The 230,686-nt window shown below is 70.0% G+C and carries 196 protein-coding genes, 4 tRNA genes and 6 pseudogenes (1 of these 206 cut by a window edge); 123 read left to right on the top strand and 83 right to left on the bottom strand.

Annotated features, from left to right (window positions below; all coding sequences use genetic code 11):
- The 3 genes in view from ACH34W_RS08885 to ACH34W_RS08875 are tightly spaced (each overlapping or abutting the next) and all read left to right on the top strand, a layout consistent with a single transcriptional unit that may run on beyond the window.
- Positions 1-786, top strand: the 3' portion of a protein-coding gene (locus tag ACH34W_RS08885) for a class II aldolase/adducin family protein (protein WP_395960263.1). The gene continues 15 nt to the left of window position 1, outside the view; the window shows 786 of its 801 coding nt (coding positions 16-801); its start codon lies beyond the left edge, outside the window; its stop codon occupies positions 784-786.
- Positions 783-1,262, top strand: coding sequence for a MaoC family dehydratase N-terminal domain-containing protein (locus ACH34W_RS08880; RefSeq protein WP_395960262.1), 480 nt, complete (start codon positions 783-785; stop codon positions 1,260-1,262). The genes ACH34W_RS08885 and ACH34W_RS08880 overlap by 4 nt, the downstream gene beginning before the upstream one ends.
- On the top strand, positions 1,259-1,690 hold the full coding sequence (locus ACH34W_RS08875) for a hypothetical protein (RefSeq protein WP_395960261.1): 432 nt from the start codon (positions 1,259-1,261) through the stop codon (positions 1,688-1,690). The genes ACH34W_RS08880 and ACH34W_RS08875 overlap by 4 nt, the downstream gene beginning before the upstream one ends.
- A 5-nt stretch (positions 1,691-1,695) precedes the next feature.
- Here ACH34W_RS08875 and ACH34W_RS08870 read toward each other — a convergent pair whose 3' ends face one another.
- The 5 genes from ACH34W_RS08870 to ACH34W_RS08850 form a co-directional block, all read right to left on the bottom strand.
- Positions 1,696-2,655 carry a zinc-binding alcohol dehydrogenase family protein gene (locus ACH34W_RS08870; protein WP_395960260.1) on the bottom strand — a complete coding sequence of 320 codons (960 nt, stop codon included), beginning with the start codon at positions 2,653-2,655 and terminating at the stop codon, positions 1,696-1,698.
- Complete coding sequence (locus tag ACH34W_RS08865; protein ID WP_395960259.1) at positions 2,652-3,473, bottom strand: ABC transporter permease; 822 nt, start codon at positions 3,471-3,473, stop codon at positions 2,652-2,654. The genes ACH34W_RS08870 and ACH34W_RS08865 overlap by 4 nt, the downstream gene beginning before the upstream one ends.
- On the bottom strand, positions 3,470-4,378 hold the full coding sequence (locus ACH34W_RS08860; protein ID WP_395960258.1) for an ABC transporter ATP-binding protein: 909 nt from the start codon (positions 4,376-4,378) through the stop codon (positions 3,470-3,472). The genes ACH34W_RS08865 and ACH34W_RS08860 overlap by 4 nt, the downstream gene beginning before the upstream one ends.
- The gene (locus ACH34W_RS08855; protein ID WP_395960257.1) at positions 4,375-5,364 is read right to left on the bottom strand and encodes an ABC transporter substrate-binding protein; all 990 of its coding nucleotides are present in this window, start codon (positions 5,362-5,364) and stop codon (positions 4,375-4,377) included. The genes ACH34W_RS08860 and ACH34W_RS08855 overlap by 4 nt, the downstream gene beginning before the upstream one ends.
- A 195-nt stretch (positions 5,365-5,559) precedes the next feature.
- Positions 5,560-6,336 carry an SDR family NAD(P)-dependent oxidoreductase gene (locus tag ACH34W_RS08850; protein WP_395960256.1) on the bottom strand — a complete coding sequence of 259 codons (777 nt, stop codon included), beginning with the start codon at positions 6,334-6,336 and terminating at the stop codon, positions 5,560-5,562.
- Between the two features lie 151 nt (positions 6,337-6,487).
- Between ACH34W_RS08850 and ACH34W_RS08845 the strand changes: the two genes are divergently transcribed.
- The 8 genes from ACH34W_RS08845 (at position 6,488) to ACH34W_RS08810 (ending at position 13,024) form a co-directional block, all read left to right on the top strand.
- Positions 6,488-7,723: a Rieske 2Fe-2S domain-containing protein gene (locus tag ACH34W_RS08845; RefSeq protein WP_395960255.1), complete on the top strand. Its 1,236-nt coding sequence runs from the start codon at positions 6,488-6,490 to the stop codon at positions 7,721-7,723.
- Positions 7,724-7,841: 118 nt separating this feature from the next.
- Positions 7,842-9,203, top strand: coding sequence for a M20 family metallopeptidase (locus ACH34W_RS08840; RefSeq protein WP_395960254.1), 1,362 nt, complete (start codon positions 7,842-7,844; stop codon positions 9,201-9,203).
- The gene (locus ACH34W_RS08835; RefSeq protein WP_395960253.1) at positions 9,200-10,147 is read left to right on the top strand and encodes a hypothetical protein; all 948 of its coding nucleotides are present in this window, start codon (positions 9,200-9,202) and stop codon (positions 10,145-10,147) included. The genes ACH34W_RS08840 and ACH34W_RS08835 overlap by 4 nt, the downstream gene beginning before the upstream one ends.
- A 19-nt stretch (positions 10,148-10,166) precedes the next feature.
- On the top strand, positions 10,167-11,027 hold the full coding sequence (locus ACH34W_RS08830; protein WP_395960252.1) for an alpha/beta fold hydrolase: 861 nt from the start codon (positions 10,167-10,169) through the stop codon (positions 11,025-11,027).
- The gene (locus ACH34W_RS08825; RefSeq protein ID WP_395960251.1) at positions 11,024-11,308 is read left to right on the top strand and encodes a hypothetical protein; all 285 of its coding nucleotides are present in this window, start codon (positions 11,024-11,026) and stop codon (positions 11,306-11,308) included. Before ACH34W_RS08830 ends, ACH34W_RS08825 begins: the two co-directional genes overlap by 4 nt.
- On the top strand, positions 11,305-12,114 hold the full coding sequence (locus ACH34W_RS08820) for an IclR family transcriptional regulator (RefSeq protein ID WP_395960250.1): 810 nt from the start codon (positions 11,305-11,307) through the stop codon (positions 12,112-12,114). The genes ACH34W_RS08825 and ACH34W_RS08820 overlap by 4 nt, the downstream gene beginning before the upstream one ends.
- 5 nt (positions 12,115-12,119) lie before the next feature.
- Positions 12,120-12,632 carry a MaoC family dehydratase N-terminal domain-containing protein gene (locus tag ACH34W_RS08815; RefSeq protein WP_395960249.1) on the top strand — a complete coding sequence of 171 codons (513 nt, stop codon included), beginning with the start codon at positions 12,120-12,122 and terminating at the stop codon, positions 12,630-12,632.
- Positions 12,629-13,024 (top strand): acyl dehydratase, encoded by a 396-nt coding sequence (locus tag ACH34W_RS08810; RefSeq protein WP_395960248.1) that lies wholly within the window; start codon positions 12,629-12,631, stop codon positions 13,022-13,024. Before ACH34W_RS08815 ends, ACH34W_RS08810 begins: the two co-directional genes overlap by 4 nt.
- Here ACH34W_RS08810 and ACH34W_RS08805 read toward each other — a convergent pair.
- Complete coding sequence (locus tag ACH34W_RS08805) at positions 13,016-14,512, bottom strand: aldehyde dehydrogenase family protein (RefSeq protein WP_395960247.1); 1,497 nt, start codon at positions 14,510-14,512, stop codon at positions 13,016-13,018. The genes ACH34W_RS08810 and ACH34W_RS08805 overlap by 9 nt on opposite strands.
- The gene (locus ACH34W_RS08800) at positions 14,505-15,503 is read right to left on the bottom strand and encodes an ABC transporter substrate-binding protein (protein ID WP_395960246.1); all 999 of its coding nucleotides are present in this window, start codon (positions 15,501-15,503) and stop codon (positions 14,505-14,507) included. The genes ACH34W_RS08805 and ACH34W_RS08800 overlap by 8 nt, the downstream gene beginning before the upstream one ends.
- Positions 15,504-15,641: 138 nt before the next feature.
- Between ACH34W_RS08800 and ACH34W_RS08795 the strand changes: the two genes are divergently transcribed.
- A complete protein-coding gene (locus tag ACH34W_RS08795; RefSeq protein ID WP_395960245.1) occupies positions 15,642-16,643 on the top strand; it encodes an NAD(P)/FAD-dependent oxidoreductase in 1,002 nt (333 codons plus the stop codon).
- A gap of 1 nt (position 16,644) precedes the next feature.
- The gene (locus ACH34W_RS08790) at positions 16,645-16,956 is read left to right on the top strand and encodes an indolepyruvate ferredoxin oxidoreductase subunit alpha (protein ID WP_395960244.1); all 312 of its coding nucleotides are present in this window, start codon (positions 16,645-16,647) and stop codon (positions 16,954-16,956) included.
- A 50-nt stretch (positions 16,957-17,006) separates the two neighbouring features.
- Here the strand turns inward: ACH34W_RS08790 and ACH34W_RS08785 are convergent, their stop codons facing one another.
- The 9 genes from ACH34W_RS08785 to ACH34W_RS08745 all read right to left on the bottom strand — a co-directional run bounded on the left by ACH34W_RS08785 (position 17,007) and on the right by ACH34W_RS08745 (position 30,022).
- Positions 17,007-19,367, bottom strand: coding sequence for a xanthine dehydrogenase family protein molybdopterin-binding subunit (locus ACH34W_RS08785; protein WP_395960243.1), 2,361 nt, complete (start codon positions 19,365-19,367; stop codon positions 17,007-17,009).
- Positions 19,364-19,870 carry a (2Fe-2S)-binding protein gene (locus ACH34W_RS08780; protein ID WP_395960242.1) on the bottom strand — a complete coding sequence of 169 codons (507 nt, stop codon included), beginning with the start codon at positions 19,868-19,870 and terminating at the stop codon, positions 19,364-19,366. The genes ACH34W_RS08785 and ACH34W_RS08780 overlap by 4 nt, the downstream gene beginning before the upstream one ends.
- Positions 19,867-20,742 (bottom strand): FAD binding domain-containing protein, encoded by an 876-nt coding sequence (locus ACH34W_RS08775; RefSeq protein ID WP_395960241.1) that lies wholly within the window; start codon positions 20,740-20,742, stop codon positions 19,867-19,869. The genes ACH34W_RS08780 and ACH34W_RS08775 overlap by 4 nt, the downstream gene beginning before the upstream one ends.
- A gap of 27 nt (positions 20,743-20,769) precedes the next feature.
- Complete coding sequence (locus ACH34W_RS08770; RefSeq protein ID WP_395960240.1) at positions 20,770-22,674, bottom strand: FAD-dependent oxidoreductase; 1,905 nt, start codon at positions 22,672-22,674, stop codon at positions 20,770-20,772.
- Between the two features lie 219 nt (positions 22,675-22,893).
- The gene (locus tag ACH34W_RS08765) at positions 22,894-24,339 is read right to left on the bottom strand and encodes an aldehyde dehydrogenase family protein (RefSeq protein ID WP_395960239.1); all 1,446 of its coding nucleotides are present in this window, start codon (positions 24,337-24,339) and stop codon (positions 22,894-22,896) included.
- 52 nt (positions 24,340-24,391) lie between these two features.
- On the bottom strand, positions 24,392-25,117 hold the full coding sequence (locus tag ACH34W_RS08760; protein ID WP_395960238.1) for a sugar ABC transporter substrate-binding protein: 726 nt from the start codon (positions 25,115-25,117) through the stop codon (positions 24,392-24,394).
- Positions 25,118-25,623: 506 nt separating this feature from the next.
- Positions 25,624-26,742 (bottom strand): ABC transporter permease, encoded by a 1,119-nt coding sequence (locus ACH34W_RS08755; RefSeq protein ID WP_395960237.1) that lies wholly within the window; start codon positions 26,740-26,742, stop codon positions 25,624-25,626.
- A gap of 53 nt (positions 26,743-26,795) precedes the next feature.
- Positions 26,796-28,379, bottom strand: coding sequence for a sugar ABC transporter ATP-binding protein (locus tag ACH34W_RS08750; protein ID WP_395960236.1), 1,584 nt, complete (start codon positions 28,377-28,379; stop codon positions 26,796-26,798).
- 134 nt (positions 28,380-28,513) lie between these two features.
- Entirely contained in the window at positions 28,514-30,022 is a 1,509-nt protein-coding gene (locus tag ACH34W_RS08745; RefSeq protein ID WP_395960235.1) for an aldehyde dehydrogenase family protein, read from the bottom strand.
- A 208-nt stretch (positions 30,023-30,230) separates the two neighbouring features.
- Here ACH34W_RS08745 and ACH34W_RS08740 point away from each other — a divergent pair, with 208 nt between their 5' ends.
- Both ACH34W_RS08740 and ACH34W_RS08735 read left to right on the top strand, forming a co-directional pair.
- Positions 30,231-31,088 (top strand): alpha/beta fold hydrolase, encoded by an 858-nt coding sequence (locus ACH34W_RS08740; RefSeq protein ID WP_395960234.1) that lies wholly within the window; start codon positions 30,231-30,233, stop codon positions 31,086-31,088.
- A gap of 32 nt (positions 31,089-31,120) precedes the next feature.
- Entirely contained in the window at positions 31,121-33,130 is a 2,010-nt protein-coding gene (locus ACH34W_RS08735; RefSeq protein ID WP_395960233.1) for a GMC family oxidoreductase N-terminal domain-containing protein, read from the top strand.
- Positions 33,131-33,741: 611 nt separating this feature from the next.
- Here ACH34W_RS08735 and ACH34W_RS08730 read toward each other — a convergent pair.
- Positions 33,742-33,969, bottom strand: a pseudogene (locus ACH34W_RS08730) (transposase); the annotation flags it as partial.
- Positions 33,970-34,186: 217 nt separating this feature from the next.
- Between ACH34W_RS08730 and ACH34W_RS08725 the strand changes: the two are divergent.
- The 3 genes and pseudogenes from ACH34W_RS08725 to ACH34W_RS08715 form a co-directional block, all read left to right on the top strand.
- Positions 34,187-34,727 (top strand): annotated as a pseudogene (locus ACH34W_RS08725) (DDE-type integrase/transposase/recombinase); the annotation flags it as partial.
- Between the two features lie 20 nt (positions 34,728-34,747).
- A complete protein-coding gene (locus tag ACH34W_RS08720) occupies positions 34,748-35,521 on the top strand; it encodes a BTAD domain-containing putative transcriptional regulator (RefSeq protein WP_395960232.1) in 774 nt (257 codons plus the stop codon).
- A gap of 41 nt (positions 35,522-35,562) precedes the next feature.
- On the top strand, positions 35,563-35,766 hold the full coding sequence (locus ACH34W_RS08715; RefSeq protein WP_395960231.1) for a hypothetical protein: 204 nt from the start codon (positions 35,563-35,565) through the stop codon (positions 35,764-35,766).
- Here the strand turns inward: ACH34W_RS08715 and ACH34W_RS08710 are convergent.
- A complete protein-coding gene (locus tag ACH34W_RS08710; RefSeq protein WP_395960230.1) occupies positions 35,763-38,141 on the bottom strand; it encodes a DUF4157 domain-containing protein in 2,379 nt (792 codons plus the stop codon). The two genes, ACH34W_RS08715 and ACH34W_RS08710, sit on opposite strands and share 4 nt — an antisense overlap.
- Before the next feature lies 1 nt (position 38,142).
- Positions 38,143-40,158 carry a DUF4157 domain-containing protein gene (locus ACH34W_RS08705; protein ID WP_395960229.1) on the bottom strand — a complete coding sequence of 672 codons (2,016 nt, stop codon included), beginning with the start codon at positions 40,156-40,158 and terminating at the stop codon, positions 38,143-38,145.
- Between the two features lie 150 nt (positions 40,159-40,308).
- On the opposite strand from ACH34W_RS08705, the gene ACH34W_RS08700 reads away from it, so the two are divergent.
- From ACH34W_RS08700 to ACH34W_RS08620, 17 genes are all read left to right on the top strand, one after another.
- Entirely contained in the window at positions 40,309-42,291 is a 1,983-nt protein-coding gene (locus ACH34W_RS08700; protein ID WP_395960228.1) for a phage tail sheath subtilisin-like domain-containing protein, read from the top strand.
- A complete protein-coding gene (locus ACH34W_RS08695; protein WP_395960227.1) occupies positions 42,288-42,791 on the top strand; it encodes a phage tail protein in 504 nt (167 codons plus the stop codon). Before ACH34W_RS08700 ends, ACH34W_RS08695 begins: the two co-directional genes overlap by 4 nt.
- Before the next feature lie 7 nt (positions 42,792-42,798).
- On the top strand, positions 42,799-43,440 hold the full coding sequence (locus ACH34W_RS08690; RefSeq protein ID WP_395960226.1) for a hypothetical protein: 642 nt from the start codon (positions 42,799-42,801) through the stop codon (positions 43,438-43,440).
- Positions 43,441-44,315: 875 nt separating this feature from the next.
- A complete protein-coding gene (locus ACH34W_RS08685) occupies positions 44,316-44,546 on the top strand; it encodes a hypothetical protein (protein WP_395960225.1) in 231 nt (76 codons plus the stop codon).
- Entirely contained in the window at positions 44,543-45,667 is a 1,125-nt protein-coding gene (locus tag ACH34W_RS08680; RefSeq protein ID WP_395960224.1) for a DUF4255 domain-containing protein, read from the top strand. The genes ACH34W_RS08685 and ACH34W_RS08680 overlap by 4 nt, the downstream gene beginning before the upstream one ends.
- Positions 45,668-45,794: 127 nt before the next feature.
- On the top strand, positions 45,795-47,669 hold the full coding sequence (locus ACH34W_RS08675) for an AAA family ATPase (protein ID WP_395960223.1): 1,875 nt from the start codon (positions 45,795-45,797) through the stop codon (positions 47,667-47,669).
- Between the two features lie 112 nt (positions 47,670-47,781).
- Positions 47,782-47,982: a hypothetical protein gene (locus ACH34W_RS08670; RefSeq protein WP_395960222.1), complete on the top strand. Its 201-nt coding sequence runs from the start codon at positions 47,782-47,784 to the stop codon at positions 47,980-47,982.
- Entirely contained in the window at positions 47,973-48,614 is a 642-nt protein-coding gene (locus ACH34W_RS08665) for a hypothetical protein (protein ID WP_395960221.1), read from the top strand. The genes ACH34W_RS08670 and ACH34W_RS08665 overlap by 10 nt, the downstream gene beginning before the upstream one ends.
- Before the next feature lies 1 nt (position 48,615).
- Complete coding sequence (locus ACH34W_RS08660; RefSeq protein WP_395960220.1) at positions 48,616-48,888, top strand: hypothetical protein; 273 nt, start codon at positions 48,616-48,618, stop codon at positions 48,886-48,888.
- A gap of 8 nt (positions 48,889-48,896) precedes the next feature.
- Positions 48,897-50,015 (top strand): hypothetical protein, encoded by a 1,119-nt coding sequence (locus ACH34W_RS08655; protein ID WP_395960219.1) that lies wholly within the window; start codon positions 48,897-48,899, stop codon positions 50,013-50,015.
- Positions 50,016-50,504 carry a phage baseplate assembly protein V gene (locus ACH34W_RS08650; protein ID WP_395960218.1) on the top strand — a complete coding sequence of 163 codons (489 nt, stop codon included), beginning with the start codon at positions 50,016-50,018 and terminating at the stop codon, positions 50,502-50,504.
- Between the two features lies 1 nt (position 50,505).
- Positions 50,506-50,835: a hypothetical protein gene (locus ACH34W_RS08645; RefSeq protein WP_395960217.1), complete on the top strand. Its 330-nt coding sequence runs from the start codon at positions 50,506-50,508 to the stop codon at positions 50,833-50,835.
- Positions 50,832-51,209, top strand: coding sequence for a hypothetical protein (locus ACH34W_RS08640; protein ID WP_395960216.1), 378 nt, complete (start codon positions 50,832-50,834; stop codon positions 51,207-51,209). The genes ACH34W_RS08645 and ACH34W_RS08640 overlap by 4 nt, the downstream gene beginning before the upstream one ends.
- Positions 51,210-51,213: 4 nt before the next feature.
- Entirely contained in the window at positions 51,214-53,682 is a 2,469-nt protein-coding gene (locus tag ACH34W_RS08635) for a hypothetical protein (protein ID WP_395960215.1), read from the top strand.
- A complete protein-coding gene (locus ACH34W_RS08630; RefSeq protein WP_395960214.1) occupies positions 53,679-56,255 on the top strand; it encodes a hypothetical protein in 2,577 nt (858 codons plus the stop codon). Before ACH34W_RS08635 ends, ACH34W_RS08630 begins: the two co-directional genes overlap by 4 nt.
- A gap of 6 nt (positions 56,256-56,261) precedes the next feature.
- Positions 56,262-58,319, top strand: coding sequence for a hypothetical protein (locus ACH34W_RS08625; RefSeq protein WP_395960213.1), 2,058 nt, complete (start codon positions 56,262-56,264; stop codon positions 58,317-58,319).
- Complete coding sequence (locus ACH34W_RS08620; RefSeq protein ID WP_395960212.1) at positions 58,319-60,847, top strand: hypothetical protein; 2,529 nt, start codon at positions 58,319-58,321, stop codon at positions 60,845-60,847. Before ACH34W_RS08625 ends, ACH34W_RS08620 begins: the two co-directional genes overlap by 1 nt.
- Positions 60,848-61,028: 181 nt before the next feature.
- On the opposite strand, the pseudogene ACH34W_RS08615 reads toward ACH34W_RS08620, so the two are convergent.
- Positions 61,029-61,655, bottom strand: a pseudogene (locus ACH34W_RS08615) (IS5 family transposase).
- 231 nt (positions 61,656-61,886) lie between these two features.
- Positions 61,887-62,174: pseudogene (locus ACH34W_RS08610) on the bottom strand (transposase); the annotation flags it as partial.
- 318 nt (positions 62,175-62,492) lie between these two features.
- On the opposite strand from ACH34W_RS08610, the gene ACH34W_RS08605 reads away from it, so the two are divergent.
- The 7 genes from ACH34W_RS08605 (at position 62,493) to ACH34W_RS08575 (ending at position 71,068) form a co-directional block, all read left to right on the top strand.
- The gene (locus tag ACH34W_RS08605) at positions 62,493-63,764 is read left to right on the top strand and encodes a class I SAM-dependent methyltransferase (protein ID WP_395960211.1); all 1,272 of its coding nucleotides are present in this window, start codon (positions 62,493-62,495) and stop codon (positions 63,762-63,764) included.
- Positions 63,761-64,774, top strand: a complete 1,014-nt coding sequence (locus tag ACH34W_RS08600) for an acyl-CoA desaturase (RefSeq protein WP_395960210.1) — start codon at positions 63,761-63,763, stop codon at positions 64,772-64,774. The genes ACH34W_RS08605 and ACH34W_RS08600 overlap by 4 nt, the downstream gene beginning before the upstream one ends.
- Positions 64,764-65,828: a fatty acid desaturase family protein gene (locus ACH34W_RS08595; protein WP_395960209.1), complete on the top strand. Its 1,065-nt coding sequence runs from the start codon at positions 64,764-64,766 to the stop codon at positions 65,826-65,828. The genes ACH34W_RS08600 and ACH34W_RS08595 overlap by 11 nt, the downstream gene beginning before the upstream one ends.
- A gap of 12 nt (positions 65,829-65,840) precedes the next feature.
- Positions 65,841-67,439, top strand: a complete 1,599-nt coding sequence (locus tag ACH34W_RS08590; RefSeq protein ID WP_395960208.1) for a peroxidase family protein — start codon at positions 65,841-65,843, stop codon at positions 67,437-67,439.
- 487 nt (positions 67,440-67,926) lie between these two features.
- The gene (locus ACH34W_RS08585) at positions 67,927-69,600 is read left to right on the top strand and encodes a hypothetical protein (RefSeq protein ID WP_395960207.1); all 1,674 of its coding nucleotides are present in this window, start codon (positions 67,927-67,929) and stop codon (positions 69,598-69,600) included.
- Between the two features lie 170 nt (positions 69,601-69,770).
- Complete coding sequence (locus ACH34W_RS08580; protein WP_395960206.1) at positions 69,771-70,580, top strand: ATP-binding protein; 810 nt, start codon at positions 69,771-69,773, stop codon at positions 70,578-70,580.
- Positions 70,580-71,068: a transposase gene (locus ACH34W_RS08575; protein ID WP_395960205.1), complete on the top strand. Its 489-nt coding sequence runs from the start codon at positions 70,580-70,582 to the stop codon at positions 71,066-71,068. The genes ACH34W_RS08580 and ACH34W_RS08575 overlap by 1 nt, the downstream gene beginning before the upstream one ends.
- Positions 71,069-71,875: 807 nt before the next feature.
- On the opposite strand, the pseudogene ACH34W_RS08570 reads toward ACH34W_RS08575, so the two are convergent.
- Positions 71,876-72,051 (bottom strand): annotated as a pseudogene (locus tag ACH34W_RS08570) (co-chaperone GroES); the annotation flags it as partial.
- Positions 72,052-72,424: 373 nt separating this feature from the next.
- On the opposite strand from ACH34W_RS08570, the gene ACH34W_RS08565 reads away from it, so the two are divergent.
- From ACH34W_RS08565 to ACH34W_RS08550, 4 genes are read left to right on the top strand one after another with little or no spacing between them, the layout of a single operon-like run.
- Entirely contained in the window at positions 72,425-72,631 is a 207-nt protein-coding gene (locus ACH34W_RS08565; RefSeq protein ID WP_395960204.1) for a helix-turn-helix domain-containing protein, read from the top strand.
- Positions 72,632-72,640: 9 nt separating this feature from the next.
- Positions 72,641-73,123 (top strand): hypothetical protein, encoded by a 483-nt coding sequence (locus ACH34W_RS08560; RefSeq protein WP_395960203.1) that lies wholly within the window; start codon positions 72,641-72,643, stop codon positions 73,121-73,123.
- Between the two features lie 30 nt (positions 73,124-73,153).
- Positions 73,154-73,444, top strand: coding sequence for a hypothetical protein (locus tag ACH34W_RS08555; RefSeq protein WP_395960202.1), 291 nt, complete (start codon positions 73,154-73,156; stop codon positions 73,442-73,444).
- 4 nt (positions 73,445-73,448) lie between these two features.
- Complete coding sequence (locus tag ACH34W_RS08550; protein WP_395960201.1) at positions 73,449-73,889, top strand: hypothetical protein; 441 nt, start codon at positions 73,449-73,451, stop codon at positions 73,887-73,889.
- A gap of 107 nt (positions 73,890-73,996) precedes the next feature.
- Here the strand turns inward: ACH34W_RS08550 and ACH34W_RS08545 are convergent.
- The 7 genes from ACH34W_RS08545 to ACH34W_RS08515 form a co-directional block, all read right to left on the bottom strand.
- Positions 73,997-74,071: transfer RNA gene (locus ACH34W_RS08545), tRNA-Val, on the bottom strand.
- 20 nt (positions 74,072-74,091) lie between these two features.
- Positions 74,092-74,162, bottom strand: a tRNA-Cys gene (locus tag ACH34W_RS08540).
- A 31-nt stretch (positions 74,163-74,193) separates the two neighbouring features.
- Positions 74,194-74,266 (bottom strand) — tRNA-Gly (locus ACH34W_RS08535).
- Between the two features lie 43 nt (positions 74,267-74,309).
- Positions 74,310-75,278: a CHAP domain-containing protein gene (locus ACH34W_RS08530; protein ID WP_395960199.1), complete on the bottom strand. Its 969-nt coding sequence runs from the start codon at positions 75,276-75,278 to the stop codon at positions 74,310-74,312.
- Positions 75,279-75,428: 150 nt separating this feature from the next.
- A complete protein-coding gene (locus ACH34W_RS08525; RefSeq protein WP_395960198.1) occupies positions 75,429-76,244 on the bottom strand; it encodes a universal stress protein in 816 nt (271 codons plus the stop codon).
- An 85-nt stretch (positions 76,245-76,329) separates the two neighbouring features.
- On the bottom strand, positions 76,330-76,854 hold the full coding sequence (locus ACH34W_RS08520; protein WP_395960197.1) for a DinB family protein: 525 nt from the start codon (positions 76,852-76,854) through the stop codon (positions 76,330-76,332).
- 21 nt (positions 76,855-76,875) lie between these two features.
- Positions 76,876-77,643, bottom strand: coding sequence for a maleylpyruvate isomerase family mycothiol-dependent enzyme (locus ACH34W_RS08515; protein ID WP_395960196.1), 768 nt, complete (start codon positions 77,641-77,643; stop codon positions 76,876-76,878).
- Positions 77,644-77,767: 124 nt separating this feature from the next.
- On the opposite strand from ACH34W_RS08515, the gene ligD reads away from it, so the two are divergent.
- The gene (ligD, locus tag ACH34W_RS08510) at positions 77,768-78,748 is read left to right on the top strand and encodes a non-homologous end-joining DNA ligase (RefSeq protein WP_395960195.1); all 981 of its coding nucleotides are present in this window, start codon (positions 77,768-77,770) and stop codon (positions 78,746-78,748) included.
- On the opposite strand, the gene ACH34W_RS08505 is transcribed toward ligD, so the two are convergent.
- A complete protein-coding gene (locus tag ACH34W_RS08505; RefSeq protein ID WP_395960194.1) occupies positions 78,745-79,701 on the bottom strand; it encodes a GlxA family transcriptional regulator in 957 nt (318 codons plus the stop codon). The genes ligD and ACH34W_RS08505 overlap by 4 nt on opposite strands.
- Before the next feature lie 74 nt (positions 79,702-79,775).
- On the opposite strand from ACH34W_RS08505, the gene ACH34W_RS08500 reads away from it, so the two are divergent.
- Genes ACH34W_RS08500 through ACH34W_RS08490 form a run of 3 tightly spaced genes read left to right on the top strand, consistent with a single transcriptional unit; the run spans position 79,776 to position 82,934 of the window.
- Complete coding sequence (locus ACH34W_RS08500) at positions 79,776-81,080, top strand: MFS transporter (protein ID WP_395960622.1); 1,305 nt, start codon at positions 79,776-79,778, stop codon at positions 81,078-81,080.
- Positions 81,081-81,129: 49 nt separating this feature from the next.
- The gene (locus ACH34W_RS08495) at positions 81,130-82,002 is read left to right on the top strand and encodes a Gfo/Idh/MocA family protein (RefSeq protein WP_395960193.1); all 873 of its coding nucleotides are present in this window, start codon (positions 81,130-81,132) and stop codon (positions 82,000-82,002) included.
- On the top strand, positions 81,999-82,934 hold the full coding sequence (locus tag ACH34W_RS08490; RefSeq protein ID WP_395960192.1) for a MerR family transcriptional regulator: 936 nt from the start codon (positions 81,999-82,001) through the stop codon (positions 82,932-82,934). Before ACH34W_RS08495 ends, ACH34W_RS08490 begins: the two co-directional genes overlap by 4 nt.
- Here ACH34W_RS08490 and ACH34W_RS08485 read toward each other — a convergent pair.
- A tRNA-Gly gene (locus tag ACH34W_RS08485) sits at positions 82,913-82,987 on the bottom strand. The genes ACH34W_RS08490 and ACH34W_RS08485 overlap by 22 nt on opposite strands.
- Positions 82,988-83,159: 172 nt before the next feature.
- Here ACH34W_RS08485 and ACH34W_RS08480 point away from each other — a divergent pair.
- The 3 genes from ACH34W_RS08480 to ACH34W_RS08470 are packed head-to-tail and all read left to right on the top strand — an operon-like array spanning position 83,160 to position 85,297.
- A complete protein-coding gene (locus ACH34W_RS08480) occupies positions 83,160-84,236 on the top strand; it encodes a DUF6745 domain-containing protein (protein WP_395960191.1) in 1,077 nt (358 codons plus the stop codon).
- A 10-nt stretch (positions 84,237-84,246) separates the two neighbouring features.
- Positions 84,247-84,702, top strand: coding sequence for a hypothetical protein (locus ACH34W_RS08475; protein ID WP_395960190.1), 456 nt, complete (start codon positions 84,247-84,249; stop codon positions 84,700-84,702).
- Positions 84,703-84,724: 22 nt separating this feature from the next.
- Positions 84,725-85,297, top strand: a complete 573-nt coding sequence (locus ACH34W_RS08470; RefSeq protein ID WP_395960189.1) for a TetR-like C-terminal domain-containing protein — start codon at positions 84,725-84,727, stop codon at positions 85,295-85,297.
- Here ACH34W_RS08470 and ACH34W_RS08465 read toward each other — a convergent pair whose 3' ends face one another.
- On the bottom strand, positions 85,298-86,137 hold the full coding sequence (locus ACH34W_RS08465; protein ID WP_395960188.1) for a PaaX family transcriptional regulator C-terminal domain-containing protein: 840 nt from the start codon (positions 86,135-86,137) through the stop codon (positions 85,298-85,300). It abuts the gene before it with no gap.
- A gap of 76 nt (positions 86,138-86,213) precedes the next feature.
- Here ACH34W_RS08465 and ACH34W_RS08460 point away from each other — a divergent pair, with 76 nt between their 5' ends.
- Genes ACH34W_RS08460 through ACH34W_RS08450 form a run of 3 tightly spaced genes read left to right on the top strand, consistent with a single transcriptional unit; the run spans position 86,214 to position 89,507 of the window.
- Positions 86,214-87,788 carry a benzoate-CoA ligase family protein gene (locus ACH34W_RS08460; RefSeq protein WP_395960187.1) on the top strand — a complete coding sequence of 525 codons (1,575 nt, stop codon included), beginning with the start codon at positions 86,214-86,216 and terminating at the stop codon, positions 87,786-87,788.
- Positions 87,785-88,648 carry an amidohydrolase family protein gene (locus tag ACH34W_RS08455; protein WP_395960186.1) on the top strand — a complete coding sequence of 288 codons (864 nt, stop codon included), beginning with the start codon at positions 87,785-87,787 and terminating at the stop codon, positions 88,646-88,648. The genes ACH34W_RS08460 and ACH34W_RS08455 overlap by 4 nt, the downstream gene beginning before the upstream one ends.
- Before the next feature lie 28 nt (positions 88,649-88,676).
- Positions 88,677-89,507: a metallophosphoesterase family protein gene (locus ACH34W_RS08450; protein ID WP_395960185.1), complete on the top strand. Its 831-nt coding sequence runs from the start codon at positions 88,677-88,679 to the stop codon at positions 89,505-89,507.
- Between the two features lie 91 nt (positions 89,508-89,598).
- Here the strand turns inward: ACH34W_RS08450 and ACH34W_RS08445 are convergent, their stop codons facing one another.
- The 7 genes from ACH34W_RS08445 to ACH34W_RS08415 form a co-directional block, all read right to left on the bottom strand.
- Positions 89,599-91,431: an ABC transporter ATP-binding protein gene (locus ACH34W_RS08445; RefSeq protein ID WP_395960184.1), complete on the bottom strand. Its 1,833-nt coding sequence runs from the start codon at positions 91,429-91,431 to the stop codon at positions 89,599-89,601.
- Entirely contained in the window at positions 91,428-91,985 is a 558-nt protein-coding gene (locus ACH34W_RS08440) for a TlpA family protein disulfide reductase (RefSeq protein ID WP_395960183.1), read from the bottom strand. The genes ACH34W_RS08445 and ACH34W_RS08440 overlap by 4 nt, the downstream gene beginning before the upstream one ends.
- Positions 91,986-92,025: 40 nt before the next feature.
- Positions 92,026-92,595, bottom strand: a complete 570-nt coding sequence (locus ACH34W_RS08435) for a MauE/DoxX family redox-associated membrane protein (protein WP_395960182.1) — start codon at positions 92,593-92,595, stop codon at positions 92,026-92,028.
- Positions 92,596-92,599: 4 nt separating this feature from the next.
- Positions 92,600-93,625 carry an MvdC/MvdD family ATP grasp protein gene (locus ACH34W_RS08430; RefSeq protein WP_395960181.1) on the bottom strand — a complete coding sequence of 342 codons (1,026 nt, stop codon included), beginning with the start codon at positions 93,623-93,625 and terminating at the stop codon, positions 92,600-92,602.
- Between the two features lie 3 nt (positions 93,626-93,628).
- Positions 93,629-93,913, bottom strand: a complete 285-nt coding sequence (locus ACH34W_RS08425) for a hypothetical protein (protein ID WP_395960179.1) — start codon at positions 93,911-93,913, stop codon at positions 93,629-93,631.
- A 22-nt stretch (positions 93,914-93,935) separates the two neighbouring features.
- Entirely contained in the window at positions 93,936-94,208 is a 273-nt protein-coding gene (locus ACH34W_RS08420) for a hypothetical protein (protein ID WP_395960178.1), read from the bottom strand.
- 72 nt (positions 94,209-94,280) lie between these two features.
- Entirely contained in the window at positions 94,281-96,179 is a 1,899-nt protein-coding gene (locus ACH34W_RS08415) for a BTAD domain-containing putative transcriptional regulator (protein ID WP_395960177.1), read from the bottom strand.
- 124 nt (positions 96,180-96,303) lie between these two features.
- On the opposite strand from ACH34W_RS08415, the gene polA reads away from it, so the two are divergent.
- Positions 96,304-98,994, top strand: a complete 2,691-nt coding sequence (gene polA, locus ACH34W_RS08410; protein WP_395960176.1) for a DNA polymerase I — start codon at positions 96,304-96,306, stop codon at positions 98,992-98,994.
- Positions 98,995-99,017: 23 nt separating this feature from the next.
- Here the strand turns inward: polA and ACH34W_RS08405 are convergent, their stop codons facing one another.
- Complete coding sequence (locus ACH34W_RS08405) at positions 99,018-100,364, bottom strand: hypothetical protein (RefSeq protein WP_395960175.1); 1,347 nt, start codon at positions 100,362-100,364, stop codon at positions 99,018-99,020.
- A 99-nt stretch (positions 100,365-100,463) separates the two neighbouring features.
- Between ACH34W_RS08405 and ACH34W_RS08400 the strand changes: the two genes are divergently transcribed.
- Complete coding sequence (locus ACH34W_RS08400) at positions 100,464-102,392, top strand: amino acid transporter (protein WP_395960174.1); 1,929 nt, start codon at positions 100,464-100,466, stop codon at positions 102,390-102,392.
- A 4-nt stretch (positions 102,393-102,396) separates the two neighbouring features.
- Here the strand turns inward: ACH34W_RS08400 and ACH34W_RS08395 are convergent, their stop codons facing one another.
- Entirely contained in the window at positions 102,397-103,254 is an 858-nt protein-coding gene (locus ACH34W_RS08395; RefSeq protein ID WP_395960173.1) for a helix-turn-helix transcriptional regulator, read from the bottom strand.
- Between the two features lie 153 nt (positions 103,255-103,407).
- On the opposite strand from ACH34W_RS08395, the gene ACH34W_RS08390 reads away from it, so the two are divergent.
- Entirely contained in the window at positions 103,408-103,656 is a 249-nt protein-coding gene (locus tag ACH34W_RS08390; protein ID WP_395960172.1) for a cupin domain-containing protein, read from the top strand.
- A 72-nt stretch (positions 103,657-103,728) separates the two neighbouring features.
- Here ACH34W_RS08390 and ACH34W_RS08385 read toward each other — a convergent pair whose 3' ends face one another.
- Both ACH34W_RS08385 and ACH34W_RS08380 read right to left on the bottom strand, forming a co-directional pair.
- A complete protein-coding gene (locus tag ACH34W_RS08385) occupies positions 103,729-104,052 on the bottom strand; it encodes a MerR family transcriptional regulator (RefSeq protein ID WP_395960171.1) in 324 nt (107 codons plus the stop codon).
- Between the two features lie 95 nt (positions 104,053-104,147).
- Entirely contained in the window at positions 104,148-104,594 is a 447-nt protein-coding gene (locus ACH34W_RS08380) for an Hsp20/alpha crystallin family protein (RefSeq protein WP_395960170.1), read from the bottom strand.
- Positions 104,595-104,866: 272 nt separating this feature from the next.
- Between ACH34W_RS08380 and ACH34W_RS08375 the strand changes: the two genes are divergently transcribed.
- Positions 104,867-107,794: a M36 family metallopeptidase gene (locus ACH34W_RS08375; protein WP_395960169.1), complete on the top strand. Its 2,928-nt coding sequence runs from the start codon at positions 104,867-104,869 to the stop codon at positions 107,792-107,794.
- Between the two features lie 69 nt (positions 107,795-107,863).
- Here the strand turns inward: ACH34W_RS08375 and ACH34W_RS08370 are convergent, their stop codons facing one another.
- Genes ACH34W_RS08370 through ACH34W_RS08360 form a run of 3 tightly spaced genes read right to left on the bottom strand, consistent with a single transcriptional unit; the run spans position 107,864 to position 109,415 of the window.
- The gene (locus ACH34W_RS08370; RefSeq protein ID WP_395960168.1) at positions 107,864-108,307 is read right to left on the bottom strand and encodes a hypothetical protein; all 444 of its coding nucleotides are present in this window, start codon (positions 108,305-108,307) and stop codon (positions 107,864-107,866) included.
- Positions 108,304-109,278, bottom strand: coding sequence for a GlxA family transcriptional regulator (locus tag ACH34W_RS08365; protein ID WP_395960621.1), 975 nt, complete (start codon positions 109,276-109,278; stop codon positions 108,304-108,306). The genes ACH34W_RS08370 and ACH34W_RS08365 overlap by 4 nt, the downstream gene beginning before the upstream one ends.
- 2 nt (positions 109,279-109,280) lie before the next feature.
- Positions 109,281-109,415, bottom strand: coding sequence for a hypothetical protein (locus ACH34W_RS08360; protein ID WP_395960167.1), 135 nt, complete (start codon positions 109,413-109,415; stop codon positions 109,281-109,283).
- Positions 109,416-109,594: 179 nt separating this feature from the next.
- On the opposite strand from ACH34W_RS08360, the gene ACH34W_RS08355 reads away from it, so the two are divergent.
- Positions 109,595-110,158, top strand: coding sequence for a helix-turn-helix domain-containing protein (locus tag ACH34W_RS08355; RefSeq protein ID WP_395960166.1), 564 nt, complete (start codon positions 109,595-109,597; stop codon positions 110,156-110,158).
- A 157-nt stretch (positions 110,159-110,315) separates the two neighbouring features.
- On the top strand, positions 110,316-110,795 hold the full coding sequence (locus ACH34W_RS08350) for a hypothetical protein (RefSeq protein WP_395960165.1): 480 nt from the start codon (positions 110,316-110,318) through the stop codon (positions 110,793-110,795).
- 6 nt (positions 110,796-110,801) lie between these two features.
- Here ACH34W_RS08350 and ACH34W_RS08345 read toward each other — a convergent pair whose 3' ends face one another.
- On the bottom strand, positions 110,802-112,103 hold the full coding sequence (locus ACH34W_RS08345) for an alpha/beta fold hydrolase (protein ID WP_395960164.1): 1,302 nt from the start codon (positions 112,101-112,103) through the stop codon (positions 110,802-110,804).
- A 133-nt stretch (positions 112,104-112,236) separates the two neighbouring features.
- Between ACH34W_RS08345 and ACH34W_RS08340 the strand changes: the two genes are divergently transcribed.
- Together ACH34W_RS08340 and ACH34W_RS08335 are read left to right on the top strand one after the other, a co-directional pair.
- Positions 112,237-113,358, top strand: a complete 1,122-nt coding sequence (locus ACH34W_RS08340; RefSeq protein ID WP_395960163.1) for a sensor histidine kinase — start codon at positions 112,237-112,239, stop codon at positions 113,356-113,358.
- A complete protein-coding gene (locus ACH34W_RS08335; RefSeq protein WP_395960162.1) occupies positions 113,355-114,029 on the top strand; it encodes a response regulator in 675 nt (224 codons plus the stop codon). The genes ACH34W_RS08340 and ACH34W_RS08335 overlap by 4 nt, the downstream gene beginning before the upstream one ends.
- Here ACH34W_RS08335 and ACH34W_RS08330 read toward each other — a convergent pair.
- Genes ACH34W_RS08330 through kdgD form a run of 4 tightly spaced genes read right to left on the bottom strand, consistent with a single transcriptional unit; the run spans position 114,007 to position 118,794 of the window.
- Positions 114,007-114,933: a 2-hydroxyacid dehydrogenase gene (locus tag ACH34W_RS08330; RefSeq protein ID WP_395960620.1), complete on the bottom strand. Its 927-nt coding sequence runs from the start codon at positions 114,931-114,933 to the stop codon at positions 114,007-114,009. The two genes, ACH34W_RS08335 and ACH34W_RS08330, sit on opposite strands and share 23 nt — an antisense overlap.
- 45 nt (positions 114,934-114,978) lie before the next feature.
- Positions 114,979-116,316 carry an enolase C-terminal domain-like protein gene (locus ACH34W_RS08325; RefSeq protein WP_395960161.1) on the bottom strand — a complete coding sequence of 446 codons (1,338 nt, stop codon included), beginning with the start codon at positions 116,314-116,316 and terminating at the stop codon, positions 114,979-114,981.
- Between the two features lies 1 nt (position 116,317).
- Positions 116,318-117,880, bottom strand: coding sequence for an aldehyde dehydrogenase (NADP(+)) (locus ACH34W_RS08320; RefSeq protein WP_395960160.1), 1,563 nt, complete (start codon positions 117,878-117,880; stop codon positions 116,318-116,320).
- Positions 117,877-118,794, bottom strand: a complete 918-nt coding sequence (gene kdgD, locus ACH34W_RS08315; RefSeq protein ID WP_395960159.1) for a 5-dehydro-4-deoxyglucarate dehydratase — start codon at positions 118,792-118,794, stop codon at positions 117,877-117,879. The genes ACH34W_RS08320 and kdgD overlap by 4 nt, the downstream gene beginning before the upstream one ends.
- Positions 118,795-118,945: 151 nt before the next feature.
- Here kdgD and ACH34W_RS08310 point away from each other — a divergent pair, with 151 nt between their 5' ends.
- The 6 genes from ACH34W_RS08310 to ACH34W_RS08285 all read left to right on the top strand — a co-directional run bounded on the left by ACH34W_RS08310 (position 118,946) and on the right by ACH34W_RS08285 (position 125,535).
- Complete coding sequence (locus tag ACH34W_RS08310; protein ID WP_395960158.1) at positions 118,946-119,827, top strand: LysR family transcriptional regulator; 882 nt, start codon at positions 118,946-118,948, stop codon at positions 119,825-119,827.
- Between the two features lie 182 nt (positions 119,828-120,009).
- Positions 120,010-121,569: an ABC transporter substrate-binding protein gene (locus ACH34W_RS08305; RefSeq protein ID WP_395960157.1), complete on the top strand. Its 1,560-nt coding sequence runs from the start codon at positions 120,010-120,012 to the stop codon at positions 121,567-121,569.
- Between the two features lie 55 nt (positions 121,570-121,624).
- Complete coding sequence (locus tag ACH34W_RS08300; RefSeq protein WP_151565897.1) at positions 121,625-122,554, top strand: ABC transporter permease; 930 nt, start codon at positions 121,625-121,627, stop codon at positions 122,552-122,554.
- Positions 122,551-123,549 (top strand): ABC transporter permease, encoded by a 999-nt coding sequence (locus ACH34W_RS08295; protein ID WP_395960156.1) that lies wholly within the window; start codon positions 122,551-122,553, stop codon positions 123,547-123,549. The genes ACH34W_RS08300 and ACH34W_RS08295 overlap by 4 nt, the downstream gene beginning before the upstream one ends.
- Complete coding sequence (locus ACH34W_RS08290; RefSeq protein WP_395960155.1) at positions 123,546-124,547, top strand: ABC transporter ATP-binding protein; 1,002 nt, start codon at positions 123,546-123,548, stop codon at positions 124,545-124,547. Before ACH34W_RS08295 ends, ACH34W_RS08290 begins: the two co-directional genes overlap by 4 nt.
- Positions 124,540-125,535: an ABC transporter ATP-binding protein gene (locus ACH34W_RS08285; protein WP_395960154.1), complete on the top strand. Its 996-nt coding sequence runs from the start codon at positions 124,540-124,542 to the stop codon at positions 125,533-125,535. Before ACH34W_RS08290 ends, ACH34W_RS08285 begins: the two co-directional genes overlap by 8 nt.
- Here ACH34W_RS08285 and ACH34W_RS08280 read toward each other — a convergent pair.
- The 5 genes from ACH34W_RS08280 to ACH34W_RS08260 all read right to left on the bottom strand — a co-directional run bounded on the left by ACH34W_RS08280 (position 125,525) and on the right by ACH34W_RS08260 (position 131,258).
- Positions 125,525-126,505 carry a 2-hydroxyacid dehydrogenase gene (locus tag ACH34W_RS08280; protein WP_395960153.1) on the bottom strand — a complete coding sequence of 327 codons (981 nt, stop codon included), beginning with the start codon at positions 126,503-126,505 and terminating at the stop codon, positions 125,525-125,527. The genes ACH34W_RS08285 and ACH34W_RS08280 overlap by 11 nt on opposite strands.
- Complete coding sequence (locus ACH34W_RS08275; protein ID WP_395960152.1) at positions 126,502-127,821, bottom strand: glucarate dehydratase family protein; 1,320 nt, start codon at positions 127,819-127,821, stop codon at positions 126,502-126,504. The genes ACH34W_RS08280 and ACH34W_RS08275 overlap by 4 nt, the downstream gene beginning before the upstream one ends.
- A gap of 87 nt (positions 127,822-127,908) precedes the next feature.
- Complete coding sequence (locus ACH34W_RS08270) at positions 127,909-128,742, bottom strand: IclR family transcriptional regulator (RefSeq protein WP_395960151.1); 834 nt, start codon at positions 128,740-128,742, stop codon at positions 127,909-127,911.
- A 117-nt stretch (positions 128,743-128,859) separates the two neighbouring features.
- Positions 128,860-130,530: an FAD-binding dehydrogenase gene (locus tag ACH34W_RS08265; RefSeq protein ID WP_395960150.1), complete on the bottom strand. Its 1,671-nt coding sequence runs from the start codon at positions 130,528-130,530 to the stop codon at positions 128,860-128,862.
- 71 nt (positions 130,531-130,601) lie between these two features.
- Positions 130,602-131,258: a TetR/AcrR family transcriptional regulator gene (locus ACH34W_RS08260; RefSeq protein ID WP_395960149.1), complete on the bottom strand. Its 657-nt coding sequence runs from the start codon at positions 131,256-131,258 to the stop codon at positions 130,602-130,604.
- Positions 131,259-131,427: 169 nt separating this feature from the next.
- On the opposite strand from ACH34W_RS08260, the gene ACH34W_RS08255 reads away from it, so the two are divergent.
- The 4 genes from ACH34W_RS08255 to ACH34W_RS08240 all read left to right on the top strand — a co-directional run bounded on the left by ACH34W_RS08255 (position 131,428) and on the right by ACH34W_RS08240 (position 135,290).
- Positions 131,428-132,678, top strand: coding sequence for a YncE family protein (locus ACH34W_RS08255; protein WP_395960148.1), 1,251 nt, complete (start codon positions 131,428-131,430; stop codon positions 132,676-132,678).
- Positions 132,679-132,750: 72 nt separating this feature from the next.
- Complete coding sequence (locus tag ACH34W_RS08250) at positions 132,751-133,209, top strand: ArsR/SmtB family transcription factor (protein ID WP_395960619.1); 459 nt, start codon at positions 132,751-132,753, stop codon at positions 133,207-133,209.
- A 4-nt stretch (positions 133,210-133,213) separates the two neighbouring features.
- On the top strand, positions 133,214-134,389 hold the full coding sequence (locus ACH34W_RS08245) for a DUF5753 domain-containing protein (protein WP_395960147.1): 1,176 nt from the start codon (positions 133,214-133,216) through the stop codon (positions 134,387-134,389).
- A 73-nt stretch (positions 134,390-134,462) separates the two neighbouring features.
- Complete coding sequence (locus tag ACH34W_RS08240; RefSeq protein WP_395960146.1) at positions 134,463-135,290, top strand: SAM-dependent methyltransferase; 828 nt, start codon at positions 134,463-134,465, stop codon at positions 135,288-135,290.
- Positions 135,291-135,317: 27 nt separating this feature from the next.
- Here the strand turns inward: ACH34W_RS08240 and ACH34W_RS08235 are convergent, their stop codons facing one another.
- Positions 135,318-135,695 (bottom strand): roadblock/LC7 domain-containing protein, encoded by a 378-nt coding sequence (locus tag ACH34W_RS08235; RefSeq protein ID WP_395960145.1) that lies wholly within the window; start codon positions 135,693-135,695, stop codon positions 135,318-135,320.
- A 149-nt stretch (positions 135,696-135,844) separates the two neighbouring features.
- Positions 135,845-136,180 (bottom strand): hypothetical protein, encoded by a 336-nt coding sequence (locus ACH34W_RS08230; protein ID WP_395960618.1) that lies wholly within the window; start codon positions 136,178-136,180, stop codon positions 135,845-135,847.
- Positions 136,181-136,461: 281 nt separating this feature from the next.
- On the opposite strand from ACH34W_RS08230, the gene ACH34W_RS08225 reads away from it, so the two are divergent.
- The gene (locus ACH34W_RS08225; RefSeq protein WP_395960144.1) at positions 136,462-137,247 is read left to right on the top strand and encodes a hypothetical protein; all 786 of its coding nucleotides are present in this window, start codon (positions 136,462-136,464) and stop codon (positions 137,245-137,247) included.
- 128 nt (positions 137,248-137,375) lie between these two features.
- Here ACH34W_RS08225 and ACH34W_RS08220 read toward each other — a convergent pair whose 3' ends face one another.
- Positions 137,376-138,389: a LacI family DNA-binding transcriptional regulator gene (locus ACH34W_RS08220; RefSeq protein ID WP_395960143.1), complete on the bottom strand. Its 1,014-nt coding sequence runs from the start codon at positions 138,387-138,389 to the stop codon at positions 137,376-137,378.
- A gap of 254 nt (positions 138,390-138,643) precedes the next feature.
- Between ACH34W_RS08220 and ACH34W_RS08215 the strand changes: the two genes are divergently transcribed.
- From ACH34W_RS08215 to ACH34W_RS08190, 6 genes are all read left to right on the top strand, one after another.
- Positions 138,644-139,894: an extracellular solute-binding protein gene (locus ACH34W_RS08215; protein WP_395960142.1), complete on the top strand. Its 1,251-nt coding sequence runs from the start codon at positions 138,644-138,646 to the stop codon at positions 139,892-139,894.
- A gap of 25 nt (positions 139,895-139,919) precedes the next feature.
- Positions 139,920-140,936, top strand: a complete 1,017-nt coding sequence (locus tag ACH34W_RS08210; RefSeq protein WP_395960141.1) for a carbohydrate ABC transporter permease — start codon at positions 139,920-139,922, stop codon at positions 140,934-140,936.
- Complete coding sequence (locus tag ACH34W_RS08205; protein ID WP_395960140.1) at positions 140,933-141,808, top strand: carbohydrate ABC transporter permease; 876 nt, start codon at positions 140,933-140,935, stop codon at positions 141,806-141,808. The genes ACH34W_RS08210 and ACH34W_RS08205 overlap by 4 nt, the downstream gene beginning before the upstream one ends.
- A 209-nt stretch (positions 141,809-142,017) precedes the next feature.
- On the top strand, positions 142,018-143,733 hold the full coding sequence (locus ACH34W_RS08200; protein ID WP_395960139.1) for an amylo-alpha-1,6-glucosidase: 1,716 nt from the start codon (positions 142,018-142,020) through the stop codon (positions 143,731-143,733).
- A gap of 34 nt (positions 143,734-143,767) precedes the next feature.
- A complete protein-coding gene (locus tag ACH34W_RS08195) occupies positions 143,768-146,494 on the top strand; it encodes a CBM35 domain-containing protein (protein ID WP_395960138.1) in 2,727 nt (908 codons plus the stop codon).
- A gap of 103 nt (positions 146,495-146,597) precedes the next feature.
- On the top strand, positions 146,598-147,503 hold the full coding sequence (locus ACH34W_RS08190) for an alpha/beta fold hydrolase (RefSeq protein WP_395960137.1): 906 nt from the start codon (positions 146,598-146,600) through the stop codon (positions 147,501-147,503).
- A 77-nt stretch (positions 147,504-147,580) separates the two neighbouring features.
- Here ACH34W_RS08190 and ACH34W_RS08185 read toward each other — a convergent pair whose 3' ends face one another.
- The 3 genes from ACH34W_RS08185 to ACH34W_RS08175 all read right to left on the bottom strand — a co-directional run bounded on the left by ACH34W_RS08185 (position 147,581) and on the right by ACH34W_RS08175 (position 149,638).
- The gene (locus ACH34W_RS08185; RefSeq protein ID WP_395960136.1) at positions 147,581-148,258 is read right to left on the bottom strand and encodes a hypothetical protein; all 678 of its coding nucleotides are present in this window, start codon (positions 148,256-148,258) and stop codon (positions 147,581-147,583) included.
- Between the two features lie 20 nt (positions 148,259-148,278).
- Positions 148,279-148,833, bottom strand: a complete 555-nt coding sequence (locus tag ACH34W_RS08180; protein WP_395960135.1) for a hypothetical protein — start codon at positions 148,831-148,833, stop codon at positions 148,279-148,281.
- Positions 148,834-149,059: 226 nt separating this feature from the next.
- A complete protein-coding gene (locus tag ACH34W_RS08175; RefSeq protein ID WP_395960134.1) occupies positions 149,060-149,638 on the bottom strand; it encodes a hypothetical protein in 579 nt (192 codons plus the stop codon).
- Positions 149,639-149,870: 232 nt separating this feature from the next.
- Between ACH34W_RS08175 and ACH34W_RS08170 the strand changes: the two genes are divergently transcribed.
- Complete coding sequence (locus ACH34W_RS08170) at positions 149,871-151,847, top strand: MMPL family transporter (RefSeq protein WP_395960133.1); 1,977 nt, start codon at positions 149,871-149,873, stop codon at positions 151,845-151,847.
- 52 nt (positions 151,848-151,899) lie between these two features.
- On the opposite strand, the pseudogene ACH34W_RS08165 reads toward ACH34W_RS08170, so the two are convergent.
- A pseudogene (locus tag ACH34W_RS08165) lies at positions 151,900-159,354 on the bottom strand (SDR family NAD(P)-dependent oxidoreductase); the annotation flags it as partial.
- 444 nt (positions 159,355-159,798) lie between these two features.
- On the opposite strand from ACH34W_RS08165, the gene ACH34W_RS08160 reads away from it, so the two are divergent.
- A complete protein-coding gene (locus tag ACH34W_RS08160) occupies positions 159,799-161,400 on the top strand; it encodes an FtsW/RodA/SpoVE family cell cycle protein (protein WP_395960132.1) in 1,602 nt (533 codons plus the stop codon).
- Positions 161,401-161,416: 16 nt separating this feature from the next.
- Here the strand turns inward: ACH34W_RS08160 and ACH34W_RS08155 are convergent, their stop codons facing one another.
- Complete coding sequence (locus ACH34W_RS08155; RefSeq protein WP_395960131.1) at positions 161,417-164,920, bottom strand: WD40 repeat domain-containing protein; 3,504 nt, start codon at positions 164,918-164,920, stop codon at positions 161,417-161,419.
- Between the two features lie 116 nt (positions 164,921-165,036).
- Between ACH34W_RS08155 and ACH34W_RS08150 the strand changes: the two genes are divergently transcribed.
- A complete protein-coding gene (locus ACH34W_RS08150) occupies positions 165,037-166,008 on the top strand; it encodes an NAD(P)-dependent alcohol dehydrogenase (protein WP_395960130.1) in 972 nt (323 codons plus the stop codon).
- A gap of 58 nt (positions 166,009-166,066) precedes the next feature.
- Here the strand turns inward: ACH34W_RS08150 and ACH34W_RS08145 are convergent, their stop codons facing one another.
- Together ACH34W_RS08145 and ACH34W_RS08140 are read right to left on the bottom strand one after the other, a co-directional pair.
- Complete coding sequence (locus tag ACH34W_RS08145; RefSeq protein ID WP_395960129.1) at positions 166,067-166,783, bottom strand: dienelactone hydrolase family protein; 717 nt, start codon at positions 166,781-166,783, stop codon at positions 166,067-166,069.
- 928 nt (positions 166,784-167,711) lie between these two features.
- Entirely contained in the window at positions 167,712-168,773 is a 1,062-nt protein-coding gene (locus ACH34W_RS08140; protein WP_395960128.1) for an NAD-dependent epimerase/dehydratase family protein, read from the bottom strand.
- Between the two features lie 347 nt (positions 168,774-169,120).
- On the opposite strand from ACH34W_RS08140, the gene ACH34W_RS08135 reads away from it, so the two are divergent.
- From ACH34W_RS08135 to ACH34W_RS08120, 4 genes are all read left to right on the top strand, one after another.
- The gene (locus tag ACH34W_RS08135) at positions 169,121-169,489 is read left to right on the top strand and encodes a hypothetical protein (RefSeq protein WP_395960127.1); all 369 of its coding nucleotides are present in this window, start codon (positions 169,121-169,123) and stop codon (positions 169,487-169,489) included.
- Between the two features lie 274 nt (positions 169,490-169,763).
- Entirely contained in the window at positions 169,764-172,259 is a 2,496-nt protein-coding gene (locus ACH34W_RS08130) for a PQQ-dependent sugar dehydrogenase (RefSeq protein WP_395960126.1), read from the top strand.
- 13 nt (positions 172,260-172,272) lie between these two features.
- Positions 172,273-173,142, top strand: coding sequence for a sugar phosphate isomerase/epimerase family protein (locus ACH34W_RS08125; RefSeq protein ID WP_395960125.1), 870 nt, complete (start codon positions 172,273-172,275; stop codon positions 173,140-173,142).
- A gap of 293 nt (positions 173,143-173,435) precedes the next feature.
- Positions 173,436-175,733: an AfsR/SARP family transcriptional regulator gene (locus tag ACH34W_RS08120; protein ID WP_395960124.1), complete on the top strand. Its 2,298-nt coding sequence runs from the start codon at positions 173,436-173,438 to the stop codon at positions 175,731-175,733.
- On the opposite strand, the gene ACH34W_RS08115 is transcribed toward ACH34W_RS08120, so the two are convergent.
- Positions 175,723-176,697 carry a zinc-binding alcohol dehydrogenase family protein gene (locus ACH34W_RS08115; protein ID WP_395960123.1) on the bottom strand — a complete coding sequence of 325 codons (975 nt, stop codon included), beginning with the start codon at positions 176,695-176,697 and terminating at the stop codon, positions 175,723-175,725. The genes ACH34W_RS08120 and ACH34W_RS08115 overlap by 11 nt on opposite strands.
- Positions 176,698-176,787: 90 nt before the next feature.
- Here ACH34W_RS08115 and ACH34W_RS08110 point away from each other — a divergent pair, with 90 nt between their 5' ends.
- Positions 176,788-177,384 carry a TetR/AcrR family transcriptional regulator gene (locus ACH34W_RS08110; RefSeq protein ID WP_395960122.1) on the top strand — a complete coding sequence of 199 codons (597 nt, stop codon included), beginning with the start codon at positions 176,788-176,790 and terminating at the stop codon, positions 177,382-177,384.
- Positions 177,385-177,390: 6 nt separating this feature from the next.
- On the opposite strand, the gene ACH34W_RS08105 is transcribed toward ACH34W_RS08110, so the two are convergent.
- Complete coding sequence (locus tag ACH34W_RS08105) at positions 177,391-177,756, bottom strand: winged helix-turn-helix transcriptional regulator (RefSeq protein ID WP_395960121.1); 366 nt, start codon at positions 177,754-177,756, stop codon at positions 177,391-177,393.
- A gap of 87 nt (positions 177,757-177,843) precedes the next feature.
- Here ACH34W_RS08105 and ACH34W_RS08100 point away from each other — a divergent pair, with 87 nt between their 5' ends.
- Positions 177,844-178,476, top strand: a complete 633-nt coding sequence (locus ACH34W_RS08100) for a hypothetical protein (RefSeq protein ID WP_395960120.1) — start codon at positions 177,844-177,846, stop codon at positions 178,474-178,476.
- Positions 178,477-178,563: 87 nt separating this feature from the next.
- On the opposite strand, the gene ACH34W_RS08095 is transcribed toward ACH34W_RS08100, so the two are convergent.
- Entirely contained in the window at positions 178,564-178,971 is a 408-nt protein-coding gene (locus ACH34W_RS08095; RefSeq protein ID WP_395960119.1) for a nuclear transport factor 2 family protein, read from the bottom strand.
- Positions 178,972-179,090: 119 nt separating this feature from the next.
- Here ACH34W_RS08095 and ACH34W_RS08090 point away from each other — a divergent pair, with 119 nt between their 5' ends.
- Complete coding sequence (locus ACH34W_RS08090) at positions 179,091-179,666, top strand: TetR/AcrR family transcriptional regulator (RefSeq protein ID WP_395960118.1); 576 nt, start codon at positions 179,091-179,093, stop codon at positions 179,664-179,666.
- On the opposite strand, the gene ACH34W_RS08085 is transcribed toward ACH34W_RS08090, so the two are convergent.
- Both ACH34W_RS08085 and ACH34W_RS08080 read right to left on the bottom strand, forming a co-directional pair.
- Entirely contained in the window at positions 179,641-179,841 is a 201-nt protein-coding gene (locus ACH34W_RS08085; protein WP_395960117.1) for a DUF4240 domain-containing protein, read from the bottom strand. The two genes, ACH34W_RS08090 and ACH34W_RS08085, sit on opposite strands and share 26 nt — an antisense overlap.
- Positions 179,842-180,273: 432 nt before the next feature.
- Positions 180,274-181,662 carry an amidohydrolase family protein gene (locus ACH34W_RS08080; RefSeq protein WP_395960116.1) on the bottom strand — a complete coding sequence of 463 codons (1,389 nt, stop codon included), beginning with the start codon at positions 181,660-181,662 and terminating at the stop codon, positions 180,274-180,276.
- A gap of 269 nt (positions 181,663-181,931) precedes the next feature.
- Here ACH34W_RS08080 and ACH34W_RS08075 point away from each other — a divergent pair, with 269 nt between their 5' ends.
- The 3 genes from ACH34W_RS08075 to ACH34W_RS08065 are packed head-to-tail and all read left to right on the top strand — an operon-like array spanning position 181,932 to position 184,393.
- Positions 181,932-182,618, top strand: a complete 687-nt coding sequence (locus ACH34W_RS08075) for a transcriptional regulator (RefSeq protein WP_395960115.1) — start codon at positions 181,932-181,934, stop codon at positions 182,616-182,618.
- A gap of 10 nt (positions 182,619-182,628) precedes the next feature.
- Positions 182,629-183,195 (top strand): hypothetical protein, encoded by a 567-nt coding sequence (locus ACH34W_RS08070; protein ID WP_395960114.1) that lies wholly within the window; start codon positions 182,629-182,631, stop codon positions 183,193-183,195.
- Between the two features lie 19 nt (positions 183,196-183,214).
- Positions 183,215-184,393 (top strand): DSD1 family PLP-dependent enzyme, encoded by a 1,179-nt coding sequence (locus ACH34W_RS08065; RefSeq protein ID WP_395960113.1) that lies wholly within the window; start codon positions 183,215-183,217, stop codon positions 184,391-184,393.
- 114 nt (positions 184,394-184,507) lie between these two features.
- Here the strand turns inward: ACH34W_RS08065 and ACH34W_RS08060 are convergent, their stop codons facing one another.
- From ACH34W_RS08060 to ACH34W_RS08050, 3 genes are all read right to left on the bottom strand, one after another.
- A complete protein-coding gene (locus ACH34W_RS08060) occupies positions 184,508-184,891 on the bottom strand; it encodes a hypothetical protein (RefSeq protein ID WP_395960112.1) in 384 nt (127 codons plus the stop codon).
- 74 nt (positions 184,892-184,965) lie between these two features.
- Entirely contained in the window at positions 184,966-188,061 is a 3,096-nt protein-coding gene (locus tag ACH34W_RS08055) for a BTAD domain-containing putative transcriptional regulator (RefSeq protein WP_395960111.1), read from the bottom strand.
- Positions 188,062-188,255: 194 nt separating this feature from the next.
- Positions 188,256-189,008, bottom strand: coding sequence for an IclR family transcriptional regulator (locus ACH34W_RS08050; RefSeq protein ID WP_395960110.1), 753 nt, complete (start codon positions 189,006-189,008; stop codon positions 188,256-188,258).
- A 238-nt stretch (positions 189,009-189,246) separates the two neighbouring features.
- Here ACH34W_RS08050 and solA point away from each other — a divergent pair, with 238 nt between their 5' ends.
- From solA to ACH34W_RS07985, 13 genes are all read left to right on the top strand, one after another.
- A complete protein-coding gene (gene solA, locus ACH34W_RS08045) occupies positions 189,247-190,380 on the top strand; it encodes an N-methyl-L-tryptophan oxidase (protein ID WP_395960109.1) in 1,134 nt (377 codons plus the stop codon).
- A 20-nt stretch (positions 190,381-190,400) separates the two neighbouring features.
- Positions 190,401-191,483 (top strand): succinylglutamate desuccinylase/aspartoacylase family protein, encoded by a 1,083-nt coding sequence (locus ACH34W_RS08040; RefSeq protein ID WP_395960108.1) that lies wholly within the window; start codon positions 190,401-190,403, stop codon positions 191,481-191,483.
- 4 nt (positions 191,484-191,487) lie between these two features.
- The gene (locus ACH34W_RS08035) at positions 191,488-192,462 is read left to right on the top strand and encodes a succinylglutamate desuccinylase/aspartoacylase family protein (protein WP_395960107.1); all 975 of its coding nucleotides are present in this window, start codon (positions 191,488-191,490) and stop codon (positions 192,460-192,462) included.
- A 61-nt stretch (positions 192,463-192,523) separates the two neighbouring features.
- Positions 192,524-193,612, top strand: a complete 1,089-nt coding sequence (locus ACH34W_RS08030; RefSeq protein ID WP_395960106.1) for an ABC transporter substrate-binding protein — start codon at positions 192,524-192,526, stop codon at positions 193,610-193,612.
- Complete coding sequence (locus tag ACH34W_RS08025; protein WP_395960105.1) at positions 193,605-194,744, top strand: ABC transporter ATP-binding protein; 1,140 nt, start codon at positions 193,605-193,607, stop codon at positions 194,742-194,744. Before ACH34W_RS08030 ends, ACH34W_RS08025 begins: the two co-directional genes overlap by 8 nt.
- A 3-nt stretch (positions 194,745-194,747) precedes the next feature.
- Positions 194,748-195,644, top strand: coding sequence for an ABC transporter permease (locus tag ACH34W_RS08020; protein WP_395960104.1), 897 nt, complete (start codon positions 194,748-194,750; stop codon positions 195,642-195,644).
- Entirely contained in the window at positions 195,641-196,507 is an 867-nt protein-coding gene (locus ACH34W_RS08015) for an ABC transporter permease (protein ID WP_395960103.1), read from the top strand. The genes ACH34W_RS08020 and ACH34W_RS08015 overlap by 4 nt, the downstream gene beginning before the upstream one ends.
- Positions 196,504-197,919 carry an aminotransferase class III-fold pyridoxal phosphate-dependent enzyme gene (locus tag ACH34W_RS08010; protein WP_395960102.1) on the top strand — a complete coding sequence of 472 codons (1,416 nt, stop codon included), beginning with the start codon at positions 196,504-196,506 and terminating at the stop codon, positions 197,917-197,919. The genes ACH34W_RS08015 and ACH34W_RS08010 overlap by 4 nt, the downstream gene beginning before the upstream one ends.
- Positions 197,916-198,896, top strand: a complete 981-nt coding sequence (locus ACH34W_RS08005; RefSeq protein WP_395960101.1) for a succinylglutamate desuccinylase/aspartoacylase family protein — start codon at positions 197,916-197,918, stop codon at positions 198,894-198,896. Before ACH34W_RS08010 ends, ACH34W_RS08005 begins: the two co-directional genes overlap by 4 nt.
- Positions 198,893-200,362, top strand: a complete 1,470-nt coding sequence (locus ACH34W_RS08000; RefSeq protein ID WP_395960100.1) for an aldehyde dehydrogenase family protein — start codon at positions 198,893-198,895, stop codon at positions 200,360-200,362. Before ACH34W_RS08005 ends, ACH34W_RS08000 begins: the two co-directional genes overlap by 4 nt.
- A gap of 13 nt (positions 200,363-200,375) precedes the next feature.
- Entirely contained in the window at positions 200,376-201,341 is a 966-nt protein-coding gene (locus tag ACH34W_RS07995; RefSeq protein ID WP_395960099.1) for an aldo/keto reductase, read from the top strand.
- Positions 201,342-201,394: 53 nt separating this feature from the next.
- A complete protein-coding gene (locus ACH34W_RS07990; RefSeq protein WP_395960098.1) occupies positions 201,395-202,060 on the top strand; it encodes a haloacid dehalogenase type II in 666 nt (221 codons plus the stop codon).
- Between the two features lie 17 nt (positions 202,061-202,077).
- Entirely contained in the window at positions 202,078-203,361 is a 1,284-nt protein-coding gene (locus ACH34W_RS07985; RefSeq protein WP_395960097.1) for an NAD(P)/FAD-dependent oxidoreductase, read from the top strand.
- Positions 203,362-203,560: 199 nt separating this feature from the next.
- Here the strand turns inward: ACH34W_RS07985 and ACH34W_RS07980 are convergent, their stop codons facing one another.
- Positions 203,561-204,112 (bottom strand): hypothetical protein, encoded by a 552-nt coding sequence (locus tag ACH34W_RS07980; RefSeq protein WP_395960096.1) that lies wholly within the window; start codon positions 204,110-204,112, stop codon positions 203,561-203,563.
- 7 nt (positions 204,113-204,119) lie between these two features.
- Positions 204,120-205,058 (bottom strand): SDR family oxidoreductase, encoded by a 939-nt coding sequence (locus ACH34W_RS07975; protein WP_395960095.1) that lies wholly within the window; start codon positions 205,056-205,058, stop codon positions 204,120-204,122.
- Positions 205,059-205,124: 66 nt separating this feature from the next.
- Here ACH34W_RS07975 and ACH34W_RS07970 point away from each other — a divergent pair, with 66 nt between their 5' ends.
- The gene (locus tag ACH34W_RS07970) at positions 205,125-205,724 is read left to right on the top strand and encodes a TetR/AcrR family transcriptional regulator (protein WP_395960094.1); all 600 of its coding nucleotides are present in this window, start codon (positions 205,125-205,127) and stop codon (positions 205,722-205,724) included.
- Positions 205,725-205,897: 173 nt separating this feature from the next.
- Here ACH34W_RS07970 and ACH34W_RS07965 read toward each other — a convergent pair whose 3' ends face one another.
- The 4 genes from ACH34W_RS07965 to ACH34W_RS07950 all read right to left on the bottom strand — a co-directional run bounded on the left by ACH34W_RS07965 (position 205,898) and on the right by ACH34W_RS07950 (position 210,447).
- Positions 205,898-206,665, bottom strand: coding sequence for a sulfotransferase family protein (locus ACH34W_RS07965; protein ID WP_395960617.1), 768 nt, complete (start codon positions 206,663-206,665; stop codon positions 205,898-205,900).
- A 200-nt stretch (positions 206,666-206,865) separates the two neighbouring features.
- Positions 206,866-207,513 (bottom strand): 2OG-Fe(II) oxygenase, encoded by a 648-nt coding sequence (locus ACH34W_RS07960; protein ID WP_395960092.1) that lies wholly within the window; start codon positions 207,511-207,513, stop codon positions 206,866-206,868.
- 14 nt (positions 207,514-207,527) lie between these two features.
- Complete coding sequence (locus tag ACH34W_RS07955; protein ID WP_395960091.1) at positions 207,528-207,749, bottom strand: transposase family protein; 222 nt, start codon at positions 207,747-207,749, stop codon at positions 207,528-207,530.
- Positions 207,750-208,131: 382 nt separating this feature from the next.
- Positions 208,132-210,447 carry a WD40/YVTN/BNR-like repeat-containing protein gene (locus ACH34W_RS07950; protein WP_395960090.1) on the bottom strand — a complete coding sequence of 772 codons (2,316 nt, stop codon included), beginning with the start codon at positions 210,445-210,447 and terminating at the stop codon, positions 208,132-208,134.
- Between the two features lie 130 nt (positions 210,448-210,577).
- On the opposite strand from ACH34W_RS07950, the gene ACH34W_RS07945 reads away from it, so the two are divergent.
- From ACH34W_RS07945 to ACH34W_RS07910, 8 genes are all read left to right on the top strand, one after another.
- On the top strand, positions 210,578-211,156 hold the full coding sequence (locus ACH34W_RS07945; protein ID WP_395960089.1) for a SigE family RNA polymerase sigma factor: 579 nt from the start codon (positions 210,578-210,580) through the stop codon (positions 211,154-211,156).
- Complete coding sequence (locus tag ACH34W_RS07940) at positions 211,153-211,995, top strand: hypothetical protein (RefSeq protein ID WP_395960088.1); 843 nt, start codon at positions 211,153-211,155, stop codon at positions 211,993-211,995. Before ACH34W_RS07945 ends, ACH34W_RS07940 begins: the two co-directional genes overlap by 4 nt.
- Positions 211,996-212,128: 133 nt before the next feature.
- The gene (locus ACH34W_RS07935) at positions 212,129-212,731 is read left to right on the top strand and encodes a hypothetical protein (protein ID WP_395960087.1); all 603 of its coding nucleotides are present in this window, start codon (positions 212,129-212,131) and stop codon (positions 212,729-212,731) included.
- A gap of 201 nt (positions 212,732-212,932) precedes the next feature.
- On the top strand, positions 212,933-213,352 hold the full coding sequence (locus ACH34W_RS07930) for a hypothetical protein (RefSeq protein WP_395960086.1): 420 nt from the start codon (positions 212,933-212,935) through the stop codon (positions 213,350-213,352).
- A 130-nt stretch (positions 213,353-213,482) separates the two neighbouring features.
- Positions 213,483-216,410, top strand: coding sequence for a hypothetical protein (locus ACH34W_RS07925; RefSeq protein ID WP_395960085.1), 2,928 nt, complete (start codon positions 213,483-213,485; stop codon positions 216,408-216,410).
- Entirely contained in the window at positions 216,298-217,899 is a 1,602-nt protein-coding gene (locus tag ACH34W_RS07920; RefSeq protein WP_395960616.1) for an HAD-IC family P-type ATPase, read from the top strand. Before ACH34W_RS07925 ends, ACH34W_RS07920 begins: the two co-directional genes overlap by 113 nt.
- Before the next feature lie 433 nt (positions 217,900-218,332).
- Positions 218,333-219,214, top strand: a complete 882-nt coding sequence (locus ACH34W_RS07915) for an anion permease (protein ID WP_395960084.1) — start codon at positions 218,333-218,335, stop codon at positions 219,212-219,214.
- 3 nt (positions 219,215-219,217) lie between these two features.
- Positions 219,218-219,448, top strand: a complete 231-nt coding sequence (locus tag ACH34W_RS07910; protein ID WP_395960083.1) for a hypothetical protein — start codon at positions 219,218-219,220, stop codon at positions 219,446-219,448.
- 453 nt (positions 219,449-219,901) lie between these two features.
- On the opposite strand, the gene ACH34W_RS07905 is transcribed toward ACH34W_RS07910, so the two are convergent.
- Together ACH34W_RS07905 and ACH34W_RS07900 are read right to left on the bottom strand one after the other, a co-directional pair.
- Positions 219,902-220,375, bottom strand: a complete 474-nt coding sequence (locus tag ACH34W_RS07905) for an SRPBCC family protein (protein ID WP_395960082.1) — start codon at positions 220,373-220,375, stop codon at positions 219,902-219,904.
- A complete protein-coding gene (locus ACH34W_RS07900) occupies positions 220,372-221,271 on the bottom strand; it encodes an N-acyl homoserine lactonase family protein (protein WP_395960081.1) in 900 nt (299 codons plus the stop codon). The genes ACH34W_RS07905 and ACH34W_RS07900 overlap by 4 nt, the downstream gene beginning before the upstream one ends.
- A 333-nt stretch (positions 221,272-221,604) precedes the next feature.
- Between ACH34W_RS07900 and ACH34W_RS07895 the strand changes: the two genes are divergently transcribed.
- The 6 genes from ACH34W_RS07895 (at position 221,605) to ACH34W_RS07870 (ending at position 227,887) form a co-directional block, all read left to right on the top strand.
- Entirely contained in the window at positions 221,605-222,480 is an 876-nt protein-coding gene (locus ACH34W_RS07895) for a LysR family transcriptional regulator (RefSeq protein ID WP_395960080.1), read from the top strand.
- A 510-nt stretch (positions 222,481-222,990) separates the two neighbouring features.
- A complete protein-coding gene (locus tag ACH34W_RS07890) occupies positions 222,991-223,890 on the top strand; it encodes an ABC transporter ATP-binding protein (RefSeq protein ID WP_395960079.1) in 900 nt (299 codons plus the stop codon).
- A 29-nt stretch (positions 223,891-223,919) separates the two neighbouring features.
- Positions 223,920-224,714: an ABC transporter permease gene (locus ACH34W_RS07885; RefSeq protein ID WP_395960078.1), complete on the top strand. Its 795-nt coding sequence runs from the start codon at positions 223,920-223,922 to the stop codon at positions 224,712-224,714.
- A 174-nt stretch (positions 224,715-224,888) separates the two neighbouring features.
- Positions 224,889-226,016, top strand: coding sequence for a hypothetical protein (locus tag ACH34W_RS07880; RefSeq protein ID WP_395960077.1), 1,128 nt, complete (start codon positions 224,889-224,891; stop codon positions 226,014-226,016).
- Positions 226,017-226,675: 659 nt separating this feature from the next.
- Positions 226,676-226,870 (top strand): hypothetical protein, encoded by a 195-nt coding sequence (locus ACH34W_RS07875; protein ID WP_395960076.1) that lies wholly within the window; start codon positions 226,676-226,678, stop codon positions 226,868-226,870.
- Positions 226,871-226,894: 24 nt separating this feature from the next.
- A complete protein-coding gene (locus ACH34W_RS07870; RefSeq protein ID WP_395960075.1) occupies positions 226,895-227,887 on the top strand; it encodes a hypothetical protein in 993 nt (330 codons plus the stop codon).
- Between the two features lie 656 nt (positions 227,888-228,543).
- On the opposite strand, the gene ACH34W_RS07865 is transcribed toward ACH34W_RS07870, so the two are convergent.
- On the bottom strand, positions 228,544-229,113 hold the full coding sequence (locus tag ACH34W_RS07865; RefSeq protein WP_395960074.1) for a hypothetical protein: 570 nt from the start codon (positions 229,111-229,113) through the stop codon (positions 228,544-228,546).
- 262 nt (positions 229,114-229,375) lie between these two features.
- On the opposite strand from ACH34W_RS07865, the gene ACH34W_RS07860 reads away from it, so the two are divergent.
- Positions 229,376-230,524, top strand: a complete 1,149-nt coding sequence (locus ACH34W_RS07860) for a hypothetical protein (protein WP_395960073.1) — start codon at positions 229,376-229,378, stop codon at positions 230,522-230,524.
- The last annotated feature ends 162 nt before the right edge of the window (positions 230,525-230,686 follow it).

The following is a 230,686-nucleotide window of genomic DNA, read 5'->3' as shown; positions in this document are numbered from 1 at the left end:
GAGGCCGCTGCGCGGGTCCTGGCCGAGGAACTGGCGAACATTCCCGCCCCGCCTGTCTTCCCGACGCCCGCCGAGGAGCGGGCCCACCGCAAGCGGCGGGTCGCCGCGGGCTACCGGGTGCTGGCGCGGTTCGGGCTGGACGAGGGCATCGCCGGGCACATCACCGCCCGCGACCCCGAGCTGACCGACCATTTCTGGACGGCGCCGTTCGGCCGCTACTTCGGTGCGATCCTGCCCGGCGACCTGCTGCTGGTGAACGACGAGGGCGAGGTCGTGGAGGGGAAGGGGCCGCTCAACCAGGCGGCGTTCGCCATCCATTCGGAGGTGCACCGCGCCCGTCCCGACGTGGTCGGCGCGGTGCACGCGCACGGCCCGCACGGCAAGTCGTTCTCGTCCCTGCACCGGACGCTGGCACCGCTCACCCAGGACGCCTGCGCCTTCCACGGCTCGCACACCTTCCACGAGGACTACACCGGCGTGGTGTTCGACCCGGAGGAAGGACGGCGGATCGCCGAGTCGCTGGGCACGGGCAAGGCGGTGATCCTCGCCAACCACGGCCATCTCACGGTGGGCCGGACCGTCGATTCGGCGATCTGGTGGTTCGTCACGATGGAACGGTCCTTCCAGGCCGAGCTGATGGCGCGGGCTGCCGGGGACCCGGTCCCGCTGGACGAGGAGACCGCCCGGATGACGGCCGAGCAGGTGGGCGGCGAGGAGGTCGGCTGGTTCTGTTTCCAGCCCATCTGGGAGCGGATCGTCTCCGAGCGGCCGGAGCTGGCCGAGTGAGCAAGGCTCTCGATCTGGCCGAGGAGCGTGCGCGGGAGCTGGTCGGCCGGGTGGAGCTCCGCCCGCTCGGCGTGGTGACGGCCGCCGCCTCGGCCGAGTTCGCGCGGGCGGCGGGCGAGACCGCCCCGCAACTGATCGATCCGGACCATCCCGGTTTCGCCGTCCACCCGATGTACCCGGTCAGCCTGCTGCGCGGCGCGCCCGGTGCCGAGCCCGCGGAGTTCCGCCCGGACGGCATGTACCGCGACGAGGTCCCCGGCACCGACGGGCTCGACGTGCGGCTCATGGCGGGCGGGCAGGACGTGCGCTGGCTGGGACGGCCGCGTCCGGGCGAGCGGCTGGAGGTGCGGCACGTCCTGGAATCGGTCGAACGCAAGGGCAAGGGCGCGGGCTTCCTGCTGCTCACGGTCGCCAAGACCTACGGCACCGAGCGCGGCCCGCTCATCGAGGTCACCGAAAGGTTCATCGTCCGATGAGTCGTCATGTCGAGCCGGGTGCCGTGGTACCGCCGGTGGAGCTGGTCCCGGACGAGATCAGGCTCCTGCGGTTCGGAGCCGTCACCCGCAACACGCATCGCATCCACTACGACACCGCGTTCGCCCGCTCGGAGGGCCTGGACGGCCCGGTCGTCATGGCGCAGCTGCACGGCTGCCTTTTCTACCGGGCCGCGGCGGCGTTCGCGGGCGAGGCCGGTGAGGTGCTGTCGGTCGGCTGGCAGAACCGCGCCCCCGCCTACGCCGGTCACCGGCTCGTGGTGTCCGGCGCCGTCGAGGCGGTCGACCCCGAGACAGGCGAGATCACCCTGGCCTTGGAAGAGCACTCCCTGGAAGAGCACTCCCACCCGGACGGCGAAGGCCCCGGCAGCCTGTGCTGCCGGGGTCGTGCCGTGGTCATCGTCCGCTGAACGTCTCAATCAAAAGTCAGCGCCACCTTCCCGACCGCCTCGCCGGTGCGGAGGCGCTCGGCGGCCTCCGCAAGGCGCTCGGCCGGGTACCGCTCGATCGGCAGCGTCAGCTCGCCCGAGTTGATGTCGGCCAGCAGCCGGTCGGCGTCCGCCGCGACCTCCGCGCCCCGGGTCATCAGGTTGACGGGCAGCAGCGACACGTCCGTCAGCAGGAAGTCGGCCAGGTCGACGCTGAAGTCGCGTCCGGCCGTGTAGCCGACCAGCGCGATCCGTCCGCGCCCCCGGACCAGCCCGAGCGCGGTGGTGAGGACCGCGCCGCCGACGGTGTCGATCACCGCGTCCAGCGGGCCGCCCACCGCCTCCTCCGACAGGTCGGCGGCCAGCACCGCCTTGCCCGGCGCCGGGACGTGCGGCAGCTTGGCCGGGCGGCCGACCACGCCGATCACCTCGGCCCCCGCCCGCGCGGCGACCTGCACGGTCAGCGCGCCGACCGCGCCCGCCGCGCCGGTCACCGCGACCCGCTCGCCGGGACGGATCGCGGCGACCGCGTGGACCGCCGCCCAGGCCGTCCCGGCGGGTGAGAAGAAGCAGCAGGCCAGTGCCGGGTCGGTGTCCTCGGGGACGGGCACGACCGCCGAGTCGCGCAGCACCGCGTGCTCGGCCCAGCCGCCGTCCCGCCGCAGCCCGGCACCGCCGCCGCGCACCCGCACCGGCATCCCCTCGGGGTGGACGTCGGAGGCCACCACGACCCCGGCGGCCTCGGTGCCGGGCACCGTCGGCAGGTCCGGCAGGACGCCGAACTTTCCGTCCACGACGTTGAGATCGAGATGCCCGACCTGGGCGGCCAGCACCCGGACCAGCGTGTGGCCCGGCGGACGTTCGGGGACCGGCCGTCCCACCAGGCGCGGCAGCGTCCCGAACTCCTCCAGAAGCAGCGCCCGCGAACGCTCCGGATTCCCGCTCACACCCGCACCTCATACCTCTTGAGCACCCGGGCGGCCACGATCCGCAGCACCCGGTCGAACACGAATCCCAGGATCCCCAGCACGATGATCCCGACGAACACCCAGTCGATGCGGCCGTAGTTGCGCGAGGTCCAGATGAGCGCGCCCAGCCCGACCTGCGCGGCGACGATCTCCGCGGACACGATGGTCAGGAAGCTGTTGCCCATCGCCAGCCGCGCGCCCGTCACGATGTGCGGCACCGTCGAGGGCAGCACCACGCTCCGCATCACCTGCCAGCGGCCCGCGCCGAGGCTGGCCGCGGCGCGCAGCTTGGTCTCGTTCACCGACAGCACCCCGGCGATGGTGTTGAGCGTGACGATGAAGACCGCGGTGTAGAAGATCAGCACCACCTTGGACGCCTCGCCGATGCCCAGCCACACCACGGCCAGCGTCACGAACGCGACCGGCGGGATGAAGCGGAAGAACTCGATGTACGGGTCCAGCAGCCGGCGCATGAACGGGACCTGCCCCATCAGCAGGCCCACCGGCACGCCGACGGCCAGGCCCAGGCCCCAGCCGATCAGGATCCGCCGGCTGGAGGCGATCACCGAGTTGACCAGCGTGCCGTCGGCGGCCAGCTCCCGGGCCGCCGACACGGTCTGCCCCGGTGAGGCCACCAGGCCCGAGCCGTACTTCATCGCCAGCAGCTGCCACACCGCGATCCCGGCGACGATCGACAGCGCGAACATGCCGGCCGAGCGCAGCCGTCCGGCCATCGCCCCAGCCGGGCGCCGCTCGACGGACGGTTTGGCGGACGCGTCCGCCGAGGCCACCGTCATAGCTTCTCCTTCGGGCCGTCCGCCGGGCCGTCCGCCGGGCCGTCCGCCGGGCCGTCCGGCGGGTCGTCGACGCCCTGCTCGCGCAGGGCCTTGCGCACCTCTTCGCCGATGTCGCGGCGCAGCGCCGCGCGCAGCTCGACCGACTCCGGCGCCGTGTCGTCGCGCGGCCGGGGCAGGTCCACCGGGTAGACGTTCTTGATCGTGGCGGCCGGGCCGGCGGTCATCACCGCGATCCGGTCGGCCAGCACGATCGCCTCGTCGATGTCGTGGGTGACGAACACGACGGTGCATCCGGACGCCTGCCAGATGCGGGCCATCTCCTCCTGCATCACCTGCCGGGTCTGCGCGTCGAGGGCACCGAACGGCTCGTCCATCAGGACCACCCGGGGCTCGTTGGCCAGCACCCGGGCGATCTGGACGCGCTGCCGCATCCCGCCCGACAGCTGCCCGGGGAACCGGTCGGCGCAGTGCCGCAGCCCCACCAGGCCCAGGTACTCGTCGGCGACCTTCTTCTGCTCGGCCCGCGACCGGCCCCGCATGCGCGGCCCGAACGCCACGTTCTGCCGGACGGTCATCCAGTCGAACAGCGCCTCGCTGTTCTGGAAAACCATGCCGCGGCCGGGGTCGGGGCCGGTGACGGCGGCGCCGTCCACGGTGAGCCGGCCCTGCCGCACCGGGACGAACCCGGCCAGCGACGACAGCAGCGTCGACTTGCCGCAGCCGCTGGGCCCGAGCAGGCACAGGAACTCGCCCGCCGGGATGTCCAGGGAGATCTCCTGGACGGCCTGGAAGGACCCGAACCCGATGCCCACGCCGGAGACCGACACCGCGGCGCCGGCCGGGCCCGCGCCGTCCGCGGGGCCGCCGCCGGGCGGGCGGCGGTCCGTCTTGATCGCCTTGGTCATCCCGTTCCCTTCACCTTGGCTGCCACCCATCCCTGCAGCACGGTCTTGGTCAGGTCAGGGCGGGCCTTGACCTTGCCGGTGCTCGCGTACCACGCGGCCGTGCTCTCGTATCCACTGAGGTCGGGGGCGGCGATGTCGCGGACCTTGAAGTCGATCTCCTTGATGGCGGTCATGGTCTGCTCGGTGGGGACCTTGGCGGCCTTCTTGGTCGCCTCGGCGGCCCCCGCCGGGTCTGACTCGACCAGCCCGGTCGCCTCCTCCAGTGCCTTGGCGACCTTGACCGCGGTGGCCTCGTTACTGCCCAGCCACTGCTGGCCTGTGATCAGCCACTGCTGGTAGGCGAGCCCGTAGGCGCCGGTCGACTCCAGGATCTTGCCGCCGAGCTCGACGCCCTTGGCGGGCCACGGCTCCCAGAGCACGTAAGCGTCGACCTCGCCCTTCTGGAGCAGCACGGGAATCTCCGGCGGGCCGGCGGTCACGAACTTCACCGACTTCACGTCGATCTTCTTCGACTCCAGGAAGCGGGTCGCGGCCAGCTCGGAAAGGCCGGGCACGATCGCCATCTTCTTGATCTGCTTGGGGTCGGCGATCTTCGGTCCGGTGACGACCTTCAGGTATCGGCCGGACTCCTGGAAGACGAGCAGGGCGCGCAGCGCGGGGTTCTGCGGGAACTGGGCGATGGTCGTGCTGTCGGAGCTGGCGGCCATCTGGACCTGCCCGCCGGCGATCGCGTCGACGGCCTCGCCGCCCCGGCCGAACTGCACCAGCTCGACGTTGAGACCGTGCTTGCGCCACAGTCCCTTGGCGTCGGCGGTGAAGAAGGGCGCGTACGCCGCGTCGATTCCGACGGCGATGCGGATCTTGGGACCGGTGGCCGCAGTGCCGCCGGAGTCGGTGGTGGCGCCACTGCACGCCGACAGCGTGCACAGCGTGGTGATGAGCGAGAGGACGCCGACGAAGCGCCTTCTCCTGGCCCGTGCCTCCATAACACCTCATAGGTCGAAGGGGTCTCTGCGGTCACGGGGGGACCCGCAGGTAGGCCGGTCAACGGGGTGGAGCCGGATCCGGCGAGCGTAGGCCGGGGGCGGCGGGCACGCATGGCCCTGGGTCCGCTGAGTGGGACGCCTTCGTCCACAGGGCGAACGGCGGATGTCCCGGGCCGGTCCGCGGCCTGTCCGAGATCAATGTGCGAGGTAGCCGCCGTCGACCGGGAGCACCGTCCCGGTGACGAAGGCCGACGCGGGCGAGGCCAGCAGCAGGAGCGCGCCGGCCAGGTCGCGCGGCTCGCCCCAGCGCGCGAGCGGCACCTCGCGCTCCACGAACGCCTTGGCCACCGGGTCGTCCCGGGATCCGGCGTTCATCTCCGTGAGGATCGGGCCGGGGAGCAGGCAGTTCGCGGTGACGCCGGTGCCCGCCAGCTCCAGCGCCAGCGCCTTGGTGAGCTGGACGACCGCGCCCTTGGACGCGGCGTAGGCGGCGCGCTCCGGCGCCCCGACCGCGCCGAGCACCGAGCCGAGCGTGACGATCCGCCCGGTGCCGGCGGCCGTCATCGCGCGCGCCGCGGCGCGGCAGGCGTACCAGGTGCCGAACACGTTGGTGGCGAAGCAGCCGTGCAGGTCCGCGGTGGGCAGCTCCGCGACCGAGCCCCGGGCCAGGCGTCCCGCGCTGGTGACCAGGACGTCCAGCCGGCCCCACTGCCGTACGACCTCCGCGACGGCCTCGTCCACCTGCTCCTCGTCGGTGACGTCGCAGGCCAGGCCGAGCGCGGTGGCACCGTCCACGGCCAGATCCCCGGCTGCCCGCTTGGCCCGTCCGGCGTCCCGGGAGACGACCGCGACTTTCGCGCCCGCGGCCAGCAGGGTCCTGGCCGCCTCGGCGCCGATGCCGGACGTGCCGCCGGTGACCAGCGCGGTACGGCCGGCGAGGGAGAACAAATCCGCGTGCGAGATCTCTTCCATGACCGGACTGTGGCAGGCGGCGGCGCGCCTGGAACGGGGCGCGGTCTGCTGAGCGAAACGGCTCCGTAGGCGATCGGGCCCGGCCGCGCGCATGCTCGGATACGCCGCCCTCACGGCGGCGTAGCTCGGACGTCACCAGGAGGACACGCAGATGACGGGTGAGGAATCGCTCGATCCGAAGGCCGCGCCGCGGGCACGCCCCCAGGACGGTGCGCCGGGGCGGCAGGACTGGTCGACGTGGCCGCACTACGACGCGGCGGCCGAGGGCTTCCGCGGCTACTGGTACGCCGTCACCTGGTCCAGCCACATCACCGGCGACCCCCGCTCGTACACGATCTGCGGGGACAAGATCGTGCTGGTCCGGGACGGGGGGACGGCGTACGCGCTGCACGACCGCTGCCCGCACCGCGGGGTCCCGCTGTCGGAGGGCGACCAGCAGTTCCCGGGCACCATCAGCTGCCCGTACCACGGGTGGACGTTCGACCTGGCCAGCGGGCGGCTGGCGGCGGTGATCACCGACGGTCCGGACTCGCGGATCTGCGGCAAGGTCGGGGTGCGCACCTACCCGGTGGAGGAGCGGCTCGGCATGGTGTGGGTGTACGTGCCGGTGGCGGCCGAGGACCCGCACCCGATCGACGAGCAGTTGCCCGAGGAACTGGCCGGCAACGCCTTCGTGATGGGCGGCCGGATCGACCCGCGCAGCGGCAACTGGCGGTTCGCGTGCGAGAACGGCTTCGACGAGGGGCACGCCAAGTACCTGCACCGGACCTCGCTGTGGCGGCTGTTCAAGCCGATGCCGACGTGGAACGTGACACGCATCGTGCCCGGGGGCCGATGGATCTACCGGGTGCAGGACGAGGTGCACTGGGAGGCCGACTTCCCGGGCGTGGGCCGGTGGTCGAACAAGCGCTGGTGGAAGGCGCGGCCGCCCAAGGAGGCGTTCAACATCGGCAACACCGGCAAGCCCAAGCGGGTGGACCCGACGATCGAGGCGCAGGAGTTCCCCGGGTTCGCCTCGCTGGCGATGCCGGGCATCCTGCGCATCGCCTACCCGAACTTCATCCACTACGAGTTCTACGTCCCGGTCGACGCGGACAACCACCGCTACGTCGGCGTGATGGTCAATTTCACCGAGGGCTGGCGGAGCTTCGGCTTCTACGCCAAGTACATGGGCGCGATCCGCTGGCTGTTCCACGGCCAGTTCTCCGCCCAGGACGCCTGGATGGTCGACGTCACCGACGCGCCCCCGGAGAAGCTCTACCGTCCCGACGTGTCGCTGACGGCCTGGCGCAACCTCACCGAGGAGCAGTACGCGAAGAAGCTCGCCGACACCGGCGGCACGGCGGCGAACGACGGCTCGGCCGTCACCAGGACCAGGAAGAAGTGATGATCATGAAGCGCGTCCTGCCCGCACTCATCGCCGGCGCCCTGCTGGCCGTGGCGGTCCCGGTGGCCTGGCGGCGGATCGCCCGTACCAGCAAGACCCAGGTCCACAGGGTCAACCAGTGACCTCGGCGAACTCCGAGGGGCCCAGCGAGCCCGCCGGGCTCGCTGGCCTGGACCAGCGGCGGCGCGGCTGGGTCACCGCCGCGTGGCGGCACATCACCACCGACCGGCTGCGCGAACTGGTGACCGGGGTGGTGGACGTCCCGAGCCCGACCGGAGATGAGGGCCCGCTGGCCGAGCACATCGCCGCCACTCTGACCGCCGCTGGCTGCCCGGCCCGGGTGCAGCCGCTGGACGACCGGCAGGCCAACGCGTGGGCGCGGCTGGAGGGCGACGGCACCGGCCCCGACCTGATGCTGTACGCGCCGATCGACACCCTGACCGTGGGGGAGGAGAGCGAGGACGTGCCGTGGATCGGGCCCGAGCTGCGGCCTGACATGCGGCCCCGGGCGGTCGTCGACGGCGACCTGGTCATGGGGCTGGGGGCGTCCAACCCCAAGGGCCACGCCGCGTGCGTGATGATGGCGGCCGAGGCGACCGCGCGGGCCGGGATCCCGCTGACCGGCGACCTGATCGCGGCGTTCGGCGCGGGCGGCATGCCCACCAACGCGCGGCCGGCCGGCGCCCGGCGCAACACCGGGCAGGGCGCGGGCTGCTCGTTCCTGCTGGAGCAGGGCGTGTGGGCTGACCACGCGGTGATCGTCAAGCCGGGCTGGACGGTCTCCTGGGAGGAGGTCGGGCTCGCCTGGTTCCAGGTCACGGTCCGCGGCACCCACACCTACGTCGGGTCGCGGCACCGGCTGCCGTACGACAACGCCATCGCGCGCGCCGGGCTGGTCGTGCGGCGGCTCGAGGAGTGGTTCGCCGAGTACGCCGGCCGGCACACCGAGGACACGGTGGCGCCGCAGGGTGTGGTGGCGTCCATCCGCGGCGGGTGGCCGCGGATGGCGGCGGTGACCCCGGCCGCGTGCGAGATCAGGGTGGATCTGCGGCTCAGCCCCCGCACCACACCGATGGAGGCCAAGCGGGAGTTCACCGCGGCCCTGGAGAAGATCAGTGCCGACGAGCCCGGCCTCGACCTGGACGCCGAGATGATCCTGGCGATTCCCGGCACCCGCAGCGACCCGGACGGCTGGGTGTGCCGCAGCGCCGTCGCGGGCTGGGAGGCGTTCGAGGGCCGCGCGCACGAGGTGATCCGCGGCAACAGCGGCGCCACCGACGCCAACATCCTGCGGAACCGGGGCGTGCCGACGGTGCGGATCGGGATGCCGAAGATCACCGAGGCGCCGCGGGAGATCGACTTCTCGCTCGGCATGAACGCGGTGGACGTGCGGGAGATGGAGCGGCTGACGCGCCTCCTGGTTCGCACGGCCGTCGACACCGTCACCCGTTCCCGTGACGAGGTAGGAGCGATGCGATGACCGAGATCGTGCTGGGCGTGGGCGCCTCCCACTCCACGCTGATGAACACGCACTGGGAGGAGACCCTTCACAAGGACCGCGCCGGGCGGTTCCGGGACGCGCTGTACGCGGCGCGCGAGGAACTCGCGGCGGCCCGTCCGGACACCGTGATCCTGGTGGGCTCCAACCACTTCCGCGGCTTCTGGCTGGACCTGATTCCGAGCTTCACCATCGGCGTCGGCGAGTGCCTGGCCAGCGGGGAGTCCGGGACGCCCAAGGGCCCGCAGCCGGTGGACGAGCCGCTGGCCCGGCACATCGCCGGCGAGCTGGTGGACGGCGGCCGGTTCGACGTGGCCTTCTCCGCGCGGCTCCAGATCGACCACGGCCAGTCGCACGCGATCCAGTACCTGCTGGACGGGCTGGGCGTGGAGATCGTGCCGCTGGTGGTGAACGTCTTCGCGCCCCCGCTGCCCACCCTGGACCGCTGCGAGCGGCTCGGCCGGGCCATCCGGGAGGCGGTGCTGGCCTTCCCCGGGGACCGCCGGGTCGCGGTGATCGGGTCCGGCGGCCTGTCGCACCGGCTGCCCTGGCCGGACTGGCGCGACCCGCGCGGCGACGACGAGGAGTTCCTGGTCGGCGCCTGGCTGGACGGCCGCGACAACTGGCGGGACTACGACGCCCGGCGGCGGCAGATCATCCGGGCCGCCGAGGCCGCGATCAACACCGGCTTCGACAACGAGTTCCTGACGCTGCTGGAGGGCGGGAAGGCCGCCCGGATCACCGAGTACACGACCGAGCGTCTGGAGGAGGTCGCCGGCAACGGCGCCCAGGAGCTGCGGACGTGGCTGCTCATGGCGGCCCTCCTCGACCACGTCCCCGGGCGGCGGCTGGCCTACGAGTCCATCCCCGAATGGCTGACCGGCATGGCCGTGGCCGTGCTCGACCCGACCACCACCCCTGGCTAGAAAAAGCGAAAGGCCACTTATGAGCATCTGGACCGAGCTGGTCGACGTCGACTACCGGCACGCCTACGTGGAGGCGGGCGGCGTCCGCACCCGCGCCCTGCAGGCCGGGCCCGAGGACGGCGAGCACGTGGTGTTCCTGCACGGCACGACCGGGCACCTGGAGGCGTTCGTCCGCAACATCCCGGCGCACGCCGAGGCCGGCTACCGGTGCCACGCCATCGACATGCTGGGGCACGGATTCACCGGCAAGCCGGATCGTCCCGGCGAGATCCCCGCCTACGTCGAGCATCTGCTGGCTTACCTGGACGCGGTGGGCGCCGAGCGGGCGCACCTGGTCGGGGAGTCGCTGGGCGGCTGGGTATCGTCCTGGGCGGCCGGCGAGCAGCCCGACCGGGTGGCGTCCCTGCAGCTGCTCTGCATGGGCGGCACGAAGATCAATCCGCAGGTGATGGAGCGGCTGAAGACCTCCACCCGCGCCGCGGTCGAGCAGGACGACCCGTCCTTCACCCGGGAGCGGCTGCGGCTGCTGTGGGCGCACTGGGACGAGGCGCTCGGCGACGAGCTCGCCGACGTCCGGTTCGACATCTACCACCGGCCCGAGTTCAAGGAGAACCTGGACAACCTGCTGGCCCTGCAGGAGGTCGAGGCACGCGAGCGGAACCTGCTGCGGCCCGAGCGGATGGCGACGATCAAGGCGCCGACGCTGGTGGTGTGGGGCAACAAGAACCCGCTGGGGGAAGTCCCGGAGGCGGAGGCGATCGCGGCGGCCATCCCGGGGGCGCGCCTGGAGGTGTTCAACGACTGCGGGCACTGGCCGCAGCACGAGAGGGCCGACCTCTACAACCCGCTCAGCCTGGCATTCCTCGCCGAGTCGTCGTGACGGAGATCAGGTCCGGCTACGCCGACACCACGCGCGGGCAGGTGCAACACCTGACCGAGCTGTGGCAGCGGCGGCAGAAGCACTACCCGCCGGGACGGCCGGACCTGCTCTCCCGATTCGTGCGCGACGCCCTGGTTCTGGGCGACGAGCTTCCTGACCTGCGAATATTGTCATCACAACTTAACAACCCGACTGTGGCGGTGATCGATCGGGGCATGATTCCGTTGATGGAGCACCGGTCGTCGGAGGTCTGCGAATTGATCGTGAGGTTCCTGTCATGACCGTCGTATCGATCGACCACATCCGCGACGACCGGGATCCGGCGGCGCGGCGGAACCCCTGCCCCGACCCGATGAACTCCGTCCTCGGCAAGACCCAGCTGATCATCGAGGCGTTCACCGCCGAGGACGCCACCCTGTCGCTCGCCGACCTGGTCCGGCGCACCGGCATCGCCAAGGCCACCGTCCACCGGCTCGCCCAGGAGCTCGTCGCGTGGGGCCTCCTCGAACGCGCCGGCTGCGACTACCGGTTGGGGCTGCGGATGTTCGAGATCGGCCAGCGCGTGCACCGGCAGCGGATCCTGCGCGAGGTCGCCCAGCCCTACATGGAGGACCTGCTGCTCGCCACGCAGGAGACCATCCACTTCGCGATCCACGACGGCCTGGAGGTGCTGTACCTGGAGAAGATCCTCGCGCATCGCGGGCTCAGCGAGCAGTCCCGGGTCGCCGGGCGGCTCCCGCTCTACTGCACCGCCACCGGCAAGGTCATCCTCGCCTTCGGCCCGGCCTCGCTGTTCGCGGAGGTCGTCCGGAACGGCCTCAAGCCGCTCACCCGCCACACCATCACCTCGCCCGCCCGGCTGCGCGCCCAGTTCGAACGGATCCGCACCGAGGGCCTGGCGACCGAGGCCGAGGAGACCCGGCTCGGCTACATGAGCACGGCCGTCCCGGTGTTCGGCCGCGGCTCCGCCCTCGTCGGCGCGCTGTCGATCACCGGCCCCACGTACCGGACGGACCCGGCCAGGCTGTCGGGCGCCCTCCGCACCGCGGGCATGGGCATCACCCGGTCGCTGCGGCAGGTCCTGTGAGCCCAGTGGCGGAGGACGTGCTCGGAGAGGTGCTGGCCCGCGCCCGCGACCTGGCCGGCCGCTGGGAGGAGGAGGACTGCGGCGTGGTGACCGTCAAGGACTTCTGCCGGTACGCGGCCGCGCTCAACGACACCGCCTACATCGGCCGGGCCCGCGCCGACGAGGCCGCCGGACGCCCCGTCGCGGCACCTCCGCTCTTCCTCGCCGGAACGTTCAGCTGGGAGGACGGCCCGGCCGAGGACGAGCTGCGCCCCGACGGCCTGACCGCCCGGGAGTCGCCGTGCACGCAGGGCCTCCCGGTACGGCAGGTGCACGGCGGCGAGTCGGTGCGGATCGGCCGGCCGCTGGTCGCCGGAACCCGCGTCCGCGCGGCGCGGGCGGTGCGCTCGGCGAGCCGCAAGGCGGGCCGCTCGGGCGACTTCGTGGTGCTGGCCGTCACCACCAGGTTCACCGGCGACGGCGCCGAGCTGGCCTCCGTCGACGAGACGATCATCGTGAAGGACAACCCGCAGGCATGACGACCCCTGGGGAGAGCTGCCCCTCCCGCTCCTACTCCCACAGCACGGTGCAGCTGTTCCGGTTCAGCGCCGTGTCGTGGAACGCCCACCGCATCCACTACGACGAGAGCTACGCGGCCCACGAAGGCTTTCCGGGCACGGTCGTCCAGTCGACGCTGCACGGCGAGATGCTCGTCCGGCACGCGCTCGACTGGGCCGGCCCGGACGCCCGGCTGGAGGCGGTGAGCTGGCGCAACCAGGCGACCGCCGTGGCCGGGGAGCCCCTGACCTGGCAGGGCTCCGTCCGGTCGGCCGAGCCGGGTGACGGCGGCCTGCGCCTGGCGCTGGACGCCGCCATCGTCAAGGCCGACGGGACGCCCTGCGCCACCGGGACCGTCGATCTTCTACTCTGAGCCCTCTGCCCGAGCCTTCTGCTCTGGGGCCGCGCCGCCGCCCCAGAGCGCGGGGCGGCGCGAGCCGAGATCCACGCTGATGATCTTGGCGGTGCTGTAGCGGGCCAGCATCCGCTCGCCGATCTCGGTCCCGGCTGCCGGGCCAGGCCCGGCCGCGTTCGCGGGGAGCCCGGCCGGCGGGTCGGACCAGCGGTTGATCCACACGATCCCGGCGTCCAGCTCGCGGGCGATCCGGTGGCCCCGCGCGAGATCGGCCGTCCACACCCCGGCTGCCCGCCCGGGCCCGGCCGCGTTCACCCGCTCCACCGCGACCCGCTCGTCCGCGAACGGCTCCGCGACGGCGACCGGCCCGAGCAGCGGCGGCGCCGCCCCGATGCCCTCCTCCTGCGCCAGCAGCGCCGGCGCATGGAAGAACCCGCCGGCCAGCGCGGGCGGCAGGGAGGGCGGCTCCCCGCCCGCCACCAGCCGCGCGCCTCCGGCGACCGCCTGCCGGATCGCGTCCCGCACCCGCTCCCGCCGCCCGTCCGAGATCAGCGGCCCCAGCTCGGTCGACAGGTCGAGCGGATCGCCCAGCACGACCGCCTCTACCATCGCCGCCAGCCGTCCGACGAACTCCTCATGGACGGTCTCCTGCACCAGCAACCGGGACGGCGGCGCACCCGCCTCACCGCCCGCCAGGCACATGCCGGTCAGCGCGTCGGTGACGGCCGCGTCAAGGTCGGCGTCCGCGAACACGATCATCGTGCCGCCGCCGGGCCGTGGCGCGTCCGGGACGCCGATCCGCAGCGCGCCGGGGTGCGCGTCCAGCCGCGCCGCGATCCTCGCGTCCGCGCCGGTGACGACGTTGAGCACCCCCGCCGGCAGCAGGTCCTCGGTGGCGCGGGCGAACTCCAGCACGGTCGCCGACGCGGGCGCCGCCGGATGGACCACCACCGTGTTCCCGGCCGCCAGCGCGGGAGCGATCTGCTCGGCCAGCGCCACCAGCGGCATGTTCCAGGACACAAGCACGGCGAGGACGCCCAGTGGCGCCCGCACCGTGTACGCCAGCCCGTGCGGGTCCTCGACCGGCACCTGCTCGCCGCGCACGCCCCGGGCCAGCCCCGAGAACAGGCGCAGCGCCGCCACGGACGCCGGGACGTCGGAGAAGTACGCCTCCCGCACCGGGCGGCCGCCCTCGGTCGCCAGCAGCACCGCCCACCGGTCCGGGTCGGCCTCGATCCGGTCGGCCATCCGCCACAGCGCCTCCTGCCGCGTCTCCGGGCTGGACCGCCGCCAGCCGGCGAACGCCTTGCGCGCCGCCGCCACCGCGTCCTCGACCTGCTCCGCCCCGGCCTCGGGGACCGCGGCCCAGGCCGCCCCCACGGCCGGGTCCACGGCGTCGAATGCGGCGCGGGCGGTCACCCACTCGCCGGCGATGAACAGCCGGTACGGCTCGTCCGGGCGGTACGCGCTCCGGGGGTCGCCGTCCCAGGGCCAGCGCTCACTCACTCGGCGCCCCCACGTACTTCTCGTACCAGCCCTTCGGCAGCACGGTGTTCAGGTCGGGCGACTTGGCGATCAGCTTCTGCTGCAGCAGGAAGTCCACCACCCGCTTGGCCGAGGCGTGGTCGGTGTCGGTGAAGCCGCGCGCCGTGAAGGTGATCTCGGGCAGGACCCGCTCGGTCTGCTCTGCGGGCAGCTTCACCTGCTTCTGGGTGGCCTCCGCCGCGGCCTTACGGTCCTTGGTCACCAGGGCGTCCGCCTCGGCCACCACCTTGAAGACCTTCCCGGCCAGCTCGTTGTTGCCCGCCAGCCAGGTCCGGCCGGCCAGCAGCCACTGGAAGTAGCCGACGCCGAAGTCGCCGATCCGTCCGGCGATGTGCCCGCCGCTCGCGTCGCCCTTGGCCGCCCACGGCTCGAACAGGATGTAGGCATCGACCGAGCCGCGCTGCAGCATCCCCGGTATCTCCGGCGGCGAGCTCTTCACGATCTTGATCGAGGCCGGGTCGATCTTGTTGTGCTTCAGGTAGGAGTGCGTCGAGTACAGGCCGATGCCCTGGATCGAGGCCATCGTCTTGATCTGCTGGGGCCGGTCGATGCCGTCCCGCAGCACCACCTTCAGATAGCGGTCGGACGATTGGAAAACCCCCAGTGCCGTCAGCTTGTCCTGGGCCGCCATCAGCGGTAGCGCGCTGGAGTCGGCGTTGGCCGACATCTGCGCCGTCCCGGCCGCGACCGCCTCCGCCGCCGCGGGCCCGCCCTCCACCTGCATCAGCTCGACGTTCAGGCCGGCCTTGGCGAACATCCCGCGCTCCTTGGCGAGATAGAACGGGGCGTAGGAGGCGTCCACACCCAGTGCGATGCGCACCAGCGGACCCTTGGCGGTGCCTTCGCCGCCCGCCGAATCCGTGGTCCCGGAGGTGCAGCCGGTCGCCAGCAGGAGCGCTGTACAGGCGGCCAGCATGCCGGTCAGTTTGGGGGAGCTGAGTCTCACGTTCACGAGTGCCTTCTCCTATGGCTGGAGCAGTGCGCGGCAGGTCGACGCTCCCAGCCAGGGCCGTTCCGCATAAGTGAAGCGTCCTGCTCACCGGAACGGGCCTGTTTGCCGCTGTCATGGCCTTCCATACCGTCAACGGCCATGAGCGTTATCTCCGACGTTTCCGTCACCACCGAAACCGAGATCCTGATCATCGGTGCCGGCCCGGCGGGACTCTACGGCGCCTACTACGCCGGTTTCCGCGGCCTGCGCACGGCCGTCATGGACGTGCTGCCCCAGGTCGGCGGGCAGGTCAGCGCGATGTACCCCGAGAAGCCCATCCTCGACATCGCGGGCTTCCCCGCCGTCAAGGGCCGCGACCTTGTCGACAACCTGGTCGCCCAGGCGACCCCGTACGAGCCCGCCTACCTGCTCGGCCACCGCGCGGTGGCGCTGTCCCACGACGAGGACGGGCTGCCGGTCGTCCGCACCGACCAGGGCGCGACGGTGCGCGCCGGCGCGGTCGTCGTCACCGGTGGGATCGGCACGTTCACCCCCCGCCCGCTGCCATGCGGCGAGGGCCACCTCGGCCGCGGCCTGGTCTACTTCGTGCCGAGTCCCGCCGACCACGCGGACCGGGACGTGGTCGTCGTCGGCGGCGGCGACAGCGCCTTCGACTGGGCCGCGACCCTCGCCCCGCTGGCCCGTTCGGTGCGCCTGGTGCACCGCCGCGACCGGTTCCGCGCCCACAAGGCCACCGTGGACACGGTCCGGTCGCTCGGCGTCGAGATCATCGTCAACGCCGAGGTGACCGCGCTGCGCGGCGATGGGCACGTGGAGGCCGCCGAGATCCGGTACCTCGACCGCACCGCCCGCGTCCTGCCCGCGCAGACCGTTGTCGCCGCCCTCGGCTTCAAAGCCGACCTCGGCCCGCTCCAGAGCTGGGGCCTGGACATGAGCGCCCGGCACATCGCCGTGGACACCCGGATGGCCACCAACCTGCCGCGTGTGTTCGCCGCCGGCGACATCACCGACTACCCCGGCAAGGTCAGGCTGATTTCCGTTGGCTTCGGCGAGGTCGCCACCGCGGTCAACAACGCCGCCACCGCCATCGACCCCGAGGCACTGCTGTTCCCCGGGCACTCCACTGAGAAGGACGCCTGACATGGCCTACGTCATCGGCCCCGCATGCACCGACGTGATGGACCGCTCCTGCGTGGAGGAGTGCCCGATCGACTGCATCTACGAGGGCGAGCGCAAGCTCTACATCAATCCCGTCGAATGCATCGACTGTGGCGCCTGCGAGACGGCCTGCCCCGAGCAGGCCATCACCGCCGACCGCGCCGCCGCCCCGGCCGTCCGCGACGACAACAGGCGGTTCTTCGAAGAGATCCTCCCCGGCAGGACCACCCCTCTGGGTACCCCGGGCGGCGCCGCCAACGTCGGCCCGGTGGGCGCAGACGTTGCTCCAGCCTGACCATGACTCCCCACTGTGCGACCGGGATGTCGCACAGTGGGGCATCTGTCCTACGCCGGTGCGTCGGCTCGCAAAGTGCCGACGAGCTCGAGGATCCGGGTAGGGGTGAGAGGGAAGGTGTCGATCCGGACGCCGAACGGCCGCAGCGCGTCCGCCACGGCGTTGGTGAGCGCGCCGGGGGCCTGGCTGCAGCCGCCCTCGCCGACGCCGCGGAACGGAACCGGGTCGTCCGGGTCGCCGGACTCCAGGTGGACGATCTCGATCCGGGGGATCTCCATGGCGGTCGGCACCAGATAGTCCTGGAGCGTCGTCGCGAGCGGACGGCCCTCGGCGTCGTAGGCGCAGTGCTCCATGAGCATCCCGGCGAGCCCCTGTGCCACGCCGCCGCGGATCTGGCCCTCGACGATGCCCGGATGGATGATCGTCCCGCAGTCCTCGGCGACGACGTAGCGGTCGATGTGGACCTGGCCGGTCTCCAGATCGACCTCCACGGTGCAGACGTGTGTGGAGGCCGACCAGCCGGAGGCGTCCACGGTGAACTTCGCGGTCGCCTCGAGCGAGCTCTCCACGTCCTCGGGCAGCGTGTGGGGCGCCATGTACGCCACGGTGGCGACCTCGGCCAGCGTGGTCGAGCTGGACCGGTCGCCCTTCACCGATATCGTGCCGTCCTCGATCTCCAGGTCCTCCGGGCTGGCCTCGAGCTGCTCTGCGGCGATCCGCAGGACGCGGTCGCGCAGGGTCAGCGCGGGGATGACGACGGCGCCGCTCGCCATGGTCGCCGCCTTGCTCGCCCCGGTGCCGAAGAAGAAGAACGGCACCCGGTCGGTGTCGCCGCTGACGACCGTGACGTCGTCCAGGCCGACGCCGAGCTGGTCGGCCACGACCTGGGCCAGCGTCGTCTCGTGGCCCTGACCGTGCGGCACCTGTCCGGTGAAGGCGGTCACCGTGCCGTCGGGTTCGATGCGCACCCGGCCGGTCTCGGCCTCCAGCGGGAACCCGAGCGCCTGCCACCAGGTCTGCGGCCCCGGGAAGGGGTGGATCGAGGACGCCAGCCCGATCCCGAGGTGGCGGCCCTCCGCCAGCGCGGCGCGCTGGCGCTCCCGGAAGCCCTCGTAGTCGATCGTCTTGAGCGCGGTCTCCAGCGTGCGCGCGGCGTCGATCCGGTCGATGATCGCGCCGGTCGCGTTCGTGGTCGGCTGCTCGGCCGTTGTCACGAAGTTGCGCCGGCGCACCTCGACCGGGTCCAGGTCGAGCTCGCGGGCGATCGTGTCCAGCAGGCGCTCTCGCGCCAGGGTCTCCACCGAACCCGGGCCGCGGTACGACACGTACGGGTTCTTGTGCGTCGCCACGCACGTGGTACGCCAGCGGAAGTTCGGGATCCGCAGGGCGCCGGTGATCTGGACGCGCGCGAGGGCCGCGAACAGCGGCGCCGGGGGCTGCGCCGGGTATGAGCCGTGGTCGAGCGTCATGTGCGCGTCGAGCGCGAGCACCGTGCCGTCCGCGCGGACGGCGGCGCGCATGGCGACGGTCTCCTCGCGCGCCGATCCGAGGGCGGTGAGGTTCTCCCGGCGGTCCTCGATCCACTTCACCGGGCGGCCGAGGATCCGGCTGGCCACGGCGATGACGACGTCCTCCCGGTACATCGCCCACTTGGAGCCGAACGCGCCGCCCACGTCACCGGCCACCACGCGCACCCGGCTCTGGGGAAGGCCGAGGTAGCGCGCCAGGTAGACGCGATACAGGTGGGCGGACTGAGTCGAGGCGTGGTAGGTGAGCTTGCGCGCCCCCGCGTCCCAGTCGGCCACGCCGCCCCGGCCCTCCATCGGGACGAGGCCGAAGCGGTGCTGGTCGATGGTGAGCTCGACGACGCGGTCGGCGGCGGCGAACGCGCCGTCGACGTCGCCGAAGTGGTACGCCTCCGGATCGTCGTCGTAGATGATGTTGTCGCCGAGGTCCGCGAAGACGGGGGTGGTGCCGTCGGCCAGCGCCTCCGCGGGGTCGAGCACGGGGGCCAGCGGCTCCCAGTCGACGACGATCGCGTCGCACGCGTCCTCGGCGATCGCCCGGCTGTCGGCCACCACGGCGGCGACCGGATCGCCGACGTAGCGCGCGAGGTCGGTCAGCGCGTCGAACAGCGGCGCCCGGTGGCCCGGCACGCCCATGTCGTAGTTCATCCGCTCGACCACGTGCGAGGCGAGCTCTTCGCAGGTCAGAACCAGGTGTACGCCCGGGATCGCCTTCGCCTCGGTGACGTCGACCGACCGGATGCGGGCGTGCGCGTGCGGGCTGCGCAGGAACGCCATGTGGAGCATGCCCGGCAACCGCACGTCGTCGACGTAGCGGCCCTGGCCGGTGAGGATCCGCCTGTCCTCGACGCGCTCGACGCGGGACCCGATGAGACGTCCGATCATGACGCGTCCTCCAAGTCGTCGCGGCCCATCGCGTCGGCGCCGCGGCGGACGCCGTCGACGATCGACTGGTAGCCCGTGCAGCGGCAGATGTTCGCGGCCATGGCCTCCCGGATCTCGTCGTCGGTGACGTCGGGCCGTTCTTCGAGCAGCGCGACGGCGGTCATGACGAAGCCGGGCGAGCAGTAGCCGCACTGGAAGGAGTTCGCCGCCTTGAACGCGGCCTGCACGGGGTGCAGCTCGCCGCCGCGTTCGAGGCCCTCGACGGTCGTGACCGCGCATCCGTCGGCCTGGGCGGCCAGCATGAGGCACGAGCGGACCGGCTCGCCGTCCACGAGCAACGTGCAGGAGCCGCAGACGCCCTGTTCGCAGCCGATGTGGGTGCCGGTCAGCGCGAGGTCGTCGCGCAGCAGGTCGACGAGTGACGTCCGGGCCGGGGCGGTCACGGCGACGCTCGTCCCGTTGACGGTCATCCGGACCATGTGCTGCTGATCTTCCATGGTCATCTCTCGCTTTCGTGGTCGGAGCCGAGGGCCGCCTCGACACCTCGCCGGATGAGTACCGTCAGGGCGTGCCCCCGGTAGGCCGCCGACGCGTGCATGTCCGCGCGCGGTTCGGCCGTCGCGACCGCCGCTTCGGCGGCGGCCGCGATCGCCTCGGTTCCCGGTGCCGCGCCGGTGAGGAGGGCCTCGGCCTCCGGCAGGCGGCGGGGCCGGTCTTCCACACCGGCCATCGCGAGCCGGGCGCGGGACACCCGGCCGTCGCCGTCGAGCTCCAGGCCGACCGCGACGCCGGCCACGGCGGGCGCGTTGTGACGGCGGTTGATCTCGACGTAGGCCCAGCGGGAGCCGGCCGGCGCGGACGGGACGCGCAGCTCGACCAGCAGCTCGTCCGGATCGCCCGGTGGCCCGCCCGTGGCTCCGGGCAGCTCGGCGACCGCGAGCTCGCGCTCACCTCCGCCGGCGCGCCGCAGCACCGCGGTCGCGTCGAGCGCGACGAGCGCGGTGAACAGCTCACCGCTCGGGTCGGCCTGCGCGACGCTGCCGCCGAGCGTCCCCCGGTTGCGCACCGGGGCGCTGGCCACCCAGCGCACCGCCTCGCGCAGCAGCGGTGCGTGCTCGTTGACGACGCCGTCGCGTTCGAGCGTGCGCTGGCGGACCATCGCGCCGAGCACCAGCGTGCCGTCGCGCACGGCGATGTGGTCCAGTCCGGTCACGCGACCGAGATCGACGAGGGCCCGGGGGCGCACCGAGCGGACGTGCATGAGCGGCATCAGGCTCTGGCCGCCGGCGAGCGGGCGTGTGCCCTCGGCGGTGAGCAGTTCGAGGGCCGCGTCCAGTGACGCGGGGGCGTGGTAGGCGAATGCGGCTGGCTTCATCGCGATCCTCCAGGGAACCGGCGCGGGCTATGCGGCGAGCATGCGATGCGCCGTGCGCCTCGCCATCGCCATGATCGTGATCATCGGGTTGACGCCGGGGGCGGTGGGCAGCGCCGAGGCGTCGCCGATCCACACCCCGCGCACGTCGCGCAGCTGCCCGTCCGGGTCGGCGACCGAGGTCGCCGGATCGCCGCCCAGCCGGCAGGAGCCGAGCTGGTGCGCCGAGTACGGCGTCGACGGGCGGGTGCGCTCCACGGTCGCCAGGAAGGCCGCCTCGTCTTCGCCTCGGCGCCACGCGAGCTCGCCGTGGTGCAACGTGTAGACGGCGCGGGCGCCGGCCGCCAGGTGCAGGCTCGCGATGTCGGCGCAGCCCCTCCGCCCGATCCGCTCGTCGGCCGGGTCGTCGAGCCGCCAGCTGACGCGCGCCTCGCCGCGCTCGTCGATCGTCACCCGGCCCGACCCGTGGTCGTGGCCGACCGCGTGCCAGGGCGCGGTGTGCGCCAGGTCGAGCATCCGCAGCTTGTGGTCCCGGCCGGAGATCCACGGGATCTGCGAGGCCCATCCGCCCGGTGCGAGCGTCGTCGTCTCGACCAGCCAGCCGCTGCCGTCGGCGACCCGGTCGAACGCGGCGACGGACTGCACCTGCCCGTTCCAGGCCTCGATCGGGTCGTCGTAGACACCGGCGGCGAACCACGTCGGATGCACCCGCAGGAACCGGCCGACGTTCGGGCCGCCGATGCCGCTGCGCAGAAGCAACGCCGGCGATTCCAGGCTCCCCGCGGCGACGACCACGGTAGGGGCGTGCACCGTGAGCCCGGTCGTGGTGCCGTCGGGATGGGTGACGGTCGCGGCGACGCCGGCCGCGCGGCCGTCGCGGGACAGCACCGCGTCGGCGCGGCAGTCGACGACGATGCGGGCGCCGTCCGCGACGGCGTCCTCAAGGTAGGTCCGCAGCGTGGAGCGCTTGGCGCCGCGCTGGCAGCCGAAGTGGCAGTATCCGCAGAAGCGCGGGTCGTCGTCCGGTGTGCAGTTGCGCGGCAGCGGCTCCCACGGCCGGCCGGACGCCTCGAGCCCGTCGACCAGGCGCTGCGAGTTGCGGTTCGGGACGCTGTGCTCGGTGTTGACGTTCAGGCGCGCGCACACCGCGTCGAGGTGGGCGTCGTAGGCGGCGCCGTCGAGCCCGTCGAGGCCGTTCTTGGCCCAATCCGCCCGCACGTCGTCGCGGGTGCGCAGCGACACCATCGAGTTGATCGTCGTGCCCCCGCCGAGGGTCGCGCCGGCGAGCATGCCGAGCGTGGCCTCCTGCGAGAAGAACAGGCCGCCGTGGAGGAACATCTTCGCGGCCGTGATCTCGAGCTGGTGGAAGTCCGGTTCCCGCAGGTAGGGGCCGCTTTCCAGGACGACGACCGACCGTCCCGCGGCGGCCGCCTCGGCGGCGACGACCGCGCCGCCGGCGCCGGAGCCGACCACGACGACGTCCGCGTCGAGCGTCGCGTCGTCGCCCGCGACGGTCAGCGGGGCGATCGGCGCGGGGGTGCCGGCCGGCGGCGGCGCGCTCAGCGGGCCCGGGTAGCCGACCGCCGGCCAGTTCGGGTTGCGCCCCTCGGCGTCGAGCGTGGCGTAGAAGAGGGCGAGGACGCTCGCGCGCAGCGACCGCAGCGCCGGATCGCCGTCCAGCGCGCGCAGGGTCGCGGTGCGCCGGTCGAGGTCGTCATCGGCGAAGGAGGACGCGGCGAGGCGATCGAGCAGACCGGCCGGGGCGCCGGAGGCGACGAGGCCGGCGATGCCGAGTTCGGAGGCGGGACGTCCGAGCAGCTCGCGCGCCGCGCCCTCGCCACCGTCGACGGCGGGGACCAGCGTGTCGCACAGCAGTTCCAGCACCCTGGCCGCCGGCGTGCCGGTGGTGTTCAGCGCCGGGCTCGATGCGTTCATGACGCTCCATTCGTTCTAGGGAGGGACTCGACCACCCCGCGCGACCAGGCACAATGCCGACGTTCCGCTGAGCGGACCAGGGGGCTCACATCTCGGGCGAGCAGATCGCCGGGTGGAGGGCAGCCGCCATCAGGGCAGCCGTCATCAAGGCGGTGATGGTCGCGTGCGCGTTGAGGTCGGTGACGGCGGCCGGGCGTCGCTGACCGGCCGCCGGCCGGATCAGCCGATGTTGAGGAAGACCGACTGCGTCTCGGTGAATTCCTCGATGGAGTAGGCGCCGAGCTCGCGCCCCCACCCGCTCATTCCGAATCCGCCCCAGGGCGCGCCCGGGTCGATGAGCGGAAGCTGGTTCACGAAGACGGTGCCCGCGTGGATGCGGGGCGGGACGGTGTGGGCCGTGGCGAGGTCCTTGGTCCACAGGACGGCCGCCAGCCCGTAGTCGGTGTCGTTGGCACGGGCCACGGCCTCGTCGAGGTCGTCGTACGGCATGATCGACAGCACCGGGCCGAAGATCTCCTCACGGGCGATCGTCATGTCGTCGCGCACCTCGCCGAAGACCGTGGGCCGGTAGAAGAACCCCTCGGCCAGGTCGCCGCCGACCCGCTGCCCGCCGGTGACCAGCTGCGCTCCCTGATCCACCCCGGTGCCGACGTACGACGCGACCCGGTCCAGGTGCTCCTGGGACACCAGCGGGCCCACGACGGTGTCGGGATCGCTCCCCGGCCCGATGGCCAGGGAGCCCGCCGCCGCGGCGATCTTCTCGGTGAACTCGTCGACGCGCGAGCGCTGGACGAAGAAACGCGTGTACGCGCCGCAGGCCTGGCCGGTGTTGAAGATCGCTCCTTGGAGGTTGCCCATGACGGCGGCGTCGATGTCGGCGTCCGCGCACACGATGCTCGGCGCCTTCCCGCCGAGTTCCAGGCTGACCCGCTTGAGGTCGTCCGCCGAAGCGCGCACGATCTGCTGTCCCACCGCGGTGGAGCCGGTGAAGGAGATCTTGTCGACCCCGCGGTGGACGACGAGCGCCCTGCCCACGTCCGGGCCGCCGGTGAGCAGGTTGACCACGCCCGCGGGGACGCCCGCCTCGACGCACAGCTCGGCGAGCCGGACCGTCGACAGCGGGGTCTGCTCGGCCGGCTTGAGGATGACCGTGTTCCCGGTCGCCAGCGCCGGGGCCAGCTTCCAGGCCGCGATCGCGAGGGGAAAGTTCCACGGTGTGATGAGGGCGCAGACGCCGACGGGCAGCCGGTGCTGGTAGGTCAGGTTCCCCGGGATCGACACCGGCGAGACGGTTCCCTCGATCTTGGTCGCGAAGCCGGCGTAGTAGCGGAAGACCTGCGCGGCCAGCGGAACGCTGACTCCGCCGCTGACGAAACCGGGCTGCCCCTGGTCCAGGGTCTCCAGTTCGGCGAGCTCCTTGGCGTCACGCTCGATCAGCTCGGCGACCCGCCACAGCAGCCGGCCCCTCTCGTCGGGGGTCATCGCCCGCCAGGCGACGGACTCGAACGCCGCCCGCGCCGCCGCGACCGCGGCGTCGACGTCGGCCGTACCCGCCTCGGCGAAGGTGCCGATGATCTGGCCGTTCGCCGGATTGCGCGTTTCGCTGGTCGCGCCCGACGCGGCATCGACCCACTCGCCTGCGACAAGCAGCCGCGTGCTCACCATGAGATCTCCATATTCCGGGCGTGTGCGGCCCGGGTGCGTGCCGGCGACGGGGTCACTTGCCGCTCGTCTCGATCGGCAGGTTGGCGAGCTTGAACGATTGCTTTTCGGGAGCGACGTAGCTGCCGATGTTCGACGCATTGTAGTACACCGATCGCACCACGTACCGTTTGCCTGTCTGGCCCCCGGTCGCGTCCTGCATCGCCTTGATGAGAGCCATTCCGGTGACCACCGGGTTGGGGTCCCACGTGCCGGTGAGCCGGCCCTGCCGGATCGCCTCGATGGCCTCAGGGTCACCGTTGGTGCCCTCGATGATCACACCGCGCGTGGTGCCGTTGGAGACGGTGAGACCCGCCGCGACGGCCGAGGCCGAGGCGCCCAGGGCCGAGGAGTCGTTGTAGGCCCACACCGCGTCGACGTCCCGGTACTTGGCGAACAGGTCCGCGGTCAGCGTCGCGGCGTTGGCCGAGGTGTCCTTGGTGTTGTCGGTCTGGTTCACGATCGTCAGCCCGGCCGCCCTGGCGGCGTCGCTGAAGCATTTGACGTTGGCCTGGAGCGACGGCACGGGAGGGCCGCCGATGACGATGACCTTGCCGCTGGGCCTTGCCTTCGCGATTCGTTGCGCCGACTGCTTGAGCGGGGAGTCGTCCTCACAGAGGTAGAGCTGCCACCACACGCTGGACGCGATGCCGTTGCCCTGGGAGTTGATCGCGATGACCGGGATCTTCGCGGTGCCCGCCTGTGCGAAGGTCCCTCCATGGCGCCGGGGTCGAGGGTCCACAACCCGATGGCGCCGACCCGCTTCTGGATCATGGTCTGGACGTTGGACACCTGGGCGTCGGCGGACAGGTTGGCGTCGATCACGTCCGCGGACCAGCCGAGCTCGCCCGCTCCGGCCTTGAAGCCGCGGGCCAACGCCTGCTGACCCGGCTGGGACGCGACCGGGCTCGAGTACGCGACCGAGACGTCGCTCGCCGCGTCCGACGATTCTCCACAGGCGCCGAGCGCCGCCATCATGACCGCGACTCCGGCAATGCTGATGATTCTGGTCTTTGCTGCAGGTGTTGCCATGGACGGTGCCTCCAAAGATGGTTCTCACGGGGCGCTGCGGGAAGCGCGGGTAAACGTGCACTAGGCGAACGCCGGGGCGGTGTGCGAGCGCGGGGCGGTGTACGGAGGCGATGGGCTGGGCGGTCGCGAGGCGATGGGCGGCAGAGCGCCGGCCGAGTGGGGGATGGGCCGGGCGGGGCGTCCGGCGGGGTCTGGGGCCTTCGGGGGGCTGTGTCGTCAGGTGCCAGCCGCCTTCTGGCGGGGACCGGGCGCCGCTGGACGTCGCAGGGTCAGCCAGCCGCGTGCGCGGGCCACGCCGAAGGCCACCGCGACGATGAGCACGACGCCGTTCACGGTGCCGCGCCAGAACGTCGAGACATCACTGAGCGTCAGGCCGTTCTGGATGACCCCCAGGAAGACGACGCCGAGCACCGTGCCCCCGACACCGCCCTCGCCGCCGGTGTACGCCGTGCCACCGATGAGCACGGCCGCTATCACGGTCAGCAGCAGCGTGGAGTCGATGGTCGGGCTCGCGCCGGTCAGGCGGCCGATCTGGACCAGGCTGGCCGTCGCGGCGGCGAGGCCGGCCAGCAGGTACACAGAGAAGATCGTCCGGGCCACCTTGATTCCGTTGAGGCGGGCCGCCTCGGGGTTGGAGCCGACGGCGTACACGGCGCGGCCGAACGAGGTGTACTTCAGGGTGAGCGCCGCGCCGGCGACGAGCACCACGTCGAAGATCAGCAGATAGGGAATTCCGCCGACGTCGTTGAGCGCGAACTTGTACACCGGCTGAAAGGCGCCGAAGGAGAACGTGTTGACCGTCCTGCCGTGGTTCATGACCAGCGCGACGCTCTCGAAGACCGCGAGCGTGCCCAGGGTGACCACCAGGAACGACACCCTGACGTAGGCGATCAGCACACCGTTGACCACGCCGAGCAGCAGCCCGGCCAGCAGCGCGCCGCCCACCGCGACCAGGGCGCCCTGGCCGTTTTTCAGCAGCAGTCCGTAGGTCATGCCGGTGACCGCGGCGGCGGAGGCGGTGGACAGGTCGATGCCGCCGGAGATGATGACGAAGGTGGCGCCGACGGCGAGCACCAGGATGACCGTGTTCGACGCGACGATATTGGTGATGTTCCCCCAGGTGAGGAAGATCGGCTCGGTGAGCGCCATGTAGGCGCACAGCAGGACCAGGCCGGTCAGCACGCCGGTGCTCCTGGCGGACGCCCGCCGGATCGGGACGGACGCCCGCCGGAGCGCGTCGAGGCGGCCCGCGCCCCGTGGGTTCTCCGCCGCCTCCGCGGGGCCCGGGGCGGAGACTTTCCGGCTTCGTTCCGAGGTGTCGGTGTCGTTGGCCATGGAGGTGCTCCAGATTCATCGGGAGAAGAAGGCGTCGTCGGACGACACCCGGCTCAGTTCAAGGCGTCATGATCCGCGTGGACGTGGCCGCTGACGGCGATGTCGTTGAGGGTCTGCTCGGTGAGAGCGGCACTGCCGACCTCGCCTCGCACCGAGCCCTGGAAGCAGACGATGACGCGGTCGGCCAGGCCGATCAGCTCCGGCAGTTCCGAGCTGACGATGACGACGGCGGCACCCTGCTCGGTCAGTTCCTGGAGCAGCGCGTAGATCTGGCTCTTGGCGCCGACGTCCACGCCCCGGGTGGGTTCGCTGAGCACGTAGACCGGGCAGCCGAGCGCGAAGACGCGCCCGAGGACGACCTTCTGCTGATTGCCTCCCGACAACTGGGTGATGCGCTGTCCGGGCGACGAGGCCTTGACGCCATAGGTCGCCATGGCGTCGCGCACCCGTCGCTTCTCCTCTCTGCTGGGGACGACGCCGAAGCGGGACAGCGACCGCAGCCAGGTCAGCGACATGTTCTCCGCGACGTCGCGGGTGGGCAGGAGCGCCGACCGCTTCCGGTCGTCCGGGACGAGGCCGATGCCGGCCTCCAGCGCCCGCCGGGGATCGCCCAGGGGCACCGTCCTTCCGTTGACCCGCACCGTGCCGGTGGCGGGTATCGCCCCGCCCAGGGCGAGCCCGATCTGCGCCTTGCCCGAGCCGACCAGGCCCGCGATCCCGAGAACCTCTCCGCCCCGGACGTCGAAGGACGTCGGCGTCAGCGCCCCGTCCGCGGCCGCGAGGTCCCGGACCTCCAGGACGATCTCGCCCGGGGAGGCGTCGCGGGACCCGTAGTAGTCGTGCAGCTCCCGTCCCACCATCATCTGCACCAGCTCGCGCTCGGGGGTCTGGGGCAGCGGGATGGTTCCGACGACCCTCCCGTCCCGCAGCACGGTCGCCGAGCCCGCGCTCGAGTACAGCTCCGGCATGCGATGGGAGATCATCAGCACGGAGACACCGTCCCGGGCGCGGTCCCGGACGAGCTGCAGGAGCCGCTCGGTGGCGGTCTCGGACAGCGAGCTGGTGGCCTCGTCGAGGATGAGCAGCCGCGCCCGGGACGACACGGCGCGGGCGATCTCGACCTCCTGCTGCAGCTCCACGCTGAGATCGCGGACGCGGGCGTCGACGTCGACGTGCACGCCGAGCGAGCGCAGTTGCGCGCGCGCCTCGCGCCGGACCCGCGCCCAGTCGACCACGCCCCGGCTGCGGGGAAGCCGGCCCAGGAACACGTTCTCGGCGACCGACAGCTGACCCGCCAGGGTCAGCTCCTGGCTGATCATGACAATGCCGAGCCGGAGGGCGGCGGCCGGGTCGGGGATCGGCGTCTGGTGGCCGTCGACGAGGATCACTCCACCGTCGGGCTGCTCGACACCGCCGATGATTTTCGCCAGGGTGGACTTGCCCGAGCCGTTCTCACCGGTCAGCGCGTGGATCTCGCCGGGGCGGAGGACCAGGCTCGCGTCGTCGAGAGCCAGCACGCCCGGGTAATGCCTGGAGACTCCGCGCACCTCCACGACGGGGGCCGGGGTCGTGGCGGGGGGCGGCGTCGCGGCGGGTCCGGACGGCACGGGGGGCGGGCTCATCGGATTGTTGGACATGGCCTGCCTCCGGAGAGAAGGGTCCGAGAACGTACGACCATCGAATTGGCAGCCACCCTGGCAGCCGCCGCGGCGGGGGAGAAGCGGCGCGTTCCGGTGAGCAAACCGGTGCCACAACCGCTCCCACCAGGTGTTCAGCTCAGATTCCACAGTGCCGGGCGCTCGCGGCCGAGATCGATGTTGACCGCCTTGGTCGCGGTGTACTCCCGCAGTGTCTGCGCCGAGAGTTCCCGCCCGAAGCCGCTGTCGCCGACGCCGCCCATCGGCATCCCGGGCGGGAGGTCGAACCAGCGGTTGATCCAGATGATCCCGGCCTCGAGCTGGTCGGCGATGAGGTGCGCCCGACGCAGATCCCGGGTCCAGACCCCGGCGGCGAGCCCGTAGCGGGTCGAGTTGGCCCGTGCCACGGCCTCCTGGTCGTCGCGGTACCGCTCGACGACCGTGACGGGGCCGAAGACCTCGGTCCGGGTGATCGCGGCGGTGCCTTCGGGATCGGCCAGCAGAACCGGCCGCTGGTAGTAGCCGCCCTCCAGGCCCGGCGGCAGCTCCAGCGGCTCGTCCCCGGTGATCACCCGTACGCCGTCGGCGCGGGCGCGGTCGAGATGGCCGCGCACCACGTCACGGTGACGGGCCGATACCAGTGGACCCATCTCGCTGGCCGGGTCCGTCGCGTCGCCCACGCGGATCCCGCGTGCCGTTTCGGCGAAGCGCTGGACGAACTCGTCATGCACGGACTCGTGCACCAGGAGACGCGAGGCGGCGATGCAGGCCTCACCGTTGGCGAGGTAGATCCCCAGCAGCGCGTCCGACACCGCGCACTCCAGGTCGGCGTCGGCGGCCACGATCATGGCGCCCTTGCCGCCGAGCTCCATGAGGCTCGGCGTCAGCGTCCGGCCGGCCGCTCCCAGGATCGCGCGCGCGGTGGCCGGGCCGCCGGTAAAGGTGATCTTGGCGATGTCCGGATGCGCCACCAGCGCCGCGCCCGTCTCCGGCCCCACGCCCGTGATCACATTGAGCACCCCGTCCGGGAGCAGGTCTGCGATCAGCCGGGTGAACTCCAGGATGCTCGCGGACGCGTACTCCGACGGCTTGACGACGACCGTGTTGCCGGCGGCGAGCGCCGGCGCCACCTTGTTCGCGAAGGTGATCAGCGGTGAGTTCCATGGCAGCACCGCGGCGATGACCCCGAGCGGAGCGCATCTGGTGTACACGAGGGTGTTCGGGTCGGCGACCGGGATCTGCTCGCCGTTCAGGCCGTGCAGCACCCCCGCGAAGAAGCGGAAGATCGCGCTGACCGTCGGGATGTCGGCCATGAAGGCCTCGCGGATCGGGCGGCCGTTCTCCGTCGCCAGCAGCGGCGCGAATCGCTCACCCTGCCGCTCGAACCTGTCGGCGATGGCGAGCAGGGCGGCCTGCCGCTTGTCGGGCGTGGTCCGTCCCCAGGCCCCGAACGCGCGGCGAGCGGCGGCCACGGCGGACTCGACGTCGGCCTCGGTCCCCTGGGGAAGGGTGGCCCACGGCCGGCCGACGCTCGGGTCGACCGCTTCGAAGGTCCTGGCCGCCGCCGTCCAGTCGCCACCGATCAGCTGGCGGTAGTCGCCCGGCGGGACATAGGCGGCCCGGGACGTTGTGGTGGTGGTCATGGCGTTCCTCTCGCCGCGTCGCACCGCACGGATGCGGGTGTCCGCCCAGGTCCGGGCGGAGCGCGATGCGGCGAATTCTGCACCCTGCCCCGCGCGAGACACCGGGGCGATGGTCCGGTCAGCGGACCGATGACACTGTGGATCCGCCCAGCCGGCCCGAAGATGTGCCTATCTGGCCCCAAGGACGTGACCGACCCGGGAGTACGCGATGACCACGACGGCCGACGCCTCCACCGCCTCGGGCTCGCCCGGATCTCCGGGGCTACGGCGCGGGTACGCCGACACCCGCTTCGGTCAACTCCACTACGCGGAACAGGGCACCGGGCCCGCCGTCCTCCTGCTCCACCAGACCCCGCGTTCACACGACGAGTTCCGGGAGGTCCAGCCGCTCCTGGCGCGCGGGCGCAGGGTGATCGCCATGGACATGCTCGGGTTCGGAATGAGCGCTCCCGTCGCGTCGCCGCAGACCATCGAGCAGATCGCGCAGGGAGCGTTCGCCCTGCTCGACGCCCTCGGCATCCGATCCGCCGTCGTGCTCGGGCACCACACGGGGGCGGCGGCCGGAGTCGAGATGGCGGCGAGCGCGCGCGCCCGGGTCGACGCGCTGGTGCTGTCCTCCGGGCCCTGGACGGACGCGGCCTACCGGGAGTCACATGCCGGCGGCCCAGGGGTGGACGAGGCCGTGACCGCCGAGGACGGGACGCATCTGGTCGAACTCTGGGCGTTGCGCCGACCCTACTATCCCGCTGGCCGGCCGGACCTGCTCAACCGTTTCGTCCGCGATGCCCTGGCCCCGGGCGTCGACCCTGCGGAGGGGCACAAGGCGTGCGCGCGCTACGTCATGGAGGACCGGATCCCCCTCGTCACGGCGCCGGTCCTCGTGATCGGAGCGGAGGCGGATCCCTTCGCCCTCCCTGACGTGGCTAGGCTGCAAGCGCACCTGGTCAGCGCCCGCTCGGTCGACGTCGCGTTCATCGAGGGCGGCACCATCCCGCTGATGGAGCAGAAGCCCGAACAGGTGGCTCAGCTCGTGAACGACTTCCTCGCGAGGTTGGACCTTCCCTGATCTGTTACCTCGACCAGCAACGGAGCCCTGGCATGAACGACAACGATCCCGAAGGTCCGACGACCTACGACCCCCGGCTGTTGCGCGCCCTGTGCGACACGCTCGTGCCATGGGTCGACCCTGCCGGGTGCGGTCCCCAGGAAGCGACGCTGCTGACCACCACTGCTTCCGCGGTCGGCGTCGACCAGATCCTGGGCATGGTGCTTCCTGCGATGGCCCCGCACGTGCGGGCACTCGTGTCCGCGGCGCTGGAGGCTCTCGGCGCCGATTTCGTCGCCGCGGACGAGGCCGAGCGCGTCTCTCGGTGGACCGGGGTGCTCTCGGGTCCCGCGACGTACCCTGGCGCGATCATCCTGCAGAGCACGATCTTGGCGATGTTCTACACCGCGCCGGATGAGCGGCTCACCAACCCCACCTGGCCCGCCATCGGTTATCCGGGCCCGCTGTTGGAGCCGCCGACGGAGGCTCAATTCCCCAAGACGTTGCGCACCCTGGAGGTGCCGGAGGATGCCGGCGTGCTCACGGCCGACGCGGTCATAGTCGGCTCGGGCGCCGGAGGAGGGGCGGCAGCGGCCCGGCTCGCCGCCGCGGGCCTGAAGGTCATGGTTCTGGAGAAGGGCGCCTACCGTAACGAGCCCGACCTTCCTCAGCTCGAGGCGCTCTCCTTCCCCAACCTCTACCTCGGTGGTGGGTTCATCTGGTCGACGACCGCGAGTGTCGGCCTCCTGGCCGGCTCGACGGTCGGGGGCGGTACGACCGTCAACTCCATGGCCTGCCTCCCGCCCCCGGACTACGTGCTGGCGGAGTGGGCCCGGCTCGGCATGGAACAGGCCGACTCCCAGACCTTCGGGGCGCATGTGGCGTCGGTGATGACGCGGATCAACGCCACCCCGTCCAACAGCGTGCATAACGGCGTCAACCGGATCCTCATGCGGGCGTTCGAGGCCGCCGGGCTCGCCCATGCTGTGGTGGCCCGCAACGCACGCGATGACGACTCGCGCTATTGCGGCGAATGCAACGCGGGATGCCTGACCGGGTGCAAGCAATCCACGATGAAGACCTTCCTGCAGGATGCCAGCGACGACGGAGCGCTCCTGTTGCCGAGATGCGACGTGCAGGAGATCTTGCAGGCGGACGGGGTGGCCACCGGTGTCCGCGCCCGCCTCACGAGCGACGACGGCTCGGTCCGGGACATCATGGTCCACGCCCCGGTGGTCGTCCTGGCGGCGGGAGCGCTCGCCACGCCCACCCTGCTACAGGCCTCGTCCCTTGGCGGCCCGGCCGTGGGCCACAACCTTCACGTGCATCCTTCGTACTTCATGAGCGGCGTGTTCGACGAAGTCGTCGAAGGATGGGCCGGCCAGATCCTGACCTGCGTCAGTCACGACTTCGACCACGTCGAGGGCGACCACGGGTTCGTCATCGAGGCCGCACCGATGGGCCTGGGCTTCTGGACCGCCCTCACCGCGTGGCACAACGGCGAGCAGCACAAGCACGAGCAGCTCCGGCTGCGCCACGTCTCCGGCATCTGGGGCTTCGCCCGCGACCACGGGGCGGGCACGGTCCGGCGTGGCGACGACGGGATGCCGCTGGTCACGTGGGAACTCGACGACCCCATCGACCTGGCGGTCGTCCGCCGGTGCCACGTCGAGCTCGCGAAACTGCTCAAGGCGGCGGGCGCCAAGGAGATCTTCACCTTCCTGCCGGGAGACCCGCGATGGCACGAGGGCGAGGACTTCGAGGTGTTCCTCGGACGCCTGCGCCGGCTCTCCCGATCCGACATCCTCACCCTGTCGGCCCACCAGTCCGGCACCTGCGCGACGGGAACCGACCCGCGGACCTCGGTGGTCGACGGACGCGGGCAGTTGCACGACACGCGCGGCGTCTACATCGTCGATGCTTCGGCGCTCCCGACGGCGCCGGGGGTCAACCCGATGATCTCCATCGAGGCCTTCGCCAGCAAGACGTCGGACCACATCATCTCCGACCGAGCCCGCCGTAACCCCATCGCGGCCGCAACGGGAAACCGGGCGCCCGAATAAACTCTCGGATTCCCGACCTCCGCCGCGGTCACAGATGAGCGGCGAGGGTCGCACGCGGGGGTCCGGGGGTCGCCCCCCGGATAAACACAGCGGGCCACCGGGAAGACGCAGCTGCGTCGACCACGATGGCCCGACTCGTGGGCGATACTGGGATTGAACCAGTGACCTCTACCGTGTCAAGGTAATCCGCGATCACCCCTGACCTGCGTTGTGAGGTATCTGTGCAGTTCATAAGCCTCCGTTCAACTCCGTTCAGCGCCGTTGGGCCCCCTTCAACGCAGAGATGATCTCCCATTTCTCTCCAGATCTTGGAGAGAGCCCGTTTCAATGTCCGTCACTCTCGGTGATCTAAGAGGTGGGCGTTGGTGGGGCTGTGGCTCCGAGCTCGACGGCCTCTTGCGGTCCAGGCAATAAAGCCGGTCGATCTACGTCGGTCTGATCTAGTTCCGTCAAGCGATCTTGGCAAGGCTAAGAGAGCGGTAACCGGGCACCGGTCCTAAGGCAATGAAACAAGTAGCCGATGAGCGGATATCAGATAACGTGGATGACCGAAAGCAGCGGGATCATCATGGGCACATGGTGGTCGGCCACATGCGATCCGCAGTCGACTACCGCGTGAGGGTGTGTTCTCCCGCCCACCGCCGGTACCGCTCATAGACGGTCTTCCAATTGCCATACCGCTCGGGCAGATCCCGCCACGGCGCCCCGGTCGCCAGCTTCCACTAGATCCCGTTCAGAACGGTCCGGTGATCCAACCACCGGCCACCCTGACGCGGATGAGCAGGAAGCAGCGGCTTGATCCGCACCCACGCGGCATCGGTGAGCTCATGACGACGCACCATGCCCACCACAAACACCAAGACCCACCGGACACGCCCTAGCTGTACTGCCCAGGCAGGTTGGTTGAGGTTGTGTGACGACACGGTCTGACCGTGCGTGTCTGCGTGAAGGGTGAAGGCCTCCGGTTGTGGAGTGGAGCTGTCTAGGAACCGCTCCGCCAACAGGAGGCCTTGGTGTCCCACGCTAACGCTGCCCTGACCCCTCGCGGGTGTCTTCGGCTGGCGCTATGTCGGCCGCGTCCAGGGCGAACGCAACCGGGAGGCCACCGCCCGCCGCACCGGGGCCCGCAACAGCCGCTACGAGCCCCGGGTCGGCACCGCATTCGTGCACACCGCGTTCGTGCACACCGTCGTCGACGACCACTCCAGCCTGGCCTACGCCGAGATCTGTGACGACGAGAAGGCCACCACCGCGATCGCCGTGCTGCGCAACGCCGTGGCCTGGTTCGCCGAACGCGGCGTCACCACCGAGCGCGTGCTGACCGACAACGGCTCGGCCTACAAATCCCACGCCTGGCGCGACGCCTGCACCGAACTGGGCATCCGCCCCCAAAAGACCCGGCCCTACCGGCCACGGACCAACGGCAAGGTCGAACGCTTCCGCCGCACCCTGGCCGACGGCGGGGCCCTGGGCCGTTTCTACAACTCTGAGCAGGCACGCCGCAAAGCGCTACCGGCCTGGCTCCATCACCACAATCACCACCGGCGGCAAACCACCCATCACCAGATTGACCAACGTCCCTGGGCAGTACACCTAGCCCTCCAGGGTCTGATTTCGATGGGGTTTGCCCTTGACAGGGGCGCGGGTCGGTGCGGGAGTAAAGGGCGGGGGACGACGGAGGAGGAGACCGCCTTGACGGGGGTCAAATGCGGCAGCCGGCTGAGGCTGCTCGGAGGTTTCCAGCTCGAACTGTCCGGCACGGTGGTGAACCCGCCCGCGAACGGGCGGCGACTTCTGGCCTTTCTCGGTATCCGGGGCAGCTCACCCAGGTCGCTGGTGGCGGGCACGCTGTGGCCCGAGGTGACCGAGCACAACGCGCAGGGCAGCCTGCGCACCACGATGTGGCGGCTGCACCGGGCCGGGCCGACGCTGATCGACGCGGTGGGCGAGCGACTCGCGCTGGGCGCCGGGCTGGCCGTGGACTGCCGGGATCTGGCGCTGGCAGTGGCCGGGACGGCCGGGCAGCGGACCGGGGTCCGGGAGCGGGTGCTGCTGGACGGCGGCGAGCTGCTGCCGGGCTGGTACGACGACTGGGTGATCTTCGAGCGGGAGCGGCTGCGGCAGCTTCGCCTGCACGCGCTGGAGGCGTACGCGCAGCTGATGGCCGACGAGGGCGACTATGCGCGGGCGTTGCAGCTGGTGCTGGAGGCGGTGCAGTCCGAGCCGTTGCGGGAGAGCGCCCACCGGGTGGTGATCGGCATCCATCTGGCCGAGGGCAACGTGGTGGAGGCGCTGCGGCACTATGCGTTCGTCCGCGACCTGCTGCGCAGCGAGCTCGGCATCGCACCGTCGCGGAGGCTGACCGCGCTGCTCCCGGTGACAGGTCCGTGACGGGCTTGTGACGGCGGGCGGGCAATGTGCCTGGAGTGGGCATGGACGAGCCACCGCGGGCCAGGAGCGCCGTCCTCGTCGTCTATGTCTGGCTGGAGGCGGAAGCCGCCGACGGCGGCTTCCGTGCCCGCGTCACCTCGACCCCGGACGCGCGCGAGCCCGGTGAGTCGACGGTCGTCACCGATCCCGCACAGCTGATGGAGCTGGTGGGGGAGTGGCTGGCGCGGTCGCTGGAGGGCGGCTAGGGGTTGGGGCCGACGCGCACCGGGCGGGGCGCCGGGGGTGCCGCGGCGGCGCGGGCGTCGGCGGCGCGGTGGTCGGCGAGCCCGGCGGCCGGTGGTGCGGGGATGTCCCAGATGTCCTGCGCCAGCTGGGCGTACAGCAGGATGTCCTCGGGCCGCACGATGGCCCCCATCTGCAGTGCCATGAGCGCGAGGGCCACCCGCTGCTGCTGCGGCACGGTCAGGGCGTGGAACCCGGGACAGACCGACCGCGCGACCGCGCTGTCGGCCTTGGCGCGTTTGCTCACGGACGCCGCCTCGACGGTCCAGTCCGATGTCGCGCCGACCACGCCGGCCGGGCAGCGCTTGCTGCCGTCGGGTTCGCAGGTGAAGCTGGCCCCCAGCAGCCAGGTCGTCGCGGACCTGTTGATCGTGGTCATGTCGGTGAGGATCGCCGTGATCCGGGCGTCGTCGGGAGCGCTGCCGAACACGACGGTAACCTTCGCCCGCGCGTCATCGGGGTAGGCCCCGGTCTGCTGGAACTCCTGCCGCCACACGTCGATATGCGTCAGGGCACGCCGCATGAGCGCCTGCGACCACGCGGCCGCGTCCAGCACCCGGCCAGAGTCGTCCGGAGTGCAGCCCATGGCGACGTCGGCCGGGATCCGCTTGATCGCCCCGCCGCGTCCGGCGAGCAGGAACGCCAGCGAGGCATAGCTCTCCGCGTTGGCCAGCGCCTCCTCGGTCGACAACCGGGTCAGCAGCCGTTCGCCCGCGTAGGCACGGTCGAGCGGCCGTGATTCGTACGCCGCCTTCTCCCGGGAGCCGCGGCCGGGGACCACCGCGTGTGCGAGCTCGTGCAGCAGCGTGAGGGTGTCCGCGCTCTGCCGCGCCGCGCTGGGCGGGCGGCAGAGGATGATCTCGTACGGCACCGGGGACTCGCCGAGCACGTTGGGCACATCGCAGGCCTCCTGCCGGCCGCGGGCCCGGTACGGCAGGTGCATGTAGAGCGAGCGGCCCCCGTTCAGCTCGGCGGACATCAGCTGCAACCGCCGGACGACGAGCCGGGCGTACTCGGGATCGACGGTCCGGAAGTACAGCTGCAGGCCCGCACCGGCCGCGGCATGCGCCGGGTCGGCCGGATCGCCGTGCCACCCGGCCAGCGCGGTGGCCGCCGCGTCGAGCACGGTGCCGCCGTCGCGGGCGGTGTCCCGGACGGCGCGGACGGCATCGCGCGCCGCCGCCGCCCGGGCGAGGACCGCGGCGGGCCTGGCGTGCCCGGTCGGGCCGGGCGTCACCTGTGTCTGTGCCTTGCCGAGGGAGTCGATGAGCCGAGACACGGTGCCGGGGTCGGCGAGATTGGCGTACGGCAGCTTGGCGAGCACCGCGTCCAGGTCGCCTTCGTACGTGGTCGACGCGGCGGCCTCAGCCGGGGTGAAGGCGGTCCGCCCGGCCAGCATCTCCGTCCGGAACGCTGTCGATTCGAGCCAGCGCGCCAGCGTCTCGCCGTAGCGGGGCTCCTCGCGGGAGCGGACGTCGAAACGGGCGCGGTAGGCGATCCCCAGCGCGGTGTCCGCCGCCTCCCGGACCGTGTGCAGGAACGCGGTGTAGGCCGCGCGCAGCTCGCCGACCACCACCGCATCCGGCTGCTGGATGAGATGCTGCGCTTCGTAGACCGCCTTGCCGCTGCTCAGCGCCGCCTGCACGTTCGTCTGGTTGAATCGCTCCGCCACCCGGTCGGCGATGTCAAGCGTCGGCGTCCTTCCCAGATCCGCCTTGGCGGTGTCCCGCTGTGTGCGCAGCTGTTCGCCCAGCTCCTCCAGGAAGCGCACCGCGGCGCGGGCGGTCTCCTCCTTGGCGTCGGCGGTCGCGGGCGCGCTCTGGCGGCGCAGCACACCCCGGCCGCCGCTGCGCTGCTGCGCGACGTGGACCAGTTCATGGGCGAGCGTATGGCGTGAGCCCGCCGAGTGCCCGAAGACGACGTCGCTGCCGACGGTGAAGGCGTGCGCGTCGACGGCGCGGGCGGCCGCGTCGGCGTCGGACCCGGTGCGCAGCCGTACATCGCCGAGGTCGACGCCGAGGCGGGGCTCGAAGAACTCCCGGTCGGCGGCGGGCAGGGGCGTGCCTGGGCGGGCGAGGGCCGCGTGCACGGCGGCCGGTACGGGTCCGGAGGCCGCGCCGGACCCTGCGGCCGAGGGCCGGGCAGCCCCGTGCGAGTGGTCACCCGAGATCTCGCCGGCAGTGAGCGATCCTCCGGCCACCAACCGGGCGGCCAGCCGGTCCGCCTCGTGCTCCAGGGGGTCGCGGCTGCCGCCCAGCCGCAGCGGTGACTGCCGCTGCGGCGTGGACTTGGGCGTGGACTTGGGCGCGGGCGTGGGCGCCTGGGCATGGGCTCGCATGTCAGCGCGGGGCGGCCGGGCCGCCCACCGGCGGAGGCGGACCCAGCCAGCGCAGCAGGACCTCCAGGTCGGCGGGACCGAGCGTGTTCTGGCTGCCCGAACCGGTCTTCCTGGCGTCCTCGAAGAGGTTGAACATCCACGAGGTATCCGCCTTGGCCGGAGCGAGTGACTCGTGGCAGTTCGGGCAGTCCGACGGCTTACCGCCCGCCGACCGCTGCGGCGGGTTGACGGAGGCGTCGAAGGCCTTCTCGGCAAGGAACCGCCCGGCGATGCCGCCCGCGAACCCCAGCGTGAGCCCGGCCACGACCAGGCACAACGGCGCGGTGGCGGCACACAGCAGACCGGCTCCGGCGCCGAGGATCAGACCGCCCGCAAGGCCGCCGGCCACACCCGCGATCACCCGGGGCCGCTGCTCCTTGGTGGCGAAGGCGATCTCCAGGCCGCCGACCACCAGCCCGACGACCATCAGCACCCTGCCGCCGATCTTGAGCACCCGCAGCAGCCGCGGGAACTGGGTGGCCACCGCGGGCCCGGCCGCTCCGGCCGGCGTCTCCAGCGGCGACGGGCCGCCGGCCTCGCGGACCTTGGACGCCTCGTTGATCAGCTTGATGACCTCGCCCTGGGAGGCGCTGCCCTCGCCGCCGATCGAGGTCACCGAGCCCTGTCCTGGCCGCCCGACCGGACCGCCGAGGCCTTCCTCGATCTGGCCGATCGCCCACAGGCCGCAGTTGGAGCCGACGCAGAACGGCTGGGCCAGCCCGGGCCGCCCGGCCGCGTAGTTGGACGGCACGGCGGTGTATTCCAGCGGGACCCCGGGCCGTCCGCCGGGCCCGACCTCGGGGATCGTGCCCAGCAGCCGGGTCGCCTGCTCGGGGGTGATCGGGTACTCCAGGGTCCGCGCCGCCGTCGAGGTGAACAGGTAGGCATCCGAGGACAGCACGCCCGGCGCGCCCTTGGCGCCGCTCTCGACGGCCTTGAAGTTGCGCACCAGATCCACGATGCCGGCCCACGTGCCGGTGACCGGGTTGAACCCGCGGACCGCCACGATCTTGCCGGCCTGCCGCACGTACAGGGCGGTGTGCCCCCAGTAGTCCAGCGGCGCGGCCGGGTCGAAGAAGTTGAACTGCGGCGAGGTCACCGGGGCGGTCACGTTCGTCCGCGGGATCGCCACGATGCCGACCGAGGTCTGCCCGGCCCCCGACCCCGGCAGGCCGAAGGTCTGCAGCGAGGTGTTCGCGGCGGCCAGGCCGCTGCGCGCCCCGACGGCGAGCGCCTCGGTGCCGCGCTGGGCCGCCGACCCCGGCCCCTGGAAGACCGCCAGCGGGACCAGTGTGGTCACCTTGCCTTCCGGGATCGCGGCGGTGACCTCCGGCGGAAGCCCCGGGACGTCGTACAGCTCGAAACCCTGATCCAGCGGCAGCGCGGCCGGACGGGGGACGGTCGGCCCCTGCGCCGCTCCGCTGCCCCCGGGCGGCGGGGTCTGCCGCTGGATCGTCTCCTCGCCATGGCCTCCGCCGTGGCACCCGCACTGGTCGGGCGGAGTGGAGCCGCAGCGCTGGATCACGGGCCGGGTGGCAGCCATGACCGATCCCGGGGCCCGCCCGCCGGCCACGACGGTCTCGGCGACCCGGTCGGCCTCCGCCTCGAACCGGTCGCCGGGCTCGCTGATCCGCAGCCCTTGCACGCCGTGCGCCCCGGACACCGCGCCCTGGCGCTGCTGGACCACATGGGTCAGCTCGTGCGCGAGCGTGCGCCGCCCCGCCGCCGTCTCCGGCGTGTAGTGCCCGTCCCGGAACACCACGTTCGCTCCGGAGGTGTAGGCGGTGGCGCCGATGGCCCGCGCGGCGGCGTCGGGCACCGCGCCGGTGTGCACCTGTACGTCGCCGAACGAGTGCCCGAGCTTGTCCTCCATGTCGGCGCGGACGCTCGCTTCCAGCGGCCGCCCGCCGCCGCTCACCGCCCGGCGGACGAGGCCCGCCGGGGTGCCGTCGCGGCTGAGTTGTGCCGTGGCGTGCATGACTCACCCCCACCCACTATCAAAGAACCACGGCGTCACATCCCCGTCACCCCGTCCGGGCCGCCCGCACGGTGACGCGGCAGTGACGGAACGGTGACGGAACCGCGGGGAAGATGAGAATTCCACTTCTCGGCCGTCCAAGGGGCACCGATGCCGGTCCAGACCTCCTTCCCGGGCGTCTATGTGCAGGAAGTCCCGTCCGGGGTGCGCACCATCGTGGGTGTCTCCACCTCGGTCACCGCGTTCGTCGGGCAGACCCGGCAGGGACCGGTCAACACGCCGGTCGCCGTCCGGAGCATGGCCGAATACGTCCGCACCTTCGGGCTGCCATGGGACGAGGCCCGTCCGATGGGGCACGCCGTCCAGCTGTTCTTCGTCAACGGCGGCGCGCAGGCGCTGGTCGTCCGGGTGGTCGGCACCGTGCCCGACGGCGCCCAGGTCAAGCCCGCCCCGGCGGCGACCGCCAACCTGGTGCACACCACCGGCACACCGCCGCCACCGGTCCTCACCCTCACCGCCAGGGGCGCGGGCGTGTGGGCCAACAAGGCGGGTGGGCAGGGGATGGAGGCCGCCGTCGCCTACGGCACGGCGGAGAACCCGGCCGACCTGTTCGGCGTGACGATCCGGCTCCGCGGCCGGGATCCGCGCACCGGGGAGTCGGCGCTGCTCACCGAGGAGACGTTCGGCAACCTGTCCATGGCCTCCGCGCATCTGCGGTACGCCCCCACCGTCCTCGCGGGGTCCACGCTGGTCACCGCGACGGTCGCGGCCAACGCGCCGACGACCACCGACCAGGCCACCTCGACCGGCGGCGACGTGGGCACCGGCGACGTGACGATCGGGACCACCACCGGCACCCTGCGGGTCGCCGTCGACTACGGCCCGCCGGTCGATCTGGTCATCTCCACCAAGTCCCCGGCGGCGGCCACCAGCAAGGCCGACATCCGCAAGGGCATCAACGACGCGGCCGCCGCCGCCGGGGTGCCGATCACGGCGGCCGGCGGCAACACCAACTTCCTGCTCACCACCACCGGGACCGCGGGGCCCAACCGGTCGGTCGTCGTGCTCGTCGCTCCGCAGAACGACGCCTCCCAGGTGCTCAAGCTCGGCCGTACCTGGGGCGGCGCCGAGGTGTCGGGCGCGGCGAAGGCACGGCCCGCCGAGACCCTTGCGCCGGCCGGGTTCACCGGGGGCTCGGACGGCACGTTCAGCGCCGACAGCGTCGTGCCGACCTCAGGAGACGGCGGCATCTACGCGCTCGGCTCGCTGGAGTTCCCCCGGTTCAACCTGCTGTGCCTGCCCGACCTCCCAGCCAGCAACCTGGCCGACACCGCCACACTGGTCAACAACCAGAAGCTCACCGAGGCGCTGGCCTACTGCGTCCGGGAGCGGGCGTTCCTGATCGTCGACACGCCCAAGGTGTGGCCGGTCGCCCCCGCGCCCAACCTCGGCGGGCTGCCGGCGCTCGGCGAGCACGGCGCGATCTACTACCCGCGGGTCACGGTGGTGGAGCCCGGACCGGGCGGCCTGCCGCTGACGCTCAGCCTGCCCGCCTGCGGCGCGGTCGCGGGCGTCATGGCCCGTACCGATGCCTCCCGCGGCGTCTGGAAGGCCCCGGCGGGCCTGGCCGACGGCGGGATCGCGGGCATCGCCGGGCTCAGCGCCGGCACCGACGACAACCTGTCCGGGGTGCTCAACCCGCGCGGCGTCAACGTGCTGCGGACCTTCCCGGGCGCGGGCGCGGTCATCTGGGGCGCGCGCACGATCAAGGGCGCCGACACCCAGAGCTCGGACTACAAGTACGTGCCGGTCCGCAGGCTGACCAGCTTCATCGCCGGCTCGCTCTATCTGGGCACCCAGTTCGCGGTGTTCGAGGGCAACGACCCGGACCTGTGGGGCCAGCTGAGGCTCGCGGTGACCACGTTCATGCGCACCCTGTTCGACCAGGGCGCGTTCCAGCAGGGTCCGAGCCGGGCCGAGTCCGACAGTTTCTTCGTGACGTGCGACGAGTCCGTCAACCCGCAGTCGGAGATCGATCTGGGCCGGGTCAACGTGGTGGTCGGCTTCGCCCCGCTCAAGCCGGCTGAGTTCGTGATCATCTCCATCACCCATATCTCGAACCTGGAGGCGTGAGGGTGGCTGCGTTCAAGGTCGGCGGCGCGGACCGCTACGACCCGTACAAGACGTTCATGTTCCGGGTGATGTGGGACGGCGCCTACGTGGCCGGCCTGTCGAAGATGGGCCCGCTCAAGCGCACCACCACCCCGGTGGTGCACCGCGACGGGGCCGACCCGGCACGCGAGCGCAAGAGCCCCGGGGTGACCAAGTACGACGCGGTCACCCTGGAGCGCGGCGTCACCCTGGACGTGGAGTTCGAGAAGTGGGCCAACCTGGTGCACTCGCTGAACAACCCGCAGTCGCTGACCGGGTTCCGCAAGGACCTGATCGTGGACATCTTCAACGAGGCCGGGCAGAAGGTCATCTCCTACAAGCTCAACCGGTGCTGGGTCTCGGAGTTCCAGGGCCTGCCGCAGCTGGACGCGGCCAACGCCGCGGTGGCCATCGAGACGATCAAGATCGAGCTGGAGAGCTGGGAGCGCGATGTCGCCTGGGTCGCTCCGGCGGAGACCTAGGCCCGCCGTGGACGAGCGGGATCTCGCCGGGATGCGCGCGCAGGCCACCGAGCTGGGCCAGGTCGCCGTGGTGCTGGCCGCCGCAGGGCACGACCCGGCGAGCACGCGGGTGGCCGACGGCGACCGGCTGCTGCTGGCGCTGCACCGCGAGCTGACCGGGCAGGATCTGGAGTTGGCGCTCGCCTGCCCGGCCTGCGCGACGGTGAGCGCGGTACGGCTCGGCCCCGACACGGTGCCCGCGGTACGGCCCCGCAGCGCCGTGCTCGGCGTGCGCGGCGGGCTGCGCCAGCCGACGTACGCCGACCTGGCCGGGCTGCCCGCCGACGGCACGGGCGATGCCGTGCTGCTGCGTCGCTGCGTGGTCGGCGACCCCGCCCGCGAGCCGTCCGCCGCGGACTTCGTGCTGATCGACGACTCGCTGGTCGGGCCGCTGGTGTTCGCCTGCGCCGGGTGCGGGGCCGACGTCGAGGAGCCGATCGACCTGCAGAGCCTGCTGCTGCGCGCCCTGCTGCGGGTGCTCGACGGGCTGGACGCCGAGGTGCACCTGCTGGCTTCGGCGTACGGGTGGGACCTGGCGACGATCGAGGCGCTGCCCAGGGAACGCCGCCGGCGGTTCGCGGCCCTGATCGCGGACGGAGCGGGACGGTGAGCGCGCTGTCGCGGATGACCGGCCGGGCGAGCCGCCCCGCCATCCGCTGGGGCACCCTCGGCCCCCACGCCAACGTGGGGGTCGGCGAACCGGCGGTCGGCGGGTCCCCATCGGCCCAGCCGCCGTCCGCCGCTCCTCTAGCCGAACGCCCGACCGCGCCGGAGGCCGCATCCGCCGCGACTGGACCCGCCGCACCAGCTCCCGCGCCGACAACGGCCACGACATCCGTGCTGCCACCAGGATCGGCAGCCCGTTCACCCTCCGCGCGGCAAGCAGGTGCGCCTGCCACCTCACCGTCCGCGCTGGCTATGGGTGCGGCTGCCTCGCTGTCGTCCGCGCTGACACCGGGATCGGCTGCCACATCGCCATCCGCGCTGCCACCAAGATCGGCCGCCACGTCACCGTCCCGGCTGCCTACGGTAGCCGCCGCGATGTGGTCCGTGCTGTCACCAGGAGCAACTGCCACGTCTTCGTCCGCGCCCACGCCGGGGGAGGCTGCCGCGCCACTGACGGGACCGGCCGCCGCCTCGCCGGTGGCGCCACCACCAGCAGCTCCCGCCGCCGCGTCATTGTCCGCGCCTTCCATGGAAGTATCCATCGCCTCAACGGCTGCGGCGTCAACAGAACCTGAGTTGTCCGGAGGTGGGGCAGCCGCGCGACCATACGGGCCGTCCCCGGAGCCCAACGTCCCGCCTCTGGCTGGGCTCTCCGGCGAGTGGGCCGATGCGCGTCCGTCGGCATGGGCTGCTGGGCCGGCCGCAACGCATTCGGCGGTACCGATCACGGGGCCGGGCGACCCGCGATCATCGGCGCCGTCCGCTCAGCAGTCGCACGAGGCCAACGCATCAGTCGAACCTGCAGCCGTACGATCCAGCATGCCGCCAGACGGCACCGGCGCCGCCGCTCTCGATCTGGGGAGGGCCGCCTCGAGCTGGCTCGCCGGACCGGCGGAGGCACAGCCGGCGCCCGCGCCCGAGCCGGTCGTCAACATCGGCCAGATCACGGTCTTCTCCCCGCCCGCCGCGGCTCCGCCCGCCGACGCCCTCGGGTCGCTGGCCGCCCGCAGGCAGGGCCGGTCCCGGCACGGCTCGGGTGGTGCGTCGTGACCCCTGCCCGCGCCTTCCTGGCGGTCGACGAGACGCTGAAGAAGCTCACCGACACCGGGCTGTCCGACGCCGGAATCACGCAGAAGCCCGCGGTCACCGTCGGCCCCCTGGACCGGGACGACGACGGGCCACGGCTCAACTGGTTCCTCTACCGGATCACACCGAACGCGGCCTTCCGCAACATGGAGCACCCCCGCAACGGCACCCGGACAGCCCGCGGAGCACCGCCCCTCGCGGTCCGCCTGCACTACCTGCTCAGCGCGTACGGGGCCGCCCCGACCTCCGCAGGCGACTCCGAGGAGCTCATCCACGTCGCGCTCGCGGCGGTCATGCGGCGGCTGCACGAGAGCCCGATAGTGGGGCCCGGCTCGCCGTTCCTGCCCACCCCGCCGCCGGTGCTGCTGGAGCCGATCCGCATCACCATGGACGACTTCGACATGGAGAACGTGTCGCGGATCTGGACGGCCGCGACCAAGCCACTGCGGCTGTCGATCGCCTACTCGGTGGGCCTGGTCGTGGTGGAGCAGCAGCGCACCCACCAGCCGGGCCCGCCGGTGACCGGCCCGCCGGTGATCACCGTGGGCCGGCCGGGGCCTCGCCTCGGAGCGCCCGACCCGGCTCGGCTGGGCGGGGACGTCACGACCAAGGTGACCGTCTCCGGGGCCGGCGCCGGGGCCTCGTTCCGGCTCGCCGCCGACCCCGACGACCCGGCCGGCGCGCCGCCCGAGGGCTGGCCGATGACGACCGTGACGACCGGGCCGGACGCCCGCACGATGCGGCTGCCCCGGCACGACCTGGTACCCGGTATCCGCAGCCTGGACGTGGTCGCGCTCGCCGAGGGTCTGCCCGCGGGTCAGGACAGCACGGCTCTCACGATCGTCCCTACGATCCGTACCGTCCCTGGTGGCGGCGCGCTCACGGTGGGCGCGCCGGTCACGCTTGCCACCGCGCACTCGGCCCCGGGGACCGAGCTGTTCCTCGACGCCGTCCCCGTCCCGGTGACATCGGTGACCGCGACGTCGGTGGAGTTCGAGGTCCCGGACGCGCCGGGCGAGCACACCCTGACCCTCCGCTCGCGGCACGTCACAGGCGATCCGGTCCCGGTACGGGTGACCCCATGACGGGCCTATGGCCGCGGCTCCGCCGCTCCAGGTCATGGCGCTTTGCCGCCCTGTCTCCCCTCGTCGCCTACAAGATCGCTCGGACGCTCACGATCGTGACGCTCCTCAGTCCGGACAGGGCGGCGCCATGACCGCCTTGGACGCCGCACGCGACTTGCTGTGCCTGGCCCTGCGGCATTACCTGCTGTGGTTGCGGAGCAGGTGGGCGGAGGGGGATGACGCCCCGGGTGCGGAGATCAACCGGCTGGTGGCAGCGGTCGGGCCCCCGCCGCCTGCGGACCAGGCGCACTGTGCCGCGTTCGGGGAGCTGCTGACCTCGGTGATGGTCGAGGACGAGGTGCTCACCGCGCTCGGGCTCGACCCGGTCGAGCGGCTCACCGTAGCCGCCGTCTGGTGGGCGGAGACCGATCCCCAGTTCGCCGTGCTGCTGGGCTGCGGGCACGATGACGGGACCCGGCGGTACGCCTCGGCCGCGCTGCTCCGGCTGGTGCTGCGCCCCTTCGGATTGTCCGCACCGCCGTCCTGGGAGCCGGCCGACCCGCTGGTCCACCGTGGCCTGCTCGAGCCCGTGGCCGGTCCTGAAGCCGTACTCCGGCTGACTCCGACAGCCCGCCGGGTCCTGGACAGCGGGCTCCCGGCATCGCGGCACGAGGACGAGGCGGAGCCGGAGCAGGAGCACGAGGGGGCCGGGCTGGTCGCGGCGCTGCTGGCCGGCGGTGCGGTGTTGCTGCGCGGCGGGCCCGAGGCGGCGGACCTGGCGCGGGCGGCGGTGTGCCGGCACGGAGCCGCGGCGCTCGATGGGACCACGGTTCCGGCCGGCGAGCTGCGCCTGGCGGCCCGCCTGGGCGGGCTGGTCCCGGTGGTTCCCGCCGAACGGCTGGCGGAGCTGGCCTGGACGCCCGAGGACGGACCGCTGGTCGCCTACGGTGACCCCGCCGCCCCCGCGTACGGGGTCCAAGTGATCGACCTGCCCCGGCCCGCTCCGGCAGAACGCGCGGCGGCCTGGCTGCGGGCGCTGGCCCGGGCGGGACTGCACGGACCGGATGCCGAACGCTGCGCTGCCCGGCTAGGCGCTCGGCTGGCGCTCGGCGAGGCCGACATGCGGGCGGCGCTGCGGCAGGCGGAGCGGGTGGTCGCGGCCGGCGGGAGGGAGCTGGGACCCGACGATGTTTGGCAGGCGGCCCGCAGGCTGCCCCGGCACGAGCTGCGCCGGGTGGCGACCCTGGTGGTGCCCGCCTTCACCCTTGATGATCTGGTGCTCCCGGCCGACGTACGGGCGCAGCTAGAGGAGATCGTCGCGCACGTCGCGCTGCAGGACCTGGTGCTGGACGAGTGGGGCTTCCGCGAGCGCCTGCCGCGCGGCCAGGGGGTGGCGGTCCTGCTGTCCGGCCCGCCCGGCACCGGTAAGACGATGGCGGCCGATGCCCTGGCCGCCACCTTGGACCAGGACCTTTACCGCATCGACCTGTCGGCGGTGGTGTCGAAATACATCGGCGAGACCGAGAAGAACCTCGCACTGGCCTTCGACGAGGCCGAACGTGCCGCCGCCGTGCTCTTCTTCGACGAGTGCGACGCGCTGTTCGGCCGCCGCACCGAGCAGCGGGACGCGCACGACCGGTGGGCGAACCTGGAGGTCAACTTCCTGCTCCAGCGGGTGGAGACCTTCACCGGCCTGGTCGTGTTGGCCACCAACAAGCGGCAGGCGCTGGACGAGGCGTTCCTGCGGCGGCTGCGCTTCTCCATCCGCTTCGACCTCCCGGGACCCGCACTGCGCGAACGGCTGTGGCGCCGGTCCTTTCCGGCGCAGACGCCGCTGGAGGAACTCGACGTCGCCGCGCTCGCCGGGCGCGAGCTGGCGGGCGGCTCGGTGCAGAACGCCGCGCTGGCCGCCGCGTTCCTGGCCGCCGCCGACGGCGGCCGGGTCCGGCCCCACCACCTCGACCATGCGCTCCGGCGCGAATACGACAAGCTCGGCAAGGTCTGGACGGAGGATCCGGCATGACCTACCCATGGACGCGCCTTCGGCACGGCGGGTCACGGCGCTTTGACCCCCGATTTTCCCTCCATCCTTGTCGCTTGCGCTCTTCAGTCGTCAGTCCAGATCGGGAGGCGCCATGACCGCCAGGAAGGATCCGCACCCCACGGCGACGATCACGGTGCGGACCGCGTCCGCGCCCGACCCCCAGGTGCTGCGCGGCGTCATCGCGGCCCGGCTGGCCGGGCGTGCGGTGCCCGACGGGCCGGAACGGGCCGTGGCGGACGCGGTGGCACGGCACGTCGCGCAGGCCGCAGGGGAGGCCGGCCGATGCCGCTGATCAAGGGGATGATGCTGTCGTTCTCAGACCCGCTGCTGGCGCTGATCCCGACGATCGTGTTCTTCCAGTACAACCCGACCAGCGTCACCCGGGTGCTGACCAGCCCCGCCCCGGCGACCGGCAGCACCGGGGAGGGCGCGGTCGGCGGGGGCGGCGGCGCGGCCAAACCCTCGTCGGAGACCTACTCGCTGAAACTCGAACTGGACGCCACCGACGGCATCGCCTCCGACGGGCCGCTCACCACGGTGTTCGGGATCGGGCCCCGGCTGGCCGCGCTGGAGATGCTGATGCAGCCGGTGGGCAGCTCGCTGCTGGGCAATCTGATCGGCGGAGCGCTCGGCGGCCCGCCCGGAGCCACCATCCCGGCCGGGAAACTGCCGGTCGTGCTGTTCGCCTGGGGACCCGGCCGGATCACGCCGGTCGAGCTGCGTTCGCTGACGATCAACGAGACCGCCTTCGACACGCTGCTCAACCCGATCCACGCGACCGCCGACCTCAGCCTGACCGTGCTGCGCAAGGAGGACCTGCCCAAGGACGACAAGGTCGCCCGGCTGGCCGCCGACTACTACAAGGGCTTGCGCGAGGTGAAGGCGGTCATCCAGCTGCCCCAGATGATCGAGCTCGGAGGCTGAGATGTACGACCCGGCCTCCCGCTACGCGGGGCTCGCGATGCTGACGGTGACCCTGCCCGACGGCACCACCCGGGTGATGTCCGCGCCGCGTGCCGCGCCCGCCGGACCCACCGCCGGGCCGTACGACATCGGGCCCGGTCAGCGGCTGGACCTCCTGGCGGGCGGCCTGCTGGGCGACACCACCCTGTGGTGGCGGATCGCCGACGCCAATCCGTCCGCTGACGCCGCCCGGCTGGAAGAGCCGGGCGGCACGATCCAGCTGCCCGGGGGGTGAGGCGGGCCATGCCGAGCACGATGCTGCTCGAGGTCGACGGCGTCGAGATCACCGCCGAGGACCTCGCCGCCCTCGTCGAACTGCAGGCCGAGGAGGCCACCGCCGAGGCCGATGCGGTGACGGTGACCTTCCGGGCCGACGCGTCGCCGGACGGCGAGTGGCCGAGCCTGCTCGATCCGCTGGTCACCCCGCGCACGCCGCTGGTCGTCCAGCTCACCCGCGGTGATGTGGGCTACCGGTTCGACGGCTACTCCGCCGAGGCGGTGTGGGACATCGACGCAGAAGGCGGTTCGCGGCTGACCGTGAAGGCAGTCGACCGCAGCCTGGACCTGGACGCCGAGGAGAAGGCCCTCGGCTGGCCGGGCCAGCGCGACAGCGCCATCGCCGAGACGATCTTCGGCTCGTACGGGCTGGACACCGAGGTCGAGAAGACCCCCGACGCCCCCGAACCCGATGTGCACATCGCCATGCAGCGGGCCACCGACTGGGCGTACGTCCGTGCCCTGGCCGCCAAATGGGGGTACGCCGCCTACCTGGAGGCCGCGGCCGATCTCGGCATCCCCGGTGCGGCCGGAACCGTGACCGGTCATTTCCATCCGATCGACCCGCTCGCCGACCCGCAAGGGGAGATCGCGCTCGGCTTCGGCGGCGACGCCTTCAAGGCGCAGGTACGGGTCGACCTGCTGGGCGGCCAGCGGGTCGTGGCCACCAGATGGCCCGCGCTGGCCGCCGCCGCCGTGACGGCCGACGGCCCGGGAGACGACGAGCCACAGGGCGCGGACTCGCTGGCGGCCCAGGTCACGACGCTGCTCACGCCCGATGACGTCACCGGCGAGGTCGACCCGCAGGAGGCGGCAAGCGCGCTGGCCCGCCGCAGCGCCTACACGGTCACCCTCACCGCCACCCTGGACACCGAGCGCATCGGGCTGCTGCTGCGCGCCCGCCGTCCGGTGCTGGTCCGCGGGCTGGGCTCGGTGCTGTCGGGCCGCTATCTGGTCGACAAGGTCCGGCACACGGTCACCTTGGAGGCGCATCGCCAGGAGGTCACCCTCAAGCGCAACGCGCTGGGCGTGACCGGCGACGAGCCGTTCGGCGCCACCGGCGGACTGTTGGGAGGGCTGCTCTAGATGGACCGCTTCTACGGCAAGTACATCGGGATCGTCACCGACAACGAGGACCCCAAGAACCTGTGCCGGTTGAAGGTGACCGTGCCCGAGGTGATGGGCGAGCAGGCGACCGGCTGGTGCCTGCCGAACTCCCCCTATGCGGGCCCCGGGGTCGGCTGGGCCGCGGTACCACCGCTGGACGCGCTGGTGCTGGTCGAGTGGCCCGCCGGGGACGTGACCCGGACGCCGGTGTGGGCCGGGGCGATCTGGTCCGACGGGGCCGGGGTGCCCGACGCCGGGCCCGCCGCGGTGCTGCTGGTCACCCCGGGCGGCCACCAAGTGCAGCTGATCGACGAGCCGGAGGGCGATGCGGCGATCGTGCTCACCGCCGCGTCCGGCGCGGTGCTGCGGCTGGACGGCGACGGGGTGCAGGTGGAGTTCGGCACCCAGAAGATCGCGATGACCGACGCGAAGATCTCCTTCAACGGCGGCGCGCTGGAGGTGAGCTGAGGTGCCCGGCTACGTCCTGCACGAAGGCATCACCATCAGCTGCCCGCATGGCGGCACCGGCAACCTGACCGTCACCGCCCTGGCCAAGGTCGGCGGCAAGAAGGTGGCCACCGAGCAGGACATGACCACAGTCGCGGGCTGCGCCTTCAACGTCAGCGGGGCGCCCTCGCCCTGCGTGCGGGTGGAATGGAAGATGCCCGCGATGAAGGTCAAGGCCGCCGGCAAGGCGGTGCTGCTGTCCAGCTCCGTCGCCTTGTGCGTCAACGCGGCGGGCGCGCCCCAGGGCCCGGCCCAGGTGAGCGGATTCCAGACGAAGGTGCAGGCGCGATGAACGACCGGACCCGTCCCGCCCATCCGTATGAGCTCGCGCCACAACGCAGGCTGGCGACGACCGACGAGGCGGGGCACCTGGCCGACCTGGTGCGGCTGGTGCTGCTCACCGGAGCCACCGAGCGGCTGCATCGCCCCGGCTTCGGCCCCGGGCTGGGAGCCACCGCACTGTTCGAGCCGGTCTCGGAGGTGCTCGACTCCCTGGTCGAGATGCGGGCAAAGGGCGCACTCGAAGAGGCCTTGGGCGACCGGATGAGCATCGACCGGATCGCGGTCGTGCGCACGGGGGAGTCCACTCTGGAGGTCGCCGTGGCCTACCGGCCGCTGCGTCCCCTCGGTCCACCGGCGACGACGACTGTACGGCTGAGCGGGTGAGCCGGTGAGCACGGGTCCGCTGACGCCGCCGCCCGACTGTGCCCCGGTGCACCGTCCGGCGAAGCTGCTTGCGTCCGGCGCACCCGCGCACGGCCTGCGGGCGGCCGGGACCCGCCGGTCGGGCGCGGACCGGATCCTTGACATCTGGCTCTACGGCAACCCGCCCGCGGGGCTGGCCGTCCCGCGCCGCTGGGCCCTCGTGCCCGCGCCCGGCGGCCGTCGGGTCGGCGTGGCCGCCGCCGCGGTGGCCACCACACCGGGCCCGCCGCACATCGAGCTGAAGCTGACCAGTGAGCCGGACCCGGGCCGCTACCTGCTGGTCGTTTTCCCCGAGCGGGCCGCCGAGCCCGGCGTGCCCGCGCTGCCCCTGATCCCGTTCGACCCGTTGCGCACGCGGCTGCCGGTACGGCTGCGCCCGGAGTGCCCGGACCTTGGCGGCTGCTTCACCGAGGAACCGGCGCCCCCGGCGCGTCCACCCGTCCCCGTGCACGACTACCTGGCCCGGGACTGGCGGTCGCTGCGCGCGGCGCTGGTGGAGTTCCTGCGCCGCGAGGACCCGGCCGCCGACCTGTCGCCCGCCGATCCGACCATCACCGTGCTCGAGCTGTTCGCCCACCTCGGCGATCTGCTCCACTACCGGCTCGACCGGGTGGCCACCGAGGCCTACCTGGACACGGCGAGGCTGCGCACCTCAGTGCGGCGGCACGCCCGGCTCGTCGACTACGAGATGGCCGAGGCGGCCGCGGCGAGCACGCTCGTCCTGCTCCAGCCCAGCCCCACCGGCGGTGCCGTCACCGTCGCGGCCGGGGACACCGCGGTCGCGACGGAAGGCGACCGGCTGGGCTTCGTCCTGGAGGAGGGCCGCACGGCCCATCCGGCGGTCGGCGAGATAGCGATCTACGACTGGGGCGAGGACGTGTGCTGCCTGCCCGCAGGAGCGACCGAGTGCGTGCTGGTCCGGCCGCTGCCCACCGACACGGGCCCGGACTCCCCGGGCGGGCCCTGGCTCCAGCCCGGCGACCGCCTGGTCTTCGAGGTGATCGACCCGGAGGACCGGGTGCGGCATCGCGACTGGGCCGCCCGCAAGCCCGGTGTCATCTGGCCCGCGGCCGACTCCGCCGGGCGGCCCCGCTTCCGGGACCCGCTGCCCAGCCGTACCGCGGCCACCGTCACGCTGACCGAGGTCGCCGACTTGACCGATCCGCTGGCGCCGGCCGGGATGCGCCTGTCCCTGGTCCGATGGCGCGCCGCCGACGCGCTCCCGCGGGGTTATCCGGTCTCCATCGACACCGGGGCGGGCGGCGACGAGGTCACCGTCGCGCGCGGCAACCTCGTCCCCGCCCATCACGGCAGGTTGGTAGCGGGCGCGAGCGCGCTCGCCCCACGCGCGCACGGGGCCGCGGGCGAGTACGCCCTGACCGCCGCAGGGCCGGGCGCGGGCGGCCCAGGGGTGGCGCTGCGATCTGACGGGCGGCCCTACCGGCTGGGGCTGAAGGTGACCTTGCCGTCGGGCGCCCTGGTGGATGCCGAACACGTCCGGTCGCTGCTCGAAGTCACCTCGCCGGGACGGCTGGCGTACGTGCTCGACACCGAGGAGCACGAGCCGCCGATCCTGCGCTTCCGGACCGGCGCCCTCGGGCTGGCTCCGCCCACCCCCGAGGGCGTGGCGGCCCGGTACGAGATCGGCGGCGGGACCGCGGGCAACATTCCCGCCAACGTGCTGTCCCGGCTCGAACACGACAACAGCGCGGCCGGCTTCGACACCCCACCGTCCTGGCGGTTGGTCACCGGCCTCGTCGCACGCAACCCGCTGACCGCGACGGGCGGGCGGGACGCGGTGGCCCTGGAGGTCGTGCGCCGCGACGCGCCCGAGGCGTTCGCCGCCGCACCCCGGCGGGCCGTGACCGTCGCCGACCATGCGGCCGAGGCGGCCCGCGTCCCCGGCGTCCAGGGCGCGGTCGCCGAGCGGGCGTGGTCGGGCTCCTGGCCGGTCGTCCGCACCGTCGTCGACCTGCTGGGCGCCCCGGAGCAGGAAGCCGCCGACCTGGCGGCCATCACCGCCCGTCTGGAAGAGGTCCGCATGCTCGGCACCGAGATCGCCGTTAGCTCCGGCACCGCGGCAGGACTGCTGCTGTCGCTGCGGATCTGCGCCGTGCCGGGAGCCGATCCGGAGACGGTCCGGCGCGCGGCGCTGACCGCGTTGCGGCCCGGCACCGACGAACGGCCCGGCCTGTTCCACCCGTCCCGGCTGGAGCTGGGCCGTCCGGTGTACGTCTCGGCGGCGCTCGCCGTCGTGGCCGCGCTGCCGGGCGTCGACGCGGTCGAGCTCCTGGAGGCTCGCCGCCTCGGCGAACCCGCGGGCACGGTGCACCAGGTCATCACGGTGGCCGGCACCGAGCTCCCGGTGCTGGACGACGACCCCGTACGGCCCGAACGCGGGCGGCTGGACATCACCGTGCGAGGCGGGTCATGAGCTGCGGACCGGCACGGCCGTGCGGAGAGCCGGACGCCCTGCTGACCCCCGAGACGCCCGCCCCCGGCCGGTCGTGGCCGGCCCGGTCGATCGGCGACTTCCACACGTTCCTCGCCGCGCTGATCCGCGACCTTGAACAGGTCCGTCCAGACCCGGACGCCGCGCTGCTGGGCCGTACCTGGGACGTGGAAGGCGACCCGGCGGCGGTGCGCCTCGCCCGGCTCTGGGCGTTCGTCGCCCACGGCGTCGCCGCCTACAGCGATCTCACTGCGGCCGAGTCCTACCTGGGCACCGCTCTGGACTGGACGGATCTGCGCAGGATCGCCGCGCTGGTGGGCTTCCGCCCGCGGCCGCGGGTGGCCGCGCGCGGGTGGGCCGTCGTGCGCACCGACCGAGGGGCGTCGCCGTCGGTGCCCGCCGGAACCCGGGTCCAGGCCCCGGCCACGCCGGACCGGGCCGCGCAGACCTTCGAGGTCGAGACCACCACCACGCTCCGCGCCGACTGGGCGAACCTCACGGCGACGCCCGTCCCGCTCCCGTCCATCCCGGACGGCAGGACCTTGCGCTTCCTCACCGATCCCGGCTTCCGCCCAGGCGACCAGGTGTTGTTCGTGGCTGAACAGGACGTGCCGCTGCTGCCATCCGGGCACGGCTGGTTCGGCTATTGGTCCTGGCTGCTGGATCTGTACGACCTCGGCGAGCAGTTCGCGCCCAAGAATGCACCCGTGGCCGTGGCTGTCGTGCAGGCGCGGAGCGAGGACCTGGGCACCGTGGAGGTGACGTTCGACCGCGACCTGGACCAGCTGCTCAAGGAGGAGGCCACGTCGTACGCCGCCTACCGCGTGCTCGCGACGGCGGGCTCGGCCCGGCGGCTGACCCAGCTCGTGCACCTCACCACGTCCGGGACCACGACCCAGGCGGGCGTGGTCGCCGTGGGATCCAGCCTCTACGGCAGCGGTGACACCGGGCCTATCGGATCCAACTACGTGGTGCTCGACGCCGCGCTGGACGAGCTTTCGGCCCAGCGGCTGGTGGCGGTCGTCGACTGGCAGGCCGGAGTGTCGGGGGCCTGCGACGTCGCGGCGGTGGCCCGGCATAAGCCGGTGGACTGGCCGGTCGCGCCCGGGACCACGGCGCGGGCGTCGCGGGTGGAGTTCGCCGCCGACGTGGAGACGCTGCGGGCGGCCCGCGACGGCGGCCGGCCGGTCACCGTCTACGTCGTGGACCGCCGGATCGTCGCCCGCACCCACGAGATCCCCACCTCGCTCGCGCAGGGTGTGGCACCGCAGATCCGGGTGTTCCCCGCTCCGGCGGCGCCGCCCGACCGGATCGCGTTGAGGCTCGGCCCGGCGGAGACGGACTGGCAGCTCTTCCCCTGCGCGGCGGCCGCCGGGCAGGAGGACACCGGCGACGCGGGCACGCCGGCCGGGCTCATCCTTGACCTGGCCGCTCCTGCCCCCGAGCCCGGGGGGCCACTCGACGGGCCCTTGGGCGGCCCGCTGGGACGTGCCGCCGCCAGCGCGAACCTGGTGCCGGTCCGGCACGGCATGACCGGCTCCGGGGTGCTGGGCAGCGGCGACGCCGTCCTGGCCGGCCAGGAGATGGTGGTGAACAAGCCGCCGGTCGCGCGGGACGTTGGCGCCGACGGCTCGCCGGTCTCCAGCCTGGAGATCCGGGTCGGCGGCGTGCTGTGGGAGGAGCGGCCCTCGCTGTACGACGCCGGGCCGGTCGACGCCTACACCACCCGGCTCGACGCCGACGGGACCGAGCGCGTCAGGTTCGGTGACGGCGCGCAGGGCAACCGGCTGCCGACCGGGCGCGGCAACGTGACCCAGACCCACCGGACGGGGGGCGGCACGGCCGGCGAGGTCCCTTCGGGCGCCGTCGACACCCTGCTCGGCAGCATCGCCGGGGTGGTCGGGGTGCGCGGGGCGGGGCCGACGAGCGGCGGCGCCGACCAGGACGACGAGCGGCGCATCCGCCGCCTGGCCCCGGGCCGGGCCCGCGCGTTCGGTCGCGCGGTCTCCCGGAGCGACCTGGCCGACCTGGCGTTGGGCTTCCCGGGGGTGAGCCACGCGAGGGCCTGGCGCGGCTCCGGGCCGCCGGGCTGCGGCTGCGGCGGGTCGGGCGAGCATGTGGCCTTCCTCAGGCTGACGTCGGCGGTCACGGGTGGCCGCCCGCGCCCGCCGGTGGCCGATGAGATCGGCGCGCTGGCCGCGTTCCTCGACGGCAGCCGCGATCCGGCGATCCCGCTGTGCGTGGCGGCGGCGGTCTTCACCGAGCCGGCGCTGAGCTGCACCGTCGCCGTCGATCCGCGGCAGGCCGCCGGTGCCGTCCAGGAGGCCGTACGGACCGCCCTGACCGCCTCGGGCGGCATCCTCGATCCGCTGGAGCGCACCCTCGGGCAGCCGATCGACCGGTCCGATCTGTTCGCGGTCATCCACCGGGTGGCCGGGGTGCTCGGCGTGCCCTCGCTGACGCTGGACGTCGGCCTCACCGGGCGTATCGCAGCGGCCCGCTACCAACTCCTGGCCCCGGCGACGGGCGTGACGGTCACGACGGAGCAAGCGTGAGTGCAGATGAGTGAGACCGCGGCAGCCTGGCTGCCCACCGCCGTACGCGACGCCGTCTCGGCCGACGAACCCCGGCTGCTCGACGCGCTGCTGGGCGTGGTCGAGGAGCAGCGGCGGCTGCTCGAAGCCGACATCGACCGGCTCTACGACGACCTGTTCATCGAGAGCTGCGCCGATTGGGCGGTCCCGTACATCGGCGCGCTGCTGGGCTTGCCGGCCGACGCCGAGCGGCGGGAGGTCGCGTTCGCGATCGCCCTGCGCCGTCGCAAGGGCACTCCGGCGGCGCTCGAGGACTTCGCGTTCGCGGTGACCGGGCTGACCGCCAGGGTGGTGGAGGGGTGGCAGGTGAGCGTGTGGGCACAGCGACCGGACTCGCCCGCCCGCCCGGCCGCGCTCGACCTGCGCTCGGTGGCGGCGCTGGGACTCGGCACCCCGTTCGAGCGGGCCCGCCGGAGCGTGCGGCCGGGCGGTCCGTGGACGCCCGCCTCGGTGACCGCGATGGTGTGGCCGTGGACCGTACGGCAACTGGTGAACGTCGAGGCCGCCCCGCTGGGCACGGGCAGGTTCGCTCTGCACCCGCTCGGCGTGCCCGCCCCGCTGTATCTGCGGCCGCGCGAGGCCCGGATCGCCGGCGAGGGCACCGACGCACTGTCGCGTACCGGCGATGAGACCGATGCCCCCACTCGCGCCACCTACCGGGTCCTCCAGGCACTCGCCCGCCCAGGCGAGATCACCTACGGAGCGTCGCTCGCGCTTTCCACGAGGCATCCACTCGCCGGAGCGGACGCGGATGACGGGGCCGACCCGCCCCTGCTGCGCGTCCAGGTGGGGGGCCAGACGGTGCCATGGACCTCGATGCGCTTCGGCAGCGTCCCCGAGATCGGGCCCGTGCCCGCCCCGCCCACCGCCGATCAGGTCCTCGTGGACGTCAACCGCGGCTTCCTCCAGCTCGGTTCGAGCCTGACCGGGACCGTGCGGTGCACCTGGGGACGTGCGGTGCCGGGGCACATCGGGGCGCTCGCCGCCACCGCCGACGTCGACGCGGCGGCCAGGGTGGTCGTCGACGTCGATCCCGCAGGCCGTCCGGGAACCGTTCCCACGCTCGCCGACGCCTTCACCCGGGCCGAGCAGCTCAGCGCCGGCCTGCTCGCCGAGGACGGCCTGCCAGGAGTGCCGGATGTGGAGATCCGCCTGGCCACCTCGGATCGGCTCACCGCGCCGCCCGCCCAGACGTTCACCCCCAGGCTGCCGCGCTGGCGGATCGTCGCACCGCCGCTGCTGACCCCGGTGATCGTGGGCGATCTGGCCCTCGACCTGCCGGGGGCCTGCCTGTCGCTGGAGGGCTTCTTTCTCAAGGGCAGCCTCTCCGCCGGGGCCCGGCTGGCCGGGCTGGACCTGGTCGGGGTGACCATGGACCCGGCAGCCGGAGAACTGCGCGCCGACCCGGCCGCCTGGGAGCTCGCACTGTCGGCGACCCGATGTGTGCTGGCGCCGATCCGCGCGGACCTGTCGGCGCTGCCGATCTTGCTGACCGACTGTGTGGTGGACGGCCGCCGCCGGCGCCTGTCGGTGTGCGGTCCGGCGACTGGCGGCCCCCAGGTCGACGCGGTCACCGCGGCGGCGCGGTTCGGCCCCGCCCTGCGGGCCGACTCGGTCACCTTCGCCGGGCCGGTACGGGTGGACGCGCTCGACGCCGTGGACTGCCTGTTCGCCGACGGAGTGGACGTCGTCCAGCAACAGGAGGGCTGCGTGCGACACAGCTACCTCGGGCTTGCGCTCGGGCCGGCCTCCCAAACGGCCGGGCCGCGCCACCCGGCCGTCTACCGTTGCCTGACCGCGCCCCCGCCGGTCTTCGCATCCGACGCCTTCGACGCGGCCGGATACTTTTGCCTCGAACTCGAACCGGACCATCCGCTGCTCGCCGCGGCGAGCGACGGCGGCGAGGTCGGCGCCTACCACCGAACCCGCCGCGCCGCCCGGGTACGGCGGCTGCGGCAACGCGTGGACGAGTTCACCCCGCTCGGGCTGTCTGCGGGCGTGACCGTTGTGTCCTGGGAGGAATGATGACCGGCGACTACACCAAAGTGCCGCTGCGCGAGGCCGACCGGTGGACCGGCGCCCGCATGCAGCAGGGCCGCGTCCTGTTCGACCACGACTGGAACCTCAACCTCGACGCCGCCGCCCGCACGGCCGCCGACACGGTCCGCGACGTGGTCGGCGGCAACGGCGTGCCGGAGGGAGGTAACGCCTTCAAGGCGAGCCTGTCGACGACGACCCCGCGCAAGCTCACGATCGAGGGCGGGCGGATGTGGGTCGACGGGCTGTGCGCGTTCGCTCCCGCCGCCTTCTCCTACCTCGATCAGGATGTCGTGCCCCCGCTGCCGCAGAGCGGCAAGGCGCTGGTCTATCTGGAGGTCTTCACCGAGCACCTGCAACCGGCCGAGAACTGGGAGGAGATCGTCGATCCGGCCCTGGACCCGATCGACGCCGCCGCCCGTACGCGGGTCGGCTGGCGGGTCCGGGCGGTGTCCACCACCGCGGCCTCCTGCCAGGCGGCGCTGGCCGCGCTCGCGCCGGCCCGGCTGTCGACCGGCCGCATGACGATCACGCGGACCGCGCCGCCGGCCGCGCCCGACCCGTGCGACCCGCCCGGCGACCCGCTGGGCCTGCTCCCGGACGGGCTGCTGCGCGTGGAGGTCCTCGACAGCGGATCGCCGTCGACCGCCCGGTTCGTCTGGGCCGCCGACAACGGCGCGGCGACCGCCCGCATCAGCACGGTCAACGGCACGAAGGTGACACTGGCCACCTCGCCTTCGGTGAAGTTCCAGCCGCAGGATCTCCTGGAGTTCTCCGGCCTCGCCCGGCGCGCGGACCGGACCCCGCACGGCGCCCTGTTCACCGTCGTGGCGGTCACCGCCGACATCGCCGGCGACGTGCTCACCCTTGACCGCCCGCCCACCGTGACCGCAGGAGCCAGAGGCATGGTGGTGCGGCGCTGGGATGGCCAGCAGGTCGGCGCGGCCACGGCGGTCACCGCCCGGGTGTACGGGGTCGATCTCGGGCTGCGCTTCACCGCCGTCGGGGCCGCGATCGCGACCTTCCTGGCCGGAGACTGGTGGGGGGCCTGGCTGCGCCCCGCCTCGGCCACCGGCGTCGAACAGCGCACCGCCGCGCCGCCCGACGGCACCCCGCACGGCGTCGTGCCGCTCGGGTTCGCCGACCTGGACGCCGGCACGGTGGAGGACTGCCGGCCGGTCTTTCCCCAGCTCGCCAAGATCGGCCGCAGCACCTGCACGGTGACCGCCTTCCCGGGCGATGACCTGCAGACGGCGGTCGACCAGCTGCCTGCGACGGGCGGTGAACTCTGCCTGGCCGCCGGCCGCTACACCCTCGCCAAGCCGGTGAAGGTGACCGGCCGGAAGCGCGTCACGGTGACCGGGGTCGGCCCGGCCACCGTGCTGGCGGCCCCCGCGGCTGAGGCCACGCTGCTGTTCGAGAACTGCACTGAGGTCGAGGTGTCACGGTTGCGCGCCGAAGGCGGCCCCGGTGGCCCGGCCGGTGCGCACCTGGACGGCGCGCTGACCTTCGTCTCCTGCGTCCAGGTGAAGGTGAGCGACTGCGACCTGGCCTGCGCCGACGCGCTCGCCGATCGGTCGCAGACCTGCCTGACCGTGCGCGGCTCGGCGGCCGGCATGCCGCGCCAGGTCACCGTGCGGTCCAACAGGCTGGAGGTGGGCGTCCGCCAGACCGGCATCCTCGTCGTGGACTCCGACGACACCCTGATCAGCGGCAACGACGTCCGCTTCGTCCCCTCGGTCAAGCAGCCGCGGCTGCCCGCGCTCCTGCTGGCCGCCGAGATGGCGCGGATCGGCCTGGACTTCTCCGAGGGCTCGGCCGCCCGCTACGGGCCCAAGCTGAAAGAGCTGCGCGCCCTGCTCAACAACCAGGCCGCCGCGTTGATCAACAGCGGTGTCCCGCGCAGGCGGGCCCTGCACATCGTGGCCCGCAACCGGGTGCAGGAGACCCCGGCGGACAAGGCACACGAGATCGTCGGCGCGACCGCCCCCGGCCAGCTGCTCAACGCCATGGCGGGCATCGTCGTGGCCGGGCAGCGCGCCCGCACCGTGCGCGTCCTGGACAACCTGGTCGACGGGGCGGCGCAGGGCATCCATGTCGCCACCTCGGTCGCCGCGACCGCCACCCGGGAGAGCGCGGGCGAGGTCATGGTCTCCCGCAACGTCGTGCGGGTGCTGATCCCGCTCGTGTACAACCGGGGCAGGCACGCGGTGTTCGTCGGCAACGTCCGCAGGCTGTCGGTCCTGGACAACGTGGCCGAGCTGATCCGCATCGGCAAGGAGGAGGTCACCCCCGCCGACGGCGTCCGCGTCTACGGTGTGCTGGGCCCGCAGCTGATGGTCCGCAACTCCGCCTTGACTGGTTTCAATCGCGGCGTCTTCATCCGCGCAAAGGACCCCGTGCCGCAGGACGGCAAACGGCTGTGGGTCGTCATCGACACCCTCGCCGCCGGGACCCCTGTGGCGGTCGTCGCGCCGTTCCCCTTCGACCCACAACGTAACGTCGCAATCCCTTGACAGGAGCGCGCATTCGGCGAACCGTGAGAGGTGCATCGGAAATGCGCGAGGTTGCGCCGGACATGATCTATCGTCGTCGTCCTAGCGGTCGCCGGCGAAAAGTCTGCTGGGTTCGACTCCCGGATCTGAGCATTAGCGGTGAAGCCGCGGCCACTGGTCGCGGCTTCATCCATGTTCAGGCCTAAGGATATGGATATGTGTTGATCCATAGGAGTGTGCTGACCAGGGTGATGGCTGCTTGGTAGTGGCGGGCGAGTTTGTCGTAGCGGGTGGCGATGCCGCGCCATTGCTTGAGCTTGTTAATGCAGCGTTCGACGACGTTGCGGCGTTTGTAGGTGGCCGGGTCGAAGGCGGGTGGTCGGCCGCCTCGGCTGCCGCGCCGTGCTCGTTCGGCTTGCTGGTCAGCCCGCCGCGGGACCGGCCGAGTGCTTGCGAGTGGGGCGCCGGATTCGTCCCGTGCCTGACCCTTTTTGCGGGCGCCGGCCGCGTGCTGGTGCGCACGCACGATGGTGGAGTCCACCGAGACGGTCCAGTCAATGCGCCCCACCGCGTCGTCGTGCACCTGAATGTGGGTGAGCAGCCGGTCGAACGTGCCGTCGGCCGCCCACCGCCGGTACCGCTCATAGACGGTCTTCCAATTGCCATACCGCTCGGGCAGATCCCGCCACGGCGCCCCGGTCGCCAGCTTCCACTAGATCCCGTTCAGAACGGTCCGGTGATCCAACCACCGGCCACCCTGACGCGGATGAGCAGGAAGCAGCGGCTTGATCCGCACCCACGCGGCATCAGTGAGCTCATGACGACGCACCATGCCCACCATCACAAACCCAGCACCCAGATCGACCTCAGCCAAACATCAAGACCCACCGGATACGCCCTAACGCACTGACATGCGATGTGCGGGCATGTGGCAGTCGTACGACTCGACGCCGGCTTCGTGCCACCCAGCGCTGCTACGCCTGCTCGAAGACGAGGTTGAAGTCCTTGCGCCAGGTTGATCCGTGGTCCTCGGAGTTGATCCGTGGTCCTCGGGCTTGTCCGGCAGATACAGGCGCCGCCCGATGAACGCCCGGCCCCGCCCGGAGTGGCGTAAGTCAAGAACAGCCCGAGCTGGCAGTTCTCGATCCGGCCCGCCGTGCCCGAGTACTGCCGCTGCACACCGACCGACATCCGGCCCTTCTTCACAAACCCGGTCTCGTCCGGGATCAGGACCGCCTGCCGATGCCCGAGCCGGGAGACGACATACCGCGACACCGCAGCCGCATCAGCGTCTCCAGCTGTAGTGATTCAGCAGCCGCTGCATCCCGTCCGGCGGCCGACACCCGGCATGGCGATCGAAACCCAAGCGACCCAGCCTCCAACTCGTCGGCGGGCGTCGCGTAGGTGTGGCGGTTGTGACAGCGCCCAAGTCATGCGAACCCATCAGACTATTGGGACAAATACAAACGGCCGTTTGGCCAAAGTTGGCCGAACAGATGGTCTTCTAGTGCCAACGGGACCGATCCGCCCAAATATAGATCCGCCGATCACTAGGTCCATGTGCTACCTGCATGCTGAAGATGCATGCCTCGTTTACGGGAGACCGGATCTCGGAATTGGGGCGATGGTGAGACTTTTCATTGGAGCCCGGGGAGCACGCGAGGCCATGGACCTCATAGAACAGCGGGCGCATGATGGGATGATGTTCGCGTCATCGACTGAGGGTCTCCTTCTTGAACTACTCGAAGGGGTTCGGGAAGGGAAGATCACAATTCACGACCCGCAGGGCCGCTGTAGAGTTTTTGGCGACGAAAACTCGGATCTCGCGGCGCACGTGTCGGTGCATAACTCGGATCCTTACGGTCGTCTACTGGGCGACACCGATCTCGGCCTGGGCGAGTCGTACATGGACGGATGGTGGGACAAGGATCACGGTCGCATCGTCGACCTTCTGGCCATCCTTTTCCGGAACGACTTGAAGCGACGGCAACGAAAGAACTTGCGCACGCTACCTCCTCTCGCTTATCACTGGGCCCTTTCGAGGCCGACCGCTGCAGGGAGTCTGCGAAATGTAAGCTCCCACTACGACCTCGGCAACGACTTCTTCCGCCTTTTCCTCGATCCCGGAATGACGTACTCCTGCGGCTATCAATACCACCCGGCCGAAACGTTGTCCCAGATGCAGGATCACAAATATGAGATCATCTGCCGCAAGCTGGATCTGCAGAACGGCGACAGGATCATCGATATCGGTTGTGGCTGGGGCGGCATGCTGATCCATGCGGCCAAAGAGTACGGCGCGACCGGCCTCGGCATAACCCTGAGCTCACGACAGGAAACCTGGGCTCAGGAGAAGATCGCACAGGAGGGCCTGGACGGACGCATACGCGTACGAAGGCAGGACTACCGACAGGCGACCGGAACGTTTGACAAGTTCGTCAGCATCGGAATGTTCGAGCATGTGGGCAGAAGTTACTATCCCGCCTACATGCAGAAGGTTCACGAACTCCTCCGCCCCGGTGGCCGAGGCGTTCTCCACACGATTGGAACGACAGAGCGGCAGTACGCCGGTACCTGGCTCAGGAAGTACATATTCCCGGGTGCCTACTGGCCGCGCCTTGAGAACCTCGCTGCAGAACTGCGCAAAGCCGGATTCCTGATCAGACATATTGAAAACTGGAAACCCCACTATGCGGAAACCGCCCGGCACTGGAATCAAAATCTCCAGGCAAATCACCAGAGCGTGCTTGACCTGGGCGGGCAGTACGACGAACGATTCTTCCGGATGTGGAACTACTATCTCCAGTTGGCGGAGAGTTGTTTTCGCCATGACACCTTGCAGCTCTACCAGGTCCTCTTCAGTAAAGGTCGAGACTACACGATGCCCAGGCACCTCGACTTTTACGGCAACCTGCGAGCCTCCGGAGCCGGTCCATGACATCGGTCACCCTCGGCCCGGAATTGGGCGAACAGCACAAACAACGGCCCGGGCGAGCCATCGTGATCGCGTTCGTCATCATCCCGTTCGTTGCCGTGATAGCGACTGTACCACTGGCCTGGCATAGCTGGGTCAGCTGGCATGACATCGCCATTGCCGCGGTGATGTACGCAATAACAGGACATGGCCTCACGGTCGGACTGCACCGCTATTTCACCCATGGCGCATTCAAAGCCCGCCGCCCACTGCGACTCGCCCTCGGCATCGCCGGCAGCCTGGTGGTGGAGGGGCCGATCGCGCACTGGGTCGCCACCCACCGGTGCCATCACGCATTCAGCGACAAGGAGGGTGACCCTCATTCACCGTGGCGATACGGCGTCACCGTGGGGGCGGTTTGCAAGGGATTGCTCCATGCCCATGTCGGCTGGATGTTCGGTGCAGGAAAGGTATCGGGGGAGAGATACGCCCCCGATATTTTGGCCGACCGGTACATCATGCGGATTTCTCGACTGTTCCCAGTATGGGCCGCCTTGTCGCTGGCCCTGCCGGCCGTAGCGGGCGGCTTCTGGTCGATGTCCTGGGCGGCGGCTCTCTCCGCGTTCTTCTGGGGTGGCTTGGTGCGGGTATGCGTGCTGCACCACCTCACCTGGTCAATCAATTCGGTCAGCCACGTGATGGGTGCCCGGCCGTTCAGGACCCGGGACCGCGCAACGAACATCTGGCCGCTGGCGGTGCTCGCCATGGGCGAGTTCCACAACACCCATCACGCTCATCCGACCCTGGCCCGCGCCGGCGTCGATCGTGGGCAGCTGGACTCGAGCGCGCGACTGATTCAACTTTTCGAATCGCTCGGGTGGGCCTACGACGTTCATTGGCCGCGCCAGGACCGCCTGGACGCTCGACGTCGCATGAGTACTCAAGCCCTACCGTCAGGCACCTATGCAAGAGATGAATATGACGCTTCGTCACCGTCGGCGCCTCTGCAGGAAGGATATCGACGTGACAACTGACAGCGTGGTGAAGGCGCGAATACGCGCGGAACTCCCCGCTCGCACGTTTGCCCGGCGGCCACTGCGCGGCTTGTTCATCATCCCGATGCTGACCGCCAATGTTGGTATCAGCGTCCTGGTGCTGTTCATCCCGATGCCCTGGTACATCGCCCTCGGCGCCGCCGCGGTCATCGGTGGCATCTACGGCAGCATGATGTTCTTGGCACATGAGGTAGGGCACGGCGCCGTTGTGCGTTCCCGCCACTTGCAGCTAATCATTATGTATCCAGGTTGTGCGGCTTTCCTTCTATCTCCCCACCTGTGGACTATCTGGCACAACCAGTCGCATCACGGCCACACCAACAAGGGTGATGATGATCCCGACAGCTTCGGCAGTATAGAGCAGTTTCGAGTCAGCTCAAAATGGTCGCAGGAGTTTCTGAAATTTGCGCCTGGATCCAAATACTTGCGTAGCTCGATATACCTGTTCGCCTTTTTCACACTGCAGGCGCAGGCGGTGTTGTGGTGTAAGTCGAAGGTGCTTCCCGGCTACCAGAACCTCAATCGAAAAAAGGCGATCAGCGAAAGTGCGATCATGGCCGCTGCATGGGGGGCGGCTGCGATCCTCATGGGCCCGAGCGGAGCCCTGTTCGTCATCGTGGTGCCCATGCTCGTTGCGAACTTCGTCGTCCTCTCATATGTGGTCACGAATCATATGATTCGGCCGTTGAGCACGGGAGCGGACATATTGTCGACGACAATGAGTGTCACAACGCACCCGATCCTGGACCGGATCCACTTCCACTTCAGTCATCACGTCGAGCACCACCTGTTCCCAGCCATGCCTTCTTCCATGGCTCCCCGCGTTCGCTCGGTTCTGAGGGTGCATTTCGCCGATGCGTATCTGGCGCCATCACACTTGCGTGCGCTTCTGGCGATATTTCACAGTCCCAGAATCTATGCGGAACCGCGTGTCCTCATCGATCCGTACCGCGGTTCCCGCGCCGACATCACGCGCCTGGAGACGGATCTACGGGAAGCTGAGAACCACGTCGCCACCGCCGATTGCAGTTAGCGAGGAACTGTAATGGTCAGTCTGCCCAAGCCGTTCGCACTAGACCTGCCCCGGATTCTGGAGAAGGTGGGCAGGCTCCCGTTCGTCCGCAGAGTCGTCAGCACGATCGTGATCGAGGTCCTCGCCAATTCCACCGCGCCGCGCCCGCGCGCGTTGTCGATGGCAGCCGACTACACCAGCTGGAAGAGCCTGACCGACCGTACGTTCAGCGGACGGCACCTCCCGCCCTCATCGGTTCCGCCGGACGAGCTTCCGAGCGAGGAGAGCCTCACGGATCTGTTCCGGCGTCGCAAGGACGCAGAAGGCGACGACGTGGAGATCAGTTCAACGGACACAAGCATCATGTTCATGTTCTTCGCGCAATGGTTCACTGACAGCTTCCTCCGCACCGAAAGAAGCGATTTCCGAAAGAACACGTCCAACCAGGAGATCGATCTCTGTCAGATCTACGGCCTTACCGAGCAACAGACGAACATGTTGCGCGCACATACCGGCGGCCGGTTGAAGAGCCAGCAGATCAACGGCGCGGAGTATCCCGTCTACCTCTTCACCCCGCGCGGACCAGGACAACCGCTGGTTTTCAAGCCGGAGTTCGAAGGGCTTCACGACAAGGAGTTCATCACCGAGGTCATCCTGGGCGGAGTCCCCGACGATCGGAAAGATTCATTCTTCGCCGTCGGACTCGAGCACGGCAACTCGACTATCGGCAACACCATCATGAACACGGTGTTCCTGCGCGAGCACAACCGTATCTCCGGGCTCCTGGAAGAGGCTCATCCGGAATGGCGAGATCACCCGGAGGGCGCCGATCAACGCCTGTTCGAGACGACCCGGAACATCATGATTGTTCTGCTGCTCAAACTCGTGGTAGAGGAGTACATCAGGCATATTTCCCCGCACGACTTCCCGCTGGAGCTGGTCCCCTTCGTCGCGGACGGCAGGCGTTGGAACCGTTCCAACTGGGTGGCCATCGAGTTCAACCTGCTGTATCGCTGGCATTCCCTGGCTCCCAGCTCCATTTCCGACGGCACGGACACACTGCGGTCAGCGGACTTCCTCAACAACAACCCCCTGGTCCTCGCCGAGGGAATCGAGCCACTTATCTCTAGATTCTCCCGAGCACGGGCCGGAAAGATCGGCCTGATGAACACGCCCTACTACCTGGTGGACCGCGACCCGTCCCGACCCGACCGTCCTTCAGTGGAGGAACGCACCATAAGCTTGATGCGCAAGGCCCGACTGGCCACCTACAACGACTACCGTGAGAACTTCGGACTGGACAGAATCAAGAGCTTCAAGCAGCTGACCAGGGATCCCGAACTCCGAGAGCGCCTGGCCAAGCTCTACGGCGACGTCGACAAACTCGAGTGGTACGTAGGCATCTTCGCCGAAGGCTACTCTTCCAGCGCCATGATGGGCGACCTGATGACCGTCATGGTCGCCTATGACGCCTTCACCCAAGCTCTGACCAATCCCTTGCTCGCCCGGAACGTTTTCAACGAAAAAACCTTCACCAGCACAGGAATGACCGTCATCAAGCAGACGAAGTCTCTCCAAGAGATTGTTCTCCGGAATTCTTCCGGTCCAGTCCTTTGCAGCTTCCGGTGCTGACCACCTTCAGGACACCACTCGTACGGCGCCCTCCCCGCTCGCGGCTGCCCTGGAGGCTGTCCCGTGGTGATCAAGAGGTGCTAGTCGGAAGCGCGGCCGTCAGCGTTTGGGGTTTGTGCTGGTTCAGCCGGTCATGGCCAGGTTGCGCATGAGGGCACGGTTGGCGCTCCCCGACCCATCAACGGCATCCCCCGCGGGTGAGGGAGCCTGTTTAGTGGCCTTGAAGGACTGAGTGGTTGATCGTTTCCCGGCTGGGGCAGAGCCCTAGCGGTTGTCGGCCTGGTGGATTGCGTCGTCCAGATCCTAGAGGCGCAAGCTGATGGGGGCTCGACCGGCCACATCGATACCAATCAGGCGTGCGCCAGCGAAACCGTCCGCTTGTGACCGACTACAACTCGAATCGAGTCTCCCCGTCGCCGGATGCGGCCGTCTGCTATGCAGTGGATGGAGCACTGGTCACTATTTGAGTGTGCTCACCCTGGAATCCATGCTCGTGGCGTCTCCCGCGTCCGACGACGTGCGTCAGTGGATACAGGCCGTGGGGACGGCCCTGGTCGGCTTGATCGGGCTGTGGTTCGCCAACAACTACCGCCGGCAACTGCGGGTCAGGCTCTCCGACCGTCGGATCCAGGCGTACGCACGGCTGTGGGAGCCCACGGTGATCGCCACTCCGATGCGTTCCGAGAGGCCGCTGACGAAAGCGGACCGCGAACAGCTCTTCGACCTGCTGACCTCGTGGTACTACGGCCACGGCGACGGGATGCTGCTCACCGCCCGTACGCGCGAGCTGTACCTCAAGGTGAAGACCAACCTGATCTGCGACGACGCCGACCTCCAGCCCGCCATGCTCGCGACGCTCGTCCGTAGCGCTCCGGCCGACCGGGTCAACGCCCAACGCGGCTGCATCAGCGTCAGGCAGCTCTCCTTGCTGCGCACTCAACTCAAGGCAGATCTGGCTGTGTACGGGGTGCCCTTCTACGGCCCGTTGCTGCCGGACGAGCGGGAGCTGCTCCGGTCGTGCCGCATCAGAACCTGGCGACATCGCCTTCGCCCCCGGCTGCGCAGGTCCCCGCGGGGGCGATGCTCATGCGGCCGATGCATGGCGCCCGCTGAACAAACGAGTCGCTCTCCTCAGCAAGGAGATCACCAAATGTTCTGGCCCTGGGGAAACCGTTCGGCCATCCTCGCTGTTCCGGCTCTGCTGATCGTCCTCCTCCCCGCCTTGGCCCTGACACGGTCGACACTCGATTGGCCCAGTGACGACCTTGAAGGGCGCGTGCTCCTGGGGATCGTCATCATCGCCCTGCTTCCCCTGATCCTCCTGCTGGTGGGAAGCCTCACGACGGGAGGCTCGCTCGAGACACTCGGGGTCCGCATTGAATTTCCCGAAGCGGAACAGACCAGATCGGAATTCAAGGTCTCACCCCAGATGGGCCTCCAGCCCGGAACGCCGATCAGCGACAGCAGCACCGTGCAGATCCTCCAGACCTTGCGTGATGCCGCAGGCAACGAGGTCGCCGTCATAGACATCGGCGATGGGACTTCCTGGTGGGAAACCCGCCTGCTGGTCCTGTGCGCCGGCGCCGTACGGCTAGGGCGTCCCCGCGCGGTGGTCTTCCTTGCCAGGGACGCGGAAATCGGCAACGGCGCATTCCGGGGCTGGGCCCCTCCCGACGAGCTCGCGGATGCCCTGCTCGGTGCCCGCGCCGACCTCCAGGCCGTCCACGACGAGGCCAAAGCCATCAGCCGACAGTGGGCCCTGGCCCTTCCCCTCGCCCCCGACGGCCCGGCGGAGCTGCCCTTCCCCTCCCAGCGGGGAGGCCAGTACCGGCACGTCATCTTCTCCGGCGCGGGCACCCGGCGCGCGCGCTTCGCCCCGGAACAAGTGCTCGCCGCGGAACTCGGCCGCCCCGAGACGACGGACCGGCATGGGCTGCTCACCAGCACCCGGCTCAATGAGATCTTCGACCCCGTCCTGCGGCGGAGATCCATCGACCTCGACACCGAAACCGGTTCCGCGAACCAGTGGGCACGGACAGTGCTCTCCAGCACGGCCCCCCTTCGTCGCGCTCACCCGAAGTGGCCGTTACGAGGGGCTTCTGTCTCGGGAACAAGTGACCAACAACATCCTCCGCGGCGTGGTCGACCCGCTCATCAGTGACTAGTCACGGTCGACCGTCGCACCTCCTGAGGTCCACCCTCTGGAAGCCCGGCCACAACGTGACTGAAGTCCCTTCAAGGGAAGCTCGAGCAGCGGGAAACTCGGACAAAGAGCCGATGGAGCCTCGGCTCTGAAGCCCGCAGAGGCTGCCATGGACACACCACGGGCCCATGGGCTCGTCGGCAGCGCAGGAACGGCGGCTGCTCGATGGACTGGTCGCGGCGGCGGCCGTTCAAGCCGCCAGCCTCGTAATGCTCGGAGAACCGGGCATCGGCAAGACCGCACTGCTCGACTATGTCGCCGTGACGGCCGATGTCCGGGCGCTTCGCGCTCGGGGGATCGAGTCGGAGGCGGTCCTCCCCTTCGCCACGCTAGGCAACCTGGTGCTCCCAATCAGGAAGCACATGTGCGTACTTCCCGGAGGCCAGCGGAGAGCATTGGAGATCTCGCTGGCGATCGCCGACGGGGAGGCGGCCAACCCGTACGCGCCGTGCATCGGAACGTTGAACCTCATCGCCGCCGCCACGGAGGATCGGCCGATCATCATCCTGGTCGATGATCTGCAATGGGTCGATCCGGCGTCGCAGCAAGTGCTGATGTTCGTCGCGCGGCGGGTGCTGTTCGAGCGTGTGGTGTTCCTGTTCGCCGCCGGGCCCCGGCCCCCTCCCGGCGCGCGGGACACGGTGACCTGGGCCGGGCTGCCCTCCGTCGAGATCGACCGCCGCCGCTCTCTTGGTGATGACCACACCCGGATGATCGCCCAGCTGCTGCTGGAGCTCATCCCCGGCGGGGCCAAGAAGAACCTCTCCGCTGCCCAAGCCAAGGCCTTGCTCGCCAACGTGCGACCTCGCGACGCCGCCGGCAAGGTACGACGCCGGGTCGCCGCGGAACTGATCAGCGACCTCGAACGCATCTACCGGCGCTCCAACAACGCCGACAGAAGCTCAAGGAACTGGTCGCCGCCACCGGTACCACCCTGATGGACCTGCACGGCATCGGCCCCTCTGGCGCCGCCCGCCTGCTGGTCGAGGTCGGCGACATCACCCGATTCCCCAAACCGCACTTCGCCTCCTGGAACGGCACCGCTCCCATCGATGCCTCCTCCGGCGACCAGGTCCGGCACCCGGCTGTCACGAGCAGGAAACCGGCAGATCAACCGGGTGTTGCACATCATGGCCACCGTCCAGTGACGCAGCCCCACCCAGGGGCATGCCTACTTCGACCGGAAGAAGGCCTCTGGCAAAACGTCGATGGAAGCGATGCGGTCGCTCAAACGCTGGCTCTCCGACATTGTCTTCCGGCACATGCTCGACGACGCCCTCACCCACACGACAGACCCGCCAGGTACCGGGGAGCGACTACAGGCTCCAGCGCGGCCGACTCACATCCCGATGTCGGCACTTCGGACAAGTCACTTCCCGGACCCGCCATCACCCAGCCTACGACCGCCCACTGTACGGCCCCTTGACACAGAGGGGAGCCATGTCAGTGCTTTGGGGCAGATGGGCTATGGGGCCAACGCTACGCACCGTAGCCGATCTCGAACGGCCATCGAGCTACATGAGCACCCTCGAAGACGGAGCCCGTTCATGGCTTGCCAATTACTTCGGAGGCGAGTTCGGAAGCTTGATCCACCACCATCTTGAAACGCAGGGCCATCACCCAAGCCTGATGCCCCCGTTTGGCCATGATGTTCCGAAACCGGAGCCGACACACTTGCCGCCGGTCGGCAGTGCGAGGAGGAACGCGGGCGAGGGAGGCGTCCACCGTCTGATGGCCGTCAGAGGTCAGTCGCGCGTGTGCCCGAGGTGTGCCCGAGCGTCCCGGTACCCCGAGGGATTGGGCGGGAGGAGCCGGGACGCTGGCTCACGGATACCGGTATGAACCGGGATGAAGGGGGAGAGTGGGTGGCCTGCTGGCACGGGTTTGTCGCGGCTTGTAAACAGAAGGTTAGCTTGCTGTTTGAGCTGCCTGCCTGAAGCGGTCCCACGGGCAGCCGTGTGGCCCGGCTGGGGTCTTGGCAGTGCTGCTGGCGATCTCCGCCGGTTCCGGCTGCTGTTGCTTGTGTGCGGTCGCGACTGCGCGCCGTGAACTGGGCGGCCCAGCGGTCTCGCCGCGTACGGCGAGACCTGACCGGAGCGCCAAGCCGACCTGATCGGTACTGGTGGCGCCGCTCCATCAGTCGTCATCAGCCTTCAACACTCGCCACAACATCGGGCGGTCGCGAATCCACCGACGAGTTCGCTAACGGGTGATCTTGAAGTTCTTTTGGACAGAGGTAGAGGCCGGTGCCGTGTTCGGGGCGTTCGTTGGCGATGGCGTGCAGGTCGCGTTCGCGCATGACCAGGTAGTTCTCGCCCTGGATCTCGACCTCGTACTGGTCGGCGGGGGAGGAGGACGCGGTCGCCGGACCTTGACGGTGCGGGCGTGCGTGCCGACGCCGCAGACCTGCCGCTCCACGCTTCGCTGAGCCCGCAGGCCAGGCACCCTGCGGCCGGATGAGTTCGTTCATCTCCATCCGGCTCTCCCGGGCGCGCGTGGCGCGAACCAGAGGCGCACCCTGCGGCCTACCAGAGTCCGCCCGAGATCGACCGTCATCATCTCTGCGCTCACGCCCGGCACTCCCGGAGTTGCACCGAGTACCCCGACGGTTTGTCCTCCGCGCTTGATCGGGAATGGGCGACACCTCACACGCCGCCAACACCCAGCCCGCAGGGCGATTGTCAGGCCCCTGACAGCCGAAGGGAGTTGTGGGTGGGGGCCGCAGCCGCGTTATGCGGTGCTCTGTAGGCGGTTCGCGAGCTCCGGCAGATGTGCTTGCGGCATGGATGAACTACGCGTGTACACGCCCAGTGAGGCAGCGCGTGTGTTGAAGGTTCCTGAGTCGTGGCTTCGGAAGAAGGCCGCGTCCCGTGCGATCCCCTGCACGTTCATCGGCAAGCACCTGCGCTTCAGCGAGCACGACCTCACGCAGATCGTGCGGCAGGGCGGCAGAGCACCGGTCAGGCCAATGCCGCCTACGCCCCAGTGAGTCGTCTTCGTGCAGTCCAACCGGATCAGGAAGGAGGAGAAGTTGGCATATGCCGAGCGCTTGGGCAAGAAATGGCGGGCCCGCTATAAGAGGCCTGATGGCACCTATGGCTCGGAGCCTGGGTTCGAGACCAAGACGGCGGCCGAGCAGTGGGGGGAAGAGCAGGAGGCGATGATCCGGCGGCGCACGTGGATCGATCCCGATGAGGGCGAGACGCGTTTTGCTGAGTTCGCTGAGCACTGGCTGTCGGTGAGCCGCCTGGTGATCAACACAGAAGCCAACTACCGCTCGCAGCTGCGTAACCACATCCTGCCGCAGTGGGAGGACTGGCCACTCATCCTGATCGCCAACAACCATCTGGAGGTGCAGGGGTGGGTCAACGAGTTGCACGACAGCCTTGCCGAGTCCACCGTGGCCTCGGTCTTCTCCCTGTTCTCAACCATCATGAACGCGGCCGTCCGGGCCAGAAAGATCCCCGCCAGCCCCTGTTAGGGGATCCGGGTCACCTTGGGTGGTGACGAGGTGGAGCGGTTGGTGGCCACGCCCGTTCAGGTGCTCAGAGCTGCACTGCGGATGGCCGATCTCGCGGGCTTCCCCGGGTTTGTTCTGACATTGATGGATGCCTATACCGGTGCGCCCTGGTCAGAGCTGATCTCCCAGCGGCCCGGGCTGTATGACCGGACCAACAAGCAGATCCCGGTGCGCCGACCACTGCGAGAAGCCGGCGGGCAGGTAGAAGAGGCACCGCGGCCCAAGAGCCCCCGCGGCCAAGCGCTGGATTCAACTGCCGCCGTTCCTGGCGACCTTCTATGAGGCCTTGATCGATGAGTGTCCGTACCGCCGCGTGTTCACCGGCGCGCGAGGCGGTGCGCTGCGCCGTAGCAACTTCAGCCGTCGATTCTGGCGGCCCGCTTGGGACGGTGACCCCGACAATCCTGATCCGGAGGCCCGGACGCCTGCGGTCTTGGCCGGTTTCACCTTCCACGAGGGCCGCCACACCCAGCGCACCTGGCTGGCGGATGATCTCATCCCTGATGTCGCCCGGGCGGCCCGGCTTGGCCACAAGCTGCCGGGCATGGCTGACGTCTACGAGCACGTCACTCCTGAGATGCAACAGCGCGTTCTGGATGCGTTGCAAGCTCGCTGGGAGAGCTCTGTCGCTCAGCTGACAGCTGACGAACGGCGCCATCTCGTCCGGGTCGTCCCACCCGACCTTGCAGCCACGATTACCGAGGGTGCCCGAGCTGAGGGAGTGTGAGCCCGGCACGGTAGCGCTCACCGGCGGATGATCTCCAGTTTTTCTCCAGGAGACGGCGAAAGCCCCGTCCCGGTCTTGTGGGACGAGGCTTTGACCTCGGGAGAGAGTGGTGGGCGATACTGGGATTGAACCAGTGACCTCTACCGTGTCAAGGTAGCGCTCTCCCACTGAGCTAATCGCCCTTGCCGCGACATGCGCGTCGAGGTGGAGACGGGATTTGAACCCGTGTACACGGCTTTGCAGGCCGTTGCCTCGCCTCTCGGCCACTCCACCGAGCGAGGCCTTGCGCTGCAATGCCTCTCAGAGCGGAAGACGGGATTCGAACCCGCGACCCTCACCTTGGCAAGGTGATGCTCTACCAACTGAGCCACTTCCGCATGGCGTCCGGGGATCACTCCCTGGCGCGCTCTGGGGTTAACTTTAGCGGAATCCCGGAGTACTTGCGTACTCGGCGCGGCTGGAGAGGGTGCTCTCAGCGTGCATGGAGTCCCAGAAGGCGAGCTCCTCGTCCTCCTTGAGGTGGGCGATGCGGCCCCAGAACTCGCGGTCCTCGGCCTCGTGGGCGGCGGCCATGGAGAGGGCGGGCATGATCGTCGTGGCGGTCTCGGCGGCCTCGAGGTCGGCGGGGGTGACCTCGGCGGGCAGCTGGACCGGGGTGGCGGGGCGGTGGTGCTTGCCGCGCTTGCGGACGCGGACCGGGGGAGAGGTCGGGGCCATCGCGGCCGCGGCCTTGCCGGCGGCGAGGGCGACGGTGCCGCAGAGGACGAGCGCGAGGAAGCTGCCGAGGACCACTTCCTGGGAGGGGAGCGGGGACTCGGGGGCCGGCTCCTGCTTGTGGAGGTTGGCCGTCGCCGAGGTGTCGGGGGCCAGGGTCTCGACTGCGGGTGCCGGGGCGGCGTGCTTGGGGGTGTACTTGGCGGTGGTCTTGACCTTGCCGGGGAGGCCGTAGCCGACGACCTGGTCGACGGAGCGCTCCTTGCGCATGAGCTTGTAGCCCTCGGCGTTGGCCTCGATCGTGTGGATGGCGTCGCCCTCGACGCGTTCGACGATGCCCACGTGGTCGATCTGGTCGACGTCGCCGGATCCGGACCAGTCGAAGAAGACGATGGCGCCGGGCTCGGGCTTCTTGCCCCAGGCGTCCTGCTTCTTGAACCACTTGGCGTGGTCGACGGTGGCGGCGAACTGGCCTGCGGACTCGGTCACACCGGCCTTGTCGGCGGCCCAGGCGAGGAACATGTCGCACCACGGCGCCGTCTTGAAGTACGGGTTGTGGTCGTCGTCAACGTTCTTGGCGTACCAGTCGCCGAACTTGGTGTAACCATCGCCTTTCTCGGTGTAACCGAGCTGGTCCTTGGCGATGTCGAGCAGCTTTTTGCCGACCGGGTCCATTTCGCTCCTTGCCACCCCTGGGTCGGAGCGGCCCTATCAGGTCACGCTCCGATCTCGGTGGAATGTAGCCGAGGTAAAGAGCAAGGGGCAAGTCGTTCCGGATGAAACGGTCGATCTGGACTACAGGGGTCGTAGTCGGGCGTGACTATGTCAGGAATAGCCCCTCGGGAGGACGGTGACCGGGCAGGGCGCCGCGCGGAGCACCTTGAGGGCCACCTCGCCGAGGAAGACCCGGTGCGCGCCGGCGTCCTCGCTGCTGGCGCAGACGAGCAGCTCTCCCTCGGGCCAGTCGACGTCGTCCAGGGCGTCCGCCACGTCGTCTCCCTCGGCGAGCTCGGCGGTCACGGCTTCGGCGGGCAGGCCGGACGAGTCGCGGGCGAGCCTGATCGCCAGGGCCAGATCGTCCCGCAGGGGATCGGGGCGCGCGTCGTCGACGTTGAGGGTGAGCAGACGCAGCGGTACGTCGAGAGCGAGGGCGGCCAGGGCGGCCCGGATGACGGCTTCGTCACATTGTGGGCGGCGTACGTAGGCCACGGTGATGCGGCTGAGCTCCTCCGGTGGCGTGTAGCCCGCGGGCGGCAGCATGACGGCTTCGGTGGACGCGTGGAGAAGATGGTCGGCGGTGCTGCCCACGTTGATCCGGCCCCGGGCGCCGCCGCTCGTGGAGCCGACCACGATGATGTCGGCGCCGATCCTGCTGGCCAGGACGGACAGGCCTCGGCCGACGCTCCGGCTCTCGTGCACGGCGGCTTCGGCTGGGGCGTCGTCGAGGAGGTCCAGCGCCTGGTCGAGGAGCGTATGGGCTTCGCCTGCGGCGGCCGGGCGGTCCGGCGGGTACACGGAGGCCACGGTCAGCTTGCCGTCCGTCAGGCCGGCGATGGCCCGGGCCAGCTCCAGCGCCTCCCGCCCGCCGGCGTCCCGGGCGTATCCGACGAGGACGTGTTCCCCGATCATGCGGATGGTCATTCCCAGAAGCGAAGGGATGTCACTTCGTGAGTCGTGTCAGTTCGCGGGCAAGGCCTCCCGGGCGACGGGTCCGTGGAGGGGCCTCTCACTCGCCGATCACGCCGTCCATGATCTCGCGCGTCACGTCGAGGTGGCCGGCGTGACGCGCGTACTCCTGCAGTAGATGGAACAAGATCCACGCCAGCGACGGAACGGGCTGCGATCCGTCGAAGCGCCCGCCCGTCGAGGCGATGTCGTCGAGGCGCGCCGCCGCCACGATCTTCCGTGATCGGTCGCACGCCGCACGGAAGGCCCCCTTCACGTCCTCGGCCGACAGGCCGTCCGGCACGCGCCACCGTCCGTCCGGCCCGTGATCGCCCCACGGCTCGTCGATGGGCTCCGCCGCGAACCCCCACCTCAGCCACCGTGTCTCCACGTAGGTCAGGTGGTGGACCAGCTCTAGCGGCGTCCAACCCGACGGAAGCGCGCTGGAGCGGAGCTGCTCCTCCGAAAGGCCGTCGAGCTTGCGCAGCATCGCGTCGCGGTAGAAATCGAGGTATCCCAGGAGAAGCTCACGCGGATCGGTGAGGGACTCCGGTGGCTCGGGCGGGGACTCTACGGGCGTCACCATGCCGCGACGCTAACACCATGGTCAGGAGGCGCCTTTGAACGCGGTGTGCTCCAGCCAGTGGTCGAGGAGCGGGCGTTCGCCGACGACCTCGACACGCAGATCATCCGGTGGAAGGCGCCGGGTGATCACGAGCAGGAGATCCGTCACACCGGCCGACACGACGACGTTCGCCGCGCCGTTCACCCGTTCCCACGTCACTCCGGCCGGCGTACGCCTGATCAGCCAGCCGTCGATGTCCGGCTCGGCAGGCTGGAGGGCGAGGGCCTCGCCGTCGCCGCGGAGCGCCTTGAATCCGGGGTTGAGCGTCTCGGCCAGCGGACTGGAGATCATGTCGAGGCCTTCGCAGATCGCGTCGGCGGCCAGATCCGGTGCCAGCTCGTAGGGCCGGTCGAGGGCCAGGGCGGCATCCGCGTGGTGAACGGACGTGTCGTGGAGCATCCGGCGCAGCCAGAACGCGGCGTCCTGCGGCCCCAAGAACGTCCATACCTCCGCGTCGCACTCCTGGACGGCCGCCGTGAGCCGTTCGGCCCCTGCGCGGAGCCACTCCGGCCAGTCTTCCGCATCCAGGGAGACGACGGGCTCAAGCGGCAGGGGCTCGGTGGCACGCTGCTCCAACAGCGCCGACGCCCAGCGTTGTGCCTGGCCGACGTGCTCGACCAGATCGCGCAGAGACCATTCGGGGCAGGTGGGGATCCACGTGCCCGGGTGCGTGCCCGTCACGGTGCCGGCGAGACCGGCCGTCTGCAGCTGCAGGCCCTCGGCGAGCCGCCGCACGTCAGGTGCCCTCATGCACTCCTCCTCAAGTCGTGCTCGTACCGTAAGAGCTCCACCCGGGTGGAGGTTCAAGTGTCTGTGGCGCACGACATACTCGGCAGATGGTCCGATCCCAGATGGTTCGTGGGCAGGTGGCGTGATGGCCGGTGGTGAAGAGCGGGCGGGCGTTCCGCTGACCAATCTCGATCAGCCGCTGTTCGACGGGGCCGACGCGACCAAGCGGGACCTGGTGGACTACCTCGACACCGTCGCGGACCAGATCATCCCGGAACTGGCCGGCCGGCCGCTGTCGGTGATCCGCGTGCACCGGGGCGGGGAGCCGTTCATGCAGAAGAACGTCCCGAAGTACACGCCGCCGTGGGTCCGCACGGTGACGCTATGGGCGGAGTCCTCCAAACGCAAGGTGTCCTACGCGCTCTGTGATGACCGGCGAACGCTCGTCTGGTTCGCCAACCAGCGTGCGATCGAATACCACCCGACCCTGATGCGCGCTGAGGATCCGGGCCACCCCACTTATCTGGTGCTTGACCTCGACCCGCCCTCCGGAGACACGTTCGAGATGGCCGTGCGCGCCGCGCATCTGGTGCGGCAGGCCCTGGCTGACTCCGGCCTGGAGGGGGCGGTCAAGACCAGCGGAGCCAAGGGCGTGCACGTGTTCGTGCCGATCGAGGGAGTGGGGGCCGAGGACGCGGCAGCCGCGACACGGGCGATCGCCGCGCGCGCCGAACGCCTCGACCCGTCCTTCGCCACGACCGCGTTCATCCGGGAGGACCGCGAGGGCAAGGTGTTCCTCGACTCCACCAGGGCGGGCGGGGCGACCGTGGTGGCCGCCTACAGTCCGCGGACACGGCCTGGCACACCCGTGTCGTTCCCCGTGGCCTGGGACCAGCTCGACGACGTCAGCCCGCGGGACTTCACGTTGCGCACGGCGGCGAGGCTGATCGCGGAAGGCGATCCGTGGGCCCGGCTGATGCCCGCGCCGCAAGGGCTGCGCGCCGATTTGATCGAGGAGGGGCACGGCATCCCGATCGCTCGCGTACAGGCGATGCACGAGGGCAAGCGCCGGGCACGCGCACGCCGCAGCCAGGCTTCGGAGTCCGAAACCCCGCCGGGTCCTTAACCCTGCTGGGTGAACGTGGCGCGGTAGGCCGTGGGGGTCAGGCCGACCTGACGGACGAGATGGGCGCGGAGAGAGTCGGCGCTGCCGAGCCCGCTGGCATGGGCCACGTCGTCGATCGGCAGCGCGGTGGTCTCCAGCAGCTCTCGCGCGCGGTCGATCCGCTGGCGGAGCAGCCACTGGAGCGGGCTGAGCCCCGTCTCCGCTCGGAACCGCCGGGTGAGCGTGCGGCTGCTCATCCGTGCCTGCTTGGCGAGGCCGTCGATCGTGAGGCGATGGTCGAGGCGTTCCAGGGCCCATGCCTGCGTGCAGGCGAGGCTGTCCCCGTTCGCGCGCTCGGGACGCGGCGCGGTGATGAACTGGGCCTGGCCGCCGGAACGCACGGGAGCCACGACCACGCGGCGGGCGGCGGCGTTGGCGGCGGCAGCGCCGTAGTCGTTGCGGATGATGTGCAGGCAGAGGTCGATGCCCGCGGCGAGACCCGCCGACGTCAGGATCTGCCCGTCGTCCACGTACAGCACGCTCGGATCCAGGTCCACGGCTGGGAAGAGCGCCGCGAACGTGTCCGCCCGGCGCCAGTACGTGGTCGCGCGGCGCCCGTCGAGCAGCCCGGCCGCCGCCAGCACGAAGGTGCCCGTGCAGATGGAGACGATGCGGCGTCCGTCGGCGGCGGCCCGGCGCAGGACGTCGAGGACGGCGGGGTCGATCCCCTCACGGGTGTGCGTGCCCGGAACGATGATCGTCTCGGCCGTCTCCAGGATCTCCAGGCCATTCGAGATCTCCAGGCCGTAGTCGGCGGAGGTCTTGATCACTCCTGGCGCGAGGGTGCACGCCCGCACCTCGTACAGCCGCCGCCCCTCGTGTACCGAGCCGCCGAGCACGAGGTCGGGGATGGAGACGTCGAAGGGCACGACGGGCGGTACGGCAAGGACGGCGACCCGGTGCGGCTGGCTCATGGCCGGATCCTCCGGAACATTGGCATTCCAGCCAGTGTCGCATACCGGGGCAGGCCAGGCACAGTGTCCAGGTGCTGAACACTCCGCAGAGCCGCCCCTCGGAGAGCCGTCCGGCAGCGCCCCGCCGGAGGTTTCCGATCCACCGGGCCTGGCCGGTGGCCGCCGTGGCCTTCGTCGCACTGATCGGCGCGGCCGGATTCCGGGCGACCCCGGGCGTCATGATGGTGCCCCTCCAGGACGAGTTCGGCTGGTCGCGCGCGACGACGTCGCTCGCGGTCTCGGTCAACCTCGTCCTGTTCGGGCTGACCGCCCCGTTCGCCGCCGCGCTGATGGAACGGTTCGGCATCCGGCGCGTGACCTCGGCCGCGCTGATGCTGGTGGCGGCGGGCAGCGGGCTCACCGTCTTCATGAACGCCAGCTGGCAGCTCGTACTCTGCTGGGGCGTGCTCGTGGGAATGGGCACCGGGTCGATGGCGATGGTCTTCGCGGCCACCGTCGCCAACCGGTGGTTCACCCGCCACCGGGGGCTCGTCATCGGCGTGCTCACGGCCGGGGGAGCCACCGGCCAGCTGGTCTTCCTGCCGCTGCTGGCATGGCTGGTCGAGCAGCACGGCTGGCGTTCGGCGTCCGTCACCGTCGCGGTCGCCGCGCTGGCCGTCGTGCCGCTGGTGATCCTCGTGCTGCGGGAACGTCCCGCCGACGTGGGGCTGCTCCCGTACGGGGCGACGGTCGCGGAGCCCGAGCCCGAGGTGAAGGGCGACGCCGCACGCGTCGCCCTGCGCGCGCTCCGGGACGCCTCGCGCACCAAGGAATTCTGGCTGCTGGCCGGCGGCTTCTTCATCTGCGGGGCTTCGACCAACGGCCTGGTCGGCACCCACTTCATCCCGGCGGCCCACGATCACGGCATGGCCGAGACCACCGCCGCCGGGCTGCTCGCCTTGGTGGGCATCTTCGACATCGTGGGCACCGTCGCGTCAGGCTGGCTCACCGACCGCGTTGACAGCCGGGTCCTGCTCGGCTGGTACTACGCGCTCCGCGGCCTGTCGCTGCTGGCGCTGCCGGTGCTGTTCGGGTCGTCGATCCATCCCAGCATGGTGGTGTTCATCGTCTTCTACGGACTTGACTGGGTCGCGACCGTGCCGCCGACCATCGCGCTCACCCGGGAGGTCTTCGGCCCCGCACGAGGCACCATCGTGTTCGGGTGGATCTTCGCATCGCACCAGCTGGGCGCCGCCGTGGCCGCAGCCGCCGCGGGCGCGCTGCGCACCTCGTTCGGCACGTACACGATGGCCTGGTGGGGCGCCGGCGTCATCTGCCTCGTCGCGGCCGGTATGTCCCTTTCCATCTCCCGTGCGGACCGGTCGCTTACCGTCGCTTAGGGGTGTTTGGGGTCGCTTAGGGGTGCTTAGGGTCGCTTAAGCTCGGGGCGTGAGTGAACCAGTATCAGTGGGGCTGGTCGGGGCAGGGCCCTGGGCCGGCATGGTGCACGCGCCCGCGCTGGACGCGGGCCCGGACACACGTCTTGCGGGGATCTGGGCGCGGCGCCCGGAGGCCTCATCGGAGCTGGCCGCCAAGTACGGCGTGCCCGCCTTCACCCGCATCGAGGAGCTCTTCGATGCCTGCGAGGCGGTCGCGTTCTCCGTCCCGCCCGACGTGCAGGCCGATCTCGCTGCCAAGGCCGCCCGGGCGGGCAAGGCCGTCCTGCTGGAAAAGCCGCTGGCCATGGACCTGACGGGTGCGCGGCGGGTGGCCGACACCATCGGCGAGGCCGGTGTCGCCTCCCAGATGGTCTTCACGATCCGATACTCGGAGGCCGCCCGGACCTATCTCCGCAAAGTGCGCGAGCTGGATGTGTTCGGCGGGCACGGCTCGTTCGTCTCCACCGTCCTCAGCGGCGGGCCGTTCGCCACGCCATGGCGGCTTGAACGCGGCGCGCTGCTGGACCTCGGCCCGCACATCGTCGACCTGCTCGACGCCTCGCTCGGCCGCGTGACCGGGGTCCGCGCGCACGGCGAACCGCTCCGCTGGATCGGCCTGTTCCTTGAGCACGAGGGCGGCGCGGTCAGCGAGGCCTCGGTCTCCATGGGGAGCGTGGTCGAGCCTCCGCCGGCGCGCGTCGAGGTGTACGGGCGGCGGGGCAACGCGCAGCTCGACTGGTCGCATGTCAGCCAGGAAACGTTCACCACCATGATCGCCGAATTCGCCGCGACGGTGCGGAACGGCGGCGGCCACCCGCTCGACGCCCAGCACGGCCTGCGGATCCAGGAGATCCTCGCCAAGGCGGAGGCCCAGTTGGGATGATCCCAGATCGGTCGCTCGGCATCGGTGAGCTGTCCCGGCTCACCGGCGTGCCCGTGCGCACGATCCGGTTCTACTGCGACGAGGGCGTTCTGACCGTCCGCCGCAGCTCGGGCGGGCACCGGCGGTTCGATCCGGACGCCGTCGAGCGGCTGCGCCTCGTCCGCCGGCTGCGCGGGCTGGGCCTCGGCCTCTCCGCGATCGCGAACGTGTTGACGGGGGAACGTTCGCTCGACGAGGCGATCTCCGCCGAACGTGCCGCGCTCGACGTCGAGCTCGCCTCCCTGGCCTGGCGCCGCGCCTCCCTGCGCGCGGTGGAGGAGGCGAGCCCCACCGAACGCGCGGCACGTCTGGAGCTTCTCGCCCACGCACAGGGCCCGGCGGCCCGGGACGTCATCGTCGACTTCTGGGTGCGCATGGTCCGCGCGTACGTGAATCCGGAGATCATGGAGGGCCTCGTGCAGCTGGCCGTCCCCGGCACGCCGGCCGACCCGACTCCGGAGCAGGTCGTCGCGTTCGCCGAAATGGTCGTCATCGCCCACAGCCACCCGTTCGGAAACGCACGCCGCGTCCGTGAACGCATCAACCAGGCGGAGATCTCCGACGAAGGCACGCTCATGCTGGGTGTCGGGGAGGCCTACAACCTCACCGTTCCCGCGCTGTTGGCCGGGGAACAGCCCCAGCCAGGCCCCGCGCTCGACCGCTTCGTCGAGGCTCACGCACATGTAAGGGGCGACCGGAAGGACACCCTGGAGTTCCGGCACTACTTGCACCGGGAGCTACTCCTCGACCATGACCCGCGCATCGACCGTTACTGGGAGCTCTTCACCGAGGTGACCGGCACGTTCGCCACGTTCGGCCGAAGCCACCGCTGGCTGCTGGACGCCCTGGGGCACAATGCTCGGGGTCACAGTGGAGCGGAAGACGGGATTTGAACCCGCGACCCTCACCTTGGCAAGGTGATGCTCTACCACTGAGCCACTTCCGCTTGCGCTGCGGCAGGCCTCCCAGCCGTTCGCGGCGACAGGGAAACTTTATCGCGTTCTCGCCGTGGATCGGGCACGACAACACGAGTCCCGGGAAATTCGGTGGACGGGGTTCGGGGGGTCTGTCACCATGGCGGGCATGATCAATGAAAGGGGCGTGGAAGCCCTCCTCCGGTGAGCGATCCGGTGCAGCGGGAAGCTGCTGAAATCCGCACAGAATGGCTGGGCCACGCGCTGTCGACGCAGCCCGCCGACCGTCCGGCCGCCGAAGCGGCCATCTCCGGGCTCTACCGCTTGATCGGGCTCGATCCACCGCGTTTCCACTGGGCCTCCTCTCCGGTCACCGCGCTCGCGACGGTGCCGCTGGGCGCCCGCCGGTGGGAGACCATCGAGCTCCTCGCCGAATGGCCGCTGCCACATCGGTTCGCCGCGCTGAAGGACGCCCTGTGCAGGCAGCTCGACGAACAGGTACGGGAATGTGAGCGGCCGGCGGAACAGCAGGTCCGCATCGAGGTGCGCGGCCCGCTGGTGAGTTCCTCCTGGAGGGTGCTGGATGCGTCTCTCCGCGCGGCGTACGACCCGGGTTCCTCAGCTCCAGGCGTCTGGTCCAGTACACAGAGCTTCGCCTGGGTGGGCCAATATGACGCGATCCATCGGGCGGCCGGAGTGACCTTCACGCCTGAGCAACTGCGTCAATTCGAGCTCTGGGCGACCGTGGCGCGGACTTGTGGCTGGTGGTGGCCTCGCGAGAGCGTGTGTGTCGTCTCCGAGCGGCCTGCCGTGTTGCGCACCGAGGTCTGGGGTGACAACGGCGAGGTCCGGCTGCACTGTGCTGACGGGCCCGCGGTGCGGTACGCGGACGGCTGGGACGTCTTCGCCTGGCATGGCGCCCACGTGCCCGGGTGGGTCGTGACCGATCCATGCGTCAGCCGTATCGAACGGGAAGCCAACGTCGAGGTGCGCCGGTGCGCGATCGAGAACATCGGCTGGGGCTCGTACATCGACCAAGCCGGGCTCAGGCTGGTCGCGGCGGCGCCGGATCCCGGCAATCCCGGCTCCGAACTGCGGCTCTATGACCTGCGGCAGGAGACCAGGGTGCTCCTTGCGGTCAACGGATCCGTCGAACGGGACGGGAAACGCCGCCGGTACGGGCTGACCGTGCCGGGCTTCCTGGACGACCCGATCGCCGCAGCCGGCTGGACCTACGGGTTGTCCGCCGATCAGTACTCCCTTCTGTCCCGCCGAACCTGAGGTGACTTCCATGACAGTGCCCCTTTCAAAGACACAGACCCTTGCCTCCCTCTCCCAGCAGACCGGGCTCGCCGTGCTCGACCATCTCGAACAGTCGGTGAGCATCCCCGTCGTCGACGGCCTCCAAGCCCAGGGTGACCTGATCGTCGTGCCGCATTCCCTCATCGCGTCCGCCGTGACGTTCTGGGCACGTGCGGTTTGGACGCAGGTGCCGCCAGAAGGGATCGAGCTGCTCCGCGGCGAGGCGGGCGGCAACCCGCACACACTGGTGGCGGAGCCGGGAACCGTCCGCTGGACGACCCAGGTGTTCGACTCCGACCTCCTGGCCATCGGCATCTTCGAAGCCTCAGCTGTCGCCTACCTGCTGCATCCCGAGCACGGCGCGTCAGGCTGCGCACCGGGCACGTACGTAGTGCGTCGTCAGCGTGAGCACGAGGGGCGCCGGGCTCGGCTCGTCGCCGACTGATCCCCTGACTAGGGTGAGCCGGATGGGGCGGCGCAAGGTGCGTACCGGGGAGTTGCGCGGCGAGCTGGTGTCCGTGGCGACGGGCCTGCTGGCGGACGGCGGGACCACGGCGGTGACCACCCGTGCCGTCGCGTCCGGGGCGGGATCGTCGCTGGCGGCGGTGAACGAGCTGTTCGGCGGCAAGGCCGGGCTGGTCCGGGCGATCTTCGCTGAGGGGTTCGCCCGGCTGGCCGCAGACCTGTCGGCGCTGGACGTCACTGATGATCCGGCGTCTGACGTGATCGAGCTCGCGCTCTCCGTGCGAGCGTTCGCCCGCCGCCATCCGCACCTGTACGAGGTGATGTTCTCGCGTCCGTTCGCGGAGTTCAGGCCCGATGACGACGACGCCGCGGCGGCCGAGGCGATCTACCGGATCGTGGTCGGCCGGGTGGCGGCGGTCCTCGGGCCTGAACGCGCCCGGGACGCCGCCATCGGGCTCTTCGCCGCCGTGCAGGGGCTGGTGAGCCTTGAGTCGTCCGGTCTGCTCGGCGATCCTGAGACGGCCGAGCGGCGATTCCGGATGACTGTCGCAGCCACCCTCCGCGGTTTCGCCTGATCAGGCCTGCCTGGAGAGCTCGCGCCAGTGGCGGTCGGCCGCGGGACGCCAGTCGTTGTGGCGGTTCTGGAACGCCATGACCGCGCGGGTGCCGCTCCACCCGGCGGGGAGCAGGTCGGGCGGGAGGCCGGGGTCGAGGAACGGGAACCGCCGCCACTCCTGGACGAGCCGCACCTGCGCGGTGAACGTCGCGCGGTCGTCGCTCGGGTGGAGGGCGCCCACCTCGGAGAGGAAGTCCTCGTAGGCGAGCTCGATCTCAGTGAGGTCCCAGGCCTGGCCCGCGACCCGGCGGGCCTCCTCGATGCCGCCCAGGCGGCCGATGAAGATCGTGGCGGTGGTGGTGACGCCCGCCTCGTCCAGGACCTCGCGGACCTCGGCCTCGCGTTCGGGGTGCGGGGTGACCCAGACGCCGGGGGAGAGGTTGCCGAGGCCACCCCAGGCCAAGCGGGTGCGCAGGAGGTGGCGCAGCTTGCGGTTGGCCTCGGGGACGCTGGCCAGGACGACGAGCCACTGCCCATCCCAGGCCGTCATCGGGGCGCCGAAGCCGTAGATCCGCTCGGCGCCTTCGGTGAGCAGGCGGCGGCCGGACGGAGTGAGGCGCCAGGCCGTGCGGCGCCCGTGCCGTTCGGCCTCCAGCCAGCCCTCGGTGGCGCTGCGCGCCAGGGCCTGCCGGACCGTCTTCTCCTCGACGTTCAGCGGGGCGAGGGCGTCCAGGAACGCGGCGGTCCAGACGGGCTCGCCGGAGGGGAGGACGAATTCGCCGAGGACGGTCAGCAGCAGCGAGCGGGCACTCGCGGCGCCGATCTCCCGGCGTCGCTGGAAGGCGGGTTCGGAGGTCACGCAGGACAGTATCCGGCCGTTCGAAATATTCCACAAACATATTGACTGACGTCTGTAATTTGTAGAGCATTGCGGCATGGTCGACTTCGACACCCCAACGGCCTTCAACGCCGGCACCTACCTCCTCGACGCGCGGCTCGACGAGGGCAAGGGGCAGCACGTGGCCCTCACCGGGCCGCTCGGCACCCTCACCTACGGCGAGCTGGCCGACCGTGTGCGCGGTCTGGCCGCCGGGTTGCGCGCCCATGACGTGCGGCCCGAGGAACGCGTCGTGCTCTTCATGCCGGACGGGCCCGCACTGGCCGCGATGATCCTGGCCGTGATGCGGATGGGCGCCGTGGCGGTGCCCGTGTCGACCATGCAGACGGGCAAGGAACTCGGCTCGGTCCTGCGGGACGCGCGTGCCCGCGTGCTCCTCACGGGCGCCCCCTTCCTTCTCGCCGCTGAGCAGGCCGCCGCGGAGGCCCCCGAGCTGCGCCACGCCGTCATCGACGGCGACGACGACTTCACCGCCCCCGCCCAAGTCGCGCTCCACCGGCTCGACATCCTCGCCCAGGAGGGGAACGACGGCGACCCGTACGAGACGTGGGAGGACTCCTCCGCCCTTTGGCTCTACACCTCAGGCACCACCGGCATCCCCAAGGGCGCCGTTCACCGGCACGCCAACATCCGCCACGTAACCGAGACGTACGCCCGCGAGGTTCTCGGCATCACAGCTGACGACCGCTGCTTCTCGATTCCCAAGCTCTTCTTCGCCTACGGCATCGGCAACTCGCTGTTCTTCCCGCTGTCCGTGGGCGCGACCACGATCCTCGACCCGGCCAGGCCGACCCCGGCTTCGGTCGCCCAGCGGCTAGGCGAGGACCGTCCGACGCTCTTCTTCGCGGTGCCGACCTTCTACGCGGCGCTGCTCGCCGCCGAGCTGCCCGCCGACACGTTCTCCTCCGTCCGGCTGGCCGTCTCGGCGGGGGAGCCGCTGCCGCCCGAGCTGTACCGGCGTTTCACCGAACGGTTCGGCGTCGAGCTGGTCGACGGGATCGGCACCACCGAGGCGCTCCACATCTTCCTGTCCAACCGGCCGGGCGAGGTCCGTCCCGGCACCACGGGCAGGCCGGTGTCCGGTTATGACGTGCGGGTCGTGGACTTGGACGGGAACGACGTGGCGCCCGGAACGCCCGGATCGCTGCTCGTCCGGGGTGAATCCCTGGCCACGGGCTACTGGTGCCGTACGGACACCACAAGGCGGGTCTTCGAGGGGGAGTGGCTGCGCACTGGAGACACCTACGTCGCGGACGGCGACGGCTACTACACCTGCCTCGGCCGAACGAACGACATGCTCAAGGCAGGCGGCATCTGGGTGTCGCCAACGGAGGTCGAAGCCCGCCTGCTCGAACACCCGGCCGTCACGCTCGCCGCAGTCGTGGGGCTCCCGGACGCCGACGGCCTGGACAAGCCCGTCGCCTGCGTCGTGTTGAAGGAGGGCACGGCCGCAACGCCGGACGAGCTCATCGCCTTCTGCCGGGCAGGGCTCGCCTCCTTCAAACGTCCCCGTGAGGTGCTGATCGTCGACAAGCTGCCCACCACCGCCACCGGCAAGCTCCAGCGCTTCGCCGTCCGTGACTTCGCCGCGTCGCTGCTGGCGGCCCGATGATCAACGGCCATCCGCTCGTGGACGCGCACGTCCACGCCGCGCGCCTGCCCACGCTCCGCCCGGCCTGGCGCGACTGGGCAGAGCAGCTCGGCTCCAGTCACCCCTGGCAGGACCTGTACGACGCGGACGGGACGATCGTGCCCGAACGCATCGACGCCGCCTTCGAGGCCGAGGGCGTGGACGTGGCGCTCCTGCTGGCCGAGTACAGCCCCAAGGCGACCGGCCTGCAGCCCATCGAGGACCTGCTGCCCCTCGTCAAGCACAACCCGCGCCGGTTCAAGCCGATCGCCAACATCAACCCGCACCTGCACTACCCCGTGGACGCCGAGCTTGAGCGGCAGCTGGCGTTCGGCGCGGTGGCGCTCAAGCTTCACCCCGTCCACGGCGGCTTCTCAGCGGCGGACCCCGCCCTCTATCCGGCCTACCAGGTGTGCCGGTCGGCCGGGATACCCGTCGTCGTCCACTGCGGCACGAGCTCGTTCCCGGGATCGTCCAGCAAGTACGCCGATCCGACACCGCTGGACGACGTCCTGCGTGACTTCCCCGACCTGACCATCGTGCTCGCGCACGGCGGCCGCGGCTGGTGGTACGACGCGGCCGCCTTCCTCGCGCTTTCCCGTGACAACGTCTGGATCGAACTGTCGGGGCTGCCTCCTCGCCGCCTGCCGGACTACTACGCGCGCCATGATCTGACCAGGCTCGCCCGCAAGTTCATTTTCGGCACCGACTGGCCCGGGGTCCCGGGCATCGCCCGCAACGCCCACGCGGTCGCCGCCGCCCTCAACCTGGACGACGAGACCGCCGCCCTCGTTCACGGCGGCAACGCCCTCAAGGTCTATCCGGGCCTCGCCGACGGTTGATCAGGGGCCGGTCGCCTAAGATCCGCGCATGGGCGGTCTCTACGCGATCAGCGACCTGCACGTGGGGTTCGAAGACAACCGGGCGTTCGTGGCCGGTCTGCGACCTGTGGCCGACGACGACTGGCTCATCGTGGCGGGCGATGTCGCCGAGCAGGTCGGCGACATCGAGTGGGCGCTGCGCACACTGCGAGAACGGTTCGCCAAGGTGATCTGGGCACCGGGCAACCACGAGCTGTGGACGACCAAGGACGATCCCGTCCAACTGCGGGGAGACGCCCGTTACCGGCATCTGGTCGAGATCTGCCGGGGCATGGACGTGGTGACGCCCGAAGACGCCTACCCCGTTTGGGAGGGGCCGGACGGGCCGGTGACGGTCGTTCCGCTGTTCCTGCTGTACGACTACACGTTCCGGCCGGAGGGCGCGTCCAACAAGAAGGAGGCGCTGGAGATCGCGTACGCGGCGGGCGTCGTGTGCACGGACGAGAAGTTCCTCCACCCAGACCCGTATCCCACCCGTGACGCCTGGTGCGACGCCCGCATCGCCGAGACCGAACGCCGCCTGGCCGCCCTCCCGGAGGGCACCCGCACCGTCCTGGTCAACCATTTCCCGATGACCCGCGAGCCCACCGAAGTCCTCTGGTACCCCGAGTTCGCCCAGTGGTGCGGCACCGTGCGCACCGCCGACTGGCACGTGCGGTACGGCGCGGTGGCGGTCGTGTACGGCCATCTCCACATCCCGCGGACGATCTGGAGCGACGGCGTTCCCTTCGAGGAAGTGTCGGTCGGCTATCCCAGGGAATGGCGTCGGCGCGGCAAGACCCCGAAGGGACCGCGCCGAATTCTGCCCGCCGAGCTGTGACTCCCGCCCTAGAACGAAGGGCATATGGCGGCTGTGCGCGGCGCCTCAGGCGCGTACAAAAGGAGATGAACGCGCAAGCCGGCGGCGGCTCCTATTTCCACACCTGGTCCTGAGGGGCGTCCAGGTAGCCCGAGGCCTGCAGCCCGAACAACCGGGCATACAGGCCGCCGTGGCCGAGGAGCGCGGCGTGCGAGCCCTCCTCGGCCACGGTGCCGCGGGACAGCACGACGATCGAGTCCGCGTCCCGGACCGTGCTGAGCCGGTGTGAGATCAGCAGGCTGGTGCGGCCGTCGCGGTGCTCGCGCAGCCGCTGGTGCACCTCGTGCTCGGCCTCCGCGTCGAGCCCGGAGTTCGGCTCGTCCAGAATGAGCAGGTCGGCGTCGTCGCGGAGCAGCGCCCTGGCGAGCGCGACCCGTTGCCACTGGCCGCCCGAGAGCAGCACCCCGCTGGCGGGGTCGTCGTGGTTGATCGGGTCGAACGTCCGCGACAACATCGTCTCGTAGCCGCGGGGCAGGGCGGCCAGGGTCTCATGGCAGCCTGCCCGGCGCGCAGCGGCGACCACCCGTGCCCGGTCGTCGAGGGCGTCGAGGTCACCGACGCCGATGTTCTCGGTCGCGCTGAGCTCGTACGCCATGAAGTCCTGGAAGACGCTGCCGATGCGGCGCCGCAGCTCGGCCACCGGGAGCTCCCGCAGATCGACGCCGTCCCACAGCACGGCGCCGCGCGTCGGGTCGTAGAACCGGCACAGCAGCTTGACCAGCGTGCTCTTGCCCCCGCCGTTCGGGCCGACCAGCGCCGTCGCCCTCCCCGCGGGGATCGTCAGGTTCACGCCGCGCAGTGCCCACGGCAGTTCGTCGCCGTAGCGGAACCACACGTCGCGCAACTCGATGCCCTTCGTGAGCGGCCGGACGGACGGTCGCGACCCGTTCACGCGCACCGGCTCGGGAAGATCCGGCCCGGCGCCGACCACGAAGCGGTAGTGGCCGAACAACAACATCGCCTCGTGCATCCGCCCCACGCTGTGAATCACGATCGTGAGCCCGTTCTGCACACCCGCGATCGCCAGGATGAACATCGACACGTCGCCGATCGTCAGCCGCCCGGCACGGGTCGCGGTCACGGCCCAGACCAGCCCGGCGCCCGCCACGGCCGCGGCGAGGATCCCGTGCACACCCTGGACCAGCAGCTCGCGGCGGCCCAACGTGCGATGACCGGCGTTGATCCGCCGCAGCTCGGCCAGCATGCGGGCACCGAAGAGCCCTCCCAGGCCGTACAGGCGCACCTCCTTGGCGGCGCTGACGCTGGTCAGCAACTGCGCGAAGAAGAACTCGCGGCGCGACGCCTGGCCCAGTCTCGCGATCGTCTCGGCCCGGAACCCGCTCAGCCGCAGCTGGCCGTGCAGCGCGATCGCCCCGGCGAGCACGACCGGCACCAGCATCCAGGGATTGAGCACGGCGAGCGTCGCGACGAAGCCGGTCAGCGTGAGGAGCCCCTGCGTGCCGCCGAGGGCGCCGCCGACGACGTCCGCCGGCCCGGTCGGCCCGGCCTGCGTCGCGAGCGCGATCCGGTCGTGGAACTGCGGATCCTCGAAGCGGCGCAGTCCCGGCATCCCGGCGATCGCCGCGTAGAGCCGCCCGCGGGCGATGAGGCCGATCGCCCGCTCCAGCTCGCCCTCCAGGTACTGCGTCACCTCGGGGATGAACGCGACGGCGACGCCGGCGAGCGCGAGCAGCAGAACGGGGAACGTCAGCGATGTCCCCGGCGTGGCCAGCCGGTCCAGGACCACCTTCGTCAGCCAGGCGACCACCACGGGCACGGCGCTGACGATCAGGGCGAGCGCGACGCGGAGGAGCAGCCTGCCGCGCCCGGACGACCAGGCTATCTCCGTCGCCGCCGCCAGCGATGACGCGGTCGCCCGGATCATGCTGGTGCGACGTCCGGGATCTGCTCGGGTTCGGTGTGGCTGGAGACCATCCTGCCGTCCGACAGCAGTGCGAACGCGGGAAGCCCGATGACCCCGAACGCCTGCACGAGCGGGCCGGCCTCCACCTCCTCGGTCAGCACGCGGGCCACCGGCGCGAGCTTCTCGCGCAGCTCCATGCCGAGCTTCGGGGTGCCCATGATGACGACCAGCACGTGGTCGCGGCCACCGGGGGCCTGCTCTGCACGTTCCAGGAACGAGGGCACGGCGAAGTCGCACGCCTGGCATCCGGGCGCGAGGAACGCCACGAGCGTCGGCCCGGTGAGGTCGGTGTGCGACACCGCCCCGCCGTCCACGGAGGTGACCTCGAACGGGCCCACCTTGGCCCCGGGCGCCAGCGTCATCGGCCGCGCGTCCCCGCCCGAGCCGCCGGGCGCCCCGATGCCGGCCGCCGGGCGCTGGAGGTCGCCGAGCCGCCGGACGATGCCGAGAGTCAGCGCGATGTTGATCAGGCTGAGCACGCCGATCAGCGTCACGGCGGCCGCCGAGTAGGACATGGGGACTCCTTACGGGCGATTCAAGGGTGGTTCACGGCGGTCACGGGTTGTCACGGGTGGTTCGCGGGCGGTAGAGGGCGACGATCTCTTCCAGATTGATCAGCAGCAGCGCGGCCGTGCCGCCCGCGACGGCGGCGAGCAGCGCGGCCCCCTCCCCGCCGTTCGCAAGCACCGTCGGCGGCGGGCCGGCGCCGGCGGAGTCTGCGAACAGCGGGGAGGCCAGCACGCCGCCCGCCGCCGCGACGGCGAACAGCGCCCCGTTGCGGAGCAGGTGCAGGACGCCGGGCGGGCGCCGGCCCTTGCCGAAGCACCGGCACGGCACCCCGACCCGGCGCCGCATCATCGAGCGCACACCCGCCGAGAAGACGGCGAGAAGCAGGGCGGCCAGCACGAACCCCGCCGGGGCCAGCACGGGAACGAGCACGGCCACGGCGGTCGCGGCCTCCAGCGCCACCATCACGGCCGCCACCGGCGCCGCGGCGTGCGCCGGGACCCCCGCGGCCGACGAGAGCCAGCCGCGGAAGTCTGCGAACGCCGCCCGCCCGGCGACCTTGGTCGTCGCGGAGTAGGCGAAGGTGACCGCGACGATCGCCTGACAACCGAACGCCACCTGGTCAGTAGCCGATTTGGGTCACCTCTCCCCGGCTGAACGGGCCGCCCTTCATGAGCAGTTCCGCGAAGTGGTCGCCCAAGGCGAGGCCCATGTCATGCTGCATCCACATGAACTGCCCCATCGGGTTGACCTCGAGGAAGATGTACTCGCCGGACGGCGTGACGATGAAGTCCACGGCGGCGTAGACCGCGCCGAGCTCGGCCAGCAACGCCTGGGTCTTCTTGACGATCTCTTCGGGCAGGGGGTGGTACGGGCCGTAGGGCATGTCGGTGGTCTCGCCCCGCCAGTCCACCCGCGTGTTGTCCCGTTCCTGGGAACTGATGGTGACCGGGAAGTAGGTGTTGCCCATGACCGTCAGCCGCACCTCGTAGGCCTTCTCGATGTACTCCTGGAACATGCACATCGTGTGGCCGACCCGGTCGAGGTTCTCCCGGATCTCGTCCCCGACCACGGTGGTCAGCAGCCCGGCCGGGAAGGCGCCGGGGTAGTGGATGACGCCTCCGGTGAACGCCTTGTAGACGATGGGACCATCGGAGGCGTCGAGGAGGTCGACGACCTCCTGCGGATCGTTGGTGATCAAGGTGCGCGGCACGCGCAGCCCCAGCCGCTTGGCCAGCTCCAGCTGGAACGGCTTGAGCTCCCCGACGGCGTCGACGTCGGGACGGTTGACCCACAGGCAATTGGTCGCCCGCAGGATGCCGCCCACGCCCTGCATGGCCTCGCGGCGCGCGAACTCGCCCTCCGCCTTGCCCATGTCGGGACCGAAGTCGAACGCGGTCGGGCGGCGGTACCAGACGGCCGTCAGCTCGCCGAGATCGACCTCGCGGCCGGCCTCGGTGTCGCGCAGCAGCCGTCGCGGCGTGGCGCCGAGGTCCGAGGTGGTCAGCTGCATCCGGCGCGGGAAGTAGCTGAGGTCGACGCGCACGACCCGGGCCCCACGCTCCGACAGCGCGGTGATCACGGGATCGACGGTCAGATCGAATTCCTGGGTCAGGATCAGGACACAGGGGCCCGGGTTCGTGGTCATCGTTTACGCGCAGCTGTCGTCGTAGCAGGAGTCGGTGTTGTAGCAGTACGTCCTGGTGTAGGTGACGGTGCCGGCGGTGGGCATGCCGGGCGGGGAGACCCAGGTCTGGGTGTCGTCGTCGAAGTAGCCGAAGTCGGCGGCCGCGGGGACGCCGTCCCACTTGGAGTAGAGGTAGGCCAGCGGCTGGTTGCTCTGGTCGGCCGGCGGACGGAAGTCCGGGTCGAGGACGTGGCCGTCGGTGAACGACCGCGCCATCAGCAGCGGATCACGGGTGAGAGTGTCGGACATGTGAACCCTCCTTCTTCGCCGGTCACTCCGGCGAAAGCGGTTCGGTGATCCCAGAGATTCCGGTCAGCTCGCCGGAGAAGGACCACACAAGGTTGAGCTCGTCGAAATGGCCGGCGGTGAAGCTGACGTCGCGCTCCGGCATGCCGTCGGGCACGTGTTCGTAGAGGTAGGCGAGGGGGACGCCGGCATCGGTCCGCCTGCTCTCCCGGAGTTCCCCGGGGACCGCCCGCACGACGAGCGAGCCGTCGTGCAACTCGGGTGGATCGAAGCGGATGAACGGCGGCGATGCGATCACGAGCTGAATCCTGGCTGAGCACCGCTTTCAGGACGCTCTCAGTTCGCTCTCAGCCGCGCACGCCCCTCGCTCTCAGCCGCACACGGCCCGCCGGGCACGTTCCAAGGCGTAGATCCGCACGAGATCGGCGAGCGCGTAGCGCACCTCTCCGTCCGGCTCGTCGCCGATGGCGTCGACGAGCCCGGCGTCGGCGAGCGCCTCCAGATGTGCCGTCGCCGACTCAGCCGAGATTCCCAGCAAGGCCCCGGCGGACCGGGCCGGGAAACCGGTCGCGGGAAGGGTCCCGAGCTGCCGGAACGTCTCCCGGTGAGCGACGGCGAGATCCCGGTAGGCCGAATCCAGGGTCGCCCGCATGGACAGGCCGTGCACGGCGAGCTCGTCCAGCCGCCGATCCGGGTCGCGCAGCCGCCCGGCGAGGCTCGCCGCGCTCAGGCCGGGCCGCATCGCGAGCCGCGCCCCAGCGATGCGCACGGCTAGGGGCACACGATCGCACAGCCGCACGATCCCGGCCGCCGCGGGATCCGCCGCCAGTCCCGGCCGTCCCGAGACGCTGCAGAGCAGCCGGACGGCCTCGTCCTCATCCGGTTCGCCCAGCTTCAGCAGGCGCGCCCCGGCCAGGCCTGCGAGCCAGGTGCGGCTGGTGACGAGCACGGCGCATCCGGCGGCGCCGGGCACGAGCGGGCGGACCTGCGCCTCATCGGCCGCGTCGTCGAGCAGGACCAGCACCCTCCGGCCAGCCGTACGGGAGCGGTACAGCGCCATGCGTTCGTCGAGCGAGCAGGGCAGGGTCTGCTCGTTCACTCCCAGGGCGTTCAGGAACCTCCCGAGCACGACGTACGGATCGGCTCCGCGCAGGTCAGCGTGCAGTTGCCCGTTGGGGTAGAGCGCGGCCATCCGGTGCGCGACGTGGACGGCGAGCGCGGTCTTGCCGAGCCCCGGACCTCCGTTGACCGCGAAGACGAGCGGTCCGCGCCCGGCGAGCATCGGATCGCAGATGGCCTCGATCTCGTGGTGGCGCCCGGTGAAGTCGGGCACGTCCGGGGGCAGTTGCATGGGGATGGGAACGAACCGGCTGTCCTCCTGCAGCGCCGCCGCGTGGGCACTCCGCATCTCCTCGGACGGGCCGATTCCGAGATCGTCGTCGAGCCGCTCACGGACCCGCTCGACCTGGCGTAACGCCTCCGCGTGACGGCCGGACGCCGACAGCAGCCGGACGAGCCGCGCCTGTAATGGTTCGTCGTAGGGCGCGGCGGCGGCGACCTCCGCCACCAGGGACACCACGTCCGCCGACCGCCCCAGCCGGAGCGCCAGGTCGGCGAGCGTCGCCGCGGTGTCCACGCGGGACTGCTCCACCGCGCGGACGACCGGATCGTCGGCCAGCCACTCGGGCCGCCCGCCCAGCACCGGGCCCCGCCATTCGCCGAGGGCGGCGGACAGCACCGCGAGCCGGCGGTCGGGATCGCCGGAGGCGCCGGCCCGCACCCCGGCCTTGAACCTGGCGAGATCAACGGCCTCGGCGGGCACCACGAGCCGGTACCCCGATCCCGAGTGCTCCAGGCGGCACGGCTGGCCGGCGAGTCCGCGCAACCAGCTCCTCAGGCGGTGGACGGCGCACTGTAATGCCCTGCGGGTGCCGCGTTCGCCCCATGCCAGTTCGAGCAGCCGGGCTTCCCCCACGATGTCGCCGGGCGAGAGGAGCAGGGCGCCGAGCAGGCCACGAACGCTCGGCCCGGGAAGCTCCACGTTCCTGCCGTCGGAGCGGATGATCATCTCGCCCAGGATGAGCAACTCGGGGCCCGCCGGCCTCCTGGACGGCTCCTCGGCCAGGGTTTCCCTCACCACGAGCCGTCCGCCCGCCATGTACTGGCGGTAGAGGGTCGGGTACGGCACCCGCAGCGACGAGGCGGTGTCCCGCCAGGTCATTCCGAACCGCTCCCGTGTTGCGGGCATGTTGCCGCCGCCGTCGCCCATCGGCTGCCTCCCCCGGTCAGAACCTGATCAGAAAGTAAGGTCCTTTCGGGATCGGAACAAGCCCCGGGTGACCCGGGCCGATCGTCGACCCTGGGTTGTCGGGGGCACCTGCGAGGATGGCAGCATGACCGACCGGCCCCGCCTGCTGCTCCTCGACGGCCACTCGCTGGCCTACCGGGCCTTCTACGCGCTGCCCGTGGAAAACTTCACCACCACGGCGGGCCAGCCGACCAACGTGGTCTACGGGTTCGCCAACATGATGGCCAACGTGCTCCGGGACGAGCAGCCCACACACGTCGGGGTCGCGTTCGACGTCTCCCGGCAGACCTTCCGCACCGAGGCCTTCCCCGATTACAAGGCCAACCGGTCACGGTCGCCGGACGAGTTCCACACCCAGATGAAGGTCCTCGGAGATCTGCTCGCGGCGATGAACGTGACCACGCTCCGCGTGCCCGGCTACGAGGCCGACGACGTCATCGCGACGCTGGCCACGGAGGCGGAGGCGGCGGGCTTCCAGGTGCTGATCGTCACGGGTGACCGGGACGTGCTCCAGCTGGTCAGCGACGATGTCACGGCGCTCTACTTCTACCGGACCGCGGCCGAGATGATCCGCTACACCCCGGAGGCGGTCGAGGCGAAGTACGGCCTGACCCCGCGCCAGTACCCCGACTTCGCGGCGCTGCGCGGCGACCCGTCGGACAACCTGCCGAGCATCCCCGGCATCGGGGAGAAGACCGCCGCCAAGTGGATCCGTGAGTTCGGCTCGCTGGCGGAGCTGGTGGAGCGCGCCGGCGAGGTCAAGGGCAAGGCCGGTGACAAGCTCCGGGACGCGATAGAGACCATCCGGCTCAACAGGCGCCTCACCGAGCTCGTCCGCGACGTCGACCTGCCGGTGGGGCTCGACGATCTGCTGCGCCGGCCGTACGACCTCCCGGCCTTCACAAGGCTGCTGGACGAGCTGGAGTTCCGCAACGCCAGTCTGCGGCAGCGGCTCTTCGCTGCAGACCCGGGCGACGGCAAGGCGCACGAGGGCGCGGGCGAGACGGACGACTCCGGCGGTCCGGCTTCGGACACGGCTCCGATCAAGGGACGCGAGCTCGGCCCGGGCGAGCTCGCCGAGTGGCTCCAGACGCGGGCAGGAGCCGGGGCGCCGGAAGAGCAGGCCGCGCCGGTCGGCCTCGCCGCGGAGACCACGTGGGTACGGGGCGCAGGCGACGTCCTGCGGATCGCGCTCGCCACCGGTGACGGCTTCGCGGCCGCCTTCGAGCCGTCGCGGCTCACCGAGGCCGACGAACGGGCCTTCACGGGCTGGCTGGCCGACCCAGACCGGCCCAAAGCGCTGCACGACGTGAAGTCCCTGCTGCGTTGTTTCGCCGAGCGTGGGTGGCGTCTGGAGGGCATCGCCACCGACACCGCCATGGCGGCCTACCTCCTGTTGCCCGGTCTCGCCGCGTACGGCATCGCCGACCTCGCCGCCCGCCACCTCGGCTACCGGCCGCCCGCCGAGGGCGCCGCCGGGCTGATGGTCGAGGCGCGCGCCGTCCTCGACCTGGCCGGCCGGTTCACCGACGAGCTCCGCTCGACGGGCATGGCCGAGATCCTGAGCGACGTCGAGCTTCCCCTGTCGGCCCTGCTGGCCCGGGTCGAACGGGCCGGGGTGTACGTCGACGACGCGTTGCTCCGCGAGCTGGAAAAGCAGTTCGCCGACGCGATGGAACGCGCCGCCGAGGAGGCCGCCGACATCGCGGGACACCCGTTCAACCCCGGCTCGACCAAGCAGCTCCAGGAGGTGCTCTTCGGCGAGCTCGGGCTGCCCAAGACCAAAAAGATCAAGTCGGGCCACTCGACCGACGTTGACGCGCTGACCTGGCTGGCCACCCAGACCGACAACGGGCTCCCGGAGATCCTGCTGCACCACCGCGACCAGGCACGGCTGCGCATGACGGTGGCCGGGCTGATCCGGGAGATCGGCGCCGACGGCCGCATCCACACCACGTTCCAGCAGACCGTCGCCGCCACCGGACGGCTCACCTCCATCGAGCCCAATCTCCAGGTCATCCCGATCCGCACGGAGGAGGGCCGCCGCATCCGGCAGGCGTTCCTGCCCGGCGAGGGCTACGAGGCCCTGCTGACCGCCGACTACGGCCAGCTGGAGCTGCGGATCATGGCGCATCTCTCACAGGACCCGACGCTGCTCTCCGCATTCGAGTCCGGCGAGGACCTGCACACCACCATGGCCGCCCAGGTCTTCCGGGTCGCGCCGGAGGCGGTCACCGCCGACATGCGCCGCAAGATCAAGGCCATGTCGTACGGTCTGGCCTACGGCCTGTCGGCGTTCGGCCTGGCCCGGCAGCTGGGCATCGCGGTGTCCGAGGCCAAGCCGCTGATGGACGCCTATTTCGAGCGGCTCGGCGGCGTGCGCGACTACCTCGACCACGTGGTGGAGGAGGCCCGCCATACCGGCTACACCCAGACGATCCTCGGCCGCCGCCGCTATCTCCCCCACCTGGGCAGCGACAACCGGCAGCGCCGTGAGACCGCGGAGCGGATGGCGCTCAACGCCCCCATCCAGGGATCGGCCGCCGACCTCGTCAAGATCGCGATGCTCCGGGTGGACGACGCCCTCACCGCCGCCGGGCTGTGCAGCCGGCTCCTCCTCCAGGTCCACGACGAGGTCGTCATCGAAGTGGCCCCTGGGGAGCGCGTGCGGGTCGAGGAGCTCGTCCACACCCAGATGACCACGGCCTACCCGCTCACGGTGGGCCTAGAGGTCGCCCTCGGCACCGGCCGCGATTGGGACGCCGCAGCCCACTAGGGCAGCTGACTTTGAGACGCGCCCTAGTGGCCGGGCTTGCGGATCATCCGGTACTGGAGCACCAGGAACGGGATGCCGAAGACCGAGAACGCGTGCTCGGCCTGGAGTTCGCCGTCCCGGACGTAGACGTCGAGCCGTTCGGCGAAGCCGTGCACCGCCAGCGTCGTCAGCTCCCGGGTCTCGGCGTCGATGTAGGTCAGGTAGTGACCGGGCTGATCGAGATCGCTCTGGCTGGTGAGGACCAGGCCGCCGCCCGGGCGGGCCTGAGGCACGAGCGTGGCGGTGAAGCTCGCCTGCGGCAGTGGGAAGCCGACGCTGACATATCCGCGGTCGCCGTGCCGGTAGGTCGTGTAGATGCCGACGTAAATGGGCTCGTCGGTGTCGGCGAAGGAACGGATCCAGCCGCGGACGGTCACCACGTCGCTCTGGTCGGGGATGATCGTGTCGATGCGGCTGCGCATCCCGCGCTGGACGTCCCGCTGGTTCATGGGCACGTTGGCCTGGCCGAGCGGGCGTGCGAGGAACGTTCGGTAGAGCAGATACCCCGGCCGCACCCACAGCCGCCATTCCGGCACGATGTCCAGGGTGAACCGCGAGGTGTGCTCGTAGAACTCCCGTACCCGCGGATCGACCCCGGCCGGGTCGAAATCGGGCCCGGCCAGCTCGTCGAGCGAGGCCACGATGCCGACATCCGGGGTGTCCGGTGTGTACGCGCCGCCCATCACCTTGGCCAGCTCACGCACATAGGACGTGCCCACGTACCGCGACCGTGCCTCCAGTGGCACCACGAACGGCAGGTCCTTCACCCGTTCGGCCACCAGGCTGACCTGCGCGTCGCGGAACAACAGCGCCGACAGAACACGGAACGAGACGACCGCGGTGGCCGCCGCGGCCGCGCCGGAGGCGGCCGCTGCACCGGTGCCGCGTGTCCCGGTGTCGCGTTCACCGGTGTTACGTGTCCTGGTGCCGCGGAGCCGCGTCGCATACGCTCCGCCGGCCGCCGCGCCGACCACCGGGCCGAGCGCGACCTTCTGCGGCCGGACGCCCAGCGCGCCCGCGATCATGCCCGCCGCCGTGCCGACCGGGAGCGGCCCTGCACCGAGCCGCCCGGCCGCCCAGCCGAGCGGCGCGCTCATGGCACCGCTCATCGCGATCCGCTGCCAGAGCGCGGGGATCTCGCCGGGCCGCTGCCGGGACCGGGCGACGGCCTCCGCCACGCCCAGCCCGATCGCCCCGGCGGCCGCGCCGGCCAGGACCGCCCGCCTTCCGCGATGCCCCATCAGGGCTGCGCCCGCGAGACCGCCGATGGCGCCGGCGATCGCGGCCGACGTCGCCAGATCATCGCCACCGCTTGATTGATCGTTTGCCACAACCGCAATTTACTCCTCGCCCCCCTGAGATAGCGCCAGGTCGGAGGCGCAGTAGGGTGTCGTGTCTCATTTATGCGTCTGTGAGGTCGGTGACCAGGGGTGGCGAACGAATCCCCGCAGCCGGCGACCGGTTCGGCCGCGCGGCGATGGCTGCTGCAGGGCCTGCACCGCCCTGGCCGCGGTAAGAAGGGGCTCGGACCGCACCACGAGGAGACACCGCACAAGCAGCACCGGTGGTGGCAGGTCATGTGCCTCACCGGGGTCGACTACTTCTCGACCCTCGGTTACCAGCCGGGGATCGCGGCCCTGGCGGCCGGCGCGCTCAGCCCGATCGCCACGCTGCTGCTGGTGGCGCTGACCCTGTTCGGCGCGCTGCCCGTCTACCGGTCGGTGGCGGGGCAGAGCCCGCACGGGCTGGGTTCGCTGTCGATGCTGGAACGGCTACTGCCCGGATGGCGCGGCAAGCTGCTGGTGTTGTTTCTGCTGGGCTTCGTCGCGACCGCGTTCATCGTGACGATCACGTTGTCGGCGGCGGACGCCACGGCGCACCTGCTGCACAACCCGTTCGTCCCGGAGGCCGTGGGGGGCTGGCAGGTCCCGGTGACGCTCGTCCTGATCGCCGCTCTGGGCGCGGTCTTCCTGGTCGGGTTCAGTGAGGCGATCTCGATCGCGGTGGTGCTCGTGATCGTCTACCTGTCGCTGAACGTCGTGGTCGTGGGCAACGCCATCGCCAAGGTCATCGGCGACCCCGGCCTGGTCACCGACTGGCGGCACGTACTGGAGGCCGACTACTCCAGCCCCGTCGCGATGATCGCCGTCTCGCTGTTCGTGATGCCCAAGCTGGCGCTGGGCCTGTCCGGTTTCGAGACGGGTGTGGCCGTCATGCCGCTGGTCAAGGGCACGGTGGCGGAACGGATCGCGGGCGCGCGCAAGCTGCTCACCACGGCGGCGCTCATCATGAGCGTCTTCCTGATCACCTCCAGTTTCGCGACGACGGTGCTGATCCCCGAGAAGGAGTTCGAAGAGGGCGGCAAGGCGAACGGGCGCGCCCTCGCCTACCTGGCCCACGAACATCTCGGCGACTGGTTCGGCACCGCGTACGACATCAGCACCGTCGCGATCCTGTGGTTCGCCGGGGCCTCGGCGATGGCCGGTCTGCTCAATATCGTGCCGCGCTACCTGCCGCGCTACGGCATGGCCCCGGACTGGTCGCGTGCCACCCGCCCGATGGTGCTGGTCTTCACCGTCGTCTCGTTCGGCATCACCCTGCTGTTCGGCGCGGAGGTCGAGGCCCAGGGCGGCGCGTACGCGACCGGTGTGCTGGCGCTCATCCTTTCCGCCGCCGTCGCGGTCACGCTGGCGGCCTGGAAGCAGGGCCGCCGCGTCCCGATGCTCGCGTTCGGCCTGATCTCACTGATCTTCACCTACGCCACCGTCGCCAACATCATCGAGCGGCCGGACGGCCTGGTGATCGCGCTGTTGTTCTGCGTGGCGATCGTGGTCACGTCGCTGGTCTCCCGCGCGACCCGGTCCACCGAGTTGCGCGCCACCGAGGTCACCTTCGACGACACCGCCCGCCGCTACCTCGCCGAGTGCGGCGAGATCCGGTTCATCGCGAACGAGCCGGACGAACGCGACCAGCGGGAGTACGCGGACAAGGCGCGGGAGGCCTGGGAGCTGCATCGGCTGCGCACGGACGAGGGGCTCCTCTTCCTGGAGATCACGGTCTCCGACGCCTCGGAGTTCGAGAGCGCGCTCCACGTCACCGGTGAGGAGCTCCACGGATACCGCATCCTGCGCCTGGAGAGCCCGAGCATCTCCAACGGCATCGCCGCGGTCCTGCTGCACGCCCGGGACGAGACCGGCCGGATGCCGCACGTCTACTTCCATTGGGTCGAGGGCAATCCCATCGGCGCGCTGCTGCGCTACCTGGTCTTCGGCGGGGGCGACGTCCCGCCGCTCACCCGGGAGATCCTGCGCCAGGCCGAGCCCGAGATCGAACGCAGGCCCCTGGTCCACGTCGGCTGACCCGTCACGCGCCCTCGGCGTCGCCGTCGAGGAGCGAGGCGACCCGCTCGCGGTCCACGGCGCCGGCCGGAACCTGCAGGACCATGAGCAGGCCGGGATGTTCCACCGGGCGGAACTGGAAGAGTTCAAGCCGGATGAGGCCCGCCTCCGGATGGTCGACGCCGATCGTCGCGGGGACGAACGGCCGGATGGTGTATTCGGTCCACCACTCCCGGAACTTCGGGCTCGTCTCGCTCAGCTCCGCCACGATGTGTGCCAGCCTCGGGTCGTCCGGCCGCCGCCCGACCGCCGCACGGAACTGGGCGACCACGGCCCGGGCCGCGGGCTCCCACCGGACCAGGCGGCCCGCGATCTCGGTGTCCGTGAACATCATCCACACCAGGTTGCGCCGATCGCGGGGGAACAGGCCGGGGTCCTGCCGGACGTGGGCGTACGGCCCGTTCCAGACCAGGAAGTCGAAGCACGGGTCATAGACGCAGGCGAGGTTCGGCGCGGCCGCGTCGACCAGCCTGCGCAGCCGTGGCAGCACGTCCTCGCCGGCCGTCTCGCTGGAGGGGGTGGCCAGCCCGGCGAGGTCGCGGAGGTGGCGGTGGCTGTGCGGGTCGAGCAGCAGGGCGCGTGCCAGTGCGTCGATCACCTGGGATGACGCGGAGATGTCGCGTCCCTGTTCCAGCCAGGTGTACCAGGTGAGGCCGACCCCTGACAGCTCGGCGACCTCTTCGCGGCGCAGCCCGGGAGTCCGGCGCCGTCCGGGGGACACGTCCTGCGGCAGCCCCACGTCGGCGGGCCGCAGCCGTGCCCGCCGCGCGCGCAGGAAAGCGGCGAGCTCGGCGCGCCTGGCGGACTTCCCGTCATGGTCCATGAGCGATCGGCTTTCGGTGTCAGGAGGGTGCGTGTCAGGAGGGTGCGTGTCAGGAGGGTGGTAGCAGCGGCACCAGGACGGGCCATGCGCTTCTCATTAACGTGGCCGATGTCGTGTCATGCTCGCGGCCTCGTTCCGGGCAGCTTTATGTCCGTGCCGCCCGGATGCCCCCACGCGTTCTTCAACCCGGGCACCGAACCCGCGAAGATGCTCTTCCTCGTCACTCCGCCCGGCCATGAGGACTACCTGCAGGAGATCGCAGACCATATCGCCGCCAATTTCCCTCCAGACCCAGCGGAGATCGCGGCGATCAGGAGCCGGCATGACATCCGGCAGCTCACCCCGCTCATCAACCGCCCCCGTTCTCAGCCCAGCGGAACACCCCGGCCCGCCTATGACTGATCTTGCCAGTGACCACTGGTCGGTAGGGCGATATCGGGCAGCGGCTCCGCGCTTTCTCTAGGCGCGTCTTCTTTAGGCGTCTTCGGCGTGGCCGTCCAGACGGCGCTGTAGCTCGTCGCGTTCGCGGGTGAGGCGGGCCAGTTCGTGCTCCAGTTCGATGATCCGGCGGATGGCGGTCAGGGTCATGCCCTCGTCCATCATCGTCACGACCTGCTGGACCTGCCGGATCTCGTGCCGGCTGTAGCGGCGCTGGCCACCGGCCGAGCGTCGTGGTGACACGACCCGGTGGTCGTCGATCCTGCGGAGGAAGGCCTGCCGCACGTCGAGCATGTCGGCGACCTGTCCTACGGTGAACATCGGCGCGTGCTCGTCGTCGAGCGGTGCGGGTCCTCTCACTCCACGTCCTTTCCTGCGAACGACCGGTGGGCGAGTCCGGTCGCCTCGCCCACCGGCCTCGTCGCCGGGAAGGGTGGCGGTGCCGGGGCGGCCCGTCAGGCCTTGATCGCCTTCTTCTCGCTGTGCTTGATCTCGACCTTGCGAGCGCGGGCCTTCTCCAGGACGGGGATCCGCACCGCCAGGACCCCGTTGTCGTAGGCGGCCTCGATCGCCTCGGCGTCGAGGTGCTCGGACAGGTAGATCCGCCGGGTGAACGTGCCCATGACCCGTTCGCGGACGAAGAGGCGCTCGTTCTCCTCGTACTCCTCCTCGCGCTGGGCCGACACGCTCAGCACGCCGCGGTCCACCGTGACCTCGATCGAGCCGGGGTCGATGCCGGGCAGGTCGAACCGCAGCACCACGTCGTCGTCGCGGCGCAGGCCGTCCATCGGCATGACCGCGCCGTTGCCCTGCCCCGTGGCCTGCCCGAACGCCTGCCGGGCCATCCGGTCGAACTGCCGCTCGAACTCCTGGACGAAGGGATCGATCGACGTCAGCAGCATCGTGCAACACCTCCGAAGAAACTCTGTGGACTCCGACCGGTTCCTTCTTGGGTTGGAAGGAACCTCTAAGCAGAATTGTAGGTCTGTATCCGCCGATGTCAAAGCCCCAGAACGATCCCTGAGCTACCTCAACCTTCTGCTTCCGGCCGTTTCTGGTCATCTGCCGCTATAGCCACCCACGTCCCCCAGGTGCTTGCCTCAACGTCGTCGCGTGATCACGCGACCGAGTCCGAGACCGGGCCCACCAGGCCCGTTCCCGCTGGAGGTTCCAAGTGCCCACGACGAGGTGGATTCGCGGGGTCGCGCTGGCGACCACGGGACTACTCCTATCGGCCGCCGCGGTCGGGACGGCGCAGGGGGAGACCCGTGCCGCCCAGCCGAAGCCCCCTGACATCCAGGCTGAACACACCATGAAGCCCGACAAGGACATCCGCGCCGGGCGGATCGCCCCGACCGCGGCACAGCAGGGAGCGACCGAAGGTGCGGTCGTGCGCTGGAACCGGCTCGGCACCCCCGCCACGGTCACCCGGGCGGGCGCACCACTGGACGCCGGGCTGCCGAACGGTGCCGAACGTGCCGCGCGCGCCTACCTGACCGAGCACCGCAGCCTGTTCGGCCTGTCCGAGCAGAGCGTGGCGGCGCTGGAACGGGTGGCGGTCAACCCGATCGGCAGCGGTGCGGCGGTATTGCTGCGCCAGCGCTTCGGCAACCTCGAGGCCGGGTACGACGGGCAGGTCGCGGTCGGCGTCGCCGGCGGCAAGGTCGTGTCCGTCTCCTCGACTCTCGCACGCGACTCGGCGGCGCCCGCGCCCGCGACGCTCAGCCAGGACAAGGCCGTCGAGTCCGCGGCCCGCGACGCCGACATGGCGGTCTCCGAAGCGGAGACGAAGCGGACCCGGCTGGTGGCGGTGCCGACTCCGACCGGTGTACGCAGCGCATACCAGGTCACGCTGATCGACTCCGGCGGCTCGCACGGCCACGCCGGTGACGCGCACGGCGAGCCCGCCGCGGTCAACTCCTACGTGGACGCCCGGAGCGGAGAGGTCCTGATCCGGGAAAACCTCGTCGACCACGCCGAGGATCCGCGCTGGGAAGCGTTCCCGGCGGCGCCCGGCTACTCCTCCCGGGACACGCGCGACACATGGTGCTTCACTCCGGCCCGGGGTTGCGACTTCGTGGTCGGCGGCGACCCGGCGACCGGCAAGGCGTGGGACATCGACCACGCGACCGGCGCGCCGACCAACACGAGCCTGGGCAACGCGGCGCGCACGTTCGAGAACCGTGCCAGCAGCGACCCGTTCACCGTCGGCACCCGCACCAACGCGCCCAAGGCCGACCGGCGCTACGACTACCCCTGGACCAACCAGTGGCTGCGTGAGAAGTGCAACCCGGCGACGCTCGACAGCCCGCAGGAAGCCGACCTCGAAGCGGCGATGTCGAACCTGTTCTCGATGCACAACAGAATGCACGACTGGTCGTACCGGCTCGGTTTCACCGAGACCGCGTGGAACATGCAGTCCGACAACGGCGACCGGGGCGGCAAGGGCGGCGACCCCGAACAGGGCAACGCCCAGGCCGGGGCCCGGATCGCCAGCGTCCGCGACAACGCCAACCAGATCACGCCGCCGGACGGCGTGCCCGCGATCACCAACATGTACATGTGGCAGCCGGTGGCGGGGGCGTTCTATTCACCCTGCGTGGACGGCGACTACGACATGAGCGTCATCGCCCACGAGTACACGCACGCCATCTCCGGGCGGATGATCGCCGGGCCGGACGCCGGCTGGAGCGGGCCGCAGGCCGGGGCGATGAACGAGAGCACCTCCGACCTGTTCGCGATGGCGTACCTGAACGAGTACGGATTCCGGCCGCCGGGCGACACCCCCTATGTCACCGGCGCGTACGTGACCGGAGACCAGAAGGCGGGCATCCGCAACTACGACATGAGCCGCAGCCCTCTCAACTACAGCGACATCGCCTACGACCTGGTCGGGCAGCAGGTGCACGCCGACGGCGAGATCTGGTCCGCGACGCAGTTCGATGTGCGCCAGGCGTTCGTCGACCGCTACGGCAAGGGCAGCAAGTCGCGCAACCGCGCGTGCGCCGACGGGAAGATCCCGGTCGGGGAGTGCCCGGGCGGGCGGCGCTGGGCGCAGCTGTCGTTCGACGCGCTGCTGCTCATGGCCAGTGGCGCGGTCAGCTACGTCGATCACCGTGACGCGCTGCTGGCCGCGGACACCATCCGCTTCGGCGGCGCCAACCAGACCCTGATCTGGAACGCGTTCGCGCAGCACGGACTCGGTGAGGGCGCGTCCAGCAACGGACCGGCCGACGCCGACCCGGTGCCGAGCTTCGCCTCGCCGCGGGCCAAGAACGCGACCGTGAAGCTGCGGCCGTCCGGAGACGCGAAGGGCGCCCCGGTCCGGCTGTACGTGGGCGACTACGAGGGCCGCGCGATGCCGGTGGCCGACACCGACCCGGCGACGCCGCTGGGCGACACGTTCAAGATCGTCCCAGGCAGCTACAGCTTCGTCGCGGTGGGCGCCGGGTTCGGGCACAAGCGTCTCAGCGCCACGATCAAGCCGTCGACCGAGAACCTCTGGGCTTCGATGAAGCGCAACCAGGCCGCAGCGGCCAACGGCGCGACCGCCGCCGGCGACGGGGTCGGTCACGCCGGGCTCGTCGACGAGACCGAGGCCACCAACTGGCAGTCGCTGACCGCGCCCGTGGCGGGCCGGCAGGTGACCGTCGACCTGGCCGGGGACTCGGCCGTCCGGATCGGGCGGGTGCAGGTGAGCGCGATGTTGCGGCCGACCCAGCCGGGCGACCCCGAGCACACGCCGGGCGGGTCGCAGAACCGCTTCTCCGCCCTCCAGCAGTTCGAGGTGCTGGCCTGTGACGCGGCGAAGGCGGACTGCTCGCAGGACGCCTCGTTCTCCCGCGTCTACACCAGTCCGGCGAACGCGTTCCCGGCCCGGCGCCCGCGTCCGCGAGCGCCGGAACTCATCATGCGCTCGTTCGACATGCGCGACACCACCGCGACGCACCTGCGGCTGCGCGTGGTGTCGAGCCAGTGCACCGGCAACCCGGGCTTCGCGGGTGAGCAGGACGACGACCCGCGCTCGACCACCGACTGCACGGCGGGCAGCGCGCGTGCGTCCCTGGTGAGAGCGGCCGAGTTCCAAGCGTTCACCCGATAACGAACGTTTCCGGCAAGGCATCCGCCCCATATTTTTGACTCAGTCAAAGATGTGGGGCGGATGGCTAGGTCACCTCGGCGTCACGTCGGTCAGGCTGGTGGTCTCCGCCAGGGCGCGCCGGACGGCGTCCCGGTAGCGGGGGACGATGTGCGGCTCGATCCCCTCGCCGCCCATCGAGACCACGTAGGAGAAGATCACCCACTGGACCAGCAGCTGCACGGCCTGGGCTTCGGTGTCGTACGCGCGGCCGGAGAAGATGCCCCGCTGCAACGACCCCAACGTCCAGTGGCCGTCGCGGTGAACCAGCTGCGGCAGTTCCTCGGCGGAGTAGGCCGATCCCGGGGGATTGGCGTCCTGGACGCCATAAGCGGGATCGGGGATCCCGGCGGCACGGAGCATCTCCACGGCTTGAAATCTGTCTCGGAGCAGATCCCAACCCGGACACAGCAACAGGGCGGCGGTGCGCAGCATGCTGCCCTTGCGCACCCTTGCCTGGATGTCGGCCCTGCTCATGTGCCGGCCGTGCATGTTGTGCCGGGCGTGCGTGCGCGGCTGAAGGTGCTGCGATAGGCCCGGGGCGGCATACCGCGGCGCTTGATGAACTGTTCACGCAGGACGGTGGTGTTGCGGTAGCCCGTCTCGTTGGCGATCTCCTGGATGCTCAGGTCCGTTGTCTCAAGGAGCTCCTCGACCCGGTTGAGGCGCTGGTTGAGCAGCCAGGCGTGGGGAGTGGTGCCCGTTGCGGTCTTGAAGCGCCGGGCGAAGGTGCGGGGACTCATGTGCGCCCGTACCGCGAGTTCGTTCACGGACAAGGGCTGCCGCAGGTTCTCCGAGGCCCAGGCGAGCACCGCGGGGATGCGCTCGTCCTCGAGGACGGGGGAACTGGCGTACTGCGCCTGACCGCCGAAGCGCTGAGGTGAGGCCACGGTGTCGCGGGCGATCATGTTGGCCACCGAGGACCCGTGCTCGCGCCGCAGCAGGTGCAGGAACATGTCCAGGCCGGCGGCGGCGCCCGCGCACGTCACGATCTGCCCCTCGTCCACGTACACGGCGTCGGAGACGGCCCTGACCTTGGGAAAGCGGGCGGTGAGGGCGGAGGCCATGCGCCAGGGCGTGGTGGCGCGCAGGCCGTCGAGAAGCCCGGTGCCCGCCAGCAGGTAGGCACCGCTGCAGTAGGCGGCGATGATCGCGCCGCGCTCGTGCGCGTCCCGCAGCGCCGCCGTCGCGGCGGGCGTCGGGACGGGAAAGTCCTCGCCGGGGAGGAGCAGGATCAGATCGGCCTGCGCGAGCCGGTCGAGGCCGTGCTCCACCTGCTGGACCAGGCCGAGGTCCGTGCGTACCGGCCCTGGCGTGTCGGTCGCGACGACGAAGTCGAAGCACGAGACTCCGAGCTGGTAACGATCGGAAAAGACCTTGACGGCCAGGCCGAGGCCCAGCGTGCTCATGTTCTCCGGCGCGTACGCCACGATGGAACGGAAACCCATGGTCACGAAGGTCTCCCCGCGGCGGTCGGCCGGTCGCGTCGCCCGGGCGCCGGATCACGGTCCATGTCGATATCAAGGTCCATGTCGATGAGGTCGCGGCGGGTCGCGGGGATCGTTCCAATCGTGCGGTGTTTCATGGCGAGCTCCTCAGGCTGGCGTTGACGATCGCTTCGACGTGGAGGGCGTGGTGTCCAGGAGCGGGAGCGCGGGGATGTGTTCGGGGCCGACGAGCTGTGTGATCTCGGTGCATCCTAAAACGACGGTGTTCAGTAAAGTGTTACGACGGTCAATATACTGAACGAAGGGGAGGTGTGGCATGCCGGACTGCGTCGCGGTGGTGGCGGCCAATCTGCGTCGGCTCCGAGAGGAGCGGGCGCTCACTCTGGGCGGCCTCGCCGAGCGCTCCGGTGTCGCGAAGGGGACGATCAGTGCGCTGGAACGCGGCCACGGGAACCCCACCATCGAGACCCTCTTCGCGCTGGCCTACGTCCTTGACGTGACCCTTGCCGACCTTGTGGAGGAGCCGGAGGTGCCGGAGACGGCGGTGGTCCGGGCGGCGGGCCGGGCGATGATCCCCGGCTCGCCCCTCGACGGACGCCTGCTGCGGAGGTCGCGGCATCCGGAGACGACGGTCGAGGTCTACGAGCTTCTCCTGCATCCCGGTGCCGACCACCGCGCGAAGGCGCATCGGCCCGGTACGCGCGAGTGCATGTACGTGATCGAGGGGGAGGTCGAGACGGGCGTGCACGACGAGCCCGTGCGGCTCGGCCCCGGTGACTTCGCGAGCTTCCCGGCCGACGCGCCGCACGACTACCGCAGCAGCGGCGCCGCCCGCGCGCTGCTCATCATGACGGTCCCCAAACGATCTCCTGCTCAATGACGGCCCCTCCCGGGTCCAGTCTGCGGCCGATCAGGTTCGGGACCTGGGAGGTTGGCAGTGATTCGGGGAAGTTTGGCAGCTTTACTGCGGCTTCCGTCCGTTCGCAGCTGTAAGGATCTTTACCTCCTGCCTGGTCACGGCCCTGAAAGGAATCACCATGCGCAGATGGCCGGCCGCCGTTCAGCTGCCACTGCTGGCCTGTGTCCTGGCGGCCTGCGGCTCTGGCATGAACAAGGCAGAAGCCGCCGCCGAGACGGAACGTGTCATGAACCAGACCGTCGAGGCCCTGCACCCCGACTACCGCGCGTTGCCGAAGGGGCCGCAGCCGCAGACCCAGGAGGGCGAGGCCTGCTACAACGCGCTGACGAGGGACGGCTCGAAGATCAAGGTCGAGCACCGGTACGTCGTGCGAGGACTGAACACGCAGCAGATCACCGACCTGGCCCGTCGCGTCGAGAAGTTCTGGGACGACGATCTCGGGGCCTACACCAAGGAGTCCCAGGGCTTCGAGTCCGGCAATCCCTGGATCACGATGGAGTACAAGGACCTCAACCTGCTGCTCCGTGTGTCCATTTACGTCCCGAAGGAGGTCTCCATCACGGTGGTCTCCGACTGCATCAAGCCGAACGGTGACTGATCCTGGTCAGGGGATGCGGGGGAGAGGACGCCCGGTCAGGAACGCGGTGATGGCGGCGCGGTAGAGCGCCGGCTGCTCCGCCTCGATGACGTGACCGGCGTTCGGGATCTGCAGCAGGGTCGCGCCAGAGAGGGTGTCGCGGTAGTCGGCGGCGATCTCCGGGCGCTTGTAGTCGCACTGCCCGCGCAGGATCAGGCCGGGGGTCCGGTTGGCCCGCAGCGCCGGGCGCGGGTCGGGGACCTTGAGGGCGTCGTCGGAGGTCAGCTGGTTGGCGTAGAAGCCGGCGCGTGAGGACGGCTCGTGGAGGGGGCGGCCGGGGTTGCAGGTGGCCGCGGAGCCGACGGTCGACAGGAGCTCGTCGAAGAGCGGGTCGATCTCCCGGTCAGGAACGAGGGCATGGGCGGCGCGGGGGCTGACGCCCATGAGAACAGACCAGGCGATGAGGCGCGGGCTGGCCTCCAGTTCGTCCATGCGGCTGCGCTGCTGGGGAGTGAGCCTGTCCCAGATGTCGCCCTCTCCCTTCTTCTCCCATGCGGGTGACCACAGTGCGCCGGGGGAGGTGAACACCACCTTGGCGACGTTCGCCGGGTGGGACGCCATGTAGTGGGCGGCGAGGGTGGCGCCCCACGAACTGCCCACCAGGATCAGCCGTTCCGCGTTGATGCGCCGGCGGATGGCCTCCAGATCGGCGACCTGCCGGGCGACGGTGTATCCGGTGGGATCGGCGAGCCGCTGGGAACGGCCCGCGCCGAGCTGGTCGTAGGTGTAGACGTCGAAGCCGCGCCCGGCCAGCTCGCGGTCGAGGTCGTCAGGCCCGGCACCGGGCGTTCCGGGCCCGCCGTGCAGGCGCACGATGGGTGTGGCGCTGCGGCGTCCCGTTCCCGGGGTCATGGTGTACGCGATGCGTGAGCCGGTCGGCAGGTCCCAGTAGCGGGTCGCCTGCGGTGGGAGCGGGACCGGGGCGACGCCGAGCGGGCGGAAGATCGTCAGGGCGGAGGCGAGCGCGACGGTGCCGGCCATGCCGCAGGTGACGAGCAGGGTCACCAAGCGGCGGCGGCGGAAGGACAGGCGAGCCCCAAGGCCAGCCAAAGCCGCGCAGCAGACCACCGTGGCGGCCAGGCCGCACACCATGGCGAGCGGGATGGGTGCGCCGATGGCGGCGGCGAGGAGGAACGAGAGGACCGCAGCCGGGAGGCCGAGGAGCACAGCGGCGGTGACGAGCGTCCATCCGGCGATGCGGCGGCGCAGTGATTTCTTGGGCAGTGCTTTCTTGGGAGGTGAGTTCTTGGCCGGTGAGTTCTGAGGCATGCCCAGACGGTAGGAACGCGGCGGCCGCGTGATCGTCCCCCGGCGGGCACGCACTTCGTACCCCCGCAGGGGTACGCGGGGCCCTTCCAGCGGGCGATTCCGGTGATCGGCAGCGGTCCGTACGCTGATCGTCGTGGACCTTGATCGATGGCGGCCGGACCGGGCGGCCGACCGCAGGTGGCGCTGGCTCGCCGTGGACGTCGTCGTCGCCTACGTGTCGGCGGTCATCCCCATCGGGCCGTCCGACGTCACCGCGTCGGTGCTGCACGGCCCAGCCGTCGTCCGGATCGCCGCGGTCGTGTGGTTCGTGGCGATCGCGGGCCGCAGGTTCGCTCCGGCGACCGCGCTGTTCGCTGCTGCCGTAGCCACAGTGGCGGTGGCTGCGGCGGACTACCCGCTCACCAACCTGTCTGCGGCGACCGCGCTGAGCCTGACGATGGTGGCGCAGACCCGGCCGCGGGCCGTGTCCTTCCAGCTGATGGCGTTGCCGGTGGTGGCTGCGCTGGTGGCATTGGCGTCCGAGAGCGTTCAGGCGCTGGTGCTGGGCGCGGTCCTGCACGGTGGCGCGTGGCTCGCCGGTGACTCGGGGCGGTCCCGCTGGGAGGCGGCGCGGGCGCTGCGCGAGCACGAGGCGGAACGGGCCCGGGCCGACCGGCTGCGGGTGTTGTCGGAGGAACGTGCCCGGCTGGCGCGCGAGCTCCACGACGCGGTGGGGCACGCGGTGACCGTCATGGTGACCCACGCCGGGGCGGCGCGGCTCGCTCTCGGCGACGAGCGCGCGGAGATCCGGGCCTCGCTCGGGCAGATCGAGGAGGTCGGCCGCACCGCGATGGCCGACCTCGACCAGGTCCTCGGCCTGCTGGAAGAGGATCAGCCCCTCGACCTCGCCGTCTCCGTGCGCCGCCTCGTCGCCGGGCTCCCCGGGCATCTGCGCGGGGAACTGACCGTGGACGGTGACCTCCGGGACGTCACCGACCCGGTCGGCCGGACCGTCCACCGGGTCGTCCAGGAGTCGCTGACGAACGTCGTCCGGCACGCGTCCGCCACGACCGTGCGCGTACACCTGTCCCGTACGGAGGAGGGCATCGTGATCGAGATCGCCGATGACGGGAACGTCACCGAGCCGCCCGCCCCCGGGCGCGGCCTGAACGGGATGCGCGAACGCGTGCAGCGCCTCGGCGGCACGTGCCAGGCGGGTCCCGGGCCGTCCGGCGGCTGGCGGGTGGACGCCCGGATCCCGGGGCGGCTCGCGTGATCCGGGTGCTGCTCGCCGACGACGAGGAGCTCATGCGCGGCGGCCTGCGCATGATGCTGGGGACGCAGCCCGACATCACCGTCGTCGGTGAGGCCGCCGACGGCGCGGAGGCCGTCCGGCTCGCCCGCCGGCTGGAACCCGATGTCGTCCTGATGGACGTGCGGATGCCCGTGATGGACGGCGTGACCGCGACCGGCGAGATCACCGCGCTGGAGACGCCCTCACGTGTGCTCGTGCTGACCACGTTCGAGCTGGACGAATATGTCTTCGCCGCGGTCCGCGCCGGGGCCAGCGGATTCCTGCTCAAGCGCACACCGCCGGAGACCCTGATCGAGGGTGTCCGCACGATCGCCGCGGGAGAGGGCCTGCTGGGCGCCTCGGTGACCCGGCGGCTCCTGGCCGAGTTCGCCCGCACCTCGCCCCCGCCGCCGGGCCCGAGGGTCCGGCGGCGGCTCGACCGGCTCACCGACCGCGAACACCAGGTGTTGCTGCACCTGGCCCGGGGCCTGTCGAACGCGGAGATCGCCCGGGAGATCCACGTCGCCGAGGCCACCGCCAAGACGCACGTCAAGCGCATCCTGGCAAAGCTGGAGCTGCGCGACCGGATCCAGGCGGTGGTCTTCGCCTACGACCACGGCCTCGTCCGTCCTACCCCTCGGGAATCGGAGTGATCAGCCTGCCCTCACTCAGGAAGCTCTGCAGGTTGCGGAGGGCCAGGTCGCCCATCGCCTCGCGCGTCTCGTGCGTCGCGCTCGCGATGTGCGGCAGGAGCAGTACCGAATCCAGGCCGAGCAGGGCGGGCGGCACGTTCGGCTCGTCGGCGAACACATCGAGCGCCGCGCCCGCGAGCCGCCCGCCGGTCAGCGCGGCGACCAGTGCGGGCTCGTCCACGACACTGCCGCGCGCGACGTTCACCAGGTACCCGGCCGGGCCCAGCGCCTCCAGGACCGCCGCCGACACCAGCCCGCGCGTCTCCGCGCCGCCCGAGGTCGCGACGATCAGCGCGTCGCTCCAGGCCGCCAGCTTCTCCGGCGACTCGGCATAGGCGTACGGGACGCCCTCGACCGGCCGGCGCGAGTGATAGGAGATCTCGGCGTCGAAGCCCGCCAGGCGGCGCGCGATGGCCTGGCCGATCCGGCCGAGGCCGAGGATGCCGATGCGCTTGCCGGTGACCTTGGTCGCCAGGGGGTACGTGCCGCGTGTCCAGTCGCCGCGCCGCACGAACCGGTCGGCCGCCGAGAACCGGCGCATCACGTCGATCAGCCCGCCCATGGCGGTGTCGGCGACGCAGTCGGTGAGCACATCCGGGGTGTTGCTCACCGCGATCCCGCGTTCGGCCGCGGCGGTCACGTCGGTGGTGTCGTACCCGACGCCGAAGTTCACGATCACCTGGAGCCGGGGGAGCCGGTCCATGAGCGCCCTGTCCACCCCGATCCTGGCGGTGGTGACCACGGCCACGAACTCGGAGCCGTGCTCGTCGAGATAGCGGTCCGGCTGGTCGTCGAGCAGCACGGTGTCGTAGTGCTCGTGCAGATTCTGGTGGAGGGACGGCAGCAGCGGTCCGACCTGCAGCACACGATCCAAGGGTCTTCTCTTTCCTCTGTTCAGTCGCGCCTCTGTTCAGTCGCGGTCGAGAGCCGGCCTGCGGGGATCGAACGTCCAGCCCGGCATGAGGTACCGCATGGCCGCCGCGTCGTCCCGCCCGCCCAGGCCTTCGGCCAGATACAGCCGATGCGCCTCGTCGAGCCGCTCATGGTCCACTTCTACCCCGAGGCCCGGCCGGTCGGGCACGGTGAGGTGGCCGTCGGCGATCTCGAACGGGGCAGTGGTCAGCCGCTGCCCGTCCTGCCAGATCCAGTGGGTGTCGACCGCGGTGATGTCCCCGGGCGCCGCCGCGGCGACGTGGGTGAACATCGCCAGCGAGATGTCGAAGTGGTTGTTGGAGTGCGAGCCCCAGGTCAGGCCCCAGGCGTCACAGAGCTGCGCCACCCGTACCGAGCCGTCCATCGTCCAGAAGTGCGGGTCGGCGAGCGGGATGTCCACCGCGCCCGCGGTGATCGCGTGGCCCAGCTCGCGCCAGTCCGTCGCGATCATGTTGGTGGCGGTGCGCAGGCCGGTCGCGCGCTTGAACTCGGCCATCACCTCCCGCGCCGAGTACCCGCCCTCCGCGCCGCACGGGTCCTCGGCGTAGGCGAGCACGTCGCGCAGCCCGGCGTCGCGGGCCAGCCTGATCGCCTCGGCCAGCGACCAGGCCCCATTCGGATCGAGGGTGATCCGGGCGCCGGGGAAACGTTCGGCGAGCGCGGTGACGGCGGCGGCCTCGTCCGGTCCGGGCAGGACGCCGCCCTTCAGCTTGAAGTCGGCGAAGCCGTACCGGGCCTGGGCCGCCTCGGCGAGCGCGACGATCGCGCCGGGCGTCAGCGCCTCTTCGTTCCGCAGCCGGAACCAGTCGTCGCCATCCTCCCGATTCCGGTAGTCCAGGTCGGTGCGATGCCGGTCGCCAATGAAGAAGAGGTAGCCGAGCACCGGGACGCGGTCGCGCCGACGCCCCCCGCCGAGCAGGTCCGCGACCGGGACCTCCAGGTACTGCCCGAGGAGGTCGAGCAGTGCCGACTCGAAAGCGGTCACGGCGTGCACGGTGGTGCGCAGGTCGAAGGTCTGCGCGCCGCGCCCGGCGGTGTCGCGGTGGGCGAAGCGCCGCCGCACCGACTCCAGCGTCCCGTTGTACGCGGCGACCGGGCGGCCGACGACCAGGTCCCGCGACTCCTCCAGGGTGCGGGTGATCGCCTCGCCGCCCGGCACCTCGCCGACGCCGACCCGGCCGTCGGTGTCGGTGAGCAGGACGATGTTGCGGGTGAAGAACGGAGCGTGCGCGCCGCTCAGATTGAGCAGCATGCTGTCGCGGCCGGCGACGGGCACGACGCGCAGTTCGGCGACACGAGGGGATCCGCCGCCCATGTCAGCCCTCCCGGCCAGGGACGCCGTCGATCTGCGGCCGGATGCCGAGCGGGTCGCCGTCGCGCAGCTCCTCTGGCAATAGGTCGCCGGGGACGTTCTGGTAGGCGACCGGGCGCAGGAAACGCTCGATCGCCCGCGTGCCGACCGAGGTGGTGGCGGGTGCGGACGTGGCGGGGTACGGCCCGCCGTGCACGACCGCGTGGCCGACCTCGACGCCGGTGGGCCAGCCGTTGACCAGCACCCACCCGGCGAGCAGTTCGAGCTCCGGAAGGAGGTCCGCGGCCAGCGCGTGGTCGCCGGGGTCGCCCGGCGAGAGGTGGAGGGTCGCGGTCAGCTGGCCTTCGAGCGACTGCACGATCGTGTCGAGCCGCCCCCGGTCGCGGACCCGTACGATCAGCGACGCCGCGCCGAAGACCTCCTCCTGGAGGAACGGCTCGGCGAGGAACGTCGCGTCGTCGGTGAGGAAGAGCCGGGGCTGGCCGGCGACGGCGATCGCGGGGTCTTCGGGACCTTGGGCGAGCGTGGTGACGCCTTGTGTGCTCGCCATCCGCACGGTCCCGGCGTCGTAGGCCGCCCGGATGCCGGGGGTCAGCATCGGCGCGGCCGGGGCGGCGGCGACGGCGGCGGCCGCCGCGTCCACGAAGGCGTCGAGGCCGTCGCTGTCGCCGTCTCCGTCGAGGGCGAAGAGGAGGCCGGGGCTGGTGCAGAGCTGACCGGCGCCCGTGGTGAGGGAGGCGGCGAAGGCGCGGCCCAGCTCGGCCCCCGAGTCGCGGAGGGCGCCGGGCAGCACGAACACGGGGTTGACGCTGGACATCTCCGCGTACACCGGGATCGGTACGGGACGGGCCGCAGCGGCCGCGACGAGCGACAGCCCACCGCCACGCGACCCGGTGAAGCCGACGGCCTTGATACGCGGATCGGTGACCAGCCGCGTCCCGAGATCGTGGCCGTGGCCGAGCAGGACGGTGAAGGTCCCCTCAGGGAGCCCATGCTCCTGGACGGCTTCGCGGACGGCACGGCCGACCATCTCGCTCGTTCCCGGATGCGCGGGATGGGCCTTCACCACGACCGGGGCTCCGGCGGCGAGCGCGGAGGCGGTGTCGCCGCCCGCGACCGAGAAGGCCAGCGGGAAGTTGCTCGCGGCGAACACGGCGACGGGACCGAGCGGGATGCGCCGCTGGCGCAGGTCCGGACGCGGCAGCGGAGTGCGGTCGGGCAGCGCGGGGTCGATCCGGGCGCCGAGCCAGCCGCCGTCCCGGACGACGGATGCGAACAGGCGCAGTTGCCCGGTGGTCCGGGCGCGTTCGCCCTCGACACGGGCCCGGGGAAGCCCGGTCTCGGCCATGACGCGGTCGACGAGGGTGTCGCCGAGTGCTTCGATCCGGTCCGCGATGGTGTCGATGAACGCTGCGCGCGCCTTCAGGCCGGTCGCGCGGAATGCGGCGAAGGCCTCCCAGGCCAGTGCGCAGGCGCGGTCGATCTCATCCGGGCCCGCGACGGGGTAGCCGGGTTCGAGCCGCTCTCCGGTCCGCGGGTCGATGCCGTGCAGTTCGGCCGCGGTCACCGGCTCACCTTCTTGATGAGCTCGGTGAGGTCGGCCAGCTCGCCCTCGGTGAGGTCGGTGAGGGGCGGCCGGACCGGACCGGCGGGACGGCCGATCGCGGTCATGCCCGCCTTGACGATCGACACGGCGTACCCGGCGCACCGGTTCCGGATGTCGAGGTAGGGGAGCACGAACTCGGCGAGCCTTCCGTACACTCCGGCGCGGTCCCGCTCCTGTACCGCCTGGAAGAAGTCGAGCGCGAAGTCCGGGATGAAGTTGAACATCGCCGAGGAGTAGGTGGTGACGCCGAGCTCCAGGTAGGGCAGCGCGTAGGTCTCGGCGGTGGGCAGCCCGCCGACGTACAGCAGCGAGTCGCCGAGGGTGGCGTAGAGACGGGACATCAGCTCGATGTCGCCGACGCCGTCCTTGAAGCCGATCAGGTTCGGGCAGTCCTCGGCGAGCCGGGCCACGGTGTCCACGGTGTACGCGGCGTTGGCGCGGTGGTAGACGATCACGCCCAGCGAGGTCGCGGCGCAGACCGCGCGGACATGCGCGGCCAGCCCGTCCTGGCTCGCCTCGGTGAGGTAGGGCGGCAGCAGGAGCAGCGCGTCGGCGCCGGCGGCCTCGGCGTCCCTGGCCAGCTCGCAGGCCAGGGCGGTGCCGTACCCGGCGGGCGCGATGATCGGCATCCCGGCGGGGGCCGCGCCGACGGCCGCGCGGACGACCTGTCCCACCTCGGCGGGCGTGAGGGAGAAGAACTCCCCGGTGCCGCCCGCCGCGAACAGCCCGGCGGCGGGGCGGTCCGCGAGCCAGCCGATGTGGTCGCGGTACGCCCGCTCGTCGAAGGCGAGGTCGGCGGTCATGTGGGTCACCGGGAACGACAGCAGCCCGGCGCCGAGCACTGACCTCAGCTCGTCGTGGGTGAATCGCGTCATCTGCTCTGACTCCAGGGTCGGGGAAGGCTCGGTGGTACGCGGTCGGTACGCAGGTGGTACGAGGTGGTACGAGGGTGGTACGCCGTCAGGCTAAGGAGCGGGCATCATGCCTGTCCAAGTTGTATTTGGCATGCGCTGATACCTTTCGTGCATGTACACGCTGGACCAGCTGCGCGGCTTCGTCGCCATCGCCGAAGAGGGGCATTTCGGACGCGCTGCGGAGCGGCTCCGGATGACCCAGCCGCCGCTCAGCCGCCAGATCCAGAAGCTCGAACGGGCCGTGGGCGTCACGCTGCTGGAGCGCAGCGCGCACGGTGCGACGCCGACGCCGGCGGGCCGCGCCTTCCTCGCTGAGGCGCGGCGGCTGCTCAGCCAGGCGGACGCGGCGGTGCTGGTGGCGCGGCGCAGCGCCCAGGGCACGAGCGGCACGGTGCGGATCGCGTTCACGGCGGTGTCGGCGCTGGCCGTGCTGGGACAGTGGATCGCCGCCGCCCGCGAGCACCTGCCGGACGTCGACCTGGTGTTGACCGAGATGGTCACCCGAGCCCAGGTGGACGCGCTGCTCGCAGGCGAGATCGATGTGGGGCTGGCGCGCGGAGTACCCCGTTCGGACGTGCTGAGCGCACGCCTCGTGTACGCCGAGCCGCTGGTGCTGGCGGTGCCGCGCGGGCATCCGCTCGCCGCGCTCGGCCGCAGGCCCCGGCTGGCCGACATCGCCGCGCACGACCTGGTCACGTACGCGCCGATCGAGGCCCGGTACCTGTACGAGCTGGTCATCACCGTCTTCCGCGACGCGGGCGTGATGCCGCGTTACGTCCAGCAGATGGGGCAGGTGCACAGCCTCCTGGCGCTGGTGGACGCGGGCGTCGGGGCGGCGCTGGTGCCGCATTCGGCGTCGGTTCTGCGCCTGCCGAATCTGGAGTTCGTCGACGTGGACGGGCTCGCGCCCGATCTGGTGGAGGTGCACAGCGTCTGGCGCACCGGCAACGACGCACCCGCCCTCCACGCCCTCCTCGGCCTGGTCGGCCGCTGATCGGCGTACGGAGCATTCGCCGCTGTAAGCGACTCTTGACGACGAAAGATCGACCACTCTAAGGTCCGTCTACCCATAGAGATGACTTTCCTACTCGTAGACGACCGTCCGTGGACCGCCCGCTCGTTCGCGGCCGCCCCCCGCACGTCTCGCGCCCTCGACATGCCCTGTCTGGAGAGGCCATGCCCGCATTCCCACCCCGTTCCTCACAGCGCAAGGCGGCTCTGGCCCTGGTCCTCCTTGCCGGCCTGGTCGCCGGCAGCGGCTGTACCGTCGCCAACAGCGACTCGCTCACCGGCGGCGCCGACGGCGCGCTGCAGATCGCGCTGCAGCAGGAGCCGCCCACCCTCGAACCGTGCGAATCCTCGCTGACCTCGACCGGCATCGTGGTGCGCTCCAACATCACCGAGCCGCTGGTCGAGCGCGATCCGACCTCGGGGGCGCTGAAGCCGCTGCTGGCGACCGGGTGGAAGGCCACCGACGACCACACCTGGACGTTCACGATCCGCGACGGCGTGCGCTTCCATGACGGCACGCCGTTCGACGCCGAGGACGCCGCGTTCTCCATCACGCGCGCGGTCGGCTCCAAGCTCGGCTGCAACGTCGACGGCTATGTCTTCGCCGACAGCAAGCTGGAGGTGTCGGCGCCCGACGCCAGGACGCTCACCGTCAAGACCAAGGATCCAGACCCGATCCTGCCGCTGCGGCTCTCGTTCCTGGAGATCGTCCCCACCGGGACCAACACCAAGTCCAAGGTCCGCGAGCCCGTCGGCACCGGCCCGTACAAGGTCGCCGACTGGGACAGCGGGATCAGCCTCCGGCTCGACCGGGTCGACGGCTACTGGGGCACCAAGCCCGACTACCCGGCCGTCCGGTACGTCTGGCGCACCGAGAACAGCATCCGCGCCGCCATGGTCGCCAGCGGCGAGGCCGGGATCGCTGTCGGGCTCGGCCCCGAGGACGGGGCCGGGGACCTCGGCGTCGCCTTCCCCAACAACGAGACCACCGCGTTGCGCATGGACGTCAACGTCACTCCGCTCAACGACATCCGGGTCCGCCGCGCAGTCAACTACGCGATCGACAAGAACGGCATTGTCGAGTCGCTGTTTCTCAAGCTCGGCGAGCCCGCCGGGCAGCTGGTCGCGGCCGGCGTCGTCGGCCACGATCCGGCGATCAAGGCCTGGCCGTACGACCCGGCCAAGGCCAAGGCGCTGGTCGCCGAGGCCGCGGCCGCCGGGGTGCCGGTGCGTACCCCGATCACCCTGATCGCCCGGACCGCGCAGTTCCCCAAGGTGGCCGAGACCGCCGAGGTGATGCAGGAGGCGCTCAGCCAGGCGGGGCTGAACGTCAAGATCAAGATGCTGGACACCGCCGCGCACCTGGAGTACCAGCTGCGCCCGTTCGTCCGCGACGCCGGCCCCACGCTGCTGCTGATCATGCACGGCAACCAGGCCGGCGACGCCGCCTTCACCACCAGCCAGTACCTCAAGAGCGACGGCCCGCAGAGCCAGTACGGCACGGCCGCGCTGGACGAGATGATCGCCCAGGCCGGCGAGAAGACCGGGCGCGAACGGGCTCAGGCCTTCGGGAAGGTGCTGGCCTACCAGAACGAGAACGTCGTGCAGTACGCGCACATCGCGCATATGCGAGGCCTGATCGGCATCGCGAGCAACGTGCGGTACAAGCCGAACTCCGCGTCCACCGACGAGCTGCGGCTCGCTGAAATCCACCCGGCCGAATGAGGGAGCGCCTGATGAAGCAGCCCCGTGAGGGAGCAGGGACGCCGAAGGAGCGGCGATGCTGACCTTCGTCCGCAGGCGCATCGTCTCCAGCGCCGTGCCACTGGTCGTCGTGATCCTGGGCGTGTTCTGCCTCGCCCGGCTCACCGGCGACCCCGCCAAGCTCTACCTGCCGCTCAGCGCGACGCCGCAGATGCGGGAGGACTTCCTGGCCCGCAACGGGTTCGACAAGCCGCTGATCGAGCAGCTGTGGGACTACCTCGAAGGGTTGTTCACCCTCGACTTCGGCGAGTCGCTCCGCACCGGGCAGGACGCCGCCGGGATGGCGCTGCGCGCGTTCCCCGCCACGCTCCAACTGGCCGGGGCGACGATGTTGCTGGCCATCGTCGGGGCTGTCCTCATCGGAAGCTGGGCCGCCTACAAGCCCAATTCGCTCGCCGACCGGCTCTCCGGTCTCCTGTCGATGGCCGCGGCCAGCATGCCTGACTTCTGGTTCGCGATCATGGGTGTGCTGGTGTTCGCGGTGACGCTGGGCTGGCTGCCCACCTCCGGTGTCGTCGGAGGCCCCGAGGTGTGGGTGCTGCCGCTGCTCACGTTGCTGATCCGCCCGTTCGGCGTCCTGGTGCAGGTGGTGCGCGGCGCGATGGTGTCGGCGCTGTCGGCGCCGTACGTGAAGGTCGCGCGCAGTAAGGGCGCGAGCGAGCCGCGGGTGGTCTTCGGGCACGCGCTGCGCAACGCCGCGCCGCCCGTCCTGACCGTCGCCGGCGACCTGACCGTCGGCTTGGTGAACGGTGCCGTCGTGGTCGAGACGATCTTCGGCTGGCCGGGCATCGGCAAGCTGATGATCGACTCGATCCTGCAGCGCGACTTCGCCGTCCTGCAGGCCGCCGTACTGATCACCGCGGTGACGATCTTCGCGCTCAACATCCTCGTCGACCTGTGCCACGCCCTGCTCGACTCCCGCGTCCGGCAGGCGGTGACGGCATGACGGGTTCACAAGAGAAGGGCGGAGACTCCATGACGGCGACGCTCGACACCGCGGCCCAGCCGGAGGACGCGCGCTCCCAGGCCGGGCGCACCCGCTGGTGGACGCTGCTGCTGCGCGACCGGGTGGCGACCGCCGCCGTCGTCGTCCTGCTGCTGGTGGTGCTGGCCACCACCCTCGGGCAGCTCCTCATCGGCGACCTCGACACCAAGCAGAATCTGCGCGCCACCAACACCCCGCCCGGCTTCGGCCACGGCTGGGAGTTCGTGCTCGGCAGCGACGCCCTCGGGCGCAGCGTCCTGGCCCGCCTGATGGTCGCGGGCGGCACCAGCCTCTCGGTGGCCGTCCCGGCCGTGCTGATCTCGCTGATCGTCGGCGGCGCGTGGGGCATGTGGGCCGGCTACCACCGGGGCTGGCGGGAGAACGTGTCGATGCGCGTCGCCGACATCATCCTCAGCTTCCCGTCGCTGCTGCTCGCCGTCGTCGTGCTCTACATCTTCTCGCCCAGCGCAGCCAACATCATCGCCGTGCTGGCCATCGCCCGCATCCCGGTCTACCTGCGCACCGCCCGCGCCGAGTCGGCGGAGCTGCGCGGCCGGCTGTTCGTGGACGCGGCGCGCACGTTCGGCACCCGGTCCGGGGCGGTGATCGTCCGGCATGTCGCGCCGGTCGTCGCACCGACCCTGCTGACCGTGGCGACGGTCGACTTCTGCTTCGTGATGCTGGCCGAGTCGTCGCTGAGCTTCCTCGGCATCGGCATCCAGCCGCCTGACGTCAGCTGGGGCCTCATGGTCGCGCAGGGCCGCCAGTACCTGCAGACCGCCTGGTGGACCGCCGTCTTCCCGGGTCTCGCCATCGTCATCACGACGGTCTCCGCCACGCTGCTGGCCTCGTGGTTCCGGCTGGCCACCGACCCCGCCCAGCGGTGGCGGCTGGCGCTGCCGCGCGGCCGGCGCGGCCGCCGTTCCGCGCCCGCCCTTCCGGAGGTGACCCAGTGAGTTCCCCGAGTTCCTCGAACGCGCCCGCCCTGGAGGTCGACGGCCTGTCGGTCGACCTGCGCACCCAGCACGGGGAAGTGCGCGCCGTGGACGGCGTCGGCTTCGCCGTGCGGTCCGGCGAGACTCTCGCGCTGCTCGGCGAGTCCGGCTGCGGCAAGAGCATGACCGCGCAGGCGATCGTCGGGTTGCTCGACCCGGTAGCGAGCGTGACCGGCGGTTCGGTACGGCTCGCGGGCACCGACGTGCTGACCCTGGACCGCACCGCCCGCCGCAAGCTCGCCGGGCCGAAGCTGTCCATCGTCTTCCAGGACGCGCTGACCGCGCTCAATCCCGTGCAGACTGTCGGCGCCCAGCTCGCCGAGCCGTTCCGGATCCACCGCAAGATGTCGCGCAAGGACGCCCTCGCCAAGGCCGCCGAGCTCATGGAACGCGTCGGCATCCCTGACCCGAAGGCGCGGCTGTCGGCCTACCCGCACCAGTTCTCCGGCGGCATGCGGCAGCGGCTCCTGATCGCGATGGCCGTCGCCCTCGACCCCGACGTGCTGCTGGCCGACGAGCCGACCACCGCGCTGGACGTGACCGTCCAGGCCCAGATCATGGAGCTGCTGCGGGAGCTGCGCACCGAGCGCGACATGGCCGTCGTCCTCATCACCCACGACCTGGCCGTGGTGGCCGAGCATGCCGACCACGTCGCGGTGATGTACGCCGGCCGGGTCGTGGAGACCGGCCCGGTCAAGGAGGTCTTCGCCGACCCGCGCCATCCCTACACCCGCGGGCTGCTCGAGTCGGTCCCGGCGAAGGTCGGCCGCGGCGAGGAGCTGCATTCGATCAAGGGTGGCCCGCCCGAGCTGCACGCCATCCCCGTGGGGTGCGCGTTCCAGGCCCGTTGCCCGATGGTTGCGGACGTCTGCCGCACCGACCGCCCGGACCTCGCCGAGACCGCGCCCGGCCGCGCCGCCGCCTGCCACTTCGCGACCAAGGAGCCGGCCCATGTCTGACCCGACGACCAACGTGATCGAGGCGCGTGGTCTGGCCAAGACCTTCCATGTGCCGAAGAACAAGGACGGCAAGAACCGGCTGCGCGCCCTCGACGGCATCGACCTGACGCTCGGCCGCGGCGAGACGCTCGGCTTGGTCGGCGAGTCCGGCTGCGGCAAGTCCACGCTGGCACGCCTGCTGCTCATGCTGGAACGCCCGGACGAGGGCACGCTGCGCTTCGACGGCGTCGACCCGTTCACGCTCAAGGGCAAGGAGCTGCTGGCCTGGCGGCGCCGTGTCCAGATGGTGTTCCAGGATCCGTTCGCCTCTCTCAACCCGAGGATGACAGCCGCGGACATCATCGCCGAGCCGTGGCGGACGCACCGCGACGTCGTGCCCTCCCGCGAGGCCCGGCGCAAGCGGGTCCTGGAACTGCTCGACCTGGTCGGGCTGCGCGCCGGGGACGCCGGCCGGTATCCGCAGGAGTTCTCCGGCGGGCAGCGCCAGCGCATCGGCATCGCCCGTGCGCTCGCGCTCGACCCCGAGGTGATCGTCTGCGACGAGCCGGTATCGGCGCTGGACCTGTCGGTGCAGGCCCAGGTCCTCAACCTGCTGGACGAGCTGCAGCGCGAGCTCAAGGTGTCGTACGTGTTCATCTCGCACGACCTGTCAGTCGTCCGGCACGTCGCCGACCGGGTGGCCGTGATGTACCTCGGACGGATCGTCGAGACGGGCACCGCCGAGGAACTCTTCGAGGCGCCACGCCACCCGTACACCGCCGCACTGCTGTCAGCAGCGCCCGAACTGGACGTCTCGGGTGCCCGGCGGGAACGGATCCTGCTGGAGGGCGAGGTGCCGTCGCCGCTCGACCCGCCGTCCGGCTGCCGGTTCCGTACCCGCTGCTGGAAAGCCGAAGACAAATGCGCGACGACCGTGCCGGAGGGCCAGCCGGGCGCCGCCCATCAGGCCGCCTGCCACTTCCCGCTGGAGCCGGCCGTCAGCGGATGAGGTTGCGGAGCGGACGGTCCTCCGCGAGGGCCGCGATGTTCGCGGCGATGTCGCGGGCGCGGCTCTCGAACGTCTCGACCGTGTGACCGGAGTTGTGCGGCGTCAGCACGACGTTGTCGAGCTTCTCGAACGGCATCGTGCTGCCGCCGCGCCCCGCGCCCCGTTCGCCGGGCCACCACACGTCGATCCCCGCACCGCCGATCTGGCCGGCGGCGAGCGCCTCGTACAGGGCCTGCTCGTCGACGACCGGACCGCGCGCGACGTTGATCAGGAAGGCCGTGCGCCGCATCCGGTCCAGCTCGGCGGCGCCGATCAGGCCCCGGGTGTGCTCGTTCAGCGGGACGGTCACCACGACGACGTCCGAGGAGGCGAGCAGCTCGTTCAGCTCGCCCGGCGGTAGCACGCGGTCGAGACGCAGGCCGTTCTCCAGGGGCACGGTGGGGTCGCGCCGGATCGCCTGTACGCGCATGCCGAACGTCGCTGCGAGCCGCGCAACCTCCCGGCCCGTCTCGCCGAGCCCGAGCAACCCGAGTGTCCGGCCCGCCAGCGTGTCGCCGAGCGGCAGCCCGGGGTCGACGCCGACGGACTCCCAGACGCCCTCCCGTACGAGCCGGTCCTTCCGCAGCACCTGCCGCGACAGCATGAGCATGACCATCACGACGTGCTCGGCGATGGAAGGCCCGTGATGGAAGGTGTTGCACACGGCCGTGCGGGGCGGGAGCGCGTCGATCGCAATGCGCTCGTACCCGGCCCCCGTGCATTGCACCAGCCGCAGTTCCGGTGCGGCACGCGCCATCGCCTCGGTCATCCGCGAGCAGATGAGCACGTCGGTGCCGGGCAGGGCTGCGACGATCTCTTTGTCTGGGAGGCCGGCGGCGAGCACGAGATCATGCTGGCTTGGTGGCGCCAGGATCGAGGCGAAGCGGCCGATGATCGGGTCGGTGACCAGGATCTTCAACCGCGCGGTCACCAGCGGGGCTGCTTCAGCTCGTACGACGGGTCGATCCGCTTCATGTAGCCGGTGTCGTCGCGGTCGCGCAGCCCGCACCGAAGGTACTGCTCGTGCAGGCGGGCGAGCTTGTCGCGATCGAGCGTGACACCGAGTCCGGGCCCCGCTGGGACGGCCAGGGCTCCTTCGCTGAACGTGAGTGCCCCATCGGCGATCACGTCCTCGCCGGGGTCCTTCCAGGGCCAGTGGGTGTCGCAAGCGTAGGAGAGGCTCGGCGACGAGGCTGCCAGGTGCGTCATCGCAGCCAGGCTGATGCCGAGATGGGAGTTGGAGTGCATCGACATGCCCAGCCCGAAGGTCTCGCAGATCCCCGCCAGCAGCCGCGACCGCGTGAGGCCACCCCAGAAGTGGTGGTCGGACAGCACGACCCCGACCGCGTTCTGCTTCACAGCCGGCTCGAGGTCGGCGAAGCCCACCACGCACATGTTGGTGGCCAGCGGCATCGGGACCTTCCGCGCGACCTCCGCCATCCCCGCCACGCCCGCGGTCGGGTCCTCCAGGTACTCCAGGACGCCGTCCAGCTCCTGCCCGACCCGGATCGAGGTCTCGACCGTCCACGCGCCGTTCGGGTCGATCCGCAGCGGATGGCCGGGGAACGCCCGGCGCAGCGCCCGGATCGCTTCGATCTCCTCCTCGGGCGGGAACACCCCGCCCTTGAGCTTGATGGCGGAGAAGCCGTAGGCGTCGATCATCCGCCGGGCCTGCGCGACGATCCCGTCCGGGTCGAGTGCGGCGCCCCAGGCGTCGGGTTCCTGCTCAGGGTGCGCCGCCCACTTGTAGAACAGGTAAGCCGAATAGTCGACACGGTCGCGGACGGCGCCACCGAGCAGCGCGCTGACCGGCAGGCCGGTCGCCTGCCCCTGGATGTCGAGGCAGGCCACCTCGAAGGGGGACAGGACGGCGTCGGCGGTGCTGCTGTTGGTGACCATCCCGGCCATCCCGTGCCCGCCCGTCCCGGTGTCCCCGGCCAGGCTCGTCCGCACGCGGAGGGCCAGCTCGTTCAGGTCCCAGACACCGGTCCCGGTGATCTCGTCGGCGGCACGCCGCAGCCGCGCCAGATGCGCGGTGTCGGCGTAGGTCTCGCCAAGGCCGGTCAGGCCCTCGCCGGTGCGGACCTCGACGATCGCGCGGATGGCGTACGGCTCGTGCAGGCCGACGGTGTTGAGCAGCGGAAGGTCCCGGAACGCGACCGGAGTGATCGTGACCTCGGCGATCCGCTGGTGTGACCGGTGGCCGGGTGTCTCCGTGAGGGAGGGATTCGGGGGTGGCTTCGGCATGGGGGCGGCACCTCACAACACGATGGGCTCCAGTGATCAGCTACGTTAGCAGACGGTGTTTTCATATGTAGATGCAGCCCGTGCGGGTCACATCCCCCAGGAGTCCTCCGTGAAGGGCGGCGCGGCGTGCTCGATCCGCTCGCGTGCCTCCCGCATCGCCGCCACGATCTCGTTCCCCCGGTCCGGGGTGAGCCGCGCCACCGGCACCGAGCAGCTGATCGCGTCCCTGGGCGGCCGGCCCTCCGGCGCGTAGCGCAGCGCGAAGCCGAAGCAGTGCAGGCCGAGGCTGTTCTCCTCGACGTCGATCGCGTGGCCGCGCTGCCGGGTCCGCTCCAGGTCCGCCTCCAGCGCGTCCCGGTCGGTGAGGGTGTGCGGGGTCGACGCGGTCAGCTCCTCGGGAACGTGCAGGTCGAGCTCGTCGCCTCCACGTTCGGCGAGCAGGGCCTTGCCCAGGGCGGTGCAGTACGCGGGCATCCTGCGCCCGACCCTGCTGTAGGGACGCAGGTACTGGCCCGATTCCCGGGTGGCCAGGTAAACCACGTCGAAGCCGTCCAGCCGCCCGAAGTGGAAGGTCTCGTCGAGCTTCTCGCCCAGCTCGTCCAGGACCGGCTTCACGATCCGCAGATGCGGATCGGTGTCCAGGTAGCTGGTGCCGACGAGCAGGGCCCGTATACCGATCCCGTACATCGTCCCGGAGGCGTCGGTGCGCACCCAGCCGTGCTTGGTCAGCGTGCGCAGCAGGGCGTAGAGGCTGCTGCGAGGCACGTCCAGCGCCTCGGTCAGCTCGCGGAGGCGGGCCGGGCGGTTCTGCCGGGAGGCCAGCAGCTCCAGTAGCTCCAGCGTCCGCGCCGCCGACTTGACCTCGCGGACTCCGGAGGTCTTGTCGTCGATGGCCGGTGACTCGTCGGACGAAGCGGCCATGTGGGCCTCCAGAGATCCTTGAAACGGACGCGTGGTACGGATGCGTGGTGCGGGAGCTGGGGTCGCGCCAGCCTAATAGATAGGGAGTCAGTGTCTACACACGGAGAAGGGACGCTTCTAGGCGACCTGCTGGGCGGCGGCCCTTCCGGCGGCCCGGCCGGAGAAGAGGCAGCCGCCGAGGAAGGTGCCTTCGAGGGCGTTGTAGCCGTGGACCCCGCCACCGCCGAAGCCGGCGACCTCGCCTGCGGCGTAAAGGCCCTCGATGGGCTCCCCGTCGGCGCCGAGCGCGCGGGAGTCCAGGTCGGTCTGGATACCGCCGAGGGTCTTGCGGGTCAGGACGTGGAGCTTGACGCCGATCAGCGGCCCGGCGGCGGGGTCGAGGATGCGGTGCGGCGCGACGGCGCGGGTGAGGCGGTCGCCCAGGTAGCGGCGGGCGTTGCGGATGCCATGGATCTGAGAGTCCTTGCTGAACGGGTTGTCGACCTGCAGGTCACGGGCCTGGATCTGGCGGCGCAGGGACGCGGCGTCCAGCAGCGGCTTGTCGGTGAGGGCGTTCATCTTGTCGACGAGCCGGTCGAGATCGGTGGCGACGACGAAATCGGCGCCGTGGCGCTTGAACGCCTCGACCGGGGCGGGCGCTCCCTTGGCGAGGCGCTCGCGGAGGACGGCCTTGCGGTCGCCGCTGGTGAGGTCGGGGTTCTGCTCCGAGCCGGAGAGGGCGAACTCCTTCTCGATGATCCGCTGGGTGAGGACGAACCAGGAGTGGTCGTACTCGGCGATGTCGGGGGTCGTACGCAGGTACTTGAGCGTGGCGAGCGTGTCGTAGCCGGGCAGGCACGGGTCGGGGAGCCGCCGACCGAGGGCGTCGAACCACATCGAGGACGGCCCCGGCAGGATGCGGATGCCATGGCCGGGCCAGACGGGGTCCCAGTTCTGCACGCCCTCGGTGTAGTGCCACATCCGGTCGCGGTTGACCAGGCGTGCGCCCGCGCCCGCGCTGATGTCGAGCATGCGGCCGTCGACGTACGCGGGCACGCCGGTGACCATGCTGGCCGGGGCGGTCCCCAGGCGCTGGGGCCAGTGGCGGCGGACGATGTCGTGGTCTCCGCCGATGCCTCCGGACGTGATGATCACCGCTTGGGCGGACAGCGTGAATTCGCCGGCGGCGTCACGGTTCGAGGGTGCGCCGCGAGGGGCGTCATCGGGCGCGAGGACGGTGCCGCGCACGCCGGTGACGGTGCCGTTGTCGCGGACGAGTTCGTCGACCCGGTGGCGGTGGTGGAACGTCAGGCGCCCCGCCTCGGCGGCCTTGTGGGCGCTCTTGACGAACGGGGCGACCACGCCGGTGCCCGTGCCCCAGGCCACGTGGAAGCGCGGCACCGAGTTGCCGTGACCGTCCGCGCGCAGGGCGCCTCGTTCGGCCCAGCCGACGATGGGCGTGAGCGAGATGCCATGGCCGGCCAGCCAGGAACGTTTCTCACCGGCGGCGAACTCGACGTAGGCGCGGGCCCAGCGCACGGCCCAGGCGTCCTCGTCGTCCAGGCGGTCGAACCCCGCGCTGGCCTGCCAGTCGTTCCAGGCCAGCTCGAAGGAGTCCTTCACGCGCAGGCGGCGCTGCTCGGGCGTGCCGACCAGGAAGAGGCCGCCGAACGACCAGAACGCCTGCCCGCCGAGGTTCGCGGCGTTCTCCTGGTCGACGAGCGCGACCGTGCGGCCGCGCGAGGTGAGTTCGTGCGCGGCCACCAGCCCGGCCAGGCCCGCCCCCACGATGATCACATCGGCGTCCATGGTGTCCTCCTCGGCTCAGCCGCCGTGCGGCCGCTCGGTGTCGTTCCATCCCAGCACGATGATCCAGGTAATCAGGCCTTCGGGGGAGGGGCGACGTGCAGGCGGTCGAGCAGGATCTGCAGGAGCTCGTCGATGATCTGGTCGAGGGTGGCGTCGACCCAGCCGACGGCCCAGTCGTGCATGAGGCCGTTGATGGCCCCGATGAACGCGGCGGCCGTGACGCGGTAGTCGCGGGACGGGATCTCGCCGCGCTCGGCGGCCTGCCGGGCCTGCTCGCCGAGGAAGTCGATCCAGCGGGCCCGGCGGTCGAGGCGCTGGCGGTCCAGGCGGGGGCTGACGCCGATGATCTCGACGAAGGCGATGCGGGTGTGCCGGGGATCGGCGGTGGCCCCGGCGGCGTACGCGCGGAACAGCCGGGTGTAACGGTCGGCAGGGGACAGGTCGTCGAGCTCGGGGAGCACGGTCAGGACGGACTGCTCGGCGATGTCGTTGACGTAGAGGTGCAGCTCGGCCAGCAGGTCTTCGAGGGTGCGGTACTCCTCGTAGAACTGGCGGGTGGACAGCCCGGCGGCCTTGCAGACATCGGTGATCCTGGTGGCGCGGTAGCCGGGCCCGGCGCCGAAGAGATCCAGGCCCGCCTCCTGGAAGCGCCGGCGGCGCTCGGCCTGCCGTTCGCCCGCCGACCTGCCCCCGTACCGGCCCGCTGCCGGTGTGATCCTTCCTGTCACCCGCGTCCTCCGCTCCTATCGCCTTGATTTTCCCCGATCGGGCCTTGTGGTGGGCGTCACGTCTGCCTACTATCCAGTAACCAAGTCTGAATATGGCGATATTCAGACTAGGCGGGGACGTGCACGGCCCACGCCTTCCTCCCCTCCCCCCACCCCAGGAGGAACCCAGATGCTCTCCTCGGTCACGGCACGCCGGTGCAAACTCCTGCTGGCAGGCGCCGCGGCGGCGGTCATGGCGGCCGGCGCGGTGGTCTCCGCCGGCCCTGCGAACGCGGCGCCCCTGCAGGAAGTGATGCTGGTCGGCAACAACTGGGAAGGCACCGCCGACGTCATCAAGTCCCGAGGCGACTTCGCCAAGATCGGCCGTATCAACCTCATCCCCGACAAGGACGACCGGCTCCGCGAGATCTACCTCAACCCCATCCGGCTGGCCTTCTTCCTCGGTATCCGGGAGACGGTCGGTGAGGGTCACGACCAGTTCGTCGACGACATGTACTCCACGCCGGACGGATCGGCGATTGTGGTCTCGCGGCCGAGCTTCGCCGACGTGGCCTCGATCGACACGGCCACCGGCCGGCTCAAGTGGCGGTTCCCCGTCTCGGGTTACCGCTCGGACCACATGGCGGTCTCGCCCGACGGCTCGCGGGTGGCGGTGTCGGCCTCCACCGGCAACACCGTCCATGTGCTGAACATCCAGACCGGCCAGCAGGTCGGCTCGTTCAAGACCGGTGACAAGCCGCACGAGAACGTGTTCACCCGTGACGGCAAGATCTGGAACATGTCGATCGGCGAGGTCAACAACGACTTCGACGCGCCCTGGCAGGACTTCCTGAAGGGCGACCGCAAGATCACCGTCGTCAACGCCGCCACGTTCCAGCAGGTCAAGGTCATCGACATGCGGCAGCGGCTGGACGCCTTCGGCCGCAAGGACTTCTCCGACGCGGTACGCCCGGTCGCGTTCACCCCCGACGAGTCCAAGCTGTACTTCCAGGTGTCGTTCTTCAACGGCTTCTTCGAGTACGACGTCGCCACCGACAAGATCACCCGCGAGAAGGTGCTCCCGAAGAACACCGGCACCAGCGACGACCGCACCACCTTCGTCAACGACTCCCGGCACCACGGCATGTCCATGAACCCCCAGGGCACGAAGCTGTGCATCGCCGGAACCATGGACGACTACGCCACCGTCGTCGACCGTTCCACCTTGCGGGAGGGCCCGCTGGTGCGGGCCTCCAAGCCGTACTGGGCCACCATCAGCGGCGACGGCAGGGCCTGCGTCATCTCCGAGAGCGGCGCCGACCAGGTCACCGCGATCGACTTCGCCACCGGGCAGAAGATCACCTCGATCCCGGTCGGCGACCACCCGCAGCGTGTCCGCGTCGCCCAGCTCCCGGCCGGCTGGACCGGCCCGGGCGGCTGATCCAAGGACCCACCCCAGCCCCGGCCCGTACCCCCTCGGGCCGGGGCACCTTGGTTTGCATGGGCGTGGGTTCTGCAGGGGCGGGACGGTTACCTGGGCCACGTCACCCTGGCGCGCAGCCGCCTGCTGGCACTCACCGATCCGAGCCGGACACGCCTGTGCCGCCTCATCGCCCGGCAGGCGATGACGACCGCCGACCTGGCCGAGCGCCTGTCGATGACCCGGCCCCAGGTGTCCCGCCATCTCCGCGTTCTGCGCGAACTGGGCCTGGTCCGCGTGGAGCGCAACGGCCGTTACGTGCACTATGGCCTCGACTTGGCAGCGGTCGAACGCATCGGCCGCGACGTGCGACCGCCTTGCAGCACTAAGGATGGATCGTTCCGGTCATTCCCGGATACTGGCGAGTATCCGGAGAGGGTCTCCCGGGCCTGGTGGGTGGGATCTGAATTTTTGTGGCATCTGACCGGTGCTCGCTTAGAATCTGATACGACCGTGGTCGTCGCCCTCGCAACCAGTGCAGGTGATCAATAGGGCCATGAACATCTCAGGTGAGGATCGCGCGCGACGTTACGCCCCGCTTATCAGGCTGCTTGCCCACAATCGCCTTATCGCAAATAAACCCTCTTATGCCACCATTGAGCGGACATCCCTTCGCCTGAAGGATTCCAACGCGGTGGTCTGCGGCGTGCCCGTTCAGGTGGTGCCCAGTTCCAGTGCGAATGATCTCCTCAGGCAGGAGCGTGGACGCCGTCCGTTGAAGTGGGGCCTGGTGGCGTCACTTTGGGCGGTGCTGTACTCCATTGCGCGAGACGATCAGTTGGACGTCAGTGCCATGCATTCTCTGGAGGAGCTCCGCCGGCTTTTCGATGAAGCCGCAGAGCGGCCCGGCGCCACGTCCCAAGGGGCGAGCCGGCCCACCCGGACGGCATCGCGTGGCGCCGCTGAGCCCGTCGGCAATGGGAGCGCCACCCGGCTGGCCTTCACCGAGCCGGCACTTTCGCCCGGGTTGGCGCAGATGACTTCTGCCACCACTCGCCATCAACATCAACAGGCCACCGAGCGGCTGCTGGACGAGACGTACCGGCGGCGTTCGAGCGCTTGGTGGAATGACTACGACGACATCGTGCCGGAATCGTGGGGCCCCTACCTGAGCCTGGAGCAGGAGCTCAGCGACATCCGCACCTATGCTCCACGGCGGTTCCCGGCACTGCTGCAGACCGCCGATTACGCTCGGCACGCCATCAGAGGGGACATGCCCGGCATTGACCACATCGACCTGGAGAGGCTCGTCGAGCTGCGCATGCGACGTCAGCTACTGCTGCGCCGCTCCGATCCACCCAGCTATTGGGCCATCGTCAACCAGAGGGTTCTCCAGGACACCAGCACACCCCTGAACGTCATGCGGTCCCAGCTGAAGCATCTGATCACCTTGGCGAGCTTCCACCACATAAGGGTGCAATTCGTTGCCGATGACGCTGCCGACCTCATCATTCCCGCGATCCCGACGACGATCATGCGATTCGCCGAACCCGTCTTCTCGGACATGGTGTACACGGAACACGAGGGGCAGGGCTTGTATCACTGGAAGCGCAGCGACGTCTCTCATTTCCGTATATGTCACAGCCACCTTGTGGTCAACGCGCTCGAGCCCGAGGAAACCGTCGGCATGCTCCTTGACGTTCTCGATCGGCTCCAGCCGGGAAATCGATGACTCGTGCGTCTGCGGCGGTTGTCTGATGTGATGGGGAAACAGCACACCCCCGGTGTCGGCACGGAGGTTGATGATGACCGGCGGCAGCAGCCATGGAGCTCCGGACGATCGCGCAAACCATCGCAATGACGAAATCGATGCCAGCGTCCCGCACTCGGCACGGATCTGGAACTACTGGCTGGGTGGCAAGGACAACTTCCCCGTCGACCAGGACGCCGGCGACAAATACGCCGAAACCTTTCCCGGTATCTTCGACATGGCCCGTGCCTCCCGGGAGTTCATCGGCCGCGCCGTCACCCATCTGGCCGCTGAACGAGGCATCCGGCAGTTCTTGGACATCGGCACCGGCCTGCCCACGGAGAACAACACCCACCAGGTCGCCCAGCGGGCCGCACCCGAATCCCGGATCGTCTACGTCGACAACGACCCGCTGGTCCTGGCCCACGCCCGAGCGCTGCTGACCAGCAAGCCCGAGGGCGCCACCGACTACATCGACGCCGACCTCACTGACCCCGACGACATCCTCGCCCGGGCAGGCGCACTCCTGGACTTCTCCCAGCCGATCGCGCTCATGCTGATGGGGATCTTGGGCCACATCAGTGACTACGACAAGGTCGTCTCGATCGTCAAACGGCTCCTGCAACCCCTCGCCTCAGGCAGCTACCTGGCTGTTTACGACGGCACCGCCACCGACCCCGACCTGCTCAAGGCCCAGCAGGGTTACGACGACACCGGCGCCGTGCCCTACCGGCTACGAAGCCCAGAACAAGTCCGCGCACTGTTCGACGGGCTGGACCTGGTCGACCCCGGCGTCGTGCCCATCCCACGCTGGCGCCCCGACCCCAGCCCGATCCAGCCAGTCGACGTCGACGTGTACGGCGGAGTCGCCCGCAAACCCTGAAGCGAACGGCGCCGGCTCCTCAAGAGATCAGGCGCTCAAGGTCTCTCGCAGCCGGACCACGGCGGGGCGTGACTCCAGATGGAGGCGCGCGATGTCGAGACCCTCGTCGCCCAGGATGACCAGCAGTGCGGAATCGGCGATCGCATAGACGATGATGTGGCCGCTCTGGCATCGGGTGACCACTTCGCGCAGTTCCCCCATGCCGACTTCCTTGCCAGTGCTCTTGCCCAGGCCCAGCGCGGCGGCGGCGAGCGCGGAGAGAACGTCGGGGCGGATCTCATCGGTGTCGGATGCGATCAGCATTCCGTCGACGGAGGCGACGGCACTGTCGGTCAAGCCGGTCACCTTGTCGCGTAGCGCGTGAAGCTCTGCGAGCACAGTTTGTGTGCTCGTCGTATCAGGCATCGTCTCGGCCCCCGGATATGTGACGGCGCGTACGATCGGCCCCTGCCGCTGCCCGAACCATGAGAGCGGCCACAGGGGCGATCGAAGCGAGATGGCGCGGAGATCCAGACTCGGCGTGTCCGCGAGCCTGGTTGCTCTGGAGGCTTGCTTTAGAGGCTCAGAGCGTTGTCGATGTTGCGGAGATTGTGGCGCGCGAGGGCCAGGTTGGCCCTGGAGCGGTCCAGCGCCAGGTACAGGAACAGCCGGGTGCCGCCGCGCTCGAGCACTCGGATCAGGTGGTACTGCTTGTTCAGCGTGATGAGGATGTCCTCGATGGAGTCGTTGATCTTCAGCGCCTCCAGCGTGCGGACCTTGGCCCTGACGACCTCGGTGTTGCCCGCCGAGGCGACCTCCAGGTCGAGGTCGTTGCCTCCTCCGGCCGATCCGAGCGACATGCCGCTCTCGTAGTCGACGAGGGCCGCGCCGATGGCGCCGTCCGTGGCCATGGCTTCCTTGAGCGCGGATTCGATGTTCACTCGTGTCCCCTTCGTCTGGACCCGACCACCTGGGTTCGATCGCCCCCGGGCCTGGTGACGGATGCGTCGGCGCCCACCCCGAGCGACCGTGTGCTCCGCTTGACCTTCGGCAATATACCTGGACAACTTAGAGCAAGTGGGCCATTTCGCCCATCGATGCGAGCGTTCTCGTCCGGGCACCAGACCGGGCAAAAGTTGGCAAAATGCCCACAGCATGATGCGACACCATCGACTCATGGGGGACCGACACTGTGACCGCGGCATCAACTCCTGCCGGCCCCTCCGCTTCGCCGGAGCCGACGGGGATCCTCAACTCGGCCCTCAAACGCCGAGCCCAGGACCGCTTCTCCGGAACGCTGCGCATCGACGGTGGACAGGACGGAACGGTGACCATGTCGGACGGCCTCGTCATCGCCGCGGCCACACCCGCGTCGCCCGGGCCTGAGTCGCTCCTGTTGCGTTCAGGGCGGATCTCAGATGACGAGTGGACCGAGGCGTTCGCCGCAGCCGCGCCCGCAGGCCGGATGCCCGCCGAGCTGGTCGACCGTGAGCTCCTCGGCTCCGCGGGCCTGCAAGTGCTGACACAGGTGGCGGTCATGGACGCGGTCTTCGCCATGGCGCTGAGCGGGATACAGACCTGTACGGCGATGCCTGCCGGGGAAGACGACCTGGCACCGCTCCTGCCGTCCGACCCGGGCATCGAGGTCGACCGGCTCCTGCGCGAGACGGCCCGCCGGCTCATCACGGCCGTGGAGTGGCGGCCGCTCGGATTGCACATACACAGCAGGCCACAGCGAGCTCACGAGCTTGCGGACCCACCCGTCAATGCCTCGCGTGCTGACGTCCTGGCCAAGGTCAACGGACGCCGCACCGTCCGCGACATCGCCTTCGTCCTCGGCCGCGGCATCTTCTCGGTGATGAACGACCTGGCCGTCCTTGCGCAAAACGGGCACGTGACCTTCCAGGCCCTCCGTGCCGAGTCAAAGCCGAAACCTGACCCGACCCGCCGCCCAGACCAGGCCTCAGCCCGCACATGACAGCCCAGAACAAACCCACGACCTGCTGGGCACTCGTCGCAGACGCGCTTGTCAGCAGTGGGGAGCAGGTCCGCCGCGGGTCGCACATGGTTCGCCTGTGGCGTCGAGCGAATCGATTCGACTTGGTCTCAGCGGCGGGGGGCGGGGCCCGTGCTGGAACGCAGGGAGATGGTCGGGGTCAGCAGGAGGTGCCGGGGCGGGGTGTCGGGCCGGGCGATCTTTTCGATCAGCAGCTCGACGGCGCGGGCGCCCATGTCGGTGGCGAGGACGTCGGCGGCGGTCAGCGGGGGGCGGAAGTTCTCGGCCCAGTGCTGGGCGGCGACGCCGGTGACCGAGAAGTCGCGCGGCACGGCCAGGTCGGCCTGCTCCAGGGCGCGCTGGATGCCGGGCAGGGCGGCTTCGTTGATGGTGGCCACGGCGGTGACTTCCGGTTTCGTTTCCAGGATTTGGCGCATGCAGGACTCGCCGGAGACGATGTCGTCGCCGCAGCACACGTCGTCGCCGTCGATTCCGCGTTCCGTGATGGCCTCGGTGAAGCCGGTCAGGGCCCGATGGGCCGGGCCGTAGCCGGCCGCGGCGAGCTCGGTGGATCTGTTGACCAATGCGATGTGGTGGTGGCCGAGGTCGGCGAGATGGTGCACGCAGCGGGCGATGAGGCCGGCGTAGTCGACGTCGACCCAGGTCATGTCGTCGGGGTCGGCGGTACGGCCGATTCCCACGAACGGCACCGCGGCCTGCTGGAGCCGGGTGACCCGGGCGTCCTCGAGGCGGATCTCCATGAGGATCACCCCGTCGACGCGCCGTCCGCTGACGACCCGTTCGAACGAGCGGTCGTGGTCGCCGCCGGAGGGTGAGAGCAGCACGTCCAGGTCGGCGCGGGCCGCCGCGTCGACGACGCTGGCGACGAAGTCGAGCTGCATGTCGGTGAGCCGCCGTCCCGCCGGCGGAATGACGAGCCCGATGGTGCGGGTCCGGCCCTCCTTCAGCGCGCGCGCTGCGGCGTTGGGCCGGTAGTCCAGCTCGTCGATGACCTCCTGGATGCGGCGGCGCGTCGCCTCCGATACGGTTCGTTTCCCGCTCAGCGCGTAGGAGACGGTGCTGCGCGAGACCCCCGCCCTACGGGCGATCTCCCCGATGTTCAAACGCTTCCTCCCGTAGTCGCGGTCTCGTCATCGAATCGATTCGATCAGGCTAGACCCGCCATTTGTGCCTGTCAATGTCGCAGCTGGTGGACCTGGGGGAATCTCATCTCGAAGTATTGACTTGGATCACATTGCCATCTTACGTTCTGTCGAACCGATTCGCTGCGACGGTTCGCAACACAACGGAAGCGGCCCGGAAACACGATCCGGGCCGGGCCGACGTGCGGGAGCGGCTCGGATCTGAGGAGGCAACCATGAACCCTAGGATCGCCCGGCGCCGGGCGCTGTGCGCTGGTTTCGCCGCATTCGTCCTGGCAGGCGGGCTCGTCGCCTGTGGCGGCGGTGGGAGCGGAGCCGGCGACGCCGGATCGAGCACCTACACCATGTGGGATCCGTACCCGCAGTTCGATGACAGTTCGGCCTGGGTGAAGCTGCTGAAGGACTGTGGCACCAAGGCCGGGGTCACGGTGAAGCGCACCGGTTTCGACACCAGCGACCTGACCAACAAGGCGATGTTGGCGGCGCAGCAGGGCAACGCCCCCGACGTCCTCATCGTCGACAACCCGGTCGTGTCCTCGCTGGCCGAGGCCGGCGTGCTCACCACGACCGAGGAAACGAAGATCGACACCTCCGCGTTCGATGCCAACCTGCTCGGCGCGGGCCAGGGGGACGGCAAGACCTACGGCGTCCCCATCGGCGCGAACACCCTGGCCCTCTACTACAACAAGGAGGTCCTGAAGAAGGCCGGCGTGGACATCGCGTCGGTCAAGGACTGGGCCTCCCTGAACGCGGCGCTGGCCAAGGTGAAGACGGCGGGCAAGAAGGGGATCACCTTCTCGGCGGTCGGCACCGAAGAGGGCAGCTTCCAGTTCCTCCCCTGGTTCTGGGGCTCGGGCGCCGCACTGACCAAGCTGGACTCCCCGCAGGCCGTCTCGGCGGTGTCGCTGTGGGCCGACTGGCTGAAGAAGGGGTACGCGCCCAACTCGGTCATCAACAACACCCAGACCACGAGCTGGCAGGAGTTCGTCACGGGGGACTACGCGTTCGCCGAGAACGGCACCTGGCAACTGGCCAACGCGAAGAAGGCCGGCTTCGACTACGGCATCATCCCGATCCCGGGCGTCAACGGCGGCACCGCGCCCGCACCGACCGGCGGCGAGTTCGTGACCGTCCCCGTTCAGAAGCAGACCGCTCGCTACGCCACCTCCCTGAAGTTGCTGCAGTGCCTGACCAGCACCGACAACCTGTTCACGACGGACAACACGCTGTCCTACGTCGCCCCGACGGCAGCGGTGCAGGCCAAGCAGGTGGCAGCCGACCCCGATCTGAAGGTGTGGGTGGACGCCGTCAAGGCGGCCAAGGGCCGGACCGGCGACGACCTGGGCACCAAGTACCCGAAGATCTCTGAGCAGATGTGGACCGCCGTCCAGTCGGCGCTCAGCGGCAAGGCATCGCCGCAGGACGCGATGGCCAAGGCGCAGACCGCGGCTGCGAACGCCGGCTAGTGGCCTTGGACGGGACTTCGATTCGATGAACCACTCGACACAGACGCCGCTGCGACCGTCTGTGCGCGGTCTGGACGGGGAGGACGCGTCCTCTCCGTCCAGGCGCGGCAGCGGTCGGCGCAGGTGGCTGAGCCGCAGGCGGGTGGCCCGCTCGCGGCGGCCGCGTTCCACGACCTGGGCCGCCTGGGCCTTCCTGGCCCCGGTGACCATCTACCTGCTTTTCTTCTTCGCCTACCCCCTCTACCGCAACCTCGACCTGAGTCTGCGCGACTACAACGTCCGTTCGTTCGTGCAAGGCGGCGCGGAGTTCGCCGGCCTGGAGAACTACCGGACCGTGCTGGAGGATCCGGCCTTCTTCCCCGCGCTGGCGCACACGGCCCTGTTCACGGTCGTGTGCCTGGTCTTCCAGTTCACGATCGGACTGGCGCTGGCGGTGTTCTTCAGCCGCTCGTTCCGCCTGTCGGTGACGCTGCGCGGGCTGTTCCTGGTGCCCTGGCTGCTGCCGCTGATCGTGTCGGCGTCCACGTGGGCGTGGATGCTCAACAGCGAGTCGGGCGTGGTCAACTCCGCGCTGGGCCTGGCCGGGATCGACCCGGTCAACTGGCTCACCTCGCCGGACTGGTCCCTGGCCTCTGTGATCATCGCCAACATCTGGATCGGGATCCCGTTCAACCTGGTCATGCTCTACAGCGGGCTGCAGAACATCCCGGCCCAGCTCTACGAGGCCGCCGCCCTCGACGGAGCCGGGGGCTGGCGGCAGTTCTGGAGCATCACGCTGCCACTGCTGCGCCCGGTCACGGCGATCACGCTGCTGCTGGGGCTGGTCTACACCGTGAAGGTCTTCGACATCATCTGGATCATGACCAAGGGCGGCCCGGCCGGCTCCTCGGGCACCCTCGCGACCTGGTCGTACCAGCTCGGCTTCGGCAACACGCTGCCCGCCTTCGGCCCCGGCGCGGCGGTCGGCAACCTGCTCATCGTGATCACCCTGATCGCGGGGCTGGTCTACCTGCGCGTCGAGCGACGGAGGTACGCGTCATGACTGCGACGACCAGGAGCTGGAGGACGACCAGGAGCTGGAGGGCGACCAGGAGCTGGAGGACGACCAGGACCTGGTGGAGGACGCTGGCCGGGCTGGCGCTGACCGCGATCATGTTGTTCCCGGTCTACTGGATGATCAACGTGTCGTTCACCAAGGACCGGAACATGCGCAAGAGCCCGCCGGACCTCTTCCCGGTGGACGGCACACTCGACGGCTATCGGGCGGTCCTCGACCAGCAGCTGCCCTATCTCGGCACGAGCCTGCTCATCGGAGTGGGCACGGTGGCGCTGACGGTGGCACTCGCCGCTCCCGCCGGGTACGCGTTGGCCAAGCTGCGCCCTGCGGGCGGCGGGCTGCTCGGATTCGTGCTGCTGATCGCGCAGATGATCCCCGCGATCATCATGGCGATGGGCTTCTACGCCGTCTATCTGAGACTGGGCGTGCTCAACACCGTCGGCGGCCTGGTCATCGCGGACTCCACCATCGCCGTCCCGTTCGCCGTGCTGGTCTACACCGCGTTCATGTCCGGGATCCCGGACGAGCTCATCCAGGCCGCCAAGATCGACGGAGCGGGCGTGCTGCGCACGTTCTGGTCGGTCGTCATGCCGGTCAGCCGCAACGCCACCATCACCGTGTCGCTGTTCGCCTTCCTGTGGGCGTGGTCGGACTTCGTCTTCGCCTCCACCCTCGACGGGAGCGGGACGCTGCGCCCCATCACGCTCGGGATCTACCGCTACATCGGCAACAACAACCAGGAGTGGAACGCGATCATGGCCACCGCGGTCGTCGCGTCGGTTCCGGCCACGGTGCTGCTGGTCATCGCGCAGCGCTACGTCTCCGCCGGAGTGACCTCGGGGGCCGTCAAGGACTGAGCATCACCGGCCCGCATACGGCCACCCGCCGAACGCCGCCGCGCCGTCCCCTCGAATGCCGCCGCGCCGTCTCCCCGAATGCCGCCGCGCCGTCCCCCGAATGCCGCCGCGCACCAACGTCACGGCGCGGCCGGTTCGGTGCCGCATGTCCGTGAACGTCACGCGCACACCAGAACAGCCGCGCGTCGCCGCAGAAGTGAGAGTTCCCGATGACCGCCGTCCCTTCGTTCTCCGTCGCCGAGATCCCGTTCAGCCATCACGGCTCCTGGTTCGACATCTCTCCCGTGATCGCCGAAAAGACCTACGCCGACGACCTGCACCTGGTCTCCCACCAGACCGGACTGCACCCGGTGCTCGGTCTCGTCCCCACCGACGGCGACCAGCGGGTCGACTCCGCGGTCACGGCGACCCCTGCCCTGCTCACCTGGATCCACGGGACGGGACGCGTCGAACTGGCCTACGAGGACGCCGACACCATCCGGGTCCGCGGCCGGGCGCTGGGCATGCGGATCGTCGCGGCGAACCCGGCCCTCACCCCGTTCAGCGGTCCCTACTTCTACCGCGACCCCGTCGACGGCGCGTACGTCTACACCCTTTACGAGACCGGACGCCGCTACCGGATCACCCCGGTCAGCGGGCTTCCCGCCGCGGCGCCGGGGACGCAGGAACTGGGCACGGCCGAACGCGGCCTGGTCTTCCCCGCCGACCAGGAATGGGAGGTGGCGATCGAGGAGTACGAGACCGCCCGCCCGCCCTACACCGCACGGGCGCCGTTCGAGGAGGTCGTGCGTGCCGCCCACGACCGGTTCACCACGTTCGTGGACACGATCGCCCCATGGCGCAGTTCCGCCACGCCCGCCGCGGATCTGGCCGCTTATGTTCTCTGGTCGGCGACGGTGCGCCCTGCCGGATTCCTGGCCCGCCCAGGCGTGCTGATGTCCAAGCACTGGATGGACAAGGTCTGGAGCTGGGACCACTGCTTCAACGCCCTCGCCCTCGCCGAAGGAGCGCCCGGCCTGGCCGTCGACCAGTTCCAGCTTCCCTTCGACCACCAGGACGCCGCCGGAGCGCTGCCCGACTCGGTCACACATTCGGAGATCCTCTACAACTTCGTCAAGCCGCCGATTCACGGCTGGGCCCTGCGTCACCTGCGTGAACGGCTTCCCGAGGCGCTCGACCGGGACACCCTGACACAGGTCTACCAGCGGCTCAGGGCGTGGACCGATTTCTGGCTGACCGCCCGGCGCGCTCCAGGGCAGTCGCTGCCGCACTACCAGCACGGCAACGACAGCGGCTGGGACAACGCGACCACCTTCGACCCGGAACGGGTCATCCAGTCTGCCGACCTGGCCGCCTTCCTGGTCCTGCAACTGCGCTATCTCGCCGTTCTGGCCACTGAACTCGGCGAAGACGAGGACGACGCGACCTGGACCATGGCCGCGGACAGGCTGCGTGGCGACCTGATCGACCAGCTGTGGGACGGAGACATGTTCACCGCCCGCGGCGTCGACAGCGGGGGTACATGGGCGACCTCCAGCCTCCTGGACCTGATGCCGATCGTGCTGGGCGAGGAGCTGCCGCGCGGGATCGCCGCCGTCCTGGCCGGGCGGATCAAGGCGCATCTCACCGACTACGGGCTGGCGACGGAACTGCCGGCCTCGCCGCACTACGAGCCGGACGGCTACTGGCGCGGCCCGATCTGGGCCCCTGCCACCGTTCTCATCGAGGACGGTCTGCGCCGCGCGGGCTTCACCGAGCTCGCCGACGACGTCAGCACCCGGTTCCGCGCCCTGTGCGAGAAGTCGGGATTCGCCGAGAACTTCGACGCGCTCACCGGCGCGGGCCTGCGCGACCGCGCCTACACCTGGACCGCCAGCGCCTACCTGATCCTCGCTGCTGCCCACGAACGCCGCAGCGCGGGATGACCCGCCCCCAAGGTGCCCTGAGGAGAACACGCACATGTCCAGAGGAAGACCCAGAGGATGGCGCTCCGCCGCCTTGCTCGCCGCAGCCGTGCTGGTAACCGGCGGCATCGCCGCCCCGGCCGACGCGGAGCCGTCGGTGGTCGCCCCCGGCGACCTCACCATCGACCTTGGCGCCGCCACGGGCCGCTTCCACGGCGGGGCCTCCGGCACGCTTTACGGCCTGTACGGAGACGGCCTCCCGTCACGCAACCTCATCGACGGCATGAACCTGCGGACGGTCTCCACGAAGGCGCAGGACGGGCCGCAGCACCCGGGCGCGGACGCGCTCGAGGTCGTCAAGCCGCTCGCCGACAGCACCAACGGCGACGTGTACATCTACATGACCGACATCTACCGGGGCTTCCCGTACCAGTGGCCGGGCAGCACTCCGGAGGCCAGACTCGCCGACTTCAAGAAGAAGATCGCCGACCAGGTCGACCAGGTGCTCAAGCTGGACACCCAGTATCGGGACAACATCGTCTTCGTGCCGTTCAACGAGCCCGAGGGCAACATGTTCGGCACCGGCCAATGGAGCTACAACAGGATCAGCTGGCTGAGCGACCCGCAGTACTACTTCAAGGCGTGGGACGAGGTGCACGCCTTGATCAAGGGGAAGATGCCCGGCGCGCGCATCGCGGGCCCGAACACCAGCGTGCTCTACAACCAGGTCCAGGGTTTCATGCAGCACGCCGTCAAGGCGGACACCGTCCCGGACGTCATCACCTGGCATGAGCTGAGCGACCCCGCGAAGATCCGCACCAACGTCGCCAGGTACCGCGGCTGGGAGACCCAGGTCTTCAAGGACACGCGGTACGAGGGCAAGCAGCTGCCGATCAACCTCAACGAGTACGCGTTCAACTACCACACCTCGGTCCCCGGCCAGATGATCCAGTGGGTCTCCGCGATCGAGGACTCCAAGGTGGACGCGGACATCGCGTACTGGAACATCGACGGCAATCTGTCTGACTCCGCCGTCCAGTCCAACCGCGGCAACGGGCAGTGGTGGCTGCTCAACGCCTACGGGAAGATGAGCGGCGACACCGTCAAGGTCACCCCGCCGTTCCCGAACAAGAGCTACTCCCTCCAGGCCGTGGCCGCGTACGACAAGTCCAAGGCCCAGGCTCGCGCGCTGCTCGGCGGCGCGTCCGGGGGTGGCCGCGTCCAGTTCCACAACGTCGACCCCAAGGTGTTCGGCGACTCCGTGCACGCGCTGATCACCGAGATCCCCTGGACCGGCCAGATCGGCGACTCCGCCCAGCCAGAGGTCGTCGCGGAACTGGACCAGAAGGTGGTCGACGGGGGAGTCGCGTTCGACTTCGGCTCGGCCGGCCTGCCCGCGCTCAAGGAGGCGTCGGCCTACCAGGTCATCCTCACTCCGGGAGGCGACACGACGTCTCCCGCTGCTGCGCCCAAGCTGTGGAACGGAACCTACGAGGCGGAGAACGCCGAACACACCGGTTCGCCCTACTTCAGGAACGGCCCGGAGGGCACGCCGTCGAACGTGTCGAAGTTCTACACCTCCGGCACCTACAACGTGGGCGGCCTGCGCAGCGGCTCGAACCTCGAGCTCGACTTCAAGGTCTCCGTTCCGCAGGACGGCACCTATGACCTGAGCGTGTTCGCGAACTCGCTCAACACCTTCGACGCGGTCAAGGAGCAGGGCCCGACCAACGTCTTCCTCCGCGTCGATGGGAAGGAGGAGCAAGAACTCCACATGCCGCTCGGCTACAAGTGGGTGGTGTGGGACCACTCCGACACCAAGGTCAAGCTGTCCAAGGGCGACCACGTGATCACCTTGGCGGCGCGCAACCTGGACGGAAGCAAGACCACCAAGGGCGACGCGATCGTCGACAAGATCGACCTGTCCCTGCCCAACCCGGCGGCGACGCAGTCGATCTACGAGGCCGAGTACGCCGACCTCAAGGGCGCGAGCCTGGACTACACCGTCAAGAAGGCGTCATCCTCCGGTGTCGCCGATCTCGACAAGGGCGAGACTGCCACGTTCTGGGTCTACTCCTCCCGCGACGGCGAATCCACGCTGAACGTCGACACCTTCGGCGGCGGCGTGGCCCAGCTCGCGGTCAACGGCCGGAAGATCCGGAACGTGACCGCCTCGTCCAAGGCCAAGGTGTTCCTGTCCGGCGGCGTCAACAAGATCACCGTGACCGGGCAGTATGGGCGCCTGCGTCTCGACAGGCTCCGCGTTCAGCACACCGCCGGCGCACTGAGGACCACCTGGTACGAGGCCGAGAACGCCCAGCGCGCCGGAACCGCGCAGGTCATGGCCTCGTCGCTGGCCAGCGGCGGCAAGGCCGTCACCGACATCGGCGGTGCGCGTGGCAACGGGAACACGCTGGCGTTCAACGTCACCGCCCCGGGCGCCGGACGGTACGCGTTGACGGTCCGCTACTCCAATCCGGAGCAGTCGCCCGCCACGCACTACAACCCCGACCCGCTGGCCAGGCACGCCGACATCTCCGTCAATGGCCAGATGCGGCGGGTGCTGTTCCCCCACACCTTCCACGCCAACAACCACTGGGAGCAGACCATCCAGGTGGACCTCAAGGCCGGAGCGAACACCATCTCGTTCGCCTCCGAGGAACTCCCCAACTTCGACGGAAAGACATACATCTCCGACACCTTCCCGGACGTCCTGCTCCGTTCGAGGTACGCGCCGATCATCGACCGGATCGGTATCACCCCGTTCACTGACCAGAACTGACCGACCCTGATTCAGCCCGGCGCCCCACGACCCCACCGGTCGTGGGGCGCCGCGGGGAGCACGTGACGCCAGTCCTTCGTGACCGTGTGGAAAGCTGCCTAAGGTGTTGGCTGGCTTCGAGGACTTCGCAGAGTTCGACGTCCCCACGTCCGGTACGACGATTCACGGAGTGCGTGGCGGGACGGGGCCGCCGGTCCTGCTGCTGCACGGCATCCCGGAGACGCACGTGATGTGGCATCGGGTGGCGCCGCGGCTTGCCGAGCGCTTCACGGTGATCGCGACCGACCTGCGAGGCTTCGGTGCCAGCGGCACACCGCCGAGCACGCCCGACCATGCGCCGTACTGCATGCGCGCGATCGCACTCGACCAGGCGGAGGTCATGCGTGCGCTGGGGTATGAACGGTTCGCCGTGGTCGGGCATGATCGTGGCGCGCGCTGCGCGTACCGGATGGCGCTGGATCATCCGCAGGCCGTTGCCCGCCTGGCCGTGCTCGACATCGTCCCCACCGGAGATGCCTTCGACCGCGCTGACAGGGACTTCGCCCTCGGCTACTGGGTGTGGTCCTTCCTGGCGGCTCCCGAGCCGGTGCCCGAACGGCTGATCGCGGCGGCGCCCTCGGTCCTGGTGGACCACATGCTGAACGCCTGGTCGCAGGCGCCGGATGCCTTCCCTCCCGAGGTGCGGGCCGCCTACGGCGCGCAGTTCGCCGATCCCGACACCGTGCATGCCGTCTGTGAGGAGTACCGCGCCGCCGCGACCCTCGACTACGAGCACGACCGAACCGACCGCGGCAGGCGGCGCATCACCTGCCCGACCCTCGTCTTGTGGAGCGCGGCCGGACCGGTCGCGGAGTGGTACGAGCCGCTGGAGCTCTGGCGAACCTGGGCCGACGACGTACGCGGCGCCGCCATCGACTCCGGTCACTTCCTGCCCGAAGAAGCACCCGACGAGACCACCCGGCACCTCTTCGACTTCCTCACCGCGACGGCGACCACGCCATTGCTGTGAAAAGGGCCGACGGCCGACCCTTTGTGAGGGTCGGCCGTCGGCGTTCACGGGGTTCGGGTTTGCTATTTGAAGGCGGCCTATTTGAAGGCGGCCGAGAACTGGTTGACGGTCTTGGCGCGTTTCCAGCCGGCGGGCAGTTCGGCGGCCTCGACGCCGACGCCGAACATCTGGGTGTCGCTCCGGCCTTGGAGCCACAGGCCGTCGGTGTACGGCGCGTACAGAGGTGCACCTGCCGGGATGTTCGCCGGTCGCACCACGGTCTCGGCGGGGGAGGGGCTCCAGCCGGTGAGGTCGTCGAGAACCGCCACGACCTTGGCCTGCGGGTTGAGCGCCGCGAGCTTGGCGGGCGAGGTGCTCCCGTCGGTGTAGACCGAGACGTAGACCTTCCCGCCCACCACCCGGCGCGCGTCCCCGTCCAGCACCTTGTGGACGTTGACGACAAAGGTGACGTAGGTGTCCTCGGATCCTGCCTGGGCCGGGTTTGCCGCGGCCAGCCGGATTCCGTTCTCGACCTTGGTCAGCGTCCCCTCGACGATGAGGTCGGCCTTCTTCTTGGCGTCCGCCGGGGACGTCAACGGGTCGTAGTCGGTGTGGACGTTCTGGCCGGCCAGTTCGGTCAGTTCGCGCACCGAGCCCGAGTCGCTCGTGCCGCTGACGGCGGTGGTCCTGCCGCCGGAGTCGGCGCCGGAGCAGGCGGTGGCCGTGAACGCGAGGGCGAGCGCGGCGGCGGACATGACGACGATGTTCGTCTTCATCTTGGGGTCTCCCGCTCGGCTCAGTAGGACGAGTTGATGTGGCTGCGGTCGTGGGCGGTGAAGCTGCGCCAGACGATCGAGCGGCTGGGGACCTCACCCTCGTACATGGCGCACTTATGCGACCCCGAAGCGTGGTGACCGAAGCCGATGGTGTGCCCGATCTCATGCACGGCCGTCTTGCGGTAGTCGTACCAGTCGTCGGTCCCCTTGGCGAGTTGGGGGAAGTCCATCCAGATGGTGGCGCTGTCGCACTTGGGACCGAGGAGCCTGGTGCACTTGGTCCGCCCGCGCACGGCCGCTTCCAGATTCTTGGTACGCCAGACGACGTCGCTCTGGATCGAGCAGCTTTCGTATTTCGCGGACATATCCGTGGTGCCGGCCAGGCGGTTCATGCCCCAGACGGCGGATGTCCTGCGTGCGGACGTCCAGCCGCCTCCGGTGATGCAGTACGTGTGGGTGGCGTTGTCGGCCATCCGCTTCTCGGGCCACGGAGTCGCCTGTGCCGGGGCTTGCACGGCCAAAAGGGCACCAGAGGCGACGGCCGCGACCGTGAGAATCCGGAGTGCGCTGTTCACGCCATGAGCCCGGCGTCTCGGGTTTTCGAGGGGAGGGGAATTTGTCATTTCACCATCTCGTTCGCTTGGGGGGTAAAGGCGCGCCGAGGTTCTTGAGAGGAGCTAAGCCCTTCACAAGTGGTGAAGAAAGATGCCATGGCACTATGTGGACCTAGTGCCGTGGGCCCATGCGCACGGGCAAGCCCGAACTACTGAAAAACCGAACTACTGAAAAGGGAGAGCGGCGTTAGGCGAAGGTGATGCGCCCCGTTCCGTGGACGGTGCCCAGGCCTTGGTTGTGGCAGCGGAGCAGGTCTCCTCTGGGGATGATGCCGCCGCGGGCGTCATGGCCTTTGAGTGGCCCAGAGGTTACGCGGCTGGCGAGCAGCGCGTCGGCTAGGGACGATCGCACTTGGGTCCCGGGCTGAGAGGCGAGCCGGGAGGTCCCTGCATGGCGGCCGTGCTGGTCGCGCCATGTGATGGCGGCGGTGCCGCGCAGATCGCGGGCGCCGGTGCAACCTGCCAGAGCCGCACCGCGTACCCGCAAGGTGCCCGAGCGAAGGTGGCGCTGTCGTCCGTTGGGTGACCGGCAGTCGCGCAGGGCGAGTGTCGCGGTGATGGCGGTGGGGCGACGTTGGAGTCGCAGGGGCGGGTTGAAGGACACTCCGCGCGAGGCTGTGCTGATCGAGCAGGTCAGGGTGTTGGAATGGCCCTTCGTGGGTGCGACGGCCGCCGGGGGAGTGCTGGCGACCGCCACCGGGGCAGTGCTGGCGACGGCCGCAGAGGTGGTGAGAACGGCGACTGCGAGCAGGCGGCGGGTCGACACGGCGGATCTCCACGTTGAGTGAACAAATGCTTCCTCTCAGTAGTATGACGTACGGATGATCTTTAGGGCCGTATCCAGGTCTCGTGTCGCGGGGGGAAATTTCATGGTCATGACTCAGGACGGCCAATCGGCGCCCCCCGCACGCCGACCGCAGCACGGGGGAGTGCTGCGGAGGATCGGGCACCGCATAGTGCGACACCGGGTCAAGGTGATCGTGATGTGGTGTGTGGCGGTGACCGGTTCGTTGATGCTCCTGCCCTCACTGGCAGGTGATCTGGACGCTCCATCGTTGCGGGTGGCCGGGTCCCCGGCTGATGTCGCGGCGGGGACGCTGGAGCGGGGCTTTCCTGAGCTGGGCACCGAGCAGATGGTGCTGGCGTTCTCCGCCGACCACCTCGCCGCCGATGACACGGAGTATCTGGCGGCCGTCCAGGCGGGGCTGGAGGCGTTGACGGCTGGGCCTGGTATCGGCGCGGTGCAGTTTCTGCCTCCCGCCGTTGGTCAGGATCAACGGCACCTGTACGTGCTTGCGGGCTTGCAGGGCGGCGAGAAGCAGTGGCAGGCGCGCCTGCCGGCGCGCCGTGCCGCACTGCAGCGGGCGGTGGCGCGGACGTCGGAGGGGCGCGTGCGGGTCTCGCTCGCCAGCCAGACCGCGATGCTCGGCGAGGTCAAGCGCGCCGACCAGGACGATTTCAAGCGCGCGGAACTGGTGGCGGTGCCGCTGGCATTGGTGGTGCTGATCGCAGGGCTGGGTTCACTGGGCGCGGGACTGGTGCCTTTGTTGATGGCCGGTGTGACGGTTGCGGTGACCAGCGGTGTCCTGGCGTTGTCGGCGCTGGCGTTCGGTTTGCACGTGGACACGTTGATGTTGACGGTCGCCGCCACGATCGGACTGGGGCTAGGCCTGGACTATGGGCTGCTGTTGTTGTTGCGGTATCGGCGGCACCAGGACGTATCGGTCGTTAGGCGAGCCGGCGAGGTGCTGGAGGCGGCGGGCCGCACGGTCGTGTGGTGCGCGTGCGCGGTGTTCGTGGCCGCTGGCACGCTGCTGATGGTGGAGGCCGACATCATCAGGGCGCTGGCCATCTCGGTGATGGTCGCGGCCGTGCTCGCGCCGCTGGTCACGCTGACGCTGTTGCCCGCCCTGCTGGGCGCCTTTCCCCGGCTCGCTGCACCACCTCGCCGGAAGGGCGAAGGCACGGAGGAAGGGGGATGGGAACGGTGGGCCCGCCACCTGATGCGGCGGCCTGTCCGGTACACGGTCCTGGCGGGCGGTCTGCTCGTGCTGGCGGTGGTGCCGGTGGCGGGACTGCGGTTGGGGCTGGACTTTGACCGGAACTCGTTGCGAGGCACCGATCCGGGCCGGGCGATCGCACAGATGGAGTCTGATCGGATCGCCGGGATCACGGTGCTGGCGCTGCCGCACCGGGGGCGGCTGACGGAGGTGTCCGGGCAGGTGGAGCGGCTGCGGGCCGATCCGCGTGTGTCGGTCGTGGTCCCGGTGGACAACGGCCGTGACCTGACGGCCGTGCTCATCGCGACGCGCAGCGCATCCGACCACCCGGCCATGGCGGCGCTGGTGGAGGACTTGCGGCCCATGGGGCAGGTCGCCGGCGCCGCCGCGGTCCTGGTGGATCTGAAGCAGGAGTGCTCCAAGCGGTTGTGGCAGGTCGCCGCCCTCGTGCTGGGCTGTTCACTTGTGTTCCTCATGGCGGCGCTGCGCAGCGTGCTGCTCCCGGTCAAGGCCGTGGTGATGAACGTGCTGGCGACCGGTGCGGCCTTCGGTCTGCTGGCGCTGGTCACCGATCAACAGGTCAATGTGCTGCTGCCGTTGCTGACGTTCACCTTGGTGTTCGGCCTGTCGATGGATTACGAGGTGTTCCTGGTGCACCGCATCGCCGAGCACTACCGCACAGGTGGCGACAACACCGATTCCGTTGCGCTGGGCCTGCGCGACACCGCCCGCCCGATCACACTGGCCGCGGCCGTGCTCATCGTCACGTTCGCAGCGCTGCTCACCGCCGACCGACAGGAACTGCGGCAGCTGGGGTTCCTGGTGGCGGTCGCGGTGACACTGGATGTCACGCTGATCCGGCTGGTGCTGGTCCCGGCGCTGATGCGGTTGCTGGGGCGCTGGAACTGGTGGCTGCCACTGCGTGCTGAGTGTCTTGCGGAGAGGCACCCAGTCGCAGCAGGAGCGCCGCGGTGATGTCGTTGATCGCACCGCCACCGCTCAGCAGCTCCATCGGCGGTATCTCGATCCCGGTGCGGCTGTGCAGCTTGACCAGCAATTCGGCGGCCATCAACGAGTCCAGACCGTACTCGTCCAGCCGGCGGGCGGGATCGAGGTGCTCGGGGTCGAGTTGGAGCACACACGCCAGCATGCCGGTCAGCTCCGCGGTGAGGATCTGCCGTTTCTCCTCCTCATTCGCCTTGGCCAACAGCTGCAGCAGATCCTCGCGGGACTCCACGTTCTGCTCGTCGCCCTCGCTGTCCAGCAACGAGAACCGGGGCGTGCTCAGCAGGGAGAGTGTTCCTTTGACCCTGCCCCAGTGGTAGCGGCCGATGCCGGTGACATCGGCACCGGCCTCCAGCGGTATTGCCAAAGAGTTCAAGGCATCGGCGGCGGTGACGGGAGCAAATCCCAGCCTGCCGAACGTCGTCGATATCCCTTGCCGGGCCACGTAGCCGCGGTCGGCGATGTGTCCCCAGGCGACGGCGAGCCCCGAGCCGCGGCGGCGGACCAGCGCCTCCATGAACAGGTTGCCCGCCGCGTAAGGAGCTTGGGCATAGTTGCCGATGGTCGCGGTGTAGGAGGAATACAGCAGGAAGACGTCCAGGTCGCGGCTGCGGGTCAGGGTGTCCAGGACGGCGGCCCCGGCCATCTTGGGCGCCAGGACGGCACGCAGGCGCTCGGGCGTCAGGTCGGTCAGGACGTCGTCGTCGAGCACCATCGCCGCATGCACCACGCCCTTGAGCGGATGGCGTCCGGTGTCGATGGCGCCGATGACCTCGGCCATTGCCACCGGGTCGGTGACATCTGCTGCGTACGGGTGCACGGTGATCCCGCGGCCGGTCAGCTCGGCCAGCATCGCCGGGGCTTCGGGACTGGCGACGCCACGACGGCCGACCAGGGCGAGGTGCCGGGCCCCATGGTCGGCCAGCCAGGCGGCGGTGGCGGCTCCGAAACCGCTCAGCCCGCCGGTGATCAGGTAGGTGCCGTCGGAGTCGAAGCGGGGCGGCATGGCGGCCTGTTCGACCGGTGGAGGGTCGGAGGGATCCAGGCAGATCACGACCTTGCCGATGTGCCGGGAGCGTTGCATCAGGGCGAACGCCTCGGCGACGCGTGCGGCGGGATAGGCGCTGTGCGGCAGCGGCCGGTACCGACCGGTTCGAACACCAGCGGTGACCTCGTCGAACATTGCCTTATTGAGGTCGGATTGAAATTCTAGTTTGCTGAGGTCTACACCGAAGAAGGCGATGTGGTTGTTGAAGGGCCGCAGCGGCAACGGCCTGTTGCCGAGGATGTCGCGTTTGCCCAGCTCGATGAAGCGGCCGCCGACGCACAGCAGCTCCAGACTGCGGTCGATGGCCTCGCTGGCCAGCGAGTTGACGACGACGTCCACACCACGGCCACCGGTCAACTGCATGACCTGTGGCGCGAACTCCAGCGACCGCGAATCGAGCGCGTGCTCAACACCCAGGGCTCGCAGGTAGTCGCGCTTGGCCGGGCTGCCCGCGGTGGCGATGACGACGGCGCCGACGCTCTGTGCGTATTGGACGGCGGCCAGGCCGACACCACCGGCGGCTCCGTGCACCAGCACGGTCTCCCCGGCCGTCAGCCGAGCGCAGTGCTCCAGCGCGTAGTGCGCCGTCAAGAACGCCACCGGCAACGTGGCCGCCTCGGTGAACGTCATGCCGTCTGGAATCAGGCAGACGGAACCCTGTTCGGTAACGGCGTGGTCGGCGAACGCTACGGGAACGAGGCCGTAGACCCGGTCACCTGCACGTAGACCATCGACGCCATCACCGATGGCGGTGACGACACCTGCGCATTCCATACCGAACCCGTGGCGGTTTGAGCTGTGTTCAATGGCCTCGGCGGGCAGAAGCCCGGTCGCCCGCATGATGTCGCGATAGTTGAGCGCAGCCGCCCGTACCTGGATCTTGACTTGACCAGGGCCAGGTGCGGGCTCACCAGGACCCGGTCCGGACGAGCCCGAACTGGATTCGGCGGGACGACGCGCATCCAAGCACGATTCGGTGGGACGGTGCGCATCCCAGTACGGCTCGGCGGGGCGGCGCGCGGCCCAGTACGGCTCGAACGACAAGCCCGGCCGACGGACCCGCAGCACAAACGATTCGCGGGGCGAAACGTGGGCCAGCGGGTATTCAACCTCGCGCGGGACATAGCGGCCTTGGGCAGTCAGCACGATCTCGTCCTCACCCTGGCGCGGGGTGGTGAGTTCCCTGGCCAGCCGAGTGGCAGGGTCACCAGGTCCACCGGGTCCACCGGGTCCATCGGCACGGGGCAGGACGAGCCGGACGACGTTCAGGTTCGGGTATTCGTTGGCCAGTGTGCGAGCCGCGCCCCAGACTGCTGCGTCCTCAGGACACTCGGCCCGCTCCGGTGAGGGCAGGGCGCCACTAGGACGGGTCACCACCCACAGTTCCGCTTTGGGGCGGCCGGCACACGCCGCAGCGGCGGCATGCAGCAGGCCGATGCGGCTGACGGCATCATCCACGACTGTGGCAGCAGCAACGCCCCCACCACCACCTTGGCCTTCATCGCGGTCCGCATCTCGGCTCTCGTCTTGGTCTCCGCCGAGAAGCAGAACCACCACAGGATCGTCCGAGTCGCCCAGCAGCGTGTTCCAGGCCGCCGGTGAGGCGCCGATATGACATCCCTCGCCCAGCAGCGCGGAGGTTTCTTGAGCAAGCGGCGCCTCCGCGGGCGTCTCGGTGATCAACAGCGTCGTTCGGCCGAGTGCAGGCAACGCAGCGGGAGATGGCTCGTTGGACGGCTCGGGACGTGGCTCGGCACTTGACCAGGGTCGAACCGGGTTAGCCGCCAGCAACACCGAGAACAGGTCGCGGGTGCCGGGCTGATCGTCTCCGGTCTGGACGATGTCGGTGTAGCCGTACTCATCCAGCACCACGGGCCAGCGGTCGCGGGCCATCAGCATCGAGTCCGGGCGCAGGTCGTGGTCGTCGTAGTCCCAGAAACCGTCCAGGGGCCCGAAGATCGGCGCCATTATCTCGGCGCTGTGGGACTCGGCGGCCAGCAAACGGCCGCCCGGAGCCAGCAGCCTGCGCAAGCCGCCCAGCGCGGCACGCAGGTCCCGCGCGGTGTGCAGAGCGTTGGCGGCGACGATCACGTCGTAGCCGCCGGCGGTGTACCCCTGCTCGACTGGATCGGTGTTCAGGTCCATTGCCCGGTAGTCCACGAAGTCGTACGCGGCGAAGCGGTGCTGGGCGCGGGTGAAGAACACCGGGGACAGGTCGGTGAAGTCATAGCGGGTGCGCTCGCGCGGCAGTAGCGGCAACAGTGCGGCGGTCAGTCCTCCGGTTCCCGCTCCCACTTCCAAGATCCGCAACGGCCGTCCCGTTGGCCAGGCGTGGACGATCTGGCGCATCAACGCCGCTGCGATCTGGTTATGGAATCCGCAGATAGGCCCGATGTCGTACAACTGCTCGAACAGCTCCTGCGCGCCACCGGTCACCAGGGTCTCCAGCGGATCATGCAGTCCGCGCAGTATCGCGGCCAGCTTCCCAAGCTGGCGCTGCGCCAAAGCCAGCTCTGCGACATGCGACGGCCAGTCCGCCAAGAGCCGGGTCATCGTGGCGGCGGCGTGTTCACCTGTCAACTGCCAGCGGCCGTCAGGCAGGGTCTGCAGCAGCCCGTGCCGCGCCGCCACCGTGGTCATCAACTGGACGAGGCGAGCGTACTTGGGAGCCACACCGGCGCCTATGAGCGTCGCAAGGTCGAAGGGAGCTTGCGGGGAACGCAACAGATCATGCAGCGCGGCAGCGGCTGCGTGCGCGTATGCCAGATTCTGCTGACGCACGAAGTCCGGAACGGAAACCTCGCGCCAAGGGGATCGCAGTTCATCGATCCGCGTCGCACAATCATCGAGCAGAACACGGTTGCCGGGCAGCGGTGAGGGCGCAGAGGGAAGACCAGGATGCGGAGCGGCACGCAGCTCGGTGACCTGCCGGCGTGGCGCGGTGTCGGATCCGTTCGACAAGCGACGCAGCCGAACGCCGCTCAACTCCACGGTGACCTGGCCGTCGGAGCCGGTCACGGTGATGTCCCAGCACAACTCGGAGTCCACCAGGGTGCGGTCACGCACCCACACCAGTCCCTCCGGCGTGGGAGTGCGCCACACTCTCACTGCCTCGATCGCTGCGGGCAGGTAGGTCTCTCCCGCCGCGACCTGCCCGGTGATCAGAGGGGCACCCGTCTGCAAGAAACCGTCCATCAACGCCGGATGAGCAATGTAATGGCCGGCATCCGCGGCGCCGCCGGCGTCATGCCGGTAAGTGGCCAGCACCTCCCCGTCGCCATGCCACAGGGCGGTCAGTGTCTGGAAGTGCGGCCCGTACTGCAACCCGGCCGCGTGCAAGGCCGCGTATTGGTCGGCTGCGTCCACGGCATGCGGACAGCGGGCACGGATCTCCTCCACCTCCACTGACGCCGGAGGCCGGCCCAGCAGCGGACGGATCTGGCAGCGGGCGTGCGGGCGGGGCTCGCTGGTGTGAGCGTCGGTACTGGTGATCGTGACCAGGCCGGTCTCGGGCGACATCGAGGTCTGGACACGGACCTTCTCGGCCTGATCCCAGGGGATCATCAGCGGGCGGGTCACCTCCAGCCAGGTCAGCTCGGCCGGAGCGCCCAGTACCCGCCGACCGGCCGCCAGTGCCATCTCCACATGTCCGGTGGCGGGGAACACCACCGATCCGGCGATCTTGTGGTCGGCCAGCCAGGGTGCCAGGCCCGGCTCGATCGGCCCCTGCCAGGCTGGATCGGCCGCCGGTAGCCGCTCGCCCAGCAGTGGATGGTCCAACCGTCCATCACCGCTGCTCTTGATCCAGGCATGCGGGTGACCGTTCCAGTGGCGTTCGCGCTGCCAGGGGTAGGCGGGAAGCCCCGTCACCCGCCCGGGGCGCGGGAAGAACCGCTGCCAGCCCAGCTCGGCGCCTGCGGCGATCAACTCCGCGACCGTCCTGCGCAGTGCCGCTGCGCCGTCCCCGTCACGGCGCAGCGTGCTGATCACTTTGACCTGATCCCTCCCGTACCGGGCGGCGATCCGCTGCAGGTAGGTGCGCAGCACCAGCTGCGGCCCGACCTCCACCAGCACGTCGACACCGGTTTCCAAGGCGTGTTCGACGGCGGGCGCGAACAGCACGGGATCGCGCATGTTCCGCCACCAGTGCCCGGCGTTCAGCCCGGCAGCCGCCATCGGCCGGCCGGTGACGGTCGAGACCAGTTCGGTGCCGGCTCCCGTCCCGGTCGGTGCCAATCCCTCCAGCGCCGTCGCCAGTGGCACGCGGGCCACCTCCATCGCCGCCGAATGGAAGGCATAGTCCAGATCCAGCAGCCGGAACAGCACTCCGCGTGCCGCCAGCTCATCACCCAGCGGCTTGAGCTGCGCCTCTGGACCAGACACGGTCACGTCCCGGGGACTGTTGACCGCCGCGACCTGCACGTCGGGATATCGCGCCAGCACCTGCTCTGCCTCTCGCGGCGACAACCCCACCGCCGCCATCCGCCCAGATCCAGTCGTGGGGGCCTGGGCGCGGCTGCGCTCGGCCACCACCAGAGCCGCCTCCTCCAAGCTCAGCGCCCCGGCGGTGTAGGCGGCGGCGACCTCCCCGATGCTGTGCCCCAACACCATCGCCGGCGCCACTCCATGACTGCGCAGCACCGCAACGATCCCAGCCTGCACCGCGAACAGCAGCGGCTGGGCGATCTCAGTCTCCGACAACCGCCAAGCCGTGGCCGGAACCCGCAACTCCTCCAGCACCGACCAGCCCAATCGCGGTGCCAGTGCCTCATCCACCGCCTCCACCTCGGCGCGGAACACCGCATCGGTGTCCAGCAGGTCAGCACCCATGCCCGGCCACTGCGACCCGTTGCCGCAGAAGACCAGACCGACCCGGCCGTGCACGGCAGCCTCACCGATCACCGGGTCATCGGCCAATCGCCGGGCGGCCTCCGCCGCACCCTCCCGCGTATTGGTGGCAAGCACCACGGCACGGTGTCGGTGCAGACCACGCCGCCGGGCCGCGGTGTAGGCGACATCACCGACATGCGCCCCGGCAGCCAGTACGCCGGCCAACCGGGCAGCCGCCTCCCGCGCCGCCGGCACCGTCCGGCCCGAGGCCACCAATGGCACCACGCCCGCAGCCGGTTCAACACTGGCCCGCTCAGCCGGTGGCGCCGGGGCAGCGAGGACCACGTGCGCGTTGGCGCCGCCGAACCCAAAGGAGCTCACTCCCACTACCGGCCGTGCACTGGTCAACACGTACTCGCGGTCTGGCCCAGCCAGATTCCAGCCCGTCCAGTCGATGGCGGGATTCAGCGGCAGATCGTGGGGTGCAGCGGGGACGCGCCGATACCGCAGCACCAGAAGCGCCTTGAGTAGCCCCGCCAGGCCCGACGCCGGCTCCAAGTGCCCCACGTTGGCTTTCACTGAGCCCACCGGCAGCGTGCCGGCAGTCCGAGCGGCACCCAGGGCGGCGCTGATCGCCTCACACTCGATCGGGTCTCCCACCGAGGTACCTGTGCCGTGTGCCTCCAGATAGGAAACTCTGTCAGGCTCCAGCCCGGCGTCCCGGTAGACCTGACGCAGCAGATCGGCTTGTGCGGTCGCCGACGGCAGCGCGATGCCTGCGGTGCGCCCGTCGGTGTTGGTGCCACTGCCCACGATGACCCCGTGCACACGGTCGCCGTCGGCCACCGCGTCATCGAGCCGTTTGAGCACCAGCGACACCGCGCCCTCGGCCCGTACGAAGCCATCGGCATCCGCACAGAACGGCAAGCTCCGGCCGCTGCGTGACAACATCGACGCCTGCGAGAACCCCGCAAAATGCAGTGGCGACAGCAGCACGTTGACGCCACACGCCAATGCCACACGGCTGTCGTGGTCTTCCAGCAGCGCCCGGCAGGCCCGATCGAGCGCCACCAGCGACGACGAGCACGCGGTGTCCACCGCCATGCTCGGGCCCCGCAGGTCAAAGAAGTGCGACAACCGGTTGGCTGCGATTGAGTTAGCCGCACCGGACATCGTGTAGGGATTCACCGTCCCTGCCATGAACTGCAACGACCCGTACGAGGCGTCACTGACGCCCACGAACACCGGCGTTGCCGAGCCAGCCAGTGCGGCAGGGTCGATCGCGGCGTCGTCGAACGCTTCCACCGCGGTCTCCAGCAGCAACCGGTGCTGCGGATCCATCTGCCCGGCCTCCTTGGGGGAGATCCCGAAGTACCCGGCATCGAACCCGGCGACATCGTCCAGGAACCCACCCACCGCCGTGTAACTCTTGCCCGACCGGATCATCGAGGCGTCCACCCACCGCCCGGCCTCGAACCGGTCCGCCGGCGCCTGCCCGATCACAACGCGGCGGCCCTGCAGCACTTCCCACAACCCCGCCAGATCTGCCACCCCGCCCGGAAGGCGGCACCCGACCCCGACGACAGCGACCTCTTCCACGCCATGCCCCCTATGCGTCACTCACCGTGATCAGAAGCACCTTCCGGGAACGGAGCGGCGTCGTCAAAGATCCACGCCGCCCCTTGCAACGTCGCTCATTCAGTCCTTACCAACAGCGACCCGTTGCCGACGGAGGCCGTACCTGATCCTGCCGGGTGCGCGCTCGGGGATCAGCTGCGAGTGCGGGTCGATCTACTGAGGGTGATCTAGGCCCATTCCGGGCAAGCTGTGGGCGAAGGCGCCCGGTGGCGCAGAATGCCCGATATGACCCCAGGCCGTCGATGGTGTCTCGGGTCCGGCCAGTGCAGGGGCCACAGTCCAACGGTATGTCTCTGACCTGCGGTGAGGGGGAAGGGCCAGGGGCTTTGATCCATCAGCCCGGCCTCTTGGCGCAGGTGCGATCTGTGGTGCTTCCGGCCGATGCCGCGGGGAGGTGCATCGTAGGTGAACACCATCGGGGAACAGGTCAGGGCGCGCCTGCCGTTCCACAGGCGCAACTCCGCCTCCCTGGCCTTGCTCGTCTTCGCGATGGCGCTGACGCTTTCGGCCTTCGCAGAGGTCGGCCTGGCGCGCGACGGGCGGCTCCCGCTCGGCCTGCCGGTCTACGGCGGCGGTCTGGTCGTGCTCGCCCTGATCGCGTACGTTGCGCAGGCCAAGTTCGCGCCGTACGCCGATCCGCTGCTGTTGCCGCTGGCGGTGGCGCTGAACGGCATCGGCCTGGCGATGATCTACCGGCTGGACCTGGACACCAGCAAGGACAAGCAGGCTGCGCTCAGCACCGGCGAGGCGGCCAAGGACGCCGCCGATGCGCCGGGCCAGCTGATGTGGACGTTCGTCGGGATCGCGCTCTTCGTGGCCGCCGTGCTCATCATGCGGGACACCAACAAGACTGATGCCCCGCTGTCGTTCACCCCCAAGACCGCGCAGCGCTACAGCTACATGATGGGCCTCGGTGCGATCATCCTGCTGGTGCTGCCGATCGCGCCGGTCATCGGCACTTCGATCAACGGCGCCCGGGTATGGATCCGGATCGGCGGTTTCTCGGTGCAGCCGGGCGAGTTCGCCAAGATCATGTTGGTCGTCTTCTTCGCCGGCTACCTGGTCAACAAGCGGCAGGCGATGTCGCTGATCGGCAAGAAGATCGGGCCGCTGAGCCTGCCGCGCGGCCGCGACCTGGGCCCCATCGTGGTGATGTGGCTCTTCTGCCTGGGCGTGCTGTTCGTGCAGACAGATCTGGGCACCGCGTTCCTGTTCTTCGGCCTTTTCATCTCAATGCTCTACATCGCCACCCAGCGGATCTCCTGGGTGATGCTCGGTGTCGGGCTGCTCGCGGCCGGGGTCTTCATCGCCACGCTGTTGCCGTTCATGGCTCACGTGGACCAGCGGATCGACATCTGGCTCAAGCCCGGTCCGTACTTCGACGGCGGTTGCGTGGTCGAGGACAAGGTCATCCCGGTCAACCCCGACACCGACCTCTACAAGCAGGAGGCCGCCCGCTCCGGTCAGGCGCTCGGGGCGGGCCTGCGGGCCTGCAATCAACTGAAGGGCAAGTACGCCGATAGCGCACAGTTGCTCAAGGGCCTGTACTCGCTGGGCGAGGGCGGGGTCCTGGGCACGGGCCTCGGCCAGGGTGAGCCCTGGCGCACCCCCCTGTCCTTCAGCGACTTCATTTTCGACTCACTCGGTGAGGAACTCGGGCTCACAGGGTTGATGGCGTTGCTCCTGATTTACGCATTAATCATGCAACGCGGAATGAAGACCGCCATCGCCGCCCGCGACCCGTTCCTGAAGCTATTCGCGGGTGGAGTCTCATTCGTACTGGCATTGCAGGTATTCGTCATCGTCGGCGGCGTCACCAGGCTCATCCCGCTGACGGGTCTGACGACACCGTTCCTGTCGCAGGGGGGATCCTCGCTGATGGCGAACTGGATCCTGATCGCGATCCTGGTCCGGATGAGCCACGACGCCCGCAAGCCCGCCCCGCAGGCGATCCAGGACGAGGGCATGACCCAGATCGTGAGCACGAGGTCAGACGACCGCACATGAGCACGGGGAGCACGCCCTATGAGGCTCCCAGCCGGGCGAGCATCCGCTTGGCGTCATCGTCGAAGCCGTCGAAGCCGCTTCCGAGTGCGCGTTTCATCATCTCGACGGCACGGTCTCGCTCGCCCGTCTCGGCGAGGTGTTCACCCAGACGGTAGGCGGCCTCGGCGATGTACTCGGGGTCGTCGCTCAGCTCCAGGGTCCGCTCGTAGTAACGGCCCGCCTCGGCCTTGTCGTCCACCCAGTAGTACAGCTCCGCCAAGTGCGCCACGGCCGTGGGGATGTGCTTGTCGTCGCCGGAGTCGATGACCTTCTCAAACCATGGGAGCGCCTTGTCGAGATCGTGCTGGTCCTTGGCGTTGAGGGCCATCCTCAACGCGGCGATCACCGCGATCTCCTTCTCCTCCGCTCCGTCGGGCTTGGCGAACCTCTTCAGAAGCGCGCGCAGGATCGATTCGGAGGCCTCGAAGTCGCCATGGAAGCCCTGCATCTGCGCTAGGTAGAGCAGGGACCACCGCGCGTCGAACGGATACTTCTCGTTCCACCGCTCGCGCCAGGCGTCGACGGCGGCCTGGTAGGCGTCGCGTGCCTCGGCCCAATCTCCCATGTCGCGCAGCTTGTCACCGAGCCGTTCGGCGGTGCGCGCCCGCCCGTACGCCGGGTCACCGGCCGCCACGGCACGATCGTGGGCGTCACGGGCGGCCTCGACCGCGCCTGACTTGTCGCCTAGCTTGGTCAGAACGGTGGACAAGTTGAACGCGGCATTGGTCGCGCGAGAACCGTCCGCCTGACGGCGGGCCCGCCGGAGGGCTTCGGCGGCCTCCTCCAGCCTGCCGTCGATGGAGAGGATGAGCCCGAGCCCGAGGGACGCACGACCGGCGGCGAGCGGATCGTCGCCCTCGACCGCCATCGTGTAGGCGACGCGCGCCTTCTCGTGTTCCTCGTCTTTGTAAAGCGCGTCGGCGATTTCAACGATCAGGCGATCCTCGCGGCCGTGGCGCAGAGCGTGCCGTGCGCCATCTTCCCCGTGCCGTGCGCCCTCCTCGTCGTTCCGGACGTTCAGGAGGACGGCCTGGCAGGTGCCCGCCCATCGCGCGTACGGCAGGACGCCGGTGTCCGCGGCGGCGGCCCAGTTTCGCAACGCGTCGTCCCACTTCTTTCGGGAGCCGCTTTCCCGCGCGGCCAGGAACAGACCGTACGCGACGGACTCGGGGGCGCCCTCAAGCTCGCACAGCATTTGGTTGAGAGGGTGGTCGGCGGGCTTGTCGGACGCCTCTACGATCCGCGCCCCCAGCAAGGTGGCGAGGCGGCAGCCGTGGGCGTGGCTTTCACCCTTCCACGCGTCCAGCCATTCGAGGGCGCCCTGGACGGCGTGCGGGTTGCCGTCGAGGGAGCCCAGTCCGACGGCGGCGAGGGCCGGGTCGGCGATCTCCATCAGCGGCTGGGCGAGAACGAACGCTTCGCGGATCTCCTCGTCCGCGGCGTTCCGTTCGACTAGCAGTTCGCCGAGCCGGACGGCGATCCACGGCAGGAGGCCGTACGGGCTCTCGCGTGTCGCCTGGGCCGTCTCGCAGGCGCGGCTCAGGACCTCGCGTGCCTCACCATGCTCACCGGAGGCGATCAGCAGCCCGCCGAGCAGGTAGCCGGCGTAGGACGCGGCGAGCGGGCCGTCCGCCCGCTGGGCCCGGGCGAGGATTTCGCGGTCACCGAGCAGGCGTCCGAGCAGCACCGTGGCCAGTTCGCCGCCCGACTCGTAGATCGCACGGGCGGTCACGGTGTCCCCGAGGTGCTCGGCGGCCATCGCGCGCTGCAGCGACTCGTCGTCGAGCGTGCTCAGGGCCACGGACGCCAGCGGCCCGGCCTCCGGGTCCTCTCCCGCCGCGACCCGGCGCAGGCACTCGACGGCGACGCCGCTGGACGGGGCCAGCGAGGCCAACGTCAGGTCGGCGCGCATTCCGGCCGCGGTGCGCCCACCTCCCTGGTGGGCGCCCAACAGCTCGCGCGCGGAGTCGACATCACCCGAACGGGCAGCCTCGACGCCGCGTTCGACCTCATCGCCGGCGCGGGTGCCCGCCGTCCTGGCCGGCAGGTGGCCGATCACCTCGAAGCCTTGCGCCGGATGCGGGTCCGAAGCCAGATGCGGGGACTCCTGGACGGGAATGACCCGCACCTCGCTCGGGCGCCCGCCCGGGTGGTGCAGGTCGACGGCGAGAAGCCGTCCGTCCGGCGACCAGGCGATCGCCCCGGCGCGGCGGCGGAACCGGGCCTGGACGACGAGCTCCCCGCCCTCGTCGACCTGCCGGATCGTGGGTTCGGTGAACGTGTCGCTCACCTCCTCGGTGACGGCGAGGTACGTGCCGTCCGGGCTCGCCGCGAAGCCGGTCACGTCCCCGGTGGTATCGACGACGCCCAGGTGCCGTCCGTCCTCCGGGTCGAGCACGGAGAACCGCATCCGGTCGCCCCTGCCGTCGAGGGCGAACATCCGGGACTCGTCGGCGGAGAAGGCGACCGCCCAGGCGTCGGGCGGGAACTCGGCCGCGTCGGCCTCCGGGTCGATTCCCAGCAGGACGGTGCGATCGGTGGTGTAACGAGCGCTCATGAACTCGACCCCGGGCCCTTCGCCGAACTCGACGCGGTAGCGGCCCGTGAGAGAGCGGACATAGCCCGCCTCCAGGGGCACGTCAGCCTCGGCGCCCGCGTCGACGTCCCATGCCGCCTGTGGCTCGTAGCGAACGCCCGGTCGCGCGGTGATCACATGGCGTCCCGGTACCCACATCAGGTCCACACCCACACCGTTGCGCGGGGCCGAGAACCGGGCCCGCTCGGTCCAGCCGCCGGTGTCGTACACGACCACCTCACCGTGCCCTCCGGCGACGGCGAGCAGGGCGCCGTCGTCGGAGAAGGCCAGGGCACCCGCGTCCGGGTCGCCGCTCTTGCGGCTCGGGAACGGGTAGAGGGTGGCCACGGGCTTGGTGAAGCGCGGCTTGCCGGGCACGGCGCCGCCTCCGAACCCGCGGTCTCTGAACTCGGGGTCTGCGAACTCGGGGCTCGGGTACCAGGTGGTGGCCCAGCTGTAGCCCGGCTCTACGCCGGTGAGCCAGCGTGGGTCGGTCACGCGCACCACGTAGTCGGCCTGAACGAGCCGGTGCTCGTCCGACCAACCCCCGTGCCGCTCGTAGTAGAAGTCGTGGATGTGCTCCCAGGCTTCGGAATCCGGCTCGGCGTTGCGTTCAGCGACGCGCTGGACGCTTCGCACGTAGGCGCTCGTGTTCTCCGCCAGCCAGGCATCGTCCATCAGCACCGTGTAGTCGAACTCCGCCAGTGTCCCGTCGGGGGAGTGCCCTCGCCTCGTTCGCCGGTCGGCGCAGTCCCAGAGCAGGCGCAGGAAGAACACGGGATCGCGGGGGAGGTCGAGGGCCTGCTTGATCGCGGCCTCGTAGTAGACGACGAAGACCCGTATCCGCACACTCAGCCGGTCGGGCGTGACCGCCAGGACTCGTGCGCCGTACAGATCGGTGGACATGAGGGAGCTCCGAACATGATCAACAACTGGGAAGGCCCCAGCATGCCAGCGCTCACCGACAGTCCGCAGCGCAATCAGCCTGTCTCAGTTACTCCGAAAGTGGCTATGGTTCGCGCATGAGGGCAGCGGTGCATAGCCGGTACGGACCACCAGACGTCGTGGCGATCGCCGAGGTGGACAAACCTTCGATCGGAGACCAGGACGTTCTTGTGCGAGTGCACGCGACGACGGTCAACCGGACTGACTGTGCCTACCGGGCGGCCAGGCCCTTCTTCATGCGTGTGCTCACCGGACTTGTCCGGCCGCGGCGTCGCGTGCTGGGGACCGAGTACGCGGGAGTGGTGGAAGCGGTCGGCAGCGGCGTCACTTCCTTCGCGGTCGGTGACCGGGTATTCGGTTACAACGAGGGTGCGTTCGGAACTCATGCCGAATATCTGTCGGTTCCGCAGGACGGCGCGATCGCGACCATGCCGGCGGGTATGACCTTCGAGGAGGCCGCTCCCGGCACCGAGGGCTCGCACTACGCGTTGTCGACCGTCAGGTCGGCGGACGTGCAGGCCGGGCAGGACGTTCTGGTCTACGGCGCGACCGGTGCCATCGGCTCGGCGGCGGTGCAGTTGCTCAAGGACCGTGGGGCCAGGGTGACGGCGGTGTGTGGCACGGCGCATATGGAGCTGGTCAAGGGCCTGGGGGCGGACCGGGTCGTCGACTACACGGCTGAGGATTTCACTAGGGACGAGCAGAGTTATGACGTGGTGTTCGACTCGGTCGGCAAGAGCACGTTCGGCCGCTGCAGGCGGCTGTTGAAACCCGGCGGGCTGTATTTCTCGTCGGAGCTGGGCCCCTGGGGGCAGAATGTGTTCCTTCCACTCGTCACGCCCTTGTTCCGCGGCAGGAGGGTGAAGTTCGCCTTCCCCATCGAGGGCCAGCAGATGGTGCAGGACTTGCGGGACCTGATCGAGACAGGACGGTTCAGGCCGGTCATCGATCGCCGTTACCCGTTGGAGCAGATCGTCGACGCGTACCGCTATGTCGAGACCGGCCAGAAGGTGGGCAACGTCGTCATCACCGTCGTACCACCGACCTGACCCCATCCGAGCGTCCCCTTTGGCGGCCAGCGCGTCAGGGGACGACCGGTGGCGGGTATCAGCTCAGATGCCGGGTGAAGAAGCGCACGGCGTTGTCGACCTCGAAGGCCGGCACGTCCCCGTGCTTGCCGGGGTTGGCATGCAGGGTCTTGTCAGTCGAGGCCAGGGCGTCGAACAGTGCCAGAGCCTCCTTGCGTGGCACCCGCTCGTCGTCCCACTGCATCAGGAACTGCACGGGGACGGTGACCCCGGCGGCGGCCTCGGCCGAGGCCAATGACGTCCCGTTCAGCCCCAGCACCGCAGCGCGGATCCGCGGCTCGGCGGCGACCAACGGAATGCCCAGAGCGCAGCCCAGCGACAGGCCCCAGTAACCCACTGGGCCCAGGTCCCCGAGCGCGTCCAGGATCGAGCGCCATTCCGGGGTGGTCTGGGCGGCCAGCAGCGTGTGGAGCTCGGCCAGCAGCGGGGTCGGGTCGCCCGCGTCGGCCATGCAGGTTCGCATCTCGGTGATGATCCGGTCGTGTTCGGCGGTCTTGGGCCGGTCGCCGTGGGCCGGGGCGTCGATGGCCGTCGCCGCGAAACCGAACTCGGCCGCCAGCTGCAGGGCGCGGCTAACGACGCCAGGAGCCTGCTTGTGCTGCCCGCCGCCGTGCCCGATGAGGATCAGGGCACGGGGTTCCGTGCTTTGCGGCGTCCACAGCACGCCGGGGATTTCTTCAAGGGTGAAGGATCGTTCGGTGACGCCGTCGGCCGACGTCTGTGAGGTGAAGCGCATGCGCGTTTCAAGCCTTTCGGGATGCCTTGTGCGGGCGCTCCCCAGGCGATACGCGGGAGGGAGCCCCGACCTGTCACAACGTTGATCGGTCTCACCTCCTCCAGGTCGATGCACTGCGACGAGGAACGTATCACAACGGGGTTCACACACTCCCGCCGCGTCAGCGATGTCGAGGTTCCGCAGTGCTGCAGACCGAGGCTCAGTCCCTGTGGCGCCAATGGCGCCCGAACTCGGCCTCGATCTCCGGGGTGGTGTGACCGCCCTGCGCGGTCCGGATGCGACCGGGGAGGTGGCCGCCGATGGGCGTGCCGGCCAGCCAGCGGCACCACCCTGACCTGGGGGGCGCTGCCCTGGGCGCTCCGCGCGGCGTCGGCGGCACATGCCGGTACGGGACGGGGCCGGGCAGCGTGCGGGGTCCATTCCACCTCGGTGGTCGAGGGCCCATGCGCGGGGTCGAAGAGGCAAGGCGGGGTCTTGTCCGACGTGGGCCGTTCGGCAACGGCCGCCTGGACTGCCACCAGTTCCCGGGCGGCCTTGGCCAGTGCTTCGGTGCAACCCGACACCTCTTGCCAGTAGGTCGTCCCGTCCGCGGCCTTCGCCCGATCCGCACAAGCGGCCGCCAGCCGATGGCAGTCACGGGCCTGGGCGATCGCCGGCCCACCAAGCTCGGCAGCCTCCATCCTGGCCGCGAAGTCGCGCAGGTCCTGGCCCAGGACGCCGTTGATGGCCTCCTGGATTTCGGCGAAGTCCCGCCTGGCTTTGGCCAGGAACGACTGCGGGCCCTTCATCACGTACAGCATCGCCGGCAGTGTCACGACGACGACGATGATGGCTATGCCGACAGAGATATAGATTGTCACGGCGCCTGCCGCCTCTCCGGTTGCCCCCGCCCGACCTGCGCTCATGATCGAGGCGCGTCCGGCAAGTGTCAACGCACGCTGAACTTGCGTTGGTGGCGCCATGCCGAGTAGTGCTCGATGAGCGTCTCCTCGAAGGGGCGATAGGTCAGGCCAAGTTCGGTGGTGCTTCTGTGGTTGTCAACGGTGAACCTGATGCCGAGGTGCTTGCGGATGTAGTCCGGGCTCAGCCCGAAAGCGGGACCGAGTATGCGGACCGTCCAATGCGGCAGGCTGTGCGCGGGCAGCCGCGGATTCCGTGGGAAGTGCTTTTTGAGGATCCTGGACATCTGCAGGAACGAGACCATTTGCGGGGCGGCGAGGATGTAGCGGCCGGAGGCGTCGGGCTTCTCGGCGGCCGCGATGTGGGCTGCCGCGACGTCCCTGACGTCGACGACGGTGAACGAGAAGTCGGGAGCGCCGTAGAAGAAGTAGCCCTTGAACAGCTCGTCGAGGAGGAAGAGACTGCCCGATTCCGAGGCCGGGGTCAGTGACGGGCCGAGGATCAGGCCCGGGTTGACGGCGACCATGTGCCAGCGGTCCTGGGCGTTCGCGGCGTCCCATGCGGCGCGTTCGGCGACGGTCTTGGCGTAGTGGTAGGGATTGTTTTCGACGGTGCTGGTGGTGTTGAAGTACTTCTCGGTCAGGACGCCGTTCTCCATGTCCCGGACGTCAATGTAGTCACCGAAAATGGCTCCGACGGTCGAGGTGAACACCAGCTTTTCGACAGTCGGCGTCCGCTCGATGCCGGCCACGACGTTCCGCGTCCCGGCCAGAGCCGGCTCCACGATCTGTGTGGGACCGTCCTTGATTTTCTCTGGCATGAGGAATGGCGAGGCTACGTGGAAGACGACCTGGCATCCCTGCATCGCCTGGTCGAAGGCCCCGTCGTTCAACAGGTCCGCCTCGAAGAGCTCCAGCCGTCCGGGGAATCGCTCCTGCATGGCATGCAGTGGTCCCACCTTCGCGGCGTGCCCCAGGGACCGCACCGTGGTGTGAACCCGGTACCCGCGCTCCAGCAACTGCTGCACCAGATGGCTGCCGACGAACCCGCTCCCACCGGTGACCAGTACGACCTGACCGCTCTCGCCCACCCGCTCCTCCTCCTGCCGCCTGCCCGACAGCACTACCTTGACGGAGGAATCTACGCCCGCCCCTCTCACGTGGCGCGCCCGAATCACAGTGGCCACGAGCGGCCTAGCGTGGATCGAATTCGAGACCTTCACTGACGAGGGATGTCACGCAGGACCAGCAGAGTCCAGCGGTCTCCGGCAGGTGGACTTTGTCTTGCCAGTGGTGAAAGTTCGCATCCTCTTGCCGTAAGTCTTCTCAGGCCCGGCAAAAGTATGTACGTTTGCGGCGTGAGATCCCCGAAGGGGAAGCGTGTGATGCGATGAGGGCTCGTCCCCAGAACCAGCACCGGTCACGTCTGTTGCGTGTGTTGGGTGACAACGAACCGCTATCACGCGCCGAACGCGCCGAAATCGGCGAACTCGCGGACCTCGGCGAACTCATGCGACTGCCTGGCTCCGAGCCAGAACAGAAGCTCGGCCCACTCATCTGCGCCAGTGGCGAACCGGTCTGCTTCGGCCATGCCGCGCTGGCCCGTGCCGCGCTGGCCCGTGCCGCGCTGGCCCGTGCCGCGCTGGCCCGTGCCGCGCTGGCCCGTGACGCGCTGGCCCGTGACGCGCTCGCGGTGGCTGCCGCACGGGACGCGACTGCCGTCAGGGACGCGACTGCCGTCGGGGACACGGCCGGGTCCACGGGGGCGACCCGGCCCATCAGCGATCACGTGTTCGCCGCCGCCTGACTCCCTTGGCCCGCCAGGGGCGTCAGGCACCGAGGAGGCCCTATGGATGCGTTCGAGCCATCCAGGGCGGGCAAGTTCGCCGCCGCCCGCACCAGCACGAACCGCGGCAGATGGACACCGGTGGAGCCCGGATAGGCCCCGGACCCCACCCGGCCCCCGGCGCTCATGTGGGCGCCGCACTCGCCGAAAGGAGTGATCAACGTCATCGACTAATCCGGCCGCATGCCGACTCGACCGATCCGTGACCCCCCAACGGTGAGGAGTACACAGCATCATGTTCGACTACGTAGGGTCAACCCTGCGGCGGCTTCGCCCTCTCGCCGCGGCCCTGGTGGCCCTGATGATCGCTTCGGTGGGCCTGGTCGCCATCACCGTCCGCGTATCGTCCGCCCAAGCGCCCCCTGAGCACTTCTACCCCTATGCCCTTGCGCAAGGACCAGCTGAAGTAGGCGAGCCGATCTCTTTCGACCCGCTGCCCAATGGCTCAGTTCTGCACACCTCGCGCGACGGGGTGCTCCGGCTGACCGACTACAACGGCCGTACGAGCATCGCAGCCCAGCTACACGTCTATACCCATGACGAGGACGGCTTGCAGGGGGTGGCCGTCGACCCCGGCTTCACCGAGAACCGGTGGGTCTACCTCTACTACGCTCCCCGGCTCTCCACCCCCTTGACCGATGCGCCCACCGACGGTGACGAGGCGGCGTTCGCGCCGTACAAGGGCTACAACCAGCTGTCCCGATTCAAGCTCAGCGCCGGCGGCGAACTCGACATGGCCAGCGAGCAGAAGATCCTGCAGGTCCCGTCGGACCGGGGCATCTGCTGTCACGTCGGCGGTGACATCGAGTTCGACGCCGCCGGAAACCTGCTGCTGGCGACCGGTGACGACTCCAACCCGTTCCAATCCGCAGGCAACACCCCGATCGACGAACGACCGACACGCAACCCCGCCTTCGACGCGCAACGGACTTCGGCCAACTCCAACGACCTGCGCGGCAAGCTGCTGCGGATCAAGGTCGCTGATGACGGCGGCTACTCCGTGCCCGAAGGCAACATGTTCCCCGCCGGTACCGCCGCCACCAAGCCAGAGATCTACGCGATGGGCTTCCGCAACCCGTTCAAGATCTCCGTGGACAAGCGCAGCGGCGCGGTCTACGTCGGGGACTACGGACCCGACAAGAGCGACAACAGCACCCCGGAACGCGGCCCGCTCGGCCAAGTCGAGTTCGCCCGGGTCACCGGTCCCGGTTTCTTCGGCTGGCCGTACTGCACCGGCAACAACACTCCTGAGGACACCTACGGCGACTACGACTTCGCCACCGGAACCGTGGGGCCCAAGTTCGACTGCCAGAACGGCCCGGCCAACGATTCGCCCAACAACACCGGTATCACCCAGTTGCCCAAGCCGGTGCCAGCCTGGATCCGCTACAGCGGCTGCGACAACCCCGACATGAACCCGCCGACCGGATGCTCGCAGTCCGAGTCTCCGATGATGGGGCCGATCTACCAGTACGACGCCGCATCGACCTCACAGGTGAAGTTCCCCGCCGAGTACGACGGGCTGGCGTTCCTCGGAGAGTTCGAAAGGCGCTGGATCAAGACGGCCGCAGTCGACGCGGACGGCTCGCCGGGCACCGTCTCCAGCTTCCCCTGGCCGCTGAACTACAAGATCATGGACCTGGAGTTCGGCCCGGACGGTGCGCTGTATGTGCTCACCTACGGCGAGCAGTACTTCCAGAGCGACGACCACGCCGGGCTGTTCCGTATGGAGCACATCGGCACCACCGGACGCCGCCCCGAGGTCAAAGTCTCCGCAGACCGAACGTCCGGACGTAAGCCACTGAGGGTGCGCTTCTCCTCCGCAGGCACCTTCGACCCCGAAGGCACAGCGCTTACCTACAAGTGGGACTTCGGCGACGGAACGACCTCCACCACGCCGAACCCCCGGCACACCTACACCAAACGAGGGCAGTACACACCCACGCTCACGGTGACCGACGCGAGCGGCAAGACCGCGACCGACAGCCTGGTCATCACCGTCGGCAACACCGCCCCCCAGGTGACCCTCAAGCTTCCGCGTGACGGGCAGCTCGTCAACTTCGGCGACGCCGTTTCCTACCGGATCGTCGTGCGAGACGCCGAAGACAGTCCCGTCGACTGTTCGAAGGTCAAGCTGACCTACCTGCTGGGCCATGCCACCCACCAGCACGCCCTCGCCGAGCAGCCGGGGTGTTCCGGGGTCCTGCAGACGCCGGGCGACGGCGACCATGGCGCCGGGGAGAACATCTACGGCGTCTGGGCCGCCGAATACACCGACAACGGCGGGCGTAAGGGAGTCGTGCCGCTGCAAGGGACCGACTCGCACATCACCCAGCCCAAGCACCGGCAGGCCGAGCACTACAAGGCCCAGACCGGGATCACCACGGCCAACCGGACGGGGGCGCACGGTCAGGTCGTGACCAGTATCGAGGCCGGCGACTGGATCATGTTCGAGCCGTACTGGCTCGGCGACGTCTCGTCGTTCACGGCGAGAGTGGCCACCGGAGGGACCGCCGGTGTCGGCGGGACGCTGGAACTGCGCGCAGGAGCTCCGGACGGTCCGCTGCTCGGCTCGGCTGCCGTACCCGGCGGCGGAACGGGCTTCTTCGACGTGACCGGCACCGTCTCAGGCGCGCCGAGGGAGGGCGGCAAGCTCTACCTCGTCTTCAAGGGCGGCACCGGGACGTTGTTCGAGTTCGACGACTTCACCTTCACGACGACCGGCTCCTGAAAGGGGAGACTCGATGAGCGAAATCAACCGGCGCACCCTGCTGGGCGGGGTGGCGGCGACGGCGGTCGGGCTCGGCACAGCCGCGCTGCCGGGCTCCGCCGCCGCGAGTACGACGGCTTCCCAGGCCTCCCATTCCCGCGGACGGGTGCCGCGCGGTGCCGTCAGCATCCAGCTCTACACCCTCCGTTCGCTGCTCGCGGCCGACCTGGAGGGAACGCTTGCCGCCCTGGCCCGGATCGGCTACCGGAAGGTGGAGCTGGCCGGTCTGCACGGCCGTACCGCCGCCGAGTTCCGCGCCATTCTGGACCGGAACGGGCTGAGCGCCACCTCCAGCCACGTCGGCATCGACGGCGACTGGCAGCAGACGCTGGCCGACGCCCGGACGCTCGGCAACCGCTTCGTCGTCGCGCCGTTCGCCCAGTTCGCCACCGCCGACGAGTGGCGTGACTACGCCAGCCGGCTCAACGCAGCCGGGAAGGCCGCACGCGCCGCAGGGCTGCGGTTCGGCTATCACAACCACGCCCACGAGTTCCAGGCGTTGCCGACCGGTGAGCGCCCCTGGGACATCATCACCGCCACCGATCGCAGGCTCGTCCATCTGGAGGTGGATCTCTACTGGGCGGTGACCGGCGGGCAGGACCCGGTTGATCTCATCCGCCGCAACCGCGGCCGCATCCTGCAGTTCCATTGCAAGGACCGGGCGGCGGACGGCTCGTTCGCCGACCTAGGCACCGGCACCATCGACTTCCGGAGGATCTTCGCTCATTCCCGGGAAGCGGGGGTGCTGGAGTACATCGTCGAGAGGGATTCCCAACCCGACCCGCTCAAGACGGCGCAGGTGGGCTTCGACTACCTGCGCACAGTGCGCTTCGGCTGCCGGTAGGCGCAACAGCCATCGAGCGGACAACAACCATCGGGAGAGCAACAACCATCGGGCGGGCAACAACCATCCGATCGCCCTGCCCTGATCCGGGGCAGGGTCTGTAGCCGGCCTCTGTAGCCGGCCTGATCGCGGACGCGATCAGGCCGGCTACAGGGCTACAGGGCCGCCGGGCGATGGCCGGAATCTGCCGATATCGATCTTTTTGGCTCTGACATGGCGTTGTGGCTGGCATAGTCCGCTGCGAATCGGCCCACCCCGTAGACACGCCACCTCAGAGAGGACCTCGGGACGACATGAGCCAGGTGGAGTTTCGGGTCCTGGGGCCGCTGGAAGCCGTCGTGCAGGGCGGGCCGGTGCCGCTGGGAGGACGGCGCGCCCGGCTGGTCCTGGCGGCGCTGCTCCTGGACGCCGGCCGGGTGACGACGGTGGACCGCCTGGCGGAGGTGGTCTGGCAGGGATCCCCTCCGGCCTCGGTGCGGACGCAGGTCGCCATCTGCGTGTCGAACCTGCGGCGGGCGCTCGGTGTGGCGGGGCATGTGATCGAGACCGTCGGACGCGGTTACCGGGTGCGCGCGGACGCCGTACGGCTCGACTCGTGCGTGGCTGAAGACCACATCGGCCGCGCGCGCAAGGCGACCTCCGAGGGACGTCCGGAGGAGGCGGTGGCACTGCTGCGCGCGGCGGTGGCTCTGTGGCGGGGTCCGGTGCTGGACGGGCTGGACAGCGCCGTCCTCGCCGATCAGGCGCTCCGCTGGGAGGAACTGCGCCTGACCGCCGCAGAAGAACGCGCCGAGGCGGAACTGGCCCTCGGCGCTCACCCGGGGCTGGTCGCCGACCTCACTGCGCTCGTCGCCGCGCACCCGTTCCGGGAACGCCTGCGGGCCCTGTTGATGGCGGCGCTGGCACGTTCGGGCCGGCAGGCGGACGCCCTGGCCGTTTACGAGGACGGCCGGCGGGTCCTCGCCGAGGATCTCGGCTTGGATCCTGGGCGGCATCTGCGCACCCTCCACGCGGCGATACTGCGTGACGACTCGTCGGTGTACGGCTCGCCGTGCGCCGTGGAGCCGTTCACGGGGACGCGGCCTGCGCAGCTCCCCGCGGCCGTCTCGGTCTTCACCGGCCGCCGGACGGAACTCAGAGTCCTGGACGACCTGCTGGACGGGCGCCGGGAGTCCGATCGGCATCCGCCGATCTGCGTGATCAGTGGTGTCGCCGGCGTCGGCAAGACCGGGCTCGCCCTGCACTGGGCGCACCGTGTCGCCGGCCGTTTCGGGGACGGGCAGCTGTTCGCCGACTTGCGCGGATACGACGTCCAGGCCCGGCCGGTGGCCGCCGAGGTCGTGCTCGAACGGTTCCTGCGCGCGCTGGGCGTACCGGGCGAACTGATCCCGCGCACTGTCGAGGAGCGCGCGGCCCTGTACCGCAGCACGCTGGAGGGGCGGCGGGTGCTGATCGTCCTCGACAACGCGGCCTCGGCGGCGCAGGTGCGGCCACTGCTGCCGGGCTCGGCGGGGTGCTGTGTCGTCGTCACCGCCCGGCGGCGGCTGGAGGCGCTGGTGGCGGTCGACGGGGCCCGCGCCCTGGCGCTGGACGTGCTCAGCAGCGATGAGGCGTCGGAACTGTTGTCACGGGTGGCCGGAATGGCGCCTGGCACCGTCGATCCGGACGCTGCCCGCAGGCTTGGCGACCTGTGCGATCGGCTGCCGCTGGCCCTGCGCATCGCCGCCGCCGAGCTCGCCACGCGTGCCGGAGGGACGATGACCGATCTCGCCGACCGGCTCGCCGACGAACGCGTGCGCCTCGACGAGCTGAGCCAGGACGAGCTGGAGGTGCGCGCCGGTTTCGCGCTGAGCTATCGCGACCTGCCGCCCGACGCGCGGTCGGCGTTCCGGCGGCTGTCGCTCCTGGACGCCCCGGCCGGGTACGCGCCATGGATGACGGCCGCCCTACTGGACGTGCCCATGAGGACGGCGGAGAGGCTGACCGGGCAGCTGGCCGACGCGCAACTGCTGCAGCCTCTGGGCAGGGACGCCGTCGGCCAAGCGCGCTACACCTGCCACGACCTGATCCGTCTGTTCGCTCTGGAACGCGTCCGCGCTGAGGAGTCGCCTCAGGAACACGCGGATGCCCGCACTCGCGCGTTCGGCGCGATGCTGGCTCTGGCCGAACGGGCACGCCGCACGAGCGAGTCCCCACGGGACGACTGCCTGTGGGTCCGCGGAGACGCGGCCCGCTGGTACCTGGAGGGCTCCGTCGTCGAACGACTGCTCGCCGACCCGGCGCGCTGGCTGGAGGCCGAAAGGTCGAACCTGGTCGCGGCGGTCGCCCGAACGGCCCGGCTGGAGTCCGCCGTCCTGTGCTGGGAACTGGCGGCGGCTTCGGCCTACTTGTTCTTCACCCGCGGGTATTTCGACGACTGGCGCAACGTTACAGAGGAGGCCCTCACGGTCTGCCGCCGAACCAATGACGCACGCGGGCAGACCGCGATTCTGTTCGCAAGGGTCGCTTTCGGCGCGTCGTCCAGGCCACCGTATGGGCGCCCAGTCGAGAAGACGCAGCCCGTCGACTCCTGGAAGCGGGTTATGGGATGAGAAGGAGACGTCCTAGCACCGTGCGTTGTTCCATTAGGCGGTGGGCTTGGACGACTTCGTTCAGCGGGAGCTTGGTCTCGGTGACTACGCGAAGGGCGTCTGCCTGGACCAGGGCGGTCATCTCGGCGATGTCCGCGCGGGCTTGCTCGGAATCGGCGGCGCGCCAGGCCATGAGCGAGAATCCGGTCAGGGTCTTCAGCGCGAAGAGGCTGGTGATCGGCACGCTGGTCAGATCTCCGGCGGAGGCGCCGAAGGCGACTGCGCGGCCGAACGGGGCCAGCAGGCCGATGCTCGTGTGCAGCATCTCGCCGCCCACCGCGTCCAGGGCCAGGTCGACGCCGTCCGGAGCGGCTTGCCGTACCTGAGCGGCCCAGTCGGGTTCGGTGTGATCGATGGCGACGTCGGCGCCCAGTTCCTTGAGGAAGGCGACCTTGGCGGGGGAGCCGGCCGTGGCGATGACCGTCCGGGCTCCCTTGTGCTTGGCCAGTTGCACGGCCAGGTGACCGATCGTCCCGGCAGCGGCGGTGACCAGAACGATGTCGTCCGGTTGCAGGCGGCCCATCCGCAGCGCCCCGAGCGCCACCGGCCCGGCGAGGGACAGCACGCTCGCGGTGCCTGCGTCCAGTCTCGGGGGCACGTTGACGAGCCAGTCGGCGTCGACGACCACGTACTCGGCGTAGGCGTCCTCGGACAGCGCGGCCACACGCGTCCCGACCAGGGCGGGATCGGTGTCCGGTCCGGCCTCCTGGATGGTGCCGACCACGTCGCCGGTCAGGGTGGCGGGCAACGGACGGAAGTAGAGGGAGTCCGGGGAGGTCTCCCTGCGCAGCTGAACGTCGACGTAGTTGAGGCCGATCGCCTCGGCCCGGATCAGGACCTGGCCGGGACCGGGCCGGGGGATGTCGGCCTCCTCGATGGTCAAGACCTCGGGGCCGCCGTGGGCGTGGTAACGCACGCGTCGCATGACTGTTCTCCTGGGTAGCATTTGGACCAGCGGTCAACTTGGTCGAACGTACTGGACCGGCGGTCAACTTGTCCAGGGAGGCATCACTCGATGAGCGAAGGACGGCGTGAGCGCGCCGACGCGGCCCGCAACCGGCGTGCGATCCTGGCCGCCACCGAGGAACTGCTGGCCGTTCACCGGCCTCAGGACATCTCGATGGAGCAGGTCGCGGCCGCGGCGGGGGTCGGCAAAGGCACGATCTTCCACCGCTTCGGCAACCGGACGGGACTGATGCGCGCGCTCATGGTGGAGCGCGCCCACGCACTCCAGGAGACCGTGACCAGCGGGCCGCCTCCCCTGGGAAAGGGAGCCCCCGACCGGGACCGGCTCCTGGCCTTCCTGGACGCGATCGTCGAGGTCGTCGGCCGCAACAAGAGCCTGATGGCCGAGCTCGCCCACTCCGGCCAGGCGCCCGCGGAACACTCGGGTGATCACCCCGTCTACGGCTTCTGGCACGGTCACATCAGTGCGCTCATCAACGCCGAGCGACCCGACCTCGATGCCGACCTGATCGCCCACCTGCTGCTCGGCGCCCTCGGCAGCGGGCCGATCCTGAACCAGCTCACCACAGACGGGCCCGAACGGCTCACCGCGACGATGCGCTCTGTGGCCCGCGCACTCCTCGACGCCCCACCAGAGGGCATCTGAACGTGGTCAGGAGGGGGAGGGGCGGTCGGTGCCCAGCCTGCGGGTGCCCGGCAGGTTCCGTGCGCCCCAGTCGGCGAGTGCGTCGACCACCGGACCGAGTTGCCGGCCGCGCTCGGTGAGCCGGTAGCTGTATCTGAGCGGTCGCTCGTTGTAGGGCACGCGCTCGATGATGCCCGCCTCGGCGAGCCTGCGGAGCCGGTCGGCCAGCGTGTTGGTAGGGATCGCCTCAGCGGAGTCGGCGAGCTCGGCGTTGCGCAACTCGCCGCCCAGCAGCAAGTCGCGCACCAGGAGCAGGGACCACCTGTCGCCCAGGATGTCCAGTGCGCCCGCGACCGCGCAATCTGAGCGGCGCGTGTTCGATTTGGCGACCATAAACCCATCCTACGTGCTCCCTTGCAGTTCGCAAGTGTCGACTCTAGAGTCACTTGCGAACTGCAAGTGACTCAACCGGAGGTCATCATGTCTCTCCCTGTCCCGGCCGTCGGCCGGATGACGTCATGGCTCTGGTGGGTCACGGCGGCATGGGCTGTGGCGATCACACTGGCCGGCGCTATGGGGGTTTTCGACGCCGCCGACGGCAACCCGCCGATCGCACTCGGCCTTGCGGTCGCCATGCCGCCGCTACTGGTGATCGGGCTGCTGATGTGGTCAACGCCATTCCGGGCATGGGCTCGCGCGGCTGATCTGCAGGCACTGACGATGTTGCAGATGTGGCGCGTCGTGGGCTTCGGCTTCGTCGCGGTGTGGGCTGTCGGCGAACTCCCCGGCGCGTTCGCCTTGCCGGCCGGAATAGGCGACATCGTGGTCGGCGTCACCGCACCCGCCGTCACGGCCCGCCTGGCGCGCCGGACTGGGCCGACCATGAAGATCTTCTACGGATGGACCGCGTTCGGCATCATCGATCTCATCGTCGCGGTCGTGCTGGGGGTGCTGCACTCGCCGACGAAGCTGGGGGTACTGGCCACGGCCGACGACACCACGGTGATGTCCGAGCTCCCGATGATTCTGATACCTGCCTTCGTCGTGCCGGCGATGCTGGCGCTGCACGCCATCTCGCTGTTCAACGTGCGCTCGCTGCCAGGCTCACGGTGAGGGAGGTGGCCACCGGGAAGGTCACGCAGGCGGTGACCCGCCCACCGGGCATCTCCATGTTCGAGGGGGCTGGGCGCGGCGGATGTGTCAGGCGCGTCCGCCCAGGGGTGTACGGTGCGCGCGGATCTTCCGGTGGCTGATCCGCCAGCCGTGTGGGGTGCGCAGGACGGTGTCCTCGTAGGTCAGGCTTGCGGTGGTGCCGTCGGCGTTGACGCCGAGCCCCTTGGATCGCGCTTGCACCCGGCTGTCGCCGACCTCGGTGAGGACGACATTGGTGACGTGATGGCCTACCGGGTTGAGCTGGCCCAGCGCACGCCCTGCGGCGATGCAGGCCGCGACGCCCAGCAAGGGCTCTTGCCCGAAATCGGAGATGTCGTAGACGACGTCCGGAGTCAAAACCTCGTCCAGCCGGTCCAGTTCCCCGCTGTCGCACACGTGGCCGTGCATGGAGATCAGCTCGGTGATCGCGGTGCGGTCGTCGGCGGTGAAGGTCATCGTTCCTCCTGGGGTTCCGCGGGCGTCCAGCCCGGTGGAGAACTAAACGGGGAGTTCCCCGGTTAGGGCTGCGCTAAGCTAAGCGGGGAAATCCCCGTTTAGCAACCAGGGAGCCTGTGATGACCGCCACATCCGGACGTGCGCGCCGTGCGGACGCCGCGCGCAATGCCCGGCTGCTGCTCGCGGCGGCCAGGGCGCTGTTCGATGAGCACGGCCCGGACGTCGCCTTGGACGAGGTGGCGCGGCGGGCGGGCGTCGGCAACGCGACCCTGTACCGGCACTACCCGACCCGCGGTGACCTGCTCGTGGCGGTCTACGCCGACGAGGTCGCCGCGCTCTGCGACCAAGGCGCCGCTCTCCTGCACGCACCGGCACCTGGCGAGGTGTTCTACACCTGGCTGGAAGCCTTCGCCGTCCATGTGGCGACCAGGAGGACACTGGCCTTTGCCGGCACGGACCACGATGGAGAACGGCGCACAGCCCTGTTCGACCGCTGGCACACCTCGATGACCTCGACCGCGGACAAACTGCTCTCCAGAGCCCAGGAAGCCGGTGAGGTCCGTACGGACCTCACCGTGACCGAGGTCCTCATGCTCACGAACGCGATCGCCGTCTCAGATACCGACGCCACCCGGGTGCGGCGCCTGCTCGCGATCCTTCGTCACGGATTCAGCGGACAGGCTGCGGCCGACTGAGCCACTGCACGGCGTTTGGGCGAGTCAGCCCATCGCGAAAGTCCATGAAGCCGTCATCCCCGCAGCCCCCCTCGATGAGGTAGGCGGCATTCCACAGTGGATGCCGGTACGCGTAGTCGGTCACCCCGGTCGCCAACCGCGGTGCGCGCCCGCTCGATGAGGCCCCACCAGTCATCGATCTGCATGGCCAGGGAGCCTGGAGCAGGGGGGTGACAGAGGCCCCGGTGGAACGCGATTCAGCGATGATCCGCCAGCTCGACTGAGGTTGCGCTCTCTCTAGTCTTGTCCTCCAGAGACCGATGGAGGGACGAGTGGAGTTCAGGGAGATCGAGATCTTTCTGACGCTGGCCGACCGCGCGCTGGTGGTGCGGGCCGGGCGACCACTGGCCGAACGCGGCTTTGCCACCGTGGAGGACCTCGGCGACCACCACGTGGTCGACGCCGAGGGGATGGTACCGGCCGAGACGCTGGAGACTCTCTATCCGCCGCTGACTCCCGCCGGACGCCCCATCGTCCGCCGCCACAGGGAGGGCCGGATGATCGAAGTACTGTCGCTGGTGGCCCGGGGGGAGATCGTTCACCCGACGGTGGCCTCGTTCGCCGACTACTACACCCATCCCGGGGTGTCGGTGATCCCGTTGCGCGGAATGCCGCCGCTGGAGAGCGCGCTGGTTTGGGCGGCCGAGCGGGAGACGGCGGCGATCCGCGCGTTCGCCGAGGCCGCCACGCGACTCAGCGGCGTCTCCAACGCCTGGCCGGCCACGGGCTCACCCAGTTGAAGGACCAGCCAGATCCGCCTGCGATCCCGCAACACCGTCGGCTCGGCCAGTGGGTCTCCGTCCACCACGACCAGGTCCGCGATCTTGCCGGGCTGGACGGTGCCGAGGTGCTCGTCCAGGCCTAGGGCACGGGCTGCGGTGGCCGTCGCCGCGACCAGTGTCTCGGCGGGACTCATCCCGTGCCGGATCATGCGCACGAGTTCGGCGGCGGCATCGGAGAACGGCTGCCAGTCGTGCCCGAGGGCGATCGGCACGCCGGCCGCACGTGCCGCCGCCAATGTGCGGTCGGCCTCGGCCAGGTTGTGCTTGGCGAGGTCCACCAGCGCCGGCGTCCACCCGGACTCCTCGCCGAGAGCCTCGACGTCCTCGCCGATGCCCGCGACGCCGTAGTAGCACGACAGGGTCGGCACCAGGATCTGCCCGGCCTCGGCCATGTGGTCCAGGAGGTCGGGACGTTGGTTGAGATACATGCCGTGTTCGACGGTGTCCACGCCCAGCGTGATGGACAGCTCCGTGCCGGCCAAGCCCTCCGCGTGCGCCGCGACCAGGTAGCCGAGCCGGTGCGCCTCGTCGATCAGCGCGGCCATCTCTGCTTCGGTCAGTTGCGCGGGGTGGGGGTCCTCCAGCTCGACCGAACGCGCCCCGGTGGACATGACCTTGATGAAGTCGGCCCCCCGCCGCACCTGTTCGCGCACCGCCTTGCGCACGTCGTCCGGTCCGTCCGCCTCCCGGTACATCCCGTCGAAGAACCGGCCGCCGGGTGCGGTGGCGGATACGATCCGGCCGCAGGTCAGCAGCCGGGGGCCGGAGAACGCCCCGTACCGCATCGCCTGCCTGGCCGACACCACCGCGTCGCCGTAGGAGCCGACGTCGCGCAACGTCGTGAACCCCATCCGCAACGTCTCCTGCAACTGCGCAGCCAGGAAATGCGCGGTCACGTCCGGCCACAGCGGCTCGGCACCCTCCGCAGGCGCGGGCGGGGTCGTGAACACGTGCGCGTGGGCGTCGATCAAACCGGGGATGACGGTACGGCCCTCCACATCGACGACGTCCGCTCCGTTCGGCACACCGTCGCCGGCTCGCCCAACCCTTTTGACCACTCCATCCTCAATGAGGATTCCCGCGCCCGCCCTGACCGGCCCACCGGTCCCGTCGAACAGGCGGACGTTCGTCAGCCAGAGAAGACCAGGACGACCAGGAAGATCAGTGAGTCTCATGCCTTCATCGTTCACGGACGTCCGTCCTGGAACAACGACGGATCACTCACCGCAATGATGAGCCAGGCTCATAGCTGTCATGCGGAGATGGCCGTCGTTCCAGTTACCGCGCCCACAGTCACGATGACCTGGATGTAGGCGTCCGCGAACGATCTTCTCAGGCGCTCGGTCAGGTCCTTCGGGGCATGTGGACAGTCGGCGGGGAGCCTGTCTAGACTCATTGTCTAGATTTAGAAGATGAATGCAGCTGAGTGTTCCGGGGGAGCCTTGTGGCACGCGTCGTTGATGGGGCCGAGCTGGATGGGCGCAAGGGCGTCGTTGCTGCGGCCTCGGCTGAGGCGGACGAGCACCTCATCCGTGAGGCCGAAAAGATCGCTGTTGCGCTGGGCCGCATGTTCCCGGGCCTGTGTGAGGTCGTTCTGCATGACCTGCGGACTCCGGAGCACGCGATCCGGGTGATCGAGAACAACCTCTCTGGCCGCGAGGTCGGGGACTCCGTCACGGAGCTGGGCTTGGCCCGCATCGAGGACCCCGGCTACCCCAGTGTCATTCAGAACTACCCCAACCAGTTCCCCGACGGCCGCCCGGCCAAGAGCACGTCCATCGGAATCAAGAACGCCGCCGGTGAGTACATCGCGGCCCTCTGCCTCAACCTCGACGTGTCGGTGCTGTCGCCGATGACGCTCGCCCTGTCCAACCTCGTGGCCACGGACACCGAGCACCGCGAGCAGTCCCTGGAAACCCTGCGAGACCGCAACGCGCGCGCGCTGCGCCAGGCCGTGGAGGAACTGGCCGCCGAGCGCGGCGCGACTCCCCGTTCATTGAGCCGGGAGGACAAGAAGGCACTGGTGCGGCAGCTGCACCAGGACGGCTACTTCGACTCGCGCGATGCCGCACAGGCCATCGCGGACCTGCTCGGCGTGTCCCGGGCGACCGTCTACAACTACGCCAAGTGAGGGGCATTTCGTGACCGCAGGATCGGCCACCCAGCCCGTTTCTTCTTCCGGCGCCGGACGACCATCGGCTGCGCCCCGTCTGCTGCACATCACGGAGGAGCAGACCGCCGCGCTCGTGGACGAGGACCTGGCCCTTGAAGCGGCCCGCGCCGCCTTCGCCGCGACGGTGGACGGCACCGTCTTTCCCAGTCTCGCCGTGCATGGGTCCGATCCGAGCAACCGGTTCACCCTCAAGCCGTCCGCGTCCGCGACGCATGCCGGGGTGAAGATCGGTACCTACTTGCCGGGTAACACCGAGCACGGGCTGCCGCGCCATCACTCCACCCTGCTGCTGTTCGACCAGACGATCGGCAGGATCGCGGCCGTCCTGGAAGTCGGCACCGCGAACGCCTACCGGACCGCTGCGGCTGACGCTCTCGCCGTCGATCTGCTCGCCCGTTCCGGCGCCACCACCCTGGCGGTCGTCGGCACCGGCCACCAGGCGGCCTACGAGGTGGCGGCCGTCAGCCGCATCCGGCCCATCAGCGCAGCTCCGGCATCGGCTTGCAGGACCTGTATCTGGGCTTGGCCCTTCTGAGGAAGATGGACATCTCTCTGTGAATATCCCTGCCGACGCCACGAGCCCCCACACCGCGCGGACTCTGGCCGATCCCGATACCCCGTTCGCCGTCGTCGACGTCCACAAGACCCAGCGCAACATCGAACGACTGGCTGCCAGGGCCGACCGGCTCGGGGTCACCCTTCGTCCTCACGTGAAGACGGCCAAGAGCCTCGACGTCGCCGCCCTCCTGCACCACGGCACCCCTTGCCCCATCACCGTCTCCACCCTCGCCGAGGCCGAGGCGTTCGCCGACGGCGGCTACACCGACATCACCTACGCCGTCGGTATCGACCCCCACAAACTCCCGCGCGTCCTCGCGCTGCTGCGCCGTGGCGTCACCCTGCGCGTCTTGCTGGACAGCATCGAGCAGGCGTCGTTCGTCGGCGAAGCCTCCCGCCAGGCCGGCCTTCCCGTCCCCACCCAGATCGAGATCGACTGCGACGGCCACCGTGGCGGCCTCAAACCCGACGCCCCCGCGCTCCCTGAGATCGGCCGCATCCTGCACGACGCGGGCTGTCTGGACGGCGTGCTGACCCATGCGGGCGAGTCCTATTTCGCCTACACCGCCGAGGAACAGCGCCTGGCGGCGAAGAACGAACGCGACTCCGCCGTCGTCGCGGCAGAGCGGCTGCGCGCGGCCGGTCTGCCCGTGGCCACCGTCAGCGTCGGCTCCACCCCGACAGCCCACGCGGCCGAGGACCTCACCGGCGTCACCGAACTGCGCGCAGGCAACTACGTCTTCTTCGACCTGGTGATGGCCGGCATCGGCGTCTGCGACATCGCGGACCTCGCGCTGTCGGTCGTCGTCACCGTCATCGGCCACCGCCCCGAGTACGGATGGATCCTCACCGACGGCGGATGGATGGCCATGTCCCGCGACCGCGGCACCGCCGTCCAGGCGCAGGACCAGGGTTATGGTCTGGTCACCGATCTTGACGGCACCCTCATCCCTGGCCTGGTCATGACGGGTGCAAGCCAGGAACACGGCACCCTCACCGCCCGTGACGGCGCCGGGCTGCCCGACCTGCCCCTCGGCATGCGCCTGCGTATCCTGCCCAACCACGCCTGCGCCACCGCCGCACAGCACCAGGCCTACCACGCCATCGACGGCAGCCGGACCGCGAACACCGCACCGGCGATCCAGGCCTTGTGGAAGCGCGTCACCGGCTGGTGACCAGCTGCCTCGCTCTGTCCTGGCGCACCGTCGCCGAGCGGCTCTGGGTTCACGCGTAATAGCGAAGGTCTGGCCACCCGAATCTCTGGTGGCCAGACCTCAGTGACGCTCGGATCAGGTGTTGTGGTTGCGGCAGTTCATGGAAGTCCAGGCCCCGCCGGTCCTGCGTGCCCGGATGTTGATGATGCCGTCCTCCTGCAGGTTGCCGTCGGTGTAGCGCTGGGGGTTGTTGGTGCAGCCTTGGGTGTGCGAACCGAAGTGACGCCACACGCTCTCCCCGGCGTACTTCCACTCGCCCCTGATGCCACGGCCGTCGTTGCAGTTGAGGTCGTACAGATGGAAGACGTCCCCTTCGGTGTAGAACCTCACCTGCCCGACGGTTCCGGCCCCCGTGTCCGTGATGTTCTTCGTGCAGACGTGATCGGCCTGGGCCTGGCCGCCCGTAATGAGGACGGCGACCGCTGCGCTGCCGAAGACCAGGGCTGCCTTGCGCTTCATGACGTACTCCTTGGGACGATGGGCATTGGCGGTAATCTCGCAGCGCGCGTCATAGCCCGGTCATAATCACGTCCTCACCGCACGTGGCCCGGGTCCCAGCGAGCCGGAGCGGACAGCCGCGATGCGGACCCGCGGAGCCGCGATGCGGACCCGCGTGCCTCGGGAGAACCGATGTCGGTGAACAGCGCGTGGGCCTGGCCCCAGGCGGCACGGGCCGCCTCCTGGTCGCCGCCGGCCGCCTGGACATCCCCGAGGACCTTCAGCGCTCGCGCCCGCCAGAGCGGGATGCCCAGCTCGGCGGTGATCCGCGCCGACTCCCGCACATGGGCGATGGCCTCCTCGGTCCGCCCGCGACGATGATCGACCTCGCCCAGCGGCAGCCGGACCCGTGCCTCCATGAACCGGTCCGCCACCTCCCGGGCGAGCGACAGGGCCTGCCTCAGCAGCGCGGACGCCTCGTCCAACCGGTCGGTCCGGAGCCGCACCAGCCCCAGCCCGTACCGCGCGGCGGACTCGCACCGCGTGTCGCCGAGCTCCTCGGCGATCTCAAGCATGTCCCGGAACACCGATTCGGCGCGGTCCACCTCGCCCGCGCCGAGATGGACGTCGCCGAGGAGCGAGAGCACTTCGGCCCGGGCGCGCCGATCCCCCTCGCCCTCCACGGCCAGTGCCTGCCGCAGGTACGGGCGGGCCTCCTCCGGCCGTCCGATGTCGATCAGCAACTGGCTCATCGAGCGCAGGGCGAGGATCTCCGCGCCCTGGTCTCCCAGGGCACGGAGCACCCCGATCGCCTCCTGATGACGTGCGATCGCCCGCTCGTACAGTCCGCGCATGCCTTCGATGTGCGCGAACAGCAGAAGCGCCAGCAGCAGGCCGTGCTGGTCGCCCACGTCTTCGAACCCCTTGATCGCCTCGTCCAGGGCGGTGGCGGCCTCCGCGTGACGGTGCTGGTAGACCCACAGCATGGCAAGACCCGTGAGCGTCACGGCCGTTCCGCGCAGGTTGCCGGCACGGCGCGTGGCCGCCAGGGCACGGGAGAAGGTGACCTCCCAGTCATCGTCGTGCCCGCGGGTCAGGAAGAGCGAGGCGGCGCTGGCGGCCAGGTCCCAGCACAGCTCGTCGAGCCCGGCCTCCGCGGCCTGCCGGACACCCGCGACGATGCTCGGCCGTTCGGCGTCGTACCAGCTCAACGGGTCGATCTGGACCCCCCCCGGCTCGACCACCCCGCCGGGCTCGACCACGCCTCCCGGTTCGCCGGCCGCCGCGAGCCAGCGCTCCGCTGTACCGTGCAGGACTGCGTAGTCGCCGCCGTACACCGTCCGGTGGGCCGTCTCCGTCAGTGCCAGCAGGCCGCCCAGCACACGGCCGACCGCAGCCGTACGTTCTGCCTGGTCCTCCTCGATCTCCGCCCGTTCCCTCGTGAAGAGGCGCACCAGGTCGTGGAGGCGATACCGGACCTGTCCGGCGGCGTCCCGCCCGGACACGTCAACGAGTTGTGCGTCGACCAGCTGGTCGATCAGCTCGCCGGCCTCGGCGATCGGCGCGTCGAGCAGCGCCGCCCCCGCCCAGGCTGGAAAGTCGGGCGCTTCCAGCAACCCGAGCAAGTGGAACAGTTTGCGCGGCCGCGGCCGCAGATCCCGATAGCTGAGTTCCAGGCTCGTGCGTACTGCCAGACCACCGTGGACGAGCTCGTCCAGCCGCCGGCGCTCGTCGATCAGACGCTCGGCCATTTCGGCCAGCGTCCGGTGTGTTCTGGTCGCGAGCCGGGCGGCCACGATCCGCAATGCGAGCGGCAACCGCCCGCACAGCCCGGCCAGCGTCCGCGCCGCCACCATCTCGGACGCGATCCTGTCGGCGCCGGCGATGCGCGACAGCAGCTCGACGGCCTGGTCCCGTTCCAAGACGTCCAGTTCCACCAGCCGCGCGCCGGGAAGCCCCGCCAGCCGGGACCGGCTCGTGACAAGCACGGCACAGCTGGGCGCACCCGGGAGGAGCGGTTGCACTTGCGCCTCGTCCCTGGCGTTGTCGAGCACCACCATCACCCGCCGGTCCGCCAGCCACTCCCGGTACATCTCCGCCCGCTCGTCGAGGCTTTGCGGGATCGCCGCGCCCTCCACGCCCAGCGCTCGCAGGAACCGCCCCAGGACCTCGGCGGGCTCGGCCTGATGGTGGTCCGCGCCGCGCAGGTTCACGTACAGCTGCCCGTCGGGGTACGCCTCTCGCAGCGCATGCGCGACGTGCACCGCCAAGGTGGTCTTGCCGATCCCCGCCTTGCCCACCAGCACCGAGACCGCCACCGCGTACCCGCCGCGCCCCGCCCGGTACAGGTCCTTGAGCCGTTCAACGGCCTCCTCCCGGCCCACGAAGTCGGCCACGTCAGGCGGCAGCTGGCAGGGCCGGGGCCGTTCCACCGCCTGCACGGCCAGCGTGCGGTCCTCGGTGAGGATGGCCTGCTCCAGGGCCCGCAATTCGGGTCCGGGCTCCAGACCCAGTTCGGCTACGAGCGTCTCGCGCGCCCGGCCGTAGGCCGCCAGCGCCTCTCCCTTGCGACCGCCCCGGTAGAGCGCAGCCAGCAGCATCGCCCACAGTCCCTCACGCAGTGGGTGCTCGCGGACGAGGGCCGCCAGCTCACAGGTCACCTCGTGGTGACGGCCCAACGTGAGCTCCAGCCGCAGGCATTCCTCGAGTACGGCCAGGCGCCGTTCCTCCAGCCGGACCGCCTCATTCCTCAGAGCCTCACAGTCGAATTCGGCCAGGGCGGGTCCCTTCCACAACTCCAGGGCACCCCGCAGTGCCGTCACAGCCTCCGGAAGACGTTTCGCGGCCGCCGCGCGGCGGCCTTCGGCGATGCGGCGCGTGAACGCCAGCACGTCGATCTGCTCCTCATCCGCGCACAGCCGGTACCCACCAGGCAGGGTCGTGATGACATCCGGCGGAACACCTCCCAGCGCCAAGACCCGGCGCAGCCGCCCGACACCGTTCTGCACCTGCCGACGCGCGGTACCCGGCGGCCCCTCAGGCCAGGTCATGTCCACCAGCCGGGTGACGGGCACCAGCCGGTTGGCGTGAAGCAGCAGCATCGCGAGCAGTTCACGCACTCTCCGCCCGGCCACCGGCACGGGCCGGCCCGCCACCGTGACCTCCAGTGGCCCGAGTACCTGGAACCTCATATCCCGTGCGCCTTCACCTGTCGGCCATCTGGCACAGGCATCAGGATGTGGGCAGCCGATCATCTAGTGCATCGGGGGAACCACTTAACAGACCCCGTATTGCACCACCCTCCCCACAAGGGCCCATATGGCCATGCCGGTCAGGGACCATGCCGGTCAGGGACCATGCCGGTCAGGGACAACGCCAGCCAACGTCAGGCGAGGCGCCGTGAGGTGATCTCCTCCGATGCCTCGGCGACCTGCCGGCCGAGCTCGGGCAGCTGGTCGACGTCGAGGCGCGAGTCCGGCATGGAGACGGCCAAGGCGGCCAGCGGTGTGCCGTCCTCGTCCAGGATCGGTGCTGCGACCGCGCAGACCCCCGGCCGGAACTGGTTGATGTTCACCGCGTAGCCCTGCCGCCGGACCTCGCCGAGATCGGCGCGCAGGACGTCCGGGTCGGTGATCGTGGTGTCCCCGAAGCGCTTCAGCCCTCTGGCGATCACCTCATCGACCTCGGCCCGGCTCAGATGGGCGAGCACGGCCCGTCCGGCCGCGGTGGCGTGCAGCGGCGAGGTGTCGCCGATCCGGTGGAACGTGCGCACCGCGTGGTCGCAGTCCACCCGGTCGACGACGACCATGCAGTGCACGCCGTCCAGCACCGTCAGGTGGATCGTCTCGTTCAGGGCCTCGCGGAGCCGCAGCATAGGCTCCCGCGCCGCCGCGAACAGGCTGGCGCCCTGGAGCGCGGCGGGCCGCACGGCCAGCACCCGCGCCCCCACCTCCCAGCGCGTGGTGTCACCCCGGCTCGCGCGCAGCCAGCCCGCCTGGTTCAGGGTGACGAGCGTGCGCTGCACCGTCGACTTGGGCAGCCCGAACATCTTGGTCAGCTCGCCCACGGTCACGGGCTGATGCTGCGCGACAGCCTCCAGAATCTGCAGGCTGCGGATCACGCTCTTCATCTCGGTCATTTGTTTCCCCTGGTTAACCTGCAGATTGCAGTCCGGACCCCTCTTGACGGCCGGATGTTCCACTGTCATTCTGGTGCCAGATTGTAGCACACCGTTCCACAATGTGGCATAGAGGTTGGCCGCCGCCCGGTGGAACCAACAGCCCGAGGCGCGCTGACGCGCCTTCGGATCACCACTGACGCACACCCCCACCCGCCTGGCAACGGCGGGCCTGTCCCCGATCCGAAAGGAAGCTCACGTGGCAGCCAGAAAGCGCGTCGCAGTCGTCGGAGTCGGAACGATGGGCAGCCAGGCCGCCTGGCGGCTGGCGTCGCGCGGAGCCGAGGTGGTCGGCTACGACCGCTTCGCCCCCGGCCATGACCGCAGCGCCGCGGGCGGGGAGACCCGGGTCTTCCGCAGCGCCCACTTCGAGGACTCCCGCTACGTCCCCTTGCTACGGCACGCCGACGCCCTGTGGCAGCGGCTGCAGGAGGAGACAGGCCGCGAGCTGCGCAGGCTGACCGGCTGCCTGCTCATGGGCCCCGCGGAGCATCACCAGATGCGCACGACGCTGGAATCGGTGGCTGAGCACGACCTGGACCACGAGATCCTCGACGCTGACGCGCTCGCCAAGCGGTTCCCTCAGTTCCGCATCGAGGACGGGGACATGGCCGTTTTCGACCACCGTGCGGGTTTCGTACGGCCCGAGCTGACGGTGCTGACCGCCGCGCGCCGCGCCGAGGAGCTGGGCGCCCACATCCACCGCTACACCCCCGTCCGGGAGATCGCGCCGTCGGGCGGCGGCGTGGCGGTCCGCACGGACGCGGGGAGCGAGCGTTTCGACGCGGCCGTGGTCACCGTGGGCCCCTGGGTGAACGACCTGCTGCCCGGCCTGCCCTGGGGTGTCGACATCCGGCGGGTGATCAACGCGTGGTTCGTGCCGGTCAACGACAACTGGTCGGGCCCGGAGAGCCCCGGCTTCATCCGCACCGCCCCCACCCACTGCTACGGCCTTCCGTCGCCGGACGGCGTCTCGGTGAAGCTCGGCCTGTCCCAGGCACTGCACCTGCCGGTGGACGACCCGAACCGCCTCGATCGCACCGTGCGGCCGGAGGAGCTGGAGATCTTCGCCGAGCTGATCGGGCGCTACCTGCCAGATCTGCACCCGCATCCCGTTCGGGTTTCGGTCTTCATGGAGGGCTACACCGACAGCAGCCGCCCGCTGATCGGCCCGCTGCCCGGTGCCGAGAGCGTGATCCTGGCGGCCGGGTTCTCCGGGCACGGGTTCAAGCTGTCCCCCGCCTTCGGCGACATCGCCGCCGATATCGCCTTGGAGAGGTCCAGCCCGCAGCCGATCGACTTCCTGTCCACCGTCGGCCGCACCGACTCCTGACCGACCGCACGGGAGGAAACATGACGACCTCAGAATCGGTTGTGCCCGCCGACCTCACCGTCGGCCCGCTGAGCGCCGCCCCCGGAGCCCGGACGCGCGGCACGGTTCGAGTCGACCTCGGCACGACCACCGTGGACGTCCCCGTCACCCTGGTCAACGGCGCGCGTCCCGGCCAACGCGTGGTGGTCACCGCCGGCGTGCACGGCGGCGAGTTCACCGGAGTGGACGCCGCCGTCCGGCTCGGAGCCCTGCTGGAGCCCGGGGAGGTCCGCGGGCAGGTGGTGATCTGCCCGGTCGCCAACCCTCCGGCCGTCTACCAGGGACGCCTGGGCACCTCCCCGCTGGACGGGGTGAACATCAACCGGATCTTCCCCGGCGACCCGGTCGGCGGTCCCACGGAACGCCTGGCCGCCTGGCTGTTCGAGAACCTGATCGGCGGAGCCGGCGCGTACGTGGATCTGCACAGCGGCGGCATCGACGAGACCCTGTGCGACTTCGTCGGTTACCGGATCTGTGGCGATCCCGAGATCGACGCACGCACCCAGTGGATGGCCCATGCGCTGGGCTTCGATGACGTGATCGTCGGCCTGAACGCCGACGGCGGGAACAGCCACGCGGCCGCGGCCAGGCAGGGCGTCCCGGCCGTGCTGGTGGAGACCGGCCAGCTCGGCGAACGCGACCCGGCCGCGGCCCGCGCGCTGGTCGACGGACTCCACCGCTTGCTGCACAGTCTGGGCGTGCTCGATCGCTCGGCGGGCACCGAAGCCGCGCCGCCGCGGGAGTGGGCATGGGCCGGGGCGGTCGCCGCCGAGGCGATCGGGCTGTGGTACCCGGATTTCACCGCGGGCGACGACGTCACCAGCGGCCAAGTCATCGGACGCGTCATCGATCCGGCCGACGGCCGCGAGCACAAGGTCACTGCGCCCGCGACCGGACGGATCTTCTACGGCATGCGCGGGCTCACCGTCGCCCCCGGGACCGAACTGGCCGCCATCGCCGTGCCTCGAGACCCCGACAGCCTGACTCCGCCACCTGTCCCTGCCAACCCGCACCTCCCTGCCGACCCGCACCTCCCTTCCAACCCCGGACCTTGGAATGAGTGACGACATGACACTGACAGTCGGCCATCTGCAGGCCGAGGCGGGCTGCAAGGCCCGAGGCGCCATCACCGTGGATCTCGGTCTCACGACCGTGGACGTTCCCTTGATCTTGATCAACGGCACCCGTCCAGGCCCCAGGGTCGTCCTCACCGGCGGGGTGCACGGCGGCGAGTTCATCGGCACCGACGCGGCCGCCCGGCTCGGCGCCGTGCTGGAGCCCGGCGAGGTCCGCGGCCAGGTGGTGATCTGCCCGATCGCCAACCCTCCGGCCGTCTACCACGGACGCCTGGGCACCTCCCCGCTGGACGGGGTGAACATCAACCGGATCTTCCCCGGCGACCCGGTCGGCGGTCCCACGGAACGTCTTGCCGCCTGGCTGTTCGAGAACGTGGTCGCCGGCGCCGACGCCTACGTGGATCTGCACAGCGGCCGCATCGACGTGAGCTTGCTCGACTACGTCGGCTACCGCCTCACCGGCGACGACGAGCTCGACGCCAAGGCGCGGGCGATGGCCCACGCCGTCGGCTACGAGCACGTCATCTTCGGCCGCGACGCCGAAGACGGCAACAGCCACGCCGCGGCCGCCCGGCAGGGCATCCCCGCCATTCTCATCGAGACCGGCCAGCTCGGCGACCGGGATACGGCGACCGTGCGCATCCTGCTCGACGGCCTGTACCGGCTACTGCACCACCTCGGTGTCCTCGACATGCCGCCGCACGTGGAACCGGCGCCCGTGACGCCGGTTCCGGAATGGGTCTGGGTCGCGTTCGCCGAGTCCCCGGCCACCGGCCTGTGGTACCCGGAGTTCACCCCCGGCAGTGAGGTCGCCGAAGGCCAGACCATCGGCCGCATCATCGACCCCGCCGACGGCGCCGAGCACAAGATCACCGCCCCCGCCGCGGGACGGGTGGTCTACGGCATGCACGGGCTCACCGTCGTCCCCGGCGCGGAACTCGCGGCCATCGCGGTGCCGCACACCTGATCGGCGTCTCCGCAACCGTCACCCCGACCCCCTCGTTCCCCATCACCCTCAGAGGTTCCTCATGAGAGATCCCATGGTCAGCCGGCGAGCGGTCCTCCGCGGAGTCGGCGGACTCGCCGCCGCCGCGGCCCTGCCGGCCCTTGCCGCCTGCGGCACCGGCACCAGCCGCGCCTCGGGCAACGGCAAGTCACTGACAGTCCGTAACAGCGGCGGAGCCTACGGCGACGCGCTCCAGAAGGCGGTGTACACACCGTTCTCCAAGGAGACCGGCATCGCCGTCAATGTGGCCCATCTGGACGGTGCGCAGCTGATCGCCCAGATCAAGCAGGGGCGGCCCCAGGTCGACCTCATCGACAACTCGATGGCGGACTTCCGCAAGTTCGTCGCGGAGAACACCCTGGAGAAGCTGGACTACGACCGGGTCGGCAGCTTCAAGGGCGCCAAGCTGCCCGACGGCCTGGCCGGCGACCACGCCGTCGGCAAGGCCTACTACGTCACCCTCATGGCGTACCGCACCGACACCTTCGGCGGGAGGAAACCGGCCTCCTGGGACGACTTCTGGGATACCAAGGCCTTCCCGGGCAGCCGCTCGCTGTGCAACCCGGACGCCGACCTGCCGGAGCTGGAGTTCGCGCTGCTGGCCGACGGTGTCCCCATGGACAAGCTGTACCCCCTCGACGTGGACCGTGCCTTCAAGGCCATGGACCGGATCAGGGGAGCCGTCAAGCAGTACTGGGACAGCGGAAACCTCCCCGGCGTGCTGCTCAGCCGCCAGGAAGTGAGCATGTCCACCGTCTGGCACGGCAGGCTCGACTCGCTGATCAAGCAGGGCACCCCGCTCGCCTACCAGCTGGGGGCCGCTCGCCGCCAGACGCAGGCACTCGCCATCGCCAAGGGCACGGCCAACGTCGACGCCGCCTACCGGCTCATCGACTACTCGCTGCGCCCCGAGGTCCAGGCCGGCCTGGCCAAGGTCTTCCCCTCCAACCCCGCCGTCCCGGCGGCCTATAACAGGCTCACCGCCCAGGAGCGCGCCGGCCTCCCCGGCTCGCCCGAGTTCTTCGGCAACGGCTTCGACGTGGACGTCGACTGGTGGATGAAGAACGAGGCGGCCGTCACCAAGCGCTGGCTGGAGTGGGCTCGTGACTGACTCGAGTGTGGACGCACCGTCCGTCGCCGTGGCCGACGGCACGCCGGCCACCACGACCGGCAAGTCGCTGTCGGTGGTGGCCCTGCGCAAGACCTACGGGGACGTCGTCGCCGTGGACGACGCGTCGATGGAGATCGCCGCCGGGGAGTTCGTCACCTTCCTCGGCGCCTCGGGGTCGGGCAAGACCACGACCCTGATGATGATCGCCGGGTTCTGCGAGCCGGACTCCGGCACCATCACCGTCGGCGGCCACGACGTCACGCGGCTGGCCCCGCAGAGACGCAACCTCGGCTTCGTCTTCCAGCAGTACCTGCTCTTCCCGCACATGACCGTCGGGGAGAACGTGGCCTTCCCGCTCCAGCTGCGCGGCGTGCCGAAGGGCGAGATCCGCAGGCGGGCCGGGGAGGCCCTGGAGATCGTGGGACTGTCCGGCTTCGCCGGCCGCCGCCCCCACGAGCTGTCCGGCGGCCAGCAGCAGCGGGTCGCCCTGTGCCGCGCGCTCGTCTACCGGCCGCCGGTGATCCTCATGGACGAGCCGCTCGGGGCGCTGGACAAGAAGCTCCGCGACCAGCTGCAGACCGAGATCAAGGCCATCCAGCGCGAACTGGGCCTGACCGTCATCTATGTGACGCACGACCAGGAGGAGGCGCTCGTCCTCTCCGACCGCATCGCGGTGATGCGCGACGGCGGGATCGAGCAGTTCGACTCCCCGAGGGAGCTCTTCGAGCGGCCCAGGACCCCGTTCGTCGCGGACTTCCTTGGCGCGGCCAACTTCCTGCCTGGTCGCGTCGAACGCGGCGCCGACGAGGACACCCTGGTCCGCCTCGACCAGTGCGGCGGCCTGGTCCGCGCCCGGCCGCAGGCACTGGCCGCGGGCACCCCGGTCACGGTCGCCGTCCAGCCGTGCCGGCTGCGGGCCGGCGCCCCCGACGACGGCTTCTGTGCCGGCAGGGTGGAGACGGTCACGTACGTGGGCAGCCTGGTGCGCGCCGGAGTGCGCGTGGACGGTGGCGAAGCCCCGCTGCTGCGCCTCGAAGTCCCCGCCGGACGCGCCCCTGTCGTCGGCGAGCGGGTCGGTGTCACCGCCGACCCTGAGGACGTCAACCTCTTCCCCGTCGAACAGGGCGGGTGAGCCATGGCCGCCGCCCTCACCCCCGCCACAGCCCGCCCGCGCCGGCTCCTCGGCTCCCGCAGGACCCGGGCCGGCCTGCTCTACGCCGCGCCGGTCGTGGTGTACCTGCTGCTGCTGTTCGTCTTCCCGATCCTCAGCACGCTGCTGCTGAGCTTCAAGAACGAGGACGGCTCGCCGACCCTGCGCTGGTACGCCGACGCGCTCACCGGCGTCAACCTGTCCGTGCTGTTCACCACGCTGAGGATCTCCGCCGAGACGGCCGTCGCCAGCCTCGTCATCGGATTCGTTCTGGCGAGCGCGGTGTCCCGGCTGCGGCCCCTGCTGGCCGGACTGGCCATGCTGATCGTCATCGTTCCGCACTTCATCAGCGCCCTGGTGCGGACGTACGGCTGGATCATCCTGCTCGGCGAAAAGGGAGCGGTGAACCAGGCCCTGACCGACCTGTGGGTGCCGGGGGCGCCGTTCCAGCTGCTCTTCAACGAGATCGGCGTGGTCATCGGCACCACCGGGGTGATGCTGCCCTACACCGTCCTGGTGTTGTACGGCGTGATGCGCGGCGTGGACCGCAGGCTGCTCGCCGCGGCGGCCAGCATGGGGGCGGGCCGGCTGGTCATCTTCCGCCGGATCTACCTCCCGCTCGTCGCGCCAGGCCTGGCCAGCGCCGCACTGCTCAGCTTCATCCTCTCGCTGGGCTACTACATCACCCCTGCGCTGATGGGCGGCCCCAAGCAGACCATGATCGCCTCCCTCATCCGCCAGCACGTGATGAAGGAGAACCAGTGGAACGGCGCCGCCGCCCAGGGCATCGTCCTGCTGCTGATCACCTTCTCCGGGCTGCTGCTGCTGAAACTGGTCGGATCCCTCGGGGCCGGCGCGAAGAAGAGGAGGAGCGGGTCATGATCGCGCTGCGTAGCACCCTGGCCGGACGGATCTCCCTGACCGTCGCCGCCACCGTGATCCTGCTCTTCCTGGCGCTGCCGATCATCGTCATCGTCGTCACCTCGTTCGGCGCCGACGCCTTCGGCTCCTTCCCTCCGGAGTCGTGGACGCTGGGCTGGTACCGGACGCTGTTCGCCGAGGGCAGCAAGTGGCCGGCCGCCCTGACGCTGAGCGCGCTCGTCGCCTCCCTCACCACCGTGTTCTCGCTGATCCTGGGGATCACGGCGGCGACCGCGCTGGTGCGCAGCGAACTGCCGCTGCGCTCGGCGGTCTACGGGCTGGTGCTGGCCCCGCTGATCATCCCGCATGTGGTGATCGCGCTCGGGCTGTTCCTGCTGTTCGAGCCGGCCGCGATGCTGGGCAGCCCGATCGCGCTCGCTCTCGGACACACCGTGCTGGCCACCCCGATCGCGGTCATGATCCTTGTCGCCACACTGAAGGGGATCGACGAGCGGCTGGAGAACGCCGCCGCCAGCATGGGAGCGGGCAGGCTGACCATCGCCCGGCGGATCACCTTCCCGCTCGCCGCGCCGGGCATGATCGCGGCTGCGGTCTTCTCCTTCATCACCAGCTTCGACGAGTTCTTCATCTCCCAGTTCCTGTCGGGGGTGGACACCGCCACCCTGCCCATACAGGTGTTCAACGTCCTGCAGTTCGACGTGGACCCGAGTGTGACCGCCGTCAGCGCCCTGCTCATCGCCGCCGCCGTGCTGGCCATGGCGCTGGTCGGCATCGTGCGCTGGCTCGGCTCGGGCCGCCGGGAGGGACTGCTGCCGGTGGAGACCGCCGCCGCCCTCCCCACCGGAAGGGACACCGCCCCATGACCCGCACCGACGAGTTGTCCTCCGCGGCGGCGCGCCACCTGCTGCTCAACATGACGCCCAACGGCTCGATCGGCGGCGACGGGCAGGACATGCTCATCGTCCAGCGGGGCGAGGGACCGTACCTCGACGACGTGGACGGCACCCGCTACATCGACGGGCTGTCCGGCCTGTACTGCTGCCAGATTGGCTACTCCTACTCCGACGAGATCGCCGAGGCGGCGGGCCACCAGCTGCGCGAGCTGTGCTACAGCCCGCTGTGGTTGGCCTCCGCCCACCCCCCGGCCATCGAACTGGCCGAGCGCCTCGCCGGCCTCGCCCCGGAGGGTGTCGACCGGGTGTTCTTCGCCGGCGGCGGCGCCGAGGCCGTGGAGACCGCGTGGAAGATCGCGCGCAGGTACCACACGCTGCGCGGCGAGCCGGGCCGCGTCAAGGTCATCGCCCGGAGCGGCGCCTACCACGGGCTGACGCTCGGCGCCCTGTCGTTCAACGACGATCCGGCGCTGACCGAGCCGTACGGGCCGCCGGCCGTGGCGACCACGTTCGTGGCCAACACTGACCGCTCGCTGCTTCCCGGGCCGTTGGACGACGCGGCGTTCACCGCGTACCTGCTCGCGGATCTGGAGCAGGCGATTCTGCGGGAGGGCCCGGAGACGATCGGGATGCTGATCGCGGAGCCGGTGCAGAACCGCGGCGGCTGCATCCCCCCACCCGAGGGCTACTGGGCGGGCTTGCGCAGTCTGGCCGACCGGTACGGCTTCTTGCTGGTCGCCGACGAGGTGATCACCGCGTTCGGCCGGCTCGGCACCTGGTTCGGCGGCGACCGTTACGGCGCCCGACCGGACATGATCACCGTGGCCAAGGGCATCACGGCCGGATACGCCCCGATGGGCGCCACACTGGTCGGGGAACGGGTCGCCGAGGTCATCAACCGGCCCGGCGAGATGCTCAACCATGGCTACACCTTCTCGGGGCACCCGCTGACCACGGCGATCGCTCTGCGCACCCTGGACATCATCGAACGGGACCGGATTCTGGAGAACGTCCGGGATCTCGAGGACCACCTCGCCAAGCGGATGGCGGAGCTGGCCCCGCTCCCGATCGTCGGGGGCGTGCGCGGCGCCGGGTTCTTCTACGCCGCCGAGCTGGCCGGAGACCTTCCGGACGGCGGCTTCAGCGACACCGCACGCGCCGCCCTGATCACGGACCTGATCCCGCGGCGGCTGCGCGAGGCCGGGCTGCTCGCCCGCGTCTACGACCGCGCCGCGCCGCTGGTGCAGATCGCCCCGCCGCTGATCAGCGACCGCGATCTGCTCGACCGCATCACCGGCATCCTCACCGAAACCCTCGCCGAGGCGTCCACCCGGCTGGCGGCCCTCGCACGCCCGCACCGACACGAAGGAACGACACCATGACCGCGGCCCCCACCACGGAGCACACCTACATCCTCGGATCGGTCACCTGCGCGCCGGGAGAGCGAGCCGAAGGGCTGATTCCGGTCGGCACCAGCACCTACGGCGTCGAGCTCGGCATCCCCCTGATCATTGTCAACGGCACGGAACCCGGCCCGGTGCTGTGCGTGGACGCCGGCGTGCACGGCGACGAGTACGACGGGCAGGAGGCCGTCCGCCGGGTCCTGGCCACCACCGTCCCGGCCGAGCTGCGCGGCACCCTCGTCGGCATCCCCTGCATGAACACCCCGGCGTTCGAGGCCGCCGCCCGCACGAGCGGCCTGGACCACGCCAACCTCAACCGGATCTTCCCCGGTGACATCGAGGGTTCCTACTCCCTGCGCCTCGCCGCCACCTTCGTCCGGCAGGTCATCCCGGCCATCGACGTCCTGGTCGACCTGCACACCGGCGGCACGTTCGGCGAGATCGCCCCGCTCACCATCGTGCAGGGCGGCTACGAGGACCTCGCCACCGAGATCGGCCTGGCTGCGGGGCACCGGCTCATCTGGAAGGGCGGAAAGTGGGGCGGCACCGTCCGGCACCCGACCCTGGAGGCCGGCAAGCCCGCCATCACCATCGAGGCGGGCGGCGGCACGTACCGGGAGGAGACCGTTGAGATGCACGTGGAGAGCGTGCGCAACATCATGCGGAGTCTCGGCATGGTCGACGGCGAGGCGGTGCTGCGCGACGACTACACCGACGTGACCGGCACCTTCTCCCGTTCCGCGCACGGCGGCTTCTTCCTCGGCCACGCCGGACCCGGCGACGAGGTCAAGACCGGTGATCTGCTCGGCACGATCGTTGACCACTACGGCCACACCCTGGAGGAGGTCCGGGCGCCACAGGACGGCATCGTGCTGTGGCAGCGCCGCATCCGCACCGTCCAACCCGGCGACGAGGTCGTCATCTTCGGCGCCGTGCAAGGAGAGTTCCCGCGATGAACGGCACTGCCACCCAGGACGCCGTCCGGGAACTGCTGATCGACGGCAAGCGCGTCCCGGCCGCCGACGGCCGCACGTTCACCGTCGTCGACCCGGCCTGCGGCGCCCCGATCGCCGAGGTGTCCCAGGCCGGCCCGGCCGACATCGACCAGGCGGTGGCCGCCGCCGGAGCGGCCTTCACCTCGCCGCGGTGGGCGCGGATGCGCTCGGCCGACCGCGGCCGCCTGCTGAACCGCATCGCCGCGCGGATCCGCGAGGAGAGCGACGATCTGGCCCGGCTGGAGAGCCTCGACGTCGGCAAACCGCTCAGCCAGGCGAAGGCCGACGTGGAGGCCGCGGCCCGCTACTTCGAGTTCTACGGGGGAGTGGCCGACAAGCTCGGCGGCACCACCATCCCGCTGGGCCCCGGGCTGCTCGACTACACCGTGCGGGAGCCGATCGGCGTCTCGGGGCAGATCATCCCGTTCAACTACCCCCTGCAGAACACCGCCCGGGGCAGTGCCCCGGCTCTCGCCGCCGGATGCACGGTCGTCCTCAAGCCCTCACCGGAGGCACCGCTCACCCCGCTGGAGATCGGGCGGATCGCGCTGGAGTGCGGGCTGCCTCCGGGTGTGCTGAACGTGGTGCCGGGGGATGGGGCGGCGGGGGCCGCGCTCGCCGCCCATCCCGGGATCGACCAGGTCACCTTCACCGGGTCGGTGGCGACCGGCGTCAAGGTCGCCCAGGCGGCCGCCGCCAACGTGGTGCCGTCGGTGGTGGAGCTGGGCGGCAAATCCCCGGCGATCGTCTTCGCCGACGCGGACTTCGACGCGGCGCTGGCGGCCGTGGCGGGCTCCGCGTTCGGCAACGCCGGCCAGACCTGCTCGGCGGGCACCCGGCTGCTGCTCCAGCGCGGCGCCGAGTCGTTCCTGGACAGGCTGGTCGAACACGCGGCGTCGCTGCGGCTCGGCCCGGGCGCGTCCGACCCGGACGTGGGGCCGCTGGTCGCCGCCCGGCAACGCGACCGCGTCGAGGGCTACCTCGCCTTGGCGCGCGAGGAGGGCGCCACGGCACGGGCCGGCGGCGGCCGACCGGCCGACCCGGCGCTCGCCGACGGGTACTTCATCGAGCCCACCGTGCTGACCGGGCTGACCAACGACGCCCGCACCGCCCGTGAGGAGATCTTCGGCCCGGTCATCACGGTGATCGAGTTCGACGACGTCGCGGACGCGATCGCCATCGCCAACGACAGCTCGTACGGCCTGGCCTCCTATGTGTGGACCCGGGACATCGACAGGGCGATGCGGCTGGCCGAGGGCATCCGGGCCGGGCAGGTGTACGTCAACGCGACCGGCGTCGGCACCGGCGTGGAACTGCCCTTCGGCGGCTACAAGCACAGCGGCTGGGGACGGGAGAAGGGCCTGGAGACCTTGGCCAGTTACACCCAGGTCAAGAACGTCTGCATCGGCTTCGGGCCTCGGGACTGAGGGGAGGACGACCATGCGCTACCGGAATCTGGGCAACGGCGGTCCCCTGGTCTCGGTGGTCGGGGTGGGCGGCAACAACTTCGGCTCCCGTCTCGGCGAGGACGGCACCAAGGCCGTCGTGCACGCCGCACTCGACGCCGGCATCACCCTGTTCGACACCGCCGACATCTACGGTGCCTACGGCGGCGGCCCGCCGGGCGACAGTGAGAGATTCCTTGGCGCGGCGCTGAAGGGCCACCGCGAACAGGTCGTGCTGGCCACCAAGTTCGGCATGAGCAGGGGAGACGACGCCGACCGCCACGGGCCGCGCGGTGCACGCCGGTACATCCGGCACGCGGCGGAAGGCTCGCTCCAGCGGCTGGGCACCGACTACATCGACCTGTACCAGTTCCACGAACCCGATGGCGTCACCCCGATCGAGGAGACTCTAGAAGCCCTCGACGAACTGGTGGCCGAGGGCAAGGTCCGCCACATCGGATGCTCCAATTTCCCCGCCTGGATGCTCGCCGACGCCGCCTGGCAGGCCACCGTCGACCAGCGCACGCCGTTCGTCAGCACCCAGGCCCGCTACCACCTGCTGGACCGCATCCCGGAGACCGAGCTCATACCCGCCTGCCGGCGCTACGGCGTCGGTCTCCTGCCGTACTACCCGCTCGCCAACGGCCTGCTCAGCGGCAAATACCGGCGCGGGGAACGTCCGCCGACCGGCAGCCGCCTGTCCTGGCGGGAAGGCTGGCTGACGGACGCCGCCCTCGACCGCGTCGAGGCGCTCACGCGGTACGGCGCCGAACGCGGCCTGACGCTGCTGCAGGTCGCCGTCGGCGGGCTGGCCGCGCTGCCCGCCGTCGGCTCGGTGATCTGCGGAGCCATGACCTCCGAGCAGGCGACCGCCAACGCGGCGGCCGCCGGCTGGACCCCCGACGCGGCCGACCTGGCCGCACTCGACGAGATCGTGACCCCCGGCGACCGGGTGGTCTGAGTACGAGCACACGCCCGACGACACATTCCGAAGCTCATACGAGGTTGGACACCATGCGCGAGATCGTGACCTTCGACGCCTACGGCACCCTGATCGACTTCCAGCTCGGCCCGACCACCCTGAAGGTCCTGGCCGACCGGCTCGACCTGGACGGGCTCAACGTCGAGGAGTTCCTCGACGACTTCCGCGTCATGCGGTTCCAGGCCGTCCTGGAGGCCTACCGCCCCTACGACGAGGTGCTGCACTCCAGCCTGGAGAAGGCCATGCGGCTGCACGGCCTGCCCTACCGGTCCTCCGATGGCGACGCCCTGGTCGAGGCGGTGCCCACCTTCGGCCCGTTCCCGGAGGTGCCGGGCGCCCTGCGCGCCCTGAAGAGCCGCTACGAGATCGCCATCATCTCGAACACCAACGACGACATGATCAAGCACAACGTCGCCAGCATCGGGGTCGAGTTCGATCACGTCATCACCGCCCAGCAGGCCGGGGCCTACAAGCCGGACCGGCAGACCTTCGAGCACGCCTGCAAGGCCATGGACGTCGCCCCCGCCCAGGTCATCCACACCGCCCAGGGCTGGGAGTACGACCTGATCCCCACCCGCGACCTGGGGCTGAAGCGCCGCGTGTGGATCAATCGCTACGGCCGCCCCGGCAGCACCGACTATCAGCCCTACGACGAGCTGCGCGACCTGTCCGGACTGCCCACCCTGCTGGACTGCTGAGACCGAGGAACCGTGCCATGAAGCAGATCCCTTACTGGCTCGACACCGCCCCGCCCCTGCCCGACCGATCCGGCGAGGCTCTGCCCGATGAGGCGGACGTCGTTGTCATCGGCGGCGGCATCACCGGCCTGTCGACCGCCTACCACTCCGCCCGCAAGGGAGCCCGGGTCGTCCTCGTCGAGAAGGACAAGGTCGGCTCGGGCGCCTCCGGGCGCAACGGCAGCATGTGCACCCAGGGCATCACCATCGGCGTCGGCGAGGCCCGCAAGCGCTACGGCCAGGACCGCGCCCGCGAGCTTTACGGCGCCTTCCGCGAGGCCGTCGACGTCGTCGAGGAGCTTACCGAGCACGAGAAGATCGACTGCGATTTCGTCCGTTCCGGCCGGCTCGGCGTGGCCTTCAAGCCCGAGCACTTCGCGGCGATGAAGGCGACGCAGCGCGACCTGGCCGACAACTTCGACCACGAGACCGTCCTGCTGACCAGGGCAGAGCTCAAGTCCGAGCTGAACTCGGGCTACTACCACGGTGCCCTGCTCGAACCGCTCAGCGCCGGGCTGCACGTGGGCAAGTACGTCCACGGCCTGGCCGACGCCGCCGAACGCGCCGGAGCCCAGATCCACGAACGCAACGCCGCCACCGGCCTGACCCGCACGCCCGACGGCGGGTTCCTGGTGGAGACCCTGCACGGCACGATCCGCGCCGGGCACGTCATGGCCGCCACCGACGCCTACACCGACCGGTCGCTGCCCTGGCTCCGCAAACGGCTGATCAACGTCGGCAGCTTCATCATCGTCACCGAGCCGCTCGGTGAGGACCGCGCCCGCGAGCTCATCCCCAACGCCCGCCTGGTGGTCGATTCCAAGAACATCGGCCACTACTTCCGTCTCACCCCCGACCACCGCCTGGCCTTCGGAGGCCGGGCCCGCTTCGCCCCGTCCAACCCCGCCTCCGACGTCAAGAGCGGACAGGTGCTCAGACGGGAGATGGCCGAGATCTTCCCGCAATTGGGCGACGTCGCCATCGACTACGTGTGGGGCGGCAACGTCGGCTTCTCCTACGACCGCATCCCGCACGCCGGCCAGTCCGACGGCGTGTACTACTCCATGGGCTACTGCGGCCACGGCGTCCAGATGGCCACCTACATGGGCCGGGCGATGGCCGAGGTCATGGACGGCCATCCCGAAGCCAACCCACTGCGCGGCCTAGGCTTCCCCAAGGTCCCCGTGCCGTTCTACAACGGCACCGCCTGGTTCCTGCCCTTCGCCGGCGCCTACTACAAGGCCAAAGACCGGCTGCGCTGATCGCACGCCCGATGCCGCCGTCCGGCATCAACCTCTTCAACCGCATGTCACTGGACGGCTCAAGGCCCCGTCCGTTGGAGACGGGGCCTTGAGCTGGGGAAAGAGTGGTGGGCGATACTGGGATTGAATCCGCCAACCGCGGGCCACAGCCACAACTTAGAGTCTCCATCGAAGCCGGGGCGCTTCATGGTCAAGTGCACTAGAGCTTGAGGTCGGCGACGGCTTTCGGTTTGGTGCCCGCGGGGATGTCGTAGACCAGGACGATGGTCGTTCTCGCGCCTGGGTTGAGGTCGTTGACCTTGCCGCGGCCGACCAGGACGGTCTGACCGAACGTCTGGTCCCATTCGGGTGCGTACTCCGAGGCGTCGGCGGTGTGCAGCGACAGATGCGCCGGCGGATGCGTCGGGTGCTTGGTGATGTTGCGCAGTGCCAGCCGGACCAGCAGGTATCGGCCCTCGGGCTTGGTCGTGCCGTTCTGCGGGTCGGTGAGCGTGGTGGCCCACGACACGCCGAGGACCGAGGCCTTGAAGTCACTGAGCGGGGACTCCAGAGTGCCGTTGTTCTCAACCAGGCTCGGGGACGGGGTCGGCCTGCTGCTCCCGGAAGAGGTCAGAGTCGGAGGGGTCACGTCGGGTCCCGCCGCCTCCGGGGCCGAGCAACCCAGGGCGGTGGCTAGGACAAGGACGGCCGCGGCCATGCGCATCACGCCGAGATTGTCGCATCCGCACTGCATGCCTGCGACCGGCCTCATTTCACCGTCATCCTGATTTGATGCCCGTTGAGGGGACGGGGGGTTGTGGGGCTTTGCGCCGGGCGAGTTCGGACTGGTATCGGCGGCCGATCCGGTCGGCGTTGGCGTGCAGGTAGCCGGTCAACCGGGTGGGGCAGGTGGCTTCGCCCTCGACCATGACGAGCTCGGCCATGAGGCCGTCGATCTCGTCGCGGGTGAGTATCACGTCGCGGGTCAGCAACGACATCCCGCGCAGCAGCACCGACACCGCGGCCGCAGGGAGGTGGACGGGCCGGAACGGTGCTGCGACGGCTTCGGCGATGGCGCCGACCAGGTCCTCGAAGGCGAACGACTCGGGGCCGACCGCGTCGATCACGGTGTCGGTTCGCTGCGATCCGAGCCGTACGCACAGATCGGCGAGGTCGTCGACGTGCACCGGGCGCAGCCGGTAACGGCCCGTCCCGGGAATGGCGAACACGGGGAAGCGGCGCAGCAGCCAGGCGATGTTGTTGATCAGGATGTCGTCGCCGCCGAAGAGCACGCTCGGCCGCACGATGGCGTAGGACATGCCGCTGTCGGTGAGCAGGTCCTCCACGGCGGCCTTGCCCCGGTAGTAGGCGTAAAAGGAGCCGGGATCAGGGTTGGTGATGCTGAGGTGCACGACGCGTTCGACCCCGGCCCGGCGGGCGGCGTCGAACAGCATCGCGGTGTTGGCGACGGCCTGGGAATGCGGGGTGCCGCTGGGGGCGTAGCGGGACCAGTAGGTGTTGTAGAAGGTCGTGACACCGTCGAAGGCCGCCGTCAGGGAGGCCGGATCGCCGAAATCGAGCGGGAACACCTCGATGTCGGCATCGGGGGCGGGGTGGTTGGTCAGCGTCCGGAGCGTGTGGCCGGCCGCCTGCAGGTGGCGCCTGAGATAGGTTCCCGAATAGCCGTACGCGCCGGTGAGGAGGACTTTCTTGGTCATGGCCGCTCTCTTTCGTGGTATCGCCATGCCGCTCGTGGCGGACCTCCACGTACATCATACATTCGTATGAATGAATCACGCGACGCCACCCGTTCCCGGTTGATCGAGGCGACGCTGGAGGTGCTGGCCCGCCGCGGTCTGGCGGGCGCCACCTCGCGTGAGATCACCGCCGCGGCGGGGGTGAACCTACAGGCGATCACCTACCACTTCGGCTCCAAGGACGAACTGGTGGCGCAGGCCCTGGTGCATGCCGTCCGGAGGTGGATCGAGCCGATCCGCACCGCACTGGCCGATGTCGCCGATGACCCGGTCGGTCATCTCCTCGAGGCGGCCCTGACCGTTCAGGAGGCGTTGGAGGAGGCTCGCGAGCACATCCCCGCCTATGTCGAGGCGTTGGCGGCCGCTTCGCGCAACGAGACGATCCGCAGCCAGGTGGCCGGGTTGCTGGCGGAGCTGCGCGAGGTGCTGGCGGCGAGCATCGGTCAGCTCCGCACCGCCGGATACATCGCCCCGTGGGTGGAGCCGGAACCGATGGCCGCGCTGATCATCGCGGCCGGCGACGGATTCGTCCTGCACTCCGCGCTGGAGCCGGGTGGTCATGCCCCCGAGCGCATGCTGCAGCAGGTCGTTCAGTTGCTGCTCGCCGCGAGAAATCCGCCGGCATAGGCGAGCCGGACAAGCCCGCGAACACCACACCGACAAGACCGTGGTCCTTGATCACGATCTAGCGTGATGGTCGGACATCCTCCGCCACCACCGAAAGAGCGAGAGAGCCGTTGATCGTATAGACCCCCGGCCCGATTATGAACGCGATCTTCTTCGCGCTCGTCAGCGGGTCGTCAGCGACAGCGCAGGGGCAGGTGGTCGATGCTCGGCCACAGTGCGGTGTCGATTTCGGGGAAGTCGCGCAGGAGTTGGGTGATGTCGGGTGCGATTGCCCGGCAGAACGCCTCGCGGGTGGCCTGGTTGAGTTCGGGTTTGGGAAACGATGGGCCGACCTGGCGGCGGGCCGCTGGGTCCGGCTGCCAGGCCTCGGGCTCCACTCCCAGGAACTCGAAGGTGCGCCGCGCCTGCCCTTGCGGGTCGGCGACGCACTGTTCGTACTGCAGCACCAGGATCTGCTCTCGGGGAAAGCTGTCCTGCAGTCTGTGCAATTGCTGTCCATACAGCGCGTGGTGGAATTGGTGGTTGATGGCAGTGGCCGGGTGCTGGTGCGGGGACAAGGCCCGGTGGAATCCCAGGGCCGAGGCCAGCCGCTCCAGCGGATCGCGCAGCAATACCAGCAGCTTGGCTTGTGCGGCGACGGCCTTGAGCATCGGCGGTGTCCACCAGTCGTAGATGTATCGCGGCGTCCACTCACCAGCGATCGTGTGGTCTGGGCGAGGGAAGTACCGGTGATAGTCGGCGGGGTCGATGTCTTCGACCGCGCCGAAGTGGTTGAAGAAGTCGATCTCCTTGGGGCGGTAGATCTGCCGTTGCTGTGTACGCGGGTCGTGGGAGCGGGGCTGAGCGGCTGCTTGCGCCTCGCGGGGAGAGACGATGGCGGGGTGTCCGGTCAGCAAGGTCCACCACCAGGTGGTTCCTGACTTCATCGTTCCGACTCCCACGAAGTCAGGTGGCGCGATGCGCCATCCGGGTGGAACGGCCGGCGGTGGTGAGGGCTCTGTGATCCGTTCGAAGACACCCGGCGAGGGCAGTGGCTCATCGGTGTGTTGACGTGGCCGTGTCGCTCCCACGAGTCTCTCCTATGATCATCGCGCTGGGTGTCCGATGCTTCGCTGCGGCCTGGGATATTGGGCGGCGTGAGCTATTCTTCGCCGAAGAGGTACTGATTGATCTCGGCCGGACGAGAGCTTTCCGGGACTGTTTCTGTGTAATAGTTCATCGCGGCAACGATCCGGATGTCGTCATTGTTCTTGAGGAAGCGGACGTAATGAGGATTATCGCTCCCGCGGAAGAAAAGTGCATGCCCGGCGACCGGAATAATGGTTGAGCAGTCCGCATCGATCTCCGCGGCACTTCGGGCTTCTGGGTTGTGCCCGATGACCAGTTCTCCGCCGGCCTGCCGTGAGTGGTCCGTCAAGAACAGCAGACCTTCGACCGGGTTGGAGTCCACGTGGCACTCCAGCCGCATGTCGGTGCCGATGGCCACGTTGAGGACGACGCCGTAGCGTACGTCTTCGGCAGGGGACACCGGCTCACCGGCGAGGTGTTCTGCCATGTCCAGGAAGGTCGTGCGGTAGAGCTCGTCCAACCAGGGAAGTTCATCCCGCACGGCAGCCCCCGGCACCCGGCCGCGCCGCAGTACGCCAACGTCCTCGGATTCTCGGGAGGTCGAAGCCCGGCCCCTGTCCAGGCGCACGACACGCGACCGCGTCACAGACCGTACCTGGTCCTCCCAGCCATCCGGCAGCAGGGTTCGCGCGTCATGGCCATGCCAGAAGAATTTGTCCACGAAACTCAGTCCCTTCAATTTGGTTCTATTTCCGCTTGAGGTATTTGATTCCGCCGTACCTTCAGCGCGATCACCATCGGCCGTACTGCCACCGGCAGATCGTGCAGCCGCCGTACGTACCGGCTATGGCCCCGAGCCGGCATCGTTCCGCACTCGCGGCAGGCCGAGCGGGCGGTCCCGGTCCGTGCAGTAACGCAGACGACGTCACCGCGATCGGTGACGTCGTCGACATGCACCCGCCTGAGGTGCGGAAAGACCGAATGAAGGCGGCAGGCTTCCTCACCCGCCGGGCAGTGCTGCACAAGGCTCCTCACGGCCGTTCGTCATGATCCAGTTCTCGCCCGAACAAGATCATTACCGAACGCCGCGACCCTGCGCAGCCTTTTACAGAATCGCGATCACACCCGCCGACCGGCAGGCTGCCGGCGACATCACCGTCCGTGATCGCTTCACGGACTTCGCGCCAGAGCCGAGGCTGCTTTTGGCTCGGCGCGCGTAGATGGAGGAACGGGGGCCCCAAGCTGGCGGTCACATCGAACCAAGTCCCTGCCGGGGCTGAAGACGGTGCCCCGGCAGGGACTTGGGGTGGTGCAGATCAGCGACTTGGGGTGGTGCAGATCAGCGGGGAGTGCCGTAGAGGACGCCGCGTCCGTTACTCCCCATGTACACCCGGCCGTAGGTGTTGGGATCGCCAGTGATGGCGGAGCCGAGGTAGCCGAACTGGTGACGGGCGTCGGTGATCCTCAGCCAGGTGGTGCCCCCGTCGACGGAGCGGAACGCTCCCGAGACGCGGCCGATGGTGCCGGTGATGTAGATCGCCTGGTAGCGCGCACCGGAGGCGGCTTTGCCGAAGCCGATTCCGCGGGCCGTCGTCACGGTGCCGAGTTTGGAAAAGGTCGCTCCGCCGTTGGTGGAGTGCAGCAGGCCGGAGTTGCCTGCGGCGATCCAGAGGTCTCCCTGTGCGCCGCTCACAGCCTTGAGGCTGCCGTCAGGTAGGGAGGTGGCGCGGGGGGCGAAGGTCGCCCCGGCGTCGGTGCTGAAGTAGAGCGTGCCGCCAGCCAGGGCGTAGAAGACCCCCGGGTTCGCTCGGTCGGCGACCACCTGTGCGTTCGCGGGCAGGCCCTGGCTGGAGTTCCAGGTCGCGCCGCGGTCCCGGGAGTAGTACACGTGATCACCTGAGGGGGTCCACACGAAGGTCGCGGCGTCGGCGGACACGGCGATGCTCCCGGCCTTCGCGGCGGGCTGAGGCGTGCCTCTGAACGGGGTCCAGCGGCGGCCCCCGTCGGTGGAGTATCCGCCCTTCGCTTCGTTGCCGGTGCCGACCCGGGCCACCACTTTCGTGGCCTTCTGCGCGAAGTCGATGCCGGTGGTGTTGGCGAAGGTGGGGTTGGTGAAGTTCGTCGGGGTTACTTTTCGCAGGTTGGTGTGAGTGAACCCGCCGATGTCGCCGAGGGCGCTGATGACCGGTGCGCCGCCGGGGATGGAGATCAGGCCGAGTACGGCGGTCTCCTCCAGGCCCTTGGCGCGCACGCTCCAGTGCGTGGTGGCGCCACGGTCGGCCTTGGTGACGTCGTTACTGCCCCAGATGCCACTGCCCGTGCCGTAGATCACATGACCCGGAGCGAACGGGTCGATGGCCAGGGTGCCGATCCAGTGCCCGATCGACCTGCCCACGTACGGTGCGGCCGAGTTGTCGTACACCGCGCGCGGGCTGATCGCCTTCCATGACGTGCCCTGGTCGGTGCTGCGGTAGATCTCGTCGTGGGGCCACCACTTGTCGAGAGTGGCGACCATGACCGTTCGCGGATGCCGTGGGTCCACGGCCAGCCCGGCGTAGCCATAGCGGTACCCGGAGTTATCCGAAGCAGGGGTGATGTTCCGCCAGCTGCCGGTGCCGGTCGTCAGCCGCCACACCGCGCCGGCGGTGACCCCGTTGGGGCCGGGAGCGTTGCCATAGGAGAGGTACAGCTGCCCGTTGGAGGCCAGCACACCGTGATGCGGCAGCAGCCCGGTCGGCTGTCCGGGCACGGCGGACCAGCTCGCCCCGCCATCCGTACTGCGGTAGAGGCTTTTCCCGCTGTCCGCCACGCCCACGTAGATGGTCTTAGTGGGTCCCTGTCCACGGCCCTTGCCGAAGGTCACGAAACTGACCCCGACGCCGCTGCTGGTGCTGCTGGTGACGGGGAAGGAGGCCACCTTGCGCCAGGTCGATCCGTAGTCGGCCGAGCGCCACAGCCCGTGCTGCCGGGTGCCCAGGTACAGGACGCGGTTGTCGTTCGGGTCGATGGCGAGTCTTTCTCCCATCGACCGGCCGTCCTCATTACCCCCGAGTTTGAACGGCAGGGGAATGGTGGTGAAGTGGGCGCCCTGGTCGGTGGAACGCAGGATGGCCCCGTTACCAGCCCACGAATTGGTGTAGGTTCCGGCGGCGAGATAGAGCCTGTTGGGGTTGACCGGGTCTGTGGCCAGGCTCTCGATACCGAGCAGGTTGCTGTTGCTTTCACCGATCCAGTCGGTCAGTGGGATCCAGAAGCCGGTCTTGGCGTTCCAACGGTATGCGCCACCGATGTCGGTGCGCGCGTACGCCAGGTTCTTTCTCTTGGGGTTGAACACCAGGCCGGTGACGAATCCGCCGCCGTTGATCGGCGCGTTCGCCCACGTGTACCTGGCTGCCTGAGCGTTCGCCTGGCGACGCGCCGGCCTCTCCTGCCCACGGAGCCGCGCTGGGTTCTGGCCATGGAGACGCGCTGGCGCCGCGACCTCGGAGCCGGTTCTCTGCGAGCCGCCCGCGGTGAGCAGGACGGCGGCCGGCACGCCGCCGACGAGTACGGCGGCCGAGCCGATCAGAAGGTATTTACGCGGCGCGCGTCGCGGCGAGGCGGGCGACAGGCGGCCGGAACGCGACGGCTCGCGTCTGCTGAGAGGGCGTTTCACCTGGGATTCTCCTGGTGATCGAGTCCGTGCGCGGGCTCACGGGCGTCCCGCGCGTCTTCCCCCTGTCCGTTCACGGGCGCGAAAGGTTGCCGGGCAATTCCGATGGGATGGTTCTGCTAGATTCCCCGGCGTGCGCGAACCGGAGGGTGCGGCCGAACCCGAACGGTCAGGGGGCGAACGGGCCGCGTTCGACGCGTTCTTCGCCGGTCACTACCGTGAGCTGGCGCGCTTCGCGTACCTGCTCACCGGCGAGCCCGACGCGGCCGACGACATCACGGCCGAGGCGTTGGCCGAGGCATGGAAGCACTGGAACCGGGTCAGTTCCGCCGATCGGCCGCTGGCGTACGTGCGCCGCATCGTGGCCAACCTGGCCGCGGACCGTACGGCGCGCCTGGTCCGTGAACGCCGCAGCTGGCGGCTGTGGGGCCTGGGCCGGAGCGACCGGACCGAGCAGCCCGACACGGCGGGGGCGGTCGACCTTCGAGAGGCCCTGCTTCAGCTTCCCGCCCGCAAACGCGCCTGCATCGTCCTGCGCTATTACTACGGGCTGAGCGAACGGGAGACCGCGTCGACCCTCGGCATCGCGGTGGGCACCGTCAAGAGCCAGAGCTCCCGCGGCCTGGAAGAACTCGCGGCGCGGTTGCGTGGATCACGGTACGCCGCGCCCGGCGAGAGCCGCTCGGCCGCCACCAAAGGAGCGACCCCATGAATCGCCCTCGATCAGGAGAGTCCCGCAACGACGGTGAGCGGGACGGGGGGACGTGGCTGACGGCCGCGCTGCGAGAGCAAGCGGACAAGCACGAACCAGACCTTGGTCGCATCGAAGCCCAGGTCGAGCGGCTCACCGCCGACCACCACGAACCGGCCGCACCGGCCCGGCACAGCCGTCGTCGGGCACGGTTCCGGCTCATCGGCGTTCCGCTCGGCGTCGCCGCGGCGGTGGCCGCGGTGAGCGTCGTCACAGTCGTGACGTTCGATATCGGCGCGGGCCACAACGGCCATCTGTCCAGCCAAACCGCCACACCGTCGATCGGCCGGAGCTCCGCTCCCCAGAGCCACCGGCCGACTTCACAGTCCACATCGATCCCGGCACGTCCGTCACCCCCGGCGACCACCACCACGGGGAGCGACCATTCCAGCCCGACGCCCCCAGCCGGGCCGCTGACGGCGAGTGGCACCGTCGATCCCCACAGCACCCAGTACTGGGCCCAGGAAAACGTGACGGTCATCACCACACGCTCCATGCGAGGACTGCGCGTGAGCGTCACCGTTTCCGGCGGTTCCACGGTGCGGTCCACCGGATCGTGGACGTCGATCGCCCCTGCCGACGTCACCACCACGGTGAACCGCACCAACGGCGGTCTGATCTACGACATCACTCTGAAACCCGGTCAGACTCTCGCAGCCGGCACGTACCGCTTCGGCATCCAGTTCAACCGTCCCGCCACCGGCCACGACTTCACCAAGGACACCTACCGCGTCAGCGCGTTCACCGCCGACAGCCGCAGCACCAAAGCCATGGCCACCGGGAGCTTCAGGGGAGTCTGATCGTGGGCGCCCGCCGGCCGAGGAGTTGACCGGCGCAGATCCCGTGGCCGTCTGGGCACTTGAGTGGCGGGAACCGCGATGTGCATGATCGCGTCCTACGCAGGACACGGGACGACTGGGGCAGAGGAGACCGATGAGTACGCAGCTCACGATCTACAGCGTGGGTATCCAGAGCGTGGCCGGCTGGATTCGGCATCCCGCGCCCGGCACGGTGGAGATGAGCCGCGAGCGTGCCGCGGTCATCGACGCGCGTGGGGAGATGGAGGCGTCTCGGACGGTGGTCGAGGCCGTCGACGACATCTTCGGTGGTCGTCCCAAGGACCCGGGGGCTGGCGACGCCTATGCGCGCGTATGGCAGGACGTGATCGAGTACGGCGAGTCGACCCGCTTCGATTTCGGGCCGCTGCGGCTGGGCGCGCAGTACTTGCAAGAGGCGAGCGAGGAGTTCGAGAGTGTCGGCGTGCCGCGTGAGCTCACGCCAACGGGGTTCATGTACGACAACCCGTTCACCAGCACGCCGCAAGCCAAACACGCGCCGGTCATCGGGCATGTGACGGCCGCGCGGATGCCGCAGATGCGCCAGGTGTACGGTCCGATCGTCGACCGAGTGAGGGCGGCCGAACTGGTCAAGGTCCTGTTGGCCGCGGTGGACGAGACGCTCGACTTCAACACGTTCGCACGCGAGTTCCCTGATGGACCGCTACCACTGCGAGACCTGGTCACCTTCTACGGCTGACCGCGGCAGGGCCCTTCCCGTTGCCCGCGCGGACGGCAGGGGGCTGCGAGATTGCCGCCATTTGACTGGAATGCGGTAATTGGTGGTGGGTGTCGCGGGTAGGTGGAGCTGAATAGCCGAATATGGGCCCTCGGGGGGCCGTTCGTGCGCAGGTCCGTCCCCTGGGCGATGTGAGGCTGAGACGCTTTCAGGGAGCCTGATATGGCAGCGACCGCTCAGACCAAGACGACACGCAGACGTTCCGTTCAGAAGGCGGAGCCCGAAGCCGGGCGCCGGCAAGCACGCACCGAGCGTTCCGAGGATGAGGGACGCGGGACGGCCACGGTTCCGGTCCCGATGATCACGCCGCACGTGACGGTTCACAGGGTTCACGTGCCGAGGCCGCCGTTGACCGGTCACGAGGTCGTCGACGCCGGGAAGAGCGTGACCTCGTTCCTTCCGCCGCCCGACCGGCTGGCCTACTTCGTCGGGCTGGGTGCGATGGCAGTGGCCGGGCTTGTGGAATGGCCGGTGGCCGCGGCGATCGGAGTCGGGGTCGCCGTTGCCAAGCGCGGGGGCCGCTCCGGTGAGCAGCGGCCCGCACCCGAGCGGGAGAAGTCGCAGGGGCAGAAGGGAAAGTAAGACCGGATCCGGTGCGGGGGCGGGCGCCACGGCTGGAACCGGTGCGGTGATCTTCGTTGCGGCGTCGACCACGTCCACGAAGTGGAGCGCCCCCGGAAAAGTGGAGTGCCCCCGGAAGTGGAGTAGGGCCATGCAGTTATCCCGGCTGCTGGGAACCGCCGCGCAGATCGTCAGGGTGCTGCCCGCGCCCGCCACCGTCCGTGACGTGGTGTCCGCGGCGGCGGGTTCGCGTGCGGAACGGGTTGGGCCCGGCCGTGTGCATATCAAGGTGCGAGGCCTGCATACCGCCGAAGCCGTGCCGATGGCACGGGCCCTGGAAACGGTGCTGTCGGGCATCGAGGCGGTGTCCGCCGTCGAGGCGAACGCCGTGCTCGGCCGGCTCGTCGTCACCCACGACCCGGAGGTGGCCGTCGACGAGCTGATCGCCGAGGTGGCCGCCGCCGTGGAGGAAGCCGAACGGCTGCACGGGTTCGACCGCGCTCACTTCGCGCCCGCGATGCCGGGAGAGGCGACCCTGATCGCGAGAGAGGCTGCGTGGATCGGGACGGCCGTGGCCGGGTGCGGTGTGGCCGTGGCTGGCCGGATGGTGCGCGCGGTGCCGCTTCCGCCCGGGGTCCCGGCTCTGCTGGCGTTGGCTGACGTCACCCCCTGGATACGGGCAGGGGTGGAGCGCGGCGTGGGCGCGCCCGCAGCCGATCTGATCTTCAGCGGGGGAGGGGCGCTCACCCAGGCGCTGGCCCAGCAGCCGACGGGGCTGGCCCTCGATGCCGTTCACCGGGTGACCCGCCTGGCCGAATGGCGGGCGCACAGGGAGGCGTGGAGCAGGGCTGAACGCGGCCAGGAAAGGGCAACCGGTGTGCACCGGACCGATCCCTTGGAAAGACCGGCGCGTCCGGTCCCGTTGCCGCCGGGCCCGATCGAACAGCTTCTGCGGTTGAGCCCGGTGTCGCTGGCGGCGTCGCTGGGCGCCTTGGCCATCAGCCGCAACGCGCGCCAGGCGCAGGGGGTGCTGGTCTCGGGGGTGCCCAGGGCGGCGCGGCTGGGGCGCGAGGTGTTCGCCGCCCGATTCGGCAAGGCGGCGGCCGGGCGGGGGGTCGTTGTCTGCGACGCCGGCGCCCTGCGCCGGCTGGACCGTGTCGACGCGGTGGTCATCGACGCCTCCGCGCTGCGGACCGGACGGCTGATGATCGAGGAGGTCGTGCCCGTCTCGGACGCCGTGGTCGCGCAGGAGTGCCATGAGCGTGCTCATGAGCTGGTTGACCTGGCCCGGCCCGGGCGATCGCGTCGGGTGGGGGAATGGATGGTGCTCCCGTTCGGGTCCTGGCGGCCGCGGGTCGGGCGGGTAGTCCGGGAACGGGCCGACGACCTGCACAGGCAGGGGACGACCGTGCTCGCCCTGGCCCGAGGAGGCGAACTGCTGGCGCTGGTGTCGCTGGTGCCCGAACCCCATCCGCTCGGCGAGGCCCTGGTGTCGGCCGCGCACAGGACCGGCCTGGTCGTGGTGGCCGGGGTGGGCGGCCGGGCGGATCTGCGGCTGCCGGTCGATCGGCGGGTGGCCGGCGGACGATGGCTTCAGACGTCGGTGCGCCGCCTCCAGGAGGAGGGGTACGGCGTGGCGCTGATCTCGGCGCGAGGAGCGGCGGCGCTGGCGGCGGCCGACGTGGGCGTCGGGCTGGTAAGCCCCGGGGACCGGCCGCCCTGGGGTGCCCATTTACTGTGCGGGCGGGACCTGGAGGCGGCGTGGATGATCGTCGACGCCATGGCCGTGGCACGGCAGGTGAGCATGCGCAGCGCGCGGATCGCCGCGGTGGGGGCGACGGCAGGCCTGATGCTGGCGGCGGCCAGCACGGCTCCCCAGGCGCCGCGCCGAGCCTTGATGGCGGTCAATGCCGCGTCGCTCTGCGCCCTCGCCACCGGAGCCTACGCCGGGCAGGCGGTAACGCGGCGACCGTCCCCGGTCCCCGCAGACCGCACACCATGGCACGCCTGGCCCGTCCAGGCCGTGCTCGACCACCTGGACTCCTCCCTCTCCGGCATCGACGAGGCCCAAGCCGCCCAACGCCGCACCGGCGACCAACGTGCGGAGGAGACACCCGCGGGCCTGGCCCGGGCCACGCTGGAGGAGCTGGACAACCCGCTCACGCCGCCGCTGGCCGCGGGCGCCGGAATCTCCGCGGTCGTCGGGTCGGTCATGGATGCGGCGCTGATCGCCACGGTGCTCGGCGTGAACGCCTTCATGTCGGGGGCCCAGCGGATCGGCGCGGACCGGGCCGTGCGCGGGCTCGTCCGGCTCAGTTCGGTGCCGATCCGGCTGCGACGCCCCGAGACCGGTGCCGAGACCGGTGCCGAGGCCGGTGGCGAGGTCGAGGTCACCGCGGACGAACTGGTGCCGGGTGACGTCATCGCGCTCGCCGCGGGCGACGCCGTGCCCGCCGACTGCCGGGTACTGTCGGCCGAAGGACTGGAGGTCGATGAGTCCAGCCTGACCGGCGAGTCGCAGCTGGTCGCCAAACAGGCTCGGCCGAGTGTCGCCCGGGCCGTCGCGGACCGGCGTTCCATGCTCTACCAGGGCACGGTCGTCGCCGCCGGGAACGCGGTCGCCGCAGTCGTGGCCACGGGGCAGCGGACCGAGATCGGCCGCACCGCCCGCCTGGTCCTGGAGGAGCGCCGACCGGGCGGTGTGGAGATGCGGCTGATGGCGCTCACCAGGGCGACGCTGCCCGCCTCGCTGGCGGCCGGGGCGGTGCTGATGGGCATGGACCTGCTGGCCGGGCGCACGTTCGGGCAGGCGCTCGGCTCGGCGGTCAGCCTCGCCGTCGCGGCCGTGCCCGAGGGGCTGCCCTTTCGTGGCGACCGCGGCGGAACTGGCCACAGCCCGCCGCCTGTCCCGCCGCCGCGCCCTGGTGCGCAACCCGTCGACGGTCGAGGCGCTCGGCCGGGTCGATGTGCTGTGCTTCGACAAGACCGGCACGCTGACCGAGGGGCGACTGCGGGTGCGCCGGGTCTCCGACGGGACGACGACGCTGCCCATCAAGGACCCGTCCCACTGGCTGCGTGAGGTCATTGCGGCCGCGTGGCGGGCCTGCCCCGACTACGACAGAGGCCGCAGACACCTTCCGCATCCCACCGACCGGGCCATCATGCACGCCGCCGAGCGGCTCGGGATGGACCCCGCCGAGGGGCTCGGCGGGTGGGAACGCGTCGACGAACTTCCCTTCGAGCCCAGCCGCGGCTACCACGCCGTGCTCGGCCGGCACCCGGGAGGGCAGCACCTCAGCGTCAAGGGGGCACCGGAGATCGTCCTGGACCGCTGTGACACCTGGCGCAGGCCGGGGGAGGAGGCCGCGGCCTTCGACGAGGCGGCCCGTGCCGTGGTGGACCAGGAGGTGGAGCGGCTCGCCCGCACCGGACACCGGGTGCTCGCGGTGGCCGAACGGGCCGCCTCCGGACGGGTGGACCTCACCGAGTCGCGCATCCGGAACCTGCGCCTGCTGGGCCTGACCGGCATCGCCGACCCGGTGCGCCGCACCGCCGCCGAGGCCGTAGACCGGCTGCGCGGCGCGGGCATCCAGATCATCATGATCACCGGCGACCACCCCAGCACCGCCGAGGCGATCGCCGCCGAGCTGGGCGTGCTGGACGGCCACGTCATGACCGGGCTCGAGCTCGACGACAGAGACCTGGCCGAACTGGCCGCCGAGCTGCCGCGCGTCGCGGTGTTCGCCCGGGTCAGCCCGGCGCAGAAGGCGCGCGTGGTGCAGGCCCTGCAGGCCGGCGGGCGGGTGGTCGCCGTCACCGGCGACGGCGCCAACGACGCGCCCGCCATCCGGATGGCCGACGTCGGCATCGCGCTGGGCGAGCGGGCCACCCCCGCCGCCCGCGAGACCGCGGACATGGTCGTCACCGACGACCGGATCGAGACCATCACCGACGCCATCGCCGATTGCCGGGCCATGTGGCGGTCCGCCCGCGACGCCCTGGCCGTCCTGCTCGGCGGCAACCTGGGCGAGATCGCCTTCACCCTCGGCGGCGGCCTGACCGGCGGTGGCAGCCCGTTGAACGTCCGCCAGCTGCTGCTGGTCAACCTGCTCACCGACATGCTGCCCGCCCTGGCGCTCGCCGTCCGGCGGCCACCCGGGCTGACCCGCGAGGACCTGCTGCGAGAAGGGCCCGAGACGTCGCTGGGCGACGTGCTGACCCGCGACGTCACCACCCGCGCAGTCACCACGGCGGGCGCGGCCGAGACCGCGTGGCTGCTCGCGCGCCTCAGCGGCACCCGTGGCCAAGCCAACACCACGGGCCTGGTCGCGCTGGTGAGCACGCAGTTGGTGCAGACCATCGCCGCGGGCGGCCGCAGCCCGCTGGTCCTGGGCTCGGGGCTGGCCTCCCTGGCCGCGCTGGCCGCGCTGGCCGCGATCGTGCAGACCCCCGGCCTGAGCCACTTCTTCGGCTCCCGCCCGCTGCTCCCCCACAGCTGGGCCATCGCCTTCGGCGCCGCCCTCATCTTCGCCCTCGCCGCCATCGTGATGACCCGTAGGAAAGCCTGAACCAGACGCGTTCACGCAGGCAGGAGCGTTGCCGGTCACTAATTGTTCATCATCACGCCACGCAGAGCTTTCCCTGGGACGGGACCATGAATGGGATAAATCGGTCACACCCAAAGTCCCCATGAGGAGTGCGCCATGCCCGATCTCCTGTCAACCGTCCTAGCAAAGGCCCTGGTCATGCTGATCGAGGCCGCCGTCACCCGGTTCGTCGCCGCACTGCTGCATACGCCCCGACACGCCGACGCCTGACAGCGGTCGGCCGATCGTCGGTGACCTGGCCGCCATGCGCGATCCTCGTCGTCAAGCCTGGTGTGCTGCAGTGATCGGCCCGGCCGCTCCGCTTGCGGGGCTGTGGGGGTCGGTCGGATTCAACCGGGGTTAACTTCGGGGTTTTACGGTCGGTGGTGCTGTTCATCGATCAAGGTGCCCCGCCATGGAACACGTCACCTTTCTCGTGGTCGTCGTCATCATCACCGCGCTGGTCTTCGACTTCACCAACGGCTTTCATGACACCGCCAACGCGATGGCCACCTCCATCGCCACAGGAGCTCTCAAACCCAAGGTCGCCGTCGCCATCTCCGGCGCGCTCAACCTGGTGGGCGCCTTCCTGTCGGTCGAGGTCGCCAAGACCATCTCCGGCGGGATCGTGGATGACTCGCTGGTCACACCCGCCATGGTGTTCGCCGGGCTGATGGGCGCGATCTTGTGGAACCTGGTCACATGGTTCCTGGGCCTGCCGTCCAGTTCCTCCCATGGGACCAACGACGCGCAGAAGACGATGGGCGTCATCACGTTGACACTCATCTCCGCAGGCGCGCTCTCTTCAGCGTCCGAGCCGCCCTTGTGGGTTGTCGCCTCGGCTGGGCTGGCGATCGCCATCGGAACGTATCTGGGCGGCTGGCGAATCATTCGGACCCTTGGCACAGGGCTGATGGAGATCCAGTCGCCGCAGGGTTTTGCCGCGGAGACCAGCGCGACAACGGTCATCTTGGCCTCGTCCCACATGGGCTTCGCGCTGTCGACCACCCAGGTGGCATCGGGGTCGATCATGGGGGCCGGGCTCGGTCGGCGGCTGTCGCAGGTCAGATGGAGCGTGGCCGGACGGATGGCGTTGGCCTGGCTGCTGACCCTGCCCGCCGCAGCCGCTGTCGGCGGCGTCGCCGCCGCCGTCACCACCACCGGCACCGCCGGAGTCGTCCTAGCCGGACTCGTCGGCCTGGCCTGCGCCATCGGGATCTACGCAGCCTCCCGCCGCGCACCCGTCCACGCCGGAAACGTCAACACCCTCCCCGAACCCGCCCGCGCAGGAGCGTGAACCATGGACGTCAAGTGGATCTCTCTCGCCGAGGTGTTCGCCGTCAGCCTGGGCGCGGCCGTCGCCGTGGTCGTGGTCTTCGCCGTCGGCATCCTCGCCCACTCCGCGCGCCTGACCGCCCAGGAACGCGGCGACACCGGCAGCATCGCACTCGCCGGTGCCGTCCTGTGCTTCACCGCCTGCGCCGCCATGGTGCTATACGGCATCTACCTGATCGTGCCCCAGTTCCACTGACACCCCGGTCGCCGACCTCACGTGATCCGCGCATCACCATGAGCATCCCGTTGACGGCCGGAGCAACATCTCCTCGTACAAGAACTCCCATGACGAGTGGGTGTGGGCGGTCCCCGGCCACGTGAGCTATGTCGGCGACAAGTGGAACGACAACGTCTGGCAGATCAAAGTGTGGCATGAGTAATGCCCTGCGCGCCGTACCAGAGATGAAGAAGAACGAACTAGGGCTTGATCCTCAGTCAAGCTGATCAACACAGAAGACCGCCCCTATTCTCACCACGGATGTCCCGGCCGAACGCAACGCTTCGGCCGGGCTCATTCGAGGATCTGTCCACTAATAGCCGGGCAGGCTCCTGCGATCATTCCCTCACGGCCATGCCCTGCAGTTGCAGGCGGTGCAGCCTAGGCCGCGACCGGCAGCTCAACAACCCCATGTCGAAACCGGCCGAAAGGTCACTCTCGATATCCATCAGTGGATTGAGGCTGAGCGGGCGACTCGAGGATCTGCTTGAGGGTGTCCAGGTTCTTCTTCATGCCTTGTTTGAAGAGTCGGGCGGCGAGGCCGCCGAGGCGGGCGGCGGGGCCGGGTAGGCCGTCCCCGCTGATCTCTCCGTCCAGGGTCAGTCTGCTGCCGCCTGTGATCGGTTCGATCCGGTAGTGGTAGCGGAAGGGGGTCGGGCCGCTGGTGGAGGAGAATGCGATCTCCTCGTCCGGCACGTAGGCGATGATCTCGACGTCGTTGTGCGCGGGGCCGCCGGGCAGAGAGCGCACCATGTGGAACCGCGCGCCCTTTCCGGGGGAGGTCGCCGTCATGGCCTCGACGCGGTCCACCGCCTCGTACCACTGGGGCATGGTGCGGAAGTCTGCGATGAATGCGAACACCTGCGATGGCGGGCGATGGATGTCCAGTGAGATCTGGAAGCTCATGCCGGTCTCCGATCGGTCATGCGGGGAGCCGGATGGTCGTCGAGGGCGGCGGCGAGCCGCTCGCCCGCGCCGGGGTCGTGCGCGGGCAGGATGACCAGCCCGGGAAGCCGGGTGCGAAGTTCGTTGACCCTCCGCGCCGCCGTGCGCATCTGCCGCTTGCTGCCGGCCCCGGGGAGTTTGCCCTGTGCCAGGAGCCGGTCGTCGTAGGTCAGGTCGCCGACCATGAGGAGCGGTGGACGGTCCGGACGGCGGACGAGCATCGACAGCGAGCCGGGTGTGTGGCCGGGGGTGGGCAGGAGTACCAGACTGCCGTCGCCGAACAGGTCGTACCCGTCCTGGAAAGGGGCGAGTGCCGGGTCGGCGAGGCCTTGCATCGCGGCGCGGTTCCACCGCAGGCCTGGCAGGTCGATGTGGTCGGTCAGCAGGCCGCGGGCCGCCGGCAGCGGCCGGCGCAGCGACTCCCACTCCGGCCGGCTGATGACGATCTCTGAGCCGGCCAGCAGCCCGAGGCCGCCGATGTGGTCCTGGTGGAGGTGGGAGATGACGGCGGTGCCGACGTCCCCGGGAGTGTGGCCGAGCCCGCGCAGCCCGGCGGTCAGGGTCTCCTCGGGCGCGATGTCGAACGTGGCGAGCCGCGAGTAGACCAGGCCGCTGGCTCCGCCGGGGAAGTATCCCGGGTCGGTGACCGAGGCGCGGTCTTGTCCGGTGTCGAACAGCACCAGGCCCTCGCGGTGCTCGACGACGTAGACGTTGATCGGCCGCGGGGCCGTCCAGCGGCGGGACGTGGCCAGCCACAGGTAGGTGTTCTTCCAGGTGGGCCCGACGTGCTCGGGCCGGATCGAGACGCTTCCGGTGCTGATGACCGACACCGTCGTGATGGGGTCGGAGGCGTTCATGATGGCTCCCTCCCGCCCGCGAGCAGGGTGGCCTGGTCTGGGGCGTGTTGTACGCGGCACCCGGAGAACCTCACCGGTGAGTGTTCCTGCCGAAGGATCGCGTGATTTCCAGGGCCGCCGGACGAGGCCCGTTACCGCACTGACGTGACCACGCGGTCGGATGTGACCGGCAGGCCCGAAAAGCTTTGGCCCGAAGGGGCCGCTTCGGACGACTTAAGCGTCCACCGGCACTGTGGTTTAGATCAACGTAGACTTCGTGCGCTCATCGATAACCCACGAGTTATCGGGCGGGAAGGGCGTCGGTGGAGCTGCGAGATATCGAGATTTTTCTTGGTGCTGGCCGAGGAACTGCATTTTGGCCAGACCGCCGAACGGCTCCACATCTCCCAGGCACGGGTCAGCCAGGCGATCAAGAAGCAGGAACGCCGCATCGGCACCGCGCTCTTCGACCGCACCAGCCGCACCGTCGCCCTGACCCCGATCGGGCGGCGGCTGCGCGACGACCTCCAACAGGCCTACGACCTGATCCAGAGCGGCCTGGCCCGCGCCACCGCCGCCGCACTGGGTGTCCACGGCACCCTGCGGCTGGGCGTGATGGGCGCGCTGGGACATCAGTCGCGACCCGTCATCGAGGCATTTCGCGCCCGCCACCCGGACTGCGAGGTGGAGATCACCGAGTTCCACTTCAGCGAGCCGTTCGCCCGGCTGCGCTCCGGTGAGGTCGATGTGCAGCTGATGTGGCTGCCGGTCCGGGAACCGGACCTGACCGCCGGACCGGTCGTGCTGACCGAAGGCCGCGTGCTGGGAGTCGCCGAGGGCTCCGACCTCGCGTCATACGAGTCGGTCTCGATGGAGGATCTCGGCGGCCGTACGGTCCTCAATCCCGGAACCCGGACACCGGACTACTGGATCGAGGCCATGCTCCCCAAGCGCACGCCCAGCGGTCGTCTCATCCCGCGCGGCTCGACAGCGCGGACATTTCACGAGCTGCTCGCGCTCATCGCGGCCGGACAGATCGTCAGCCCGCTCAACGCCCACGTCGGCCGCTACTACACCCACCCCGGGGTCACGTACGTGCCCATCCACGACGCCCCGCTCACCGAATGGGCTCTGGTCTGGCCCACCGGGAACCGGTCCGCACCACTTCGCGCCTTCGTCCAAACCGCACGCGACCTCGGCCCCCGCCCCATCAAGAACGACATCACCTGACCGGCGCCGACCGGGGCCGCCGAAGCACTCAACACGCCATCGTGAGCCACACGCGGACGGGGTGTGGATGGCACCTGTCAGCTGCGGGCGTGCGCAACCGTTGTCGGCCCGGCCGGGACGTCGAGCCGGTCGAGGCGCCGGCGGCCTTGCTGGACTGGCTGGGCGATCATGACGTCCCGCTGAGCCCGTGAACCCAGCGCCATCGGCCGACGGCGTCGGCGCCAACACCGACTAAAGTCTGCCCACCCCCAACTCCGGGCGGGGTTGTGGCGACCACCCGGCCGATGCGACATCTGTGCCGCGACGGCGATGCTGCGTGGCATGACGTTCAACCGCAATCGCCCCTCCACCGAAGCCACTGAACCGTCCGATCCATATCCACGTCGCCGACCCGACGCAGGAATCGTGGACCCGAGCGGCGTGACCTGCCCGATCCACGTGCACATCGCCGACCGTGCCTGAACCGATCAGCCAGCCCAGCACGTGGCGGCAAAGAAGGGACAGGCGCCGATGCCCGTCATCGAGGTTGACCAGTTGCACAAACGGTACGGCGCGAAGGTCGCGGTCGAGGAGGTGTCCTTCACCGTGGACGACGGCGAGATCTTCGGCATCGTCGGCCCTAACGGCGCCGGCAAAACCACCACCGTGGAGTGCATCGAAGGCCTCCGCCGGCCCGACCGCGGCCGCATCCGGGTCCTCGGCCTGAACCCCGAGCGTGACCGCGCCCAGCTACGCCAGCGGCTCGGCGTCCAACTGCAAGAAGCCGAGCTGCCCGACAAGCTCACCGTCGCTGAGGCCATCGACCTGTACCGCTCCTTCTACCGCCACCCGGCAGACCACACGGCGCTGCTGGAGGCCCTCGGCCTGGCCGACCAGCGCAAAACCCGCTACCGCAAGCTGTCCGGTGGGCAAAAGCAGCGGCTGTCGATCGCCCTGGCGCTCATCGGACGACCCGAAGTCGCGGTGCTGGACGAACTCACCACCGGGCTTGACCCGCACGCGCGACGCGACACCTGGGCATTGATCCGCGACATCCGCGACCAGGGCGTGACGATCCTGCTGGTCACCCACTTCATGGACGAAGCCGAACGGCTGTGCGACCGCCTGGCCCTGATCCATGCCGGCCGGGTCGCCGCCCTCGACAGCCCAACCGGGCTCACCGACCGGGTCAACACCGAACAACGGCTGCGATTCCGGCCCTCCGCGCCGCTGGCCGACCAGTTGCTGACCACACTGCCCGAAGTCACCCGCCTCACCCGCACCGCCGACGAGGTCATCGTCACAGGCACCACCAACCTGCTCGGCGCCGTGACCGCCGCTCTGGCCCGCGACAACATCGTCGCCGAACAGCTACGGGTGGAACGCACCAGCCTCGAGGACGCCTTCGTCGCGCTCACCGGCCAGCCGTGACAACGGCCTCAACACCAGGAGAACCAGCCGTGCCGCCAGCCCTATCCCCAGCCGTGCCCACCGCCGGCCATTCCGATCCCGCCCGGCCCAGGTCGGCGCTCGGCAAGCTCATCATCACCGAAGCCAAACTCTTGCTGCGTGAACCGATCACCCTGTTCTGGAGCGCCGCATTCCCGGTCATTCTCATGATTGTCATGGGGCTGGCCTCATCCGCCGCGCAGGCCGACCTCGGCGGCCTGCGCCTGATCGACACCTACCAGCCGACCCTGATCGCCTTCGCCGCCACGGGCTTCGCCGTCCAAGGCATGCCCACCGCGCTGGCCACCTACCGCGAGCGGAGAATCCTGCGGCGCCTTGCCATCACCCCCATCGGGCCGGCCCGCGTACTCGCCGCCCAACTGGCCGCCAACCTCGCCCTCATCCTCATCGCGACGGCCGCAATCATCACCACCGGCCATCTGGCCTTCCACGTGCCCCTGCCCGGCAACGGCCTCGCCTTCCTGCTGGCGCTCATGCTGACCGCTACTGCGATGCTCGCCCTCGGCCTGCTGGTCGCCGCACTGGCCCCCAGCGGCCGTGCGGCAGGCGCGATCGGAGCCGTCCTGTTCTTCCCAATGATGTTCTTCGCCGGCCTTTGGATCCCCAAAGCGACCATGCCTCACCTGCTGCAGCAGATCAGCGACTTCACCCCACTGGGCGCCGCCGTCCAGGCCCTCCAAGACAGCACGACCGGCCAGTGGCCAGCCCCCGTCGCGCTGGCGATGCTGACCGCATACGCCATCATCTTCGCCGCAGCCGCGGCCAAATTCTTCCGCTGGCAATAAACACCACCACAAATTCACCGGCGCGATCGCGCAGCACCTGGATCTGATCGTTCCCGCGAGCGGCCGCCCAGCCGGCCGCGACTTCATCCATGCCAGGTCCATCCGGTCCCCACGCAAAAGAGCCGACCAAAGGCCCTTGTCAGTATGATCTTCGGAATTCCGGGGGGTGACGGTGTGAAGTCCCTGTTCCGAATCTTTCGCCGACGGCGTGAGGACGAACTGGCCCTGATCGACGCCGAGATCACAGCCTTCGGCGAGGCGCTCGCGCAGCACGCCCTCGTACCCGAACAGCACACGACGGACCCCGAGATCCTGGCCGACTACGGCCGAGCGCTCGATGCCTACGACCACGCCAAGCGGGCCTTCCTCGGAGACCGCGACCGCGCGGACGCCGCGGACGTGATCCTCGCGCTGGACGAGGGCCGCCACGCGCTCGCCTGCGTCGACGCCCGACTCGCGGACCACCCCACACCCCCTCGCCGCGCCCTGTGCTTCTTCGACCCCCGCCACGGCCCGTCCGCCGATCGCGTCACCTGGACCCCCGAAGGAGGCGTCACCCGAGCCATCGATGTGTGCGCCGCCGACGCGGTGAGGCTCACCGAAGGCATGCCACCAATCGCTACCGGCCACCGCTCGCCCCCACACCCCCGACCGTCTCCACAATCTCGGCGGTCCGTACAAGCCCGGCCACCTGCACAGCCCCGGCCAGCCGCACCCACCCCTCAAGCTCACGCGCCCCAACGCTCTCCCCGCCCGTTCAGAAGCTGCCCACCGGGCGTGCCCAAGGCACAGCGAGCCCAAGGACAAGGCTCCCGAGAGTTCGAACTCCCCCGGGAACCAAGCGTCCCCCTGGTCCTCGTCGTCCGTGTCCACGGCTATAGGCAGAACAGAGTCGACCTCATCGAAGCCGAGGACACACGGCTCCTGCTGCGAATCCAGGACCGAGGCCGCGTCGTAGAGCCCCTGCCTGTGCGCGAGGACAAGCACGTTCGCCTGCACATCACGTCACAAGACCCGTGGGAGGCCTGGCTGCAACCCATCGACACCGTTCCCATCGTCGACGATCGCATCTCCGCACACGGTTCCTTCGTCCTTCACTACGCAGGAGGCCCCGCAGACATCCACATGACACACACCGCTCGAGGCGACTTCTCCGTCACCGAACTCACCCCAGACTTCGAGCAGGGGCGCCACGTCCTGTCAGGCAAGAACTACTCGCCCGCCCAGGGCCACTTGCTTGGCCCGACCTACCTCCACGTCCGCGCCAAACGCGACTGGACGATCACCCTCACCCAGAACTGAGACAAACCAAGCCGCCTCCTGGGCCAGCGGAACAGGCCGAGGACCGCAGTCGGCATCGTGGGCGTGACGCGGTCGGAAATGCAAGATCCCCAGGCCGGATATGGGATCTGACCTGGGGAGAGAGTGGTGGGCGATACTGGGATTGAACCAGTGACCTCTACCGTGTCAAGGTCGTACCGATCAATGGCCGACCTGCGTGTTCTTGAGACGCCGCAGGTCGGAGGCGTCGTTGGCCCCCGTTGACGTCCCTTGAGGACGGTTCGGGAATCCTGCGTGCTCCCGTTGCTTCCCGCTCCGGGCGGGAGCAACGGGAGCACGCATGGGGGAGCGGTGATGGGTGGATTGGTCTTTCAGGCCAGGCGGGGTGCTATGTCGGGCGAATTTCTGAACTCTGTGGATCTGCGTCCGCTGTCTGGGGCCAGTTCTCACGTGTCGTGGGTACCGTCAGTGTCCCGAGCATTGCGCCGGTGAAGCGTCTCGGCCTCAATGGACTGTGGAGAGTCGGCCGTAGGTGGCGCCGGCGTGTGCAGAAGATGGGCAGGCGATCGGCAGGGGCGCCGATTGGTTGATCGCCGATGCAGAGTTAGTTGCGTCCTCCATACGGCACCCGGAATCGTGGCCGTGTTCATGCTTTCGCGCGGAACCGTAGAAGGGAGTGCATGGGATCGATGGAGCGTCCCGACTGGTCGTGCCGGGGGATCGAACAACGGTCGGGACGGTATCCGCTGCAGGTGGAGGGGCCCGTCCTGCGGGTCGCGGAGTTGCTGGTGCCGGGGATCTCCTCGGCGACCCGATATGTCCGCTATTACGCCTTGTATGCGGCACTTGGCGCCCACGCGGGCCGGCGCGGATGATCAACTCATGTCCTGGAGGAACGTGTGTATCAGAGCATCTGGGTAGGGGAAAAACGCCTGTCGTGGGGGCTGGTGAACCAGTTCCGGGACGTTCCCGGATTCGGCCGGCTCCCGGAGCTGCAGGTGTTCGGTGGCGCCATCGTCCAGGGCGCCCGAGCCCGCCTGGTCCGGGCCGGTGCGGTTGTGGTCGAGGATCTGCATGTCGGCGCCGTGATCAGAGAAAAGATCATCGGGTCGCGCCTGGAGTCGGTCGACAAGACGGTCCGCAAATGCGCGGTCGCGACCGGCCATCAGGACTTCCAGTTCGGCGATCACCTCGAGCTCTACCTGCGTGCTGACGACCAGCGCCTGGATCCGGCTCTGGTGCCCGGCTACCAGGACGGACCGGCTGAATACGAGCAGCGGCTGGGGCAGGCGGAGGTACGGGAAGTGAGTGATTCCCTGGCCGGACCGGTCGCCCATGCGGCCGTGACCCAGGGGAGGCTGGCGGTGGGCTCCCGTGTGCGCGTGGTCCGGAACGGGCAGCCGGTCGCCGAGGCTTTGCGGTTGCTATTCATGGGCGACGAGACCGGACGCATGGTGAACGAACTCACCGGCGGTTCGGGCACGGCCCTCTACCTGGCTCATCCGGGCTTGCGTCCCGGTGACACGGTGCAGGCTTACGAGGTCGCACCACCTCCATGGATCGAGGTGCGCATCTCGCGCCTGGAGGTGATCGAGGCGAACCCGGACGGCCCGGGGGCCCGCGCGTGGGTACGCCGGCTTGATTTCGGGTCCTTGAGCGACCCCGAGCCGGCCGTTGGGCAACGCGCTCGTGTGCTCCGTGACGACGTTGTCATCGCGGACGGGCTGACGCTCGGTCACCTTGCCGAAGACGGCCTCGGCGCGCAGATCCTGAGGTCGAGTCTCAAACCGAACCTGCAGGACGCCATCCAGTTGGGCCTGGACTTCCCGCACCTGAACCAGCACGACATCATCGAGCTCTACCAGCTCTTCTCCCGAAACCCCCCGTCATGATCGCGCTCATCCGGTGACGGCGTCGGTCCACAGGAAAGCGCCCTGAACGCCGGCGTATCTCATGCCGACGCAACATCCCGCCCTTTCCTGGCATGTCTGTGCAGGTCGATCACGCGCCCGTGTCGTTGGACGGGTGTTTGCGGCTGCTGCGCCGACGATGCTGTTCCGCTCGTGCCGGGACTCTGACAAATGGTGGTGTCCGGCTGTACAAGAACCCCGGTAACGGTGTGGGTGCCGAATATCGCGGTGAGGGCGAGACGCTTGCGCAAAATTGGGTGCTCCCCGTTCGTTCGCTGTGTTGACGTCCAGAAGCTTCGCGTGGGGAGCCGTACGCGCGGATCGGTGGTCGTTACCCGGTTAGAGGACAGGGCCGCTATGCGTTCCGGTCATTGGCCTGACCTGCGCAGAAGCTATGGAGGGAAGTGGTTCGACAGTCGGACGGGGGATACATCGGGGGAACGATCACGACTCAACGGGATTCTGGGGCCGCGCGATGGACCGATCGCTTCAGCTGCGTGTTGGCCGACTACTTCTGGCGGGGAGCCTGTACTCAATCGACTGGGCCCACCACAGGGCGAGGAGTGTATCCGCCAGGGCGAACCGGCAGGAGCCGTCCGCTCGAGGTCTCGCTCCCACCGGTTTCGGGCTGGGATTCCTCATGGCGGGGTAGGGGTGAGCAGTTCGTCCCGCATTGCGTCGTTGAGAGTGCGGGCAGCGCCGAGCGTCCGGTCGCTGACCCAGACACCTTGCCAGGCTGCGGCGATCTTCTGGTCGGTGATCTCGACATGCTTGGCCGCTGTCCTGGTGACGGTGGACGTGGCTATCAGGAAGATGGCATCGGCAGCCTCTCTCCAGTTCATCTCGCGTTCCAGGGCGTCCTGGACGAGCTGAGGAGCGGCCTCTTCGAGGTGCTTTCTTGGGTTGCTAGGCGGGGTGTCCGTTTGGTGGAGTTCTTTGACTGCGTCACGCAACGCCTTCAACTGGTAGTTGAATCGATTCCACGCGGCCCAATAATGTACGAACGCCTCACGGCGCTCTTGCCGGAGCTGCTGGTGGTGTTCCTGGAGAAGTTGCTGTCTGGAGTTCGTCACTTGCCAACGGTGACTCAAGACCGCGCTGGCGAGGGCAATGCAGCCGGTGATCAGGACTCCGCCAAGAGCACCAGCGAGGGTGAACCATGCGGTCGTCGTGCTGGCGGATTCAGCAGCGCCAGCAGTGATGATCATAGACCCGTCTCCGTCAGGACTATCAGGTTCAGTGCCGATTATGCCCCGAACGCGGATGAGCGGTTGGCCGTAGGGGCTGCCTCACAGCTGGACAGCGTGTGGTGGGGGCTCCGGCATTGATGCCAACGTGCTGATCACGCGTAGAAGTAGAACGAGGAGAGCGGTCTATTACCTGGGCGCCCTTGTTGCCGGACACTCAAGATGGCGATGAACGCGTCATTCGTTGTGGTGATGTAGGAGTGTGAGAAGGCCCTGCCGATCGGTGTCGGCAGAGCGGCCGGACGCGGTAGTCGAGGCGATCCACGGCGGGCGGGTAGCGGCCCGCACGGTGATCTGGTTGAACGAGGCGCAGTTCTACCTGCAACCGGCCCAGGTCGGGGAGCAGGTCGCCGTCGAGCTGCAGGCACTGCTCTCTGATCCCGAGCGCGGCCCTATCCTGGTGCTCGGGTCGATATGGCCGCAGTTCTGGCACCTCCTGTGCGCAACTCCATCCGACCGCGATGGGTCCGAGTCCAGCGATCCACACCAGGCGGCGCGGACGCTGCTCGGCCAGGCGGTCGATGTCACCGCGCCTGTCGGCTTCACCGATGAGCAGCTCGCTGAGCAGGCGGTGACTATTCGCGGCGACCGTCGGCTACAGGTCGCTGCGGAGAGGGCGCGCGGCGGCCGGCTCACCCAGGAGCTGGCCGGGGCGCCCGAGCTGCTGCGGCGCTACGAGCACGCCGCACCGGCGACCAAGACGGTGGTGTGGGCGGCGATGGACGCCCGCCGCCTCGGCCATGGCCTCTACTTGCCCGAACCCTTGCTCCAGCACGCCGCACCCGGCTACCTCGACACCGACGCCTGGGATCAGATCGCCGGGCTCGACTGGTTCAGTGCTGCGCTCAACGACCTCACCGCCACACACCGCCGCCTGCCTGGACCGTTGACCGAACGCCATCCCCGGCCCGGTGAATCCCTTCCGCCGTACCGGCTGTACCGGCTCGCGGACTACCTCGAGCAACACGGCCGCGTCGAACGCGCCCTGATCTGCCCGCCCGCCACCTTTTGGACCGCCGCCACCCGCTACTCGGGCACGTCTTCCGATCAGTTCGTCCTCGCCCACGCAGCCATCGATCGTGGCCGTTACCGACACGGCGACGATCTCTTTCGGTCCGCGGCCGCGAGCAGTACGAAGCCGACGACCCGCAGCGGCCTGCGCAACCCCCGGCTCCAGTCAGAGGAACTGGGAGCGGTCGCCAGGATGGTCAAAGTGCCTGCATCACAAGCTGTGATCAAGCGCTGTGATCATTCCTCGGGTTGTTGTGCGGCGACGGAGCGTAGCCCGGCGATGTGGTTGCGGGGGTTTCCGGCTGTGAGAAGACGGTCCTGGGTGGCCGGAATGCCGAGACCGCGCGGATCCGGGGGTTGACGAGCATCGGAACTGTGATTCTTGATCCAGGTGATCTGTGATTCTTGATCCAGGTGATCCGGCTGGGTTGGGTTGCTGCCAGGCTGTCGCCGGTACTCGGGCATGACCCGCATCGGAACTGGCGCCTACGGGCTGCCTTGTTTTCGAGATGTCTGCCGGGGT

The sequence above is a fragment of the Actinomadura sp. 6N118 genome, assembly GCF_044326415.1.
Taxonomy (GTDB): Bacteria; Actinomycetota; Actinomycetes; order Streptosporangiales; family Streptosporangiaceae; genus Spirillospora.
Note: the sequence above shows the minus strand (reverse complement) of the source record. Positions and strands in the feature narration are given on the sequence as shown.

What these genes read in the sequence shown, in the direction of transcription:
- ACH34W_RS08875 (WP_395960261.1), top strand. Translation starts at nt 1,259, where the DNA reads ATGAGTCGTCATGTCGAGCCGGGTGCCGTGGTACCGCCGGTGGAGCTG.
- ACH34W_RS08865 (WP_395960259.1), bottom strand. Translation starts at nt 3,473, where the DNA reads ATGACGGTGGCCTCGGCGGACGCGTCCGCCAAACCGTCCGTCGAGCGG.
- ACH34W_RS08860 (WP_395960258.1), bottom strand. Translation starts at nt 4,378, where the DNA reads ATGACCAAGGCGATCAAGACGGACCGCCGCCCGCCCGGCGGCGGCCCC.
- ACH34W_RS08855 (WP_395960257.1), bottom strand. Translation starts at nt 5,364, where the DNA reads ATGGAGGCACGGGCCAGGAGAAGGCGCTTCGTCGGCGTCCTCTCGCTC.
- ACH34W_RS08850 (WP_395960256.1), bottom strand. Translation starts at nt 6,336, where the DNA reads ATGGAAGAGATCTCGCACGCGGATTTGTTCTCCCTCGCCGGCCGTACC.
- ACH34W_RS08845 (WP_395960255.1), top strand. Translation starts at nt 6,488, where the DNA reads ATGACGGGTGAGGAATCGCTCGATCCGAAGGCCGCGCCGCGGGCACGC.
- ACH34W_RS08835 (WP_395960253.1), top strand. Translation starts at nt 9,200, where the DNA reads ATGACCGAGATCGTGCTGGGCGTGGGCGCCTCCCACTCCACGCTGATG.
- ACH34W_RS08830 (WP_395960252.1), top strand. Translation starts at nt 10,167, where the DNA reads ATGAGCATCTGGACCGAGCTGGTCGACGTCGACTACCGGCACGCCTAC.
- ACH34W_RS08820 (WP_395960250.1), top strand. Translation starts at nt 11,305, where the DNA reads ATGACCGTCGTATCGATCGACCACATCCGCGACGACCGGGATCCGGCG.
- ACH34W_RS08810 (WP_395960248.1), top strand. Translation starts at nt 12,629, where the DNA reads ATGACGACCCCTGGGGAGAGCTGCCCCTCCCGCTCCTACTCCCACAGC.
- ACH34W_RS08795 (WP_395960245.1), top strand. Translation starts at nt 15,642, where the DNA reads ATGAGCGTTATCTCCGACGTTTCCGTCACCACCGAAACCGAGATCCTG.
- ACH34W_RS08790 (WP_395960244.1), top strand. Translation starts at nt 16,645, where the DNA reads ATGGCCTACGTCATCGGCCCCGCATGCACCGACGTGATGGACCGCTCC.
- ACH34W_RS08785 (WP_395960243.1), bottom strand. Translation starts at nt 19,367, where the DNA reads ATGATCGGACGTCTCATCGGGTCCCGCGTCGAGCGCGTCGAGGACAGG.
- ACH34W_RS08780 (WP_395960242.1), bottom strand. Translation starts at nt 19,870, where the DNA reads ATGACCATGGAAGATCAGCAGCACATGGTCCGGATGACCGTCAACGGG.
- ACH34W_RS08775 (WP_395960241.1), bottom strand. Translation starts at nt 20,742, where the DNA reads ATGAAGCCAGCCGCATTCGCCTACCACGCCCCCGCGTCACTGGACGCG.
- ACH34W_RS08770 (WP_395960240.1), bottom strand. Translation starts at nt 22,674, where the DNA reads ATGAACGCATCGAGCCCGGCGCTGAACACCACCGGCACGCCGGCGGCC.
- ACH34W_RS08765 (WP_395960239.1), bottom strand. Translation starts at nt 24,339, where the DNA reads ATGGTGAGCACGCGGCTGCTTGTCGCAGGCGAGTGGGTCGATGCCGCG.
- ACH34W_RS08755 (WP_395960237.1), bottom strand. Translation starts at nt 26,742, where the DNA reads ATGGCCAACGACACCGACACCTCGGAACGAAGCCGGAAAGTCTCCGCC.
- ACH34W_RS08750 (WP_395960236.1), bottom strand. Translation starts at nt 28,379, where the DNA reads ATGTCCAACAATCCGATGAGCCCGCCCCCCGTGCCGTCCGGACCCGCC.
- ACH34W_RS08745 (WP_395960235.1), bottom strand. Translation starts at nt 30,022, where the DNA reads ATGACCACCACCACAACGTCCCGGGCCGCCTATGTCCCGCCGGGCGAC.
- ACH34W_RS08740 (WP_395960234.1), top strand. Translation starts at nt 30,231, where the DNA reads ATGACCACGACGGCCGACGCCTCCACCGCCTCGGGCTCGCCCGGATCT.
- ACH34W_RS08735 (WP_395960233.1), top strand. Translation starts at nt 31,121, where the DNA reads ATGAACGACAACGATCCCGAAGGTCCGACGACCTACGACCCCCGGCTG.
- ACH34W_RS08720 (WP_395960232.1), top strand. Translation starts at nt 34,748, where the DNA reads ATGGGGTTTGCCCTTGACAGGGGCGCGGGTCGGTGCGGGAGTAAAGGG.
- ACH34W_RS08715 (WP_395960231.1), top strand. Translation starts at nt 35,563, where the DNA reads ATGGACGAGCCACCGCGGGCCAGGAGCGCCGTCCTCGTCGTCTATGTC.
- ACH34W_RS08710 (WP_395960230.1), bottom strand. Translation starts at nt 38,141, where the DNA reads ATGCGAGCCCATGCCCAGGCGCCCACGCCCGCGCCCAAGTCCACGCCC.
- ACH34W_RS08705 (WP_395960229.1), bottom strand. Translation starts at nt 40,158, where the DNA reads ATGCACGCCACGGCACAACTCAGCCGCGACGGCACCCCGGCGGGCCTC.
- ACH34W_RS08700 (WP_395960228.1), top strand. Translation starts at nt 40,309, where the DNA reads ATGCCGGTCCAGACCTCCTTCCCGGGCGTCTATGTGCAGGAAGTCCCG.
- ACH34W_RS08685 (WP_395960225.1), top strand. Translation starts at nt 44,316, where the DNA reads ATGCCGCCAGACGGCACCGGCGCCGCCGCTCTCGATCTGGGGAGGGCC.
- ACH34W_RS08675 (WP_395960223.1), top strand. Translation starts at nt 45,795, where the DNA reads ATGACCGCCTTGGACGCCGCACGCGACTTGCTGTGCCTGGCCCTGCGG.
- ACH34W_RS08670 (WP_395960222.1), top strand. Translation starts at nt 47,782, where the DNA reads ATGACCGCCAGGAAGGATCCGCACCCCACGGCGACGATCACGGTGCGG.
- ACH34W_RS08665 (WP_395960221.1), top strand. Translation starts at nt 47,973, where the DNA reads ATGCCGCTGATCAAGGGGATGATGCTGTCGTTCTCAGACCCGCTGCTG.
- ACH34W_RS08660 (WP_395960220.1), top strand. Translation starts at nt 48,616, where the DNA reads ATGTACGACCCGGCCTCCCGCTACGCGGGGCTCGCGATGCTGACGGTG.
- ACH34W_RS08655 (WP_395960219.1), top strand. Translation starts at nt 48,897, where the DNA reads ATGCCGAGCACGATGCTGCTCGAGGTCGACGGCGTCGAGATCACCGCC.
- ACH34W_RS08650 (WP_395960218.1), top strand. Translation starts at nt 50,016, where the DNA reads ATGGACCGCTTCTACGGCAAGTACATCGGGATCGTCACCGACAACGAG.
- ACH34W_RS08640 (WP_395960216.1), top strand. Translation starts at nt 50,832, where the DNA reads ATGAACGACCGGACCCGTCCCGCCCATCCGTATGAGCTCGCGCCACAA.
- ACH34W_RS08630 (WP_395960214.1), top strand. Translation starts at nt 53,679, where the DNA reads ATGAGCTGCGGACCGGCACGGCCGTGCGGAGAGCCGGACGCCCTGCTG.
- ACH34W_RS08625 (WP_395960213.1), top strand. Translation starts at nt 56,262, where the DNA reads ATGAGTGAGACCGCGGCAGCCTGGCTGCCCACCGCCGTACGCGACGCC.
- ACH34W_RS08620 (WP_395960212.1), top strand. Translation starts at nt 58,319, where the DNA reads ATGACCGGCGACTACACCAAAGTGCCGCTGCGCGAGGCCGACCGGTGG.
- ACH34W_RS08605 (WP_395960211.1), top strand. Translation starts at nt 62,493, where the DNA reads ATGGACCTCATAGAACAGCGGGCGCATGATGGGATGATGTTCGCGTCA.
- ACH34W_RS08600 (WP_395960210.1), top strand. Translation starts at nt 63,761, where the DNA reads ATGACATCGGTCACCCTCGGCCCGGAATTGGGCGAACAGCACAAACAA.
- ACH34W_RS08590 (WP_395960208.1), top strand. Translation starts at nt 65,841, where the DNA reads ATGGTCAGTCTGCCCAAGCCGTTCGCACTAGACCTGCCCCGGATTCTG.
- ACH34W_RS08585 (WP_395960207.1), top strand. Translation starts at nt 67,927, where the DNA reads ATGCTCGTGGCGTCTCCCGCGTCCGACGACGTGCGTCAGTGGATACAG.
- ACH34W_RS08580 (WP_395960206.1), top strand. Translation starts at nt 69,771, where the DNA reads ATGGGCTCGTCGGCAGCGCAGGAACGGCGGCTGCTCGATGGACTGGTC.
- ACH34W_RS08575 (WP_395960205.1), top strand. Translation starts at nt 70,580, where the DNA reads ATGGACCTGCACGGCATCGGCCCCTCTGGCGCCGCCCGCCTGCTGGTC.
- ACH34W_RS08565 (WP_395960204.1), top strand. Translation starts at nt 72,425, where the DNA reads ATGGATGAACTACGCGTGTACACGCCCAGTGAGGCAGCGCGTGTGTTG.
- ACH34W_RS08530 (WP_395960199.1), bottom strand. Translation starts at nt 75,278, where the DNA reads ATGGACCCGGTCGGCAAAAAGCTGCTCGACATCGCCAAGGACCAGCTC.
- ACH34W_RS08525 (WP_395960198.1), bottom strand. Translation starts at nt 76,244, where the DNA reads ATGACCATCCGCATGATCGGGGAACACGTCCTCGTCGGATACGCCCGG.
- ACH34W_RS08520 (WP_395960197.1), bottom strand. Translation starts at nt 76,854, where the DNA reads ATGGTGACGCCCGTAGAGTCCCCGCCCGAGCCACCGGAGTCCCTCACC.
- ACH34W_RS08515 (WP_395960196.1), bottom strand. Translation starts at nt 77,643, where the DNA reads ATGAGGGCACCTGACGTGCGGCGGCTCGCCGAGGGCCTGCAGCTGCAG.
- ligD (WP_395960195.1), top strand. Translation starts at nt 77,768, where the DNA reads ATGGCCGGTGGTGAAGAGCGGGCGGGCGTTCCGCTGACCAATCTCGAT.
- ACH34W_RS08505 (WP_395960194.1), bottom strand. Translation starts at nt 79,701, where the DNA reads ATGAGCCAGCCGCACCGGGTCGCCGTCCTTGCCGTACCGCCCGTCGTG.
- ACH34W_RS08490 (WP_395960192.1), top strand. Translation starts at nt 81,999, where the DNA reads ATGATCCCAGATCGGTCGCTCGGCATCGGTGAGCTGTCCCGGCTCACC.
- ACH34W_RS08475 (WP_395960190.1), top strand. Translation starts at nt 84,247, where the DNA reads ATGACAGTGCCCCTTTCAAAGACACAGACCCTTGCCTCCCTCTCCCAG.
- ACH34W_RS08470 (WP_395960189.1), top strand. Translation starts at nt 84,725, where the DNA reads ATGGGGCGGCGCAAGGTGCGTACCGGGGAGTTGCGCGGCGAGCTGGTG.
- ACH34W_RS08460 (WP_395960187.1), top strand. Translation starts at nt 86,214, where the DNA reads ATGGTCGACTTCGACACCCCAACGGCCTTCAACGCCGGCACCTACCTC.
- ACH34W_RS08455 (WP_395960186.1), top strand. Translation starts at nt 87,785, where the DNA reads ATGATCAACGGCCATCCGCTCGTGGACGCGCACGTCCACGCCGCGCGC.
- ACH34W_RS08450 (WP_395960185.1), top strand. Translation starts at nt 88,677, where the DNA reads ATGGGCGGTCTCTACGCGATCAGCGACCTGCACGTGGGGTTCGAAGAC.
- ACH34W_RS08445 (WP_395960184.1), bottom strand. Translation starts at nt 91,431, where the DNA reads ATGATCCGGGCGACCGCGTCATCGCTGGCGGCGGCGACGGAGATAGCC.
- ACH34W_RS08440 (WP_395960183.1), bottom strand. Translation starts at nt 91,985, where the DNA reads ATGTCCTACTCGGCGGCCGCCGTGACGCTGATCGGCGTGCTCAGCCTG.
- ACH34W_RS08430 (WP_395960181.1), bottom strand. Translation starts at nt 93,625, where the DNA reads ATGACCACGAACCCGGGCCCCTGTGTCCTGATCCTGACCCAGGAATTC.
- ACH34W_RS08425 (WP_395960179.1), bottom strand. Translation starts at nt 93,913, where the DNA reads ATGTCCGACACTCTCACCCGTGATCCGCTGCTGATGGCGCGGTCGTTC.
- ACH34W_RS08415 (WP_395960177.1), bottom strand. Translation starts at nt 96,179, where the DNA reads ATGGGCGACGGCGGCGGCAACATGCCCGCAACACGGGAGCGGTTCGGA.
- polA (WP_395960176.1), top strand. Translation starts at nt 96,304, where the DNA reads ATGACCGACCGGCCCCGCCTGCTGCTCCTCGACGGCCACTCGCTGGCC.
- ACH34W_RS08395 (WP_395960173.1), bottom strand. Translation starts at nt 103,254, where the DNA reads ATGGACCATGACGGGAAGTCCGCCAGGCGCGCCGAGCTCGCCGCTTTC.
- ACH34W_RS08380 (WP_395960170.1), bottom strand. Translation starts at nt 104,594, where the DNA reads ATGCTGCTGACGTCGATCGATCCCTTCGTCCAGGAGTTCGAGCGGCAG.
- ACH34W_RS08370 (WP_395960168.1), bottom strand. Translation starts at nt 108,307, where the DNA reads ATGAGCAGGGCCGACATCCAGGCAAGGGTGCGCAAGGGCAGCATGCTG.
- ACH34W_RS08365 (WP_395960621.1), bottom strand. Translation starts at nt 109,278, where the DNA reads ATGGGTTTCCGTTCCATCGTGGCGTACGCGCCGGAGAACATGAGCACG.
- ACH34W_RS08360 (WP_395960167.1), bottom strand. Translation starts at nt 109,415, where the DNA reads ATGAAACACCGCACGATTGGAACGATCCCCGCGACCCGCCGCGACCTC.
- ACH34W_RS08355 (WP_395960166.1), top strand. Translation starts at nt 109,595, where the DNA reads ATGCCGGACTGCGTCGCGGTGGTGGCGGCCAATCTGCGTCGGCTCCGA.
- ACH34W_RS08350 (WP_395960165.1), top strand. Translation starts at nt 110,316, where the DNA reads ATGCGCAGATGGCCGGCCGCCGTTCAGCTGCCACTGCTGGCCTGTGTC.
- ACH34W_RS08345 (WP_395960164.1), bottom strand. Translation starts at nt 112,103, where the DNA reads ATGCCTCAGAACTCACCGGCCAAGAACTCACCTCCCAAGAAAGCACTG.
- ACH34W_RS08325 (WP_395960161.1), bottom strand. Translation starts at nt 116,316, where the DNA reads ATGGGCGGCGGATCCCCTCGTGTCGCCGAACTGCGCGTCGTGCCCGTC.
- kdgD (WP_395960159.1), bottom strand. Translation starts at nt 118,794, where the DNA reads ATGACGCGATTCACCCACGACGAGCTGAGGTCAGTGCTCGGCGCCGGG.
- ACH34W_RS08310 (WP_395960158.1), top strand. Translation starts at nt 118,946, where the DNA reads ATGTACACGCTGGACCAGCTGCGCGGCTTCGTCGCCATCGCCGAAGAG.
- ACH34W_RS08305 (WP_395960157.1), top strand. Translation starts at nt 120,010, where the DNA reads ATGCCCGCATTCCCACCCCGTTCCTCACAGCGCAAGGCGGCTCTGGCC.
- ACH34W_RS08300 (WP_151565897.1), top strand. Translation starts at nt 121,625, where the DNA reads ATGCTGACCTTCGTCCGCAGGCGCATCGTCTCCAGCGCCGTGCCACTG.
- ACH34W_RS08295 (WP_395960156.1), top strand. Translation starts at nt 122,551, where the DNA reads ATGACGGGTTCACAAGAGAAGGGCGGAGACTCCATGACGGCGACGCTC.
- ACH34W_RS08285 (WP_395960154.1), top strand. Translation starts at nt 124,540, where the DNA reads ATGTCTGACCCGACGACCAACGTGATCGAGGCGCGTGGTCTGGCCAAG.
- ACH34W_RS08275 (WP_395960152.1), bottom strand. Translation starts at nt 127,821, where the DNA reads ATGCCGAAGCCACCCCCGAATCCCTCCCTCACGGAGACACCCGGCCAC.
- ACH34W_RS08270 (WP_395960151.1), bottom strand. Translation starts at nt 128,742, where the DNA reads ATGGCCGCTTCGTCCGACGAGTCACCGGCCATCGACGACAAGACCTCC.
- ACH34W_RS08265 (WP_395960150.1), bottom strand. Translation starts at nt 130,530, where the DNA reads ATGGACGCCGATGTGATCATCGTGGGGGCGGGCCTGGCCGGGCTGGTG.
- ACH34W_RS08255 (WP_395960148.1), top strand. Translation starts at nt 131,428, where the DNA reads ATGCTCTCCTCGGTCACGGCACGCCGGTGCAAACTCCTGCTGGCAGGC.
- ACH34W_RS08245 (WP_395960147.1), top strand. Translation starts at nt 133,214, where the DNA reads ATGAACATCTCAGGTGAGGATCGCGCGCGACGTTACGCCCCGCTTATC.
- ACH34W_RS08240 (WP_395960146.1), top strand. Translation starts at nt 134,463, where the DNA reads ATGACCGGCGGCAGCAGCCATGGAGCTCCGGACGATCGCGCAAACCAT.
- ACH34W_RS08235 (WP_395960145.1), bottom strand. Translation starts at nt 135,695, where the DNA reads ATGCCTGATACGACGAGCACACAAACTGTGCTCGCAGAGCTTCACGCG.
- ACH34W_RS08230 (WP_395960618.1), bottom strand. Translation starts at nt 136,180, where the DNA reads ATGGCCACGGACGGCGCCATCGGCGCGGCCCTCGTCGACTACGAGAGC.
- ACH34W_RS08215 (WP_395960142.1), top strand. Translation starts at nt 138,644, where the DNA reads ATGAACCCTAGGATCGCCCGGCGCCGGGCGCTGTGCGCTGGTTTCGCC.
- ACH34W_RS08210 (WP_395960141.1), top strand. Translation starts at nt 139,920, where the DNA reads ATGAACCACTCGACACAGACGCCGCTGCGACCGTCTGTGCGCGGTCTG.
- ACH34W_RS08205 (WP_395960140.1), top strand. Translation starts at nt 140,933, where the DNA reads ATGACTGCGACGACCAGGAGCTGGAGGACGACCAGGAGCTGGAGGGCG.
- ACH34W_RS08200 (WP_395960139.1), top strand. Translation starts at nt 142,018, where the DNA reads ATGACCGCCGTCCCTTCGTTCTCCGTCGCCGAGATCCCGTTCAGCCAT.
- ACH34W_RS08195 (WP_395960138.1), top strand. Translation starts at nt 143,768, where the DNA reads ATGTCCAGAGGAAGACCCAGAGGATGGCGCTCCGCCGCCTTGCTCGCC.
- ACH34W_RS08185 (WP_395960136.1), bottom strand. Translation starts at nt 148,258, where the DNA reads ATGAAGACGAACATCGTCGTCATGTCCGCCGCCGCGCTCGCCCTCGCG.
- ACH34W_RS08155 (WP_395960131.1), bottom strand. Translation starts at nt 164,920, where the DNA reads ATGTCCACCGATCTGTACGGCGCACGAGTCCTGGCGGTCACGCCCGAC.
- ACH34W_RS08150 (WP_395960130.1), top strand. Translation starts at nt 165,037, where the DNA reads ATGAGGGCAGCGGTGCATAGCCGGTACGGACCACCAGACGTCGTGGCG.
- ACH34W_RS08145 (WP_395960129.1), bottom strand. Translation starts at nt 166,783, where the DNA reads ATGCGCTTCACCTCACAGACGTCGGCCGACGGCGTCACCGAACGATCC.
- ACH34W_RS08130 (WP_395960126.1), top strand. Translation starts at nt 169,764, where the DNA reads ATGTTCGACTACGTAGGGTCAACCCTGCGGCGGCTTCGCCCTCTCGCC.
- ACH34W_RS08125 (WP_395960125.1), top strand. Translation starts at nt 172,273, where the DNA reads ATGAGCGAAATCAACCGGCGCACCCTGCTGGGCGGGGTGGCGGCGACG.
- ACH34W_RS08120 (WP_395960124.1), top strand. Translation starts at nt 173,436, where the DNA reads ATGAGCCAGGTGGAGTTTCGGGTCCTGGGGCCGCTGGAAGCCGTCGTG.
- ACH34W_RS08115 (WP_395960123.1), bottom strand. Translation starts at nt 176,697, where the DNA reads ATGCGACGCGTGCGTTACCACGCCCACGGCGGCCCCGAGGTCTTGACC.
- ACH34W_RS08110 (WP_395960122.1), top strand. Translation starts at nt 176,788, where the DNA reads ATGAGCGAAGGACGGCGTGAGCGCGCCGACGCGGCCCGCAACCGGCGT.
- ACH34W_RS08105 (WP_395960121.1), bottom strand. Translation starts at nt 177,756, where the DNA reads ATGGTCGCCAAATCGAACACGCGCCGCTCAGATTGCGCGGTCGCGGGC.
- ACH34W_RS08100 (WP_395960120.1), top strand. Translation starts at nt 177,844, where the DNA reads ATGTCTCTCCCTGTCCCGGCCGTCGGCCGGATGACGTCATGGCTCTGG.
- ACH34W_RS08095 (WP_395960119.1), bottom strand. Translation starts at nt 178,971, where the DNA reads ATGACCTTCACCGCCGACGACCGCACCGCGATCACCGAGCTGATCTCC.
- ACH34W_RS08090 (WP_395960118.1), top strand. Translation starts at nt 179,091, where the DNA reads ATGACCGCCACATCCGGACGTGCGCGCCGTGCGGACGCCGCGCGCAAT.
- ACH34W_RS08085 (WP_395960117.1), bottom strand. Translation starts at nt 179,841, where the DNA reads ATGACTGGTGGGGCCTCATCGAGCGGGCGCGCACCGCGGTTGGCGACC.
- ACH34W_RS08080 (WP_395960116.1), bottom strand. Translation starts at nt 181,662, where the DNA reads ATGAGACTCACTGATCTTCCTGGTCGTCCTGGTCTTCTCTGGCTGACG.
- ACH34W_RS08060 (WP_395960112.1), bottom strand. Translation starts at nt 184,891, where the DNA reads ATGAAGCGCAAGGCAGCCCTGGTCTTCGGCAGCGCAGCGGTCGCCGTC.
- ACH34W_RS08055 (WP_395960111.1), bottom strand. Translation starts at nt 188,061, where the DNA reads ATGAGGTTCCAGGTACTCGGGCCACTGGAGGTCACGGTGGCGGGCCGG.
- ACH34W_RS08050 (WP_395960110.1), bottom strand. Translation starts at nt 189,008, where the DNA reads ATGACCGAGATGAAGAGCGTGATCCGCAGCCTGCAGATTCTGGAGGCT.
- ACH34W_RS08040 (WP_395960108.1), top strand. Translation starts at nt 190,401, where the DNA reads ATGACGACCTCAGAATCGGTTGTGCCCGCCGACCTCACCGTCGGCCCG.
- ACH34W_RS08035 (WP_395960107.1), top strand. Translation starts at nt 191,488, where the DNA reads ATGACACTGACAGTCGGCCATCTGCAGGCCGAGGCGGGCTGCAAGGCC.
- ACH34W_RS08030 (WP_395960106.1), top strand. Translation starts at nt 192,524, where the DNA reads ATGAGAGATCCCATGGTCAGCCGGCGAGCGGTCCTCCGCGGAGTCGGC.
- ACH34W_RS08020 (WP_395960104.1), top strand. Translation starts at nt 194,748, where the DNA reads ATGGCCGCCGCCCTCACCCCCGCCACAGCCCGCCCGCGCCGGCTCCTC.
- ACH34W_RS08015 (WP_395960103.1), top strand. Translation starts at nt 195,641, where the DNA reads ATGATCGCGCTGCGTAGCACCCTGGCCGGACGGATCTCCCTGACCGTC.
- ACH34W_RS08010 (WP_395960102.1), top strand. Translation starts at nt 196,504, where the DNA reads ATGACCCGCACCGACGAGTTGTCCTCCGCGGCGGCGCGCCACCTGCTG.
- ACH34W_RS08005 (WP_395960101.1), top strand. Translation starts at nt 197,916, where the DNA reads ATGACCGCGGCCCCCACCACGGAGCACACCTACATCCTCGGATCGGTC.
- ACH34W_RS08000 (WP_395960100.1), top strand. Translation starts at nt 198,893, where the DNA reads ATGAACGGCACTGCCACCCAGGACGCCGTCCGGGAACTGCTGATCGAC.
- ACH34W_RS07995 (WP_395960099.1), top strand. Translation starts at nt 200,376, where the DNA reads ATGCGCTACCGGAATCTGGGCAACGGCGGTCCCCTGGTCTCGGTGGTC.
- ACH34W_RS07990 (WP_395960098.1), top strand. Translation starts at nt 201,395, where the DNA reads ATGCGCGAGATCGTGACCTTCGACGCCTACGGCACCCTGATCGACTTC.
- ACH34W_RS07985 (WP_395960097.1), top strand. Translation starts at nt 202,078, where the DNA reads ATGAAGCAGATCCCTTACTGGCTCGACACCGCCCCGCCCCTGCCCGAC.
- ACH34W_RS07980 (WP_395960096.1), bottom strand. Translation starts at nt 204,112, where the DNA reads ATGAGGCCGGTCGCAGGCATGCAGTGCGGATGCGACAATCTCGGCGTG.
- ACH34W_RS07975 (WP_395960095.1), bottom strand. Translation starts at nt 205,058, where the DNA reads ATGACCAAGAAAGTCCTCCTCACCGGCGCGTACGGCTATTCGGGAACC.
- ACH34W_RS07970 (WP_395960094.1), top strand. Translation starts at nt 205,125, where the DNA reads ATGAATGAATCACGCGACGCCACCCGTTCCCGGTTGATCGAGGCGACG.
- ACH34W_RS07940 (WP_395960088.1), top strand. Translation starts at nt 211,153, where the DNA reads ATGAATCGCCCTCGATCAGGAGAGTCCCGCAACGACGGTGAGCGGGAC.
- ACH34W_RS07935 (WP_395960087.1), top strand. Translation starts at nt 212,129, where the DNA reads ATGAGTACGCAGCTCACGATCTACAGCGTGGGTATCCAGAGCGTGGCC.
- ACH34W_RS07930 (WP_395960086.1), top strand. Translation starts at nt 212,933, where the DNA reads ATGGCAGCGACCGCTCAGACCAAGACGACACGCAGACGTTCCGTTCAG.
- ACH34W_RS07925 (WP_395960085.1), top strand. Translation starts at nt 213,483, where the DNA reads ATGCAGTTATCCCGGCTGCTGGGAACCGCCGCGCAGATCGTCAGGGTG.
- ACH34W_RS07915 (WP_395960084.1), top strand. Translation starts at nt 218,333, where the DNA reads ATGGAACACGTCACCTTTCTCGTGGTCGTCGTCATCATCACCGCGCTG.
- ACH34W_RS07910 (WP_395960083.1), top strand. Translation starts at nt 219,218, where the DNA reads ATGGACGTCAAGTGGATCTCTCTCGCCGAGGTGTTCGCCGTCAGCCTG.
- ACH34W_RS07905 (WP_395960082.1), bottom strand. Translation starts at nt 220,375, where the DNA reads ATGAGCTTCCAGATCTCACTGGACATCCATCGCCCGCCATCGCAGGTG.
- ACH34W_RS07900 (WP_395960081.1), bottom strand. Translation starts at nt 221,271, where the DNA reads ATGAACGCCTCCGACCCCATCACGACGGTGTCGGTCATCAGCACCGGA.
- ACH34W_RS07890 (WP_395960079.1), top strand. Translation starts at nt 222,991, where the DNA reads ATGCCCGTCATCGAGGTTGACCAGTTGCACAAACGGTACGGCGCGAAG.
- ACH34W_RS07875 (WP_395960076.1), top strand. Translation starts at nt 226,676, where the DNA reads ATGGGATCGATGGAGCGTCCCGACTGGTCGTGCCGGGGGATCGAACAA.
- ACH34W_RS07865 (WP_395960074.1), bottom strand. Translation starts at nt 229,113, where the DNA reads ATGATCATCACTGCTGGCGCTGCTGAATCCGCCAGCACGACGACCGCA.